Raw genomic sequence first — 221,527 nt, 5'->3', positions numbered from 1 at the left:
CTGAGTACTACACTTACGAAGCTTCATACTCTTATCCAATAAATGATGGTATGACAATCACTCCAGGTGTATTCATCCAAGAGGGTTCAACTGACAAAACTGGTTTCGCAGTTAAAACATCATTTAGTTTCTAATTAAATTAATTTAATTATTAATTAAAACTACACACTTAAAAAGACCTACCTAAATGGTAGGTCTTTTTTTATGATTATTTTTTAAAATTTTTAAAAATCTTTTATATTCTTTAATTACTAATAAAATTAGTACAAATTTTTTAATTTGATAAAATGAAAAAACTAAATATTTACAAATGCCCCCAATATTTAAATGTTTAATTTGTAGAAAAGATATTGAAAGATCTACTAAGGCATTTTGGAGTAAAAAAGGTCATCTTTTGTGTTCTACATGTTTGGATAATATAGATAAAAAGAAAATTTGATTATTAAATTCAGAAAAAACTTGACTAAAGGTAGTTTTTTGAAAGCAAGATAGGCGTTATTAAAAGAACAAAAATATAATTTATGGTCACTCCTATAATGTCTGTTTTGGCAACTCTTATAAAAATTCTTTTGGCTACTAGCAATTATTTTTGGATATGAGATTAAGTCTTAAATAGTTAAAATTTCATAAAAAACCTCAAATACTTTGGAATTAAAAAAGAAATTTAATTTCAAAGTACTTGAGGATTGATAATTTAAAGTGCAATTTTAATAATACACCTAATAAATTGATGCTAAATGATTAGAGGTTTTAAGCTTTGAATAGCTAAGAATTAAAACCAACCAGGAATGATTTGTCCAGTGGTTACGTATGCGCCAACTGCTGCAACGAAACCTAACATTGCGGCCCAACCATTAAAACGTTCTGCTTCAGGTGTCATGATTAAAAATTAAATGTGTATGTGTATTATTGTAACAGGAATTATGAAGCTTTGTAAAGTAATTTTTAGTTTTTTTGCAGAATTTAATTATTTTGAAAAAAATCTACTTTATTTTTACGCTACTGTCACAAATATGTGTAAATGATGGATTCTCGTCCAGCAAATATTTAAATAAGAAATTTCAAATAATTCATAGTAAGTTAATTGAAGTTTTAAATGAAATTGAGTAGTATTCACTTCAACTTGATAAGATTTAAAACTGCTTTATGTTTTAAGCTCCTAAATATAAGTCCTAGATTTATTTAAAAACGAATTTGCTTGAAATTTTCCTCAAAACCAGAAATAGTTTAAATCTACATGATTAGTAAGGTATATTTAAAGTTTTTGAATTTATTGTCTTTCAATTTTAAAAAGATGAACTCAATAAAAAATGTGGGTCGCCTGAGATTCGAACTCAGGACCAGCCGGTTAAAAGCCGGATGCTCTACCGCTGAGCTAGCGACCCATTTTGTAAAATCGAGTACATATGAAATTATCCCTTTTTAAGGTAAAAAAAACAACTTTTTATCTCAAGTTGAACAATAGAAAAACAATTCTTAACTTATGAAATAAAAAATTAAAATATCTCTCTAAATTTACAGTTAAAAGTTAAAATGATTTGGTAAATAACAGAATTTCTAAAATGCTCAGAACAATCGTAGTTTTTGCTCCCATTATCGCTGCTTTAGCTTGGGTTGTGTTTAACATACAGAAACCAGCAAGAGAGCAATTCAATAGAGACTTTTTGGGCAAGGATTAATTTAATTGATAGATAAAGAAGTAATAGTAATTGGAGCTGGTCTTGCGGGATCTGAAGCTGCTTGGCAAGTGGCTAGTTCTGGCATACCTGTCAAATTAGTTGAAATGAGACCTATAAAATCAACTCCAGCTCATCATACTGCTGAATTTGGAGAATTAGTTTGTAGTAATAGTTTTGGAGCTTTAAGCCCTGATAGAGCTGCAGGCCTATTGCAAAAAGAACTTAGAATTTTTAAGTCATTGATAGTTCAAACAGCAGACAAATTTTCTGTTCCAGCTGGAGGAGCTTTGGCGGTTGATAGATCTAAATTTAGTATCGCTTTAACTGAAGCTTTATCTAATCATCCTTTAATTGAAATTAAGAGATTTGAACAATTGGATCTCCCAAGCAAAGAAAATATAACGATTCTTGCGACTGGTCCATTAACTGCAGATGAGTTGTCCTTTAAAATTCAAGCTTTTACAGGAATCGATGCGTGTCATTTTTTTGATGCCGCTAGTCCTATTATTTACGGAGATACTATTGATCAGGAGATTGTATTTAAAGCTAGTAGATACGACAAAGGAGATCCCGCATATTTTAATTGCCCTATGGATGAGAATCATTACATCCATTTCAGAAATGAACTAATAAGAGGAGAACAAGCTAATTTAAAAGATTTTGAGAAAGAATCAGCTAATTTCTTTGAAGCTTGCTTACCAATTGAAGAAATTGCTAGAAGAGGAGTTGATACAATGAGATTTGGACCTTTGAAATCTATAGGGTTGTGGAATCCAAAATGGGGAGATTTATTTGATAGGGAAAATAGATTGAAAAAGCGACCCCACGCAGTTGTCCAATTAAGGAAAGAAGATTTAGAAGGCAAATTATTAAATATGGTAGGTTTCCAAACTAACCTCAAATGGTCAGAGCAAAAAAGAATATTTAGGATGATTCCTGGCTTAGAAAAGGCTGAGTTTGTACGTTTTGGAGTAATGCATAGAAATACATTTTTAGAATCTCCAAAATTACTTTTACCAACATTGCAATTTATAAAAAGAGAAAATCTTTTTGCTGCGGGCCAAATAACGGGGACGGAAGGTTATGCAGCAGCAGCGGCAGGGGGGTTGATTGCTGGAATAAATGCATCCTTATTAGCTAAAGGTAAAAAACCAGTAAGTTTTCCTAGAGAATCAATGATTGGTTCTCTAATAAATTTCATCAGTAATAAAAATCAAATTTTGTCTAATCAGAAAAAGAATAAATTCCAACCAATGCCTGCTTCATTTGGTTTAGTTCCTGAACTAACTAAAAGAATTAAAGATAAAAGGTTAAGGTACAAAGCTTATCAAGAAAGATCTACAGAAGCCTTAAGTGAATTTAAAAATATACTAAATGCTTGTTTCGAAAGAGACCACTTACTTAGCAAAATTTACTAAGATTAATTATCAAAGATCCAAAAATGAAATTTAATAAGGAAAATTTCGATGCAATTGTTATTGGCTCAGGAATAGGAGGCTTAGTAACCGCATCACAACTGGCTTCTAAGGGAGTTCGAGTATTAGTTCTTGAGAAATATATTATTCCAGGGGGAAGTGGGGGCTCTTTTAAGAGAAAGGGTTATACCTTTGATGTTGGGGCTTCAATGATATTTGGATTTGGAGATAAAGGTTATACCAATTTATTGACTCGCGCTCTAAAAGATGTAGATGAGAAATGCGAAACTATTCCTGATCCTGTTCAACTGGAATATCATCTACCACAAAATTTTAATATTTCTGTAGATAAAAATTATGAGCAATTTATAAAAAAATTATCAGCGAGTTTCCCTAAGGAAATAATTGGTATCAAGAAATTCTATGATACTTGTGCAAGTGTCTTTAAGTGTTTAGATTCAATGCCTCTTTTATCAATAGAGGATCCAGTTTATCTTTTTAAAGTTTTCTTTAAATCCCCATTATCCTGTTTAGGATTAGCTAGATGGTTACCAGTAAATGCAGGAGATGTTGCGAGAAAGTTTATAAAAGATCCTGAACTTTTAAGATTTATCGATATCGAATGTTTTTGTTGGTCTGTAATGCCAGCACTCAAAACTCCTATGATTAATGCGGGAATGGTGTTTACTGATAGGCATGCTGGAGGTATAAATTATCCAAAAGGGGGAGTAGGTACCATAGCAGATAAGTTAGTTAATGGGATCCAAAAATTAGGAGGCAAAATTAGATACAAAGCCAATGTGACTGAAATCCTTTTAAAGGATGAGAAAGCGGTAGGAGTAAAGCTTTCAAATGGGGAAGAGATTTATTCAAATATTGTTGTATCCAACTCCACTAGATGGGACACATTTGGATTAAAAAATAAAGATAAAGGATTAATTCCGAGTAAAAACGTTCCAAAAAGTGAATATAAGTGGTCAGAAACTTATAAACCCTCACCTTCTTTTGTTTCGATTCACCTTGGGGTAGAAAAAAATCTAATTACCGATAATTTTAATTGTCATCATATAATCGTTGAAAATTGGGATGAATTAGAAAGTGAAAAGGGAGTTATTTTTGTTTCTATACCTACTTTGCTTGACTCGTCTTTAGCTCCAGAAGGTAAACATATCGTACATGCATTTACTCCATCATCAATGAGTGAATGGGAAGGCCTATCAAGGAAAGAATATTTGCAAAAGAAAGAAAAATACTTTTCATTTCTTGTTGAAAAAATATCAACTATTCTTCCTAATCTTGAACAAAATATCGATCACAAAGAAATTGGTACTCCCAAAACTCATAAAAAGTTCCTTGGAAGATATGAAGGTAGTTATGGGCCAATTCCTAGTAAAAAGTTGCTTGGACTTTTGCCAATGCCTTTCAACACAACCAAAATTAAAAACCTTTATTGTGTAGGAGATTCATGCTTTCCTGGCCAAGGCCTAAATGCAGTTGCTTTTAGTGGATACGCATGCGCTCATAAAATAGGTGCAAAATTAAACATAAACAGTTTTAAATTGCCAGAGTAAATAGATTTCTTTGAAATGATAGAAAAGTTTAAAACTCTTTTTTTTGTGAAAAGTTCCTTAATATCCCTATATTTAGCACTTACAATTCCTATCCCATTTGTTTCAGTTGATAATTTAAAAATTCCTTCTATTATTACATTCTTCTTAGGCCTTTATTTAATTATCAATATCACAAGTGATTATGTAGAAACTTGTAATAAAAAAATTTCCTACAAAACTAGCTTTATTTCTAAAGCCTTAGGAAAAAAAAATTGGGAGATTTCTTGGAAAGATATTAAATTAATCAAATCTTTACCAACTAGTCAGGGTAGTAAAGTTTATTACTTTAATACTTATCAAGGTGAAAATTTTCTTGTCCCACAAAGGGTGGAAAATTTTGAAAAATTTGTATTAACTGTTTCCAGCAATACAGGAATTTCTATTAATGAAATATCCTATATATCACCATTATGGACATATAAATTACTGACATTACTATCAGTTTTAATGATTTTTGGTGAACTTTTTGCCTTTCTAAATTAAATATTATCAATACTGAATCGATAACCTTGTTGTCTAACAGTGGTTATACCCCCACCTTCCCCTAAGCCAGCCTGCTCTAATTTTCTCCGCAAAGTTAATACCTGAGTATCTACAGACCTTGGCCCTCCACTGAAGGGTGGCCAGGCCATCCTTAAAAGCTCTTGACGACTTCTTACCATTCCAGGTGGCATAAGAAGAGCACAAAGCAGTGCAAACTCCCTAGGGCTTAATTCCACGGGCTTCTCGCTAAGAGTAACTTGTCTTAAAAGAAGATGAACTTCTAAAGGTCCAACCTCAACTTTTTCTTGTAATCCGATCCGGCCCCTTTTTAGGAGTGTTCTACATCGAGCTGCAAGCTCTTCGAGACCAAAAGGTTTTCTAAGAACATCATCTGCCCCTTCATCTAATAGAGTTACTAATGCTTCGACACCTGATCTTGCCGTTAAAACTATGACAGAAGACCCTAATTGTTGGGCTAATCTCATTGCAGTATTCTGGTCAAGGATTTCTGCGCTAACTAAAAGGTCAGGTGATTGTTCTCTGCATAAGTCAATAGCTTCTGCAGCTGTACCCACAGCTGCCGCTAGATGGCCATCTTGGCGAAGTCTTTGCACAAGGACCGTTCTAAGTGTGGGGTGAGGTTCAACAACTAGTACTCTCGAGGGAGTTTGAGAGCTCGTAGGCAATTGTGCACTGCCAGAAGTTGAAGCTAAGATTTGCTCAGTTGATTGCATTCTTAATTACTGTTTGGCCAGGCAATTTTTAATCATCCTTAATAAGGTATAACAAATGCTAAATAAAAATAAGAATCTATCGAATTATGACATCATTTGAAAATCCCAAAGCAATTCGTCATTTTCAATCAATTTGTGATAGTTGCCAGGACTTAGTTACTCGTTTTCATACACCATATGATATTAAATTATATAGTGATGGCTATCTCCAAGCCTTAAGGAATTGCAGTAGTTTAGAGCAAAAGGATCAAGAGAAGTTAGAAAGATTAATTGAAAGATGGATTTTAGATCCGTCAAGTTTTATTGATCCAGAGGGAGATGGAAATAAAGGTTTTTTTGATAAAAAAAGAATTTAAAATATTAATTTTTATTAATCAATTCAGTATTTATACTTACTAATTGTTTTAAGACGCTAATTCAATTTCTATTTTTTCTTTAAGAGATCCTGAGTTGTACATTTCAATAAGAATATCTGATCCACCAAGAAATTCTCCTTTTAAGTAAACTTGAGGAATTGTTGGCCAATCTGAATATTCTTTGATACCTTCTCGTATATCAAAATCACTTAAAACATCAAAAGTACCAAATTCTACCCCTAAGGAATTTAGTATTTGAACTACATTGTTGGAGAAACCGCATTGAGGCATTAATTTTGTCCCTTTCATGAAAACCATTACTGGATTTGAATCAATCAGTTTTTGTATTTTATCTTTTGTTAGGTTGTCCATAATTCAATTTGGAGTTTCTGTTTTTAATGCCAGTGCATGGATAGTCTCTGAAGCTAATTCTTCCTTCAAAGCGGAATATACTAGCTGATGTTGTTTAACTAATGATAATCCATTGAATTGAGATGCAATTACAGTTACTTGCAAATGATCATTTCCCTTAAGGTTTTCAACAAAAACTTGGGAACTTGGAATTTTTTTAGTGATTAAATTAATTACTTCTGCTTTTGTAATCATAATAAATTTTAATTAACCTTTGTATTTTGTTTCAACAAATCCTAGTTGGATCAATCTTTCATAAGCTTCTTTACCTTCTTGACTATTTGGTGACATTATTCTAATTGTTTCAACAAGTAAGGGTACAGCAACCTCAGGCTTTTCAGTTTTTATATACAAAGAGGCTAATCTCTCATTTGATGCTGCCAAAATTTGTAATGTTTGCTTACCTTTCCTTTGCATTTCATTTGGTATTCTTGCATCAATTCCTTTGAAGGATGAATTTAGATCAGAATAAAAAGATGCAAGTTGCTTTGCTAATTTTCTAGCGTCCAGGTAAAAATCTTTAGCTTTTTCGAAATCTCCGTTTTTAATATATTGGTCACCTTGTTTTATGTAATATTCTACGTTGGAGATGGAAAGCTTTTTACTCTCACTTGAGAGTACTCTGTATTCTTTTGGATTCTTTATTTCTGCATAAACCTCATTTTTGTAAGGGACATTTCCAAAAAAAATAAATAAAATTGGGATAAATTTTAATAATTTCATTTTCTTATTCAATTATTAAAATTTATAGTAACTTATTGCAGATTCATCTACCTACTTTTTTTAATGCTTTTTCTTCCTCATGGGTCATTTTTTCATTTAGAAATATATTAAATTCCTTGATAGTTAAGTTTAAGTAATCATTAATTGCTATTGGTTGTCCAAAGGATAAACAAAATTCGCCCCTAAAGTTCGGAGGAACTTTGCTATAGGCAATTCCAATTGGAATAATAATAATTGATGCTGTTTTTTTTGTAGCTAATCTAGCTAATCTATATAGTCCTTCTTTGAGAACTAATTTTTTTCCATATTTATTAATCATTCCTTCTGGGAAAACGACTAATTGTTCTCCTTTTTCTATGAGATCAATCGAATATCTTAACGCTGAGAGAGATGGCGATAATTGATTTATTGAAAAACATCCAAGTCTTTTTAAAAACCAACCTTGTATTCCTCTCATTTCGGATTTAGTAACCATAAATCTACAATCCTTTTTTGTTACCCTTCTACCCATTGCCATGGTGAGTATTAAGCCGTCCCATCTTGATCTGTGGGTTGGCGCCAAAATAATAGAGGAATTTACTGGAATCGAAAAACCATTATTTAATATTTTCTTTTTTTTAAAAAAGAACTGTAAAAGAATGTCCTGCGTAACGAACATTGCAATAAATCCCAATGCAGGGTTGATTTTATGCAAAATATATAAGGATTTCTTCTTCAAGTTCAATTTACTATATATTAATAATTTAAGTGTTTGCCTTTTTTTATTAGCTATTATTGGGCGGTTACTAGATTGTCTGAAAACTAAGATTTTTAAAATTATGGCTACTTTAGGAGTAAACATTGATCATATTGCAAATGTGAGGCAAGCAAGGAAAACTGTAGAACCTGACCCTGTACAATTTGCTTTTTTAGCTGAATTAGGAGGCGCAGATTCCATAACAGTTCATTTAAGAGAAGATAGAAGACATATACAAGATAGAGACGTATTTCTTTTGAAAGAGACTATAAAAACAAAACTCAATTTAGAAATGGCTGCAACACCAGAAATGTTAGAAATTGCCAAAAAAATTTTCCCCGATTACGTAACGCTCGTTCCAGAGAAACGAGAGGAGGTTACTACTGAAGGAGGGTTGGATGTAAAAAGTAATTTGCAATACCTCAAGAGTTTTGTTGGAAATTTAAAAGAATCAAATATTGAAGTCAGTGCATTTATTGAACCTCTTAGTGCCCAGATAAATTATTCCAAAGAAATAGGGTTTAACTTTATAGAACTACATACCGGAAAATATGCTGAACTATCAGGATCTGAACAGTATAAAGAGCTCCAAAGGATTATAGAGTCTACACATTTAGCAAATGATCTTGGTTTAGTTGTTAATGCTGGACATGGCCTTAACTACAACAATGTTAGAAAAATTGCATCAATTAACAATATGAACGAGTTAAACATAGGCCATAGTATTGTTGCAAGGGCTTTAGCGATAGGATTAGAAAAGTCTGTACGTGAAATGAAGTCCCTTATTACATCAAATTAACTTTCAAAATGACAACATATTTTTTCGTCGCGGCAAGTGAAAAGTTTTTAACAGTTGAAGAACCAATTGAGGAAATTTTAAAAGAGAGGATGAGGAACTATAAAGAAAACAATAAAGAAATAGATTTCTGGCTCTTAAAAAATCCATCATTTTTGCAAACCACCCAATTTGTTGATCTAAAAGCAAAGATTCCATCACCATCAGCAGCTATTTTATCGACGGATAAAAAATTTATAACTTTCTTGAAGCTGCGTTTAGAGTTTGTTGCTGTTGGGGAATTCGAATTTCCTAATGCAGAAATAACTGATCCATTTAAAGTTGAGTAATATAATCAACTAGTAAATTGCTCAATCTATATAAGTCAAACAAAATTGAAGTGATTAGTGAGCTATTGGCAGAAGAATTAAAAATATGTCCTCCTCATATAACTGATAATTTAGAAATAGCTGTTCCTAATTATTTTTTGGGGAAATGGTTAAGTGAACAAATAACTATAAAAAACAAAATAAGTGCTCTTTATGAATTTAAGACAATATCAAATTTCACGGAATCATTATTGACAAATTTTTTCCCAGGCATTGATATGGGTTTATGGAATTTTGAGTCAATTAAGTGGGCCATTATTGATTCATTAGAAGAATTAAATAGCTTTAAAGAATCATTTCCTCTTAAAAATTGGATTAACAAATATTTGGATAATGAAAAAACAATTGATGGAGACATATATAACCTTACAAAAAAGATTGCTAACAATTTCATTGATTATCTAATTTTTAGACCTGAAATGATTGCTGAATGGAATAGATATGAAATTAATTCACTTAATCTATTTAAGAATTTAAATTCAGATCAATTTTGGCAGCCTATTTTGTATAAATTATTAGAGAAAAAGATATCTGAAAAGCCTTCATGTTTATATATGATTGAACTAATAAAGAATTTAAGAAAAATTAAAAACGTTAAAATTAAAGTACCAAATCAAATTTATATTATTTCCGATCATAACTTATCTAAACTACATATAAACTTTTATTCAGAACTTTCAAAATTTACTAAGGTAAATTTATATTTATTATCTGGAGGAGATGATTTATGGAATAGAATAAATCTTCTTGAAGGGGAGTTGGAATTTGATAACTTTAAAAGTAAATCGAATTTAAACAATTTAAATATAGAGAAGATATTTGGTAATTTTGGAGCAAACTTTCAGAAATTAATTGAGGAAAATATTTATAAAGAAGGTATAAATTTAAAAAATAATTTAATATATATTGATCCAACAACTAATTTTCATGAGAAGAAAGATATTCCTCTTCTTAATCAAATACAAAAAAGACTAATTGATAATAACAGCAATGATTTTAACGTAAATGAAAGGGATGATTCAATATTACTTTGTGAGCATTTTAATCAGAATAGTCAATTAGAATATATAAGAAATAAGATTATAGAAATAATAAATTCTTGCGAGAATATTAAATATAGTGATATTGCTATTTTATGTCCAAAAACTAATCAAATCAAACCTTATCTAAAGTATATCTTCAATAATGAGTTAATTAATGGTGAAAAGATACCTTATTTTTTTATTGATGATAATAATTATGATTCTCCAGATATTTATAAATTTTTAATTGACATCACTGAAATAGCAAATGAGAAAATTACACTTGAAAAAATAGATTATATTCTTTCTAAAAAAGTAACGCAGAACATTTTTGATTTTGATATTACTGAGAAGGATGAAATTATTTTCTTACTAACCCAAGTTGGTTTTCATTGGGGATTAGATGCTAATGAAAGATTAGGGGAAGAAAAAAATACTCTAGAGTGGTGCATAAATAGAATTATTTTAGGCTTGATTTATGACAAAGAAGAAAATTTAAGTACTTTTAATTTAAAACCATTTAGTTTGAAAAATATAAGTTTGGATTTGAATAAATGGGTTAAATTATTACTTGATTTTAAAAAATATATTAATTTGCTAAGGGGATCTTTTTCTTACTCAAGTTGGGTTGAAAAGATAAAATTCGTATTGAAAAGTATTGCTTATTCTAATGGAAATTTTAATTTAGAAATAAGTGAAATAAATAGAATTCTTGATAATCACTCAATACCTTTAATCCCTGATGATCTTATTTTGTTAAATGTTTTTAGAGAGATATTAATTTCTTGCATAAATGAAGCTAAATATCAAAGCAAATCACGTATCAACAAGATCCTTGTAAGTGATATTGAGAATGCAAGGCATGTACCACATAAGGTTATCTTTTTAATAGATATGAATAGTGTTTTTTATCCAAAATTATCAAAGAATGAAAATATTAATTTATTAAATAATAAATATGACCTGGGCGATCCATCAGTTTTTGAAAGAGAGAAATATTTATTTCTTGAGTTGTTAATTGCTTGTAGAGATAAATTTATAGTTTCTTGGGTAAAGAATGATAAAAACAATAAAAAATTAGATGTTTCATTTCCTATAAAAGAGTTAATTTCTTTTTTTGATAGTTTTTTAAAACAAGGCAAAAGAGAACAAATAATAAAAGATTCTGATTTAAATAAAACAGAAATAATTAATATTGATAGTTCTAACATAATTAAAAGTAATTATTCTTTAGTAGAAGATATAGATTGGATTGAAAAAAAATTTGATACAAAAAAATATAAATTATCAGAACTAATTTATTGGTTCAAGACTCCACAAAAATATTGGTTAAATAAAAAAAATATTTCTCCAAAGGAAATATTTATCCATCATCCAGATGAGGAGTATGTAAGTAATCTGCAGAAGTCGCAACTAATTACAAAAATAATCCAGGAGTTAGAGATTGATAACCATAATGTTATTGATGATTTAAAAAAATTGAATATTAATGATCTATTATTTGAAAATGGGATTATTATCCCCAATAATAGTATTTTTATAAAAGAAAAAGAAATCAAAGATTTGTTAGAAAGTCTATCTAAAAGTTTGAGTCAGCATAATAATATTAATAGAATTTATGTTAAATCAAATTCAAATAAAGAAGAATATTTCATAGCTGATGACACCGTAATTGAATTGATTCATACGAAACTAAGTTTAAGTCGTTTGTCAGAGGCTTGGATAAAATCACTCTTCATTTCTTCTTTAAACAAGAATATAAAAAAGACTAAAGTAATTTTTAGAACAGAAAATAATTATAAATCGCAAATTATTCAATCACCCGGAGTTATGGAGTCAAATTTAATTTTGGAGGAATATATAAATATTTTTAAAAATTATTCTGAAAAATGTTTACCTCTCCCTCCAGAAAGTGCTTATAAATATGTAGAAGCAAAAATAAAATCAAAAAATGAGAAAAAATCTTTTACCGATAGATGGATTGGTAATAAAACTTTTTCTAAAGGAGAAAGAGATAATATCGAAATGAAATTATGTTTTGGAAATAAAAAAGAACCAGACTTCTTTCTGGAAAATAATAATTTTGATAAATTATCATTCAGATTATATGGTCCTCTTATTGAGGCATTAAAGAAATAAATTAATGACTAAATTTCAGTTAAAAAATTTTTTAAAAGCTGCGTATGAAATAATCCTTGTTTTTTTACAATTCTTTATTATTAGTCTCCATTTTTTTAAGTGGGAATTTATTCCAGAAAAACAAATAATTCAAGTCACTCCTTTTTCTTATTTTGTGGGTTTTTTAATCATCATAATTGCTTTCATAATATTGTTAGTAGCAATTAAAGACTTAGGAAGAAATTTATCCCCTTTCCCTAGACCTATAAATAATAGCAATCTTGTTACTAAAGGTATTTATCGATTTACGCGTCATCCAATGTACTATTCTTTAATATTTATTTCCTTTGGCGTTTTTATAACAAAGTTATCTATTTATTATTTATTTTTATCAACAAGTTTAATTTTAATAATTAAATCTAAGATTCCTTTAGAAGAACAATATTTAAAAAATAAATTTAAGAATTACTTACTTTATAAAAATGAGGTCAAATATTAATTCAATAAAGATATGGATATTAATCAAATTAAATTAGATAATAAATTTAAATTAGTAGAAGCAAGTGCAGGAACTGGGAAAAGTTTCACTTTGGCTCATCTAGTTTTAAGAAATGTTTTGGAGAAAAAAATTAAACCAGATGAGATACTCTTATTAAGTTTTACAAAAAATACGTGTTCTGAATTGCGAGATAAAATACTTTTGAGATTTCAGGACTTAAAACTATATTTGCAAAATCATAATGAAAGTAAGATAGATAATACCCTTAAGGATTGGTATCTAAAGTTTAAGGAGAAGGAAAAATCTAAGGGAAAAACTATATCCGAAATTGATAATTTTGTTAATGAAATTTATAAATTACAAGTAACTACATTCCATGCTTTTTGCAATAATATTATTGATGAATATAGTATTGAAATAGGGGCAACTCAAGATCCATGCATTGAAAATAATATAGATAATTTATATAAAGATGTAATAGATAATTTGTGGATTGATGTTTTTCTAAATCTTAATCCTGAGATTATTTCAGCAATCAACAAAAAAAAAATAAGTTCTAGATTTGGAAGTAGAATAAATAAGTCATTTTTTGTAGAAATTTTAAAAAATATAGATCAGGAAAATATTTGTAAATTTCAAATAAAAAATAAATATAAGATTAGTGATTTAAACAATTATTTTGATGATTTTTTTTATTTAAATTGGAATGAGTTTTGTGTTGAATGGAGTAAAAAAGGTAAGGAATTATTTTTAAAACTTACAGAGTTGGGAAAATTAATAAAGGAGAGTGGTGGTAAAAGTCAAATATATGCAGCAAATCCTAGAAATGATAAGTTTAACCAAATAATTTGTTGGATTGAAGAGATTAACAAAAAGCTTAATTCTAAAAATGTGATTGATTTTCTGTATGATATTTCTAAAGATGATCTTTTATTCAAATATTTTTATAATGAAAATATATCTAAAGAAATTAAAAAACATAACTTAAAATTAGATTTTAATGAATTTAATTTATTACAAGATAAGATCTATAAAATAAAAGAAGGTTTCTATACTGAATTTGTAAGAATATTTACCCAATTAGCTTATATAAAATTAATAGAATTAAAGAAAAGTTTTTCTATTTTCAACTTTAATGATCTTATAAAGACTATAGAAAATAAATTTCTAGATTCAGAAATGAGTAATAGTATTGCTCTATCTAAAATTCAACAAAGATTTAAATGTGTCTTAGTAGATGAGTTTCAAGATACAGATAATACTCAGTGGAATTTAATAAAAAAGTTCTTTAATAATAAAAATCATTTTTTACTTTGTGTAGGTGATCCAAAACAGGCGATCTATAAATTTAGAGGTGGAGATATTGAAACTTACTTAGATGCCAGATCAAATGCAATCGAAGTTTTTAGTCTTACAGATAACTATAGATCCTCAAAAAAGTTAATGGACGTCGTTAATAACCTTTATAAAAATGGACTTAAACAATCAAAACTAAATTACAGGAAATTAACCTCTAGAATTAATGAAAATATTTATTCTGAATTTAAATTTAAGGATGTATTTGAAATTGTAGAATTTTCAAAAAAAGAGACTGATATTGAGGATCTTGTAACTAATTACATAGTTAACTTTATTTTAAATAATAAAGAAATTGATATTAATAAAATTGCGATTCTTACATTAAATAATTCGCAATGCTTAGATTTGAAAAACAAATTTAATCAATTTAACCTCCCATGCAAATTTCAAAATAAACAAAATATTTTTGATACGGAAGCAAGTTCTCTATTATTTTTATTAATTAAATGTTTATTAAATCCTAGGTATTTAAAAAATATAACTTTGCTTGCTGCTTCTAAGTTTATAGAAATTGAATTAGAAGAATTACTTGATGATGGAATTAGTAATAATTTAGAAATTCTAATTAATAAATGTATTACTTGGTCCCAGGAACTAAGAGAAAAAGGGTTTTTAAATATTGTTAATGAACTTCTTATAAATTACAAGTCATCCTCGATTATTCAAGATTCTGATTTAAATTCAAATTTATTTCAACTTTCAGAAATTGTTGAAATAGAATTAATAAATAATGATTTTAATCTCAATAAAGTTTTTAACTGGTATAAAAATCAGTTAGATCATTCTTTAAGAATTTGTACTGGAGAAGATTTTTTGACCAAAGATTTTAATATACAAAATGGAATAAATCTTTCTACCATTCATAGTAGTAAGGGTCTGGAATTTGATATAGTCCTATGTCCATATCTTTCTATTATTTCTAATAAATCAAATAAAATTAAAGGACCTATTTGGAAATCAAATATTGATAGAAATATATATATTAATATTTCTAATAATTATGAGAAGGTTCAAAATTTTAAATTAATAGAAGAGGAAGATTTATTTAAAGAAAGTGAAAGGTTAGTTTATGTAGCGCTTACAAGGAGCAAATATAAACTTATAGTTTTTAATGATTTAGAAGATACAAATAATATTTTAAATAATGATTTACTTAAAAATTTGGAAAATATTAATATATATAAGTCTACTTTTGAAGACAGGATAGAAAAAAAGAAAATAAAAGAAATTTTTGCTAAGTTCCAAACCAACCGATTTAATAATAATCTTTGGAAAATCGATAACTTTAATAAAAAAATATCTAAGGAATTTAATTCTGATCAATTTATTTCTTATTCAAGTTATTCTTCTTGGATACGTAAAGATAAAAATATTGATACAGTCATTAATCAATATAAGGATTATGAAGATAATGTATCAATTATGAAAGAGTCTAATCTTAGGAAGACAAAGAATTATCCTAATTATTTTTCTTATCCAAATCCCTTAAGTGAATTTCCAAAAGGAACTATTGCTGGGACTTGCTTACACAAAATAATAGAAAGATTTCAATTTGGAAATGATAATAATCAAGAATTAATTGATTTAATTATTGAGGAATTGAACTTTCATCAAATCGATACTTCTTTGGCTTTTAAAGTAAAAGATGCGATTTTGAGAATTATAAATTTATCTTTAGGAAGTGAATTACAAAACAAGAAACTAGTTGATATTCCAAATGAATACTTAATTAAGGAGCTTAAATATGATTTAACTCTATCTTATGAAGGTAGAAACATTAATTCTCATGATATATCAAAATGCTTTCTTATAGATCAGGAATATGAATTTGGTGAAGAATATGCAAACAAAATAATTGATCTTCAAATTATGAATAAAGGATTTCATTCAGGATGCATTGATTGTGTTTTCCCTTTAGGTAATAAATTAGAAGATAGTAAATGGTGGATAATTGATTGGAAAAGTAATTTGATTTCTGGAAGTGATAATAGTGATTGTTTACCAAGAAACTATAACTATGAAAATATGAAAAATGAAATGATTAAACATCATTATCCATTGCAATCTCATCTTTATTTATTAGCATTGCATAGATTTTTAAAGTGGCGACTTAAAAAGTATCAACCACATAAACATCTAGGAGGATATATTTATTTGTTTTTAAAGGGATTGCCAGATTTTGAATTATTTGAAAAATCTAAGTCGAAAGATATATCTCCAGGTATTTTTATTGGTAAAGCACCTTTAAAGAGAATTAATTATTTAGATAACCTTTTTTAGAATGAATAAAACTACTAAGGAGATTGAAAAATACCAATATGATCATATATTTAATTTAATCTTGGTTATTTTCGAATTCAATGAAAAAAAATATGGAAATTTCGTAAAAGATTCAATAAGAATTTTATTAGAGTTTGAAAAAAATGGTGAAACTATTATTGATTTAGATAATAGTTTAATAATCTTTGAATTATTAGAAGATGGCTGGCCCAATAAACATATAGATGTTTTAAAAAATATAGGCTTAATAGGTTCACTTAATTCTCCATTTATATTATTAGATAGAAAATTATCCCTATCAAAATGGTCAAAAAAGATAGAAAGAGTTATGAATTTATTTTTAAAAAAAATAGATACCGATAATTTAATGAACTCTTTAATTAATAAAGATGATAATAAAATTGATCAAATGAAAAATATATTAAAATATTCAAATTTAGTTTTCCTTCAAGGTGGACCAGGTACAGGTAAAACCACTTTAATAATAAACTTAATACTAGATCTCCTTAGAATTGATAACTTTTTAAATATTGGGTTGTCTGCTCCAACAGGTAAAGCTACAGCTCGTCTAAAAGAAGCTTTTAATAATAAAAAAAATATTTCCTTTAACAAATTTTTAGACCAAATAGAATTTCAAACTTTACATAGATGGATTTTAAATTCTCAAAATAAATCTTTTAAGTTGAAATTTAAACTAAAAGAACTTGATATTTTCATAATTGATGAAATGTCAATGGTTAATATAGATTTGATTGAATCAGTTTTAGGTTTACTAGCAAAGGACTGTAAAATTATTTTAGTTGGAGATAAAAATCAATTGTCTCCAGTAAATAACTGCTCTATCTGGAATTATTTGTTTGAATATGGAGAAAATAGTTCAATTAAATCTTCTTTAGTAAATTTAGAAAAAACTTATAGAAATATTGGAGATATAGCGTTAATTAGTAGTTTAATATTTAATAATGATTGTTCTTTACTTAATCAAAAGATTAAAGAATTAGAAAAAGATAACAATTCAAAAGAAGTTACTATTTCAAAAAGTAGAGAAAAAGATATTCCAAAAGATCTAATTTTTTCGATTACAAGTCATCTAAATAAGTTAAATCTTTCAACTTCAAATTTAAGTAAAAAAAAATATATATTTGATGAGGGTAGTGATAATTTATTGCTTAATGAAAAAGATTTGGTAGATAAGATATTTCTTGATTTACAAAGTCACTTGATTTTATGCGAAAAAAATTCTGGGATATGGAGTGTTGAATATTTGAATGAAATTATTTTTGGTCAAAAAAAACCATATGACCTTAAAACTCTTAGTGAGGGTGTTCCGATAATGTGTACAAAAAATAATAATGAGCTTGGATTGTCAAATGGGGATATCGGAGTAACTATAGGTTTAAAAAATAAAAGAAAATATCTTTTTAGAAAATTTAATGATAATAACGAAGAAATTGTCGCATTAATTGATCCATCTAATTTAGAAAATGTTTTACCTGCAATTGCAATTACTATACATAAATCTCAAGGAAGTGAATCTGATAGAGTAAGTATTTTGTGGTCACAAAAATATAGAAGAAATCAATATGCTGTAAAAGAAAAAAAAGATAGTGAGAATATCTTTTGTAGAGATGATTTTGAAAGAAGGTTATTTTATACTGCTGTTACAAGAGCGAAAAAATATCTAGATATATATTATTTAAATTAAATCTTATTTTTGAGAAATTAGTAAGATCTGTACCCTAAGATGTTAGATTAATAATTCGGCTCTGTAAGGCTAGTCAACAATTCAAGTCAATTTAGATATTTGTTGAATGCCTAATCAGAAGATTATTAGGCATTTAAAATGGCTTTAAAAAAAGATAGTAACTCTTTTAATAGTGAGCAGGAAAAATCTCAGAATGAAGATGCTTCCCTGCTTGAGTTAAAGAACTTAGAGAACAAAAAAGAAATTGAATCTCAACAATTGGAAGTATCTGAAGGAAATGATAATGAGAATGAGAATGGATTTATTAATTTTGGGTTTAATCAATCGATCTTAAATTCGTTAAGAAATAAAGGATATAAAAATCCAACACCCATCCAAAAAGCTGCAATTCCGGAACTTATGTTAGGCAGAGATTTACTAGGCCAAGCACAAACAGGAACAGGAAAGACTGCAGCTTTCGCATTACCATTAATAGAAAAACTTGCAGATAATAAAGAATTAAATGCCAAGGTTTTAGTTATGACTCCTACAAGAGAATTAGCAACTCAAGTGGCAGAATCTTTTAAAAGTTATAGTTCAGAATCTAGTAATTTTAAGACGGTTGCAATATATGGAGGTACCGACTATCGAAATCAAATTTCTGCATTGAAAAGAAAAGTTGACGTAGTAGTTGGAACCCCTGGCCGAATAATGGATCATATCAGGCAGGGAACTTTTAAAATTAAAGACATAAATTGTCTTGTTTTAGATGAGGCAGATGAAATGTTAAATATGGGTTTTCTTGAAGATATTGAATGGATAATAGATCAACTTCCGGAAAATAAGCAGATGGTATTGTTTTCAGCAACAATGCCTAGTGAGATAAGAAATATAGCAAAAAAATATCTAAATGATCCCGCCGAAATATTAATCAAAAGTGTCAAAAAAGAAACTCAATTAATTTCGCAAAAATTTCTATATGTACAAAGGCATCATAAGTTAGATGCATTAAAAAGAATATTAGAACTTAATAACGAGGGAGTAATAATTTTTGTGAGAACTAAACTTCTTACTACCTCAATAGCCGAAGCTTTAGAGAATTCAGGCCATACTGTGGCAGTACTTAATGGAGATATACCTCAAAATCAAAGAGAAAATACTGTAGATAGATTAAAAAAAGGATTTATAGATATCCTTGTTGCGACTGATGTCGCAGCTAGAGGATTAGATGTTGAGAGAATAAAACTTGTTGTTAATTACGATTTTCCTTTTGATAAGGAAACATATACTCATAGAATTGGAAGAACTGGAAGGGCAGGCAGATCAGGAGAAGCAATTTTATTTGTTAATCAAAGAGAAAAACATTTCCTTAGAAACTTAGAAAACTCAACAAGAACTACAATTGAAGAAATTAATATACCAAGTAATAAAATAATAAATGAAAAAAGGATGGAGAAACTTTTAGAAAATGTTAATGATAGTTCTTTAGCTAAAGATGAAAATGAAGAAAATAAGGCTTTGATTATTGATGTACTAGATAATTTAAAAGAAAAATACTCTATGGATGATACAAATATTGCAATGGCGTCAATTAATTTAGTAATAGGTAATAAATCATTTTTTGTTAATGAAGATGATTCTTGGATTCATAAACAAAATAATACTGATCGAAATAGATTAAATAGAAATAGTAATAATCGTATGAGAAATTCAAATAGAAGAAATAATTATCAAAATGATTCTTTTGAAACCTACAAATTTAACTTTGGTAAATATGATGGGGTTAGAGTTGCGAATATTATATCCTCAATCTGCAATTCAACTAATATAAATGGTAGATCCATAGGTAAGATACAGATTTTTAATGATTATAGTTTGGTAGATTTACCCAGAGATCTGCATAGAGAAACTAAAAATAAATTAAAAAAAATTAAAGTCAGAAACTAGTTATAGAGAATGAAAGCTAGCAAATATAAATTCTTTATTTTTGTGAATCTGATTATCCTATTCAACTCTTTTAATAGTTATTATTTAGCCCAAACTAAACAAAATTCAATCATAAAATTATTTTGTCTTCAGAGTGTTAAAGAGGAGATGTTGAAAGCAGAAATGGTATATAGTGAAGAAATTGCGAATGAAACTTGTGAATGTTACTTCAAAGAATTTACACAATCTGCAAGTCATCAAGATGCAAAAACAAAATGTATATTAAAAACTAAAGAAAATTTAAACCATAATAGAAAAATTTAATTGTTATTTTATGAGGTCTAAGAAAAATGAAAATCCAATAATTAGACTTTATTTGAATCTTATTGAAGAAAGAAGGTTACTATTTTTCGCTTTTTTTAGTTCCATAATTAATAAAATATTAGATTTAGCCCCCCCTGTAATAATTGGTCTTGCGGTGGATATCGTTGTAAAGGAACAGAATTCATGGATTGCTGGTTTTGGGATAAAAGAAGTCCCAGCACAATTGATTTTTCTTGCATTTGCTTCAGGAATAGTATGGTCTGGTGAATCCTCCTTTGAATATTTATATTCGATTTTATGGAGAAATTTGGCTCAGCTATCGCAACATAAATTAAGAATTAAAGCTTATGAGCATATCCAGGAATTAGATATGGATTTTTTTGAAAATGATAATACTGGAAGACTACTATCTATTTTGAACGATGATATAAATCAACTTGAGAGATTTCTAGACCAAGGGGCTAATCAGATTATTCAGTTATTTATAACTGTCTTATTAATTGGGGGCACTATGATTTTTGTTGCACCAAAAATTGCTTTATTTGCTTTCTTTCCTATTCCAATCATATTTCTAGGATCAATTAAATTTCAAAGGAAGCTTGCTCCAAAATATAGAGATGTTAGAAATAAAGCTGGACTGTTAGCATCAAGACTTAATAATAATTTAAGTGGAATTCTTACTATAAAAAGTTTTACTAAAGAAAAATGGGAACTAAATAGATTAAATAAAGAAAGTCTCGAATATCAAAGAAGTAATAAGGCAGCAATAAAATTATCTTCTGCTTTTATCCCGCTTATAAGATTTGCAATCTTATTTGCTTTTATAGCGATTCTGTTAATCGGAGGTTTCCAAACTTGGAATAAGACACTTGATGTAGGAACTTATAGTTTTTTAGTGTTTATTACACAAAGACTATTATGGCCTTTAACTACTTTGGGGCATGTTTTAGATGATTTTCAGAGATCTATGGCTTCAATAGATAGAGTAATAGATCTCATAGATACGCCTGTAAAAATAAAAGATGGAAAAATAAAAATTGAACCTAAAGATATCAAAGGAGAAATTATTTTTAGTAATATAAATTTTAATTATCCTGGACGAGATTTAACTTTAAAAAACATAAATTTCAAAATTGAAAATAACTCAACATTAGGAATTGTTGGTCTAACAGGTTCTGGAAAAAGTACAATAATAAAACTTCTACTTAGGATTTATGATACTAATAATGGCTCAATAACCTTGGATGGCATTTCTATTAAAGAAATAAATTTGAGGGATTTAAGAAAGTGTATTTCTTTAGTAAGTCAAGAAACTTATTTATTTCATGGCAGTGTACAAGAAAATATTGCTTATGGATCAATTAACCCAAGTCTTAAAGATATTATTAAATCTTCAAAGATTGCTGAAGCTCATAAATTTATTGAACAATTACCAGATGGTTACAAAACTATAGTCGGGGAAAGAGGTCAAAGGCTCTCAGGCGGACAACGTCAAAGAATTGCCTTAGCGAGAGCTGTTTTAAAGGATGCTCCAATATTAATATTAGATGAAGCTACAGCCTCAGTTGATAATGAAACAGAGGCTTTAATTCAAAAATCTTTATCTAAAATCACAAAAGAAAGAACAACTATAGTAATAGCTCATAGATTAAGCACTATAAAAAATGCGGATAATATTCTTGTTATTGATAAAGGTAAAATAGTTGAAAGCGGAAAACATGAAGAACTATTAGATCAGGCCAAAATATATGCTGATTTGTGGAATGTTCAAGTAGGAATCTAGTATAGAATTTCTAAACTATATTAAGAAGTTAAATGATTCAATTACATTACTAAACATACCATCAACTTTATTCCATCTCTCTTCATTTGTACCCACAGCAAAAGTGTAAAGTATTCCTCTATCAATTACGACAGTAGCTAATTCGTGTCTGGCCTGTTCATTTAAATTTAATTCATACTCTAAATCATAAAAAATATGATTTGATGCCTCCCTCTGATTGGCATTTATAAGTTTTACCTCTCTACCTGAACCTTCCGGAGCAATGACTTTATCAATTAATGTTTGACCTACTTCACTTGGGCTTCCTAATTGTTCTAATTGAACCTCTTTATTTACATCAGAAATAACTAAACTTAAGGTCTCATTACTATTTATTAAATCATGATAAATAATTTCAGGTCCTCCATCTACTTTTACTCTAGTCCATCCTGTTGGATACAAAAAGGCATATCTTCCATCTGGACTTTGATAAGCTTCTAATCCCGCATTGAGTCCGCCGCTACAAGCACTTAGTGTTAAACACAAAAAAATCAAAAATAAATATTTGAAAGGGTTAAATTTAATATTTTTCATTTTGTTTGAAATTACTAACTAAAAACATAATAAGACATTAAAAGCAAACAATTATGGCAATTCAGAATTTTGCGTCTAAATTATTCCTAGAAATAGTTTAATTTTGATTACTTATACCAAACCGCTTTCAAAATTAATTGGTCATTTTGAGAAATTCCCAGGGATTGGTCCAAGAACAGCGCAAAGACTAGCTCTGTTTATTTTAAAACAACCTGAAAGTGCAATAAGAGATTTTTCAAAGGCTCTGTTAGAAGCACATAGCAATGTTGGTCGTTGCAAAAAATGTTTCAACTTGACTTCAGAAGATGAATGTGAAATTTGTAAAAATACTGAAAGAAATCAAAAAATAATCTGTGTAGTAGCAGAAACTAAAGATTTGCTTGCTTTGGAGCGCGCCAGAGAATTTAAAGGTGTTTACCATGTTATTGGTGGTTTAATATCTCCAATGGATTCTGTTGGCCCCGAACTTTTAGAAATAAGAAGCTTAGTAGAAAGAGTTAGTAAGTCTGAAATAGATGAGATTATATTGGCATTGACCCCTAGTGTTGAGGGAGATACAACAAGTCTTTATATTGGGAAATTGTTAGCCCCTTTTACTAAAGTTACGAGAATTGCATATGGCCTCCCAATGGGCAGTGAACTTGAATATGTGGATGAAGTTACACTTGCAAGGGCGTTAGAAGGAAGAACAAAACTAAATTAGAAAATGAGAGACAATAATCTAATCAAGAAAGAAAAAATCTTAAGACTTCCCTCTTGGATTAAATTTCCTATTAGTAAAGCTTCAGAGTTCGAAAAAATACAAACTCTCATCAAAAAATCAAATATTCATACTATTTGTGAAGAAGCAAGATGTCCAAATAGAGCAGAATGTTATGCCTCAGGAACAGCCACTTTCTTACTTGGTGGATCGATATGTTCTCGTTCATGTGCTTTTTGTCAGGTAAATAAAGGTAGACCTAGTTCTATTAATATTGATGAATGTACTCAAGTCGCTGAAGCAGTGAAAGTACTAAATTTGAAATATGTTGTTTTGACATCTGTAGCTAGAGACGATCTCCCTGATCATGGAGCAAATTTATTTATAACTACAATTGATGAGATTAGAAAAATTGATTCAACAATTAAAATAGAGGTTTTAACTCCCGATTTATGGGGTGGGGGCAAAAATTTTAATGAAACTAATAACCTTCAGACTGAGAGATTGAAGATGATTTTAGAAAAAGATCCAATATGCTTTAATCATAATCTTGAAACTGTTGAAAGACTGCAAAAAGAAGTTAGGAGGGGTGCAAATTACAAAAAATCCCTAAGTTTACTAGAAAAGTCAAAAGATATTGCTCCTCATATTCAAACTAAATCAGGCATTATGTTAGGTCTTGGGGAAACATTAGATGAAATAAAAAATACAATTTACGATCTTAAAAAAATAGATTGTGATCAAATTACAATTGGCCAATATTTAAGGCCCTCATTCAATCATTTGGCAGTTAAGAAATATTGGGATCCATCAGATTTTGAATATTTATATCGCTTCTCTAAGGAATTAGGATTCAAAAAAGTATCTTCTGGCCCATTAGTTAGAAGTAGTTATCATGCGGGTTAACTTTCTTCAATTAAAGACAGTTTCTTTTCAAGTTTTTTCAATATGGAAATACATTCACCGTTCATAAGTGTACCTGCACCTCCCCAAACCAATCTTAATAAAAGATCTACTGGGCTAGAACCAACTTCTTTTACAATTTTGAATCCTATTAACTTGAAATATCTTACAAGTTTTTTACTATATCCTTCGCTATCAAAAATAGCTAAAAGTCTTGCTTTGTTGCTTGATTTTTTTTCAATTGCCCAAGCCATAGTTGTTGCCCATATTAATTCCGAAACAAAAGCAGGAGCCTTACTAAGGATTCTTAATGTATCAAGCTGAATACCTTGTTTATTTAAATAAGTCCAACCTTTCATTTCGGCCCAAATCTTAATGATGTTATCTTTCTGTTCTGCTATAACGATTCTAAAGAAACATAATCCGAGAGTTTCTCTAACTTGAATTTTAATTAATAATCCAATGTTACTTGCTAATTTTTCTAAATCTTCAACCTTCATGATTTTGAAAATTAGTCCTTATGGATTTTATGATTTGCCACTTTTAATCTGTCGATCTGTTTTTGTCTTTCTTCAAACCTTTTCCTATCATCATCGCTGAATTGATCTATGCAGAAATGACATTGGATACCCTTTCTATATTCTTTTCTTTCTTGATCTTGAATTGAAACTGGCATTCCACATGCATGACAAATCGAATAGGAGCCTTTTTCTAATTCTTGATCTAAAGCAACTCTTTTATCAAAAACATAACATTCACCTTCAAATAAGTTTTTTTCTTTTGGTATATCGTCAAGGTATTGAAGGATGCCCCCTTGGAGGTGATATATATTTTTATAACCTTTCTTTTTTAGTAAAGTGGTAGCTTTTTCACATCTTATTCCTCCGGTACAAAACATTGCTATATTTGTAGACTTTTTATTTTCTAAATGGGTATCTAAATGATCATCTACCCACTTGGGGAATTCGCTAAAATTTTTTGTATTTGGGTTTATAGAGTTCTGAAATGTACCTATTGACACCTCATAATGATTTCTAGTATCAATGACTATTGTATTTTGATTTTTAATTAACTTATTCCAATCAGCTGAGTCAATATAGGTCCCATTATCTTCTGAGGGGTTTATTTTAGGGACACCCATTGTAACTATTTCTTTCTTGATTTTTATTTTTAATTTTTTGAAGACTTTGTTTTTTGAGAAATTTACTTTAATATTCAAATTTCTATTATCTGCATATTTATTAAGTAAATTGATAACAATATCAATTACATTTTTCTCAGCACATATAGTTCCATTAATGCCCTCACTAGCAAAAATAAATAAACCTGAAAGATCGTTTTCATTTTCGATTTCTAATAATTTATTTTTTAGATCAATAATTAAGTTTTCTTGAAATGGGAAGAAAGAGTAAAGAGAAACTATTTTATAATTTTTGCCTTTCATAAAGAAGATACTGTTTTTTCACAAGTTTCAAAATCTTTGTTAAATGATACTCCAACCTCTTTAAGAAGTTTTCTGTCTGATTGGAAAGATGGATTTGAAGTTGTGAGTAACTCATCTCCATAAAAAATTGAATTTGCCCCACATTGAAAACATAATATTTGGGCTTCTTTTGAAAGCTTTTCTCTCCCTGCACTTAGTCTTATTTTACTTTTAGGCATAAGAATTCTTGCTGTAGCGATCATCCTTATCATTTCAATAGAATCAATATCTTCATTATCTTCTAAACCAGTGCCTTCAATAGCTACTAATGAATTTATAGGAACACTTTCAGGGTGTGGATTCATGTTTGAAAGCACTTCCAAAAGAGATGCTCTATCGCCATTAGTTTCACCCAAGCCTATTATTCCTCCACAACAAACATTTATTCCTGCATTTCTTACTCTTTTGATAGTGTCTAGTCTGTCTTGATAAGTTCTAGTCGTAATAATATTTTTATAATGCTCAGGACTAGTATCAAGATTGTGGTTATACGCGGTCAAGCCTGCATCAGCCAGTCTGGAAGCTTGTTCTTCTGTAAGCATCCCCGCAGTAACGCATGCTTCCATCCCTAAATCTCTTACACCGCTAACCATCTCCAACATTGCATTAAAAGATTTCCCATCTCTAATTTCTCTCCATGCCCAACCCATACAAAACCTATCTGCACCCTCATTTTTTGCTACTTGAGCTCTTGCTAAAACCTCTTCAACTTGAAACTGTGGATGACTTTTAATTTCGCTAGCACTATAAATTGATTGGCTACAGTACGAACAATTTTCCTCGCATCCACCAGTTTTTACACTGAACAATGATGCTAATTGAATATCGTATTTGTTGAATTTCCTGTGAACGGTTTGTGATTCCCACATTAAATCAATAAGAGGCATATTAAGTATTTTCAAAATCTCCGCTTTATTCCAATCAAACCTAATTTCTTTTAATAACTGATTATTCGAATTAGCCATTTTAATTAGGAAATATATTGAGAATCTTCAAAAGATTCATTTGGTAATGATTCTATACCGCCAAAACGTCTATTTCTTGATTGGTAATCAATTATTGCTTTAAGAAATTCATGCTCATTGAATTCTGGCCAAAGTACGTCAGATATATAAATTTCTGAATATGCTAATTGCCATAATAAAAAATTACTGATCCTTTTTTCACCACTAGTTCTTATTAGTAATTCTGGATCCTTAATTCCTCTAGTTAATAACTCTGAATTAAATAATTCTTCATTAATTTCACTTGGTTTTATTTCTCCAGAAGAAGATTTTAATGCTAGTTCTTTTGCAACTTTTACTATTTCTTGTCTGCCTCCGTAATTAACACAAACATTGAATAAAAATTTATTATTGTGTTTAGTAAGTGATTCTGAACTAGATATTATTTCTTTTAAATTTTTTGGGAAAGGAGTTAAATCTCCTATAAATTTTATTTTTGTTGATTCTTCATGTATCTCTTTAATTTCTTTTTTTAAAACTTCGCTAAAAAGATTTATAAGAAAATCAACTTCTTTTGTTGGTCTTGTCCAATTTTCAGTTGAAAAAGCATAAACAGTAATTACTTTACAACCTAAATTTTTTGCAGCTTTGAGAATTTTTTTTAATACACTGACGCCCTGCTTATGTCCAAATGATCGGGGTAAACCTTTTCTAGTCGCCCATCTCCCATTGCCGTCCATAATTATTGCTACATGCTTGGGCAATTTTTGCTTATCTATTTTCCTTAATAAGTCAGTAATTTTATCGTCTATTACTTTTTCTAAACTCATAAGTTAATCCTTTTTGTTAACAAAAATTTCTGATTTTTCTGACTCTTTTTTATTAATATCACTGATGATATTATCACTCGAGTCTATCTTTTGGGATGAAACATTTTTATTTACAGATGCTTTATTTGCTCCTATAGAGTTTTGATTTCCAATCAATTTTGCAAGAAGTTCTTGTAACCTGCTGCTGGTAATTGGTCTTTCAAGTTTACCTTGGTTTGCTAATGATAACGTACCTGTTTCTTCAGAAACAACAATACAAATACATCTATCAAATCTTTCTGTAATACCTAATGCTGCTAAATGTCTTGTGCCATATCTACTTATTCCTTGTCTTGAGAGAGGAAGTATTACGCCAGCAGAAATTATTTTATTTCCTTTCACAAGAACTGCTCCATCATGTAAAGGCGTATCTGTAGCAAAAAGATTTATTAAAAGGTCAGTTGATAATTGTGCCTCAATATTGGTACCTGAATATAAAAAATCTTCAGGTCTTAAATCACTCCCCAAATCTACAACGATTAAAGCACCTCTTCTATTTTGAGAGAGTTTACCGGCAGTATCAACTAACTGAGTAATGGTAGTTGAAGTTGCTCTAAATTCCTTTTGTGGATTCCCTAGTAATACAGCTAGCCTTCCAGTGCCTAGTAATTCCATTAATCTTCTTAACTCTCCTTGCCAAAGGATCGCTAATGAGAGAGAGCAAGCGAGGACTACAGCATCAATTAATTTTGATGTTAGTGGTAAGTATGCATATCTTTGAATAAACCATGCGGATGATACTAAAAACAAATATCCTCTTAGAAGCCATAATGTCCGTTGTTCTTTTACTCTAGAGAATAATAATAGTCCGAAACCAACAGCAAATAAGACATCTAATAAAAGCTTTAAATTTATAATCCCCCAGAAATTCACACTAAAAACAAAATTAATTTAAATGTACCTAATTTTGTTTGATAAAGCGATCAGGTAATACGTCATATTTTAAAAGATCCAATGGGCTTTCTCTTTTTTGAATAATTTCTGCCTCTCCATCTTTAACTAAGAGAGCGGCAGGTCTTGGAATTCTGTTGTAGTTAGAACTCATTGAATTATTATATGCACCAGTACCAAAAACACATATAAGATCTCCCGTTTTACATTCTGCTAGTTCAATTTCTTTAAACAATACATCTCCCGATTCGCAGTGCTTACCCGCAATAGTATATTTATTTTTGGAATTAATATTAAATGGATTACTTACTAAACATGCAGAATAATTTGATTGATATGTAATTGGTCTTGGATTATCACTCATACCACCATCAACAGATAAATATGTTCTGATACCAGGAATTTCTTTAAAAGCCCCAATTTTGTAAATGGTTATACCTGCTGTAGATACAATAGATCTACCAGGTTCGCACATTAATGTGGGAAAATCTAAGTTGTTTTTTTTACAAGCTTCAACAACGGAAGAAGAAATTGTTTTTACCCATTCATCAATTGAAGGGGGATCATCACTTTCTGTATACCTGATACCTAAACCCCCGCCAACATTTAGTTCCTCAATATTATGACCAAATTTTTTGGCGTCTAAGATAACCTTTACCATTATTTCTCCCAGATCCTTATGGGGGTCTAGTTCAAAAATCTGTGAACCAATATGAGCATGTAAACCTTTTAATTTTAGGTGCTTTGTATTGCTTATTCTGTTAAATAGAGTATTTAAATATTCTATTCCGAAACCAAATTTGCTATCAAATGATCCAGTTCTAATATATTCATGTGTATGGCATTCTATCCCAGGAGTAAAGCGAATCATTATTTCTAAATCATGATTAAATGAATTTGAGATTTCATCTAATCTTTCTAAGTCGTAATCATTATCTACAATAACCTTAATATTATTTCTAACTGCGAATTCTAATTCTTTGTCTGATTTGTTGTTACCATGAAAAACAATTTTTTCATTTGGAACCCCACCTTTAATAGCAGTTAATAGTTCTCCTTCTGAAACAGCATCAAGTCCTAAACCTTCCGAGGAAACAAGACTACTCATGAAAATGGAACTATTTGCCTTAGAAGCATATATCGGCAAGGATTTTCCTGGGTAATATTTTTCTAATGCTTTTTTGTAAGCTTTACAAGAATTTCTTAAAGTGATTTCATCCAAGATATAAAGAGGAGAATGATATTTTTTAACTAGTTCTTCAATAGAACATCCACCAACTGACAATTTCCCATCTCTTTCAATGGATGTGGTAATGGGAATAATATTTCTGTTAGGACTTTCCAAGTCAATTTTTTGTTTTAAAAAAGATTGTTTTTCTTCCATGGGAGAACTTCAAATAAAGCTTTGCCAAAACTGTCATATTTTATAATGACTTTAGATTTGAACTTTCTAGATATAAATACATAATAAATGATATCCATTAAACAAATAAATAATAAAGATATTGATTTATGTTATGAATTAGATGCAAATACGATTTCTCTATGGAGTAAAGAACAATGGGCTAACGAATTCAAAAAAGATGGTACAAAAATCTTTGGCTTATTAATTAAAAATTTAGTCATTGGTATATGTGTTTTTCAAGTTGTTCTTGATGAAGCTCAAATAAATTATTTTGTTGTAAATAAAAAATTTAGAAAAAAGGGATTTGGATCTTATCTTATGAGCTATTTAATAAATAAATGTGAAAAATTAAATTTAAAGAAATTACTATTAGAGGTTTCTCATAGCAATGTTACTGCTGAAAGATTTTATAGTCGCTTTGATTTTTCTACTGTGGGAATAAGAAAAAATTATTATAAAGATGGTTCACATGCTCTTTTAAAAGAAAAAAAATTAACAACAAAATAATGTAAAAATTTAAATGTTCGGATAACCAGAATCCTTGAAATTACTATAATTTCTTGCTATATCACTAAAAAAGTTCAATTTAATTTGATAAATTATACTTTTGGGTATTCACAAAAGCTCATTCTGAACACAAAATTGACATATTACTGGTAGGTTATTAATAGGAATTTAATCTTCTAATGTTTGAAAGATTTACAGAAAAAGCTATAAAAGTCATTATGCTTGCTCAAGAGGAAGCTAGAAGACTTGGCCATAATTTTGTTGGAACAGAACAAATTCTTTTGGGGTTAATTGGAGAAGGAACTGGGGTCGCAGCGAAAGTACTTAAATCACTTGGAGTTAATTTAAAGGATTCAAGGATAGAGGTGGAAAAGATAATAGGTAGAGGTTCAGGTTTTGTAGCTGTAGAAATACCTTTTACTCCCAGAGCTAAAAGAGTTTTAGAACTATCTTTAGAAGAGGCTCGTCAACTTGGTCACAATTACATTGGTACAGAACATTTATTGTTGGGATTAATAAGGGAAGGTGAAGGTGTGGCTGCAAGAGTTCTTGAAAACCTTAATATCGACCTTACAAAAGTTAGAACTCAAGTTATAAGAATGCTTGGTGAAACCGCCGAAGTTGGCACAGGTGCAAGTACAACTAAGGGCAACTTAAAAACTGCTACTCTTGATGAATTCGGAACAAATTTAACAAAATTAGCAAGTGAATCAAAATTAGATCCAGTCGTTGGACGCCATTCAGAAATAGACCGTGTAGTTCAAATACTAGGTAGGAGGACAAAAAATAATCCTGTTCTTATAGGGGAGCCAGGTGTAGGTAAAACAGCTATCGCAGAAGGTCTAGCTCAAAGAATACAAACTGGTGATATTCCAGACATACTTGAAGATAAAAGAGTTTTGACACTTGATATAGGTCTTTTGGTAGCAGGAACAAAATATAGAGGTGAATTTGAAGAAAGGTTAAAAAAAATAATGGAAGAAATTAAATCAGCAGGTAACGTCATTCTTGTCATAGATGAAGTGCATACTTTAATTGGTGCTGGAGCTGCTGAAGGAGCTATAGATGCAGCAAATATACTTAAGCCAGCATTAGCTAGAGGGGAACTTCAATGTATTGGAGCAACAACTCTAGATGAATATAGAAAACATATTGAAAGAGATGCTGCTCTAGAAAGAAGATTCCAGCCTGTAATGGTAGGAGAGCCATCTATAGAAGATACAATCGAAATTTTAAAAGGTCTTAGAGAACGTTACGAACAACATCATCGTTTAAAAATTACTGATGATGCGCTAGAGGCCGCCGCTCATTTAGGTGATCGTTATATATCTGACAGATTTTTACCTGATAAGGCTATTGACCTCATCGACGAGGCAGGAAGTAGAGTACGTTTAATAAACTCTAAACTTCCGCCTGAAGCAAAACAGATAGATAGAGAACTAAGAGAAGTCCAAAAACAAAAGGAAGAATCTGTAAGAGACCAAAATTTCGACCAAGCTGGCCAATTACGCGAAAAAGAGATGGAATTGTCTGCAAAAATTAAAGATGTTTTGGACAATAAAAAAGAATCTACAGCTGGAGATCAATCTGATGCTGATAATTCTGTAAAAAGTGATTCAAAACTTTTACAAAGTCCCCTTGTTAGTGAAGAGGATGTAGCTCATATTGTGGCTTCATGGACAGGTGTTCCTGTTCAAAAATTAACAGAAACTGAATCAGTCAAGCTTCTAAATATGGAGGAAACACTTCACCAAAGGCTAATTGGACAAGATGAAGCTGTAAAGGCTGTCTCAAGAGCCATAAGAAGAGCAAGAGTTGGATTAAAAAATCCTAATAGACCCATAGCAAGTTTTATCTTTTCTGGACCTACCGGTGTTGGTAAAACTGAATTGACTAAATCATTGGCTTCATATTTCTTCGGTAGTGAAGAAGCAATGATTAGATTAGATATGTCAGAATTTATGGAAAGACATACAGTTAGTAAACTTATAGGTTCGCCTCCTGGTTATGTTGGTTTTAATGAAGGTGGTCAGCTTACTGAAGCTGTTAGAAGACGTCCTTATACCGTTGTTTTATTTGATGAAGTTGAAAAGGCACATCCAGATGTTTTCAACTTATTATTACAACTACTTGAAGACGGAAGATTAACTGACTCCAAAGGTAGAACTGTAGATTTTAAAAATACATTATTAATAATGACTTCTAATATTGGTTCAAAAGTAATCGAGAAAGGTGGTGGCGGACTAGGATTCGAATTCTCAGGTGATTCAGTTGAAGATAGCCAATATAACAGAATTAAATCACTAGTTAATGAAGAACTTAAGCAATACTTTAGGCCTGAATTTTTAAATAGGCTTGATGAAATAATTGTATTCAGACAATTAACTAAAAATGAAGTTAAAGAAATTGCTGAAATATTGTTGCAAGAAGTTTTTGCCCGACTACAGGATAAAGGTATTAAATTAAATGTCACCGATGCTTTCAAAGAAAGACTTGTTGAAGAAGGTTACAATCCTTCATACGGAGCGAGACCTTTGAGAAGGGCAGTTATGCGTTTACTAGAAGATAGTTTGGCTGAAGAAGTTCTTTCTGGGAGAATAAAAGATGGAGATAATGCTTTAGTTGATATAGATGATAATAAAAAAGTTACAATAAATGTTTCTTCTGAAGAATCTTCTCAAGAACTAGCAGGTGCTAACTTCTAATCATTCAAAGAAAGTATGCAGTCTATCTCTCCAGAAACTATATACAGGGGATATTCTGCTTGGGAAAAATCTTTACCTCAAATTACTAAATTAACTAAAAGTCCATTAATTCTAGGTAGAGGGATTCAAACGAATAATTTGAGAAATAATATTTTTAATGATTTAAAAAATCAAAAACTTAATGTAAATTCAGCTAATTTACAATTTGATTGTTGTTACGAAGATATTTCAAGAGTTAAGAATATTATTTCAAATAATAAAAATGATTGTGTTATCGCAGCTGGAGGTGGCAAAGTTCTAGACTCTGGAAAATATATAGCCGAGTCTCTTAATATCCCTTGTATTACTGTTCCCCTTAGCGCCTCTACCTGTGCTGGTTGGACAGCCTTATCGAATATTTATACAAAGGATGGTCAATTTATAAAAGATGTTGCATTAGGATCTTGTCCGAAAATACTAGTTTTTGATCATAAATTTATTCAAACAGCTCCATCAAGAACACTTGCAAGTGGTATAGCAGATGCCTTGGCAAAATGGTACGAATCCTCAATAACAAGTTCAAAAATAGATGACGGTCTTGTTCAACAAGCAATTCAGATATCAAGAGTTTTAAGAGATCAACTATTAATAGATGGAGGAAAAGCATTTAAGGGTCAATTTGAAAATAATCCATCTTGGCAAAATACTGTAGAAGCATGTGGACTTACAGCAGGATTAGTTGGCGGTATTGGTGGAGAAAAATGTAGGACTGCAGCAGCACATGCTATTCATAATGCAATTACTCAGATAATCACCCCTAATAAATTCTTACACGGTGAGATTGTTGGGGTTGGATTATTACTGCAATTAAGACTAGAAGAAATGAAAAATAATAATAAATTAGCTGATCAATCAATTAAACAATTATTTGTACTTATGAAAGAATTGAATTTGCCAACTACTATCGGACAACTTGGAATAAATGTTTTTGAAAATAATAATTTAGAGAAAATTGCTGATTTTACTTGTCGAGATAAATCTGAGATTCACTTTTTGCCTTTTGAAATTAATAAAAGTGACATAATAGAGGTTATTTCAAATTTTGAACAACAAAAAATTAAAACATAAATATTTTTTGACTAAAAACAATTTTGAACAATTAAGTGATTTAAATGTAGAATTTTTCAAAAGTGCCAAATTGTCACTATTAGATCCTTTAGGTCTTTATTTGGCAAATGATGTTAAGTGGATAAAACTCAACCAAAATTGGAACTCCTTAAAATTCCCAGTAGTTATGGGAGGAAAAGGTCAACCTATACTTCTTCTACATGGCTTTGATAGTAGTTTTTTAGAATTCAGAAGAATATATAAATCACTAAAAAGAAATTTTCAAGTTATAGCTCCTGATCTTCTAGGTTTTGGTTTTAGTCCCAGGTGCGCAACAAATGAATTTAATTCCTCGAAAATAATTTCGCATTTAATTGATCTCCTTAAGGCATTAAAAATAACAAAGAATCTAAAAATTATAGGTGCCTCAATGGGAGGCTCAACAGCTTTAAAACTTGCTTATGAAATTCCTGATTCTATTGATAAAATCATCCTTTTGTCCCCCGCAGGATTGTTTGGAGAACCTAAGAGTATTCCTTTTCCTCTGAACCAAATTGGCGCCTCATTTCTTGGATTGCCTCAGGTTAGAAAAAGTCTTTGTAGGCAAGCATTTGCTTTTCCAGATGAATGCGTTGGTAAGATGGAAGAACAAATTGCTTCAATTCATTTAGGTTGTAAAGGATGGAGGAATTCACTTGCATCATTTGCAAAAAGTGGAGGGTTTGCAGGAACTCAAAAATATATCCAAAATATACCAATTAAAACATTATGTGGAGAAAATGATCGAATTCTTGGAACAAAAGAGCTTAAAAAAATAGGTAATATTGAAAAATTAAATTTTGTAGGGTTACAAAATTGTGGTCATCTTCCGCATATAGATCTTCCATCATTATCTAGTAAAATTATCCAAGATTATTTTTTGGAATAAAAGATTTCTCAATTAATTTAGATACTTGAGAATTATAAAAATATAATACAAAACAGATGGAGTAAAGATGTAACTGTCAATTCTGTCAAGAATCCCTCCATGTCCCGGTAAAAAAGTTCCGGAATCTTTTATTTTTGCATCTCTCTTCATCATAGATTCAATTAAATCTCCAACTAATGCCATAAGAGAAATTGAAATTCCATAAATTATTCCAACAATTAATGGATTTTCCCAATTCATTAAAAATGCGAAAAATATTGCTAGTAAAATTGAACAGGATATTCCTCCAATTAAACCTTCTATAGTTTTGCTCGGAGATATTGGAGATAGAGATGTTTTACCAAATGACTTCCCAATAAAATAAGAACCAATATCACTAGCTACAATTAAAAAACAAGAAGTTAAAGTTAAATGAAGACCTGTAGTACTTGATAAGTTCTCAAGCGACATAAAACCCTGATTTGAACCTATTATAACTGAATCTAATCCCCTTAACTTAATCCAGTAACTAGGTAAAAAACCTAAATAGAATAATCCAAAAATAGATGCTGCAATATCTGAAATTGTCCCAGGTTTTGGTTGCAAAAGTAACCAAGTGCATATCCCAACTGAACAGATTGGCAAAATTGAATTTGAAATTTCTCCTTCAAGCACACCAATAGTCTCAAGATAAGTAGAAACTATAATAGTAAAGGATGAAAATAATGTGGTTTTTGTAGCTGGTCTTATTCCTTTAAATTCTGCCATTCTAAAAAATTCTAATAATGCTAGATATGTAAGCAAAGCAGTTGCCAATGTAAAAAACCATCCCCCCATCAAAACAACAATCAAACCAAAAATTCCTATAAGTAACCCGCTTTTTAATCTCATATGAAATTACTATGTTTCTAAGACTCTTATATTAAAATTTACCAGATCTTTGTTACATAAACTTTGATTATTTATCCAATTAAACCTATCTATATCAATTTTTTCGCCAGGAATTAGTAGAGGAATCCCAGGAGGATAAGGGCAAATAATATCTCCAGATATTTTATTTAATGATTGTGAAAAAGAAATTCTCCGAGTCTTACTTCTCCAAGCAATTCCAATTTCGATTTCGGGTGATTGAACTAATTTAAAGGGCGATCTGAGCACTTCTAAACTTTTTGATTTTTTGGAATTTAATAGTAATTTTTTCCATAACTTTTCAAATAAATTAAGAAAATCTTTTTGATTTCCAAATCCTAAGCAAAAAGTGAGAGTCATCATTTCTGGTAATTCGGCAATAAGTCCATTTCTATAAAAAAAATTATCAGCAGTAAAACCATCAATTCCAGCCTTAGAGGTATTTACTACAATTTTTAAGGGGTCTTGAGTTTCTATGAGAGGAATATTTTTTTGAATTAATTTTTTATAAATACTTTTTGCCTCATAAATTCTTTTTTGATATTTTGATAAACTTTTTTTGTTAAGCCAGTCCCTAATAGACTCTTCACAAGAAGAAAGTAATAAGGAACTTGGACTGGTAGTTTGCAGCAAATGAATACTTTTGATTAAATTATCTTCATTTATTAGATTCCCTTTGTACCAAAGTACCGCCGTTTGAGTTAATCCATTGAGTGACTTATGCAATGAATTAACCACTAAATCAGCGTTTGATGATAAGGCCGGTTTTGGTAAATTAAGATTTTCACAAAAAAGGAAATATGAACCATGGGCTTCATCAACTAAAACAGGTAAATTTTTTTGATGACAACAATCTATTAAAGGCTCTAAATCTCCGGAATAACCATGATAAGAGGGATTTACAAGAATAACCCCTGCAATTTTATTCTCATCAAAATTTAATTTTTTAAATACATTTTCCAACCAAATTTTTGTAATTGGTTTGTAATGACCCGTTATGGTTGAAAATTCTAAGTCAAAAAATATTGGATTTATATTCTGCATCGCACAGATTTTTATGACACTTATATGAACATTTCTAGGCATCAGGATATTTTCGCCTGGATTTGCCATTGCAATTACTGCTGATTGTATTAATCCGGAAGCTCCATTAACTCCAAAAAAACATCCTTTAGCTCCAAATTTGTCGGAGAATTCTCTTTGAGATTTAGCAATTAATCCGCTTTGGGATAGTGGGGAGCCTATTTCTGGTAATTCGGGCAAGTCCCAATACCCAGGTGGATTTTTTAATAACTTCACTAATTTTTTTGGTAAAGCTGCCCCTCTGTTATGAGCGGGAAAGAATAAAGACTTTAAAAACTTTTTGGTTAGAAAAGATGAAATGCTCATAAAGTATTATTGACATATATAGAATGGAGTACATGGTAATCTTTTTTGATATTTTTTAACTTTAATGAAAAAATCTTATTCGGAATATTCAGCAAAAGAAGACTTTCTTTGGTTGATTTTGAGACCATGGATTTTTATCCCAAGAGTTTTATATATCCTTTTAACTTTTATTTTTCTTTTTTTAAGAATACTTTTTCAAGGTAACAGTAAAAATAAAAATGTACAAAAAAATCTCTCGAAATATCTTTTTGATGTAATAACGAATTTAGGGCCTTGTTTTATCAAATTAGGCCAAGCACTCTCAACTAGACCAGATCTTGTTAGACAAGATTGGCTTACTGAACTTACAAACTTACAAGATAATCTCCCAGCATTTGATCACAAAATTGCTTTAAAAATCATTGAAGAGGAACTTGGATCGCATGCTTATGAATTATTTGAAGAGTTTCCAGATAGTCCTATTGCTTCAGCAAGCTTAGGTCAAGTTTATAAAGCAAAATTAAATAATTCTTATCTAGCTGTGAAAGTACAGCGGCCAAATTTATACTTTCTTATAAGAAGGGATGTTGTAATCTTAAGGTTTTTAGGAACTTTTTTATCCCCACTTTTACCATTAAATATAGGTGTTGGAATTGGAGAGATAATAGATGAATTCGGTAAGGCACTTTTTGATGAAATTGACTATCAAAAAGAGGCCGAAAATGCTTTGAGGTTTGCAAATTTATTCAAAGAAAATCCAAATATTTTTATTCCTAAATTAGAAAAACAGTTTTCATCCAAAAGGGTAATCACAACTTCTTGGATTGATGGAGTTAAGTTAAGAGATCGTGCTTTATTGGAGGAAAATAACTTAATCCCTGCTTCATTTATAAAAACATGTGTCATCAGTGGATTGCAGCAATTATTTGAATTTGGATATTTTCATGCAGACCCACATCCAGGAAATATGTTTGCTCTCAAAGGAGGAAATGCAGATTGTGGGAATTTAGCTTATGTTGATTTTGGAATGATGGATACTATTACAAATTTAGATAGACTTACTCTTATTAAGGCAATTGTTCACATAATAAACGAAGAATATTATCTTCTCGCAGAAGATTTCCAGAAATTAGGTTTTTTAACCAAAGAACAAGATCTTCAAAAACTTGTTGAACCATTAAAAGAAGTTCTAGGAGGATCTTTTGGCGCTGAGGTTGGTAATTTTAATCTTAAAAATGTAACTGACAAATTCTCAAAACTAATGTATTCCTATCCTTTCAGAGTTCCCAGTAGGTTTGCCTTAATAATAAGAGCCGTTGTTAGTCAAGAGGGTTTAGCACTAAGGTTAGATCCTGAATTTAAAATTCTAAAAATAGCTTATCCATATATTGCAAAAAAATTACTTACCGATAATTCTGAAGAGATTTTAGACATACTTTTAGAAGTCGTTTTTGATAATAAAGGCCAAATCCAAATAGAAAAAGTTGAAAGTTTACTAAACATTTTATTTAGAGATTCGGAAAATATCAATTCAGATCTCATACCAGTTGCGAATGCTGGATTGAAATTATTTGTCAGTAAAAAAGGATCCGAAGTTAGGAAGAATCTTCTTTTAAGTCTTATAAAAGATGAAAAATTAGAATTTACTGATGCAAAAAAACTCTTAGCTTTAATTAGGGATACTTTTAGCCCTCTGAATATTGCAAAAAGTGCAGTTCAAAATATTATTTCTACAGTTTAGTTTTTATATTTATATCTAATTAACTTACTTATGATTTTAATTCGATTAGAATTGGATGTAATGTTTTAAAAATGAGAAGTAAAAAGGATTATTTATTTTTGGAAATTAAATGAATATTTTGAAAAATCTTTTTTTACTTAACAAAAAATCTGAAAAAAATAAAGACTTAAGTTCTGGATTGGTTGACCAATATATTGAAATTGCAAAGTTAGTAAAAGAAGCAAGAATTCAACAAAACCTAACAATTGAAGAATTGTCATACATTTCAAAAATTCCTGAACGAATAATAAATTCTATTGAAAATAATAATAAAAATATTAGGCCAGAGTATCCTTTTATAAGATCTATATTAATTAAATTAGAAGAATGCTTAGTATTAAAAAAAAATTCATTATTAAAATTAGCAGTTAGTGAAAGAAAAAGTTTAAAGAAAGAGGGAAAGGAGTTTGTGTTTAGGAAATTCGATCTTATCAATACATGGCAAGGAAGTCTTTTGTATTTTTTTATATTAGTTCTAACTATATTTATATTAAAGAGATACTTTATTTTAAATGTAAATGTTATCGAGATTCAAAATATTGAAAATCAAATCATTGATAAATAATTTTTAATAAATTTTATTTTCTAGTTCTCCCAAAATTATTACCTAGCTCACTAAAGATTTTTATATTATCCTCTATTTCTTCTAAAGATCGATTTAACTTCCATTTCCAGTTATTTTTTGTGGTGCCAGGTTTGTTTAATCTACTTGAATCGTCTAGAGATAATATATCTTGTATTGGAGCGATAAATAGATTAGCGTTAGTTTCCATGCCAATTTCTATTAAATCCCAAGAGGGATTTTCTGAAAATTTATATTCATCTTTTATTCTTTCTTTAGATTCATAATCTAAATATTCCCACCATGAAACAGAAGTAGAGTTATCGTGAGTACCTGTATAGACAACCCAATTTTCTCCTTTAATATTCTTAGGTAAATAGGGATTATCTTCATTGCCATCAAAAGCAAATTGTAATATTTTCATGCCAGGAAGTTCAAAATTTTTCCTTAATTTCTCTACATCTGGCGTTATCACTCCCAGATCCTCCGCAATGATTGGTAGATAGTTAACTCCTAGATCCTTTTTTACTTTTTTTAATAGTGTTTTACCTGGAGAATTTATCCATTTCCCAATGATTGCCGTTTGAGAAGTTCCATTAACTCTCCAGTAACCGGCTAAACCCCTGAAATGATCAAATCTCAATATGTCCACAAGTTCAAATTGCCTTTGAAATCTTTTTCTCCACCAATCGAAATTTGTCCTCTTATGTTTTGACCAAAAGTAAGTTGGGGTTCCCCATAATTGTCCTGTTGATGAAAAATAATCCGGTGGAACACCACTTTGAAAGATTAAATCTCCATTTTTAAAAATTGAAAATAATGATTTATTACTCCATACGTCAGCGCTGTCTCTAGAGACATAAAAAGGCAAATCTCCTATTAGCTTAATATTTCTTGATTTTGCGAAGTTTTTAATATCGCTCCATTGCTCATCAAGATGCCATTGTATTAATTTTTTAATAAGTATCTCTTCACTTTTTTTCTTAATCCACGATTTTAAGAACTTGTTATTTTTTAATTTAAATTCTTGAGGCCATTCCCACCAAGGCAACATATTAAACTCCTCTCTGATAACAACAAATGTTGTAAAGTCTTCAATCCAAGAATTCCTCCTGATCCATTTATTAAAATTAATTTTTCTTTCTTCAGATTGTGAACTCCAACCTTGCAAAAGGAGGTGACCTAATTTCTTTGTATAATCATCTGCAATATCAAAATCAAAATGATCTTCATTCTGATTTATTGGAACTAGATTTTCTTCATTTGAAGGGAAGATAAAACCTTTCTCGATTAAATCATCCATATCCAAAAACCAAGGGTTTAGTGCAAAACTAGACGGGGAACTATATGGAGAACCTGTAGAGTCAGTAGGTGTAAGAGGTAAAAATTGCCAGTATTCAATCCCATGGCTATGTAGCTTTTCTATCCAATCTTTAGCTCCTCTGCCAAAAGTCCCACATACTTTTCCTCCCGGAATACTTGTTGGATGCATAAGTACGCCTAATGATTTTTTTTCAAGAATTGACTCTATAGGCATTTTTTTTTATATTTTTATTCTTTACTTATCTAAATTCAACCATATACAAATTTTTTTTAATTGACAAATATTGTTCCTTGCTTTTAAGAGTGCATAAAAAAATCTGCTTTTTAATAAACGATATATTGCTTGATTGATCTGACTTTTGAAAAGATCTAGTCATTATCTTTTGCGAAATTCACATTAACGACTACGATAAGAATATAGTTTTATGGTGCAAATTTCGTGACAAGTTTTATCACGGCTATGCAGAGTAAAGAATCAAACTTTAATCTAACTAATAGTAGATTAAGGGTTGTAAGTGGAACAACAAATCCTAAATTAGCTGAAGAAATTGCATCATACTTAGGGATTGAAAATGTACCTTTAATATCTAAAAGATTTGCTGATGGTGAACTTTATGTTCAGATTCAGCAATCTATTAGAGGTTGTGATGTATTCCTGATACAACCTACATGCGCTCCAGTAAACGACAGTTTGATGGAGCTTATGATTATGGTTGACGCATGCAAGAGAGCGTCTGCAAGACAAATAACGGCTGTAATCCCTTATTATGGATATGCAAGGGCAGATAGAAAGACCTCAGGAAGAGAGTCTATAACTGCAAAACTAACTGCTAACTTACTTGAAAAATCAGGAGTTGATAGGGTCCTTGCTATGGATTTACATTCAGCTCAAATACAAGGATATTTTGACATCCCATGCGATCATATTTACGGCTCACCTGTATTAATTGACTATCTAGAAACTTTAGATTTAGAGGAAGTAGTTGTCGTCTCTCCTGATGTAGGTGGTGTTGCGAGAGCAAGAGCATTCGCAAAATTAATGAAAGATGCTCCGTTGGCTATCATTGACAAAAGGAGATCGGCTCATAATATCGCTGAAAGTCTTACAGTTATTGGTGAAGTTAAAGGTAAAACGGCTATTCTTATAGACGACATGATAGATACTGGCGGCACAATTTGTTCTGGAGCTAATTTACTAAAAAAAGAAGGAGCTAATAGAATATTTGCATGTGCATCTCATGCTGTATTTTCTCCTCCTTCTTATGAGAGATTAAGTACTAAGAATCTATTCGAACAAGTTATTGTGACTAATAGCATACCAGTTATGCATAAAGATAATTTTCCACAATTAAAAGTACTTTCTGTCGCAAATATGCTTGGGGAAGCTATTTGGAGAATTCACGATGAAAGTTCCGTTAGTTCTATGTTTAGATAAAATAAAATATTGTTTTTACAATCCTTGTAATTTTTTGAGTCTCTCAGTTTCAATCTTAAATTGTTTTTCAATCTTTTCAGGAACGTTATCTGGACATACTTGAAGAGCTGATTCAACTAATTGAAGAGATGAAATAAATTGTAATTGTTTCATATCAACTGTTTGTTCTTTCTTTTTTTCTATTATTTTTCCTCCATGTTTTTGGAGAACTACTGATGCGAAAGTTGCTGACGCAACGTTTAAAGTTTTCGGAAAATCCAAATCAAATCCTTTTCTTGTCGCATTACATAGAAATGAAACACCCATCCCATGATATAAATCTAAATCATTTTTCTTAGCAGGTGAATTTTTAATATTTGCATTTACATTATTAAATTGATTATTTAAATCAAATAAAAAAAAAGAAAAAAATAAGGGTATTACAAAAATTTTAGATACTTTAAAGCACATATTTGATTTATTGTTTATTCATATTATTAAAGATAACATTTTTTATTTTTAAAACTTAATCTCCCAACAGAATTTATTGAATAATTTTAATTTCGTGATGATTCTCTACTATTTTCAGCTTATTTTTGTTCCATGAATATATAACCCTAAATCTATAATTATCAGAATCTACAAGTCTTGTATGTTCAAGAATATACCAATCTTTGTAAGAAGATTCAAAAATCATTTCGTGTTCGTCGACTTGCTTAATATTTGAGATCCCTTCATCGTTACTTAAATAAAAATTTTCCCTCATAAGTTGATGGCCTTTTAAGAATGCACGCATTTCTCCTCGTTCTTTATACTGGGGATTTTCGTCAAAGAAATTATATTTTTTCTCTGGGTACCAAGTGAATTTATAATGCGACTCCCATTCATATTTACTTTCGAGAGCTTGTATATTTATATTCATACTTAAGTTATAAGTTTTTTGTGCTTCATCAAGAAAATAAGTTCTATTAGATTTCCACAATCCAATATTTCGCGAAAACCACCTTTTTAAATTGCTGTTTAAATTGATTTCTGGAGAATTTTCACCAAAATGTAAATTTTTCTTTGAATTAATAGCGACCATTTATAAATAAGTCCTATTTATTTAATAGCCTATCTGTAAAATAAAAAAAAATATCTTAAGGTGTTTATAAGGATTAACAGCTTTTCAACACTTCAGAGGAAATCATTTGAATGATAAAAAAGAGTTAAAATTAATACTTGTGGCAGCTAGAAATCAACTTTCTAGTAATGATATTAAGTCCCTAATTGCTTATTTAGAATCAGATGATTGTGACTTTGAGATATCTCTCCAGATTTCTGACCCCACAGAACAGCCGGAATTACTTGAATTACATAGATTAGTTGCTATTCCTGCTCTTATAAAAGTTTCCCCAGCTCCAAAGCAAATATTTGCTGGAAGTAATATTTTCTCTCAGTTGCAAAAATGGTTGCCTAGGTGGACACAGGAAGGATTGACAAAAAATCTTGGTATTAATTTGCAACCATCCAAAATTGATTCAATAAGAACTCAAAAAGAATTTCTCTTGGAAGACGAACTTCTTGTTTTAAGACAGGAAAATGAGACATTAACAAAAAGAATAGAGTCTCAGGAAAGATTATTAAGAATGGTCGCGCATGAATTAAGAACACCTTTAACTGCTGCTACTTTGGCTGTTCAAAGTCAAAAACTCGGACAAATAGATATTTCAAAATTGCAAGAGGTGATTAAAAGACGTCTAGAAGAGATTGAACTCTTATCTCAGGATCTTTTAGAGGTTGGAACAACTAAATGGGAAGCGTTATTTAATCCTCAGAAAATTGATTTAGGTAATATAAGTGCTGAAGTAATACTTGAATTAGAAAAATTCTGGAGATTAAGGAATATTGAAATTGATACTGATATTCCATCTGATCTGCCAAGTGTTTTTGCAGATCAAAGAAGAATGAGGCAAGTATTTTTAAATTTAATTGAAAATGCTATTAAATTTTCTGAAGACTCTGGTTCTATAAAAATTACTATGATTCATAAGACAAACCAATGGGTAGAAATAACAATTTGTGACAAAGGTGCAGGTATTCCTTTGAGCGAACAAAAAAGAATTTTTTTAGATAGAGTTAGACTCCCACAGACTTCTGAAGGAACTTCAGGATTTGGGATAGGGTTATCTGTCTGCAGGAGAATTGTACAAGTCCATGGCGGAAGAATATGGGTCGTCTCTGAAATTGGTGTAGGTTCCTGCTTCCATTTCACCGTTCCAGTGTGGCAAGGACAAAACAAAGAGCAACAATACTTGACGAAAGGCTAGCCTTACTCTTAGTTTTTAATAAGCTGTTATGCTAATTCCCTGGCCCCATCGTCTAGAGGCCTAGGACACCTCCCTTTCACGGAGGCGACAGGGGTTCGAATCCCCTTGGGGCTATTTTTTAAAACTTTAAACTAACTCATTGATGATTTTGCTTGTCTATCGACGGCAATCAAATTTTCAGAAAGATCTTTTTTTAGTCTTTTCTCTATCATCCCTATTGGCATCCACTGACAACCTTGAACAGTAAGATCATAAATCAATGAATTTTTTGATGTACCTTTTATGCGTTGAATTTTCCAACTACCTTCGAATTTTCTGAAATCTCCTTTAATTAGGTTGAATTTTAAAAGGCCAAGCTCCTTATCTTCAAATAAATCGATAGTTACTTCAGCTGAAAATTTCATACCAAGAAAATCCTGAGCACCAACTTGATTAAGGTGAACATTATTTTCCTTTTGATATATTTTTTTACTTGACAATAAATTTGGAATGTAAATATTTAATCGATCATAATCTGTTAGAACATTCCACAAAGACTCAAAACTCGCAGAAGTTGTAAGTTGAGCTGCAAGTCGCCTTGTTCCTCCAGAGAGCTTTTCCATCGTTTGCTCAATTGTCCTGTAACCATTTTTATTAGAATGATTTACTGGTTCTTGAGGATTATTCATAAATGAATTTTTTAAATAGATAAAAAATTATTTCTGTGTAACTATACTGATAAAAACAATAAATACTGAAAAATAAAAATAATTTAATTAGATTATCCCGATCTCAAAACGTAACCATTTTTGTATAATTACCTCAAATTAAACTACAAATTGATAGTCTTTTATATAAAGAAAACTAAAAAATGTATTCACAATCAACAGTTATCGCAGGTGGCTTAGCTCATATACCAGTAGTAATAGGAGTTTTTTCTTTTATTCAAAAATTTTTTAGTAAAAGAGCCTCAAATTTGCCCCAAGATACAGAACCAAAAAAATCTCCGGTAACACCCGTTGAACAAAATTCAACTCCTAAACCTGCTCCTGTTGCAAAGTTAGAGACTAATAAAGTAGTCAAGAAGAAACATGCTGATGTCCCAGTTAATATCTACAGACCAAAAACACCTTATGAAGGCACTGTAATCGAAAATTATAGTCTTCTTAAAGATGGAGCTATTGGGAGAGTAAATCACATTACTTTCGACCTTAAAGATAGTGATCCATTTTTAAATTATGTTGAGGGCCAAAGTATCGGTATTATGCCTGCCGGAGAAGATGCAAACGGAAAGCCTCATAAATTAAGACTTTATTCGATAGCTAGTACTAGACATGGAGATGATTTTAAAGGTAATACAGTTTCTCTTTGTGTTAGACAGCTTCAGTACGAAAAAGATGGCGAAACTATAAATGGTGTTTGTTCTACTTATTTATGCGATATTAAGCCTGGAGATAAAGTAAAAATTACAGGACCTGTAGGTAAAGAGATGCTACTCCCAGATGAAGAGGATGCAAACATTGTTATGTTGGCTACTGGAACTGGAATAGCTCCTATGAGAGCTTATTTAAGAAGAATGTTTGAGGCAACTGAAAAAGAAAAAAATAAATGGAATTTTAAGGGTAAAGCTTGGCTATTTATGGGAGCTCCAAAATCAGCTAATTTGTTATACGAAGAAGATCTTCAAAGATATCTAACTGATTACCCAGATAATTTCAAATATACAAAAGCTATTAGCCGTGAGCAGCAAAATACAAAAGGAGGAAGAATGTATATTCAAGATAGAGTTTTAGAATCTGCGAACGAACTTTTCAATATGATTGAAGATGAGAAGACACATATTTATCTTTGTGGATTAAAGGGTATGGAACCTGGAATAGATGAAGCCATGACAAAGGCAGCTGAAGAAAAAGGTTTGAACTGGTCAGAATTAAGACCTCAACTGAAAAAAGCAGGAAGATGGCACGTAGAAACCTACTAAATCTTTCTTATTTAGATTTAAGTATTATCTACTGAATACTTTTTGGTTTAGACACAATATGTAGCTAATTTTTGAAAAAAAGAGGATTTTAAAAAAAGAATATTAAAAATATGCCTTCAACTTTAAGTAATCCTCTTAGATTAGGTTTACGGCAGGAAAGAGTCATATCTCCACAATGCTTAGTAATATTTGGTGCTAGTGGAGACCTTACTCATAGAAAATTAATACCAGCCTTATTTGAACTCTATTTGCAAAGAAGAATTCCTAGTGAATTTGGAATAGTTGGTTGTGCGAGAAGACCTTGGACTGATGATGAGTTTAGAGAAAAGATGAAACTAAAGCTATCTAATCAAATATCTGGTAAAGAGAGGGAGTGGGAACAATTTTCTAATTATCTTTTCTATGAACCAGTAGACTTACAACAAAGTGATCATGTCGTAAGGCTTTCTAAAAGATTAAATGAAATTGATAAAACACAAGCTACTCATGGAAATAGAACATTTTATTTATCAGTATCTCCGAATTTCTATGCAAGTGGATGTAAAGCTCTTAAAGCAGCTGGTCTTTTAGATGACCCTAAGAAAAGTCGTTTAGTGATTGAAAAACCTTTTGGGAGAGATTATTCAAGTGCAAAGAAATTGAATAAGATCGTCCAAAGTTGTGCTGAAGAAAGTCAGATTTATAGGATTGATCATTATTTAGGTAAAGAGACAGTTCAAAATATTCTTGTTTTGAGGTTCGCTAACACTATTTTCGAACCAATCTGGAACAGAAATTATATATCAAGTGTTCAAATTACTTCATCTGAAACAGTGGGTGTTGAAGATAGAGCTGGTTATTACGAAAGCTCTGGTGCATTAAGAGATATGCTTCAAAATCATATGACTCAAATGCTTGCTGTTACTACTATGGAACCTCCTGGAAAATTTGAACCAGAAGCAATAAGAAATGAAAAAGCTAAGGTTCTTCAAGCTTCAAAACTTGCTGATGAAAATGAACCGTGGAATTGTTGCATAAGAGGTCAATATGGAGAGGGAGGAAATATCTCAAATCAACTCAAAGGATATAGGCAGGAAGATGGTGTTAATTGTAATAGCACAACAGAAACTTATATTGCGACAAAAGTTTTCGTTGATAACTGGCGTTGGCAAGGGGTTCCTTTTTATTTGAGAACAGGCAAAAGACTACCTAAAAGACTTGGAGAAATAGTTTTGAATTTTAAAGACGTTCCTGTTCATTTATTTGAATCAACAATAATAAATCCTTCCCCAAATCAACTTATCCTCAGGATTCAGCCAAATGAAGGTGCTACTTTCAAATTTGAGGTAAAATCCCCTGGTTCTGGAATGAAATCAAGACCTGTTGAGATGGAATTTTCTTATGATGAGTCATTTGGAGAACCCTCAGATGAAGGCTATGTAAGATTGTTAGCGGATGCAATGCTATCTGACCCAACCTTATTCACTAGAAGTGATGAAGTTGAGGCAGCCTGGAAACTTTATACACCATTAATAGAATTGATGGATAATTCTCCTTGGAAGTTACCTATTTATAATTATGAATCTATGACGTGGGGACCTCCTGAATCTGATCAATTACTTTCAAAAGATAATATTTTCTGGCGTAGACCTTAAAAATGAAACCTCAATTAACACTTCAAACTCCATTAGAACTTCCTTATCAGGAAATTTCTAATTACCTTAATAAATTATGGATTTCAGAAGATAAAGATAATAGTGGAGCTAATACTTTTACATTAATGGTCTGGCAACCTGCTTGGCTAGAACAATGTTTGGTTCAAAAAGGATTAGTAAATGGACCAATTACTGGAAATTTAAGTCCAGAGATAATTGAAGTTGCTAAAAAATTCATATTAGATCAAGGACTTCCTGTAAGTACTACCCTTCAAAGTCAAAAATTATTGGATTTGTTGAAGGAAAATTTATCTAATAAAGACTTTGAAGATTTTAGAGGACAATTTTTTGAATCATCGATAAGTACATTGAATCCAAGAAGATTAATAACTCTAGCGCCAACGTTAAATGAAAATTCAGATATCAAAACTTTTGTGTCCGCTTACTGTCCATTAAGTGATACTCCAGCTAAGCAACCTATATGTGGGGATTTAGTGGTAATTAGGGGTGACTCAGCCTCAATATCCAATAAAGGATTAAAAATAATTGAAGAATTATCTATTGATGAATTACCTTCATGGTTGTGGTGGAATGGAAGCTTGGATGAATCGCCTGAAATCTTTGAATACTTTACTAATCATGGTATGAGGTTAATAATAGATACTGCTCTTGGATCGCCTAACAGATGTTTAAAAGTTTTAAATCAATTAAATAATTCAAATAAAGCTATTAATGATTTGAATTGGGTTAGGTTGAAAAATTGGAGGGAATCATTAGCAATGATTTTTGATCCGCCTTCGAGGAGGCCAATTTTAGATCATATTACTGATATTGATATTGATATCGCAGGAGATCATTTGATTCAAGCTTTGTTTTTGATTTCATGGATTAGCGATAAACTTAGTTGGTCTTTTCTAAGGGTTGAAAGGGATTCAGAATCAACAAAAATAGAGTTTGAAAGAATTAACGGTGAAATAATTTCTGCATCAATTAATCCCTTATCTTTGGGGAATCCAAGTATTCATTTAGGACAAGTTATTGGATTGAGATTAATTTCAAAAATTAGTGAGGTTCAAAAAAATAATACTTGTGTAATACTTGGTTGTGAATCAGTGGAATGTATGAGACTTGAAGCAGGGGGAATGGCGAACATGGAATTAATAGAACAAGTTGTTCCAAATTCTTTTTCTACATCAGAGTATGATGTTAGTAAATTGTTGGGAAGTAGTAGAGGTAATACAAGTCCTCTTTTTGAAAATTCTATTAAAATAGCCCTTCAAATATTTAATGGTTTTAATAACTAATAAATGCCCTGTGTAATATCTTCTCCTTCAACTGATAGTGGGAAAACTACATTATCGCTTTTAATATCTTGTTGGGCATTCTCAAAAGGCATAAAGATACAAACTTTCAAGGTTGGCCCAGATTATCTTGATCAACAACAATTAAGTTCAATTGGCCAACCTATTTGTAGGAATTTAGATATTTTTTTAAGTGGTGAGGAATGGGTTCAAGAAAGTTTTTTTAAACATTCTTTGAAATATGAATTCTCATTAATTGAAGGAGCAATGGGTCTATTTGATGGACTAGGGTCTACAAGCTATTCCAGCACAGCAAATATCTCTAAACTTCTTAATGTTCCAGTAATTTTTATTGTTAATGCTAGAGGTCAAGTAGCTTCTCTTTTGGCGATTGTTCGAGGTTTTAGAGATTTCGATAGCGAGTTGTCAATAGCAGGAATTATATTTAACAACGTTAATTCAGATAGACATAAAAAATTAATCAAAGAAGTTTTTAAAAATGAAGATATCGAAATTCTTGGTTTTCTACCATCTGATTCAAAAATAGCTTTAAACAAAGCTAATTTAGGTTTAATATCCCCATTGGATAATGACAAAGAAATTGATGTTGAATATTTTGCAAATTTCGCCGAAAGAAATCTTGATGTATTTTCTCTTATAAAATTCTTGAAATCTCCGCAAAAGAAAATATTTAATTCTGTCAGTTTTAAAGATTTTAAAATAGATAAAAGTAAACCTATCGCAATTGCAGAAGATAAAATCTTTCATTTTCAATACCCTGAAACTAAGGAGTTTTTGAGTGAAATAGGCATTCCATTGATTTCATGGAGTATTTATGATGATGAAGAAATACCTAATGAGGCTTCTTCTTTAATTATTCCTGGAGGGTTCCCTGAAAAATATGCTGATCATATTAGTAACTCTATAAAAAGCTTAAATTCGTTAAGGAAATTCCGCAAAAATGGATTTATATATGCAGAGTGCGGAGGGATGATGATTTTAGGAGACTTTATAAAAGATGAAAATGGTAGTAATCATAAAATGAGTGGCATCCTGCCTTTTAGATCAAAAAAAAGTAAACTTTCAGTAGGTTATAGATACATTGAAGGTTTAAAAAATACTCCCATCATTAAACAAAATCAATTAATAAGAGGACATGAATTCCATTATTGGGAAATTGAAAATAATTTATCTGAACTTTATTTACGAAAAGCTGAGCATCAGAAGAAACTTTCTTCCCCATGGAAAATTAAATCTTGGAAAACAGAATACAAAAATGAAGGCTTTTTTGATGAAAAATTACATGCAAGTTGGATTCACTTACATTTGCCAAGTTCTCCAGAAGTCGCAAAAAACTTTATAGATGCCACCCAAACTAGTTTTTTAGAGGATTCTTAATTTATGATCAAATCAAATATTTTGAGAGGAGAACCTAAAAAAAACATTCCAGGCAAAGTGATTAATGGTCCTAAAAAACTCCCTATCATGACCTCAATTTTTGTATGGCCAAGAGTTTCTTTTAAAAGTAGTTCAGATTGAGGGTCTAGTTTTTTTGATAATTTATTGATTTCTGCAGCTTGAATCCCAGCTGATTTTCTAACACCACTAGCGTCATACATAACTATTAGTGATATGGCAACTGATAATGCGAATATTGAGCTATCAAATCCCAATTCATAACCTATACCAGATGTAGCACCAGTTATTAAGGCGGAATGACTTGAAGGCATACCACCCGTCTCGAACATAATTCCAAATCTTAGCTCCCCTTTTGAAAATAAATTGAATACAATTTTGAAAAATTGAGCTATTAAACAGGATAATAAGCTCCAAAAAAGAACTGAATTATTAAAAAAGGGATAAAACTCAGACATAAATTAAAATAATTATCTGTCTCTGTTTGTAATAAAGTCGGCTAACGATATTAAATACTTTGCGTCTGCACCCCAAGGTTCAATTGCTTTTTTTGCTTTTTCAACTAAATCAAATGCTCTTTTCTTTGATTCCTCCATCCCAAGTAATTTAGGGTAAGTAGTTTTGTCAGCTAAAAGATCCTTGCCGGCAGTTTTCCCAAGCTTTTCACTGCTGGAAGTTAAATCGAGAATATCATCTATTATTTGGAAGGCTAAACCAATTCCCTCTGCATATGTAGTTAGAGCTTGTAATAGTTTATCGTTAGCACCTGCGATCATCGCGCCTGTCCTTACGCAAGCCTTTAATAAAGCCCCAGTCTTATGGAGATGGATATATTCTAGAGTTTCAAGGTCGACTTCTTTACCTTCGCATTCCAAATCAACAACTTGCCCCCCGACTAGGCCTGGCGCACCGGCAACAAGGGATAATTCGCCAATTACATTTAATAATCTATTTGAATCGACTCCAGGGCTTCTTAAAGAGACCATTTCAAAGGCCCTGGTTAATAAAGCATCTCCTGCAAGAATAGCTATTGCATCTCCATATACTTTATGGTTTGTTGGCCTGCCTCTCCTTAAGTCATCATTATCCATGGCCGGTAGATCATCATGAATCAAGGACATTGTATGGATCATTTCTATTGCTACTGCAGTAGGAACAGCAAGAGATGGTTCTCCTCCAGCCAGAGAGCAAGATGCTAAACATAAAATTGGACGTATTCTTTTCCCTCCAGCTAAAAGAGAATATCTCATTGATTCTCTTAATATTTCTGGATTCTCAGGGCCCAACGAAAAATCAAGTGCTTCTTCTACAACCTTTTTTGTGCTTTTAAGATATTTTTCAAAATCAGAAATACTATTTATAACTTCAGTCATTTTAAAACTTTAATAAAAAATTTTTTCATCTTGGAGTTTATGGCAAAAGGTCATTAAGAGTTGATGATAAACCAAATTGTTTTTGCCAGCTAAAAATAGTATTTACAAGTAACATTGTTACTGTCATTGGTCCAACTCCTCCTGGTACAGGTGTGTAAGCAAATACTTTAGAAATGACATCCTCTAATAATACATCGCCACATAATTTGGTTTGATTTTTATCGGAACTTTTTAATCTATGTATTCCGACATCAATAATTACTGCTCCTTCTTTCACAAAACTCGAATCTATAAGATTGGGTTTTCCCGCAGCCGCAATTAGGATGTCGGCTTCTCTGCAGACTTTATTCAAATTTAATGTTTTTGAATGAGTCATTGTTACAGTTCCATTTAGATTCAACAACATAAGCGATAGAGGTTTACCAACAAGCAAACTTCTTCCAATAACAACAATTTTCTTACCTTCAATTGTAATATTTTGAGATCTTAATAAATTAATAATTCCTGCTGGTGTGCATGATCTCATCGCAGGCTCATTTTTCACTAATTTGCCTATGTTTGTCTCATTTAATCCATCTACATCTTTGCTTGGATTAATATGGCTGATTAGTTTTTGCTCATCAAACTTCTTTGGGATGGGAAGTTGTAGCAACATTCCATCAATATCCTTATCAGAATTAAGCTTGATTATTAATTGTTCAACTTCTTTTTGCTCTACACTATCTTTTAGATGAAAAATAAAACTCTTTATCCCAATCCTTGAACATGCTTTTTCCTTGTTATTAACGTAAACACCACTTGCAGGGTCTTCACCTATTCTTATTACAGCTAAACCGGGAGCTCTTTTTGCAATTTTTTTATTACTAGAAATATAGTCATTTAATCTTTCTTCAATTTCAAGAGATAATTTTTTACCATCTAATTTTAACGACATTTAGAAAAACATCTCCTTTTTACACCTAGCATGACTATAATTCTAAATTATTCAAATAGATTTATTTATATTCTGTGCAAAACATCACAACTACCTTAAAGAAATTTTTTCATCTGTGGGGGAAAAGTCAAGTTCCAGTAAAACAACCAATTAAAATTTCAAGGATAGATAATCTCATAATTTTTTTAGTATGTATTTTAATTTCAATAATTTCTTCTTATCAACTACTTCTTATTTCGCCTTTAAATTTCGCAGATATTTTGTCTTGGCTTTTGAGCTTTACTGAAATACTTATTTGTTCCGGAATTTTGATATTAGTTTCAAAAAAAGAAAATCCCACAATTTCCTCAAGACAGATTTTCTTGATCGTTATCCTTCTTTTTGCAGTACAAGCAACGAAATTAGCTTTAGCTTCAACCATAAGTCCATTATCTATGATAATACCACCGGCATTAATAATATCTCAAGGCATGGGAAGCATAACAGCTTTAGCTTGGGTATCTATAGCAAGTTTTAGTTGGCCAGACCCAGCAGTTGCTATAAATAATAATTTGTTTTTTATTTTATTAGTTTGCGCTTCAGTAGTATCTCTACTTGGTGGCAGAATAAGAAGTAGAGCTCAGTTACTTCAACTATCAATTTTTGTCCCCATAGGATCGTTCTTAAGTCAATGTGTATTAATAGGTAAAGATAAAATATCTCTTATAAATAACCAAAATTTTGTTTTAGCTAATGGGGATATATTTTCTGATTCCTTGCTATTGGCAATAGTAATGCTTTTTACTATTTTGTTTATCCCTATTTTTGAGTCAATATTCGGATTATTAACTAAAGCAAGATTACTCGAGTTGGCTGATAAGGAGAAACCTTTAATTAGAAGATTATCTCTTGAAGCTCCTGGTACTTTTGAACATACCTTACTTATATGTGGTTTGGCTGAGGAAGCAACAAGAATGATTGGTGGCGATATTGATTTAATTAAAACTGGAGCTTTATATCATGATGTTGGCAAATTACATGCACCTAAATGGTTTATCGAGAATCAGGATGGTTCAAGAAATCCGCATGACGAATTAGATGATCCAATTAAAAGTGCAGAAGTATTACAAGCACACGTTGATGAAGGATTGAAATTTGCAAGTAAAAATAGACTACCTAAATTGATAGCCAACTTTATCCCAGAACATCAAGGTACTTTAAAAATGGGTTATTTTTTTCACAAAGCCAAAGAGAAAAATCTAAATATTAATGAAAATGATTTTAGATATAAGGGACCTGTCCCTCAGTCAAAAGAAACAGCTGTTTTAATGCTTGCTGATGGATGTGAAGCAGCACTGAGAGCTATGAATATTAATGCTTCTGATGATGAAGCTTTGGAAACAATATCTAAGATTATCAATTCACGTCAAAAAGATGGTCAATTAAATGATAGTAATTTATCTAAGGGAGAAATTTTTTTGATAAAAAGGGCGTTCTTGAATGTATGGAAAAGAATTAGACATAGAAGAATTCAGTATCCAACAAGTAAGAATAATACTTTTTCATAATACTTTTTTGTTCTATTTAAGAAATTTATAGCCTAATACTTCTTCGATGTTTTGGATTACACCAATATAGAAGAGCCAATGTACTTAATAATGTTGTCAAAAGAGTAAACCCACCAATTCCAAAAATGTCTTGAAGAGTTATGAGCCTTACAACTGAATAAGGACCCATACCAGAAATTACCATTGATAAAGATACTAGGGTTAAAGTTACTCCCCATTTTTTCTCTGCTAAAAGAGCTGCTGAAGAAACTATTCCAACAATTGCAGCAGGCCACCCAAGACTTATGGCAAGAGTTATATTTGCAACTTTTAGAGGAGGCCCAAAACTTATTATTAATCCGATTATTGGAAGTGCAATTATGTTGCCGATTAAGCCAACCCACGAAAGTGCCCAATATCCAATTAACCTTTCTCTCATTATTTACTGCTTTAACTATCAATTCAATCTACATTATTAAGAGACTATTTTTTAATGCTACTTAATAATCCTAAGAAATAATTTAATTTGCAGGATTGGATATAAATGTATTATCAGAGCTTTCTAAATTATCAAATTGTGGATGAATTGAATTTTTTTTCTCAGAAAATACAAGTCTATTTAAAGCATTAACGTAAGCATTCGCTGCAGCAACTACAACATCCGTATCAGCAGAATGACCAGAATATATCTTATTATCCCTTCTTATTCTTATTGTTACTTCGCCCAAAGCATCAATTCCTTCTGTAACTGACTTAACAGAAAATTCAATTAATTCATTAGGAACTTTAGCTAATTTATTTAAAGCCTCGCATACTGCATCAACTGGTCCAGTCCCTACTGATACAGCAGTATCCTCAGTATTATCTTCTGTGTTTAAAAGCGAAATTGTAGCAGTAGGTTTAGATGCGTTACCGCAACTTACTTGTACAAGACTTAATTGAAATTTAGCTTCTGGGAGCTGAACTTGTTCACTAACAATTGCTTCTAAGTCTCTATCAGTAATTTCTCTTTTCCTGTCAGCTAAATCCTTAAAACGAGCAAAAGCATCATTTAAATCTTCTCGGCTCAAGTCATATCCCATCTCTTCTAATCTTGCTCTTACTGCACTCCTACCACTAAGTTTCCCCAAAGATATTTTGTTGTCACTTAATCCAACAGTTTTTGCATCGATAATTTCGTAAGTTAATCTATTTTTTAAAACCCCATCCTGATGAATGCCTGACTCATGTGCAAAAGCGTTAGCTCCCACAATTGCTTTATTAGGTTGTACAGTCATTCCAGTTAGGTTGGAAACAAGTCTAGAGGTTTTTGTTATTTCTTCTGTTCTTATTGCCGTAAGAGGAGTTGGTGAATCTGGATTTCTTTTGAAAAAACTATTAAAAAAACTTTTCCTAACATGTAGTGCCATGACTAATTCTTCTAGAGAGGCATTCCCGGCTCTTTCACCAATTCCATTAATAGTACACTCTAGTTGCCTTGCCCCATTTTTTACTGCCTCAAGAAAATTGGCTACTGCTAAACCCAAATCATTATGACCATGAACCGAGATTACTGCCTCATTAATATTCGGAACATTTTTATTTATATCATAAATTAGTTTACCAAATTCACTAGGAGTAGTGAATCCAACAGTATCTGGAATATTTATTGTTGTTGCTCCTGCAGATATAGCTAGTTGAATAACTTCGTATAAAAAATCAGGATCACTCCTTGATGCATCTTCACAAGAAAACTCAATATCATCTACCAATGATTTTGCATAATTAACCATTTCTGGAACTATTTGAATGACATCTTTTCTGGATTTTTTAAGTTTATGTTTAAGATGAATATCACTTGTCGCAATAAAAGTATGTATTCTTTTCTTAGGAGCTGGACTTACAGCTTCGTAACATGCTTTTATATCTCCTTTAGACGCTCTAGCCAAACCGCATATCGTAGGGCCATTTTCTTTCCCTACGGAGTTGGCAATTTTATTAACAGCTTTAAAATCTCCTGGACTTGCGAAAGGGAATCCAGCCTCAATAACATCTACCCCTAATCTTGCTAATTGATGGGCGATAGCAAGTTTCTCTTCAAGATTTAAACTGGCACCGGGAGATTGCTCTCCATCTCGAAGAGTTGTATCAAATATCAAAATTCTTCCAGGATCTTTTGACATAAGAAGTAATAACCTAAACTTATACTAAGCTAATTAAAAAAATTTGACTAGATTTAGTTCAACAAAATTTTCTGGAAATTTATAACTTAAATAATATTGGTTAAAATTCTGAAGAAAAAAATGAAATACTTAAATTATTAAAGTATTCTTTTAGGATCAAAGCTTCCTTTTGTAAAAAGTTAATTTTGATTATTTATAGATTTTCAGGTATAAATTATAAAAAGTATGAATGGGCGATACCCCAAAAAAAATGTTTTAGGTCAGTTAGCAATAGTTTTACATGCTCATCTACCTTACGTCAGAAAAAACGAAAAAAACTCCTTAGAAGAGGATTGGTTATTTCAGGCGATTTTGGAATGTTATATACCACTACTTGAATCAATAGAATCTTCCATAAATGAAAATCCTGAAAATACAAAACTTACTATTAGTTTGTCGCCAACATTATTATCACTTCTAAATAATAAAAAAATTCAAGAAACTTTCCCAAGCTGGATTAAAACAAGGAATGATTTCTTAAACGATCTGCCACTAGAAGAAAAAAATGCCGCTGCATTTTTAATAAAAAATCTTAATGATAAATACTTATATTGGCAAAATTGTTTTGGAAATCTAATTGAGAAGTTCAGGGGATTAAATAACTCTGGAAATTTGGATATTCTTACTTGTGCTGCTACTCATGGATATTTACCAATTCTAAGGGAGAATCCTGAAACTGTTAAAGGTCAAATCAATACAGCAATTAGGAATCATGAAAATATTTTTGGAACAAAGCCTTTAGGTATTTGGTTACCTGAATGCGCATATTATGAAAATTTAGACGAAATTCTATTTAATTCCGGAATAAGATATGCAATCTTAGACGGTCATGGGATTCTGAATTCCACACCAAGGCCTAGGTATGGAGTGTATGCTCCAATCTGCTCGAAAAATGGCGTTGCGTTCTTCGGAAGAGATAGTGAGTCAACTTTGCCCGTTTGGTCTGCTAAGGATGGCTTCCCTGGAGACAAAGTTTATAGGGAATTTCACAAAGATTTGGGATGGGAATTACCTATCTCCAAGCTCCAAGAGAAAGGTATCTTAACTAAAAGACCTTTGGGTTTGAAGTTTCATAAAATTACAGACAATAACGTACCATTAGGTGAAAAGGCGTTTTACTTAGAAAATGAAGCTAAAAAGAAGGCTGTAGAACATGCTGAAGATTATCTTCTGGCGAGATCCAAACAATTAGAAAAATTAACTTTATCCTCTTCCTTTAATCCTTTGTTGGTAGCTCCATTTGACGCAGAGTTATTTGGTCATTGGTGGTATGAGGGGCCTTTTTTTATTGAAAATATTTTAAAGAACTCTAGTAAATATTCAATTAAGCTCACAAATTTAAAAGAATTCTTACTTCAAAAGCCAAATCTTCAGATTTGCGACCCATCACCATCAAGCTGGGGACAAGGAGGTTACCATAATTATTGGATTAATGATTCAAATTCATGGATTGTTCCAGAGATCACAAAAGCAGGCTCAACATTTGTTGATTTATGCTCGAAAAATTTTAATAATGATTTGTCTCCAAGACTTTTCAAACAAGCAGCAAGAGAATTACTTCTCTCTGAGTCCTCTGATTGGAGTTTTATCCTAAGAGCTGGAACTACAACTGAGCTTGCGAAAGAGAGGATAGAAAGACACTTGTTCAGATTCTGGAAAATAGTTGAAATGATTAAAAATCATTCCAAAATTAATTTAAAATTTCTTGAAGATATTGAGGAAGAAGATAAAGTTTTCTCAGATATTAATATTGATGATTGGCGAAAATAAACAAATACTAATTTAACTTAAGCATTCCTAGTTTTACATTTAAAGGTGAATTTACAAACATCTTACTCATCACATAAATTAGTTTTGGAAGTGGAAGTGTATTAGTAAGAAAACCTACCCACTCATTGGTAGATAATCTAAAGAAATTTAAGAAAAAGCTTCTTAATCTACTTTCGTCAAAACTCATCAATCTTTTTAGACCATATTGGTAAAGTCTATGCCTTTGTGTTAACTCGTAAGGCCATAGGATCTCCCAACCTTTTGTAGCTAATTCTAGAGAACTTAAATTAGGTTCTTTTAAAAAGATTGCTAATTTTTCTGCAAGGAGTGGAGCTCTTCTTAGCAAAGATCCAATCATATAACCTGATGCAGGATGCACCATGCTTGCAGACCCTCCAAAACCAAGTACAAATTGTTTTTTAAATGGTAGGGGTAAATTCATGGGGAAAAGGCAATTCTCTTCATGAAGAATTTCACTTACCTCAATACCCTTACTATTCAGTCTTTTAAAAAGTCTTTTTTTAAGATTTTCTTGAGATAAAGCAGGGTAACTAGCTAATGATGTTTCTTCAACAAAAAAAGTTTCATTTCCAAGATCCATTGCATAAAGAAAAGAAGGAGATGATAACTTTTCTTCATTGTTTAAATGATTTGGACGAAAATCCATTAAAACAAACTGTTCCTTATTTACGGGTGGCGATGAAAATTTACCGACAATTCCATACGCAGCTTGTTGAGCGATTTCATTTTGGACTGGTCTTTTTACAAAATTACTTTTATGACCACTTGCGTCAATTACTAACCGCGCCTTTATTCTTAGACCTGAAAAACAAATTACCTCAGATAGTTTATTTTTCTCTTTAATATCTTTTGCTGTTTCATTCAACCATTCAATCCCTTTACACTTTTTTAAAAGTTCATTTTGAAAAGCTTCTTGATTTATTAAACCATAATCGTAATTATGTTTTGTTGGATTATCTCCATTTTTATTCTCCCCATTTCCAAAAAAACTAACTGTTTTACACCACCGATGAGATAACAAAGACTCTAATCCTAATTCCTCTAATTCAGAAGCCCAAATACCATAGGTATTTTCCCATTTTTCATTTGGGGATTTAGTTGATATCCCCTTTATATTTAGATCTTGTTTGGCTAATTCTGAAGCCAAGCATAGTGCTGCAGGCCCGGATCCTAAAATTAAAATATCAAGTATTTGCATATTATCTAATAAACCATTTTCTCTTAATTTTCTATGCCTGAGTCGAATTGGTCTGTTTCTTCTGTTTGTTCATGAGGAACTAATACAACTTCTGATAAATGATCACCCTCATCCAATCTTTGTAATTTAACTCCAGTAGCGGCTCTAGATTGTTGGGAAATTTTGTCTGCGTTTGTTCTTACTATTACACCTTTTTCGGTCACAAAAAGTAATTCTTCCCCTTCTCCGAGGACCTTCAAACACACTAATACATCATCTTGAATTCTGAATTTTATTGCTCTTAAACCCATGCCTGCTCTTTTTTGTAATCTAAATTGAGTTACAGGTACTCTTTTACCTAGTCCAAATGCACTAGCTATTAGTACCCAAGGACCTTCTGAAGCGTTAACTTCAAGATTTTCGTCAAATTCTTTAGTAAGATCTTCATTTTTAGCTAATTGATCAACCAAATCAGATGTTAAAACATCCATAGATACAAGATTATCTCCTTGCCTAAGGTTCATAGATTTAACCCCCCTTGCGGTCCTACCAAGTGGCCTTAATTCGTTAATATCTAATCTGAAATGAATCGCCATTCCTGTTCTTGATCCAATCAAAACACTATCGCCTTCTTTTGATAATCTAACCCAAGTTAAAGCATCTCCATCCTCAAGATTTATTGCAATTAAACCATTTGATCGAATTTTTGAGAAAGCAGAAAGTGAAGTTCTTTTTATAAATCCCGCCTTCGTAAGCATTAATAGATAACAATCGTTATCAAAAGAATCTACTGCAACAAGAGAAGTTATCTTTTCTTCTCTTGGAATTGGGAGAAGTTGAACTGATGGAGTACCTTTGGCCGTTCTGCTACTCATAGGAACTCTATATGCTGGGAGAGCATAAGATACCCCTCTGTCACTGAAAAGTAAAAGAGTATCATGATCATTACAGCTTATAAATAGTTTTACTTCATCATCTTCTTGTGTCTTCGTTCCAGCTTTACCTCTTGACCCGCGACTTGTAGATTCGAATTCATTAACAGGCATTCTTTTTAAATAACCTGCTTCAGTTAATAAAACTACAGATCTGTCATTAGCGATAAGATCAATATCATCTAGACCACCACCTAAATCAAGTATTTCTGTTTTTCTTGGAGAGGAAAATCTTTCATCGATTTTATTAATCTCTTCAAGAATAATTTCAAAAATTCTTTCTTTACTATTCAATATTTGCTGATATTGGCCGATTTTTTGGGTTAACTCATTATGTTCCCCTTTGATTTTATCTGCTTCTAGTGCTGTTAATCTTCTTAATTGCATTTGTAAAATTGCTTCTGCCTGTGTGGCAGATAACTCATGATCAGTTTGTAATTTTTCTCTAGCTGAAACTGTATCTTTTGCTGATCTTATTAGATTGATTATCTTATCCATAGCAGCCAATGCTAGTAAAAGACCTTTTACAATGTGATCTCTTTCTTCAGCCTTTTTTAATAAAAATCTTGTTCTTCGCCTTATTGTCTCTACTCTGAAGTCTAGAAAAACATCTAACATTTTCCTTAGTGAAAGCGTTGTGGGCTCTCCTTTTACTAAAGCTAGGATATTTGCACTAAAGTTATTTTGTAGAGGTGTTAACTTAAATAAATTATTTAAAACTACTTGTGGGTAGGCATCCCTTTTTAGTTCAATAACAATCCTCATTCCATCTCGATCACTTTCATCTCTAATATCAGAAATACCTTCTAATTTTTTTTCATTAACCAAGTCAGCAATTCTTTCTATCAATGCAGCTTTGTTAGTTTGAAATGGAAGCTCTGTAATTATTACGGCATCTTTCTCTGCCCTACCAGGAGATTTAATTTGTTCAATATTTGCTACACCTCTCATAGTTATTGAACCCCTTCCTGTTTTGAAAGTTTCTTTGATACCATCTCTGCTTAAGATTTGACCACCTGTGGGGAAATCTGGACCCTTGATTATTTCAAAAAGTTCTCTATCTTCTATCGAAGGGTTGTTGATTATTGATTTAAGGCCATTAATTAATTCCCCTAAGTTATGAGGTGGAATATTTGTTGCCATTCCTACTGCTATTCCAGATGATCCATTTAGAAGTAGTTGAGGAATCCTAGCTGGCAAAACCGTTGGCTCTTGTTGAGAACCGTCAAAATTATCGGAAAAATCTACAGTTTCAGATTCAATATCCTCTAGTAAACTTTCATCTGTAAGGGACTTTAAACGAGATTCTGTATATCTCATTGCTGCTGGAGGATCATTATCTACAGAACCAAAGTTTCCATGGCCATCTATGAGTGGCATCCTCATAGAGAAATCCTGTGCCATCCTAACCAGAGCATCATAAACAGCTGTATCGCCATGAGGGTGGTATTTACCAAGTACTTCTCCAACAACTCTTGCACATTTTCTGTATGGTCTAGCGCTAGTCAAACCAAGTTCATACATTGCATAAAGAATTCTTCTATGAACAGGTTTTAATCCATCTCTTGCATCTGGAAGAGCTCGACCAACTATAACGCTCATTGCATACTCGAGATAAGAGCGAGACATCTCATTTCTTAAGTCAGTCTGAATAATTCGGTCGTTATCTTCGCTTAACCCTGAGCTATCAGAATCTAAAATATCAGACATACAAAAATCCTTTTTTTAATAATAATCGCTGATTGTCATAATGAATAAAAAAAAAGATTTATTTAATTCCCAAATACTCACATTTACACACAAATCAAAATAAAACCTGTTGTTTTTGAATAAACCTTGGCTTATTGCCCCTTTAGTTGTTAATTTAATCAGAATAAATGAAAAAATCCGTGAATATTGAACTTGGTTTAAATAAAAAAGTCAGAAGGGCTTATGGCATTGATGAAATAGCTTTAGTTCCCGGTAATAGAACACTTGATTACGATTTGACTGATCCTTCTTGGTCAATAGGCGATTTCAAAAGAGAAGTTCCGATTGTAGCTAGCGCTATGGACAGCGTTGTCGATGTCAATACGGCTGTAGAACTTACAAAATTAGGATCCCTTGGGGTTATCAATATGGAGGGCATACAAACACGATATGAAAAACCTGATGAAATATTGAATCAAATAGCATCAGTCGGGAAGAATGATTTTGTTCCATTAATGCAGAAGATATACAGTGAACCCGTTAAGGAGGGATTGATTTTACAAAGAATAAATGAGGTCAAAGAAAGAGGAGGCATCGCAGCTTTTAGTGGGACTCCTCAAGCTGCTCTTAAGTTTAAAGAAACTCTTAATAATTCCAAAATAGATTTATTTTTCCTTCAAGGAACAGTTGTTTCTACTGAACATCTTGGTATTGAGGGTAAGGAAACCTTAAATATTAAAGACCTTTGTCAATCTATGAATGTCCCAATTATCGCAGGTAATTGTGTCACTTACGAAGTTGCAAAACTGCTCATGGATGCTGGAGTTGCAGGATTAATGGTTGGTATAGGCCCTGGAGCAGCATGTACATCAAGAGGTGTATTAGGAATTGGAATTCCTCAAGCAACTGCTATTTCTGATTGTAGTAAGGCAAGAAATGATTACTTTAAAGAAAGTGGTCGTTATATTCCTATTATTGGTGATGGAGGAATTGTGACGGGAGGAGATATTTGTAAATGTTTGGCATGTGGTTCTGATGCTGTAATGATTGGATCCCCAATAGCTAAATCCTTAAATGCTCCAGGTAAAGGATTTCACTGGGGTATGGCTACTCCAAGTCCTGTATTGCCGAGGGGCACAAGAATTGAAGTTGGTTCTACAGGATCCTTAGAAAGGATAATTAAAGGCCCTGCCCTGCTTGACGATGGGACACATAACTTATTAGGAGCCATTAGAACTTCAATGAGTACTCTTGGGGCAAAAAACATTAAAGAAATGCAAGAAGTTGAAATAGTTATCGCACCATCGCTTCTTACAGAAGGTAAGGTTTATCAAAAAGCTCAGCAGCTTGGGATGGGTAAGTAGTTCATTTAGAGCAAATTATAAAACCTTAGTAAATTAAGCATTAAATTGAACAATTTTCTCATTAGGAGTTATTATGAATTGATGGGGGAAACCCCATACTCCTCACACACTAAATCGCCCGATTAATCGGGCTTTTTTAGATATTTTGTTACTTATATGATTTAATCTGTAATGAAATCATCACTTAAAAGAATTGCCTGCTAAATTTTCAAAAGGAATACTTAAATTATGTCATCAGCTCAAGCCGTAACTGATTCTTCATTTGACAAAGATGTACTGCAAAGTGATCTACCAGTATTGGTTGATTTTTGGGCACCTTGGTGCGGTCCATGTAGGATGGTTGCACCAGTTGTGGAAGAAATTTCAAAAGACTTTGAAGGGAAAATTAAGGTTTTTAAATTAAATACGGATGAGAATCCAAATGTTGCCAGTCAATATGGAATTAGAAGTATTCCTACATTAATGATCTTTAAAGGAGGCCAAAAGGTTGATACCGTTGTTGGTGCTGTACCAAAAGCTACTCTTTCTAGCACTTTATCTAAGCATTTATAAATTTAAAAGCTTTGCATAAAATTGGACTTATAGATTATGGGATGGGTAATATTCATTCCGTAACAAAATCTCTAGAAAGTCTTGGAGAAGAAATAATATTAATTAAAAATTTTAACGAGTCTAAGTTTTGTAAGGCGATAATACTTCCTGGTGTGGGAGCATTTGATCCAGCCATGAATAATCTTATAAATACGGATTTGATAACTGATTTGAAAAATTGGATTAAAAGTGGGAAGTCTTTTTTGGGGATATGTCTTGGTCTCCAACTCCTTTTTGAATCTAGTGATGAAGGAAAGGTTCAAGGGCTGGGAATTTTAAAAGGAAAAATACAAAAAATTCCTAATATTGTTAACCAAAGAATCCCACACATGGGTTGGTGCCAACTTTTACCTACAAAACAAAATACTCTATTAGAACTAGAAGAATTAAATAATTGGGTCTATTTTGTACATTCCTATCATGCAAACCCAAATGATTCAAAGATTATTGCAGCTCAGGTTGATTATGGCTCTGAAAAATTAACTGCAATGATTGAGAATGATAATTTATTGGCCTGTCAATTTCATCCGGAAAAATCTGGAAAAACCGGTGAAAAACTTTTGAGACGATGGCTTAGTAATATTCAATAATTGATAATTACTGATGAAGACAAACTTGAGATTAATAGGTGGTAAAAAACTCCAAAGCCCAAATAATTCTTATACCAGACCTACAACTTTGAGAGTGAGAGAGGCAATATTTAATATATTGAATAATAGAGTTAAAAACAGTAACTGGTTAGATTTATTTAGTGGAACTGGGGCTATATCTTGTGAAGCCTATAATCACGGGGCAAGAAAAATACTTGCAATTGAAAAAAACAAAATTAACTCAAAAATTTGCTTAGAAAATTTACTCTCGTTGGAAAATATAGAGAATAGGAGGAATGATTTCGAAGTTATTTGTAAAGACGTTTTGAAATGGACAAAACCAAATTATGAGAGAAACTTATCATCTAGAAATATGGATTTAAACAAATTAAAATTTGATTTTGTTTATCTAGATCCTCCATACGATGTGGATCTCCATGAATTAGTTTTAAATCAATTATTCAATTGTAATTTTTTAAAAAAAGATTCAATAGTTATTTATGAACATTCTCCAAACTTATTTATTAAGAAAAGTACTTTGTGGGAAACTATAGATGTAAGGAACTATGGGCAGTCAAGATTAACATTTTTAATCAATGTCCAGCATCCCTGAACCTCTTCTGTATTGATTCCATGCACTTACGAATAATCCAAGAAGAGTTATTGGAACTAAACCTAGAACAATTCCACATAGAAGAGGCTCGATCATTTTTTTGCCTTTTTTGAATTTCTTATCCACAATTGTTACATAGAGACTATTTTTTGTGTCAACATCTTCATCAACTGCAGCAGAAAGAGACTTTAAAAGAGAATTCCTTAAAATTGTTTTTATTTTAATGGGAGTTTTATTGATTTGTTTTTCAATATTTTTCGTAAATCATCATGAAAATAACAAATATATTATTGAGACACTTGAGCTTAATGGCTCTGCTGAGGAAGGAGATGCTCTTTTTAAGATAAATTGTGTTGGATGTCATGGAATTACAGCAAGAGGATTAGTGGGCCCAGACTTACACTCAATAACTCAACGTTTGAATGATAAAGAGATAATAAAACAAGTTACTGGAGGCCTAACTCCTCCTATGCCAAGTTTTGAAATCGATCCTATAAATATGTCCAATTTATTAAAGTATCTTCATAGCCTTGAATAACTTTGGGAAAAAATTTTTCTAATTTAAAGGTAATATTAGTTGAACCAAATGGCCCTTTAAATGTAGGGAGCGTTGCTAGATTATGCAGTAATTTTGAAGTTGATGAATTAAGAATTGTTTCTCCGAAATGCGATATATTTTCTTTAGAAGCAAAAAAAATGGCCCTTAAAGGTCAAAAATTTCTTGAACATTGTAAGATTTTTGATGATCTTCAAAAAGCAATTTTTGATTGTGATTTAGTTCTAGCATCTTCTGGAAGGATTGATGTAAATAAAGATTCATTGCTTGAATCTTCGGAAGATATATTTGATTGGACTTTATCCTTTAAAAAGATTAGTAATTTAGCAATTATATTTGGAAGAGAAGATAGAGGTTTAACTAACAGTGAATTGCTTCTGGCAAATAAAACTTTTAATATCCCAACTTCTCACAATAATCCTTCATTAAATCTTTCTCATGCTGTCTCAATAGTTTTGTATGAATTAAATAAGTCTTCCAAAAAGAATTTAAATAATGAGTTAAAAGTTTTTAAATTAGCATCATCGAAAGAAGTACATGATACATTTGTGGAGATAGATGAAATGCTTTTGCGAGTTGGATATCTCTTAAAACATACTTCTAAGGCAAAAATCAGTAAATTTAAGAATTTTATTTTGAGGGCAAATACATCAACGCACGAAATAAATGTTTTAAGAGGAATTGTCCATCAAATAAACTGGTTTTTGAACAATTCAGAAAGAAATTAGCTACATAATTAATTACATTAAATTTTATTTATTTGTAGTTTTAATTTGAAAGGGATATTTACTAAAAACATTTTCTGAAGTAGCATCTATTGATTATTTGAATATTTAAGAAAACTAAAACTGTGCCTTCAACAAAGAAAAGAAGAGTTTTTCCTTTTACAGCTGTAATTGGTCAAGAAGAAATGAAATTAGCTCTCTTGTTAAATGTTATTGATCCAAGAATTGGAGGAGTGATGATAATGGGTGATAGAGGGACTGGAAAGTCCACTACAATCAGAGCCTTAGCTGATTTGTTGCCTGCAATCGATGTTGTTAAAGACGATCCATATAATAGTTCTCTAGTCGATCCTGATTTGCAAAGTAAAGAAGTTTTGGAAAAAATTACTCAAGGAGAAAATCTAGAGAGCATTCAAAAACAGGTACCTATGGTTGACTTGCCTTTAGGGGCTACTGAAGATAGGCTTTGTGGAACCATTGATATAGAGAAGGCTTTGAGTGAGGGTGTTAAGGCATTCGAACCTGGATTGTTGGCTAAAGCTAATAGGGGTTTACTATACGTTGATGAAGTGAATTTGCTTGATGATCACTTAGTTGATGTACTTCTAGATTCGGCTGCTTCCGGATGGAATACAGTTGAAAGGGAGGGAGTTTCAGTTCGACATCCTGCGAGGTTTGTCCTTATTGGTTCAGGTAATCCAGAAGAAGGTGAATTAAGGCCTCAACTATTGGATAGGTTTGGAATGAGTGTTGAGGTTAAGACGGTTAGAGATGCAGAATTAAGAGTTCAAGTAGTAGATCAAAGAACTTCTTTTGACGATAATCCTGATGAGTTTTCATTAAGCGTTGAGAAACAACAGGATGAACTTCAACAAAAGGTTATTAAAGCCCAAGAAATATTAAATTCTGTTCAAATGGACGATGACCTAAGATTGAATATTTCTGCAATTTGTGGAGAACTAGATGTTGATGGTTTACGCGGAGATATAGTTACAAATCGATCAGCAAGGGCAATTGCAGCCTTTGAGGGCAGAACTGAAGTGCAAGAAGATGACATAGCAAGGGTTATTTCTTGCTCTTTAAGACACAGACTAAGAAAAGATCCCTTAGAACAAGTTGATTCAGGTGAAAGAGTTATTCAAGCTTTTTGTAAAGTATTTGATTTAGATGAAAAAGAAAATCTTTCAAAATTTCAATTGTCTGCAGAAGATTAATTACAGTGAGAATAATTGGGATTGACCCTGGATTAGCTAGAGTTGGTTATGGAATTATAGAAATAGAAAATGAAAAAAAGATATTATTAGATTGTGGTGTAATTGAGACAGGTAAAGATAAAAAAGAAGAAGATAGACTTTATGAGATATTCCAAGATCTTAATGAATTAATTAATCATTGGAATCCAACATCAGCGGCGGTAGAAAAATTTTTCTTTTACAAATCAAGTACTACCATTAGTGTGGTGCAGGCTAGAGGCGTGATTATGATGGTATTGGCCTCAAAAAAAATTCATGTTAGTGAATATTCACCTCCTCAGATAAAACTAACCATTGCTGGGTCTGGGAAAGCATCTAAGAAAGAAGTTCTTGATGCTGTTATGTATAGCTTAGAACTTAAAAAACCTCCAAAACCTGATGATTCAGCAGATGCCTTGGCCATAGCTCTCACAAAACTAAATGAAGATGGCATTAACTGAAGATCAATATGAATATTTCTGAAAAAAAGAAATTGGAGAGGCATACCTTTAGAAAACTTAGAGATGAGATTTCACTAACTCAAAGAGAAAATGTAGAAAAGAATGTAAAATTATATGTTGATTCATTTATTAAGGAATATAAAAATATTGGTTACATAGCAATATATTGGCCTTTAAGAAATGAAGTAGATATTAGAAGTCTTAAGGAAAAATTTTGTTTAGCTTTGCCCAGATGTAAAGATAAAAATGAAATGTTATTTTATCCATGGGATAAAGAACCTCTCACAAAAGATTCTGAGGGGATACTAAGTCCAAATAACTCTTTTTCATTAAGTTATAACCAGATAAGTATGATTCTTGTCCCATGTCTTTCTGTAGATAAAAATTTAACAAGATTAGGTTATGGAGGAGGTTATTTTGATAAATTAAGGACAGATAATAATTGGAGAAATGTTCCATGCATTGGAGTATTAACTTCCAATTGTGTAAGTACGATTCCATTAACCAGAGCTGAGTGGGATATTCCTTTATCAGGGTTTATCACAGAAAAAGAAATATTTGTATAATAGAGAACTGATAAAGCGATTAATTTATAGTTTTAAAAAATGGAAAATCAGGAAAAATACAATAATTTATCAAAATTGGTAGAAAAGTTGAAGAAATCAGAAGATCCAAAAAGAAAATATGAATACATTTTATGGTTAGGCAAAAAATTGAAAGAACCAGATAGTGAAATCCTTGTTGAAGAAAATAAAGTTAAGGGATGCGTTTCAGAAGTTTTTGTTAAGGTAAATATTAAAGGCGGTAAATTATTTTGGGAAGGATATTCTGATGCCCTAATAACCAAAGGATTATTAGCATTCTTAATTACTGGGTTAAATGAACTAACACCAAATGAGGTTGTTAAAATAGATAAGAAATTTATTGAAGATACTGGTTTGAAAGCAAGCTTAACACCTTCACGATCAAATGGTTTTTTAAACATTTTGTTGAAAATGCAGTCTCAAGCAAATGAATTTTTGTAGATCTAATAATATAAAATTAAACTCAAAGTTAAAAGAAATAAAAAATGAAAAAATGCAAAATTGGGATTGTAGGTTTTGGAACTGTAGGTTCAGGAATTTATAAAATATTAAGTTCAGAAGTTGATACACATCCAATTCTAAAAGAAATAGAAATTGTAAAAATAGCAGTTAAAGATCTTAATAAAAAAAGGGATATTGGGCTAGATAATAGTTTATTGATTAATGATCCATTTAAATTAATTAATGACCCCTCTATAGATGTAATTGTTGAAGTAATGGGTGGGGTTGACTTAGCGAGAGATATTATTATGCAATCATTAAAATTAGGTAAATCTGTTGTTACTGCAAATAAAGCGGTCATTGCAAGATATGGAGAAGAAATATATAAAACTGCATCTAAAGAGGGAGTTTATATATTGTCAGAGGCAGCAGTTTGTGGGGGGATTCCTATTATTGAACCCTTAAAAAGATCATTAAAAAGTAACAGCATTAAAAAAATGGTTGGGATAATAAATGGCACAACAAATTTTATTCTTTCAAAGATGACAAATGAAAAAGCTGATTACAAGGAAACCTTGAAATTGGCTCAAAGCCTTGGGTATGCAGAATTTGATCCGACTGCAGATGTTGAGGGCCATGATGCTGCTGATAAAATTTCAATTCTTAGTGAACTTGCATTTGGAGGGAAAATCAAAAGAGAGGAGATACATTCTGAGGGTATTAGTAAAATTAATCTCAAGGATATCGAATATGCTAATAAATTAGGATTTGAAATAAAACTTTTAGCGCTCTCCGAAAGGGGACAAATTAATAATAATGATTCACTTGCTTTGAATATTTGGGTAGGACCTTCTTTGATTCCAAAATCTCATCCATTAGCAACAGTTAAGGGAGTTAATAATGCCTTATTGATAGAGGCTGATCCTCTTGGAGAGATAATGTTATATGGTCCAGGTGCAGGGAGTGGCCCAACTGCTGCATCAGTAGTATCAGATATATTAAATCTGCATGCCGCCTCAGTAAAAAATAATAATTCAATCGATCCACTATTATCTTTTGATTTCTGGAGAAACTGCCATATCATAAGTTCTTCAGAAATAAATAAAAAAAATTACCTTAGAATTATTTGTCTTGATAGTCCAGGCGTAATAGGAAAGATTGGAGATATTTTTGGAAAGAATAATGTATCAATAGAATCAATTGTTCAACTAGATGCAAGTGAGGACAAAGCTGAAATTGTAGTTATTACTCATGAGGTGAATAATGGTGATTTTGAGAAATCGAAAGATGAAATAAATTCGCTTAATGAAGTTAAAATTATTGCAAGTCAATTAAGTTGTATTTAGAAAAATAGTTTGCAAATTTCTTTATAGCTTGGTAAACCGAAGAAAGTAACTGTTTGGTTTTTAGCACCTTAATGATTCATTCAAAACTATTAGACAATAAAAATGAAAATAATAATTTAATTTGTTCCGAAAATCTTTATAAAGGTGCTTGTGTAAAAATTAAAAATAGTAATAAGACTTTTCAAATAATTGGTATAAATATATGTAAAGAAATTTGTTGGGTGAGAGAGTGGCCTTTTGCCTATAATTCTAAAAAAACATTTGCTTTAGAAATAAGTCAAATAACATTACAAATGTTTTGCTCAAATAATTCTTCAGAATAATTAAGTAAAAAGGGAATATGAAAAAAAAATTTTTTTTATCAATATTAATTATTTTAATTTCTTTTTTACAGAATTCTTGCGGCTCAAAAAGAATATCTAAAAAAATCATAGTAGCAAGTTCTGGAAAAATTGAATCTTTAGATCCAGCTAGAGCTAATACTCTTAAAGCAATTCAATTAATCAGTTCTCTGGGAGACACGTTATATGAGTTAAATTCTAACGGAGAATTAATACCTGAATTGGCCTCGGGGATGCCAATTATTTCAAAGGATAGACTTCAAATAATTATCAATTTAAGAAAAAATGTTTTTTTTCACGATGGAACTTCATTTAACTCAAATGCAATAAAGTTTACTTTTGATAGATTCAAAAGAATTGGAACAATGAATTATATTTTAGGAAATAAGATTAAATCAATAGAAACGCCAAGTGAATATTCAGTCATAATAAATTTGAATAAACCATCAAGTTCTTTAAATGGTTTGCTTACATCAGTAAATTTAACTCCAATATCTCCTACGTTTTACAAAGAATATTCTGATAAGTTTCTAAATGAAAAATTTGTTGGTACTGGCAAGTATGTGCTGACCAGCTTTTCTAATGAAGTCCAATCAATTGCTCCAAATTTGAATTATTGGGGTGAAAATCCCTTAAATAAGGGTATTAATTTTGTGGGATATTCAAATTCATCTTCTCTTTTTGGAGCTTTAAAAAGTAAACAAATTGACGTGCTCTTATCAAATTCAATTGATGATAGTCAGAGAAAAAGTCTAAATAATTTAAGTAAAAATCAAAAGTTTAAAGAAGGTAATAGCCCTTTCATTGAATTAAGTTTTATAAGTCTTAAAACTAGTTCTTATCCCTTAAATAATCTTAATTTAAGACTGGCTTTGGCAAAAAGTCTTAATAGAAAATTAATTAGTGAGAAAGTAAGTTATGGGTTAAGGAAGCCATCTAGATCAATTATTCCTCCGATATTAAAAAAAGATAATCAAGAACTGTGGCCTAAATATGATTATTTAGAAGCAAGAAGGTTATTGCAAAAGGAAAATTATTGTAATGGAAATATTCTTAAAATACCTCTTACTTATAGATCCAATGTACCAGCTGACAAGCTTATTGCTCTGACATGGCAGGAAGAAATTAAAAATTCTTTGCAAGATTGTATTGATATTGAACTCAATGGGGTTGAATCTACAACAATTTATAAGAATCTAAGTTTAGGAATTTATACAGCCGTTATTCTCGATTGGACTGGAGCTTATTCTGATCCAGAAGCCTATCTCACCCCTCTTTTAAGTTGTAAAGAAATAGTTGATGGATTATGTAAAAAAGGAGAATCAGTTTTCAGCGGTAGTTTTTGGGGATCTAATAAAGTTGAAAGTTTATTTCTTGAGAGTGAAAAAATAAGTGGAATTTATAGATTAGAAAAACTTGTTGAAATTGAAAAAATAGCAGCAAATTCAATCCCTTATATTCCTATTTGGATATCCTCTCAAAAAGCATGGTCTCAAAATAAAATATCAAAACCTATTTTTAATGGTTCAGGAATAATTTCATTGAGTGATCTTAAGTTAATTGATGAGTAGAAATTTAAATAAACTACTAAATTATTCCTTATTAAAAATTTCATTAATACCAATAATTTTATGGATAATTTCTTCATTAGTGTTTATTTTATTAAGAGTTGCTCCTGGCGATCCTGTCGATGCCATACTTGGATCTGGTGCCGATGAGGTTTCAAGGGAATTTCTAAGAAATAAATTGGGGCTAAATGAACCTTTAATAAGTCAATATTTTTCATATATTAAAAATATATTGCACTTAGATTTTGGCCAATCTCTTAGTACCCAAGAGCCAGTTCTTAATATCATTCTTAGGTCATTGCCTGCAAGTCTTGAGCTTGGATTCTTTTCAATATTAAGTGCTACACTAATAGGCTTTCCATTGGGATTAATTGGCTTGATAAATAGAGGTAAAAAGACAGATTATATTGCGAGGATATTAGGAATTGCCACATATGCTATACCTCCTTTTTGGGGCGCAATGTTAGCTCAATTATTGTTTTCTGTATTTTTTAATATTTTCCCAATTGGGGGTAGATTTCCAATATTTCAGCAACAACCCCAAATTACGGGATTTCTAGTTTTAGATAGTATTCTTTCAAATAATATTATTGCTTTTAAAGATAGTCTTTATCATCTCGCACTTCCTTCGATTACCCTTGGCTTTTTATTAAGTGGTATATTCAGCCGCTCATTAAGAGTAAATTTGGATAATACCTTAAAAAGTGATTATGTTAATGCTGCTATATGTAGAGGATTATCAAGGAAAAAAATATTTTTAAACCATGCATTGCCTAATGCTCTATTGCCAATTGTCACTATTTCTGGCTTGACTATGGCCTCATTAGCCGGAGGTGCTCTATTGTTCGAGGTAACTTTTTCATGGCCAGGTATAGCTTTAAGATTATATGAAGCTATTTCTCAAAGAGACTATACCTTGGTTCAAGGGATTGTAATTTTTACCTCTATGCTTATAGTCTCTTTAAATCTCTTTGTGGATATTTTAATCGCATATTTAGATCCACGAATAGAGTATTAATTTTCGGAAATTTCTTTTATTGTTTCAAGATCTAATAGATGGAAATCAAGTCCCAAATCTCTTTGGTTTTTAACTATAGTAGGGATCTTTTGGTCTTTAATATTTTTTAAAAATTCAACAATAAATTTCGTAGATAAATCTTGTACTAATATTGGCTCTGAACCAATAAAATATTTGCTTATTTTGAAGACGTCATTATTTTCTTCATAGCTTTTATTAATTCTTATTGGAGAGAAATGACTTGCTCCTTCAATAATTAGAAATCTATTTGATGGATTATTTAAAGCAGAAAAAACTCTAAATTGTTCATTGATTAACGGGGTAATAAGATCATACGTACCTCCTATTAGAAGAGTTGGTGTTTTAATGGCTGCACTATTTTCTTTTGGCCATACTAAACTGCCAAATGAATTAAAACCTATTATCGCACTGGCCTTATTAGTGCTATTTTTCATAGGGAATGGTATTTCGCTCAACTGACATTGAAGTAATTTAGATAAATTTGTTAACGCAAAGTCTTCTAATGCCGAATCACATTTTTTCTCTAGTTGATCAGTAGGTTTATTGCCTTCATATAAAAGTGCTATTAAAGCACCAAGTGAATGCCCCATTAAAATATAAGAATTATTAGGTAAACCAAATTCTCCATTTTCATGAGCTTTCAATACAGCATCTAAATCTTTAATTCTATATAAGAAAAAGTCTGCACTTCCTGGGATTGCTTCCTTACCTTCGAGTACTTCTATGAATGATTCTAAATTACTCCCTCTATGATCTATGAATAATATTGGCCAACCTCTTCTAGCCAATTCGTTGCCTATCCATTTGAAATTATTAATTTCGCCTCCAAGTCCTGGCATAAAAATTATTAATTCTTTCTCATTATTTGTTTTATTGCTTTTCCATATTTCAATTTCAAAAGGTTTCACTCGGTGAGGAGCATAAATTTTTTTAACATATTTTATTAGATCTTGAGTTGATTTTTGTTCAGTATTTTTAAAGAAATTTTGGTTCGTTCTTTCAAGTTTATTTAATTTGGATAAAAGTTCTTGTTGGATTGATAATTCATTTTTCCAAGATGAAATTATTAAAATTAAATTATCAATATCTAGTAAAATTTCTTCTGATGGTAATGCCTTTATGATGTCTAAAGATGAAACTTCTTTTTTTTGATCTAATAAATTTTCTATAGTGTTATATATTTCTGTTCCATTATTGTCATTCGGAACTGTAATGCTTTTGCTTAATTCTGTAAGAACTTTACGCCCTATCCAACTTCTTAATATTTCTCTATTTAATCCCTCTTCTTTGAAAACTGGAAATTCTAAAAATTTTGATAATTCAAAAACTCTAATAATTCCAATTTTTTTTAACCAATCTATTAATTCTGTTGAATCAGCTTTGTATTTTTCTAATTTTGATAATTGTTCTATAGTAAGAGGGATTTCCATCTCTTCAAACTTAATATTTATCTTTTCAGCAGCCTTTAACCCATTATTAAAAAATAAACCACAAAAACTAAAAAAAATTATAAAAATGTATTTCACTAGTGATTAGTCCAAATAGTTTACAAATTAGCAAAAATTGGTGGATTCAATTTCCATACCATTTGAGGTTAATAACCAAGATAAGATTTTACGCTGCATTTGGAGCAGGAGGTGTAATTTATTTAACATCACTTATTTTTAATAACCTAGGATTATCGGCAACAGATATTGGCTTGGGGTTTACCATTTCAGCAATAATTGGAACAGTAACAAGACTCTTTACTGGTAATTATCTTAATAAAACAGGGGAAATACAATTTCCAATAATTACTTCTTCAATACTAAGTATTGCCGCTAGCTTATGCCTAATTTTTTCAAGAGATACTTTTTTGTACATAATTGGGCAATCATTTGTTGGTGCTGCTGCAGGAATATATTGGCCTGCTGCCGAGTTTGGGGTACCTTATTTTTGCCATCCTATCGAAACTCGCAAGGCATATTCTCTTGTTAGAAGTTCGGAAGCTGTAGGAATATTCTTAGGGGTATTCTTAGGAGGGGTTATGACAAATTTTTTTTATTCTAAATCAATTTTTATTAATGATATTTTATGCATGTTATTTATCTTATATTTAATATCTAGAAATAGTTCTTCTATTAAAAGAAACTTAGAAGATTTCCATAAAAAATTTGTAGGTCAAATAAATCAGGGACAATTGAAATGGAATAAAAATTCAACAATAATAATTTTATCTATTTTATTGATAACTACCTCTTTAGCTTTGATTCAAGTAACTTTGCCTCTGGATCTTGTTAAAGGTGGAGTATATCGCAATGCATTAAGCAAAGAAATTATTAGTCTTATAATTTCTATTCAGTTAATTTTATTGTTGTTTTTACAATGGCCTGTTGGGTCTTGGATATCAAAAAAAGGTAGATTATTTGGGTTGAAATTTAGTTTGATAAATTTCTCTTTCGCTTCATTTTTATTATTTATTTCTAGTTATTTAAATATCCCAGCTTTTTATTTAATTTCTTTTTCATTAATATTAGTAAGTTTAGGGACTGCTTCATTTCTTCCAACATCAACAGATATCGTTTTCAGAATAGCTCCTTCAAACAAAAAAGGTTTTGCAATTGCTCTATTATCACAATGTTTCGCTATGGGTTATTTTTTTGGACCATTTATTTCAGGACGCATATTAGATCTATTTGGTTATGCTTCAGTAATTTGGCTATCTATTTCATTTGCTTGCTTTATAATTTTTTCTATCTTATTTAAGAGATTATTTTAATTAATCTTTTAAAATTTAAATTTTTTCTAATTCAATAATTCTTCTCTCTCTTAGAAACAAGAAAAAAGGTGCTGAGAATGCAAATGCAATAAGAAAAGTTCCAATGTAAACAACCCACATATTCTTCATATTCAATTTTTTTGATTCATTTACTATCCATATAAAAATTGCACTTGCACCTACTAATAAGTCTCTAGAAATTGACTGAGCTGCAGGGTTTGCATTCGCTAAAGAAATGAAGTTATTGATATCAAAACTATTTCCATATTCCCTAGCAAATTCTAAATTTGCCAACATTGGAAGGACGGCACCTAAAATTGATAGAAAAAGGTAAAGATAAGATAGTATCTGTTTATTATCTTTTAAAATGTAAAATGAATTCACTTGTTAAAAATATTTCTTTTAATAATAGTATTTAAAGGCTTATGGCTGTTGAAAAGAATAATAAAATTGAAGAATATAAATTAAAAAAAGGGAATTTAAATTTTGCTGTAGTTGGCCATATTGAGTGGATAAATTTCTTAAGAGTCGATAAATTGCCGAAGCCAGGAATCATCTCTCATTCTAAAAAGTCCATTGAATATCCAGCTGGTGGAGGCTCTATTATCGCGAAAATACTTTCTGATTTAACTTTAAACCAAATTCATTTTTTTACTTCATTAGGTAATGATGATTATGGAGATAAATGTTTCAAGATTCTCTCAAATATGGGAATTAAGTTGCATGTTGCTTGGCGTGATAAACCAACTAGAAGAGGGTTTAGTTTAATTGATTCTCAAGGTGAAAGAGCAATAACAGTTATTGGAGAAAGGTTATCTCCAACTCATAAAGACAAGTTGGAATGGAACATTTTAAAAAAAATGGACGGAATTTTTATTACTGCATCTGATTCAGAGATTTTTAAAATGGCTAGATCAGCTTCAATACTGTGTACAACACCAAGGGTGGGATTAAATATAATTAATAAATCAAATGTCCTTTTAGATGGATTAATAGGTAGTAATCTTGATCCAGGGGAAATTTTTACTTTTTCTGATTTATCGTTAAAACCCAAATATACTTTTAAAACCGAGGGAGAGAAGGGAGGCATAATATTTCCAGGAGGAAGATATAAGGCTCTTAAAAACAAAAAATTAAAGGTTGATTCTTATGGATGTGGCGATTCTTTTGCTGCTGGTATTCTTTATGGAATGGCATCTAAATGGGATATAGATAAAAGTTTAAATCTTGCTAAAGTAATGGGAAGAGACGCTAGTGAATTTTTCGGCCCATATGCAAATAATGATGAAAAATAATTGAATTAACACTTACATGAGCAACTTAGATAATAAAAATAAAAATATTCTTGTAGAAAACCTCGTTGTTTTCTTTTTATTTACTGTTTTTTTAGTTTTTAAATCTTTGAAAACTTTATCTAGAATTTTTACTTATGGAATCTTAAAAAAAGAAATATTAACTACTAAAAGTAACTTAGGCGTAGATATTAAAATAAAAATTAAATAGGTAATGAATATATTTTTAGGTTTTCTAATTTTAGGAGTTATTTTTTTGGTCTACAAAAAAATTAAATCTATAAAACCAAAGAACTTAAAATTAGACAAATTTAAAAATAAACATCAGAGCACGCAAACAAATATTGAAAGAATTTTTTTAAGAGAGGAAGAAAAAACCTTTTCAAACCCTAATATAAATATCTATATTGGGAGTTATGATAACGAAGATAATATCAATAGAAAATCTAATATTCACAGAGCAAGGCTTTCAAAATTTAAAAAATCCAAATTAAATGGTGAAATGATATTTCAAGATGAGGAACAAAGGATTTATAAAATTAATAATGGTAAAAAAGTTTACTTATAAATTTTTGTTCTAACTACACTCAAGACTTTCTCTTGTTGAAACGCCAGTTGTTGGATTGATCCCATCAGCAATTTCACAAAGATTTCTTTGATCTTCACTGTCAAGAATAGCGTAAGAAAAATCTGCTCCTTCTATTTGAGCTCCTGCAAAACTGCTACCTGATGCGATCATATTTATTAAAACAGCATTTCTTAGATCTGTTTTTTGGAAATTAACTCGATCAGAAAGAGTATCGGTCAGGTCGATTCCATTTAAATTAGAACCTTTTAAATCAGATAGGGTTAAGGTTGTCCCATGTAAATCAACGTCACTAAAATCTGCGTCTCTCGCAACTGCTCCAGCTATAGATGACAAATGAAGATCCTCTCCATGGAAATCAAATCCTGTAATATTAGATCTTACATAACTTGGAACTTCATCTCCCTCGCCCTTAACAGCTACATTTGCCCCAGCAAAAACTGGAGAGGATAAAACTAATAAAGAAAAAGTTATGGATAAAAGATATTTTAAAAACCTAAAAAATTTCATATTAAAAGATTTGAGTGATTCTATTTTATAACAATTAGATAATTTTTAAAATTGATGTATAAATTTGGAACTCCTTTTTAAAATTATTTAACACTATAAATTTTAAATCTTGGCTCTAAATTAGTTATACAATCTAGAAGTTTTTTGTTATCTTTGCTATTCGTTACCTTGAATTCAGATTCAACTGTACCGTCTTCATCTCTAATGGCTTGATTTAAAACTATGGAACCGTTTTCGTCAGATATGGATCTATGAAAAGTTCCTCTAGGTATCCTTAAAATATATCCGCAAGATTCTAATCTAACTTTATAAAAAGGATAATCCCAACCAAAATTGACAAGGAAAAATGTTCTACCTCCAGAGATAGCTAATAGATTATCTTCTTGATTGTGATGTATGTAAAATTGCCAATTATTAAAATCTTCATCATTTGGAGGACTAATCGCAGGACCACTGTGAATAACTAGATCTCTATAGTTTGATTCATTAACACTAATATCAAAAAATCTGACATCTTTTGTATCGCGAAATTTTTCATAACTTATCAATTCAAACATTTTTGATTTATTTGATTTGATAACTGGAATTGCTAAACTTGAGTTCAATTTTCTTTAAATATTAAACAAATGAAAACAGATATATATATCTAAGAACGTATCAATTAACACTAAAAAAGAAACATATTATTATTTATTTTTTTACATTATTTTAAAAGATTAAAAATAGTGTGTTTATTTAATTTCAAGGGGTTTGATTTCCCAGGATAAAGTATTTTCTAAATTATTTTTTCCTATAAAGTTTCCTGTAATTACAGAGGTTAAATTAGATTTTGAAGAGGATACCAATGTTAAATATCTATCATCTATTAATCCTTTCCCGCTGGGATCAAAACCTCTCCAACCAGCACCTGGAATATATAATTCAGCCCAAGCGTGTAAATCCAACTCAGAGGGTAACGGATCTTCAAAATGATAACCACTTACAAACCTACTTGGGATACCTATAGACCTGCAAGCTTCAACCATCAGCATTGCTAAATCTCTGCATGAACCTATACGTTCTCTAAGAGTTCTGCTAGCCGGCCATGCTGGACCTGTATGTCTTTTGGTATATTTAACCCGATCTTGAATAATCTCTATTAGCTGGTAGGTAAATGATAATGCGTTATTAATGCTTCCTGCTAAGGCTTCATGGGCAAGTTCTACGGCAGAGGGATCGTGTTGTCCATTAGGCATCCATCCCTCTAATGCTCCCTGTAAATCTCTGTTAATAATGCTTTTACAAAAAGGTAATGTTAAATCTCTATTTTTAACTCCATCAATAATGTTTGGATGTTTAATAGTTTCAACTTCGCTAATTGATTCAATAATTAAATTATCTGTTAATCCATTGAATCTGATTCTATTTATTTCTTCTCCGCTGGCAGCAAGTAATGGATAAATAATTTCTGGTTCTGGGGTTATTTTTAATTCAAAATTCTTTAGCTTTTGGAATCCATTTGACCTTGGCTTTATACATAATCTATGCTCGCCTAATTGAACAGGGTCTTCATATTTATATTCAAGTTTGTGAATGTATTTAATTCTCATTAATAAACTTATTAATTAATAAAATATTTTTCTTGAATGAGATCATTTAATTTATTTAAATCCATTTGCAATGAATCGATTGCCTCATGTAAACCATCATTGATTATATCTTCAATTCTGATATAACTCCACTTTGCTTTAAGCAAACCTCTCATGCATTCTAATTCTGAAGGATTTTCAGTAGATGGAGAGGTATCTATTGTTTTAAGAGTATTGCTTATCCCATCAAGACAGTATCTTACTGATCTAGGGAAAATTGGATCAAGTAAAAGAAATCTCGCAACTGAATTAGGCTTTATAGAATTTTGCACTGCTTTCCTAAACATTTGATAAGCTCCAGCTGAACGTAAAAGTGCAATCCATTGAAGCTCATCAAGAACTCCTCCAAGTTCATCTAAGCTGGGTAGGAGTAAATAATATTTAACATCTAAAATTCTTGATGTTTTGTCAGCTCTTTCAATTAATCTTCCAAGAATGCTAAATCTCCAGGCAAGATCTTTGCTTAGAGTCGCATCTGTAATTCCATAAAAAAGCTGACATTCCCTCCTTATTTCACTTAATTGTTCTTGTCTTGGTTTATTCCATATTGCCTCTCCTTCTTGCATATTCCAATATAAAATATTAATCTGTTCCCACATTTCTGTGGTCATGACATCTCTGATTTGTCTAGCATTTTCTCTTGCCATTTGAATGCAAGATATTATGCTATTTGGGTTTAAACGATCTCTTATCAAAAAATTAATAACGTCATCAGGCTTTTTCTCCGGGAATCTTTTATCAAAAGATTCTCTGTCACTGGAGGCATCAATTAATGGGAGCCAAGGTTCTGCACTTCCTGGTGGACAATCTAATGACATTGCTTCGCTTACTTCTACGAAACGAGATATGTTTTCCACACGTTCTAAATAACGATTGATCCAATAAAGAGATTCTGCTACACGACTTAAAAGCATATTATTTTCCTACAACCCATGTATCTTTGCATCCTCCACCTTGAGAAGAATTAACAACTAATGATCCTTTTTTTAATGCTACTCTCGTAAGCCCCCCTGGGCTAACCCATGAATCTTTTCCTCTTAAAATATATGGTCTTAAATCAACATGACATGGATATAGCTCTCCATCACATAACGATGGCACAGTAGATAATTCTAATGTTGGTTGTGCTATGAAATTTCTGGGATTATTTTTAATTTTATTAGCGAATTCTTCTATCTCACTTGTTGTTGAGTGAGGGCCAATTAACATTCCATAACCCCCAGCTTCAGCGACAGACTTAACAACAAGTTTTGATAAATTTTCTAAAACATATTCGCGATCCTTTTGATAATGACAAATATACGTTTCTACATTTTTAATAATAATTTCTTCATCAAGATAATATTTAATCATTTTTGGAACAAAAGAATAAATCATTTTGTCATCTGCTATTCCAGTCCCAGGTGCATTTGCTAAAGCAACATGACCTGCCTTAAAAACATCAAGTAATCCGCTAACACCAAGGCAGGAATCTTTTCTGAAATTAAGAGGATCTAAGAAATCATCATCAATTCGTCTGTAAATGACATCTACTCTTTTTAATCCGGAGGTGGTTTTTAAATATACATAATCATCATTACAAACTAAGTCATGACCTTGAACTAGTTGGATGCCCATTTCTTGAGCTAAATAACTATGTTCAAAATAAGCACTATTAAAAATTCCTGGAGTTAGTAGAACTATCTTTGGAGTGTCAGTCCAAACAGCAAGTTCTTGAAGCGTTTTTAAAAGATATGATGGATATTCATCAATTGGTTTTACTATTCTTCCTGAGAAAAGATTAGGAAAAATATTTTTCATAACTAATCTATTTTCTAAAAAATAAGCAACCCCAGAAGGGCACCTTAAATTATCTTCTAAAACATGCCAATCTCCTTTTCTATCCCTTATTAAATCAAGTCCTGAAATTTGACACCATTTATTAAGTGGAGGTTTGAAACCTATCATCTGAGGTCTCCAACCATCTGAACTCTCTATTAATTCTCTTGGAATTATTCCATCATTTATTATTTTTTGAGAATTGTAAATATCATCTAGGAATAAATCAATTGCCTCAAGCCTTTGTTTTAGGCCTTTTTCTAACGTTACCCAATCATCTTTACTAATTATTCTAGGAAGTGGATCAAAAGGTAATATTCTCTCAGTACCTTTTAAACCAGTATCGTTTAATCTAAAAGTTGCACCATGTCTTAGTAATAATTTTTTTGCGGCAGAATGATTCCTGTTTAATTCTTCAAGTCCCATATTATCTAAAGAAGAAAGAAGTGGAATCAATATTTCTCTAGCAGAGTTAACATTATCCTTAAAGTATTCATCAAAACTATTTTTAGGCTGATAACTTGAAAACATATATTTCATCGTTTAGTAACTTTTACTTTAGCTTTATATCTTTATTCGTATTTATGGCTACCAAAAATAATATCTCTTGACTCAATCTATATCATTATTTTGATCATTGAAGTATATTTCTTAAAAATCTAAAAGGCATGAATTCTAGTAATTGGCAATTTGTTTTTTTTAGATATTTCGCAAGCTTTCTTTTTATCCTCTCTCACAGTTTGCTGGTTCTTGATCATCTACCAGTAGGGGCGGCACTTCACGGACTTGGAGAAGTTTTTATTGCGCCTTGGGCTTTTAGGGAAAGAGCATGGGATCTTGTTGTTATTGCAGTTTTATTTTTCTTCTTTGATATCTGGGGACTTATAAACACTCCTTGGAATTAACTGATATTATTTATTTACTAATTCTGGGAAGATAATTATAAAAATGAATTCTTATTTTAATCAAATTTATAAAATAATTTTTCTTTTATTAATTACGAATAGTTCCAGTTTATATGCCCATAATTTATTTAATGGTGGTTGCAAAGAACATTGTGGGCAAAAAATTAAAGTAATAATTAATAAAAACAAATTAAAAAATATTGATTATCAAATAAATGTTGAAAGTAAAAATTCTTGTTTAAATAAATCACTTTGTAGAGGTTGACCTTTTGAGATCTTTTTAATTGTTTTATGAAGTTTTTTCTTAGATAATTATTATTAAACTACCATTTGCTTGATAATTTTTATTAGGAGGATTTATTTGATTTTTAATTAAAAAAATAAAAGTATAAATCAACGGTAGAAGTAATGATGAAGCAGCAACTAAAGCGATTATCTGGTTTAACCTAATATATGGTTTTTTTACGAGATCCTCTCCGCATAATCCACAAATCAAATTACCTTTTGAGGATTGTTTTTGAAATTGATATTTAGGATTGCAATATGGGCAATAATATCGAACCATTTTTAAATTTAATTGTTTTTATCATTATCTATAAAACTAGAGGAAAGTCATCTTATTAAAAAAAGAGGGCTGATTTAACCCTCTTTTATCTTTTACTTATATTTTTTACTGAAGTTATTAACGCACCTAAATCATGGATCCTTGTTGCTAACTTCTTTTAAGCTAATGCTCACCAAAATTAACTAATTGTCTTTAACTGGGGCAAAAACTCTAGAATTAAGCTTGTTTCTTAAAGGGCACCTAAACGTTGCAGAAGAAGGAAGCTTAGACATTAATAAAAAATAATTGGAGCAGTTAATTAAATTAGTTCGGTTTATTCCGAAATTTCAGGCAGGCTATCGATCATTTTGAAAGACCTCCTAGAACTCAACAATATAAAATTAGGAAAATATTTCTCTAAAGACAATCCGTTTTTATACGCATTGCTTTTTAATTAAAAATGTCCGAGAGTAGTAATCAATCGTTCTAATTTTTTTGAGATATTTTTAGTAAGTTTTGCTTATTTCTTTTGATATTTAATTCGTCTATCTTAATTTTAAATAATTGAGGAAATCTTTTATGAATCATTCGAAAGAAGTTAGTAAAAATGATAAATCAAATCCCATAGACGAATATTTTCAATGTCTCTCATATTGCGATATTCACCCAAAAGGGATAGATAATGACTGTGAGGTCATTTGTATGGAAAGACATTTAAAAGCAAATTATTGGTAGTTTGAATAATTTTTTATTTTCCTGCTTAAATTCCTTCAAAAAGAATTAGTACGAACTTTAAATTTCCAAACATTTACCACACCTTTTGCGTTAACTGCAGCTAGTGCACAATCATCAGGTCTCCACGAAAGTGCACCCACTAAATCGCCTGCGAATGCAGCCCCAACTGGGTCACCATTACCGTCTTTTTTTAAAAAACTTGCGACAACAGAACCATCTCTAGATCCGGAAGCTACAAGCATGCCTTTATTTGAAAAGGCTAGGCTAGAAATAGGTTCGGTATGGTGCCATAGTTCTCCCGGCATAGTTCCCTCGGGACCGTCACCTATAAAGCTCCACACTGTAATTCTTTCACTGCCACTAGTTGCCAGTAATTTTCCACTATCGTCAAAAGAAAGGTGACTAGGTTTTCCTGGGTATCCTGTCATTTCAGCATCCATTCCGGTTGATCTTCTCCAAAAATGAACTGAATTGTCTTGACTTCCGCAAGCGACTATATCTCCATCAGGACTTAACTCCATTGAGACTAATGATCCTTGCCACTCGAGCTTTTGATTCGTTTTATTATTTACTATGTCAAAGAATGTTACTCTCCCGTAGCAGGCTGTAGCTAGCTCATTATTATTTGACCATTTTATTGCACTCACTGTGCTTGGATGATCATCTGATTCCCATTTTTCTTCACCAGTTTCATTAAAAACATATACTTTTTTTGAAGAAGATGCTGCAAGAAATAAGCCATCATTTGACCACTTAAGATGCTCTACCCAAGCCTTGCCAAGATTAAGTGTTTTAATTACTTTACCTTCGTGGCAATTATATATTTGAATATTTCCATCTTGACCGGAAGTTGCAAAAATCTCTCCTTCTGGATGAATGGACATTGCTAATAGACCAGCAGAGTGTGTATTTTCTTTTTTCCAAATAATTTTCCCAGTATCTCCTTCAAAGGCAAAAATACCTCCTGCTACATCCCCAACAATGAATAACTTTCCTTTAATAGCCCAACCACAAACTATGGCATAATCATTAACTTCAGCTGTCCATCCCTCGTGGAACATACCTCTTGGGCTAAATGATTCTATATCAGGCATTTTTCAAAACCTTCTTGCATCTCTTTCTCGTCCAAATTCCTACCTATAAAAACAAGTTGGTTTCTACGAGGTTCGTTACCCCATTCTTTATCAGGTTGCGCTGTAAATAACATATGTACCCCTTGGAAAACAATTCTCTGTGGGTTCCCTGAGTAGCTAATGAAACCTTTGGTTCTAAATATATCCACCCCTTTTTCAGAAAGAAGTCTGCCCAACCAAGTATTAAGTTTTTCTGGATCAACATCTCCAAATCGTTCAATTGCAATTGATGTTACTTCATCATCGTGCTCGTGCTCGGCTTGCCAGAATCTTTCAATATTAAATGGAATCTCTTTTGAATTATTGTCTTCACTTTTAATGATTTTCATATTGAATTCTTCAGCAGTGTGCTGTGTATATAAACCTATCTTTGATCCCTTTTCGATATCTAATATGAATGATTTATTTCCTTTATCCTCCAATTTAAGGTTTATATGTTCTCCAAATGGAATGATATTCCCAGGTTCTAAGCTTTTAGCTTTTTCTGCATAAAGTCTTACGCAGGACTCAGCACCATCTTTAAGTTCTTCTTCACTCTCACCTTGATTAGCGAAAGCTACTAATGACATTTCTGGATCGGGACCTTCTTCTAGCATTAATTCATATTTACCTGCATCAAGGTCGTAAACACCTGTCCATTCAAAAGGATATTCTGGTTCAAGAAATGTTGGTCTGCGTTTAAGGATTTGATCGAGATCAAATGCACTTAGATTTAGGACTGTTTCGATGGGTACTAGGGCATTCTCGGCTCGAATGATTCGAGTCATTCGGTTCATATCTCTCAATCTTGATTCAAGAGTATCTAGAGCATCATCAGAAACTAAATCAGTTTTATTTAGGACAAGAACATCTGCAAACGCAACTTGTTCTGAACTTTCATCACTTCTTCCTAATTGCTGATCAATATGTGCAGCATCAACTAAAGTTACAATTCCATCAAGAGTAAATTCGGAACTAATTTCTTCATCCATGAAAAAAGTCTGAGCAACTGGCCCAGGATCTGCTAACCCTGTCGTTTCTACTAAAACATAGTCAAACTTATCTCTCCTTTTCATAAGGTTGCCAAGGACTCTTATTAGATCACCGCGAACAGTACAACAAATGCACCCATTTGACATCTCAAATACTTCTTCATCGGCATTAATTACGAGCCCTTGATCTATACCTACTTCACCGTATTCATTCTCAATTACAGCTATTCTTTTCCCGTGCTCTTCACTTAATATCCTATTAAGCAAAGTAGTCTTCCCTGATCCTAAGAATCCAGTGAGGATGGTTACGGGAACTTTATCTTTGATGCTCATTTACAGATTTTTACTAAATAAATAATAGTTTAATAATAGTAATAATAAGAAATGAAAACCGTTTTTACTAGAAAAATTTAATCTGAAAGTTTGTACCATTCAGACTCAAGATTGGAGCCAGATTCTTTATCACAACTTCCTCCTAATGAATCAACAATTGTGCAAGTGTTGTGAACAGCTACTGAAACCGTATTCCCGTCCATCATCAATCCATCAACGAATATTTGATTAGAAGCTAAAGGAACCGAACTTTGTCTACTTAAGTTTCTTAATAACTTAGATGCTGGAATTTGTTCAGGAAATATTGCCTGAACTTTCTCTTCATCTAACATTTTCAAAGTAGAACTTATGTTCTCTGGCCTTAAGCTTGAGGAGTCTCCAAGAAAGTCAAGTAAACTAATAGTTTCAAAACCAAAAGCATCACCGTAGTATTCCATTGCTTTGTGTTTAGAAACAATTACTCTGTTTTCCTCAGGAATAGAGCTTACTTGTTCGACGATCCAACTATCTAAGCCTTCTAAGAGTGAATCGGCTTTTTCAAATCTTTCATTAATTAATTTTCTGTCCCCTCTATTAAAAACTGAAATATCTTTCTTTAAACTTTTGCTTATAACATCTCCCATTTTTATGATGTTATGTGGATCATGCCATACATGTGGATCTAGACCTCCATGGTCATGATGGTGATGATGTCCCTCTCCTTCGTCTGGTACTTGTGCTATTGGCTCGACATCACTATTTAAAACGTCTTTAAAGAAGTGTTGAGTTGCTTCAAACTCAAAAGGCATGTGTTCAGTAAAAAATATATATTCACCATCTTCTTTGATATCCACATTAAAAACAGTGCTTTCTTTTCTTTGATCAAAGTTAAGAATAAAAGCTTTATTACTTGCGATCAAAGTACCATTATTTTTTCTGCTTATTGAGTCTTTAGATCCTAATAATTCTTTAGCTAAATCTTCAGATCCTTCTATATCATTAGACTTGAGAATTACCATCTTCATTGCAGGATCTGCATATTCTCCATCGACTTTTTCAAATGACCATTTGTATGAACCCTTAGAAAGTTGGAATTTACCTGCCCATTCGAAAGCACCCTCAGCATGATCATCATGTCCACCATGGTCTGAATGATCATCATGACCTCCATGATCAGAATGATCATCTACCTTAGCCGAATGTTCAGCATGATCATCATGTCCACCATGGTCTGAGTGGTCATCGTGACCTTCATGATCAGAATGATCATCTACGTCTATTGCACTAACACCTACAACAACAGTATTCTTTTTACTTTCCCAATTCCTCATACTTGGAGTCATTTCTTTGCCAAGAGTGAATACTTTGTCTGCGCTATTTAGTAATTGAGCTTGTCTTGGATTGATCTTTAAATCATGAACATCCTGTTTTCTATCTACTAGGCATGTAACTTCGTCAGATGGTAATGCAATTGATTTAACTAAATCACAAACTAGTGGTTCAACTGCAACGTATGACTTTCCTTTAGCCATGATATCCTGCCCAAAACCAGAAAATATAATCGTTCCAGCGATTACGGAATTTTTAATAATTGACTTTCTTGAACCTTTTTTATTTGATAAAAGTCTTTTAAAAATTGACATAAAAAGTTATTAAATACTTAAAAATGATAATCATTTTCATTGCGTCTGACAAGAAAAGGTATCAAATGTTATGAAAATAATACGCAGCTTGTATTATTGGTAAGCTTGTAAAGTGACTTTTTTCATGAAGATTAATTAATGGCTACTTTAGTCGCTGAAAATTTAACATATGCATACACAAAAAAAAGTAAGCCAGCTTTAAATAAGGTATCGGTTGAGATTAAACCTGGAACTTTAACAGCGTTAGTAGGTCCAAATGGTGCCGGTAAATCCACTCTTTTGAGGATATTGCAAGGACAAAATACTCCAGATAAAGGCGATATAAAAATTGACGGTGAAAATTTATATAGATCTAGAGCTTTAGTGGCACTTATGCCTCAAAGAAGTTCTATGAATTGGAAGTTTCCCATAACAGTTGAAAAATTGGTATCTCTTGGTCAAATAAAGTATTCAAAATCAAGAAGTAATAACCCTTTTCAAATCAAGGCTCTTCTAGAATATCCTAATTCTTGGATTAATAAATGTTGTGAATTAGAAGCGACAATGCAAAGAGTAGGAATTGCTAATTTGGCTAATAGAAGACTCGATTCTCTTTCAGGAGGACAGCAACAAAGAGCTCTATTAGCAAAAACTCTTATGTCTCCTGCAAAAATATTTCTTCTGGATGAACCTTGTGCGGCATTGGATCCCCCCGCAAAAGAGGACTTCCTGAAAATTGTTCGTCAACTCGCAGATGCGGGACTTTCTTTACTCGTAAGTAGCCATGATTGGGGCGAGTCTCTAAATAATTATGATCAAGTAATAGTTCTTGATAAAAGCGTTTTAGCAGTTGGTAGTCCTGATCATATAAAAGATAAATTAGATGCGATAAACATAAGCTCTATAAAGGAAAATAATTTCTGTGATTAGAAAATGTTCCTTCTTAATTTTGAGCTTGATAACAGTTTTGGCAAAGGCCGAAATATTCGAGTGTATGAAACAAAAGTTGAAACTTTCTTGGATTTTCTTTAGGGGCATGAATATTTTTAACAGGACAACCTTCCATTTTCGAAGTCTCTCCGCATTGAACGCAGGTCAAATGATGAATATCTCTGTCTACGGGAGTGTAAAGAACCTCTCCTGTTGGGAGATGTCTGGAACGAATTAATCCATGCTTTATCAAGATTTGCAGATTTCTATAAACAGTGGTCAACCCCATAGATTTGCCTTTTGTGATCAACTGCCTATGCAATTCTTGACCGCTCAATTCATCCTCGCATTTATTAAGTTCTTCGAGAAGTTGTTCTTGTCTTTTGGTAATGTCAGACTTAGTTACCATTGTTTCCAAAATCTTTTTTTGTCTCGTATTTTTGATCATACCGAATCTTTCGAATAATGTCTTTTATTAATAACAACTGGTGGTTGGTTCCATTAATAATAACTATATTTTCCGGGATCTTATGCCCAGCTATGGGAACTGTATTAATCACCCATAAGAGATTATTACAAGTTAATTTAATCTCTCATTGTGTTTTGCCTGGACTTGCTCTCGCATTAGCGCTTGGAATTCACCCCTCAATTGGTGGTGTTATAAGTGGTCTTCTGGGCTCAGTAATTGCGGAAAGTTTAACTAATAGAAAAAGTGAAAATTATGAAGCAGTTATGAATACTATTCTCGCTGGAATGCTTGGGTTTGGGGTCCTTATAATCCCTTTACTCGGAATAAGGATTGATTTGGAGGCAGTATTATTTGGCGATTTATTGACAGCAAATTTTGGAGATTTACTTAGAACAATAATTGCTTTTTTAGTATTTATATTTTTAATGACTTTTGGATATGAAAAGGTAGTTTATGTTGGATTAGATCCAGAAGGTGCATCCGCAAGTGGCATAAACGTTTCATTATTAAATCTTGCTTTGAGTTTTACAACGGCACTAGTAATTGTTAGTTCAATGTCAGCAGTGGGAGTAATTCTTGTAATTGCTCTTCTTTCTACGCCAACTTTGTTAGGGCTAAATAAGGCTCATAGTTTAAGAATTGCAATGATGAGGTCTTCATTTTTTGGATTATGTATCTCACTTCTTGGATTTATTCTCTCTATAGTCTTTAATCTTTCGCCTGGACCTGCAATTAGCGTTATTTGTGTTGCGTCCCTTTTAATTCCTAAGCTTCGCAAATAATTAAATCTTAAATGTCCAATCAGAGTTTAATGCTTGAGCTTCTGGATTGTTTTTTAAAGCTACTTCCATAGCTTCTTTTTTATTATTAGCTATAACAACTTCATCAAATTCCTTTCCATTTTTTTTGAGACTTACTTTGAAACGCATAAAAATTATTTAATTAATCAAAAGTTAACCACTAACCAACTAGATTTAAATACTTTTAAAAGTTAATTGATGAAATAGAAACTTTAGTTATTCTGAAGTTTTTCTACTACAGATTCTTTCTCAATCTTAGCTACATCCTGTAATCCATTAGCATCAAACCAAGGAGCGTTTTCCCAATTAAATCCTTCCCCAAAAGTATTATCGGGAGCAGCTACGTACCAGTGACATGACGAATCGGGAACATCTACAGCACATTTTGACCAGTCAGCTTCCCATTGTGGAACTTGTACCCACATTACAGATGCTAATAAAAAAGAAAAAATAAAATTCATAATTTATCGGTTAGCAAAATTTTGAAAGATTTTTTTCACATTCTTTCTTTCTTTTCTTCCAGTAATTTTCAAGTATTTGATATTTATGCTTATTTTTAAATTGACTTAAATGAATATTATTCTGATTAAGAACTGAAGTATTTTTGATTTTCATGACTCAAGCTGTCAATGTAGATCATATTTAAGACACTTTTTAGATTTTTTGAAGTGAATTTATACTTAATTTTTGTCTTACTTTTGTAAAGGTAAGTATTTTTCGGGATTATTTTCAATATAAGTAAGCGAATATTTGACAACACCTACTATTACTGAAAAAAGAGCAATTGTTGAAATAATAAAAATGATTTTTTTGTAAATGCTTTTCATTAATTTTTTATTTTTTTGATTATTTTTTTCATCAACGCCCAATTTTTCTGAAAGATTTAAATAATTAGTAATTTATACTGTAGCCTTTTAAATTCCCTACGGAGTAGATTGAACACATCAGAAACTCCTCACACACTTTTTTCTGATAACTTTAAAAGTACTCGACCTTGATGTTTGAGTACTTTTTGTATTTTTTGCCATGTGACAGTTAAGATAGAGGTCTATTAGATATTACATATTTTGAATTTAGGTGTGATATTAGGATTGTGTGTAGGAGGAATTGATTTATTTCAGTGGAAACAAGGAAACACTTGATATAAATCAATTTTAAAAAGATCTCTCTTTGAGGGATCTTTTTTTTTGGGGATTATTAGAAGTACATATTAGATTCTGAATATAAAAAACAAATATGCTTTCTTACAAAATAATTAGGTCTTCATTACAAATTAGTAATTTAATTCGTTAGATTATGAATCGTTAAATTCTTCTGTTAATGCAAATACTTTTTTTAGCAATTTTAATTTGTTCAAGCTTTATATTCCCTTCTTCATCATTTGCCTCACATATAGAACTAAAACCTTGTGTAGAAATTGCTCATTGTGTACGAGAAGAATGGGAGGTAAATAATCTTGAGAAACCTTTTGAAGAGATTAAATCATTTATAGAAAACACTCCAAGAACTGAGATTGTAGAAATTGATGGCGATTATCTTCATGCAGAGGCAACCAGTAAATGGATGAAGTATGTAGACGACTTAGAAGTATCCTTTTTACCTGAATCAAACATCTTATCAATAAGATCAGAATCAAGAGTTGGAGAAAGTGATTTGGGAGTGAATCAAAAAAGAGTTGATTTACTAAAATCCAAAATGTTTTAAGATAAAAAGTTAAAAAAATAATTTGTTTTTATTGTTTTTTGTATAACTTTTCTTTTTTTTAAAAAAATCAGCAGATAAAAAAGTGATAATTATCATCATGCCTTGATAATGGCAAATTTATTAGATTTTCTCCAAAAAGATGATCATAAATTTTATATATTTATTATTATTTAGTTTTGTTTTTTTCTGGTTTTATAAAAACATTAAAAAAAATGGACTTAAATGGATAATCAAAGGTCTTTTTCAAATTGGAATATTAGTATTATTCATTGGAGGGTTTTTCAAAATATTTTTCACCTTACCCCCTAATTTATTTATAAAAATATTTTTTCTTATTATTTATGCATGGTGCACTGTTGGAATAAATGTAAATTTCATGATCCCTTTGATTAGTTTGATTGACCAAAAAATAGTGAAAAAATTAGACTAAAATATGACTTAATTCTTATTGCAAAAATAAATCTATTAACTTTATCTGCAATATAAAAATTTAAAAGATTTATTTTTTTCCTTTTGAAAGTCTTTTTCTTGTATACCTAGTCTTTAATGCCAAGTCTGTAATTATATATATTCCAAATAAAAGAATGATTATTCCAATAAAGTATTTCATTATATTTTTGTAATTACTATGTTTGAGATTTATTCATGATGCCAAATAATTTTAATATCTATTTCTTGAGATAAATTTCTTGTAACTGGACATTCTTTGGAAGCTTTTTTCAAAAAATCAATAGTTTCATTAGAAGTGCTCTCTGGTATAAAAATATCTATTATTAGTTCTTTTATCTTCCTTTCGCTATTTTGTGTCATTATTTTTTCAATATTTAAATATATACCTTCCAAATCAAATCCTTTCGATTTGGCTTTAATTGCCATGATGGTTAGCAGGCAAGTACCTAGAGATGTTGCTAATAAATCAGTTGGGGAAAAACTTTCACCTTTACCGCAGTGATCTAAAGGTGCATCAGTTCTAATAAGACTTCCAGATTGTAGATGAATAGCCTCACAGTTTAAATTTCCTAAATAAGAACATTTAACTTTAGTCATTTTAAAAAAATTAAATTAGGAAAATATTATTAATAAAAAATCATGGAACATAACAAGATTATTGATGAGAAATTTTTATTTGCATATTAATGGAGTATTAAGGAAATTCATCATTCAAGTTTTGAAATCAGTTTTTATATCCATATTCCTCTAAGCAATACTCAATTAATTCAATTGATTTATTAAGAGTTCTTTTATTTTTATTTTCTAGATCGAAACATTCATTTAAAACACGTATAGATTCATTTAAAAATGATTCTTCTTTATTTTTTATATCTTTAACTTGATTTATATAAATTAATTTTTTAATCCCAATTAGGGAAAATATGATTATTGATATTGTAAAAATTGCTATTTTGAATTTATTCATACAATTAGTTATTACAAATATTTTAATTTATTTAATATCTCAAAACTTTACATAGCTTATAGAACTAAGTAATTACATATGTAGCTGCTGTTATTGCTATGGCAGTAATTGAAATGAAGATGTATGGAACAACCTTTAAAGGTATATATAGATTATTTTTAGACATAACTAGAACCTTTATACAAATAATTACATTCCCTTTAAACTTTATAAGTCTTCAAATATACAAATTAATTTTCTTTGCATAAATTCAATCCTTTTAAAGATTAACAAATTTATATTCATTGAATTTTCATTAAATAAAGTATCTCTAAATCTTGTCTTGAGTCCGATATTTTTCTTTTTAAAAAGATTAATTCTTCTTGGCTCATTTTTGATTCTTTTATCATCAATTCTGCTTGTTCAATAGCATGTTCTATATTTCTAATTTTAATTTCTCTTATTGAGGGATCATCTTTACATGCTTTTTTAGTATTTGCATCTAACATGTGTACGAAAAAAATCGCCTTGAATATAATCTAAATTAAAACTTCATTATGCTACAACCGCAAATTTAATTAAAATAAATTATTATCAAAATAGGAACTTTAACCTTAGCTAACCCTCTCTTCTATTGATCGAGTGGGTTTTTTTATGGTGTAATATACTCCTAGCATTTACTATTAATTTGGAAGATTCAAAACTTAATCCTGAGGAAAATAATTCAATCGAATCGTCCCCCAATTTGAATGAGGACAATAAAGATCTTAATGAGGGGAATAAAAAAGAAGAAAATGTTAAGGCATTTACAGAATTTCTAGAGAAAGCAAGTAATCAAGATTCTTCAGAAGAAAAAGTAAAACTTGATTCTGAGCAACAAAAACTAAAAATTGACAAATCACTTTTTAAAAGATTTCTTAATAATGGATTTGATGGCATTTCAACTAATCCAAACTATAAAATGTTGGCATTATTAATAGTCCTTTTAATTAATCTGTCTCTATTTTTTGTAATTGGCAATATGGGTAAAGCGTTTTTAAGAAATGCAGGAATTATGGGTTAAAAATTATTTATTTCTTTTTGGATATTCATCTTTACAATTTTGATTCTTCAAATGAAACTGTGATATTTTCTTGTCAAATTAATATTTAAATAAAATTTGGATAATAAAGAGCCAGAAAATCCAGTAGTTTATCTTTCTAATTTAGTTAAGAAATTAGATGTAAAAAACAGAAATGGCTTAGTAGCCTTAGCAATAGTAAACCTTTTAGTGATTCTTTTATTTAAATTTTATTTGAAAGGATCTGGATTATTATCTTGAATTTAATTACTGGTAGTATTTTAAGTGTTTTAATTAATCATTAGAGATTGAATTTGAATTCAACAAGGAGATTGAAGGCCTTATATAAATAAAAATAGACCCATACATATCCTGCATAATTCTCATTTCATCGTCTAAATATACAATTGAAACCTGGCAATTTGGCGATTCTTTATTCCAAGGTAACTTATTCCATACCTCTTTAACTGGATACCATCTATCCATAAGTAATTTACTAAATAATGGAATCTTATTAAGTCCATCAACTTTGGAAACTTTTGTCTTTTGTAAGTTCATATCAAGTAAATTATTTCTTAAAACTAAATCACTTGCTAGGGTTATTACTCTTCCACCAAAAGTAGGCAATAGTTTGAACCAACCTAAGATAGGAATAGTTGTAAGCCCAAATATTGTAGTGTCAAAAGTAGATATAAATTCTTTTTTTTCAAAATCAATCTTTTGAGCAATTCTCCCAATAGTTGATATGCCAAAGGATCCTACTTGCAACTGATGTAATTTAAAAAAAAGATTACTTTTAAATTCATCATTTAAGGCCTTTTCAATAGCAAGGAAGAAAGGAGAACTTCGAAATAATTCAACATTAGAAAAAATTAATTCCCACTCTCCAGACAATAATTTTTCTGATATTTCAAAACTAAAGTCTTTAAGAGCATCAATCAATTCATCCATTTCATTAGCTTTTTCCTCATACATAGGAGAAATTAATTTATTTAATCTTTGCCCTCTATCTGTAACAGCAGCTATTTTAAATATATTTGACTTTATCTCTCCAATTTCTTTCATAACTCCAATACAAGAAATACTAATTAATCTTAGGAATTTAATTTGATGTTGATGGCAATTTTAATAATGCTGGTAATAAAATCAATTAATATTCTCCCCACCTTTTACCAATATCAAAACCCCATTCAGTGGTTAATTTAATTACTTCATCATGATTCTTGCATTTTGAAAGGGATAACTTTTTACTAGGATTATTTTTTATTAGCTCAGCAATTTGATTAAGTTGCTCTATTTTTTTTAGAAAATTACTAAGATCTTTTTCTGACATTTATCTAGGAAGTAAATTTTTGATCATAAGTAAATATGTAATAAAGAACCCAGGCAACACCAATAATAAGAATTGCAATCATTATATTTACTGACCAAACTACTTCTATCATGTAATTTTTGTATATATTTTTAATATATCCAAAATTTAAATTAATTTAACCGTTAATAATTTAAATCTAGAACAATACACTACTACTACTAGGTATATAGAATAGTCATAAATAGTTTAAAAATTATGGGAGAAGCTAAGAGAAGGGAAGATTTAGGCTTACCACCTAGAGAAAAGAAAAAGGAAAAACAAACATCGAAAAATCAACTAAACAAAATTTTAAATAAATATCCTTATTTACCTTTCATTTTAGGTTTTTCATTATTAGCGATATTAATTATCGATTTAGTTAATTACTACAAATAGATATATAAAAAGGGGATACTTTTAGCAGAAGAGAAGATTATCTTCGCAATTGCGAAATTATTTTTCCATAATAAAAATAAAACTCATGAAACCGATTAACACCTCATGCGCCTTAATTTTAGGGGTACTAACTTTGTTTTCAATATCTAATGCAAATGCAGGTGGCTGCAGTTCTCATACTGAGAAGAAAGCAGAAATTGAATGCTTGTCTGATGATAAAAAATGTATAGAAGCGAAAGAAAAAGAATCACTATACAAAGTTGAGGCCTAAATGTTTGATAATCTCGGAACTGCTCTAGTACAGGCATTAGGCTTCTTTGCTGTTTTTGGTTTTTTTGTATATCAAACTTTATTTGCAGATAGCAAACCAAAAAAATCAAAATTAAATCCTAAAAAAACAAAGATTTCCGACAAAAAAGAATCAATTAAAAAAGAACCTAAAAAAAGCTTATTTAACAGAAAATCTAAACCTGTTGAAGAGAATTTAACAGTCCAAAAAAAGGGATTATTTGGGAGAAAAAAAGAAGTTATTAAAGAAGAGATTAAACCAAAGAAAAAAGGTTGGTTTAAATAGGTAAAGGTACTTAAACTCTTTTTTGATATCTTTTATACAAAAACTTTTTTTAGTAATTTTATAATTTATAGACAATAATATCCAAAATGAACCATAGAGAAATCACAAAAAAATATAGCGAGTTACTTAACAAGGCTGAGTTTGCTACTGGCCGTAAGGAAGTTGTAGGTCTTTTAAAAAAAGCTGCCAAATTGAAATCTCAGATTGAAATCAATTATTAGATCTTAAAATTAGTTTAATTCTAAATGTAAAAAATTTTTTTAAATAAGTTTTTACATGAGATAATCTGCATAAGTTATTTTTCTTATGAATAAAAAAGGTTATACAACCGAAAGCGGTGGTAGACAAAATGGTTTTGCAATTGAACCAGAAATTAACCCCATATCAGAAGGCGAATCAAAGAAATCCATATTTTTATTTATTGGAATATTATTACCTTTTCTAATAGGCGGTTTTTATTATTTAAGGACTCTGAATATATTCTGATATTTTATAAGCCATTTTTAGCAATATATTCTTCTGAGCTAACTATATCTTGCATTAAGCTCTCTGATGAAGGATTAAATCCATTTTGCTCTAAAAAAGATTTAACCTTTTCAAATTTTTGCTGAATTTTCTTTGTATATGGAGTTGTCATCAAATAATCATCTTTTTCTGTTGAATAGTTCATTTGATTAACGGATTAATTTTACAATTAAATTTTGCAAAATATACTATTGCTAGTGAAGTTATAAATATTACATAAATAATTTAATAGTAATAAATACTTATAAGTTGTTTGTGTGAGGTCGATATTGGTTGATTTTTTTTAAAGAGTACTTATAGTAACTAGTTCAATTAAATCTCTGGACTGCAGATATTTTTGAAATACTTCAGAATAAAATGCTTTTTTAGCAGCAAATTTTGATTCGAATTCAATTACTAATCCAAGCTGCCCTCCATCCCATTCATTTGAGGTTGATTCTTGTATTAAATCTCTTTTTACTATTACTCCTCCCACAGATTTAATCCAAGGCAATACTGTCCTTATATATTCCAGAAATAAATCAGCATTTGGAATTGAAATTTTCTTAAGCCAATAGCTCTTTGTCATCAAATCAACATATTCTGGGTAGAATATAGCACATGGAGGTAAGTATTTATCCTTAGCTATATACTCCAGCGTTTATTAAATGGAAACCGAAAATGATTTATTAAATTTACTTCTTAATTCTCAAAATTCAGAGAGTATACGTTATGTTGCCGAACAACTTGAAATTGATCATAATTTTTCCTTTAGCAAAGATAGAAATGATTTGCAGGGTGTTTGGGAGCTAAGGTGGAGTAGTTCTAATAGTCCTTTTTTAAAATAGTCTCCTTTTATTGATAACCTTCAAATTCTTGATCCCTTAAATTTAAATGGTCTTAATTTACTTAAACCTAGAGGAATAAAATCAATTATTGGTACTGGCATTTTAATAAGACTTAATTACATAAATGAAAAAAAAATTGGGGTCAAATTTACACATGCTGGTGTTATAGGTCCTAAATTTGGAAAAAAAAATATAAAGGCTATGAAAGAAATAAATTATGAACAATTAGGGTGGTTAGAGATAACTTATTTAAGCAATAAGCTTAGAATCTGTAGAGGTGATAAAGGAACTTTATTTGTTTTAAGAAAAATAAATTCACCAACTTTATTCAAGAATTTCAAGGAATTTATTAAAATCTATTAAAAATAGAAATTAATTCTTTATCCAAATAGACTTTAATACGAAATAAATTGGTAAATATTTAAATGATTCTTTAGGTATTTCATAACTTAAGAATTTAAGTGCTTCTTCTAACCAGTAACCAATATCAAATCCTAAAAGAATTTTTTCTACAACAAACCAAAATTCTTTATCAAATATAATTCTGAAGTTTAAGTAAACATATTCCCAATGAAAGGTATTCCAATATTGGGTTAAAAATGAGGATAAAATAAGCCATAGTGATATAAAAAGAAAACTTTTAAGAAATTTATAAAATTTTTTCATATACCAGCAACTTTCTTATTTAATTTCAAATATCCCTTATTATTATTGGGATCAAATATTATTTCCATTAAATATATTCAAAAAGATATAAAAATATTGAGAAAATAGTAAATTTTCGTGGCATTAATAATCTATTCTTCTTTTTTTAGATTCTGTGCCTTTAGATTTTTATTCTTAAGAAAAAATCCTAAAAACAGAAAAGCAGAATATATTAGTAAACTTATGCCAAAAATTAAAACTATCTTTGAAATATCCATAAATGATTTTTTTTATAAATTACAGCATTTTTTGCAAAGTTTTATCTATGGTAATGATTTTTCACTAATCACGATAACGAGCTTCAATTATTAAGCTAATAATATTATTTAAATCATATGCAAGTAGCTTTTGCCTGGAGCCTTTGTCTATCAGTTGGTGTTGTATTATTATCAATTATTCCATTAACTATAGGGAGAATTAAAGCGGGATATTCTGTTGAAAATATGTCTGCTCCAAGGGCTTTATTCGATGAATTACCTTCTTTTGGAAAAAGAGCAGTTTGGTGTCATCAAAATTGTTGGGAAAGTATTTCCCTACATGCACCAGGATGTCTTCTTTGTTTGATTAGTTTAACTGACTCTAATATTGCAATAATTGCAGCATTGATTCATCCTATTTTTCGTTTTTTATATATTGGTGCATATATATTTAATATCCCCACAGCTAGAGGTTTAATGTGGGCCTCAGGAATTTTTACAACACTTTTGCTTTACAAAGAGGGCTTAACTCGATTGATATAAACTTTTTAAACAATAAACTTTTCTAAATCTTTTAATTGATATTCATTGATTAGTTCCACTTTATTTGATTTTGCTAGTTGGTGAGCAGACTTTGTGAAGCCAGATTTTGAGACTATTATTGCATGTGTACCTTTCCAAAATAATTTACCAGCTGAAATTTCCTGAACTGCTTTATTTCCAATGGCTTTTTCATGATCTTTGCATTGTATACATATTCTCAAATCATTTATTGACGCAATTAAGTCAACCCCTTGATCTCCTGTAATAGGGGTTTCTTTTACTTCCCAGCCATTTTGTTTGAGAATTTCCATACAATGATTTTCAAATCTAATACCTTTTTTGTAGTTTCCATTTTTTTTACTTGAGTAGTTTTTTTCTATTAGGTTTAAGCATGATTTCTCAATTTGACTTGCTATGAAAACAAACCAATCTTCAGTCTCGAGCTTTCTAATAGATCCAATTATCTCATCATCAATAGTAGGATTTTCATTACAATAGGATCTCCACTTTTCGAAAAATAATTCAGTATTTCCAAATTCTTTTAAAATTACTTTTTCATAGAAGTATGGTATACCCACTTTAAATCGCTTAGATCCATTAAATATATTTTTCTCAATGGCTTTTTCATCAAGAGGTGGATTGCCAATCCATTTTTTATAATCCTCGTTACCGTAAGCATCTATTTCCCTTAATCTGATCCTCTCCTCTAATAAATTGTATTTGTTCTCGTCAATTAATTTATTAATTGTTTGAATAAAGAAATTGGAATTTAAGGCATTATTTAATTTTAACTTTTTCTTCTTAATTTGATAATCTCTTACAATTATAAAAATTAAAAAAATGATAAAAATAATTAAAATAAAAAAATTTTTCATTAAAGATTTTTATTTTCTATCTAAAAAGTTTTTGTTTTTCTAATAACAAAATTATTTTTTGTTATTACTGAAGATTCATTTACTTCAAACCCATTAATTGCTGATATTTCTCCTTTTATGCCTTCTAATGTTAATTGCTCGATAATTCCTTTTATTACTTCATCCTCGACCAATTTTCTATCAATTCTTTCAGGTGTAATATCTGTAAGCCATTTTGAGGTCTTTTTTTTTACAACCTCTGTAGGGTTAGTTATTTTTAAGTAGATAGCCATTTTTTTAGTCATTCAGTTGAATTATAAGCATTAAATCTTCTTAACTTTGATTATTGTCATTACTTTCCCACTCAAGAAATTGAAAAACGAAAATTGCAAAGATAGAGAAAAATACTATAAACAACCCTAACCATCCTATAAATTTGTGCTCTGTAAAAAGATTTGTAAGCATTGATTTTTCTTGATATCTTGATTCCATTTCATATTGATAAGAATCAATAACTTGAAATATATTCATAATTAATAATTTAATAAATCTTTCAATTAAAAGATAATAATTTCAACCGTTTAATTTAATAAATGCTTCCGATAGGAAATCTGGTCTTTTTCTTATTATAGAAAAATTTCGTTTATTTATTAAGACTAAATTGACTTCAGCAATCGTTAAGATTTCTTTTCTATTATTAAGAAATTTTGAAATTACATTAATCCGTGGACTTTTTTCAATATTGAATTCGCTTTCTATTGTTATTTTTTCACCAAGTAATAAAGGTGATTTATATTTTATTGAAGTATTGATTAAAGGTAAATCATAGCCTTTTTTAATAAGTTCAAAATAACTTGTACCTACTTCTAAAAGTGCATTTATTCGACTTTCTTCAAGCCAATTAAAATAAGTGCCGTGCCACATTACTCCTGCATGGTCGGCATGTTGAGGTAAAACAATTTTTTCTATTTTCCAAACTGGTTTTGAGTTCATTTTTTATTTAAAAATTATTTTTATTCAATGAAAAAAAATTATTTTGATATTCTAGATTAATATTGTTTATTAATAACATAAGAATCACTAAAACTTAAATTATAAATTTATGTTTAATCGTAATACTAGAAGTAGAAAAATGAAGAAGATTTTTCAATGGGAAGAATATTTAAATTGGAAAAATATGTCAAAAGAACAGAAATTAAATTTCAAGAGGGCATGTTTATTCCCATTTCTCGTATATATAGTTTATGTTTTTCTTAATCAGTATTCCTTAGCAATTCTTTTATTATTAGGCCTTTATTTTTTAATTAGATTCAAAAATAGAAATAAGTTGGGAAGATGAATACTTTTTACTTTGATTTATTTAGAATTGTTTTAAAAAAGTGCATTTTTTCTAAATAACTTTATTGGCATATGACAATAGTATTAGATAAATTTTTTTTATGAAAAAAATTATTTTGTTTTTATGTGTATTAGTTTTTTCAATATTTTCTAATACGAATAATTTATTAGCAAAAGAAATTGGAAATAACATTAAAGATAATATTTCTAATGAACTTGAAGAGATTAAGCCTGATAAAAATAAAAAAAATAATATTTCTAATTCTTCTGCAGAAGATATATTTGGAGATGAACAAACCTTTCCATTTGTTGCAGGTTTAGGAAAAAATGCAGCCCATTGATTTCAAAGTTCCTGATAATTTAGATAGAGATTTTTTTTCATAAAAATGAAAGGTCTTAGGGTCCTAGAGCTTTCTGAAGCAATTAATGTTGATATCTCTGATTTATTAGCTGTTTGTGCGATTCTAAAAATAAAAGCCACATCTAGATTAAGCATGCTTTCATTTGAAGAATGTAAAAAGATAACTGATTACTATGAAAATAAAAATTAGATTTTTTTATATAAATTATTTTATTATTTAATCTCTTTAATCATTGATACTAAGGTTGAATGAATTTCTTCTTCAGATATTTTATTTTTAAAGTTGATAATTGCTGACTGGCCATCGTAATTGATTTTTAAATAACTATTATTAATTTCTTCCATATAAGCATTCTCAAAGCTTGATATCTTTCCATAATGAATAAGATATTTGTGAACTGAATCTATGTGATCATTGTTCATATGATCACAAACTCTTTTACTTGTCTCTTTACTAATTATTTTCATTAAAAGAATTGATTTGTTTTACGCTAATGTATTTTTTTCATTATTTATAGTTTTAATCATTTTATTTATTAATTTTTTAACTTCATTTTTATCTACAGCTCTAACTAAGTTATTTCTCAAATTTGATGCTCCTTTAAAGTCTTTACATGTCCATGAGATATGTTTCCTGGCAATAAGCAAGCCGTGATCTCCTTTTTCTTTTATTAATTCATCAAGATGCTCAATAATTAAATATAGTTTTTCTTCAGTGGTTGGTTCTTTAAAGTTTTTATTTTTTCTAATGGCATAATCTATTTCTCCTATTTTCCATGGTGATCCTAAAATCCCTCGTCCAATCATTACACCATCAGCATTTGTTTTTTTTAAACAATTAAGAGCGTCATCTGGATTTTTGATATCTCCGTTAGCAATTACTGGGATTTCTAACAACTTTTTAAGTCTCCCGATCATTTCCCAATCTGACTTGCCTGAAAAACCCTGCTTTCTAGTTCTTCCATGAAGTGTGATCATTGTTGCTCCCGTATCCTGAAGCTTTAATAGGAAATCCTCTATATTTTCTTCTTTACTATCCCATCCGAGTCGTGTTTTTACAGTAACTGGAATTTTGACAGCTTTTACGACATTTTCGACTAATTCCATAGCAAGTTTTCGGTCTTTAATTAAGGCACTGCCTCCACCTTTCTTGGCAATTTTTTTTACTGGACATCCCATATTTATATCAATTAAGAAAGCTCCAGAGTCCTCAGCTTGTTTCGCGGCTTCAGAAACAGCATATGGCCTATTATCAAATATTTGTACTCCAATTGGACCTTCTTCTAAATCTATTTGATTGATTTTTTGTGTTCCAAATCCTTTTTTAAGACTTGTGGCATTTATCATTTCTGTAAAAAGTAAAGAGTTTGGAGCCCATTTACGTACAAGTCGCCTAAAAATTTTATCTGTAACTCCTGCTAAAGGTGATAGCATGACCTTACTCGTAATTATCCTGTTAACTCCCCTTCCTCTTAGTTTTATATTTGAAGACATATAATTTTTAATTTATTTAACCTTTCTTTATTATAAATTCAGATATGGAGTTGATTTTATGTTTTCTATTTATTTCTTAATTTATAAGAAGTGCTTTTACTTAAAAAGCCTAATTGATTACTTTTTTTGCTAGTTTAGATTGAGTCTAAATTTAAAAAGGGAAATTTTTTCTTGTTTATATTAATATCTTTTTTTCTTCCAATAATTATTTTTATTGCACCAATAAATGTAAAAGCTATACAAGGTAATCTAGATTTATCTAGTGCTCAAACTTCTGTAGGCAAAAGATTTGCTAAGGTTTTTTGTGAGGCTAAGATGGAAGGATTAGATTCTGATTTTGCTAGTGAATATGCTTTGAATAATACATATTTAAAATTTGTAGCATTTCCAGACGATGACGAATATTTGGATAATTTATGGAATTTCACCCACAATAATATATTAGATAATTGTGGTGAATTTGTAGATATAAATGATCTAAATGACCTAGAGATATTTTTTAAAGAAGAAGGTTTAATTGCATCAAATAGGGAACTCTATTTACCAACTTTTGAGAATAAATAGATTAAATTTTTAGCATGTACTAAAATATAAATAGAATATGAAATTTTATGAAACTATTAGGTTTAAATTCACCTGAAATATTCATAATTTTAGTAATTTTGCTTTCAATTTTAGGTCCAAAAAGAATTGAAAAAGGTTTATTATTATTAAAAAATTTATTAAAATTCCTCTTAAGTAAAGATGAAGATCAAACCTTAGCAAGTTCAAAATTAAAATCAGAGGAACCAGAAGCAAGTGAAATTAAAGAACAAATAGTAGAGGTAGAAGCAAAATCAGAGGAACCAGAAGCAAGTGAAATTAAAGAACAAATAGTAGAGGCAGAAGCAAAATCAGAGGAACCAGAAGCAAGTGAAATTAAAGAACAAATAGTAGAGGTAGAAGCAAAATCAGAGGAATCAGAAGCAAGTGAAATTAAAGAACAAATAGTAGAGGTAGAAGCAAAATCAGAGGAATCAGAAGCAAGTGAAGTTAAAGAAGAAACAATAGAGCCAGAGGTAAAATCAGAGGAACCAGAAGCAAGTGAAGTTAAAGAAGAAACAATAGAGCCAGAGGTAAAATCAATAAAATCTAAAAAGAGAACTGTTAAAGATGAAATAATAGACGTAGAAGTTGATTCTGATAATAATAAATAAGATTTTAAATTTAATTAGGGAAATCTATAAAAAGGCTTGAATCCTAAAAATAGGATATTTTCTAGAATAATTTGGTTATTTTTTTAATTTAATATATAGGGTCTTTATTTTTAATATTTTTATTTGAATTATAAGAAGATTGTTATGAATCTAAAGCTACTTCTATAGCTGCTATTAAGTTTTCGTCAAACGGTTTAACACCTGGTTTGAATCTTGCAATTACTTTACTATCTTTTCCTATCAGAAACTTCTCGAAATTCCATTCAACATCTCCTTCAGGTTCAACTTTGTTAAGGGTTGTGTATGGTTCTGTGGTGTTGCCTTTGGCATGAACTTTTTCGTAGATTTCAAACTTAACTCCATATTTTGTTGTGCAAAAATCTTTTATTTCTGAAAGAGAGTCGGGTTCTTGTTTTCCGAAATCATTACAAGGGAATGCAAGTATTCTTAATCCTTTGCTTGAATATAAATCATGTAGCTTTTGAAGATCCTCATACTGAGCAGTATTTCCGCAATAACTAGCTACATTAACAACTAAGATTACTTCCCCTGAATATTCACCTAGTTTTATGGATGATCCGTCTGCTGAAAGAACAGTAGTATTTTGTACGTCAACTTGCATGTCTAAAAAAAATCACCCTTTGAAGATAACATTGTATATACTTTATTGTGTTTAATTTATATGATGGTTTTGGTTATTTCTTTTATAAGTTTTAATTTTTCATTTATTTAATCCTTTATAATTAATATTATTAATTAGTTTAAATTTGGACCCTTTAGACCCACTCACTGAAATTATTAATTCCGGTCAAGGTTTTTCACCTGCAATTGCTTTAGAAAGAATTATTTGGGCAATGATTGGATTCTTTTTTTTAGGAGCAATCTCAAGATCAATAACTAATAGCATACGAAGTCAAAATTGGTTTGGTAGAAATTTTTTATTTAGTTATTCTAAAGATAAAAAAATTACAGATGATACATCTTCACAACCTTCTGGTGATGAAGAATAAGTCTTATATATATGAAAGAATCAATTTTTTGTAAAAAGAGAATTTTATTGCTTGGTAGTGGCGAGCTTGGAAAAGAATTAGTAATAGAATCCAAAAGATTAGGATTAGAAGTTATTGCAATTGATCGATATGAAAAAGCACCTGCAATGCAAGTTGCTGATTTTTCTAAAGTAATTGATATGGGAGACAAAAATATTTTAAAAAATGTTATAAAAGAATTTAAGCCTGACTATGTTGTCCCAGAAATAGAGGCACTTTCAATTGAGGCCTTAAAAGAACTAGAGGTTGAAGGATTCAATATTGTTCCCAACGCCAGAACTGTAGAAATTACAATGAATAGAGATAAAATTAGAGACTTAGCTTCAAGAGATTTAAAAATAAAAACTGCAAAGTTTGATTATATTTTTGAATTTGATGATTTAGAAAAAAAAGCAGATGAAATTGGATTCCCACTTTTACTTAAGCCTTTAATGAGCTCTTCAGGAAAGGGTCAGAGTTTTGTTGAAACAAAAAATGATTTACAAAATGCTTGGAAACAAGCACAAGCAAATTCAAGAGGGAAGGTTAATGGTGTAATTATTGAAGAATTTATTAATTTTGATTTTGAATTTACTCTTCTAACTGTAAGAAAAGAAAATGGTGAAAATATTTTTTGTTTACCTATTGGACATCTTCAATCTAATGGAGACTATCAATGTAGTTGGCAACCTATAGAGATCAACGAGTCCTTAATTATTGAAGCTAAGAGAATGACAAGTAGAATATTAAATAACCTTAATGGAGCTGGATTATATGGAGTAGAGTTTTTTATAAAAGGAAGTGAGATTATATTTTCAGAATTATCTCCCAGACCACACGACACTGGTATGGTTACATTAGTTAGTCAAAATATTAATGAATTTGAATTACATTTAAGGGCTTTTTTAAATTTACCAATACCGCATATAGATTTAATAGAACCCTCTGCATCCAGAGTTATACTTTCTAACCAAGAGTATCTAAATCCTATTTATGAGGGTCTTAATGAAGCATTAGAATTTGAAAAGACTAAAGTGCTCATATTTGGCAAACCAGTTTCTAGAAAAGGTAGAAGAATGGGTGTTGTTCTCTCCTCAAATTCTGACATTAATTTGGCTAGAAAAAATGCAGATGAAGCTGCTCGTAAAATAAAAGTCAGTAATAAATATTAAATAAAAATAACGAAAAAAATACTTATTTCCTTTGTTTTTGTTCTATGTCTCTCAGGGTATTATTTGATTATGTTCTCTATTTCACAATGATAGAAAATTATAAAGGTTGGGATATAACTCTAAATTGGGGTAATAAAGATTATCTCGAGAGGGATACTACTAAAAGTAATTTTTTTAATCAAAAGGAAAAATGGATTGGTGTTCACTTAAATGGTGAAAAAATCTATGGTTCTTCTCTAAAAGAAATTAGGCATATTATTGATTATCCTAGTTTGCATGCAAAGTAGGTTAATAGATTTTTTAATTATCCTGATTATTTTCATTATCTTCAATTAGTTCATTAGCAAGTTTTCTTAAATCTCCCTTAATGGAGACCCATGTAAAAGCTACTATAAAAATTGAAGCAGATATTGCAACAGTGATTTTTTCGATAGGGGACATTCCAAGTGCAATAGCAAACATTTCAAACCAAATACTAATCTTTTATTATATTGAATTTTTTTAAATAGTTAGAATCAAATTCTTTTTTGCAATGATATTTAATTATTCAAAATATAATAAATAATATTTAAATTATTTATTGTTTCTGATTTCAATTTTATTCAGTAAGATTAAATTATGGAAAAAAAAAAGTGCCCTCAATGTAAAAATTTAATTTTAAAAACTTCCCCAACATGTTTATATTGTGGCAGACCTAATAAATTTATAACTAAGGAATACGTAAACAAAAAGTGGAATAAAGATAATAAAAATGTATTTGATTATATTTTTATTAATAAGTATCTTGTATTTATTTTATTTTTAATATTTACTATAGTTATTATTATATTTAGTTAAATATTATTAATTAATCACTCTATTATTGCATCTAATACTTCTTTAGTATTTGTTGATAGTTTATTATTTTTAATCTGCTTTATTGTTTCTATCATATTACTTTTGTAAGGTTCTGAATAGTAATTGTATCTACTAAATACTTTCACAAAACGTGAAATTACGATTGGATTTAATTTATCAAAGTTAATTATCTTTTTTGCAATATATTTATAACCTGAACCATCAGTTGCATGAAAAGTACTATTTCTTGTTACGAAAGTATTTAATATAGCTCTTAAAGTGTTTGGTGATTTTGAGTCAAAAAACTTATTTTCAAATAATTTTTCAATGCTGTTTGTTGTTTTATCAATTTCTATAGATGCGTTGAATGAGAACCAACTATCCAAAACGACACTATTATTTTTCCATTTATTGAAGAATATATTTGAAATAATTTTTCTTTCAGGACAATCAACCCTACTGAAAGAATTCAATGCAGCTTTTGCTAGCGTCATAGAATTACTATCGACATAATTAATTATTTTGCATTTAATTTCCGCATCATCACTGTGCAAGAGTAGTTTCCAAATAGTTTCTATTAGTTTTCTTTCATTTTTACCTTCTGGCCAAACTTTATCTAGATTTTTCTCTATTTCTTGGAGCTTAAAATATAATTCTTCTTTTAATTTGGTACCGAATAAATGATTTAATTCGTCAATAGTTTTATATATTTTTAAAGGGTCTATATTTTCCATCTCTGATTCAATTTCAGCAAACGTCGGAATGCTTAGTAATTCTGATAAAAGAGATAAATTAATATCTTTATTGTTTATGAATGATATTAAGGTACTTATTAATTTATTTTCAATTTTATGATCTGGTTTTTTATCTAATCTGCATAAAATGATTTTTTTATAAAATACTTTTACAGTATTAGATAGTGTAAAAAAATCTTTTTCATATTTTAAGATTAAAAAATTTTCATCCAAAGTAGTGTCTGATTCCCACTCTACTGGTGAAGAGAATTCGCGAAAATAAGTTACTAAAGGGATTTGGAGGTGAGATCTTACATTCCTAAAAATAAATTTTTGTTTTTTTGTTTTTAAAACAACTGTTTTTTCTATTATTTTATTTTCACCGCAAAATATAGCCAGATTTATAGGAATTATTAGAGGTAAATCATTATATGGGTTCTTCTTTATTGAATTACTTTGAGAGGCTTGAATGGTAAGTTTTTCGTCTGTTTTATCCCAGATTCTCTTGAATTTAAGTTTTGGTGTGCCATTTTGCTTGTACCAGAATTTAAATTCATTAGGATCGATTTCTTTATTATGCTCTAAAATTTTATCGACAAATTGGTCTATTGTTGCAGCCTTTCCATCATATGTTGAGATGTAATTACTAAATCCTTTATAGAAATCTTCATCTTTTACAAGCTTATTAAGCATCCTAATTATTTCTGCCCCCTTTTCGTATATCGTGGTCGTATAGAAATTGTCTATTTCTTGATATTTTTCTGGCATTACAGGATGAGATGTTGGACCTGAATCCTCTCTAAATTGATTTCTTCTTAGAAATTTTGCGTCCTCAAGCCTCTTGATTTCATGATTATGAAGGTCTGAAGTGAATTGTTGATCTCTGAATACTGTTAAACCCTCTTTTAGAGATAATTGAAACCAATCCCTACAAGTTACTCTATTACCTGTCCAATTATGGAAGTATTCATGTGCAATCACCCCTTCTATTCTCTCTAATTCTTCATCAGTTGTTGTTTCAGAATTAGCGAGTATTAGTTTTGAGTTGAAAATATTGAGACTTTTATTTTCCATGGCTCCCATATTAAAGTGCCTTACTGCAACTATATTGAACAATGACAAATCGTATTCAAGGTTATATTTATCCTCGTCCCATCTCATGGATTTCTTTAAGGAACTTATTGCATGTTGAACATATTTTTCATCGCCATATTCAACATAAATATTTATTTTTACTTTTTTATTCGATTTTGTTATGAAATTGTCTTTTACACAATTAAGTTTCCCTGCTACTAATGCAAATAGATATGAGGGTTTCGGGTATGGATCTTCCCAAATTATTTCATGTCGGTTATTTGTAAGATTATTTTCTTTTACGACGTTACCATTTGAAAGTAAGACAGGATAATCATTCTTATCTGCCTCAATTCTAACGGTGTATTTGCTAAGAATATCTGGCCTATCAGAGTGAAAACTTATCCTTCTAAATCCCTCTGCCTCGCATTGCGTAGTTATAATTCCATTGCTTTCATACATTCCTAAAAGGGATGTATTTTCCTTCGGTTTAATTATTCCTTCTATTTTTAGTAAAAAATTATCTTTATTTATATTTTTAATTTTTAATTTATTTTTTTGCTGTTTGTAGTATTTCTCTTCTAGTAGTAAGTCATCTATAAATATTTTATTTATTAATATATCCGTACCATCAAGAATAAGATTTCTGGTATTCTTATTTTTTTTCACCAATTTTAGTTTTGTCGTAACATTAACAGCCTTTTTCTTAATTACGAAGTTCAAAAAAATCTCTGGAATTTCATAATCAAAAACTTTGTAATCTTCAAGTTTTACATATCTTGAAATACTTTTTTGGTTTTTTGGTTTGTTCATCTTTACAAAGAAGTTAAGAAGTTAATTAATCTATAAAAATTATTTTGAAATTATAAGTTTGAGCTATTGTTTTCTGCTTCACAAAAATGTGTTTTAATTTCCCCAGAAGGAAGTAGCTCGTATAAAGAAGGATTATCAGTATCTGCCGATCCATCCTTATTAAATTGGTACCTCCAGTCCCATTTTTTATCTGTAAAGGAAACATAATCTTTTTTTAAAGAGTATGGAAGCATAAGCTTTTTTTTATTCCAATTAATATTTATAAATGCTCCTGGCCTTAACTCAGATATCTTTTCTACTATGGAAAAGTCACCATTAATATTATTTCTCATAACAAGATTAAGCTTTGAATTTTCACATAAATAGCTACTATTTAAAGCTAATAAGAGTATTGAGGTAAAAAAAAATGAATGAATTTTTTGAACTCCTTTTATGATAGATTTAGTTTCAAGTTAAATGACTAAATAAAAGATCTTTTTGGATCATTTTAAATCATAATAGATTGCATACTCTTTAGATCTACAAGATTACAATTTAATTCCTCTTCATAATCCTGAACTGAAATAAATTTATTTAAAAAGCCTGAATATTTTGCATCACCGCCCACGGTACTTGAAAGTATATATTTTGGATTGAATTTGTTAATCAATTTAGGTATTACATCAGCACCTTTTACAAAAGAACCAACTAGAGGTAATTCTAAATTTTTCGTAGGAGTAATAACTGCATCAAGATTTTGTTTGTTTAAATTTTCATCAAGATATCCATGGGGCTCTATATAAAACCCATTCTCTTGATCGTCTTTGATAATATATCCGTTTTCTATTTGTGGTACTGGAGCCCCAGCAGAAGCTTCAAAACTTAAATTAAATTGAGTAGTCTTTTCAGTTGGCTTAAGCATTTTAATTGAACTAAAACCAATTTTTTCTAATGTTTCAACAGCACTTTTAGGGCAAATTATAGGAATATCCTTTCTGAACATTTCTAATGTTGGAACATGACAGTGGTCAGGTAATCCTTGGGTTAATAAAATAATATCTATTTTTTTATCTATTGAGATTTCTTCTTCTAATGATCCTTTAAAAAACCACTCCCCTGGAGGAAATATTAAATCTCCTTTGAGCCAAGGATCAATAATTAAATTGGTTTTTATAAATTTTATAAGCCAACCATTTGAACCAAGGTAGGTCGCTTCAAAAGTCATTATCAATTAATTGTTTTACTAGACTATAGGGTAATTTTGGCTTTATCGAGAAGATACTAATCTAGATTAGTTTGCTTCATTTAAGATTTGAAATGACTTTCTTTTTAGATTAAATATTAAAACTTGTTTATCTTTATAACTAATTTTAAATTTTTCTTTTTCTAGCATTTTTATTGGTACTAGAGCTAGTCCTCCTGTGCCTGAAAATATGATTGGCATGGTGATATTTTTAGTCCCATTCATTTTTTGTAAGTCAATAGCTTGAGAAATTATTTTTCTGGCCTTGTCGAATCCGTAGTCTTCTATTAATTCAGGCCATAAAAAGTTTACTGATTCATATTTCGAAAACTCAATTTGTACTGTTTTCATTAAAAAATTATATATATGTAGTGATTAATTAATAACGATATAAACTTAATTACTATTTTTAAACCTATCCATGACTAGTTGCAACATATCTACTACATCACCATCAGTTAAATTTAAATCCTTCTTTAAATCATTGCAAGTTAAATTCATTTCAAGTGCCGCTTCAGCCATATGATTAACTTTTTGGTTATCACCGCCTAATGAAATAAAGGGATTAAAATTTTCTATCATTTAATACTAGTTGTTACCACCTAGTTCTAGCTAAGAAATAAAAAATTATCATTTATTGATACAGAAGCTTATAAATATGTTATTTAATATTTAGAAAGTTTTTATTTTTAAACGAGAGCTATTGATATACCTTTTGATATTAATGCTAATCTTCTGGCTCTAACTAGTAAAGGAAATATCAAATTTGTTCTTTTATTTGATTTAAACACTCTAGAAAGTAACAAAAGTAAACTACTGGAGGGATTATTTATCTGCTTGCAAATAGTATTAATTGCATCTGCCCCATGAAAGATATCTTCATCCTTTAGGAGAATAGCTCCTTTATCAAGGTCATAACCTTTGTCTAAGAGGGATTTAATTAGAGTTAAATTTTTACGGCCATCAAGAATTTTAATATTAGTTATCTTGCTTTTGATTTCTAAGAGCTCAGCAAAATGATTGCAGAATGGGCATTCTCCATCATAAATAAAGGTATAGTTGAAAGTCATTAGAAAAAAACAGTTTTAGTGGCCTTAAAGTGCGCCAACAAAATAGTAATACATCGATAATAAAACAAATAATAAAAATTTTGTGGATTTCTAATAAAGGGATAGATAAAAGAATCTAATAATTACGAAGAAATGTCTCAATATAGGTATATTTTTCATAAAAATCTGTATGCTTACTCGGAGATATTATGTTTTAAAATCATGAATTTATTAGCTTCTTTTGCTTTAGGTGGTTTCAATCCATGGGCAGCAGGCTTTGGAATTGGTTCTTTAGTCCTTTTTGGTCTTGTTGGTCTTGTGGCGGGTCCAAACCTAAAGAATTTTGACCCTGATGCATAAACCATCAAATTAAATATAGATTTTTAAAAGACTCATTTGAGTCTTTTTTTATGCGGTTTTTAAAATTTATTTTTAGAATCAATTTAAATTCTATATTTTGATAAGGAAATGTTGTTAAATCCTTTTTATCCATTTACTTTTTTGAAAATCTCTTCTCTTAAAGCCACGATTGTTTTTTTATCAATACTTTTAATTAAATCAAATTTGCTTAGATTAAAAGGGGGACTAATAGGTGGACTTTTTGCATTGATACTCATATCTGGGATTCTTGCCTCTAGTACCATAACTATAGGATCTTTAGTTTATGCTTATCGATTAAAGAAGAAATCTAATTCTGATGATGATCAAATGCAGGATCTAGAGACTGTTAATGTTTAAGATATTTTGGGAATTAAATCCAATTGGATAACCTAAAAAGGAGTTCCAGGCACAAAATGCAAGACCAAAAATCCAAAACCGGCAGCAAAAACTATTGATACTGCGATGATAAGAAGGCCCGATGCCATCCCCCCTTCATTAAACGCCATTTAGCTAGTTATTTTTAAATTAATAATAGAACATATTTGTTCTTAGGTAATAGTTCTAATTACTCATATATCATCCAAATTTATTATTAATGGTGAATAAAAGTAAAAAGATGGATGTTAATGAGATGATAAAACCAAATATTATTAATGGTTTAGATTTGACGTTTTCTTCTTTCTTAAGCTTACTTTTTGGAGAAGAAAAATTTCTATCTTTTTTTTTATAAATAAGATTGGAAAAAGGATTAATCACGATAAATTTTAGATTTAAGCTAATTACCCTAAAGTTTCGAACAGATTTTTATGGTAATCAACAACATTTTGACAACTTATTACAGGTGTAAATTCCATATGTATGCCAAATTTGGCTCTCCATGGAGCAAAATGCTCAAAAATTTCTTTATCACTCTGTGCCTTACATAAACAAACTACTCTACCCTCTCCTGGAGCATGAACTCTAAATAACATCTCAAATTTGTCTGTTTTATCTGATTTTGCAATTTCACCGTTTTCCCAAGCTTCTACAAATAATTGATAAGCTTTAACTTGATTCTCAATATCTGGGAATTGGCAGTCAGCAAGAAATAATTGCATTTTAGTATTATTAAGGTTTAACTTATTATCCCTCAAATACTTATTTATTAATGGGACTGTTTGAATTTGAAGATCAGAATAAGAATATTATTTTAAATAAAGTGAGAAGAGAGAGTCTCAAGGAATTTCCCAATATCTTTTTTATATAAACTATCTGTGATTTTTAAAGAGAATAATTCATAATCATTTATATCTTTTTTTTTATCAAAATTAATATTTCCCTTTAATGAAATATTTTTCATGATTTTATTGATCACTATTTAAAATTTAAACAAATTTAAGTAAAAGACAAATTTCTTTACATTATGTTTTTTATGAGAGAAATTTCTAAGGCTAATAGATAATAATTAATTTATTTAATTTAAGAGTTAATTAATTTTCCTAGGATATATAAAAAAGAATTAGTTAAAGAAAAAATTACAGTTAATAGAGATGCAATAACGGGTAATAAATTGAACCACAATTGCGAAGTTGTCATTTTTGAATCAATAGGCAGAAAATTGGTTCTTTTTTTAATTCTTATTTGTAACCAAAAAATAGATAATGGATAAATAATTCGTGAGAAAGTAATTATCATTGAAGGCAAAATACCTTGGTTTGAATAAAGTATAAATCCCGAAAAAAAGTATAACGCCCAAACTAGAACCCTTTGAATCAGAATTAATCCCTTGCTTTTGCCAGACATTTATTAATTAATTAGTTTTTATAATTTTAGTCATTTTATATCTTTCAAAAAAAATGTTATTTATAATAACTTTTTCTTTACGTATAAGTTTCCATTCATTTTTAAGAAATAATTCATAACTTATTAAGCTCGCTTCAGTATAAAGAGAATCTAAACCTTCTTTCTTAGCTTCATCTTCTAATTTATAAAGTAACTTAGAGCCGCAACCTTTTCTTTGGAATTTACCTTTACAGTAAAATAACGCAATTCTATCGGTGGGATATCTTATAGCAAAAGCAATAATAATTCCTTGTTTACTTATAAGCCAACCTTTTCCTTTAATTATTGATTTATCAAAATTTGGGTTATCCCAGGCTTGGCTTGACCAGGCTCTTTTTTGTTCTTGACTATAAATTTTTTCATCTAAAGATTGAATTGAATCAAAATAAACCTTCTTTAATTCCAGTTGATCTTTAATGGTAATTTGTCTTAAATTCATATACAAATCTTTTATTTAATATGCCTAGTAAAAATATAGTCGCAATTGGGGGAGGTGGGTTTGGACGTTCATTAGGCTCTCTTGAAATTGAAAAATATATAGTTTCTTTAAGTAATAAAAAAAGATCTAAAATTTGCTTTATTCCAACAGCATCTGGCGATAGTAGTTTGTACAAACTAAATTTTTATAGAGCGTTTTCTAAACTTGATTGTATAACAAGCCATATTGATTTCTTCTCTAGAACAGAAAACTTAGAAGAGAAAGTTTTAACTCAAGACATCATTTATGTTGGCGGAGGAAATACAAAAAGTATGTTAGCTGTTTGGAAAGAATGGAATTTACATAAAATTTTGCGAAATGCTTATGAAAAAGGAATTGTAATGAGTGGTGTAAGTGCTGGGGCTATTTGTTGGTTTGATAAAGGAATAACTGATTCTTATGCTAAACAATTAGCCATAATTGATTGCTTAGGCATAGTTGAAGGTATTGCCTGCCCGCATTTCGATGAAGAGAAAGAGAGGGAACCTTACGTTAATGATATTATTCAGAGGAAAATTATTGAATCTTGTATATGTATTGAGGGCAATTGCGCCTTGCATATAAAAAATGATTTTGATTATTCCTCAATTGATTTTGGTAATGGTAGAAACTGTTTTAGAGTCACTAGGGAAAATAATATTATAAAGAAAGAAATTCTTTGAAAAAAATTTTTTTTATTATTTTTTAGATTTCATCATTTTTCGAGATAGAAGTAAATTCAATCCCTTTGTATTTCACGAAAGATGCAGTCCATACTTCTTTTGAGAGATTGCCAAGGTATTTTAGAAACTGATGTGTATCTCCGTCTCTTATCCATTCAGATTTAATGAAAGGAAGCTCTTTCTGCATTCTTTTAGGATGCATATGAACCAGGAGCAAACCTTTTTCTTCAGAAGCCCTTTTTAAAGCCCCTTCATCACTTCTTTGAAACACTCTCATTAGAAGATTTAAAATTACCTCTTCTCCAAGTTTCTTGAAATTTTCTGTTTCCTCTAAATTATCTTTAATTTCTTTACCTCCAAGAGGCATTGCTCTAACTAAGTTTTGCTCTATTAAAGCTATTGCTATTAGATAATCCTGGCTAGCCATATTCTAAAATAATACTTTTTTGATATTCTAACCTCTCGAGTTCATGAAAATCTTTCATAGATTAAATATCTACGATAAGAAGAAAGGAAATAATTTATTTATTATTTCCTATACAATTGATTCATTGTTTTTTATTTATATTAATAAGTAAAATTTAAGTTATTTGTTATGAGGTTTTTTTTGTTCCTATTTTTAGGGATTTTTGCAGGTCTTTATTTATCATGGCCAGGTTTATTAATACCAGAAAATTGGAAATGTTTTAATGAAATTATTGCAAAATCTGCAGAAGATAAAATTTCTTTTAAAGCGGCATTGGAGATTTCCCCCAGTTATTTGCTAAAGGGTAAGAATAAAAAAACGTCTTCAAAAATAAGAATCGTAGCAGATGCGTGTTTTCGTTAATATGTTACCGGATGAAATTTTAATACAAAATAATGAACAATAATATAAGATTTGAATTGTCATTTAAAAATATTTCTCATTTAGAAAATAAACTTAATTTCTGCAAGTTAAATAATATAAAAAATATCAATATTCCATGCAAAGGACTGATAAAGAAGGATTTATTTAATTCAACTATTAAATATATATCTAAACAATATAATGAATTTAATGTGACCTATCACTATAGCCTTTATCATCAATATTCAAAAAGTAAAGAAAAATCATATCAGGTTTTTTTAGATTTTGTTAAAAATGCGCACATTAATAGAAATTATGAAATTCTACTTGTGTCGGGATCAAATAAGAAAGAAAACTTTGACTCAGTTGATGTATTAGCTTATTTAAAAAAAGAAAAAAATTTAAAAGTTAAATTAGGTATAGCTTACAATCCATACTTGAAAAAATATTATAATGTTTCTTCAGAAAGAGAAAGGTTCGAAAGAAAAATTTCGACTGGATTAATAAATTCAATTTGGCTTCAATATGGCACAGATATTAAAGTTCTTCAGAATGAGGTGAATTATCTCAAGAAGATAGCAAAAGATCAAAAATTGAATTTATTTGGAAGTTTATTTATTCCTTCTAAACAATTTATAGCGCGGTTTAAATTTCGTCCTTGGAAAGAGGTATACATATCAGAAAAGTGTTTATATGGCTTAGATAATTTTTTTGATTTCACAAGTGATTTAGTTAGTTTTTATAAAAATCATAATATTACTCCTTTAATTGAATCTGATTTTTCAACATCAGAAAAACTTGATTCTGTTTATAGTTTTTTAGAAAATGAAAGATAATTTCTGTCAATATTAAACCTATGAAAAGTGATTTTACCTATGACTTATTAATAATAGGTGGCGGTATTTCTGCGTGTGTTTTCGCTTCTAAGTATCTGAAAAATAATATTACAAAAAAAGTTGCATTAATTGAAATTGGTCGTGGACTTGGAGGGAGATCAAGTACAAGAATAAGCAAAAGATATAAAGGATGGGAACTAAACCATGGTTCTCCAAATTTTAATATTTCTAACAGTAAAAATAATCTTCTATTAAAAAATTATATTGATGAATTATTGGAAAATAAATGTATAAAAATTGACGATTCAGAAATATTTTTTTTAAATGAAAATTCTAATTTAGAATCCACAAAAAAATCTGAATTTTCTTGCGGAGTTAATTATCTATCTTTAGATTCCATGAGTGAATTATCGAATAAGATTATTGAGTCAAATAATTTAAAAGGTAAAATTGATTTTTTCTTTGAAACTTTAATAGTTGATTTGAAGTTTAATGATCAGGAATGGGTACTAACATCAAAAAATGGTGACAAATTCAAGTCTAAATATCTTATTTGTTCAACTAATTTGTTGCTACATAAAAGATCATTGAAAATATTAAACATAAATCAAATTCCCTTAAGAAAAGCTATTCCTATAAATTATGATAAAAAAATAGATTTACTATTAAATTTTTTAGAAGAACAAACATTTATTCCTAGGTTAACTTTTTTAATTTATACAAAAGCAAATTATAGTTATAAAGATTTTTATTCTAAAAAACAAAGGTATTTTTATTTAAACAATAATTTAGAAAAAAAATATCGATTTGAAAGAATTATTTTTCAGCTTCAAGATAATAACAAATTAGGAATTGTAGTACATTCAAAAAATATAGAGTTAATTAATTCTTATCTAAATGCAAAAGATGAAGAGGTTTTTAAACAAAAAATAATTACAAATTTCAATAAACTGTTTGAAGATAATTCTGTAGTAAATAAATTAACTTTTGATGAAAAAATATCTATTATGAAATGGAGAGCTTCACAGCCTTCTGGCATTGCAATCCCATTATCTTTACAACTTAGTAGAAAATATAGAATTGGATTTTGCGGAGACTGGTTTAAAGGAGAGGGATTTGGCAGAATTGAAGGCTCAATTTTAAGCGCTTTATTATTAGAGAAAAAAATTAAAGAATTAATTAAATAATTTTTTCAGAATGTGATCTAGATCAGTGTTTTTTTTAATAATGAATTTATTTGTATTGTTTTTTATTCTATTAGGCTTGAATTTTTCGTAATAAATGTCCCAAGATTTTAAGAAATCATTTTCAGCTTGTTTTTTATCCTTCCCCCTTTCTTTTATATCTCTTTGTACAACTCTTTTCATGCACTCATTTTTTTTAGTTTTTATTTCTAAAAAATAATAATCTTTATTATTTAAAGTGTTTGAGAATTCTTTAGCAAAAATACCTTCAACTATTAAAACACTAATATTATTTGTTTCTTTTAAGATCTTTTGAATTGTTTTCTTTTCGAAATCATAATAGCGATCATAAATTGCAATTCCATTCTTATAAATAAAATCAAAATCTTTTTTGAATAGTTTGTTATTAAAACTAATACTTCTATCAAAAAAACCTTCTATAAATTTTGATAGTAATTTACTTATTAACCCTGTCTTATAGTAATTGTCGGTACTTAAAACAATACCATTTTTAATTTTTTTTATTATTTGATTTGATAAAGTTGTTTTACCGCTCCCAGAAGGTCCACTTATAAATATAAGCTTCATTTTTATGATCTGTTCTTTAATAAGATTTTAACTTTACTATTAATAAATACCTTTAAATTTTGAATATACATTTTATCTTTTTTTTAGTTTTTAAAATAATTTAGAATACCTTGCAATGGCTCGAAAGCTTGCATAAATATTAAATGTGTGTCTTTATATAATTGTAAATAAATTTTTTCTATTCGATTAGTTATTGTCTAGTTATTAATTCCTCTGGAATTTGATAATATTAAATTGAAGAGCTAATTTTATTACTTATATATTGCAATGATTTCTAAATTTCTCAGCAAACTAAAATCAATTTTATTTAAAAGTGAAGTAACTCCTGAAACTCCTTTAAAGAAAGAAAAAAAAGCAGCAAAGTCTGCAAAAACAAAAACAAAAACAAAAACAAAAACCAAAGCGGTAAATTCTAAGAAAAATATTGAAACTTTGACTACACTTCCAGGTGTTGGAGCAAAAAGCGCAAAAGCTTTGTATGAGGCTGGATTTAAAACAACAAAGGCAGTTATCGCCGCTGATGAAAAAGATCTTCTTGCCGTGTCAGGAGTTGGAATAAATCTTGTTAAGAAGCTTAAAAAGCTTAAATAGTTAAATTTTTTTAAAGTCCTCTATAAAAATTAATAATATTAAAAATATACAAAAAATTAATAAGTTCTAGGAGATTATCTTCTTCTTGCTTTTCTTCTCTGTTGTAACTTTCTTTTGTATTTTTCAATAGGAGTTTCGTGATGCCTAAGTCTTTTTAAATCTGCAAAAATTCCAGATTTAGATACTTGTCTTTTAAATCTCCTAAGGGCTGACTCAATTCCCTCGTTCTCTCCAACTGTTACCTGTGTCAAAATTTTCTAAATAAATATTATTCTAGCACCTCAATAGATAAATTAAAAATTCAAACTTCAACTCAAGAATTGATGGTTTATATAGCTTATTTTTTTGCCCAATCAACAAATCTTTTTTTATTACTTTTTATATCTTGTAATGATTCAAAATAATACTTTTCCCAATCATCTTTAGGCAGTCCAAGAAATAACATTAGATTTAATGGGTATTGATCGCTATCGGAACAATTTCTAAAATCATCTCTGAATAAAAAGATTTCCTTTTTTAGAGCAATTGCGATACCCAATTCAACCATTACTCCTTCATCTGGTGGATTTCCATTAACAATCGCAAAAATACAATCACATTCTTTTAAATCATGGAAATTACTTCTTGCAACGTCATATGCCCATTCACTTTCTTGTTCTGTTAGTGGTTTTGCTCTCTCAAAAGGTTCAAATACTTCTACATTTAAATCATTGAAGATTTCAATAAATTCATGTAAGAGAGTTTTAGTTTGTTTTGAAAATCCATATGGATTTGCCAAATATAATTTCCTTCTCAACTCAAACCTCTTTTTTTGATGTACTCTTCGTGGTCACTTTTTGAATTTAAAGTATTTTCCCAAGGGAAAACTATCCATTGGCTTTTTTTTGATATAAATACTGTATTCCACCATGTAGGTTTAATCTTGCTAAATAATACAAAAAACACTGCTCCTTCAATATCTTTGAAGGTCGTTAATGTAAGGCCTGTTTCATAAACATCATCTACTATTAGTGAATTTTTTATTGGTTTTGAAATTAATTCAATTTTTAATTTATGGCTAAGTGCTACAGCAAGACATAATCCACCCCGAGGAACTCCATAAATGCCAGAAAACTCCTTAAACCTACATTTATCAGCTATTTCTTCTACGCTCTTATCAAATTCGCTCCAAGTAAAATAACTTATCATCTTAATTTTCATTTTTTTCTGTTGTAGTGGCGTAATTTGAAGCAATTACACTTAAAAGTGCTACTACTTGCTCATTTGGACAATTAGTATTTTTTTTTAAATATTCACATTCATTTATTATCTTGGCGTATGTATCCTCAACTATACCGTTCATTTGATCCATACTAAAAGAATATGGTTTATTCATTTTTAAATTATTAGTTATTTTATTTTTACTTAAATATCCAACGAAGTAAATATTTTTAGTATTTAAAGATTTATTTATTCCCACATTGGGTTATTTAATTTTTCATTTTTAAGTGAAGAAGGAACATAAGTATGTAACGTTTCAATTTTTATAGCCCATTTTTTAGAGTTTCCCTTTAAACTTTCGCTTTCAATTAGGTTTTTTAGTGGAATCCTTTTTCTAACTTTAAGAAGTCCCAAACAAGCTTCCCAGGCTTCATGATTTTTATAAATATCTAACCAAAAATCAAAAATATTTTCCAAGATTTCTAAAGGGATATCAAATGGAATCCCCATTGAAGGTCTTGCAATTAAATAATTTTTGTTTCTTAGTTCATTTAATAAATTATTTACGTTTAAATTAATAGCTAAAAGAATATCTTTTGCTGATTCATTTCCTATTAATTCCTTTCTATGGCAATCTAAGAGATTTTCATCCTCAAGGATATTCTCATCGCAATTTTTTATTCCCACAATCCAAAACCCTTCTCCATTATTCACTCCACTAGCAAGAAATAGATATTTAGGTGAATTCTCCAAGATTTCAAATTATTTTTTCCATTTTTAACATTTTTTGCTTGATATGAAAATAATTTAGCTATGCAATTAACAATATGAAGTCCTCGTAAAAAAAATTTTGTTGTTATAGTTAAATTTTTAGAAAATGTTTGATTTGAAAGAGCTAAAACTTATGTTTTTGGATCCTACTGATTTGATAATTAACAATATAAATAAATTACTTTATAATAATAAAACAATAAAATTTATTTTTTCTTAGGAAATAATTTTCCTATTTTCTCTTTTTGCAAAGACTCTTTTTTAGTTCTTATTTTTTTATCTTCTAGTGATTCTTTATTAGTACTTACAGCGTAAATAATATAAAAAATCATACCAGTAAATACTAATCCTAAAGAAATAATCAATACTCCTATAGGTTCACTTGGGCTGAAAATTTTGAGATCTAAAGCTGTATTTAGGGAGATTATCATCAATTAAGTAATTCCTAAAAGAAATTATATGGAAATCTAATTGATTTCTTCGTATCCAAAAAATGTAGTATTGTCTGAATTTTTATAACCATTTGCGGCTTCTTGAGGGTTTTTACTGTCAATTTTTCTTGCTTTAGCATGAATCATGTTGAATGGAAAAATTACAGCTCCTACGAAAAAATGAAGAATTAAAAAATCTGAGGGTAGTCCATTTGCCCAATCAGGAAAAAAGAGCAATGTCATGAATGATTCGTACATATGAGTAGTCAAATAAACCTCTGACTATTATTACTGAACTTAATGCAATACTTTTAATTTTTAATAAATTGAAATTTAATTTGCTTTAAAAAAATTATCAGATTCAATTGAAAAGACAATTACAAAATATTATTATATTATTTATGAGTATTGATAAATAGCTTTTGATAAAATTCTTTTTTGGTCTAATTTTATTTATAGTATTTCAATTAAAATCTCCAGTAGGTTTAGCTTTTGATACGTCAGACCCTAGTGTTAGTTTGTTACAAAATAGGATATCTAATAATTTCTCCAGGAAATATTGCAAGGATATTCAAAATGGTTTTTCTAAAGATGAAGCAATGAAATCAGCAATTGTACAAACCGAAAACATTATATCTTTTTCTTACAATCCACAGAAAAAATGGATTGAGAAAAGTGACTTGGCAAATCAAATCTCATTACAAGTAGTAAATGATTGTGGATGGTCATTTGGTTTGATTGGAAAGGAGGGAGTAGATTACTTTAAATCATATTTTCTAGAAATCTACGAAAAAACCACCCCTGACAAAAATTTTTCTGGATAGATTAGTTTAATGAATAATATTTCAGACAAATTAGTAATGATTATCATATTGATTACGATTATATTTGTATTTGGATTAATTTTTTCAGTAAAGTCTCCAGAGAGAAAGGTTATAGATTCGCCAATAATGTGGAAAGATGATTATTCTAATATTTCACTTTACAGGAGCAAAATAAATTCAGAAATAAAAAGAATAATTTAAATAGAAATTCATTATTTACCAAAATAGGTATATCCATTTCAACTATGTACAAATATTTTTTGTATCTTAATCAATTTATTATTTTATTTTTAATTTAAGTAGTTCAAAAGAACAGACGCTAGTTTTAAATCGTCATTAAACCATGCTCGTATCGCCATAGCCCTTCGAGGATCATAAAAAGGTTGTTTTCTGTACCAACTAAGAACTTCCGAATCTGATTTCTTCCCATTACATGACAAACAACATGGAACGCAATTATTCGTAGTGCTTATCCCCCCTTTTGACATTGGCTGAAGGTGGTCAAGTGATTCTGATGGTTTCCCGCAATAAATACAACTATATTTAGTAAGTTTATTAAGTGATTCTCTCCAATTTTTATTACTTATCTTGGGACAAAACTGATCAAGGTAAATAGCATCTTGGCTATGCATAATATTCTTGATAATTTTATTGATAATAACAGTTTTTTTTAAATTATGATTGAAAAAAATAAGATAAGACTTCTTAAAGCAAATGTTTCTTATGAAAAGAATAATTTTCACTTATTAATACAAAGGGCAATTTATATTTAATGCTTTATTTATCAACAATATTATTAGGAAATTTTGATCATTCTTTATTTAAAAGTATTTATATCTTTTTGATATCGTTTTTTTCTAATACGTTCTCAGCGATTTCTGGAGGAGGAGCAGGATTATTACAATTGCCTGCATTGATTTTATCTGGTGTTCCTTATTATCAGGCTTTGGCTAGTCATAAATTAGCAACAGTAGCACTAGGAATAGGGGGTTCCTTAAGAAATTACAAATCTTTAGGTAATGATATAAGTGTTGCTTGGCAAATTTTAATTTTTGGATTACCAGGAGTAATTTTGGGGGCTTCTGTAGTTGAATATATATCAGAAAAGTATTTGTACTTAATCTTAGGAATAATATCTATATTATTAGCTATTTACTCATTCCTTAAACCAGATTTAGGTTTATCATCTGGTAATAAGGAGCTTAATTTTGTTCATAAAATTAGATTTTTAATTTTTATTTTTCTTATAGGTATATTAAATGGTTCTATTTCTTCAGGAACTGGATTGCTTGTAACAATACTATTAATAAAAACTTTTGAAATGGATTTTCTTCGAGCCATAAGTATGACATTTTTTACAGTTGGGATTTTTTGGAATTTTGTAGGAGCAGTATTTTTGGCAAGAATAGGATCGGTTCCATTAAATTTATTAATAGTTTTAATAATTGGTTCCTTTACAGGAGGATTTTTAGGCGCTCATCTGTCAAAATTAAATGGGAATATACTTATTAAGAAAACTTTTATAACAGTTTGTATTTTTGTTGGTATTAGCTTATTTATTAAATCGATAAAAAGCTTTTTATAAAATTATTGGAGAATAGTAGTAAATTTTAGAAAAAAAATTCTAAAGCAGGATTATAAATTAAAAATAAATTATTTATTATCTTTATTCTTTATCAAAGGGGTTAATGAATTACTCGTTTTATTTAATAACAGTTTTAGACTTTATTTGAAAAACATGAAAAAGGCCTCACATATGTGGGGCCGGGTGATGGGGAACCTTATTTTTAAACCAATTTCTTAAAAAATGCAACCCCCTATCTGTAGCGCAAACATTATCCTATTCATACACTACAGATAGTGCTTTAATGATTTTCTTATATGTAAATTTAAAATTCTAAAAAAATTTTGTAATTTTTAAGTTTATGAGCAAAAATCCTATTTTATGTTTTCAAATGTTTTTGGGTAATTTTACTTGTTAAAAATGTCCAGCACAGTATCATTCGTAAGAACTTTGCGAGTAAAAAGCTTTAATGATTGAATTAACTTTACTAACTCTTTTAAATTACGTTGGGGATAATTTCTGTGAGTATAGAAATCTAGGTCATGATAACTATAAATCTTTACTTCTTTCTTACAGTGATGCAAGTGATAAATTTGGACCATTAGAGGTTAAAAAAGTTATTGAAAAGTCAGAAAATTTTAAAGTTACGGCTGTTGCTATTGCTGCAATTAAGTGCCCTCAGCATATAGTTAAGTAATGAAGTTTGAATTAAAAACTGAAAATGAAAATTATTCAAAATCAATTGCACAATTTTTCGGTATAGTTTTTTTTATCACTTTAATAATAATACTTTGTAATGTTGCACTCAAATTAGGAACTATATCTAGAAATCATAAAATCGAATATAATTGTAGAATTTTATCTGTTGAAAAATCTCAACCGCATTTTAAGAAATTATCTAGGCTTTCTAATCTGAAAAGTAAACAACAAATTTGGGAATTTTGCCGGCAGGTTATTAAATAATAGTTAGCTAGATGCTGATGAATAGAACTTTAATGCAAATAACCAGAACTTTCTTGAAGTTATAAGAAATACTGAAGCAACAATAACTTCAAGCAATATTTTCCACAATTGAGAAAGTCCTAGAAAAACTTCAGAAGGAATTGTAGTTATAAAAGCAATAGGAATGAAAACACTAAAAAAAATTCTTAAAGAAAATGAAAATGAATTTAGAGGAAATCTTCCAATATAAAGGAATGATCTTAATACTTCTATTGCATTCCAAGTCTTAACAAACCAAATAGTAGTAGTAGAGATAAAAAACCATAAGCTATATAAAATACATATAGAGCAGCATATCGTAATCAAGGATAAGGTCAAAAAACTTAAATTTAAATTGATTTGATTTATTCTTATGCAGAAGAACAACAAGAAAAATCCAAGCATTATTTCTAAAAATCCAGATGGATTTAATTTTTTTAATGAAATAAAAAATTGACTATCAATAGGTTTTAAAAGTACGAAGTCTAATGTCCCTTCTCTTATATGTTTAACTATTTCTGTAAGATTAGGATTGAACCATGTGTTTGTTATTCCATTCAAAATCGTATAAATAGCTTGGATTATTAGTGCCTGTTCAAATTTCCAACCTCCAATATATCCACTATTTTGAAAGAAAATAGTTAATAGAAAAATACTTCCTACTAAACTTAAAATTGCAGTAATTAAATCAACTAATATATTTGCCTTATACTCCAATTCAGAAGCTAAAGAAGTATGTAAGAATTTTTTATAAACTTTTAGATATTTTCTTATATTCATGACCCCATTGCTGTATATTTTTTCGTTCCTTCAGACCAGATTTTCTTAAATAATGGGAAAAGTAAAAAAATCCATAAAATTTGCATACCTAAGCCTCCACTAATATTTGTTTCATTACCTGACAGTAAGTTCGCAGGGAAATCAATTAGATATGGAAAAGGAGTCAAATAAATCCAAGATTTAACATATGCGGGAAATGAAACTACTGGTGCTAGAAGTCCTGAGAGAAATAAAGTTGGAATAAATAACAATCTTTCTATCGATGATGCTTTCTCTGTCCAGAAACATATACATGCAACAATTGACTGAATTAAAAATTGAATCAAGAAGGATAAGAAAGTAGATATTATAGATAAGAGTAAAATACCTAAATTTGGTATCCATATACTTTCTGGATTAAAAATAAAAAAGAAAAATGCTATTACTAGAGCGAAAGGAAATCTTGTTATTTGTTCAGCAAGATGTTGTGCAAAATATCTGAAAAATGGATTTAAAGGTTGAATTAAATACGGAGATACTTTCCCCATAAGAGAATCCTCTTCAAAACTAAATACAACCCAAACTACAGAAAACTGTCTTACAAAAAAAGCACATAAGAAATACCTAGAAAGCATAACATCACTAATGTTTATGGATTCATTTAGATTATTATTTGTCCAAATATTTAACATGAAAAAAGGAATAATCCCTGAAATTGCCCATAATGCAATTTCTACCCTATATTCCAACATGTTTGAATATTGGACTTTTAATAGGGTGAATATTTTACGGTTAATCAGATTAGATATCATATTCTTTCTTGATTAATACCTTCCCAATAACTTCATCTATAGGTGGTTCATTTATAAAAAGGTCATCAATATCAAAATTATTTAGGATAGATTTTAGTGTAGGGGTAATAGAGTTGTTTTCAATTTTTATAGTGATTTCATTCTTTATTTTATTTTTTACAGTAAAACCAGAATTTTCTAATTTAATTGCATCCTCTTCTGAGCGACAAACTATTAATATTTCTTTAACAGGAGAAAGTTTTTTTAATAATAGGTCAAGTTTCCCATCATAAGATATCGCCCCTTCGTGCACACATATAACTCTCTTGCATAGCGATGTTATATCTTTCATGTAATGACTGGTTAGGCATATCGTTGCATTAGTTTCCTTATTATATTTTTGAAGGAATTTTCTTAAATTTCTTTGTGCATTAATATCTAATCCAAGTGTTGGCTCGTCTAAAAATAGAATATTTGGTTCATGTATCAAAGCTGCTAGTAATTCTGATTTCATTCGCTGACCTAGTGAAAGTTTTCTAACAGGTATGAATAACTCTTCATCAATTTCAAGCATTTCCGAGAGTTTTTTTATTCTCTTTTTAGCTTCGAACTTATCTAAGTCATATATTGATGCATTCAAATAGAATGATTCAATTGGCGGAAGATCCCAAATAAGCTGTTGCTTTTGTCCCATTATTAAGGTGATATTCTTTAGGAAATTTTCTTTTCTCCTGAAAGGTAAGTAGCCTGAAACCAAAATCGAACCCTCACTTGGATAAATTAAGCCACAAAGCATTTTTAATATTGTTGTTTTCCCAGCTCCATTAGCACCTAGAAAACCTACTACTTCTCCTTCTTTAATTTCAAAACTTATATCTTTTATAACTTTTAAACTTTTTGTTTGTCTTCTAAAAAAATGTTTAATTGTTCCTTTTAAGCCTGGTTCTTTGGAAGAGATATCAAATGACTTAGATAAATTTTTTACATCGATAATATTTTGTACCATTTAAATTTTTAATTACTGAAATTTATATTTAAGTTAATTGTTGAATTATTCTTATTTTAGAAAATTTTTTAAACAATTAAAAAATATCTTTAAACGATACAACCAGCCAGATAAAAAAGTTAATTGGATTAAGTAAATCGCTTACCTTATTTTTATTTTCATAATTTAATCCTCTTAAAAAATCAAATATAAAATTACTATTCTCTTTTTTATCATGATTTTTTTTAATTATATTACCATTTTCGTCGAGAAGATCGATTTCATCTTCAAAAAACCATTGCTCTTTTCCATTAGATAATTGCAAGACAACTCCAATACCTTTGCCATCAGTTATTCTGAAATCACTTATCTTACCCAATGAAGAAACATTTATCGCATCAATAGTTTCTTTGGTAAGTCTATCCTTAGATAGTTCTAGGTTAACTTGAACACAATTTCCTATCTTAACCTTATCTAAAATTGACATTTTTTTAGGTTATTATACTTAGTGATAAAGGATTTTTGCGATTAATTCAGAATTATTGATTTATTTCATTAATTATTATTTTTTGAAAATCGCTTCAAGGATTCTTTTTATTGAAATTGTTAATACTCTCAAAAATACAAAAAACAGTCCTAACCAACCTATGATTACAGCTAATGACAATAAGCTTGAGCCTAAATCACGCTGTAGCAAATTCTGCATTTTACTTTCTTAATTAGATATTTTTAACTTTTTAACTCTACTTTATGAAATTACTTATTAACGATGAAAATGGCTAACATTCAGATTTATTTAAATTATTTGTTATTAGCATATTTATTTAATAGAAACGAATTGTGAGCTAAAATTTAATTAGATAATTAAATTCAATATTTTGGATCTATCTTTGAACTCATACATTGGAATATTTTTTATCATTATTGGTCTATTAGTTAGAGTTGACTTCAAATTTTCTATTCAAAAGGATCTCAAATAATTTCTAATAAGCTCTTTTTAGTACGATATAAATATATAAAGTCTTTAGTTATTTTATATATTTCTACTTGCTGTAATCTTACTAGTGCAATGACTAAAAAAGCAGCCTTGAAGCTGCTTCTAAATGGTGGCGGGGGGGAGATTTGAACTTCCGACCTTCGGGTTATGAGCCCGACGAGCTACCAGACTGCTCTACCCCGCGACATATACATAGCATACATCTGAAAGGGTTATTTTTCTGTTTTTTTAGGATTCTTGGAATTTTAATTTACCTTTAACTTCAAGTCGTACCCCTTCAGGAAAGTTAAACACCTTTTCTTCAATGTCTTGAATTCTTAAGTCAGATATCCACTCTAGCTGTTTTAGTAAGTGAAGACTAACAGCATGTTTGGCTCTTCTTGAGCCGTCTTCTACTTTTAAAGCTAACCCTATCCCTTCATTTACCTTACATAGACACTGTATTCCCTCTGCGCCACCTTTACCTATGACTTTTCCATGAGAAGCTCTGATTATTTCTGTATCAAATTTATTTATGTCACTTATCATTATTGGGTTTATTGTCATAGCTCTACTTATTTGTTCTAATTCAGCAGTTTCGGAACTACTTAGAAGTGAATATAATCTGGACATTTCTAATAGTTTCAAATAAAGAGTTGGGGCACCACAATCATCACGTTCTGCGTTTATTTCAGATAAAGGGATTCCAAGTAATTCAGATACAATTCTGAATATTTCAATTTGTAGTGGATGATCTCCCTTTAAGTAACTATCTAATGGCCAGTTCATTTTTTTGCATGTAGCTAAAAAAGCAGCATGTTTACCTGAACAATTATGTTCTAATGGACTTGTCTTTAATTTTGGACATTTCAGATTATTAATGTCAATGTCATATTCCCATAAAATTTTGAAGGCTTCCCTCGAATGAAGTTTTGATCCACTATGTGATCCACATGCTAACGCAATTGATTTTGATTCATTATTGATTTTTGATACGGCCCCACTACTAACAAAAGGTATTGCCTGAAAAGGTTTTAATGCTGACCTTATGAAACTTTTATATTCTGGATTCCCTGCACACATTAAAACCCTTCCTTTTTTGTCAGTAATAACTGCATGAATTTTATGGATTGACTCAATATTTGATCCTCTCATTAAGGTTGCTTGTAAAGGAGGATTATTCGAAGTGTAGAGGTTTTTGAAATTAGAACTCATTTAGAAATTGATATATTGAAAAAGCAAAATGCCCGATAATGCTAAAACCAAAATAATAGAAAAAATTTGAATTAAATTTTTTAAAATTGGCTTTACCTCAATTGAGGCAATAAGAGATTCTTTTTCTTTCAAAACTAATGGCTTTTTCCATATTTGACCGTCATACCAACCGGATTCTTCGTATTCAACTTTTTCCGATGTTAATCTCTTAAATACATGATTCCAACCCAAATATAACCGTATAGAAATTAATAGAGGTATTGATAAACTGCTGAAAAAACTTAACAAGCTATATCTTAATATGGATGATTTGAAATATACACTTCCTGAAGAAATAACAAGAAATAGAGCAAAAGCAACTAGCCAAAATTTAATTAATATAATAATTAGTGATTTTTTTGTTTTTGGCCAAGAAAAAATTCTAGACTTTGATAGTTCTATGAATTCATTTGTTGGTTGTTGCTCTTTAGGGACAGGGCATTTAAACTCGTTCATAAAATAATAATTATGGAAATGTAAGATTATCTCCATTACTCCAGAATGATTCAAGGTCATAATATTTTCTTATTTCTGGTTGAAATATATTTACAATCAGATCACCATAATCAAGCAAAGCCCATTTCGCCTCGTTAATCCCTTCTTTTCTTATCGGTTCAATTTTAGCCTTCTCTCTCAGCTCTCCTTCTACTGAGTTACTTATAGATCTAACCTGTACATCAGACAATCCTTCTGCTATTAATATCCATTCACTTATAAATGAAACTTTGTCTATTTTTATAAGTTTTATATCTTTTGCCTTTTTATCATCACATGCTTTAGCTGCCATTAATACTAAACTTTTATTGTCCATAAACATTTTCACTTGATACTGATTTTTCTGAACCTTCTTGCTGAGATAATTCTGATCTAGCCTTTTCTGCACTTTTTCTTAATGCCTCTAGTCTATCCTCAAAGAAACTCCTTTTTTTCTTTTTTCGAGTTTTTTCTATTAATTCCTTTAATGCTCCTCCTAGACTTTTATAGGCATTTGGAATGCTGTATCCAAATCTACAAGCAAGATCTATAGCTCTTTCATCTGCAAAAATAGCATCTTGAAGTTTTTTTTCAGAATTATTTTTTATATATAATCTATATCCTGCAAAACTTGACAAACCTAGTGCAAGTAATAGAAGCAGACCATCTTGTACCCATAACTCCCCAATTGCCCCACCGAGACCTATCGCAAGAGCTGCCATTTCCCATCCATCTCTTGGGATTGTATCATTTTGGATTTTCCCCACCTCGTGCCAAAATAATAAGTTTCTGTGGTCAATTGCAAAATTATCCCATTCATCTAAATCTATTTGGATTTCTACTTCATCACGACCAATTTCCTCAAGTGTTATTAAAGGCGGGTCTATAGCAGCAGCAGCTTCAACAAATACCCAACTTTCATTTTCTGGAGGCAACAAACTTTTAAGTCGCTGAAGTTCGCTCATAAAAAATTAATTTCTTTCAATACTATAGAAACAAATGTTGCTTTTCAAGTAACTTGATTAACATCTGATCATTTATAAGTAGCATGTGATAAACAAAGGTTTTAAATTATGCCTCAAAGAGGTGATCTAAAAAAAATTCTTATTCTTGGTTCGGGCCCGATTGTTATAGGACAAGCTTGCGAATTTGATTACTCTGGCACTCAAGCTTGCAAAGCTTTAAGAAATGCTGGTTATGAAATTATCTTGATAAATTCTAATCCAGCATCAATAATGACTGATCCTGATATTGCAAATAAAACTTATATTGAACCATTGACGCCTGATATTGTTTCTCAGATCATTTTAAAAGAAAAACCTGATGCGATTCTTCCCACTATGGGAGGTCAAACCGCTTTGAATCTTGCGGTTAAATTATCAGAATCAGATTTTTTAAAACATAATAATATTGAATTAATTGGTGCTGATTTAAGAGCTATTAATAAAGCTGAAGATAGAAAATTGTTTAAAGAATCGATGGAGAAAATAAATGTAAATGTTTGCCCATCTGGGATTGCATCTAACCTGGGTGAAGCTATAGAGGTATCAAAAAAAATTAGTTCCTATCCTCTTATAATAAGACCTGCATTTACATTAGGTGGTGTAGGAGGTGGAATTGCTTTTAACCTTGAAGAATTTGTCGAGTTGTCTAAATCAGGCTTAGAGGAAAGTCCAAGCAATCAAATATTGATTGAAAAATCACTTATTGGATGGAAGGAGTTTGAACTAGAGGTGATGAGAGATACTGCTGACAATGTAGTAATAGTTTGCAGTATTGAAAATTTGGACCCAATGGGTGTCCACACTGGAGATTCGATTACTGTAGCTCCTGCTCAGACTTTAACAGATAAGGAATATCAGAGATTGAGGGATTTGTCATTGAAAATAATTAGAGAAGTAGGAGTTGAAACAGGAGGAAGTAATATTCAATTTGCAATAAATCCATCTAATGGAGAAGTAATTGTTATAGAAATGAACCCCCGTGTGAGTAGATCCTCTGCTTTGGCAAGTAAAGCAACTGGATTCCCAATAGCTAAGATTGCAGCTTTATTATCTGTTGGTTATACACTTGATGAGATTATTAATGACATTACAAAAAAAACACCTGCATGTTTTGAACCATCAATTGATTACGTAGTTACTAAGATTCCAAGATTTGCCTTTGAAAAGTTTAAAGGCTCTTCAAATACATTAAGCACTGCAATGAAATCCGTTGGTGAGTCAATGGCAATAGGTCGCTCTTTTGAAGAATCATTTCAGAAAGCATTAAGGTCATTAGAAGTAGGTCTTTTTGGATGGGAATGTGATTCACTAGATGAATTTAAAAACGAGAGTCACATTAAAAATAGTTTAAGAAAGCCTACTTCTGAAAGAATTCTCCTAGTTAAAAAAGCTATGCAGCTTGGGAAAACTAATTCATATATTCAAGAAGCTACTAATATAGATTCATGGTTTATCGAAAAATTACGTAATATTTTTAATTTTGAAAATGATTTTTTGAAAGAAAAGGAACTTTATGATCTAGATAGGGATTTGATGTTACATGCTAAGCAATTAGGCTTTTCAGATCAACAGATAGCAAAATTAACTAATTCTGAGTTTTTTGAAGTGAGAAGATTTAGAAAAAAACTTAATATTATACCAATTTATAAAACTGTTGATACTTGTTCAGCGGAATTCTCATCCTCAACTCCTTATCATTATTCAACTTACGAAGAATCTTTCATTAATTTTAATTCTCAAGTTTTTGATAGCGAGATTTTAGAAAATAGTAAATCAAAAAAAATTATGATTCTGGGAGGAGGTCCTAATAGAATTGGTCAGGGAATAGAATTTGATTACTGTTGTTGTCATGCATCATATCAAGCCTCTACAAATGGTTATAAAACAATAATGGTTAATAGTAACCCTGAAACTGTATCAACAGATTATGACACTAGCGATATTCTATATTTTGAGCCTGTAACTTTGGAAGACGTTATTAACATTATAGAAGCTGAAAATCCATATGGTTTGATTGTTCAATTTGGAGGTCAAACCCCACTGAAATTATCATTACCTTTATTTGAATGGCTTAAATCTAAAGATGGGGTCAGAACTGGATCAAAAATTCTTGGGACTTCTCCAATGTCTATCGATTTAGCAGAAGATAGAGAGGAATTTACAAAAATACTTGAAGAACTAAGTATTAGACAACCTTTAAACGGTATTGCCCGTAATCAAAATGAAGCAGAAATAGTTGCAAAAGATATAGGATTCCCCATGGTTGTAAGACCTTCTTATGTTTTAGGAGGAAGGGCAATGGAAATTGTTAAAGATGAGAATGAATTATCGAGATACATCTCTGAAGCAGTTAGGGTTTCCCCTGATCATCCAATCCTTCTTGATCAATATTTGAATAATGCTATAGAGATAGATGTTGATGCTTTATGCGATTCAGAGGGTTCGGTTGTAATTGCTGGTCTGATGGAACATGTGGAGCCGGCAGGAATTCATTCAGGTGATTCTGCATGTTGTTTGCCATCCATTTCTCTTTCAACATCCACAATAGAAAATGTAAGGAACTGGACCAAATTAATTGCACAAAGATTAAATGTTGTTGGTTTAATTAATTTGCAATTTGCAGTAACAAATACAAATAAAGAAGAAAATAAATTATTTATTCTTGAAGCAAATCCAAGAGCATCTAGGACAGTCCCGTTTGTTTCAAAAGCAATAGGTAAACCAGTTGCAAAATTAGCTACCCAGTTAATGCAAGGTTTTACATTAGAAGATGTTAATTTCACCCAAGAATTTTCCCCAAAATATCAGGCTGTAAAAGAGGCTGTTTTACCTTTCAAAAGATTTCCTGGATCTGATACATTACTTGGCCCCGAAATGAGATCTACTGGAGAAGTGATGGGTTTAGCTAAAGATTTTGGAATTGCTTATGCTAAGTCCGAATTGGCTGCAGGAAATGGTGTCCCCTCAGAAGGAGTAGCTTTTTTGTCTACAAATGATTTAGATAAAAAAAATCTTGAGGATGTAGCTAGAGAGCTGTTGATTTTAGGATTTAAAATAATCGCAACAAAAGGTACAGCTGCATATTTGGTGAGTTTAGGCATTCAGGTTGAAGAAGTGCTAAAAGTTCATGAAGGCAGGCCAAATATTGAGGACCTAATTCGTTCGGGACTTGTTCAATTAGTTATTAATACTCCAATTGGCTCACAGGCTCTTCATGATGACGTTTATTTAAGACGTGCTGCTCTAGAATATAATATTCCAACTTTTACAACTATTCCTGGAGCAAAGGCCGCCATTAAAGCAATAAAAGCTTTGCAATATAATAAGATTGATTCTTACTCTCTACAAGAAATCCATAATTATTGAAATTTTACTCTAAGTTTTTTAGTTTTTCTCTTAATTGATTAACCAAAGAGTTTCGGCTAATTGAAATTAAATTGATAGTATCTTGGTGCATCTTAAGTTGTGTCTCTGCTATTTGTAAAACTTTTATAGATTCTTTTATTTCATTAGAAAGTTCATTAATATAATATTTTTTCCCTTCAAAGGTTAAAACTGGATTTGCAGAATCATTTGTGTTTTCGCTCATGGAAATACCTTTTTAATAATTAAAATAGAGTTATAATTTTTTAATCAATTGTTTTTCACATAATTCTTTATAAATTCCAGATTTATTTATTAAATCAATATGTTTCCCAACTTCAATAATTTCGCCTTTATCAAATACAACTATTTTATTTGCCTCTTGAGTAGTGGCTAATCTATGAGCAATTACAATAACTGTTCTATCCTTCATGGCTCTATTAAGACTTTCTTGGACCTCAGATTCTGATTCTGCATCTAACGCACTTGTCGCCTCATCTAAAAGAAGAATTGATGGGTTCCCAAGTATAGCTCTTGCAATTGCTATCCTCTGTATTTGACCACCTGAGAAATTTGATCCTCTTTCAGTTATCTTAGTTTCATATTTTTCAGGAAGCTTTTGAATGAAGTTATGAGCGTTAGCTTTTCTTGCTGATTCTATAACTTCTTCTTTTGTAAAATTTCTGCCCATTCTAATTACATCAATAATTTTTCCTGAAAACAAAAAAGGCTGTTGTTGTACTAATGCAATCTTTTTTCTAATATCTTTTGTATTTAATAACTTAAGATTTTTATCATCAATAAAAATTTCTCCATTATTTGGAGTTATAAATTTTAATATCAAAGCCAACATTGTACTTTTACCAGCCCCAGAAGCTCCAACGAAAGCTGTGACTTCCCCTTTTTTTATTTCTAAATTTATATTTTTAAGAACTTGATTTTCTATTTTGTAAGCGAAATTAACTTTTTTGAAACTAATTTTGCCTTCTATATTGGATATCTTTTTTAAATTTTCTCTATCATCTTCAATTGGTTCTAGATTTATGTTTTTCAACCTTTTTATTGAGGCTTCTGCCTGTTTATAGTCATTAAAATTTGTACTTACATGGCTTATTGGATCAATAAGCATCAATATTGCAGCAAAGAAACTACTAAATTCTTCGCTTGTTAGAAGGCCTAGATTGATTCTTGCGGCGCCTAAGCCTAATATTGCTAATATTCCAAATGCTTCAACAAAACCTACAACTGGATGTTGAAATGCAAGTAATTTTAGTGTTTTATATTTTGCTTTTTTATTTGCACTTAATCTTTTATAAAATCTTTTCTCAATCCAATTTTCTGCAGCAAAAGCCCTTATCGTCGACATCCCATTTATAGATTCACCTATTAAGCCAGCTAAATTACTTGTTGATTCTTGACTTTTTTCAGATGCGAATAAAACTCTTCTTCCAAAACTATTAACTGAAAGAATAATCAATGGTGCTAGAACAAAAGTTGATAATGTTAGTGACCAATCTAAATAAAACATATACACTATAACCGCTATTAATTGTAAGGTACACGGAATAGTATCCTGAGCTGTTTTATAAATAACTTCGCTTACCCTATCTGCATCTTCTGTTAATCTATATGTTATGTCTCCGGCTGAAATTTGTTCAACAGAATTCATCTTTATTTTTTGAATTTTGCTAAATAAATTTCCTCTCATTACTTCACTAATTTCTAAAGATGGTTTTGCTATGAATACATCTTGTCCAAATTGAGCAGTTTTTTGAACTAAAAATACAAATAAAGACTTAATTATTATGTTAGAGACTTTTGAGAGATCACCAGATCCAATTGCTGGAATTAAGTTTCCAGCTAAATAAGCTAACAAAGGCCAACAAGCTACATATATAAGCATGCATATAAAACCCTTTAAAAACCTATTTAAATACGGTCTTAATGGTGGGATTAGTCTCAAGATATTATATATTTAATTATTTATACTACTTTACCAATATCTTTCCTTATATAAAATAATGAAATTGGATCAATTCTTAAAATGGAAAAATTTGGTCTCTTCTGGTGGAGAAGCAAAAGTTTTTATTAAATCCGGTTCTGTTAGGGTTAATGGTGTAATAGAAACTAGGAGAGGAAGAAAATTAAATAAAGGAGATAAAGTTATATTTCTAAAAAATGAATTAATTTTTGAATAATTCGCCTATTCAACTCAATTTATATTAATATAATTTTCTTGGAGATAGTATTTTGAGAAAATCTGTTATTGCTGGTAATTGGAAAATGCATATGACTTGTGCTGAAGCTAAGTCTTATTTAGAAGAGTTTATACCTTTAATAAAAAAAATAAATAATGATCGTAAAATTGTTATTGCGCCACCTTTTACAGCGATTTCAACCTTTTCTGGACATTCTGATTTTAATTATTTAGATATTTCTAGTCAAAATATTCATTGGGAGGAAGAAGGAGCATTTACTGCAGAAATATCCCCCAAAATGCTTCTTGAACATGGTGTCTCATATGCAATAGTTGGCCACAGTGAACCAAGGAAATATTTTAGTGAAAGTGACGAACAAATTAATAAAAGAGCAGTTTTTGCTCAATCTAGTGGACTAACTCCGATAGTTTGTGTTGGAGAAACATTAGAACAAAGAGAAAGAGGAGAAGCTGATAGAGTTATTACTAGACAGGTTGAACAAGGATTAGAAAATACAGATCCATCAAATTTAATTGTTGCATATGAACCAATATGGGCTATTGGGACAGGTAAAACATGTGAGGCTAAAGACGCTAACAAGATATGTTCTTTGATTAGGAAATTAATAGGTTTTGATGATGTAATTATTCAATATGGAGGATCTGTTAAGCCTAATAATATTGACGAAATTATGTCAATGACTGATATAGATGGGGTCTTAGTTGGAGGGGCTTCATTAGATCCGAAAAGTTTTGCAAGAATTGCCAATTATCAATAAGAAAGATCCATGGCCAAAAGGCTGGGGACAAAAAACTTCAATTATGGGGGTTATTAATTTAACTCCAGATTCATTTAGTGATGGTGGTGAATTAAACTCTTCAAAAAAAGTTTTGGATCTAGTTAATCATTTTTTGTGTAATGGTGTGGATGTTATAGATCTTGGTGCTCAGAGTACAAGGCCTGGGGCTGAGGAAGTGGGCCCTTGTATAGAAATAAAAAGATTGATCCCATATCTGAAATTAATAAAATCTGAATATCCAGATGTTTTAATTTCTATTGATACCTTTAATTCTGAGGTCGCTTATGAAGCTCTTTTAAATGGTGCTAATTGGATAAATGATGTCACTGGAGGAAGAAGAGATATAAATATTTTGGATGTTGTATCTAAATTCGACTGCCCATTCGTTATAACTCATAGTCGTGGAAATAGTCAAAATATGAATGAACTATCTAATTACGAAGATGTATTGAATGATGTTAAGAATTCGCTTGATAATTTAATAAAAAATGCTTTAGAAAAAAATATTTCTAAGAGAAATATAATAGTTGATCCTGGAATTGGTTTTTCAAAGGATATTGTTCATAATTTGGAAATTTTAAAACACTTAGATGTATTTAAAAAATGGAATTTGCCAATTTTGATAGGTGCATCCAGGAAAAGATTTATAGGAGAAATTTTGAATGAGAAAAAACCAAAGGAAAGAGATATTGGAACACTTGCAGTAAGCTGTCTTTGTTCTCAATTTAATATTGATATTGTGAGAGTTCACAACGTGGAACTAAATTATCAAATTCTGAAAGTAGCTGATAGGATTTACAGAAAATAATAAATTTATTATTCTTTAACTCCTTCGATTTTATCCTCTACCTCTTGGTATAGCTCTTTCAACTGTTCAATATTTTCATCTGAAGTTTCCCAATATCCCCTGCCATTGACTTCTAGCAAAGTTCCAACAATTCTTCTGAAACTATTAGGATTAAGATCCATTAATCTTTTCCTCATCTCTTCGTCATTTATAAATGTTTCATTAGTTTCTTCATATACAAAATTATCTACTTGACCACTTGTCGCACTCCATCCAAGAGTGTAATTAAGTCTGTTAGAAAGTTCTCTAACTCCTTCATAACCAGATTTAAGCATACCTTCATACCATTTAGGATTTAAAAGTTTTGTTCTTGAGTCTAATCTGATAGTTTCTCCAAGTGTTCTAACTTGAGCATTAGAAGTAGTAGTGTCTGCTATGTAGCTACTTGGTTCTTTTCCGTCATCTCTTAGTGTCTTAATCAATTTGGTTGGATCTGAATCAAAATAATGACTTACATCTGTTAATGAAATCTCTGAGGAATCAAGGTTTTGAAATGTAACATCTGCTGTTTTCATTACTGACTCAAATACCTCTCTTTTTTGATTCATCTCACCTGGATTATCAGCATTAAAAGCGTATGTTTTGCGTGATAAATACATTTCTTGTAATTCATTTTCTTCCTCCCAAGTTGAGTTTTCTACGGCTAAATTAACATTTGAACTGTAGCTTCCACTCGCATTAGAGAATACTCTCGCTGAAGCTTCTCTGATAGAGGTACCTTCTTTTTCTGCTTGTTCTAGCGAATGTTTCCTTACAAAATTGGATTCCAATGGTTCATCAGCCTCAGCCGCTAATTTGACCGCCTGATCTATTAATGCCATCTGATTTATAAATAGATCTCTAAATACTCCTGAGCAGTTAACGACTACATCTATTCTTGGTCTACCTAATTCTTCTAAAGGGATTAATTCTAATTTGTTGATTCTTCCAACAGAATCTGGTTTTGGTTTTACCCCAACAAACCATAAGATTTGAGCAAGTGATTCTCCATAAGTTTTGATGTTATCAGTACCCCATAAAACACAAGCAATTGTTTCAGGCCAAGTCCCTTGCTCTTCCTTTTGTCTCTCAATTAGTTTGTCAACAACTGACTTTGCAGCAGCTACAGCTGCTGTCGTAGGAATTGATTGTGGATCAAGTGCATGGATATTTTTACCACTGGGTAAAACACCTGGATTTCTTATAGGATCTCCACCTGGTCCAGGTAAAACATAATTTCCATCTAATGCTTTAATGAGGCTATCCATTTCTTTATCAGCACAGACCTGTTCCAAACAGAAAAGTAAGTAATCAAATAATTTATTTAATTCCTTCTGGTTAACTTCATTAAATCCATTTAAGTTGCAGACTCTTAGCCAAGGGGTAGGTAAATTCAGACCAAATACTTTAAAAAAGTCAAACAATTTGGAAAGAAGTGATTTTTCTAAATAAACTCTGCCATCAACAATTTTTAAAGAGTTGACCATCGCAAAAATAGACTCTCTTGCTGTCTTTATGATTTTTTCATTTAACTCTACAAATTTGAGTTCACCTTTATTATTACCATCATAAATTTGTTCAATAGTCAGACCCATGGATTCAGCAAGTAGTCCAGGAAGAGATCTTAATCCCTCTTGTTCTCTCTCTAAAGATGCAATATTTACAAGAGTTGCTACAGCTTCTTCTGCTGTTGGAGCTTCTCCAATAGTATGAAGACCGCAAGGTAATAATCTACTTTCAATTTCCATCAACTGTTTATAGACATTACCAACAAATAAATCTCTTTCATCTAATGAGAGATCTTCTACATCTTTTGAAGGGAGCTCAACATCCTTATCAAGATTACATTGTTTAGAAGTCTCGACTATTGCATTAACTATTTGAATACCTCTACTATTTTCTCTTAGTTGTTGATAAGAACCAACAAGTTCGCTTAGTTCTTTAAGTCCTTTGTAGAGTCCTGCATTTTCTGCTGGAGGAGTTAAATAGCTAATGGTTGAGGCATAACCTCTTCTTTTCGCGATTGTAGCTTCAGAAGGATTATTAGCAGCATAGTAATACAAATTAGGTAATGATCCAATGAGAGAATCCGGATAGCATGTTTCACTCATGCCCATCTGTTTACCAGGCATAAATTCAAGTGATCCGTGAGTTCCAAAATGAAGAACAGCATCAGCTCCCCAGATTTTTTCTACATAGGTGTAATAAGCGGCAAAACCATGATGAGGACTTGCACTTCTTGAATAAAGTAACCTCATTGGATCACCTTCATAACCGAATGTTGGTTGAACACCTATAAAAACATTTCCAAAATGTTTTCCATAAATAAGAAGATTTTGTCCGTCACTATTTAGGTTTCCAGGAGGTTTACCCCAATTCTCTTCAAGTCTTTGTGAATATGGTGTGAACTCTTCGTATTCTTTTACTGACATCTTATGAGCGATATTTAACTCGGGAGAGCCGTCCATTGCTTCAGGGTTATTAATTACTTTTTCCATTAATTCTTTTGAATTATTTGGAAGTTCATCTATTTGATATCCTTTGGATTTCATTTCAAGGAGTACTCTATAAATTGAACCGAAAACATTTAAGTATGCTGCCGTACCAACATTTCCTTTGTCTGGTGGAAAACTAAATACTGTGATGGCTAATTTTTTGTCCTTTCTTTGTTTAACTCTTAAAGTTGACCATTTTATGGCTCTTTCTGCGATTACATCAACTCGATCTTGGAGTGTATGCGCCTTACCTGTAGCATCATCACGACCTGAGAGAATAATAGGTTCTATAGCACCATCAAGCTCTGGAATTGCAATCTGAAGTGCTACCTGAACTGGGTGTAACCCTAGATCACTATCTTCCCATTCTTGTGTGGTTTGGAAGACTAATGGAAGTGCAACCATATAGGGTCTGTTTAACCTTTTTAGAGCTTCAATAGCTTTAGGATGATCTTGTCTTGCTGGCCCACCAACTAGTGCAAATCCTGTTAGAGATACAACTCCATCTACTATAGGTTGATCATTATTTATTGAATCATAATAAAATTCTTTAACTGGTTTCGAAAAATCTAGACCTCCACAGAAGATAGGTAGTACCCTCGCACCTCGGTATTCCAATTCTTGAATAACAGCAACATAATGAGCATCATCTCCCGTAACGATATGACTCCTTTGAAGCACTAAACCTATTGTTGGAGTTTTGTCATCTTTAGGTTTTATATCTTTTCTATTATTTTCCCAATTTTGATATTCTTTAAGACTTTCAAACATGCAAGGAGCAAGAGGATGCCAAATGCCTAAATCTGGGAATGTTTCAGGGTCTTGAATTTTAAATTCTTCTATTTGATCTTTTATGATCTCTGAAACAGCATACTTTTCAGAAATCATTAACAAGAAGTTTTTTAAGTTCTCAGTGGTACCACCTAACCAGTACTGAAAACTCAGAATAAATGTTCTAGCATCTTGAGCTTTTTCTACTGGTAGATATTTTAGTATTGAAGGTAGTGTATTTAATAACTTCAACATTGAATCTTGGAAACTAGCTCCATCAGATTCTTTTTTCTTTTTTATTAAATCTCCAATAATACTTTTAGATTGGCCAAGTTGGGACATACTAAATGAACCTAACTTATTTAATCTCATTACCTCTGGCATGGAGGGAAAAACAATTGATGCTTTAAGTTTGTCTTTAAATGGAGATACTGCATCAACTACTTTTTGAGCAAGATCTTCAATGAAAATTAGAGAAGCAACAAATATATCTGCATTAGCTATATCTTCTTTAAAATCTTCAAAATTACTATCATTCCTAAGTTCTTCGATAAGATAGCCGCTAAGATCTATACCTATTGGCCCATTCATCTTATTTATTGACTTTGCAGCTTCCGTTAAGGAATTTTGGTATTGTGGCTCAAGGACAACATAAACTGCTTTTATTACAACTTTGTGTTTGTTATCCTCAACAGGAGATACTCTGCGGTTTGCTGAGCGGACCTGCGTAAACATTGATTTTCTTTAAGTATTTCTACCAGCCTACGAATGAAAAGACGTTATTGTGTGCAATATAAATAGCGTGTAACAACCTTTAAAAAAATTTTTTTAAAAAAAATGATTGAAAATTCTAAAAAACCCATACCAGTACTAGTTTCCGGAGCTTTAGGCAGAATGGGTAGCGAAGTTGTTAATACTGTATTAAATTCCACAGATTGTGAACTTGTTGCAGCAATCGACATAAACGAAAAGAACAATGGCTCAAATATTTCTGAATTATTAAATGTTGAAAATTGTGATGTTTTTGTTTCTAATGATTTTGAAGGAACTTTATGTTCTGTTAGTCAAAATTATAGAAATGAAAAAATCAAACCTGTGCTGGTTGATTTTACTCATCCTGATTCTGTATATGAAAATACCAGATCAGCTATTGCATATGGTGTATCACCAGTCGTAGGAACTACAGGTCTAAGCCCTTCGCAAATACAAGATTTGTCTGTTTTTGCTCAGAAAGCATCCGTTGGTTGTGCAATAATTCCTAATTTTTCAGTAGGTATGGTTCTTCTTCAGCAGGCGGCATCAGTAGCTGCTAGGTTTTATAACAATATTGAATTAATAGAGATGCATCATAATCAAAAAGCTGATTCACCTAGTGGGACATGTATAAAAACTGCAGAAATGATTGAAGAATATCCAAAGAAATTTAATCAGAATTTAGTAAAAGAGTCTGAGTCATTGAAAGGTGTACGGGGTGGGCTCAGAGATTCAGGAATTAATATACATTCTGTAAGATTACCAGGATTACTCGCTCATCAGTTAGTAATTATGGGTTCTCCAGGTGAAACTTACACAATTAAGCATGACACTATTGATAGAAAGGCATATATGCCAGGAGTTTTACAGGCTATTAAAAAGATAGGTAATTATGAAACATTAGTTTACGGACTTGAAAAATTGATTTTTTAAAATGTTAATTCCAATTAATTCAAGTCAAATTTCAAAACTTATTCCTGCAGTTGGTACAGGAAGTCAATTTAAGTACGCGTTGGGGAATCCAAGAAAAATTCTTCAAAGAGTAATAGTTTCTTCAATTGGTGGATTTATTTCATTAGTTATTAGTTCGACTGGAGATCAAACTAATAATTTCTGGTTATTCCTATGTGTAGGCTTCTTTTTGTTTATCATCTGGGGCCCAATTCTTGAATCAAGTAGAAAAAATTTGAAATTAAGAAAATATAAATTTTTTTCTATATTTGATGGCTACATATCAGATATTTATAAAACAGAAAAGATTGAAAGTTCAAGAGAACAATCTAATAGGCAAGGTCGATTAGAAGTTATCGAAAACAAAAGGACTTGGTTAGTACTTGAATTAGAAGATGAAGAAGGTTATTTGGAAAAGTTAAGTTTTCCTATGGAAAATAAGCACAGTCAAATTAGGGTGGGTGCAAGTATTAGATGTTTAATAACATCTGATAATCGTAATTTTGACAGAGATTTTTATTTGACCGATGCTTGGCTTCCTGAAATTAACTTATGGGTGGGTGAGTATCCTTATTTATTAAGACCAGCATTTGAGGAAATTTGCTATATTTATTTGAATAGATAGTTGATACTTATATAATTTGATGAAAAATAAATTCAATTTTAAAATTGTTGGATCCGGTCCCACTGGTCTATTACTTTCAATTGCACTTTCAAAATTTGATTGCAATATTTTTTTAACTGATTTATTAACAAAAGATAGATTAATTGATAAAGATAAAACTTATGCAATTACTCACTCAACAAGAAAAATCTTATCTAAATTCAGACTTTGGAAAAAATTAGAACCATTTTTATATGGCTTTGATACCCTTTCAATTTCAGATAGTGTAACTTCTGCTTTGACCAATTTATCAACTTCTGACCTAGATGATGATATAAGTTCTTCTGAAAATATTGGCTGGGTAGTTAAACATTCGGATCTCATGAACGTATTTTTTCAAGAGATTGATAATTATGAAAATATTTTTTTTATGACACCACAGAGATTATTACGTAAAAAAATATTAATTGATTATCAATTCTTTTCAACAGGAGCAAACTCACTTGATAAAAAATTCTTAGATTTTGTTGATATTAAAAAATCTTATAGTCAGTCTTGTTTAACTTTTAAAGTTTCTCTTAGAGGTCATTGTGAAAAACGTGCTTATGAAATTTTTAGAAAAGAAGGACCCCTTGCATTATTACCTTTAGGAAAAAACTTATATCAAGTAATTTGGACTTCCAGTACATTAAAGGCAACTGAAAGGTTAAATTCTGATAAGAATTTTTTAATGGATAATTTATCAACTATCTTGCCGGTTGAATTTAATTTGGATCAAATAGTTGGAGAATTTAATATTTTTCCTGTTTCATTATCCTTAAATTTACCAGTTTTAAATTTTAAAAAATTAGTTTTTGTTGGAGATGCATTTCATACATTTCATCCTGTTGGTGGTCAGGGTCTAAATAGTTGTTGGAGAGATGTTAATACTATTTATGATCTTTTAAATAAAAATACTGCTATTACTAAAATGCAACTGACATCATTTAAATTTAAGTATTTTTCTAGCAGGATTTTAGATATTATCGTTACTATTTTCATAACTGACTCATTGATATCAATTTTTGCTAATAGAAACGTTTTTTTATTCCCAATAAGGAAATTTTCATTTTTACTTTTAAATAATTTTCTTTTTATAAGAAAATTAGTCCTAAATCAAATGACTAAATCTCTAATTTACTCTAGTATTAAATAATATTCATGAATAATTATATATCTAAAGAAATGATAATTTATTTATTTAATGTAGTAGGTTTAGATGAATCATCTATTGAACTTGGCATAAAATTATCTATCAAAAATAATACTCCATTACCAATATTATTGTGGAGTTATGGAATGCTAACTATTGAAGAACTAGATAAGTTATATTCATTTTTATTTCAAAAAATGGATTAATAATTCTGTTATAATTTGTCCATATTTTAATAAAGAACAATTACAGTTTTAACTAGAGGAAATCAGGTATCAAGAAAATCTATAGAGAAGCTTGATTTATTACTATTAATACTAGAAACTATCGACTTAAATGGCATTCAGTCCCTTTACGCCTTATCAAATAGGCTTAATTTAAATAATGTTTTACCAAATAAAGTTACTATTTGGAAATTAAGGAACAATAATCCATTGAGAAAATCTTATGTTACAAACAATATTAAACTTAACGAATTCGATGCTTTAATTAGAATTACAGTTGAAATGTCTAAATATTTATATCCTTATATCAGAGAGATACTAAAATCTAAAGAAGATATTGAAGAGAATTCAGTTATTTGGAATGATTTTAATAAGAGATTTATTGAGTTGATTAAAGAGAGATTTAATATAGATACTATTAGAGTGAAAAAGCTTTTAAATCAAGCTGAAAATGATGAAATTATCACAAAATCTTTGCTTATTTTATCTTTTTGCATCTCAAATCAGGGTTATCAAAAGTTGAAGAATTTTCTATACGATTTTTAATATGATGCAAAATAAATTGTCATTTCATCAATCTTCGGCAAGTCTAGAAATAATCGGATTACCAGATTATTCCAATAATGAAAATAAAGATCAAATATCTATAATTTCTCAATGGAAATTAACCATAGTAGATAAACCACTTATTGAAGGCAAAATTGAACATTTAGGGCCTATTATGGATGCTTTTTATATTTATTCAAATCTTTTAATCAAAAGCGAAACCCCAATATATGAGTCTAAATTAATTGATATAAAAGCCGATAATCTTTACATACATAATATTGTGCTTAAGAGCTCTAAACCAAATGTAAATCCCTTAAATATAAAGATTGGGAATACATCTTTGACAGACACCATAAATTGTTTTGATCAATTAAATGAATCATCAAAAGTAAGAATAAAGAACACTGTGGTATCTAATTACATACCAAAAAAAGGAAGATTTGTTTTAAACAACAAATTAAAAATTTTGAATTTCATTATGCCGCCTTTTATTGCAATTTTCTCCTTAATTCTATGTTCCTCTACTTTTATTTATTTTTATAATCCTGTTGAAGATAAAGAAAAAAATGAACTAATAATTCCAGAATAAAGAGCCATTAGCATCTCGAATACAAACACGATATTATAGGTAAATTTCTTTTCAGAGTAATTCAAATTTATTCTTTGAGCTTTTATGTATGGCTGATTTAAACATACCAAATTTGAATATTAAATCTGATAAATATATTTTTAAAAAAAAATTAAATTTAAGAAGAAAATCTAAAAGAAGACTATTTACTGAATCTTTCATTTTGTTTATTTTAAGTATTTTATTAGTTTATATAAATTACTTAATTCCTAATAAAAATTTGCTGCTACAGAATTTACCTTCGACAATTAATAAATCTTTTTTATTATTAATTGATCTCTTTTCATATCTCTATGAAATATTTTTGGTGATTTTTATTTTTGCCTCTTCTTTAACTGCTCTAATCTTAATGTTAGGTTCTTTTTATAGGTTATTTAGAGTATCAAAGAGAAAGTCAAAACAAATAAGTTATAAATAATTTCAAATAGGTTGCATTAGGCCGCCACTTCCTGAATCAGAATCATCATCATCATTTTCTGTTTCTTCGCCAAATAATGCAAATATACCAAGTACAATTGATGAAAGAATAATTGATAAGGGTAAAATCGAAGTTTGGATTCCGACGTCTATATATTCACCCATAAAACAAATAAATTTTTATAAACCTAACCGAATTCAAACTGATTCGCGGATTTTAAATAATTATTTAATAATTTATTCTTTTTTCATAAAAAGTTCTTTATCGAAATTCTTTATTTCTCTTTCAAAAGATCCCAACCACAACATAAGTTGATCAATTTGATTTTGAATTTCAGTTGCACCTAAACCCCTTATAGTGATTATTGATAATTGTTCGCCTTCATTAAAATGAAATTTATTTTGAACACTACTTGCTAAAGAATTTTTAAGAATTTTAAAAGTAGAATTTTTTAATTTTGTTTCTATCAGGATGTTTGGCTTTTTGAGCTTTATCTTATTAAAACCACATTTTTTAGCTAGTAATTTTAGTCTCATTATCATAATTAGGGACTCAACAGGTTTGGGTAAGTTTCCATATCTATTCACCCAGTCTGTTGCTAATTCAGTTAATTCATCATTTTTTGAACATTCAGTAGCAGATTTATAAGCCTCAAGCTTCTCTTCCCTGTTTAATATCCATGTTGCAGGTATAAATGCATTTATTGGTAGATCAATTTGTGTGTCGTTAACTTCAGGTATTTCTTGCCCACTTATTTCTGAAATAGCCTCATGTAGCATTTCTATATATAAATCATATCCAATCGCATTAACCTTTCCACTTTGTTCTTCTCCTAATAAACTACCAACACCTCTTATTTCCATATCTTTCATTGCAAGTTGGTATCCACTTCCTAGTTCAGAAAAATCTTTTATAGCTTTCAATCTTTGTTTTGCAGCGTCATTAATCTTATTTATATTTGGATAAAATAACCAAGCATGTGCTTGTATACCGCTTCTGCCAACTCTTCCTCTAAGTTGATAAAGTTGTGAAAGGCCAAATTTGTGAGAATCTTCAATAATTATTGTATTTACTTTAGGGATGTCCAATCCACTTTCAATTATCGTTGTACATATCATTAGATCAACTTCTCCATTATTAAAAGCAATCATTGCATTTTCAAGCTCTGTTTCGTTCATTTGCCCATGAGCAACAATAAATTTTAAGCTGGGGAACATATTTTTTAATTTGTTTATAGCTTGATCAATATCAGAAATTCTTGGAAGAACATAAAAAATTTGACCACCTCTATCAAGTTCTTGATTAATTGCAGTTCTTATAACATCCATATCTATTTCAGATAAATATGTTTTTATTGATCTTCTTGATGGAGGAGGAGTATTTAATAAGCTCATTTGTCTTAGTCCAGATAAGCTCATATAAAGAGTTCTTGGAATTGGAGTTGCCGAAAGAGTTAAAACGTCTATGTTGGTTTTGATTTTTTTAATTTTTTCCTTTTGTCTTACTCCAAATCTTTGTTCTTCATCGATAACAAGTAGTCCTAAGTTTTTAATTTCTATTTCTTTTCCTAAAATTTGGTGCGTTGCTACAACTAAATCAATTTTGTTATTTTTCAAACCTGCATAGATTTCCTTTCTTTCATTAACAGTTTTAAATCTATTGAGTAATGATACTTTTATAGGGTAAGGTGAAAATCTATTATTTATCGTTCTCCAATGTTGCTGAGCTAGGATTGTTGTGGGTGCTAGTAATATTACCTGTTTGCCTGATGTAATAGCCTTAAAAATAGCCCGAACAGCTACTTCTGTTTTGCCAAATCCTACATCTCCACAAACTAGTCTGTCCATTGGCTTATCGCTTTCCATATCAGATTTTATTTCTTCTACAGCAGTAATTTGATCAGGTGTTGGTTGATAAGGGAATGATTCCTCTAATTCATTTTGCCAAGGACCATCTTCTGGGTAAATGTATCCCTTTAATTTTTCTCTCTTTGCATAAAGTTTTAAAATATCGACAGCAACTTTTTTTATTTGTTTCTTATTTTTCTCTTTTATTCTTTCCCATTCTGTTCCTCCTAATTTATTTATTTTTGGATTTATTTTTCCGCTTGATCTATACCTGTTAACACTACCAAGTTGATCAGCGGCAACACTTATCTTCCCGTCCTGATACTGAATGACTAAATAGTCTCTTGAATCTCCAGTTATATTTATTTTTTCTATTTTTAAAAATTTTCCAATTCCATGATTTTTATGAACTATAAAATCACCCGGACTAATCTTATTTACATTTATATTTGAATTTACACTTCTTTTTTTTCTTCTTATGAATACATTATTAAAAAGAGATTGTTGTGAAAATAATTCTTTATCTGTTATCAGGACAACCTTCCATATCGGAAGATAAAAGCCCTCGATTTCATAATTGTTTTTATTTTTTAAAATTAAAGGAGTTGAATTGTTAATTGACTTAAATGCTGCATCAATATCATTAGGATTGTTTAAGAAGTTTGCATTACATTCGTGCTCAAAAAGTAAAGTCCTAGTTCTCAATGGCTGAGCTGATAGTATCCATACTTTTTCATTATTTTTTATATTTTTATTTATATCATTGGATAATTTTCCTATATTTTTAGAATATGAATTTAATCTTTTATCGTTTAACAAAAACCTATTATCAATATTGACTTTAGATTCAAATTCATAAAATTTTATTAAATTAAAATTTTCTAATGAATTTAATATTTCGTCAAACTTTAAATGCAAATTAGGTTTGGCCTCTAAATTAATGTCATTACTTTTAAGGTTTTCATTTAATTCATACGCACAATTATCAAAATTACTTTCTGAATCTAGATACCAATTATTTGCAAATTTCTTACAATCTTCTAGTTCATCAATTACAAGAATTGTTTCCCTATCTATAAAATCTATTAAATTTGAGGGTTCATTTTCAATTATTCCTAAATAACGATCAAGATTATTTTTATTTATATCTTCTGAATTAAAAATACTGTTCTTAGATAAATTATTTAACTTATCTTTTAATAGCAAATCAAATCCAGCCTGTATTATTTCAATATTATTTATACTTTCTAATGTTTTCTGTGTATAGGGATCATATTCTCTTATTTTCTCAATTACATTATCAAAAAATTCTAATCTTATAGGAAATTCATTATTGACAGGATAAATATCTATTATTTCCCCTCTCCTACTCCAGAATCCTTCTGTTGAAGTAACATTGTCCTTCGCATAACCCAGCAAGGTAAGTTTATTTGCTAATTCTTGAATCTCTATTTGAACCCCTTTTTGCAAATCTAACTTTTTTTCAATTAATAAGTTTTTATTTATTAGATGAGGTTGTAGTGATCTCTCAGTTGATATAACAATATTAAGTTCATTTTTCTCTTTTTTTATTAATTTGGATAAAACAGTAAGCTGACTAAATTCAATCTCTTTGGATTTATTAATTGATGAGTATGGTAGATGTTCTGTTGGAGGATAATATAAAACTGCTTTATCATTTATACTTTCAAAATAACCAATCCATTTGTAGGCAATTTCTACATTAGGACAAATTAATAATATATTTTTTTCTTCTTTTTTTGCGATGCTATCTAAGATTATCGATTTCGCATATCTACTTGAACCAATAATATTTAATTCATTATTTTTTGAAATTCTTTTTATTAATTCAGAAGTAATTTGTGAGTTAGAAATATAATCAACTAAAGTATTTAAACTCATTTATAGTTATCAATCTTGATTACAAATATCCGATATATTATATTAGATTTTATAGTGATTGTGAATAATATTTGATGGATTCAGCCGCAATAAATTCTTTTATACCCACACTAGATCAAGTAGACAGTTGGTACGAAATTTTGACACTTTTACCCATATTAATTGTTCTAGAATTATTATTGTCGGCAGATAATGCTGTCGCACTGGCTTCTCTTACTAAATTCCTCGACAGTTCAGAATTAAGATCAAGAGCCTTAAATATAGGTATAACAATATCTTTATTATTTAGAATTATACTCATCATATTATCTAATATTCTTCTCAAGTTTATTTTTATTAGGGTTTTTGCTGGTTTTTATTTAATATACTTATTCTTCTCTAATATTTTTTTAAATTCAGATATAGAAAACGCTGAAAATGGTACAGATAATAAAAAAAATAATTTTAGGTTCTTAAGAGTTGTAGCACTTCTTTCAATTACTGATTTTGCATTTTCTATAGACAGTATTACTACTGCAGTAGCTATCAGCGATCAATACATATTAATTATATTTGGAGCAGTAATTGGTGTATTAGCATTAAGATTTACATCGGGGATTTTTCTAAAACTTCTGGATATATTTTCTAGATTAGAAACAGCCGGTTACGTAGCAATTTTAATTGTTGGGATTAAACTTTTACTAAATACGTTAATTAAAGAGTCTATTCTTCCTGACTATTATTTTTATATTTTGATTCTTTTTGCTTTCATTTGGGGATTCTCTAAAAAAGAATCTAAAACTTAATCTGAGAAATAATCACCTACCGTTGGTTTTAACTGTTGTATCAATTGATTTTTGCTAGATATATTTTTGCCTTCAAGTTTTGCTTCTAACAAAATAATCGGATCAGTTTTAGTTGAAATTATAATTCCTTCATTTTCTATGACAGCAAGAATAATTCCTGGTTTTGAATAATTGTTAATTAAAAGGTATTTTTCATTTTTAATTTCATCACTACTCAAAACTTTGATTTTAATTATTTTTAGGTTCTTACCTCTAAAAGTCGTATTTGCTCGTGGGTATAATGCTTTTATTTTTTTTGAGATTTTAAATGCCTCATTACTCCAAACCACTTTATAATCTGATTTTTCAATCATTCTTGCGTAAGTAATTTCTCTTCCAAGGGTATTTTGTTTTGTTAATTGAAAATTACTAATTTTATTAATATTTTCTTCGATTAAAGATGTAGCATTTAAAAATAAATTTGCAGATAAAATACTAAGTTTTTCAGATAGTGTATTTAAATTATCGTTATTATCGATTTTAATTTTTTCTTCCAACAATATGTCGCCAGTATCTAGTCCCTCATTCATTTTCATAATTCCTACACCCGTAAATTCATCACCTTTTATTAGGGACCATTGGATTGGGGCAGCACCGCGCCATCTTGGAAGTAATGAAGCATGAGCGTTCCAACAACCAAATTTTGGGATTTCCAATATCTCTTTTGGTAAAATTTTTCCGTAAGCTATAACAATAAATAAATCACAAGAAAGTGATTTAAGTTCATTTATAAAATCTATATTGCCCCTGATTTTTGCTGGAGTATAAATTTTTATAGATTCTTGCTCGGCAAAACTTTTTACAGGTGAGGAGATTAATTTATTTCCCCTAGATCTTTTCTTATCTGGTTGGCTTACTACTGCAATTACTTCGTGCTTAGATTTAATAAAAATATCAAGGCTTGCAATTGAATATTCAGGTGTTCCCCAGAATATAATTCTCACGCGTCACCAGTTATTGATAATTCATCTACCCATATATGTGGAGAAATTCCACTTGTTGTTACCTCCTGGCTTGATTCGATATTTACTATATTTTTCAAAAGATATTTGATATCCCCTGCTACAGTGGCAGATTCTATTGAGGTTTTTTTACCGTTTTTATAGAGCCATCCATCAAATGGAAGAGAGAATGAACCTTGACTTGCTCTGACACCTGCATGGATTGCATTTAATTCTTCAATATAAACGAATTCCCCCTCATAAGTAGAGTGAACTAATGATGTTTTTAGATCAGAGTTTCCCTCTGATCTCTCAACTACGATCCAATCAGGAGATACTGAGACTTTTGATCCTAGTCCAGCGTGGCCTGTGGGGACTGTTTTAAATATTCTTGCAGTTGATTCAGAATGTATAAAATTTTCAATTCTTCCTTTGTTAATTAAGCATAGTCTTTTGGTAGGAGTTCCCTCTCCATCAAATGGTGATGAAGAAATATTCTTTTCGTGAAGACCATCATCATAAATATTAAGTGCTTCTGTAGATAGCTTCTCTCCAATAGAATTTTTATTAGATAAGCTGACTCCATCTAAAATGCTTCTAGCATTAAACATTGAACTAAATGCATTTATGATTGTTAAAAAAGACTCTGGGGAAAAACATATTAAATATTTATCAGTTTTGATAGATGAATAATTTAAATGAGAAATTGTTTTATTAGAAGCGTCTTTAATACACGACTCTATATCTATATCATCAACTCCATATCCAAGTTTTACGGAACCTGAACTACGAGGTTTCTTATTTTTCTCTTCTGCTCTTGCATATAAATAAAGTGCAGCTTGACTTTTGGTATAACTCCGAAAGGCACCATCACTATTTGCATAAACTCTCTCATAAAAACTCTCAGATAGACCATTATACGGAACAGATTTTATGGATTCGTGGCTTTCTAATAGTTTTACTTCCGCTTCTCTTAAAAGAGTAAGTAATTTTTTTATTCCAACAGGATTTCTTTTTTTTGAGTCCTTAACTTCAATAGGATTCTTGGCTAGTGGTGAGAATTCTGTTCTTTCATTCTTATTGCCAAAATCTGATGCAATATTTGCTTGATTTAGGGCTTTTTTTATGCCAGATTCACTAATATCACTAGTTGTTGTAATACCAACTAAATTAGAATCGTTCCAAACTCTTATAGTTAAAATTTGCTTTTGTGATGCCTTAAGTTGTTTAGCCTCACCTTTATCTACTTGCACAGAATAATCATTAGAAAAGCTTGCACCATAATCCCATTTTTTAAGATTTAGAGAATCTGCAGCTTCAGAGATTTGAATAGTTATTTCTTTTGAATTCATGTCCTATCTTCCGCCAACAGTGATTGAATCAACCTTAATATGAGGTTGGCCAACAGTTACATTGACACTTCCACTGATAGATCCACAAAATCCAGGAGCTAATTCGAGGTCATTTCCGCACATTGATATTTTTGGCATAACTTCTTTAGCCTCACCAATCAAAGTTGCTCCCTTTACTGGATTAGTTAATTTTCCATTTTTAATAAGATATCCTTCTTCTACTGCAAAATTAAATTGTCCTGTAGCACCTACACTCCCACCACCCATTGATTTGCAGTAAAGACCATCACTAATACTATTGATTAAATCCTCTTTCGAGTGCTCACCTTTAGCTATATAAGTATTTCTCATTCGTGAAGCTGCAGCAAAAGAATAATTTTGTCTTCTTCCACTTCCTGTTCTTTTATGGCCAGTTCTTAATTCACCTGCTCTATCGGATATGAATTTCTTTAAAATTCCATCTTTTATAAGAACTGATTTTTCTGGTTCCATACCTTCATCATCTACTGATAATGAACCGAAGGATCCTTCTGATATCCCTTCATCTATTGCTGTTACAGATTCATGTGCAATTTTTTCATTCAATTTATTCTCAAATGGTGTTGTTCCTCTCTCTATTTGAGTAGTTTCAAGTAAATGACCACAGGCTTCATGGAATATAACTCCACCAAATTTATTAGCTAATACAACAGGCATTTGTCCTGCATCAACATAATCTGCGTACAACATGTTCATTGAACTTTCAAAAACATCATTAGCAGCTTTTTCGTGATCCCATAATCTAAATTCATTAGGCATTCCTGACGATCCAAATCTTCTACTTCCACTAGATCTATATTGGGCATCACTTGCAATAACGTTGAGACCAACTGTTTGATGCAATCTAATATCTGAGACATAGGTTCCGTCACTGGAGGCTATAATTACTTCCTGAAGATTTCTTGAGTAACTTCCTTTTCTAGTTATTATTTTATTATTTTTTTTTAAAGACTTTGTGCTAACTAGTAGTTTTTCACTTATCTCATGAATAGATGGAACTTCATTAATCCATTTTTTCTTGGATAAACTATAGTCCCTATGTTTATTTAAACCGTTAAATACTTCTCTTTTGTTGTCTGTTATGTCTAACATCTCAATAGCCTGAGATACCGATCTCATCAACCCATGCTTTGTTAAATCATTTGTACTTACAAATCCATCTTTTTTACCCTTGAAGATTCTAATGCCAGCACCCCTTCCAAATGATGGACTTACACTTGTAATAAATTCTTCTTCTGCTAAAACGCTTGAGTTGTCAGTATTCTCTATAAATATTTCTACAAAATCAGCACCGAGTCCAATTCCGTAGAAAATGATTTCTTCTAATAAATCTTTATTGCAACTACCAAAAATGATTTCATTTGATTTGATTTGTGACGAAAGCATATGAGTCTATAAATCTTCTCTGTATTAAAGATTATCTAATCGAAGGTTGGAAATCTTTGCTATCAAGAGGTTTTAATAAGTATAGTCTTAATAACTGGTAACCGTTTGATAAATATTTAGGTAATTTTTTAAAAGTTTTAGATACTTTATTTACATCACTGTTTGCAATATCGGAAAGAACCTTATTATTGTCTACTATTTTATCTAATCTTCCATAAAAAGATTTATCATAAACGTCTAGTACCACAGGAAAAACTCTAGCAGAAGTTTCATTTGTTTTATTAATAACAAACTGGTCGTAATCTCTGGCATCTAAACCTAAAGAACTGTAGAAATCTTTTTTAATTCCCAAATCCCTTGCATACATAGTTGCAAATACAGCTAATAGAAAGAACCTAGACCATAACTTGGATGTTAATGGAAGATTATTCAAAAAATATCTAAACCTATGGAAGTAGTCGAATAATGGGTGTGTAAAAGTAGAGCCGCCAATGGTAATTTTTTGGCTTAAAGATTTAACAGTACGTGGCTGTGCTTTCATTAATGCGTCAAAGAAATCCCCATGTCTATTTTCATCTTGACACCAATTTTCAAAGTAATTAAATAGTGGAAAAATTTTGCTATCAGGGTTCTTTTCGAGATGCCTATAAATTGCTATGTATCTCCAATAACCTATTTTTTCGGATAAATAAGTAGCATAAAAAATACTTCTTGGAGGGAAATAAGTGTAATCTTTATTGGCTGTTAAAAAACCTAAATCTAACTGAAGTCCAAAGTCACTCATTGATTTATTTAAAAAACCTGCATGTCTTGCTTCATCTCTGGCCATATGAGCAAAACATTCAGCAAGTAGAGGGTTTTTGACTTTAATTCTCTTACTAAGTTCCTTGTAAAGTAAAAAACCTGAAAATTCTGATGTACAACTTCCCTCGAGAAAATCAACAAAAAGCTCTCTTGTCTCAGGATCTAATTTTTCTGCAGCGCCTTCAAATTCACTATTTCTTACAAAATGATGTCTATTGTAATCTTTCCTAAATTCCTCACAAATAGCTTCCAATTCCTCCTCGTTTATTGATAAATCCATATTTTCCATAGCCTCAAAGTCCGTTGTATAGAATCTTGGGGACAAAATTGTTTCTTTTGCTGGAATTTTTCCATTATTAATATCTTTTTTATTTTTTGATTCAACAGTTGATTGAGCCATTTTTTATTCGGTTTATTAATACTATTATTTACTATGATTTGTAATTTCGAGGGAAAAGTTAACTTGGTGTTATTGTTTTTCTAATTAACTCCTATTAACTTTTGCCCATTCAATCTTTGAAGTACTCTTGAAATTATTAATTTTAGGGTAATTCTTTTTTCGTCAATAAGAAAGGATTCAATAATACTGGGTTGTTGATTAGGTTTTGATAAAGAAATACTTTTTAATGAACTAATGTCATCCTTCTCAAAGGATAACCAAAAGTTACATATATCTTTAATTTCACAATTTATTACCCAACATTTATCTCCAGCAATAGGTCTATTTGTGTTAGTGAGGCTAATATTGTTTATTTCTAATCCTCTTTGATTAATTTCCTCAGTAAGTGAAGGAATTAGGTGCATGTTAATAAATTCTTGGAAAGGCTTTTTCTCTACTGGGAGTTCTTTTTTTGGTTTTGTTATAGGTTTGTCGGGAGTATCAATTTCATTTTTCATAACAATTTTAGATGCAGAATTAATTTCAGAATTGCCATTATTTGTATCCATATTGATAACTTTTTCTGATTTAGGTACTTTTATTTCCTCAGAGTTTGATTTACTCGTGTTGTTAGATACTTCTATATTAACTTCAATATTTTTGTCTAAATTTTCTTCCATAAAAAAAACAATTTATTTCATTATAAATTAAAAAAACATTTTTTAATTTATTTATTTTTCTACCAATCATTATCAGAATTATCCCAGTCATCCTTATTATCTGGATTTGAATAATTTAGATCTTTTTTAAAATTATCATCATTCATATTTTTGACTACTCTGTAATTAACAGAAATTGTTGGTTGAGATTCTCTAATATCCCTTTGAGGAGGCATCTCAACGTTTGGTTCCATATCATCCTCATTATCATGTGATACAAAATTATTTTCCACATTTTCAAAAGTTTTTTTTCTGAAACTAGTACTAGTAATTGTTGTATTTAATAAAGTGCTTACAAATAAACCAGAAAAAAACGAAATACTTATTAACTTACCTATACTTACTTCTTGGAGAGTCCATTTAAAGTATCTAAGTGAGGTCTTCTGATTATTATTTGTATATAATGAAATTTGAAAAATTATTATTAAAAAAAGAGTTAATAATAAATATTTTTTCTTAAACATAATTCTAAAAAGTTATCTTAAATTTTTTTGATTAATTTTCTCATAATATTTTGTGAAAATTTATTTATGTTAATTCTAAATCAATTTGATATTTAAGGATGTCGACTTTTATGATTTTTACTTCTATTGCATCTCCAACTTTATATGATTTTTTAGATTTTCTTCCAATCAATAGATTTTGCCTTGACCTATATTCATACCAATCATTATTAAGAGTGCTTACGTGTACTAAACCCTCTACATTTAGTTCTGATATATCAACAAAGAAACCATATGTTTGTACTGATAATATAAACCCACTATAAATATTACCTAGTAATTTTTCTGCTTTTCTTACTTTTTTTATATTTATCATATTAGATTTATAGTGGTTAACTTTGTACTTGAATTCATTTAGTTTATCTATCACAAACTTATTAAATAATATTTCTAAATTTTTTGAAATTGATGAATTAAATATATCCCAATTAACTAAGTCTAATGAATTACTTTCAGATATATTAATTGCATTTATATTATTTTTCTTTGATTTCTTACCATTAATTATCATATTAAAAATACAGTACTGGTTTATAAGATTTGTGAAGTCAAATCCAGGAATTGTCCATGGAGAAATAAATAATTTTTCTGTTTCATCATTATCAGGATTTTTTGATATCAACCTTATTTCATTGTCCTTAAATTCATTAATTAGAAGTTTATGTAAGATTCTTTTTTTATTATCATCGCCGCATAATTTAATTACTTGACTAAATGTCAAGTTGCCATCTTCATTAAGCTCTATATCATTATCAATAAATTCTGAAAATTTGATGATTTCATTAGCATTAACGTAATCTATTCCATTTGAGATGTATCCTGCACTTTTTAAGCCATATTGATTTGAATGTTTGAACCATATTAAATTAGCTTCATATAGTATTGGTGAAAGGTAAGTTTGGCAATCTTCTTTATTTAATGATTCAAAGTATCCTTTTGAATATTCAGCTGGATTGTGAACAAAAAATTCTTCTAGTGCTTCAATTTTATTAAGTGGGGCAGGAATTTCAACCTTACCCTCCAAAAGATGTTTTTGTCTGAATGAACATGAAATTTCAAGTATTTTATCTAAATCGTCAATATATTCCTTTATAGGTTTTAATACCCGAGAGGTTATTCTTGATTTACTTTTTCTAGATAAAAGTGCATCAGTATGATCACTTCCAACAATAAGAGAGCATTTTACTAAAGTAAGATGAAATGACCAATCAATTATTTCATTATCACTATTTAAATTCAGGCAGAGGCTTATTGCTTCATTCTTTTCACCAAATTTAAATTCAGAATCATTTTTTATGGCTTCACTAATGTAGTTTTGCCAATCATTTAATAAAGGTAATGATTCTAAGCCTTTAAATAATATTTCTAGAGATTTTTTACTATTTAGATCTACTCTTTCTGCAAGATTATTTGTATGAATCCATAATTTAGTACTTTTATTTTTTAGCTGTTCTATTTGAATCATTGGGAGCATTGGAGAATTCTTAGAATTCCATTTTTTGAATAAATAAGAGTTTTTATCTGTAAGGTCTATCCTCTCCCTTTTTTCTATTTTTTTAGATTCAATATGATTTAAATTATGCGATCTAACGATATTGCTTTTAGATAAAACAAAGTCTGTATCATATTCCTCATTATTGTTTAGTTTTAGTTCTTCTATCACATGACCTACTCCTTCTTCTTGACCTATGGGAAATCTATCAATCTCAACTTTTACTATATTCTTATTTTCTGGTTTGAAAGTGTATTTTTGATTCTCTTTTGGAAGTTTAATTTTAGAAAGGATTCTATCGTCTATTGGGATTGCGTATACATCATTGTTTATTATTTCAACTTTAGAAAGAAGTATTTGATTTGATCTTTCAAGAATACAATCAACTATTCCCTCAGGTGATCTTCTTCTATAACCCTCTTTTATTATCCTTACTAAAACTTTATCTCCATTCCATGCATAGTTAAGTAGATTTTCTTTAATATAGATATCTTCTTTGTCTTTTCCCCTTACAGCAAAGCAATAGCCTTTGCTACTACATCTTATTTTAGCGACAAGATGATCATTATCCTTTATGCAAGTATATTCATCATTTTCATTTTTATTAATTATTTCAAGTTTTTCTAGAGCTGTTAAAGCAATATCTAATTTATCCTTATCAGATTTCTTTGTAATTTTTAATAATCTGCATAATTTTTTATATTCTAATCCTTCTGACTGATTAAGATTATCAATTATTGAAGATGATGTGAACATGATCTAAATGAAATTATCAATTAATTTAGGGGTATACACTTCATTATTACACCTTATTATCCAAGCTTAAAACTAATTATTTTCTTTCTCTTCTTTTTCTTCTTTTTCGATGGTGAAAGAGTTGATAAAAAGCCTTATACCAATGATGAAAAATGTAATGGACGCTATTGACTTAAGAACTACTTCGGGTAAAAAACTTGAAATAGAACCACCTGTTAAAGCTCCTAGTAAACTTGCAAAAACAAGTGCTGAAGAAGATCCTAAAAAAACTGCTAATGGTTTATTTGAAGTGCCACTTATAGTTAAAGTAGCTAGTTGAGTTTTGTCACCTAATTCAGCTATGAAAACGGTTAGAAATGTTGATAGTAATAAACTTAAAACCATTTATAAATAATTTTTGAATGTTTCATAAGCTAAAAATATACTTATCAATATCATTAAAGTACCAGTAGATAAAGCAAATTTGCTAGGAGATATTTTTTTTGATACCCATTTACCAATAAGAACTCCTACTATGCTAGAGCTTATTAATGCTAGAGAACTTCCAAGAAAAACAACTATTGGCCTGCCCGATTCGGCAGAAAGCATTAATGTTGCTATCTGAGTTTTATCGCCAAGTTCAGCAATAAAAATTGTTGTAAAAGTCGTTATAAATATTGAAAAAAAACTTTTTTCTAAATTGTTTTCTTTTTTTTCTAATTTACTATTCATTTTCCAGAAACAGCAATTCTAAAAGATTTCATCTCTTTACTTTGGTATCCATAATTTGATGAAATATGTTGCTTGCAGCAATCTATCAAAAATTTATCACCAGATTTCAAATATCCTTTAAATGAAGTTGAAAATTCACTTACACGGCAAAAATGTGGTCTGGTTTCATAAATTAAGCATTTTTTATTTTCTCTGTCCAGATTTTTACACCAACCGTCTTTAGCCGTCATCGAATTTATCAAAGCTATATCTTCTTTGTTAAGTTTGTTAGCCAAATCGCTTCTTTCTTTCAAGTCGAATTTACAACAAGCTCCACAATTTTCTATACATGTCCATGATTTCATAATTTAATTCAATCTTGTAACGTATCAGTACAGTTTCATCATTTATTTGTAAAAATAGTATCACAAAACATATTCATTAATCATGGCAACACTTATTCCTTTGGCTGTAGTTGCGTTAGCAGGACCAGCAATAATTGCTCTTGTTTTTTACCGTAAATAAAAGAATTTCTTTTTGGTGACTTATCTGGAGGGTGTTTATTGGGATTTAGATGGTACCATCGCAAATACAGAATTAGAGGCCCATTTACCTGCTTTTAATAATGCTTTTAATGACCTTAGCATTGATTGGAATTGGGATACTAATACATACATAAAACTTCTGAAGATAAATGGGGGCAATAATAGGATTGCATATTACGCTAAATATAATAATGATAATTTCTCAGAAGATTTAATTCTCAAAATTCATGAAACAAAGCAGTTTCATTATTTAGAAATTATAAAAAAAAATTGCGTTAGTTTGAAAACTGGTGTTTTTAGATTAATAAATGAATTACATAGAAAAAAAGTAAGACAATTTATTGTTACTTCAAGTTCAAGAATTCAAGCCAATCTTCTTGTTGATTATCTTTTTAATGGCATGAACCCTTTTGAGTTCATTATTTCAAGCGAAGACGTTGAATTAAAGAAACCAAATCCATTACCATATTTAAAGGCTGTCCAATTAAGTGGTATAAACAAAAACAACTCAATTGTTTTTGAAGACTCCAATCCAGGATTGAAATCTTCTTTGGCAGCTAACTTGCCAACAATTTTTGTTCCTTCAAATATCCCAATTGTTCTTGAGGAAAATATTAAATTAGATTGTATTTTAGACAGTCTTGGTGATCAGAATAATGTGGCAAATGTAATCAAAGGCCCTAAACTAAAAAAATCATACATTGACTATAACTTTCTAAGTGATTATTTAGTGTCTTTTAGGAATGCAAAAAACTAATTTTTCAAGAATTACCTACCAGTTAAATAATTTATTTTTTGGTTTTCTAAGTGATACTTGGAGAACAAAATCTATTGGCCTAATTTCTGTTTTGACAGGTTATTTTTTGTTCGCAAATTTTATTACAAAATTTATATCTGAAGGTAAAAATGAGTTAATAATGGTCCCAATAATCATTATTTTTATTGAAATCATTATAAGAATTAAACCTGCCGCAAGTTCAAAGTTTTATTATCTATGGACCGTAGTTGATAAATTAAGAATTGGTGCAATTTATGCCGTTATACTTGAAGCATTTAAATTAGGATCTTAAAAGCTACTCTTCTTCTTCTTCCTCAATAGGATAAACAAATCCTTGAGCTTTCCCAGTTAAAACTGATTTACCTAAAGATATAGCTTTTTGAGCTGCTATTGCTGCTTTTCCTTTCCAAACAGCGTGCCTTTGGTTCCTTTTGCTCTTTGATTTTTTCTTCTTTGGTACAGCCATTCTGTTTCTTTATTTCCATATAATAATATAACCTTTAACTGGTTATCTCCAAAACTTTTGAGTATATTTTGTTTATATACGTCAATTTTTTAAATAAGCATATATGCTTTATTAATCACTTATAAAGATTAGTGTTTAGATCAAAATTCTCATATTCAGATTCTAAATCAAGTTATTCGGATCTTCTAGAAGATATAGAGACGGGGAAAATAGAATCAATATTTTTCTATCCAAGGCAGAGAGAAATTGATGTTCTGTATAAAAATGGAGATAAATTTAAAATACCTATCCTTTACAACGATCAATTAATCCTTGAAAAGGCTACTGAAAATAAGGTAGATCTAACTATTAACAATAGTAGAAAAGAAGCCTCAGCTGCTAATTCATTCGCTTCAATAAGTCTTTTCCTAATTTTCATATTAGCTATAGTCTTAATCTTGAGGAGTACATCAAAATTGGCCTCCAGAGCTTTTGGTTTCACCAAAAATCAATCTAAATTTGTAACTATTGATGATGTAGAAACGAGATTCGATGATGTAGCTGGTGTCCCTGAAGCCGCAGAGGAATTAAAAGAGGTAATAACATTTTTGAAAGAACCAAAGAAATTTGAAAATCTTGGAGCGAAAGTTCCTAAGGGAGTTCTTCTAATAGGCCCACCAGGGACAGGAAAAACATTATTAGCTAAAGCAATTGCGGGTGAATCAGGAGTACCTTTTCTCTCAATATCGGCTTCGGAGTTTATAGAACTTTTTGTTGGTGTTGGAGCAAGTCGAGTTCGTGATCTGTTCTCTAAGGCTAAGGAAAAATCTCCTTGTATAATTTTTATTGATGAAATTGATTCCATTGGTAGGCAAAGAGGGTCTGGGATCGGAGGTGGAAATGATGAAAGAGAACAAACCCTTAATCAGCTTCTGACTGAATTAGATGGTTTTGCTGATAATTCTGGGATTATTGTTTTAGCAGCAACAAATAGACCAGATATTTTGGATGCAGCATTATTAAGACCAGGTAGATTTGATAGGAAAATTGAAGTAATGCTTCCAGATTTAGATGGAAGAAAAAAAATTCTTTCAGTTCACTCACTTTCCAAACCACTTTCAAGCGAGGTTGACTTTGGATATTGGGCTTCTAGAACAGTCGGATTTTCTGGAGCAGATCTTGCAAACTTGATGAACGAGAGTGCTATTCACTGTGCAAGAGACGAATCTAAATTAATCAATGATCTTCATATAGAAAATGCTCTTGATAAAATTACCATTGGCCTTAGAAGCTCATTAATAACTTCTCCTAATATGAAAAAAATTATTGCTTATAACGAAGTAGGTAGAGCAATTGTATCTGCTGTGAGAAATGGAATTGAATCAGTTGATAAAATTACAATTTTACCTAGATCTGGATCTATAGGAGGATATACAAAAATATGCCCTGACGAAGATGTAATTTCTAGTGGATTGATTTCAAAAAAATTATTATTTTCAAAAATTGAAATTGCTCTAGCTGGAAGAGCAGCAGAAACGATAGTTTTTGGTGAACGTGAAATTACACAATGCTCCATAAATGATATCTCTTATGCGACAAATATCGTAAGGGAAATGGTTACAAAATATGGATTTTCAATTATTGGTCCAATTTCAATGGATTCTGATAATAATGAAATGTATTTAGGAGATGGATTATTTAGAAGAAAGCCTCTCATAGCTGAAAATACCAGTTCTAGAATAGATAATGAAATCATAAATATTTCTAAAATTTCATTAAATAATTCAATAAAAATATTGAAAAAAAATAGAGTCTTACTAGATAAATTAGTTGATATACTTTTAAATCAAGAAACTATAGATAAAAAAGTTTTTAAATTAATAACTTCTAAATTGTTGAAAGTTTGATTTAATTGCTTTAAATTAAAAAAAATATTTTCTTGATAATTAAAAACAATACAACGAAGTTATTAGTTACACTTTCATTTTTACTTATTCTTCCATTTGTACAAAAACAATGGTTCAATTTATATTCACTCAATATTAATGATATTTCCTTTTATTTAATCCTTTACTATTTGAGCGGAGCAATATGTCCATCTTTGGTGTATATAAACTCTTTAAAAAACTATACAGATTATAGTTTTACTAAGGATAAAATCCATAGTAAAAAAATAATTAAAGGAAAAAGATTATTATTCCTAGTAGCAATAAATTTAATATTTCTCTCTTTCTTAATAGCTGATTATATATATATAAATTTTGATCTTATAATTAATTTATTTCTTGAAGGAATTAATGTCCCAAAACCGGATATTCCACAGTTATGTTTTTTCATATTTTTAATTTCTATCCTATTAATTTTTAAGAAATCTAGGTTTCTTTTAAAAAAAATAATATTGGTAAATTTTATTTTGATTTCTCTCTATCTTTGGCATCTTCAAATTAACAATATTAGTGTTGATGATCAGTTTCATATTTATAGATATTTTGGTTTAAATGACTTAAATTTAATTAATCTTTTTATATTGGTCTCCATAGAAATTTCTTTTTATACGTGGTCCTTTTTATCATATAAAACTAATTTAAGCGATTGGATCGTGCCAAATCCTCATAAAGTGGATGTCATCCCCATTTTGAATATGTTTATTTTTTATTTTTTTATAATTATTTACTACTCAATACTTACTTAAATGTTTCTTATCCTTCTATAGCGCAGAAAAATATTCCTTACTACCTTTGGGGTCCTCTAACATTGTTTTCTCCCCTGGGGTCCAGTTTGCTGGACATACTTCATCTGGGTTCGCTGCAACGTATTGATAACCTTGAAGAATCCTTAGTGTTTCATCCACATTTCTACCTACAGGAGCCTTGTTAACAGTTGTATGCATAACTACTCCTTCGGGGTTGATAAGAAATAAACCTCTATCGGCCTCTCCATCATCATTAAGGACATTGTACGCTTGGCAAATTTCTCTTTTTAAGTCAGAAACTAAAGGATAGTTAATATCACCTATTCCACCTTCATTTCTTGGTGTTTGTATCCAAGCCAAATGACAGTGTTTGCTATCAACGGATACCCCAAGTATTTCCGTATTAAGTGCTGAGAAATCTTGGTATCTATCACTAAATGCAGTGATTTCAGTAGGACATACAAATGTAAAATCTAGTGGGTAAAAAAATAAAACAACCCATTTACCTCTTAGACCTGAAAGTGTAATTTCCTTAAACTCTTGATCATATACTGCTGTAGCACTAAAGTCTGGTGCTTCTTGGCCAACTTTTAAGCTCATGAAAAAATTTGTCCTTAATTAAATTATGTATGGTCTGAATGACCGTAATAAGTATTATAATTTTATTAATAATGAATTAGCAAGTTTTTTTTTAATTCAATGAAATGGCATTATTTCTTTACTAGAAAATTTACAATTTTAAATCATAATAAACTTTTAAAAAATCTCAAAAAGGAGTTAATTAAATATCCCATTAACAGGCTTGACAATAAAAATTCGAATTAAAAGAAATTTTATTTTATTTAAGATTCCTTTAAATTAAATTCCCTATAATTATAAATAATCTTTTTAATATTTTTAATTATGGCTAAATATATTGAAAGACTAAAAGATAAAATTAAAATAAAAAAATTTGATTCAAATCAGCCAATTGGAGCTTGGATTTTCGTTGTAATATTAAATATAGTAGGATTTGCAGGATATTTTTACTTAAAGATAAATCATATACAACTAGGTAGTTAATAACCTATCTTATTTCCTTTTTAATTGAGCGACAAAAATTTTCAAGCCGTTCATTTCTCGTTAAGTCAGGTAAAGTCCAAATTGATTCTGTCTCAGGTAATGGATCCTTAGTCCATTCTTTGAATTCTTCCATTATCGAAACATTATTTAATTTTGATGTATATTTTTTTCGTTTTTTTAAATATTTTCTTATCACTGAAAGATTTGCCTCAATATATTCCCTCATAATTAAAACTGTTTCTTATACTAATTTATCATTTAGCAAGTTCTGCTTTAAAGAAAAGATTAGTTAGACATTTTGAACTGCTTGAAAAAGTCCAAACGAATAACCTCCTATTAGAATCCATCCAAGTACACTTGATATTATTGTAGATCTTCTATTATGTCGCCTTAAAGCTGATTCAATCATTTCATTAACTTCATCTCTATTAAGGTATTCTTTCTTGGAGTTTTTCATTTTTTTTTCTTTTTACAATAAACGAATTTATAAGAAAGTGAGCTAAAGATTTTTACTTATCAGTAAGAGTTTTTTTTGAGGATTTTTAAATATTTTTATATTAATCAATAAATATATTATGAAATTCTAAAAGTAAATTTTAAAATTTTAAGTTAAGGTATAGGAATTGAAGAATCATAGTTTATTTATACAGATAATGAATATTAATGATAAATCTGTTTTAGATATGCTTAATAAACTTATTGCTATTAAAAGGCTAAATAAAACTCAAATTCTTCAAATGGTGAATTTAGTTTCAATATCAAATGATTTCAATGATTTAAAGGATAATTTGAAATGGGAAAGTTCTAAATCATTTAATTAAAATATTTAAAATACATAACCTCATTGTTTGATTATTATGAATTCTTGAAATTTACATAAAAGATAAATAATAGTTAAATGAATTAATTAAAAGTTTTAATAATAATTTATATAAGCTATTCAAATAAATTTTTGAAAATAATTTTTCATATAAGAAACTTGTTCTTGATTACTATAAATAAATGTTGTTTTCTTATCCTTGCTAATTGATTTAATTAGTATTGTAGAAGTGATTATTATTATTATTATTATTAGTAAGTCTCCAATAGTAATACCTCTCTCCTTAAGATTCATAATAAAACATATATTTTGTTTAAATATAGCCTTTTTTATTTGATAAACTAATATTTTTAACAAACGTGCTCAAAATAAATATTAAGTAAATATAAAAAGAATATAAAAATATTAAGACTATTAGCTTTTGAGTCATATAAAAAAAATAGATTAATTACTTATATGGAAGTCAAAAAAAAAATTCGTAGTTCTTACACTCCTGATTTTTTCTCTAAAGAGATGATTATCACAAAAAATTTACTTAACGAAAATCAACTCAAACTTACTTATCAAAAACGGTTAATCTCAGATCTAGATTATAAGCACAAGGAATGGTCAAAATCTATTGAAAGTGAATTTTAAAAGCTTTCGTTGATTATATTTAAAAGTTTATTTCTTTTATTTGTAGTTTTCTCTTCCCAATGAAGTTTTACTTCATCATTAATGATAGGTTTTGCTTCATAAGCTAGATACCAAAGAATAAATCCGGCAGGAAATATTAAAATATGCATAACAAAATTAGTTGACTTAATTCAAATATAGTGCAACACTTGTAATGTGCAAGTGTGACACTAATTTTTTTAATTATGCCCTCTCCGAGGAAAAGAATTGGTTTTTTGCCAAGTGAAGAAGTTCATGAAATTATTGAAAAATTGTGCACAGCTAATGAATTCAGCCAGTCCAAAGTCACAGGTTTATTGGTCGAAGAAGCGTTGAGGTCTCGTGGTGTATTAAATGAATCTATTGGTCAAAGTGTTGTTGGTAAAGTGGATTTAATCAATTATTCTTTTGATCCAGATACATTCTCTGAAAATAGTAAATCTCCAGGTAATGTGGACGAATATTCAGTTAATAAAAAAGTATTATCTGATGATATCAAAATGATGCATGAATTTATTGAGTTTAAATATTTTAAGAAAGTTATGAAGCGAAATAACAATATTTTTGAATAAATAGTGTCACACTTCTAATGTTTATATGAGGTTACTTCTAAAAGGAATTTAGAAATTAAGCAATAATAAATATTTTTGACTATTTCAAATAAACTTATTAAAGATGGATCCAAAACAAATTGAATCTTTAAAAATTCAGCGGACTAAATCCTCGTGGAGATATGAACCTTAGCCCGCTTTAAAAAAATAGCAATAAAAAAATATAAATACAATAAGTATGTAAATTTATTTTTGACTTAAAATTGGAATATAAAAACTAAACATAAATGGCAGTAACTGAATTAAATGAAGACACGCAGGATCAAATATGCGATCTTCTCGAAAATCTTCAGCAAATAGAGAAACTTAAAAATAAAGATATACGAATTTTGCTTGATAAGATAGTTAGAAAATATGGAGGAAAAGTAGTAAATAAATGAAACGATTATTAATTTCTCTATTAGCTTTTCTTACTTTACCAAATGTTGTTCATAGCTCCCATTTGTATAATCAGAAAGAGCTTATAGTTACCTCAGAAAGCACTAAGGAATCTATCGAGTTAGCAAAATACCTTAATGATAATGGTGTAGTTAAATATTCAGCATATTGGTGTCCTAATTGCCTTAATCAAAGTGAACTATTTGGTAAGCAGGCTTATAAGGAACTTAATGTAGTTGAATGTGCAAGAGATGGCATAAATAGTCAAACTCAATTATGTATTGAAAAAAAAATCAGAGGCTTTCCGACATGGGAAATAAATGGAAAACTAATTTTAGGCGTACTTTCACTAAAAGAGTTATCGAAGTTGACTGGATTTAAGAATTAAGGACCAAGTAAGAAGATTAATGGTTAGATATTAAAGGTTAATTCCTGCGTACCTTTCACACAACCTCCAGCTGGATAATTAATTACTTTTTTTGATATTAATCCAATACTGATTGCAACTAGTCCAATACCAAATAAAGCTCTGGATCTTTTGCTTGAGAAGAGATATTTCATTAAGTATTTATAGTTCTTTAATAATAGGGATTATGAGATTATTACGTGGAATTTCTTTTTAAGATAAAAACTACAAGAAACCCGAAATCTATAATTTTTTTAAAAATGATTTTTAAATATAAGATATCTTGAAAACCTTTAACCACTAAATTCTTATATTGTCTTTAGCATTTTAAGTCTGTATTTGACACTCTTTTTATAATTTAAATGAGACTATTTTTTTTATGAAAGAAAAAGAATTTAATGTTACTCAAGGAATGGCTTTGTTACTTTTGAAGCCATTAAATTTACCCGCTAACTACGTCCTTAATCTCATAATTTATATAACTAACCCTAACAACAATATTGGTTATTAAGATTCTTCCCAAACGGGTTTAGTTCTCCTCCAACCTTGAGAGATTAACTTTTTCCATTCATCTCTAGCTTTATTAACTTTAAGTTCTTCTCTGGTAGTCATTAGAGGTGGTTCTTTTCCTAAAACACCAAGAATTCTTCCAGAGTCAATAAACATATATTCAAAAAATTTATCTTTATTTTGATTATTCTTTGAAAACCTTTTAACCCTTGAACGATTAGAATTTATAAGCCAGAAATCTTCTTTCAATCTTACTTATTTTATGTTTTCTCAATTGGAGCCATTGTTAATCCTTTGCTGAAGAGTTGCTCATGATATAGCTCTGCCTGTTCAAGATTACCTCTCCATACCTCCGCCGATCCTGTCTTGTCAACTTTAATAGTTAGATCCCATGCCCTTTTTTCACTCATGTTTGGGATTATTGTTAGAAGACAATTTGCGACATGTTGAAAAGTATTAAAACTATCATCAAGAACTATTACCCTTGCTTCTGGATATTTTGCTTTAGATTGCTTTGGATCTAAGACTGTACCTAGTGAATTAATCATTATTGTCTTTAATAGATTAAGTCAATAAATTTTCACCTAAATTCTTAAATTAAAAAGTATTGAAAATGTCTCGAGCGTGACTTGAACACGCGACCTGCGGGCTATGAATCCGCCGCTCTAACCAGCTGAGCTACCGAGACATGGAAATATTGTAAGGCATTGGTCGTACTTAATAACCATTTTGAACATTTATTTGTTTATGGGCCTCATATATAGCAATTCCGCATGCTACAGAAAGGTTTAGACTCCTAACACCTTTTTGATCATTTTTTCCAGTATCTAAATTTGGCATAAATATTGATATTAAAAAGTCGCTTTTATCAATAATGGAATCTGGTAATCCTGAATCTTCTCTCCCAAAAAGTAAAATATCATCTTTCTTAAATTTAAAATCCTTCAAATATGATCCATTTTTTTTACTAAAAGAAATTATTCTTTTTCTTGTTTTTGATGCCAAAAATTTTTCAAAATTCTCATACTTATTAACAGTAACGAGAGGCCAATAGTCTAATCCTGCTCTTTTTAAATATTTATCTTCTAGTTTAAAACCCAAGGGCTCTATAAGATTTAAAGTTATATTAAACGCAGCACATGATCTGGCAATATTACCAGTATTTTGTGGGATTCTAGGTTCAAAAAGAGCGACTTCCAATTTTAAGTAGGTATTTCAATACTTATTTCATCTATTTTGATTGCTCTACCGTTTATTGCTAGCCAATTATCTTTTGATATTTTGGTTATTCTCTTTTGTAGTTCGCCGATTCTTTCAATATAAGTATTACCAATTTTATATTCAGAGACCAGACTCCAACCTACTTGTTCTCCAACAATAATTGTTATGCTTTTTCTTTTCATTAAGAGCCTTATAAGTGAATTCATTTTTGTTGACCATTCATTTTGTTCCTTGCCAATACTTTTCATAACGAATCCGCCAATAGAATCTATTAATAATGGACCTTCTTCTTTACTTAATGTTTTTATTAGATCTGTCGTTTCTATTAATTTCCAATCTTTTGGCCTTCTCTTTCGATGTAAATTAATTTTATATTGCCATTCTTTATCATCCAAATTGTTTTCTGATAAGGCAACATATGATAATTTTTTTACCTCCTTTGCAAGATGCTCAGCAAATTCACTTTTGCCACTCTTTGTCCCCCCTGTAATAAAAACTATATAAGATGAATATTCACTATTACTTAAATCCTTGGCATTCATAAATTCTCTATTATTTAGAGAAATACCACCATGTTGCTAAAGGAATAATTGTGGCCGCAATTAACAAACCTATAACTATATAAGTAGCAGTTGAACTCTCAGTATCTTTTGATCTCATAGTGTTAAAATTTGGATCCACTACAGGGTTGTCAATAGATGAAGGCTGACTTTTTTCGTAACTTATAATAGTCTTCTGTTGAGCAATACCAAAATATTTATTTATACTCGGAATTTCATTTGCGTATGTAGTCGAGGGGATAAGAATAAAAATTAAGCCAGTAAAGATTACAGAAAATATATATTTATTGATGTTTAGGTTCATTTTAAAAGGTTTTGATTAATTATATATTAAAAACCATATGATTGAGTAATTTTAAATGTAATAAACAATATAATATTTGCATAATTTAATTAGATATAACATATTTAAAATATGGGATTCAATGGGAAATCATTAATATTAATTGGTGCCATACTCTTTATTTTTCAGATAGCAAATTTCATTTCAATAGAAACAATCACTCCTGAGCTTGAAAGAGCACAAGTGTTAGCTTCAATAGCTTCAATAATTATTATTTTGATAGGTTTTTTATTTAAACAATTCGAACCATTAGCTGGTGAGAAAGCTGCTTTAAAAGGAGAAAATAAGTTTATCTTCGATAGAAACATGCCTGATGAAGTTATTGATGAACTTGCATGGGGTTCTGAAGCGATATTAACTTCTACAGCAGCAGCAGCAATATTAATACACAATGATGGCGTTAATATATTGAGGAGGGGAATGACTTCAAGTAATGATTTTAAACCCGGGGAAACTTGTCTGAGATCTATAAAAGATATGAAATTAATATCATTAGCAAATACTAAATTTTATCCTGGTAGAGATGAATTTTTTAATTTTTGTGCCGACATTCCATCAATCTTAGTTGTACCTATAAATAATAAAGCTTTTATATTGATAGGAGGCTGGAGTGCAAAGTGTTTTACGAAGTCTGATGAAAAATGGATTAATAACTGGTCCAAAAAAATTAAAAATATTTTTACAAAAAATAAATTTTAAAAATAAATTATTGATTTAACTCTTTTATCTTTTGCTTTAAAACTTACTGATTCAGTATTTAAATTATAGTAAGCATTTTCTGAATTTATTTCATATTTATTTTCGTTATTTTCATCTTTTATTATATATTTTACGGGATTAAAAAATTCAATTATGTTATCTGAATCCAATATGGCTTTTCCTGAATTTAAGATGATATTTTGATTTTCAAATCTTATATTACCCTCTAATATATAGTTAGTATTTTCTATATTCCAAGTAAAATAATCAGCATATAAAATATCCCCATCTTTTTTAAGAGTTCTTAATTTAACATTCCCTTTTAATTCCAGGAAATTATTGTTGTCTGATAATGAAGATTCTTCTGAACTAATAATATATTTAGTTTCTTCCCCATTGAGAATATTAATGATAGGTTTTTTTAATTCGAATTTTAATTCAATATTGTCATAACTTGAATTTGGACTGGTAATTGAATATATTTTATCTCCACTTTTAGAGAAAATAGTCATATCTAAACTATCTATTGTTTGTTTAACTTTATTTTCATCAATTACATTTGGGGTGCAACCAAGCATAAATAATGGAAGGAAAATTATTAATCTATAAATTTTGTTCATACTCCAGTTTATTTATGATTGGAGTGGGTTTAGGAAGACTTGAGTTACTTACTAGTAATCCCCAACTTAATTGTTGTTTCCAAGGAATTTCTTCACTATATATAGATCCAAGTTGTTCATTAATTTTTGTAGATAATTCGGGCAATAAAGGTAGTAATAACAATCCTATTATTCGGGTACTTTCTAAAACGTTATAAATAATTTGTTTAACTAGAGGTAGATTATCTTTCTCTTTTATTAACAGCCATGGCTGATTATCATTTAAATACAAATTTGTATTAATTGCTAGGCTGAGTACCTCATTAGCTGCTAGATCTAATTTGTAGTTATCAAAGTTATAAATATAGTTTTCAACTGCAATTTTGGCAGAATTCTCTAATTTATTTTCACTTAAAAAATTTTCATTATTTGGCACTTTATTATCAAACCATTTTCTAGACATAGATGATGTTCTATTTAATAAATTGCCAATTGTATTAGCTAAGTCATTATTGATAATGTCAACAAATCTTTTATCTTGAAAATCCCCATCATTTCCTAGTGATATGTCTTTAATGAGGTACCACCTTACAGGATCATTTCCATATTTTGTAAGCAATAAATCAGGGTCGAGTACATTTCCCAAGCTTTTACCCATTTTTTGCCCCTCTCTTGTAAGAAACCCATGCCCAAAAATCTTTTTAGGAACTTTCATATTGGCAGAAATGAGCATTGCGGGCCAATATACAGCATGGAATCTCAGTATATCTTTACCAATAAAATGAACATCAGCTGGCCATCCTTCATTAATTGATTTTTCTAATAATTTTTCTATCGCATCAGAACTAATGGCGCTTACATATCCAAGTAAAGCATCAAACCATACATAAAAGGTATGGTTATCGTAACCAGGGACAGTAATTCCCCATGTGACATTTGTTCTTGAAATTGAAAAATCCTTTAAACCCCTAGATACAAAATTTATAATTTCATTCTTTCTTTCTATTGGCTCTATAAATGAAGGTTCGTTGATTATTTTCTCAATTTCTTTTTGATATTTTGAAAGTCTAAAAAAGAGATTCTCTTCATTTTTCCATTCTAGATTTTTTTGATGTATGGGACACTTGTATGTTGATGAGTTTTCTGGATTATCTTTAAATTCTTCACAACCGACACAATACCAACCTTTTTGAACTCCCATATAGATATCATCTGATGCTTTTACTCTTTCATAGAATTCATTAACAATAATTTCATGATTTTTTGAGCTTGTTCTTATAAATTTATCAAAGGATATATTCCAATTTTTCCAATTATTATTAAATACTTCTGAGATTTCATCACAATGTGATTTTGGTTCAATACCCTTTTCATTAGCTGTTCTTTGTATTTTCAAACCATGTTCATCAACACCAGTGATGAAAATAACATCTTCACCTGCAAGCCTTTTATATCTAGCTATTGAGTCACAAATTATTGTTGTATATACACTTCCTAAATGAGGTTTATCATTAACATAGTATAAAGGGGTAGTAATGACAAAAGTCATAAAGCTTTTTTATTAATACTAACAGATATTTTTTAAACTAATATCAACCTATTATATTTATTACCTTATTAATAAATAAACTCTAAAAGATTATTATCATTTATAATATATTTAACTTTATATATTTTATTACTATATATTTCTATTGATACAAAAAGAGTAATAAGTATTTCTAGTGAATAATCTGGAAAATAAACCAAAGCAATATTTTTTTTATAATTAATCCACTTAACGAATATTATTCTATAAAAAGGGTTATTTTTAGTCTTAAAAAATAATGTTAAATACTTAAATTTATCATTTTTAAAAATATTATTATTCTCTGATTGTCTATTCTTAGAATAATCAATAATTTTTGAGATTGAATCTTTACTTAGAAGCTTGTAATTATTTATTTTATTATATACTTGCCTTTGTATAATTAAATCTAGATATCTTCTTAATGGTGAAGTACATTGTACATACATTTTAAGACCTAGTGATTCATGGATTCCTGGCTTAGTGGTTATGTAACTTTTACCCATATATTGTTTTAATATTATATATTTAATATCACTATCATTGTATTTATTAAGTATTTCAGATGGATTACAATTTAGTTTCTGAATCCTAAACGCGGCCGCTAGATTATATTTTTCTACAAATAAACTTGTTACATAACCCATTAATATCATTGATTCTGCAACTATAATTTGTGATATTGTTTTCTCTAATTTATTTAGTACAATCTTATCCTTATCTAATTTAATTTTACTATTAGGACTTTCAAAAATAATTGCTCCTTGTTTCTTTCTAAATGTAATACTTTTTTCTAATAAATTTTTAATCTCAATTAATTCTGTTTCTTCTTTAGGTTCTAATTCTAATATTTCATTTGCATCTTCATATGTTAATTGATATTTCGGTTTTATTATTGCTTCAGTTATTTCATAATTATTTATTGATCCATCGTCGTTGAATTCTATTGCTGCACTAATAGTTTCAGAAATTTTGTTTTGAGCTAGATTTGCCTTTTCAACAATATCTTTAGGTAGCATTGGGATATATTGATCAATTAAATATAAACTGCTATTTCTCTTTCTTGCATCTAAATCAACATTAGAGTCATGCAAAAAGAGTTTGCATGGATTACTAATATGTATCCATAAATTTTTTTTATTTCCTTCTTTTATTTCTAATGAAATAGCGTCATCAACTTCATGTGGATCGTCAGAGTCAATAATATATGTTTTTAAATTAGTTAAATCTTTCAAATATTTGAGATACTAAATTATAGTGCCAACTATATTCAATATGAAATTATCCTTCAGGATTTACGAAGGGTAAAAGAGCTACAATTCTGGCTCTTTTAACAGCTAATGTAAGATCTCTTTGTTGCTTAGAGGTTAAACCTGTCATCCTTCTTGGTAGGATTTTACCTCTCTCAGTTATGAATTTTTTTAGTAGTTCTACATCCTTATAGTCAATAGGATCTCCAGGTTTGATAGGTGATAATTGTTTTTTAAAAATTGAATTAGGCATGATTAAATTTGATTTGATTACTTTATTTCTTTATGAATTGTCATTCTGTTTAAATGAGGATTAAACTTTTTTAGTTCTAATCTTTCAGTTGTATTTCTACGATTCTTTTCAGTAGTATATCTTGAGACACCATTTGATCTCTTAGGATCTGTGCTTGTCCTAGCTTCAGTACATTCCAGGGTCACTACAACTCTTGTCCCTTTTTTGGCCATTTTAATTAATACTTTATTGTATAATTTTCTATTGTACATCTTCAACAAACTTTTTTGAAGATAAACTCATTTCTTTTATCATCATTGATTAAAAAATATATATGAAAGTTTCTCAAAATTGGTTGAAAAAATTAGTAGAAATTACTGCTACTCCTGAAGATCTCTCTGAGAAATTGTCTATTGGTGGATTTGAGGTTGAATCATTAGAAGATTGTTCAGAAAATGTAAATGGTGTTGTTTTAGGTAAGGTATTATCTGTTTTAAAACACGAAGGATCTGATAAACTTTCAATTTGCCAAGTTGATATTGGTACTGCAAAGAATTTACAAATTATCTGTGGTGCAAGCAATATTAAACCAAATATTTACGTTTATGTTGCTACTGTCGGCGCGAAATTAAATGCAGTTGATTTAACTATTAAAAGAAGTGAAATTAGAGGTGTCATTAGTGAAGGAATGATATGCTCTTTACAGGAGCTTGGATTAGAAGACTCTAGCGAAGGTATAGAGATCATTGATGATGATTTAGCCTTAAAACATGAATTGGGCACTCCAGGGTCTGACTTGCTTCAATTAAATGATTTTATATATGATTTAGCTATTACAGCTAATAGACCTGACGGCATGTCTGTTATAGGAATAGCCCGTGAAATTTCTGCCCTTTTAGAATCCACATTAAATTTTCCAGAATTAAACCATAAATATAAAATTCATTTACTTAAGGGAATGAAACTTTGTCCAGAGGCTATAGACTCTAATTGCATATATACAATAAGCTGCATTGATGGAGTAAATGGAGATAAATTATCTCCAAAATGGCTTAGAGACCGTATAGAAAAATCAGGTATAAAGTCCATTAATCTTCTAGTTGATTTGACAAACTATATTCTTTTAGAACAAGGGCAACCCTTGCATGCGTTTGATAAAGAAAAACTATCTAATTTAATTGGAAAGGAAGTTTCTCCAGAAGACTTTTCTGTACGAAAAGCCAAGGATAACGAAAGCCTTGTTTGTTTAGATGGTAAAAAATATGAATTAAATGAAAATATTACAGTAGTTACATGCTGCGATAAACCTGTTGCTATTGCTGGGGTGATAGGTGGTTTAGAGACTTCTGTAAGCAATACTACGTCTTCTATTTACCTTGAAGGCGCCGTTTTTAATCCAGTCATTATAAGAAAATCTTCAAAGGCGGTTGGCATAAGAACAGAATCTAGCAGTAGGTATGAAAAAGGGATTACATCAAAAAATACAATAAGTGCAGTAACAAGGGCCATTAATCTTTTAGAAGAATTTTTTTCTATTAATTCACCAATTATCAATACATCGAATTTAAAAAAAAGTGAGGATATATTTATAAAACTACGGAGAAATCGAATACATAAAATTCTTGGTCCATTAATAATTAACGATAAATTTGAAAAAAGAAATTTATCTGATAATGAAATAGTTGATAAATTAATTCTCATAGGTTGTACTTTAAAGAATAAAGAATATGGCTGGGATGTAGCAGTAATTCCCAATAGATCACATGATTTAATAAGAGAAATAGATTTAATTGAAGAAATTGCGAGATTAATAGGGTATGACAGATTCGACTTAAACCTTCCTAATCCAATAAAGCCTGGAAAATTGTCATCAGAACAGTTAGCATTGAGAAAAGTAAAAAATGGCTTCACAGAAAATGGTTTTAATGAGGTACTAAGCTACTCTCTTGTTCCAGAAGATAATGAAAAACTTATAAAGATTTCTAATCCTTTGTTATTAGAAACAAGTTGCCTAAGGGATAATATCTGGAAAGAACATTTGGAGATAGTAAACCGTAATATAAAAGCTGGACAAACAGGTTGTTATATATTTGAAATTGGAAATGTTTTTCAAAAGAAAAATGAGTTCATTCAAGAAGAAGTGCTGAATGGTGCGATTTATGGAAATAGAAAATTTGGAAAATGGATAAATTCGGATAAGGATAATGACCTTAATTATTACCAGGCTAGAGGAAAGTTAAAGGAGGCTTTATCATCTTTGAATATAAAAATCGAAGATAAACCTTCTGATGCATTTAATTTTCTACATCCAGGAAGAACAGCGAAATTAGTTATTGAAGGTAAAGATACAGGTTATTTTGGTGAAATTCATCCTAAACTAATATTAGAAAAGAAGTCATTAAAAAAAGTTTATTTATTTAGCATAAGTGTCTCTAACCTTTTGGGAGCAAGTACTAGAAAAAATAAATGGATTCCAATATATAAGCAATATCCAATTGTTCCGAAAATGGAAAGGGATATAAATTTTGTTTTCAGTAAGAAATTTTTAATTAGCGAAATAACATCACAGATACGAAAAACAGGAAAAAATCTCTTAGAGGATGTAAATTTAATTGATGTTTTTGAAGATACTAAATTTGGAGATGATCATATAAGTTATACATTTAGATTATCTTATAGAGATAAAGATAAAACATTACTAGACTCGGACATTACATCTATACATTCAAATATTATTTCTAATGTTGAAAAATGTTTTAACACTAAATTGAGAAATTAATTGTATTATAAGTCTTATATAAGACTATAAAGTAGTCTATACATAATTCTTATATAAGACAAGCAATAATCCTATAAAACTATTTAATGTTGTATTATTAGTATCATGATCAATCTGCTATCTCTATTGCTATCTTCAGTGCTGTGGGTACAAGTCCCTCAGTGGTCAAATGATTGGTCAAAATGTGCTGTTGATGTTCCTGACACTTCTTGTCATTGGTACATAACTGCACCTGATAATACTTTTGGTGAAGGGTTTGATTGGGCAAGTGCGCCTTGGTTTGACGCAAACGGCTTAAGTGATGTTCCTAGCATGGATAAACAAACTGCTATACAAAAGCTTCAAAGTGAGTAGTACTGTCTATAAGGCAGCGTGAGTAAATATAAACGCCTTTAATGCCAATACTTTTATTATATTATTATTTTATTGGACAACGTAAGGACATAAATTATTTATTTTTGTCAATTTGTATAATTTTGTTGAGCATTAACCGTTTGGGAATATTTTATTAAAATTTATAAAAATATTATATCTAGCTAATCTATTATAAGACTATATATTAGACTATAAGTAAGACTCAAATAAGAAATGCTATACAAACAAAATTCTTATAATTACAAGGTAAATTTTATGTTAATTTCTATTTATTCAAAATAATTGTATCTATAAATATTGACTAATAATTAATTATTGATGATAAGAAATCTTGCAACTCTCAGTTATCTTATATAAGACTATTAAATAGACTTATATAAGTCTCATATAAGAATAAATATACTAATTTTTATATAGATTTTTTAGCAATTGATACGCTTCGTTTAATTTTCTCATTTGATCTGTTGATCCTCCAGCATCTGGATGCGTCTCTAAGGCTTTTGATTTATAGGCATCTCTAATTTTTCGTAATGTATGAGCTGATCCTGCAGATGTTGATAAATTCAATAATTTAAGTGCTCCATGTACAGTCATTGTTGAGTCCAAAGTTTCAAATGAGTTTGATCGGTTATATCGCTTAAATCTACTTACAAACCTCCTCATTAATGTTGGTATTCTATTAATTAAATCTGATGTAGCAAAAGGGTCTTCTAAAACGCCAATCATTAATAAAACAATTTCAAGGGATGGATTTTTCTTTATCCAAAATGGGCATAATTCAGACATAAATTTATTGGCTGCACTCCACGTAAAGGGTAGATTTTCTGTTCCATCAAGATTTGGCCATATGTCCCTTCCAAACCAATCCATCGCAGCTTCTACTACATGATCATTAGGAACTGTTCCATATAAGGTTTTCCAATGACTAATTAACGCTATTCGACATTTTATTAATTCAGTTTCTTTAATTGTGTTAATTTGAATATCATTGATATTCTCTTTTAATTTTTCACTATTAATACTTCTTCTTAGATCCTTTACTTTTTTTTCAACAAAATTGGGAAGGCTTATGTTTAAGTTGGCTTTTTCTCTATATTGATCTCTATTTATAACTTTTTTATTTAAAGATATCTCATTAACTTCTTTTTTAACGTCTGATTTAATTAATACCAATGCTGTATCTTCATCAATATTTAAATTTCCATTATTCTTCTTCTCGTTAAAGTCTATTTCTTGCTGTTGGTTCTTAGGTAGTAAATCATCTTCTTGAAGAATTTCTTTAAGTATTTTTTCTATTACAGGTCCTCTTGCTCTAAATCCCCACTCTTTTCGTAATTGATCAAACCTGGAAATTAGTTCCTCAGGTAAATCAATTGAAATTCTTTTTGTATTTGAATTTTCAGGAATATTCAATAATATTTTCTTGAATAGTATGGAATTTACTTAATTTTATTCAAAAAAAAATTGAAAGTCCATACAGAATATTGTTTTTAAATTAAAACCAATTTATTTTTATGTCACAAGTCAATTAAGTATCTTTTTATAATAAAACAAAAAAATGTTTAATTGTAATTTCAAGTCATCTAAAGAAAAAAAGAGTTTTTATCAACATAAGAAGTTAGAAATGCTCAATTATATTAAGGATTCACTTGAACGTAAAATTGCCTCCGTAACAGCATCTATAGAAGTTCTAGAAAGCCAAATAAGCAGGGATAAGGAAGTAGAAGTAACTAACTAGTATTCAAACAAAACTTTCTAGAAGTTTTTCAGGGCCAAATTTCTTTAAATAATTAATATTTGAATTTTCAGTTACTAATAGATATCCTGCAAATCCTAAACCGTTAATACTGAAACCATGAATATGATCATTTTTTCTTTTTATAATAGCGATCCATTTATTAGTTATTAAAATATTGTAAGGATATATCGGTTTCTTATCACTAATAGGGTCCCCAATTCCTAATTTCTTGCATAATTCTAAGTAAAATTCTAAAAGACATGATGGATTTTCTAAAAAATTAAATTTGGATACAATAATATTTTTTTTAAGCTTACTATCTAGATCTTGATATGAGTTCATCTCTAAAAACCACTCTTCTCTAGGGCATGATATCTCACTTTTAGATCTACGCAGAAGTTGAAAATGCCTGTGAGGTTGACTTGCTCCCGCAATTGGAGAACTATTGAAAAACCATAATCCACTAGTATCTTTATTAACTTGTTGGATCGCTCTCCAATCATTAATATCTAACCATCCATTTTGAGGTTTCCATTCATTTGTAATAAGTAAAATATGACCTTTTTGTACAGGGTACTTATTTAATATTAGTTGATGATTATCACCAATTTTATCAATTTCTAGTATCTTTTCCCAAGGACAAAACGGATTTTGCTTAGGACCATAAATTTTTTTTTTATTAAATTTTGAAGTATCGAGTTTCCTTATTATGAAGTCGTCTTTTTCATATAAATCTCTTGTAATAATATCAGTTTTGAGAGGATATAATGATTCATCATCAATTGATAATCGAGTTTGTTCTAGTGCTTTTTTCCAATATATTTCTAAACTCATTTTAAAAAATTTATCATATTCATTTTAAAAAAAAAAATAAACTTGTAATTACTTTTTATTAAATTGATATTCTTTCAATTTTTCCAGAGGTACTGATTCTAAGACTACAATATTCGTTGATTCTAATATGACTTTTGGTGCAAGACCGTCTAATAATGCTTGCTTCCACCTATCAAGACAAATACACCAATGATCACCATCCTTTAGTCCTGGGAACGAATAAATAGGCATGGGAGTTATTAAATCATTACCTTGTGATTGACTATATTTCAGGAAATTATCATCCATTACACAACATATTGAATGATTCCCTCCATCATTTTTGTCATAGTTGCAAAATCCATCCCTGAACCACCCTGTCATGGGTGCGCAACTACAAATCTCAATTTTTTCTCCAAGGACATTTAACTGATTTTGATTATTTATGGTCATAGATTTTTTTTAATAATAATAAAACACCAACATTTCTTTAAAAAAGGTTGACGAGTATGGGGGGTAAGGAGGTAATAATTCTAATAAGGTTTTTTTCATTATGGATTGGGACTTTACTGAAAACATAGCATTTAAAGCTCTTTATGAAGCTTTTAAAGATAGTGGTGAAACTTCCGCATTAGAATTTTTATCTAGTGATGGTGCTTCATATTATCTTGAGTTAACACAGGATGCCGCAGGTGAGGGACTTGATCTGGGTGATAATGAAACGATGGAAGAACTACAGGAAGAAATTATTGAATATTTAGAAAACAACTAAAAATCTAGCTTAAGCGCTGAAATATTTAGCTTTTGAGTGTAGTGCAATGATAGCTGTAGTACTTTGTTCTGGATGAAGTTGTTCAGATTCATCCATGGTCAAGTTTATTCTTTTTGCATCCAACAATGATAATTGTATGTTTGAATCAGATACTTTTGGACATGCAGGATAACCAAAAGAATATCTAGCTCCTCTATATTTTTGAGCTAGTATTTCTCTATTTTTGTCTGGTTCTTCAGACCTAAAACCACATTCAATACGAATTAATGCATGGACATACTCAGCTAGAGCTTCTGCTAATTGCACTGTAAGTCCATGGAATAACAAATAATCGCTATATTTATCTTCTTTAAATAATTTTTGAGAATATTCACTAGCAATATCGCCCATAGTTACTGCCTGCATAGGAAATATATCTATCGGTTTATCATTATTCAAATCACAATAAAAATCAGCTATACATAAATTATTCCCAGATTTTTGTCGTGGAAAATTAAATTGGGAACTTTTATTTAACGATTTCTCATCAAATAAGAAAATACTATTATCTTTTCTCCCGCATCTGAAATATCCATAAACTGCTTTGGGTGATATAAGTTTTTTCTCAATAATTATCTCTAACCATTTATCTAACAATGGTTTAGCATATGAATCCAAATAGTTATTGTATTCATCTACGCTTTGGTTTTTTCCTTTTTTTATTTGCCATTGCCCGCTAAATAGAGCTTTTGTATCTAAATAAAATATTAACTTATTTAAATCTATATCAACATCGTTCAAGACTTTCGTTCCCAAGAAAGGGGCTTGAATTGGATCTTCTTCATTTATAAATTTAGATCTTATAAACTTTTCTTTTAAATTTAATTTGGAAGTCTCGGTATTTATGGATATTGATTTTTTAACAGCTTGAGAGTTGGCTTTTGATGAAGCTAAATTAATATTTATACCCTCATTGTTAATGAAACCCTCTGTATTTGACCAATTACCCTTTTTCTTATTATCCATATATTCATTCATGAATTTAAGATCAGTGAACGCATCTTTTCCGTACAATATTTTCCCTTTATATATTTTGCTGCAGTCCTCATTTACAAATTTTGGGGTTAAGGCAGCACCTCCTAATATTACTGGTACACTAATATTTTCATTATTAAAAGCCTCTAAATTATCTTTCATAAAAGCAGTTGATTTAACAAGTAATCCGCTCATAGCGATGCAATCTGCATTGTGCTTTTTTTGTGCATCTATAATTGCTGAAACATCTTGCTTTATTCCAAGATTTATTACGTCAAAACCATTATTTGTAAGTATTATATCTACCAAATTTTTTCCAATATCATGAACATCGCCTTTGACAGTTGCAATTAAGAGTTTTCCATTTGATATTTTTTCATCTACAGTTTCCATATATGGTTCTAAAATTGAAACAGCAAATTTCATTGTTTCAGCGGATTGGAGTACAAATGGCAATTGCATTTGACCTGAGCCAAATAAATCTCCTACAACTTTCATCCCATCTAGTAAAAAGGTATTAATTATTTCAAGAGGTTTATATTTTTTTAACGCTTTATTTAATTGATCCTCTAATCCTATTTTTTCTCCATCAATAATATGATTTTTCAGACTTTCTTCAAGAGTTAGGTTTTTATTTTCTGAAGAAGCTTTTTTGAAATCTTGAATAGATAAATCTTGAAAAGCCTTTGTTAATTCTACTAATGGATCATAAATACAAATATCATCTTCAAATTCTCTTTTATCATAAATCAAATCTAAGCAAAGCTTTTTAGTTTCTTCAGAAATTTTTGATAATGGCAAAATTTTGTTTGGTGCGATGATAGCAGAATCTAATCCTGCTTTAATGCATTCATCTAAAAATATTGAATTTAGATTAATTCTTGATAATGGTGAAAGACCAAAACTAATGTTTGATATCCCAAGTATGATATGAATATCTGGGAAATTTTCACGAATTTTTAATATAGCACTAATAGTTTCTTTAGCGTTTAATCTATCTTCTTCTATCCCTGTAGATATTGGCAGAGCTAATGGATCAAAAAATAGCTCATAATCTGACAAACCACATTCTCTAGTTCTATTAATCGCTCGCTTGACAATCTTATATTTTTTTTCTGCATTCCTTGCCATTCCATCTTCATCAATTGTTCCGACAACAAGACCTGAACCATACCCTAAAGCTAAATTTAGTACTTGATCAAACCTTTCATTGCCGTCTTCGTAATTGGTTGAATTTATAATACATTTACCACCAGCTGACTTTAATCCACTTTCCATTTTGTCAGCATCTGTAGAGTCAATCATTAATGGTAAATTTATATTGGTAACTAATCTTGAAGTTATTTCATTCATATCTTTCACCCCGTCTCTTCCTACATAATCGACATTTACATCAAGAACGTGAGCATTTTCTTTTTGTTGTTGCTTGGCAATTGCAACTAGGCCATCCCAATCGTCGTTATTTAATAACTCCCTTACCTTTTTCGATCCACTTGCATTTAATCTTTCTCCTACTATCAAAATTGAATTGTCTTGTTTGTATGGCACAGAGTTATATATTGATGAGGCAGATGGAATAAAACCGCTTGAATTTTTCTTACCATTGTTGTTAGTCCTTTCAGTATCAATAATTTCATCGATTATTGAAGACAGGTATTTTATATGTTCAGGTGTTGTCCCACAACATCCACCTATTAATTGAACATTAAAGTCATATATAAAATTCATTAACTGCATCTTTAATTCTATTGGCTTCAATCTATAGTGAGCTACACCACCAATATTTTCAGGAAGCCCTGCATTGGGAATACAACTTATAGCGAAGGGAGAATTTTCAGACAAATATTTAATATGTTCCTTCATTTGCTCTGGACCAGTTGCACAATTAAGTCCAAGGATATCTATATTAAATGGTTCTAATATTGTTAATGCAGATGCAATATCAGATCCAACAAGCATAGTACCTGTTGTTTCCATTGTTATAGATACCATTAAAGGGATATCTATATTTTTACTTTCAAGAATTTCTTTTGATGCTAATAAGGCAGATTTAATTTGTAAAACATCCTGACAAGTTTCAATCAAAAGAAGATCAACTCCTCCATCTATAAGACCATAAATTTGTTCTTTATATGTTTGCTTTAATTCATCAAAATCTATATGTCCTAAGGTGGGTAATTTAGTTGTTGGCCCAATTGAACCTGCTACAAACCTTGGTTTATCAACTGATGAGTATTTGGCAGCAGCTTTTTTGGCTATAAATGCCGCATTTTTATTTATCTCATAAGCCTTATCCGCAATATCATATTCATCAAGAACTATTGATGAGGCTCCAAATGTATTAGTTTCTATAACATGACAACCTGCTTCTAAAAATGAATTATGAACCTTCTCAACTACCTCTGGCGATGATAAAACAAGGTTCTCATTACATCCCTCTAATTCTTTTCCTCCAAAGTCATCTGCTTTAAGATTTAAGTTCTGAAAAGATGTTCCAGTACCTCCGTCAAAAATAATTAATGGTTTTTCATCTCTATTTAGATAGTTTCTGAAAGATTCCATTTTTAGGTAAAAATTAATTTATTTTAGTGAAATTCTTGTTACCCAATTATCATAGTCTTGAGAACGACCTTCTGTTATTTCTATAAGCTTACTTTTTAATTTATTCATTATTGGTCTTTCACCATTTAATTCGCTTGATTCAATTTTTTTAACTGGTGTAATTTTTGCTGCTGTACCAGTTAGAAAAACTTCATCTGCTATTAATAATTCTGTTTTATCCACAGGCCTTTCAATTACATTTATTCCAAAAGATTTTGCTAATTCAATTACACTAGCTCTAGTAATCCCCTCAAGGATATCTTGATCAACACCAGGAGTGATTAAGTCTCCATTTCTTACAATAAATAAATTCATACCACTAGCTTCGCTTACCTTACCACTTGAATTTAATAACAAGGCTTCATCAAAACCCGATAAACTAGCTTCTGTTTTAGCTAAAGAACTAGTTATATAAGCCCCACTTATTTTTCCTCTTAATGGGAGAGATCTATCTTCTTGTCTAGTCCAACTACTCATTCTACAAGAAACTCCATCTGGGGATAGATAATCTCCTAGTTCAATACAATACATAAAGAAATCTGTTTCAATATTGTGTAACCTTGGAGCTATACCTAAATCGCTTGTATATACGAATGGTCTAATATAAATAGGTTTTTCTGGCTTATTTCTTTTAATAACTTCCTCTAAGGCTTTAAAAATATATTCTTCAGAAATATCAGTTAAGAGTAATTTTGCACTTTGAGATAATCTTTTTATGTGTTTATCAGTTCTAAATAAAAGGAATTCATCTTTATTTGTAGGGTTAGGTATCGCTCGCATTCCTCCAAATGCAGCAGTACCATAATGTAGTGCATGAGTAGCTATTGATATTTTTGCTTCTTTAAATGGAATACATTTACCTTCGAACCAGGCGTATGGAAGAAATTCATGCATATTCAATTTATTTAATTAAGGTAAACTTGTTTTATCCTACTTACGTATTCTAAACCTTATACATATATAAAAATGCACAGGATATTAAATATAGCAGGAAATGAAAAGAATAAGGATGATTTAATTGAGCAACCAACGGCAGATTTTATTTTTATAACAAGTGTCAAAGCTGATTTAAATCTCATATCAAACTTATTGTTAGAAAAGGAATTTGCTTCATTAAAAAATAATATAAGAGCTTTAGAAATTTCTAATTTAAATTCCTCAGCTCAAATAGATAATTATTTATTAAAAACAATTAATTATGCAAAAGTTGTCATACTAAGAATTTTTGGAGATAAAGGTACATGGAACTATGGAATTGAACAACTTTTAAATTGGCAAGCAGTCAATAAAAAAAGGAAGTTACTAATCCTATCAGGTACTGTTGATCAGGAAGTTTCCTTAAGTGAAATAAGCAGTATAGATAAAAATATTGCATTAAATATTTCTAGATTACTAAGATCGGGAGGAATGGACAATTATAGAAAATTTCTTAATTGTTTAAATTATCTAAAGGTAAATGAAACATTAATTCCTGATGAGTTTTTGAATATTAGTTTTTATGCAGATCCTTATTTATATGATTGGAAAATTGAAAAAGGCGAAAAGATAGGAATAATATCTTATAAATCACTTTTTTTGGCTAATGAAATTGAAGTAAACGAAAAACTTAACTTGCAGTTACGAAGATGCGGACTATCGCCTAAAACGTTATTTATTTCCACACTAAAAGATCATATTATTCAAAAGAAATTAATAGATATTTTTAAAAAGGAAGATATTAAATTAATAATTACCACAACTTCATTTTCTTCATCTCAAATCAAAAATAACGAATTAATTGAAAATTCTACAAATATTTTTACTTCTCTTAAAATTCCAATTTTACAACTTCTTTCTTCTAATAGATCAAGAAAAAATTGGTTAAATTCATCCATTGGAATGAATTCATCTGATTTATTAATGCAAATAATTATTCCTGAATTTGATGGAAGGATTACTACCTGTCCTTCAGCATTTAAAGAAATAATTTCTGAAAAAAATACACTCTACAGTGAAATAACCAGTTACAAAGCTGATCAAGTAGGTATTAAATGGATTTCAAAATTCGCAACGAATTATGTGAAACTTCAAAAACTTAATAATTTTGATAAAAAAATTTGTTTAATAATAAGTAATTATCCAGTAAAGAATGGAAGAATCGGTAATGGTGTTGGTCTTAATACACCATCTTCGATAATAAATATTCTTAACTGGTTAAAAGAAGAAGGTTATGATCTTGGATCTTTTAATTATCCTCAAGATTCTTCGGAATTAATGTCAATACTTATAAAAACTAGAACTAATGATCTTGAATCTCAAAATAATAAACCTTTAGATTACTTACCACTTAGTGAATATTTAAAATATTGGAATTATTTAGAACTTGAACCAAAAAATATTATTGTTAACCGTTGGGGCAAACCATCAGAAGCGATCGATCTTGATAATGAAGGCTTCTCAATAAATGGTATTAGATTTGGAAAAATAACTTTATTGATTCAACCTCAACGAGGTTATGACGCTTTCACTGATAGAGATATTCATTCTCCCGATCTTCCACCTCCCCATAGATATTTAGCACAATATTTTTGGATTGAAAAAGTTTTTAACGCAAATGCTATTTGCCATATTGGTAAACATGGGACTGTTGAATGGTTACCTGGCAAATCTATAGGTCTAAGTAATAAATGTTTTCCAAATATTATTTGTCCAGCAATACCAAACATATATCCTTTTATCGTAAATGATCCAGGAGAAGGATCCCAAGCTAAAAGAAGAACTGCTGCAACAATTATTGATCATTTAACCCCTCCTTTGGATAGGTCAGAATTATATGGAAAATATTCAATATTAGAAAATTATTTAGACGAATATTTTGAAGCAAAATTATTAGATTCTAATAGGATTGAAATTATAGAAAAATCCATTTTTGAATTAATTAAAAAAGATTTTAACGAAATCACTTTAAAAAATAAAAATAATCAAATTGAAGAGATTGATTCTTTTCTTTGCAAAATTAAAGAATCTCAAATTAGGACAGGATTGCATATTTTTGGTAATAGGCAGAATGAAATTAATGAAATAAATTTATTCTTGTGTATCGCTAGAGTGCCAAATGCTAATCGAATTGGGATTGTTCAATATATAGCAAAACATTTAAAACTCGATTTGGATCCTTGGACAAATAAATATGATCAAAAGTTAAGTGAAAAGGATAAAAAAATATTATTGACTTTTTCCAACAAAAACATTTTAAAGTTTAGAATGGCTATTGATTTTTTGGAACAACAAGCAAAGTATTTAATATATTTGTTTTTTTACAAAAAGAATACCAATATAAAAAATCTAGAAAAATATAAAAATCAGAAAATAATAGACTATTTCTTTAATGAAAAAAAACATAATAAGTATTTTTTGTTATTAAAAAAAGAGATTCTATATCCAATCATTAATTCTTCATATAATGAGAAATTATCATTTATTAATTCATTAAATGGACAATATGTAAAAAGTGGTCCATCTGGAGCCCCTACGAGAGGTAAAACTGAAGCTTTACCCACTGGTAAAAATTTCTTTTCAGTTGATTCGAGAGGACTGCCAACAGAATCAGCATGGAGTGTTGGTTGTCAATCCGCTTCACAAATACTTAATTTATACAAACAAGATAATGGAGAAGATTTAAAAAATATAGCAATATCTGTATGGGCAACATCCACAATGAGAAATGGTGGTGAAGACATTTGTCAAATACTATATTTATTAGGAGTACAGCCTATTTGGGATGGGCCTTCAAGAAGAGTAGTAGATCTAGAAATCATTCCTTTATCTGTTCTCGAAAGACCAAGGGTTGATGTTACTTTAAGGATTTCGGGAATGTTTAGAGATGCATTTCCACAGTTAGTTAAATTAACTTCTAAAGCAATAAATCTTGTTTCTAATCTTAATGAGGATGATAAATTTAACCCTCTTGCTGGGGCATCAAGGGATGGTGATTCAATTAATCGTATATTTGGGTCAGCGCCAGGTTCATATGGAGCTGGTCTGCAAGAACTAATTTCAAATTCTAATTGGGAAAATATTGATGATTTTGGAGAATCTTTTCTTAATTGGAGTAAGTGGATTTACAGTGATAATCTTGAACCTATAGAGGATAAAAAATCATTAGAAAATGCTCTTAAAAATGTGCAGTTAGTTGTTCATAACCAAGATAATAAGGAACATGATATTTTAGATTCTGATGATTATTATCAGTTTCAGGGTGGATTATCTTCAGCAGTAAAAAAATTGAGCGGTAAATTACCTGAAATGTATCATGGTGATTTATCAAAATTTGGATTATCTAAAATTTCAAAATTACAAGATGAAATTAATAAAGTTGTTATATCAAGAATACTTAACCCTAAATGGATAAATGGAATGAAGGATAATGGTTATAAAGGAGCGTTTGAATTTTCAGCTACACTAGATTACTTATATGCTTTTGATGCTTCTACTGAAGTAGTCTCAGATTGGTGTTATGAGGAAGTTTATAAATCATGGTTATGTGATCTAGATCTTAGGAATTTCTTTCTAGAGAATAATCCATGGGCTTTAAGAGATATTGCACAAAGATTACTTGAAATTGTCAATAGAAAAATGTGGAATAATTGTTCATCAGATGTCATTGAAAATTTAAAGAACATAATTATTAATACTGATTCAATAATTGAAAAAAACGAATTCTAAATTATCTACCTAATAGCGAAAGTCCATGACTATCTGTTCCGCATGTTTTTAGCATTGAATATTTATCTGCTAATTTATCTATTTCTGAACAAACAAATAAACTAGGATTCCATACTTCATTAAGTTCATAATCGTACCAAACCTCTATTCCATCAATACCTTGTATTTTGGCCTCTGGAATTAATTTATAAAAGGGAATCCTGTATCTCGCTGGGTGTGCAAGAAATGATAAACCACCAGCTAAATTTATTGCTTTAATAACTGATTTAATATTTAAATCATTACCTATTGGAGACTCTCCAAGGATGTAGGGATTTATGTATTTACTTTTTATATCTATTCCCAATCCAATTACATGTACTAAACATCCCAGAATCAAACAATTAATTTCTATTCCCGAAATTAATGTAAAAGAATCTTTAGGATAATTTTTAAGTATATTATTTTTTTTTATATATTCATGCGCTTTAATTGTATGATGATCGGTTATTGATAAAAATTTCAAGTTATTTTTATAAGCTTGTTCTAAAAGTTCATATGGTTCTAGACTTCCATCACTAAATTTTGTATGACAGTGAAAATTAATATTTTTAGGACAACTATTTTTATTAATATTGGAGGTTAATTTTACTAAGTCTTCCCTATTCATTACTTAATGAATTCTCATTTTTCTTTCTAATCTTTGCATATAATTGTATTGAAGCCAACATGAAAATAATAAGTCCAACTACGCTCCATGTAGCAACACTAGTTGGAAAATTATTTTTAAAAATAACTAAAAGTACAATTATAAATAATAATAAAGTAGGCAATTCATTTAATAATCTAAGGTTTTTTGCTGAAATGGTTGAAGTACCATTTTGTAATGAATACATTATTTTGTAACAGTAAGAATGATAAATTACTAATCCTAAAACAAAAGAAATTTTAATTTGTAACCACTTCTCACTTAACCAACTTGGTTGCATAATTACCATGCATATAGCCATACTTAAAGCTAATATCATCCCAGGTGTTGTGATTATATTCGCCAGCCTTTTTTCCATCAAGGTGTATTGTTTATTAAAGGCAATTTTTAATTCATTATCCATATTTTTAGATTCTTCATGATATATAAAAAGTCTTACTAAATAAAAAAGGCCCGCAAACCAAACGATTACACCAATAATGTGAAGTGATTTAAACCAGAGATATGCTTCAGCTGCCAAATTACTAGATTAATTTAAAAATATATATTTTTAATATAGTTATATTTAACAATATCAAGAAATCTATTTTTCAAAAATTAATTAATATTTATAACTCGTTAAAATATTCATATATATCATTTACTGAATTTTTTCCAAGTCCTTTAACTTTTGATAAATCCTCTTTACTAGCTATTCTTATCGCCTCTATTGATTTAAAATGCTCAAGCAATTCTCTTATTCTTGATGGTCCTAATCCACTGATTTGGGACAATTGAGATCTATTCATTCTCTTAGATCTTTTGTCTCTATGAAAAGATAATGCAAATCTATGTGCTTCATCTCTTACCCTTCTTAATAGAAGAACTCCTTTTTGATTTTCGTCAGTATCAAGAGACTTAGTAAAGCCTGGAATAAATATTTCTTCATGTTTTTTTGCTAATGAACATATAGTTACTTCTTCCTCAAGATTTAATTTTTTTAATGCTTTAATAGCTGCATTTAACTGTCCTTTTCCTCCATCAATCATTATTAAATCAGGCCAATCTGATAGAAGTTCATTGTCTAATTTACTATTCGTTTTATCATTTAATATTGAAAAATCCCCTCCGTTTTCTTTAAATCTTGACCATTTTTTAAACCTTCTATGTATTACTTCATATATCGAAGCAAAATCATCACTATGTCCTACAACAACGTTTGGATCTTTAATTTTATATTTCCTATAATGCTGTTTAGAAGGAATCCCATCAATAAAAACGACTTGTGATGCTACAGGGTCACTACCTTGAATATGGCTTATATCATAACCTTCAATTCTTTTAGGTTGTTCGCTTAATTCAAGTATTTGGGCAAGATCCTCAATTGATGATTCATTATCTTGTATCCCATTTATTATTCTATCTAATTCCAATTTCGCATTTTTTAAAACCATTTCTACAGTTTCATGTTTTTTATTTCTTTTTGGGATTAAGATTTTTACTTTGTTTTTTTTTAGATCCGTTAACCAATCCTCTATGGTTGCTTGTTTTGGAAGGTTATATTGAATAAGAATTTCTGATGGTATTTCTACAGCTTCAACATTCATATAATGCTCTTCTAATATCTTTTGTAGAATGAGATTTTCATCTTCATTATTTAATTTTTGACTATAACCAATTCTCCCAATGAGCTTACCAGATCTCATTTGGAAAATTTGTATACTAGCTACATTTTTTTCTGAAACTATTCCAAAGATATCTCTATTAATTGAAGAATCTGGTATTGATATTTTTTGTGATTCAGTTAATAATTTTAAACCTGAAATTTGGTCTCTTATTTTTGCTGCATTCTCATAATCTAAATCATTTGAAAACTGCAGCATTTTTTTTTGTAAAAATATTTCTAAGTCATCATTTCTTCCCTGAAATATCATAGATACTTGTTTCATTATTTTTTTATAATCGTCAGATGATATAACTTCTTGGCAAACACCTGGACATCTTCCTATTGAATAATTCAAACAAGTTCTATCTTTATAGACTGGCCTTGGTCTTTGTCTAAGTGGAAATATTTTTTTTATCGTAAATAATGTTCTCCTTAATAATCCGACATCAACATAAGGTCCATAATATCTATCTAAATTATTTCTATTTCTTCTTCTTCTTGTAATAAATATTCGAGGATATTTTTCACTCCAAGTTATACATAGATATGGATATTTCTTATCATCCTTTAAAAGAATATTAAAGTATGGTTTGTTTGTTTTAATTAAATTTGACTCTAAATTTAATGCTTCATATTCGCTATCTGTGACTATTATTTCTATTTCAGTTATTTGACGAACCATCAAACTTAATCTGGGCGTTAAATCTGAATAATTATTGAAATAACTACTTACTCTACTACGTAGTTTTTTAGATTTACCGATATAAAGTAAGTTACTATCAATATCTTTAAAAAGATAACAACCAGATGACTTTGGGATTTCGGATAATCTTGATTTTAATAACTCCTTATTATTAATTAATTTATATTCAATTTTAAAATTATATTTGTTATCTATTTTTTCGATAGAGGAATTACTCATTTATAATAATTACCCTCCATAATTCCAGCCAGTTGAAGATAAATTTAGTGAGTCAACATCATTATTCAGATAAGCAGTTTCAACCTCTCCCACAAATACGGTATGGTCTCCATGCATAACACTTCCAACAACATTACATTCAACTCCACCAACACTATCAACTAAAATAGGCAATCCAAGCTCACCTAAATTAAATTCAACAGATTCAAATCTACCTCCTAATGCTTTTTGAGGTTTAAAGAAAACAGCAGCTAGATCCTTTTGATCACTTTTGAGCACATTTAATGAGAACTTATTGGTGGACTTTATTATTTCATGACTAGAACCCTCTGCTCTAACAGCCATTACAACTAATGGTGGGGTGAAGGAACCTTGAGTCACCCAACTTGCGGTAAATCCATTCACTTCATTTTTATCCTCGTCTCTAACACCACAAATAAATAATCCATGAGGTATTTTTCTTAATAAGATTTTTTTTGCTTCTAGATTTAATGTCATAATTGATTTATCTAATAATCTTATTTTAACTAAATTTCTTATTCGATCATAATAAATTCATGAAAATTCTTTATCCAGGTACTTTTGATCCTTTAACAAACGGGCATCTTGATTTAATAGAAAGGGCTGAAAAAATATTTGGCAATCTAGTAGTTGCTGTTTTAGAAAATACTTCTAAAACACCAACATTTAATCTTGAAAGAAGAATAATACAAATAAAAAATTCTCTTTCTCATTTACCTAATATTGAAGTTATTTCTTATTCAGGACTCACTGTGGATTGTGCAAATGATCTAAAAGCTAATCTTATTCTTAGAGGCTTAAGAGCAATGAGTGATTTTGAGTATGAACTTCAGATTGCTCATACAAATAAATCTCTTAATAATGATATTGAAACTATATTTTTATCCACAAATACAAATTATAGTTTTCTTAGTAGTTCTTTAGTAAAAGAAGTTGCAAAATTTGGTGGTGAAATTAATCACATGGTACCTCCCTTTGTTGAGAGCGATTTAAAAGAATATTTTAAATAATATTTTTATTAACAAGATTTCAAGTAATAAAGATCACGTAATAATTTAAATGCTTTTTCTTTATCAATTTTATTAGAATTTTGGATAATGCTTATAATTATTGGTTTTTCATTTTTATATAAAAAGCCAGATAATGCAAAGACATTTGAAAGAGTCCCAGTTTTCCCAAAAAACTTTCCAGATAATTCACTATTTACAAATCTTTTAGCTAACGTTCCTCTTACTCCCGTAATTGAAAGTGTAGATTGATAAGCTTGAAAATTATTAGAATATCTCATTTTATCTAAAAACAATACAACTAACTTTGTTGTAATTCTATTTTTTCGAGACAATCCACTAGCATCTGCAAAGTAAGCATTAGTTGATGGGAGGCCTTTATTTTCAAGCCATCTTTTCAATTTTATATAGTCATTATCGTTCCATGTATTTGAGGCATTTTTAAAGAGTGATTCAGCTGTAAAATTATGGCTTTCAGAATTTGTAAGAGTTAATAATGAAAGAATTGGAGTTGAATATATTTTACTTATCTCTGTAATATCTTTTAAAAAAAATGTTTTTTCTGAATCTAAAAAATCTATATTTACTTTTGAATTAGGAAATTTACTTTTTAAATAGTTTTTAATAAAATTTCTTAAAGCATGAATATCTTCATATTTATTGTGATTACTTTCAATAGCTAGAGATGTAATTGGAGATCCATATTCGTAAAGTTTATCAGTATTTGTCCAACCACTAGGCCAATTTAATTTTGAGTCAATTTCTACAATATTAAAGTTAATAGATTTATTTTCTTTAATATTTGAAATTAGTTCGATTATATGTTCATAATTAAGATCTGGATCACCTTGACCAAGTAAATAATAATCGTTTTTACTTTTAAATAAGGAAGTTTTTAAATTATTATTTAATTTATATTTACTTAAAACATAAGCTGATGAGAATAATTTTTGGTTAGATGCTGGCAACCTTGGAACATCCTCATTGTAGGAACTTATTATTTCCCCTTTATTATTAATAATTGATACACTAAAAGAATCATCAAGAGTTTGATTCAATAAAGCATCATAAGTAGGACATATTTTGTTTTTATTAATTATTCCCGGGAAATTAAAATAAATACTATTTAAAATAGTTATTTTCTGATTTGCTAGTAAATATCTTATTAAGAAAGGAGATGTTACTAATAAAAGAACAATAAAGAAAAATGAATATATTTTTTTTATCACATTCAATCTATAAATTTACAAAAATAGATTCATTGTCGGGTTTAATTTCAAATTCTTTTTTAAAAAAATATCTTTTATTTTCTTCTTTGAAAAGCAACCAGTTATTTGGATAAATATGCATAAGAGCAGCTTTATTTAAAGGCTGCAGAAAATAAATATTTTTCCATGTTTTGACAAAGTTTTTACGGCGCTCTCTAATAACACTTCCTATACCAATATTTGCATCTTCAAATTTTGGATTTAATGAATAATGCGTACCTTGATAATTATCAGACATTGGTTCAAATGAATCGAAATCATATGGCTGAGGTAGTATCGATATCATTGCACTATCAATATTATTTATATTATTAGATTCATTAAATGATTTAAAAGTAAAGATTTTATCTTTGATATCTGGATAGTCTCTTTGAGCCAAAGCCACAGCACCTTGATCAGCAAATGTTATGAATACATTATTATTTTTAGACAATATCTTGTAGATAGTTATTCCAATTCTGTTAAACTTCAATCCTTCAAAATTAAATTCTATAGTAAATCTTTTATTTGAATCTAATAAACTTGGAATAATTGCATCCTCCATATTCTTAAGAGATTCATTTAAATCTTTAGGTAGTCTGTAAATGGTTTCCATTAAAATTTGTCAATACATATTTGAATAAGGTCTAAAAATTTATCTATTTCTGACTTATTGTTTATTGAACCTAAAGTAACACGAATATTTGAATATAGTTCATCATCTTTTAAACCAATATTTTTAAGTGTTGAGCTAGGTTTCCCAGATGAGCTTGAACAAGCACTTCCACTACTAATGGCTATTTTATTTTCTGACATGAAATTAACAATCTTATAGGCCCTTATAGGCTCAAATAGTTTATTTAATAGTAGAAAAGAAATATGACTGGGGAGTCTATGGTTAATACTTCCCGTAATCTTTATATGATTATTATCTTTAATTTTTTGAAAAAAATAATTTTTAAGTTTATTAATATTATTAGAGGGAAATTCAGTTATGTAATCATATAATTTTATTTTTCCTTCAATATTCTTTAGTGATTCATACATTCCAGCGATTAATGGCAAAGCTTGTGTACCTTGTCTAATTGAAAATTCCTGAGTAAGTGATATGTCATTATTTTTTAAAATTTGTCTAGACTTTTCTTTTGTTAAAAGAATACCGATCCCTTTTGGACCTCCAAATTTATGAGCGGATAAACTTAAGAAATCACATTTAAGATCTTTCCAACTGAATATTCCATTACTTAATATTTGAGTTCCATCTAAATGAAACATTATATTTAATTCTTTACATTTGGAACCAATAAATTGGACAGGTTGTATTGTCCCAATTTCACTTTGTCCCCAAATAATTGATACAAGCTTAGTATCATTGTTTAAAAATTTTTCGATATTAGAAATATTTAAAATTCCATCATTATTTACCGCCCATTCGTAAATATCCCAATTTTGTTTTCTTAGTTTATTAGCACAAATAGTTGTTGCTTGATGTTCAACATTTGAAATAACAATCCTACCATTTTTAAATTTCTCATAAATATTATTAAATACAATATTTGTCGATTCCGAAGAACCAGATGTAAAAATTATATCCTCTGGATCTGCTTCAAATATATAAGCAATTTTAGATCTAATTTTTTCAAGGTATGTAGAGCATTTTATCCCTAGCTCATATGTAGATGAAGGGTTATGCCAATAATTCCTATAAGTTGAATTAATTATATTTAAAACATTCTCAGATAATGGAGTTGTGGATGCATTATCTAAATAGATAAAATTATTTTCCATTAATTTACTAACATTGATCCTGAGAAAACCTTTTTAGCATTACCGGTCATCATTACTTCACAATCGTCTTTTGACCAATCAATTTTAAGATTACCTCCTGGTAAGGTTACTACGGTTTGAGAATTACAAAGGCCTAATTTATAAGCTGCCACATGGATAGCACAGGCGCCTGTTCCACAAGCTAAGGTTGGTCCTGCACCCCTTTCCCATACTTTTACTTTGATATTATCTCTATTTAAAATTTGACAAAAATGCACATTAGTTTTTTCAGGAAATAATTCATTTTTTTCAAATATAGGACCAAGTCTGGAAAGAACAATTGACTCTATGTCTTTTACAAAGAATATTAAATGAGGATTTCCCATTCCTACGGCATAACCCATATTATTAAAATCTTTCTCAATAAATTCGTGTGAAGGAATTGAATTTATTTTTTTTTCAATTGTTGTTGGAATATTTTGACATTCTAAAATTGGAACTCCCATTTTTACTGTAATTTCATCATTTATATATTTTGCAATTTTTAAACCTGCTTTAGTCTCAATTTTATATTCTATATTTTTATTATTCATTGAATCATTTACGTGGAGATACTCAACTAAACACCTAATTCCGTTTCCACACATTTGTGCTTCAGAACCATCAGAATTAAAAATTATCATTTTTGCATAATTATCTTCATTAGGTTCTTCTATAAAAATCACACCATCCGCTCCAACACCGAATTGCCTGTTGCAAATTTTTTTTATATCAAAAATTTTATTTGTCTTGTAATTTTTATATAATTCATTCCCTCTAGAATCTATTATTACGAAATCATTTCCATTACCTTGATATTTTTCAAAACTTATATTTTTCATTTGTAATTCATATATCTTAAATTTTAATTATAAATTATTCCTTTTAACATTCTATTTCTATTTTATACAATGGATATTAAAATAATAATTTAATAAATAAAAATTAAGTGATTTCTCCCGATAAACAATATGAGGCTGATACCAATTTATATAATCCATCTGAAATAGAAAAAAAATGGCAGTCAATATGGACAGAAAACAATTTATACAAAACCGATGAATTAACTGAGAATAGCGATAAGTTTTATGCCTTATCAATGTTTCCCTACCCTTCAGGTAATCTTCATATGGGACATGTTAGGAATTATGTTATTACAGACTTAATAGCTCGATTCCAAAGGTTTAAGGGTAAAACTGTCTTACATCCAATGGGTTGGGACGCTTTTGGTTTGCCTGCTGAAAATGCTGCGATTGAAAGAGGAATTAGTCCAAGTGTCTGGACTAAAAAAAATATTTCTCACATGAAGTCACAATTAAAGCTTTTGGGACTATCAGTTGATTGGGATAGGGAATTTGCAACATGTGATGAAAATTATTATATTTGGACTCAATATCTATTTTTAGAGTTATACAAGTCAGGTCTTGTATATCAAAAGGAATCAGAAGTTAATTGGGATCCTATAGATAATACAGTCCTAGCGAATGAACAAGTTGACTCAGAGGGTAAATCTTGGAGATCTGGGGCAGTAGTTGAAAAAAAATTATTAAAGCAATGGTTTTTAAGAATTACTAATTATGCGGATGAGTTATTGAAGGATTTAGAAAAATTAGATAACTGGCCAGAAAGAGTAAAAATAATGCAAGATAATTGGATTGGAAAGTCAATTGGTGCAAATATTAATTTCAATATCAATACCAATCCAGAAAAGAAAATAACTGTATTTACAACAAGGCCAGATACTTTATTTGGAGTTACTTATTTAGCAATTTCTGTAAATCATTCATTAATTAAAAAAATTACTGATCAAGAAACCATACAAGATATAGAAAATCTTAAACAATATTTGAAAAATAATAAAAATAATGAACTTGAAAAAATTGGAATAAAAACTAGCTTAATAGCAATAAATCCAGTTAATTCGGAACCTATACCTATTTGGGTTGCAAGTTATGTCCTCGATGAATACGGTACCGGCGCTGTTATGGGTGTACCTGCTCATGATTTAAGGGATTTTGAGTTTGCTAAGAAAAACAATATAGATATTAAACAGGTAATAGTAAAGGATAAAAGTGAACAAAATAATGAGCTTGATAATGCTTATGTAGAAAATGGATATCTAATTAATTCTAATCAATACAATGGTATAGCAAATACTATTGCTAAATTAAAAATTGCAGAGGAGGGAGTAAATAATGGATGGGCCGAAAATAAAATTCAATATCGTTTAAGAGATTGGTTAATTTCTAGACAAAGATATTGGGGATGTCCGATACCCATCGTTAATTGCAAAAAATGTGGAGCTGTTCCTTTAAACCAATCGGATTTGCCTGTTTCATTACCAAAAGATATAGAAATCTCCGCTAACAAAATTAATGCTTTAGGTGATAATAATAATTGGATAAATACAACATGTCCAAAATGTGGAATAGCGGCAAGAAAAGAAACTGACACTATGGACACTTTCATGTGTTCATCTTGGTATTTTTTAAGGTACCCATCTTCAAAATGTTCAACTAAGCCATTTGAAAAGAATGAAATTAATAAGTGGTTACCTGTAGATCAATATGTTGGAGGAGTAGAGCATGCAATATTGCATTTGTTATATGCAAGATTTTTCACTAAAGCTTTGCGAGATAATGAACTATTTGATATTGATGAACCTTTTGAAAAACTATTAACGCAAGGAATGGTTCAGGCCGCAGCCTATAAAAACAATAAAACTGGTAAATATGTTTCTCCTTCCGACATTACTGACTTATCAAATCCTACAGATCCAATTGACAATTCTAAACTCGAAGTTCTTTTCGAGAAGATGTCTAAGTCTAAATATAATGGAATAGACCCTGAATCAGTAATTAATAAATATGGAGCAGATACAGCAAGAATGTTTATATTATTTAAAGCACCACCAGAAAAAGATTTGGAATGGGGAGATACAGATGTTGAAGGACAATTTAGATTTTTAAGTAGGATTTGGAAGCTTTATATAAATTCTGCAAAAGATATAAATAGTAAATCTAATTCCTATCCAGATAAAGAAAAAAGTTTAATAAAGTCAATGAATATTGCTATAAAAGAAATTTCAAATGACATATTAAATAACCAATTTAATACTGCGATTTCAGAACTAATGAAGTTTTATAATTCATTATCAAATTCCATTAATGACATAAACAATAATTTAAAAATTGATGCTTTAAAAACATTTTGTATTTTGTTGGCTCCATTTGCACCTCATATTGCAGAAGAAATATGGCATCTTATAGGATTTAAAAAATCTATACATTTAGAACACTGGCCTTCCTTTAATGCCGAAGCACTAAAGGAAGATTCATATGAACTAGTAATACAAGTGAATGGAAAAGTTAGAGACAAAGTAAATATTAATAATGATATGAGTGAAGATCAAATTAAAGAATTGACTCTTAAAAGACCTAACATATTAAAATGGACTCAAGATAAGGAAATAAGAAAAATAATTATTGTTAAAGGAAAAATAATGAATATTGTTGTTTAAGAATTTATTTTTTGAATAACTAATGAATTTGGATTTGACCAATCGCCCTTAACTAAATAATTATCATTACCGAAACACATTTCACGGAGTATAAAAAATATAGGTTCACTAACTGAATTATCAAATAATGATGTTATGTCATTTATAGAATATTCTCCGCCTTCATCTAATAAATTACTTACTTTTTGTTGATACTCAATAATATTTGCAGCTGCTTTCTTTCCAGCTTCAACTCCAGGTTGATCATATGCATTTATATTAACCAATTCAGCGTAGAAGGACACAGCCCTCTCAAATAAAGCGATTAAGGCACCTAGTGAAAAACAATTTAACTTTTCTAACGTAATAGTGATACTTTGTCTGTTTTCACTAGAGAGTGCTAATCTGGTTCCTTGCAAAAAACCAGAAAGATATTCTTTAGGATTCTCTTTTTCATCAAATATATTAGTAGATGGAGAATCTAATAATTCAATAAAAATACAAAAGAAATTATCAATACCATCTCTCAGTTGCTGAACATAAGCATGCTGATCTGTAGATCCTTTATTACCAAAAACGGAAATACCTTGATTAACTACTTGACCATTCCTATTAAATTTCTTTCCTAATGATTCCATTACTAATTGCTGAAGATATTTACTAAAAACCTGTAACCTATCTCTATAAGGTAATACGACCATATCTCTCTTTCCAATACCATCCCCAGTTAAATACCATGCGGATGATAATAGTGCTGCTGGATTATTTTTAAAATCACTTATACGTGTGGCTTCATCCATTAATGATGCACCTCTGATAAATTCAGAGATATTTTCATTAATAAGAGCTAATGGAAGTAATCCCACAGAGCTTGTAATACTAGTTCTTCCACCAACCCAATCTTGCAAATTAAATATTTTTAACCAATTTTCAGAAGTAGCTTTTTTAAATAACTTACTACCTTTCATAGTTATAGCTATAGCATTAGAATTCCATTCAAGAGAATTGTTTTCGCAGTGACTTTTAATAATTTCCATAGCAATTCGAGGTTCAGGCGTACCACCTGATTTGCTTACTACTACAAATAATGTTGTTGATAATTTTTCAGATAATTCTTCTAACTTTTCGCTAATTAAAAAAGGATCAACATTATCGATATAAGAAAAATTTAAGCCTTTAGAACACTTCTGAAGTGACTCTGTAATAAGTAATGGTCCTAATCCACTTCCACCAATTCCTATCCATAGAACATCAGTATACTGCTGATTATTCTTATTCTTAATATCCCCATTTAAAATTTGTTTTCCAAATTCAGAGATTGAATTAATATCTGCTCTAATTTCTTCTCCTATTTTTGAAGAGGGTGAAATTGATGGATTTCTAAGCCAATAATGTCCAACTTGTCTATTTTCATCAATATTTGAGATTGCACCATTTTCTAATTCTTTTATTGATGAAAAAACATCTTTAAATTTATCTTCTAAATTTTTTATCTCTTTACTTGTGAAATTAATTTTGCTTATGTCTAACCAAATATTTAATTTTTTATCAAACCAAAGATAATTACAAAATTTATCCCAAGCGTTTAAATCTCCATTCATTTTATATATTTGTTTCTTTTATTTATTATTCAATTATATCTATACGAATAGTACATAGATTTGAATCATTTAAATTTGTTTAAATTATTATCTTCAAATAAATATGTTTTTGAATATAAACAATTAAAATTGAGGGTTTTTTTTATTTCATATGAATTTATCATTGAATAAAATAAAAAACATTGGATAGTTCATTTAATTACATAATTTCGCCTGAGATATCTGAATTTAGAAGATTTTCCCCTAAATTAAAAATAGGTGTTCTTGCTTCTGGGAAAGGAACAAACTTTCAGGAATTAATTGATCTCTCAGAAAAAGGAGAATTAGATATAGATATAAAAGTTCTAATAACTAACAAGGATGATGCAGGATGTATAACGAGAGCTGAAAGTAAAAAAATACCTCACAAAATTATAAGAGGCAAAGACTTTCTGCAAAAGGAGGCATTTGAATTAGAAATTGTAAATACTTTAATTCATTACGATGTTGAACTTGTGGTTATGGCAGGCTGGATGAAAATTGTTACTCCTTTTTTTATTAATAAATTTAAGAATAAGATAATAAATATTCACCCTTCATTACTTCCCGCATATAAAGGTGGTTCTGCGATAAAGGATTCTATATTAAATGGTTCAAAAATAACTGGTTGTTCAGTACATTTTGTAGAAGAGGAGGTAGATAGTGGATCATTGATAATGCAAGCTGCATTGTCAATTAGAGATGATGATGATATTGAATCACTTTCCAAAAGGATACAAATGCTTGAGCATAAAATTTTACCTCAATCAATCTCTCAAGCTGGGTTTTTGATAAGAAGTAACTTTATGGAAAATTATTAGTTAAATCAAGACCTTCATCCATTGAAAATCCACTCATAAGATTTAAATTTTGAATTGCTTGCCCAGTCTGACCTTTTAACAAATTATCAATTGCAGATAAAATAATAATCCTCCCATTTCGAATATCGACTTTAACAGAAAGGAAAATTTGGTTTGTATTTTTAACCCATTTTGTTGATGGGAATGTATCTACAGGTAAGACCTTAATATTTTTGAAATTTCTATAATAATTATCCAAAAGAATTCTACAATCATCAGAAGTTAATCCTGGATCTCTTAATCTGCCATATATAGTCGAATGCATACCCCTTGATATCGGAACCAAATGAGGAGTAAAGAGCAGTTCAATTTTATTTCCAGATATTAAAGATGCTACTTGTTCGATCTCTGAGGTATGTCTATGGTTAATCAATCCATATGCTGATAGACCTTCTCCACATTCTGATAAAAGTAGCTTTTGGTTTGGTTCTCGACCACCACCAGAAGTTCCGCTTTTAGAATCAATTACTATACCTTCATTTTCAATAATTCCTTGAGAGAGATAAGGAGCTAATGGAATAAGAGCAGATGTTGGATAACATCCTGGACAGGCAATTAATCTTCCTTTTGAAATGGCTTCTTTATTTATTTCAGGAAGACCGTAAACTGCCTCTTTGCATAAATCATCGTCACTCCTTTTATAAATAGCAGCTTCTTTGGAATATACTTTTTTCCATTCGTCTAAGGACTTATATCTGTAATCAGCTGATAAATCAATAACTTTAACTCCTCTATCTAATAATTTTCTTGTCAATGTTGAAGATATTCCATTTGGTAAGCAAAGCAATGCAACATCTGAATTTTTTGAAATATTATCTACTGAAATATCTTCTATATAAGGATCATTATCTAGATAAATAAAAGGGAAATTATCATTCCACTTTGATCCAGAGGTTTTATTACCTCCTAAAAATGAAATTTTGTATTTTTTATTCTTCTTTAAAAGATTTACCGCTTGAATACCTCCGTAACCAGTAGCACCAACTATTGCAACATTCATTTCTTTGAATTGGCAGACTTTGAGATAGGATTATAAAGTGTTGAATTAAAGGTAACTAAAACACTATTTTTCTATATTGATAGGAATAATGAAAGAAACAAGTCCCAAATCAAATAATGGAACAATTTTGGATATAAATGAATCTTTTAAAATTGAATTTGATCCTATCAGCGATGCGTTGGCAGCTATAAGAAATGGTGAATGCATAATTGTTGTAGATGATGAAAGAAGAGAAAATGAAGGAGATTTAATATGTGCAGCCCAGTTTGCAACTCCACAGCAAATTAATTTTATGGCTACTGAGGGACGTGGCCTTATATGCCTAGCTATGCAAGGTGAAAAGCTTGACTCTTTAGATTTACCATTAATGGTAGATAGAAATACAGATGAAAATCAAACAGCTTTTACGATATCAATTGATGCTGGTCCTGAAAATGGTGTTACTACTGGAATTTCCGCTGAAGACAGGGCAAAGACAATTCAAGTTGCAATAAAACCAAATACAAAACCTGATGATTTAAGGAGGCCAGGACATATTTTTCCATTAAGAGCTAAAAAAGGTGGTGTATTAAAGAGGGCAGGTCATACTGAAGCGGCAGTAGATATTGCGGCGATGTCAGGTCTTTATCCAGCTGGAGTGATTTGTGAAATACAAAATCCTGACGGTTCCATGTCGAGACTACCGCAACTTAAAGAGTATGCAAAACAGTGGGGAATGAAATTAATATCCATAGCTGATTTAATAAGTTATCGATTTCAAACTGAGAGATTTGTATTTAGAAAATCCGACGCTGTTCTTCCAAGTATTTTTGGTAATTTCAAAGCTTATGGATATGTCAATGAACTTGATGGTTCAGAGCACGTTGCGTTAGTTAAACAAAAATCATCAAAATTAAGTGAACCTGTACTAGTAAGAATGCATTCAGAGTGCTTAACTGGCGATGCTTTTGGATCATTACGTTGTGATTGTAGACCTCAATTAGAGGCTGCTTTATCAAGGATAGAAAAAGAGGAAGAGGGAGTTGTTGTCTACTTGAGACAAGAAGGTAGAGGTATTGGTCTTATAAATAAATTAAAAGCTTACAGCTTACAGGATGGTGGATTAGACACTGTAGAAGCTAATGAAAAATTAGGTTTTCCAGCTGATCTCAGAAATTATGGAGTTGGAGCACAGATATTAACCGATCTTGGAATAAAAAAACTAAAATTACTTACAAACAATCCTAGAAAGATTGCTGGATTAGGTGGTTATGGAATAGAAGTAATTGAGAGAGTTCCATTAGTAATTTGTCCAAACGATAATAATGCAGAATATTTGAGTGTAAAAAAAACGAAGCTAGGCCATATGATTGATGAAGATAATCCTAATTCCAGGTATATCGATCCATTTATATCAATTTTTCTTGACGGAAAATATAAATCTATAGATCTAGTTCCTATCAAAAATAAAGTTATTAATTTCTGTAGTGAGCAGAACATTAATATTAAACTAGAAAGTACTCCAAGATTATTAGCCTTTTGGAATAGACCAAAATTAGTTTGGCGAATTTTGCATGATCAAAATAGAACCAATTCAAACATAACAGATGAAGAAATAAAGAATATAGAATTATTTATTCAGTTTTTATCTAATTATGAAAATAGTACAAAGATTGGAATTATTGTTTCTAGAAACATTGAACAAGCATTACACCCAAAAAGTAGCATCAAATTAATCAATACTAAATTTTCAATAAATAATGAAATCTTGTATTCATCTACAAGAAAATTTAATCTAGATAAAGAGACATTTAGTATAGTTTTTGAAGGTTAATTTACTATTTTAAGGTTGCTTTCAGAATTTTTGATCCATTAGTAAGTTTTAGCACTACATCCATATCATCAGTCTTACCAAAAACTGTATGAACTCCATCCAGATGAGGCTGTGGTTCATAAACTATGAAAAACTGACTTCCACCTGTATCCTTTCCTGCATGAGCCATAGAAAGTGAGCCTTTTAGATGTTTATTAGAATTAATTTCACATTTTATATTATATCCAGGCCCACCAGTTCCAGGCATACCTGATGCACCATTACGAGTATTTGGACATCCACCCTGAGCCATAAATCCAGGAATAACTCTGTGAAATGCTAGACCATCATAAAAACCATCACTAATTAGGCTCGTGAAATTTTTAACTGTATTAGGTGCATCGTCAGAGAAAAATTCAATATTAATGTTCCCAACTTCTGTTTCAAATAATGCAGATGTCATGTTTTATTTGTTTAGTAATTAATAAATATTTTAATAGCTAAAGCAACTTTTCAAGGTTTTCCTTAATAGTGTTTATATCAATGCTATCTTTATTACTATTTTTCTCTTCCTCCCAATTTTCAACTTCTAGGTTTTTCTGGGGTGGTGAAATTAATAACCTATCTTCAGCGGTTTTAGGTACAAAATTTTTTTCTACTAGTTTGTATTCATAATCTAATTTAATACAGAAATCTTTTATTTCCTCTATATTAATCATCTCAACCGTTGGCAAAGGAAAATCTTGAGCTTCTAGAAGACCACAATATCTTGTTGCATCATCCTTATCTTCAAACATAAGAACGATGGTCCTTCCTTTAAGTTCGATTGAATGAATTCCTTCCTTATCTGTTCCTGAATTATATAAAAGAACAAATACGTTCATAAGTATCGATTTTACTATTTATATAATATTTGATTAAGAATCAGAAAGTGATAATTCTTGTAATCTTGTATATAAAGCAATTTCTTCATCATTAATATCAGCAGGTATCACTACCAGGATTTCAACATATTGATCACCTACATTATCTTCGAAAGTTAAGCCCCTCCCTTTCAAACGTAACATTCTTCCTGTAGATGATTTTGGTGGTACTTGAAGTGTGACATTTCCATCAAGGGTAGGAACCTCTACTGCACAACCAAGAAGAGCATCATGAGGAAATAACTCTAATTTATACAGAACTCTTAAACCATCAATTCTTAGACCACTTTCCGTTTGAACTTTTAACTGTAGATAATGATCTTTACCTCCTCTTGCAATATTTTCAAGTCTTAATCGCCATCCATCTCCAGCGAATGGAGGTGTATCAACTTCAACTACAGTTTCATCTTCAAGCTCAATTAAAATTGAAGCTCCATTTAAGGCCTCATCAGGGGTTAATTCTATAACTGTTTCAATATCTTGGTGGAGTTTAACTGGTGGCGGCTCTTCTGGAGAGGTTGTAGGGTATTCATAATGATTAAATTCATCATTATTTGTATTTATCGATTCATCCACATATGGTTCTTTTTCATAATCATCGGAATTCTTTGGTGAATATTCATATCCAAATAATGAATCAAGATAATCTTCAAAATCAGGAAAACCAGTCTTAAAATTATTATTTTCGTTAGCACCATGGACATTTTCATCCCCATTATTTTTTCTTACATTAGGATCACTTAGATATTCGTATGCTTCGTTAATTAATTTAAATCTTTCTTCCGCATTAATATCATTTTTATTTAAATCTGGATGCCATTTTCTTGCTTCTCTTCGAAAGGCCTTTTTAAGTTCTTTATCATCGAAATCAGGGGGTAAACCCAAAATCGACAAATAGTCTTTTTTAGAGGAAGTAGTCATTGTCCCATGGATCATCGTCCCTAGAATTACCATACCTCGAATTTTTATAATTTCTATTCATTTGATTATCCCAAGGGTCATCATCCCAATAATCATCAGAAAAGAGTTCATCCTTTAATGATCCAAATGTATTTTTAATACCCTGTAAGGGATTATTATCAGTTTTCTTTTCAGCAGCAAATTTTCTATTTAATCCGAATAATGCTTCTTGTAGAGCACTTACTGATATTTCTAATTCTTGAGGATCATCGTCATCTATATAATCTTCAACATCTTGAATAGCCAATTCAACAGCTCGTTGTTGCCTTTCGGCCCCATAGGGGCCAAATTCTAATGAGGCATCTCTAAGTCTTCTCTCAGCTTGCGCAATCAGAGTTAAAGCACTATTTTTTCTATCAATAACAGCTCTTGTCTTTCTATCTTCATTAGCTTTTGCTTTAGCTTCTTCAATTATCGAATTTATTTCTTGCTCATTTAAATTAGAACCTCCAGAGATTGTAACTGTTTGCTTTCTTCCAGTTGTCCTATCAGTAGCACTTACTTCTAAAAGACCGTTAGCATCAATATCAAATGCCACCTGGACTTGAGGTATCCCTCTTGGAGCAGGAGGTATTCCTGATAGTCTAAATTTACCAAGGGATTTATTTTCAGAGGCTAAAGGCCTTTCTCCTTGCCGTACTTGAACAACGACTGATGATTGATTAGCTTCAGAAGTACTAAAAACATCAGATTGTCTTACTGGTATTGGCGTATTACGAGGGATGAGCACTTTCATAAGACCACCAATAGTTTCTAAGCCTAAAGATAAGGGAGTAACGTCATTTAGTAGTAAATCTTGTAAATCACCACTAATAATTCCAGATTGTATCGCAGCTCCAACTGCTACAACTTCGTCAGGATTAACTGATTGACAAGGATCATTTGGAACAAGGGTCTTCACTAATTGTTGAACCATTGGAATTCTTGTGCTGCCTCCCACAAGAACTACCTCATCAATATCTTCAGCGCTCCACCCAGAATCATCTAAGGCTATTTGCACAGGCTCTAATAATCTATCTAGTAAATCTTGTGATAATGATTCAAATATTTTTCTATCTAAGGTTTCTTCAATATGTAACGGCCCTTCTTTACTTGTTGTGATAAATGGTAAAGATATTTTTGTTTTTTGTAATCCTGACAATTCACATTTAGCTTTTTCAGCGGCCTCAGTTAATCTCTGTAAAGCTTGTCTATCCCTTCTTAGGTCAATATCATTTTTAGCAAGAAATTTTTCTGCTAGCCAATCAACTATTTTTGAATCAAAATTATTTCCACCTAGCTGTGTATCACCACAAGTGGCTTTCACATCAAATACACCATTAGAAATTTTTAATAATGAAACATCAAATGTTCCTCCTCCTAAATCAAAAACCAAAACATTATTAGAAGAACTTTTTTCAAAACCATAAGCTAGAGCAGCAGCAGTAGGTTCATTTAGAATTCTATCTACTTTAATACCAGCTAATATTGCAGAATCCTTTGTAGCTTGCCTTTGAGATTCATTAAAGTAAGCAGGGACAGTAATAACCGCAGAATCAACAGTATCTCCAAGATAAGTTTCAGCATCATTAATTAATTTTCTAATTAATGAGCTCACTAATTCTTCTGGTGCATACTCTCTTTCTGTATTTGGACTAAGAACCCTAACGCTTCCATTGGTATTAGCCTTAACGTTATAAGGAACAGAAATACTATTCTCATCTAATTCATCCCAGTCACTACCAATAAATCGTTTAAGGTTATAAAAGGTATTCTTAGGATTTAGAACAAGTTGTCTTCTCGCTTGGTCTCCTATTACTATTTCCTTGTCTTTTGTAAATCCAACTATTGAAGGTGTAGTTCTAGAACCCTCAGAATTTGCAATAACAATTGGACGTCCAGCTTCTATTACTCCTACTACAGAGTTAGTAGTACCTAAATCAATTCCAACTATTTGCCCCATGATTTTAGATCGCTAAATTAAAGCAAAATTTACTAATAATTTAATTAATTTTTATCTTAGATATTTACATATAATAGTAAAAATCAAATATTTTCAACTTAATTTAAATAAATAAGATTATTTATAACTTGTTAATGAGATTACTATCTATTTTAAAAGATATTTTAAAGACGAAGGTGTTGATGTATTTAACCAAAATAAACTAATATAAAACGGAGAGAGAGGGATTCGAACCCTCGATAAAGTTGCCCCTATACAGCATTTCCAGTGCTGCGCCTTCAACCACTCGGCCACCTCTCCCAAGATAAACATTTTAACCCTTAATCATCCCATTTTAGAGGAAAGTTATTTGAAAAAGACTTTCACAGTCACGATTAAAAATAAGGAAACCGGAAAGGTCTACCAAGAGCAGGTTAATAGTGATGATTATATACTTAAGGAATTTGAAAAGAAAGGTTTCAAACTTGCATTTTCATGTAGAAATGGTTGCTGTACAAGTTGTGCAGTTAAAATTAAATCTGGTACCTTACAACAACCTGAAGCCATGGGTGTATCTCAGGCTTTAAAAAACAAAGGCTATGCACTTCTTTGTGTAGCTAAAGCTACTTCAGATCTTGAGGTAGAAACAACATATGAAGATGAAGTTTACGATTTGCAATTTGGACAATATTTTGGGAGGGGAAATACAAGAGTTGCGCCACCTTGGGAATTTGAGGAAGATTAACTAATATGTTTGAATTAAGTGCAATAGAGGAACTTGCAAATCAAGTAAACTTACCTATCTTGTATGAAATAGCCAAGAATTCCGCTCAAATTGGTAATGAAATTTTAAAAGTAAATTACAATAAAATTCAGAAAATATCATCAAAGGGTAGGAAGGGTGATCTAGTTACAAATGTAGATTTGGAAGTTGAAAATAAAATAAAAGAATATCTAGTAGAAGAGACACCAAACATATCCATAAATGCAGAGGAATCGGGTAAATTAACCAAATCTTCGGATTTAACGTGGTGTATAGACCCATTAGACGGTACAACAAATTATTCCCATGGATATCCTTTTTTTGGGACTTCTATTGGTCTTGTATATAAAAATAAGCCAATTATAGGCGCTATATCGGTACCTTATTTAAATGAACTATATTCAGCATGTATAGGTATAGGCTCATTCTGCAATGATAGTGAACTTAAAGTATCGAATCCCTCTAATCTTTCTGATAGTCTACTTGTAACAGGTTTCTCTTATGACAGATTTGAGACAGAAGATAATAATTATGCTGAATTTTGTTATTTAACACATAAAACTAGAGGTGTTAGAAGAGGAGGTGCAGCAGCAGTTGATCTAGCATTTGTTGCGGCTGGTAAGGTAGATGGATATTGGGAAAGAGGATTGGAGGTATGGGACCTAGCGGCCGGTGCTATTATTGTTAAAGAGGCTGGTGGTATTATTTCTGATTATCCATCAGGCGAATTTAATTTAAGTTCAGGAAGAATTTTAGCTTGTTCTCCCAGCCTTGAGAATGAATTAAAAAATGAACTAGATAAAGTCTCTCCATTTAAAAAAAATCTCTATACCTAAAATTAGTTAAATATTAAAATGACCGATATAAAGGAAATTAAATTAGTCGATGTAAAAAATAACTCAAACATCATAAATAACTTAAATAGTATTTATAAACTATGGGGATATGAAGAGGTTTCACCCTCATTCATAAATACTCTAGAGACCATAAAAGGCCGTGGAGTTATTGACGAAAATCAGGTTGTAGGAATAGTAAGTAATAATTCATTATGTCTTAGGCCAGAAATGACAACATCAATTGTTAAATTGTCATCTACTAGATTAATAAATAAGAAAAGACCTATAAGATTATTTACCAATGGAATGGTTTTTGATAAAAAACAAAATAATAAAAAATCATATAATTTACAAGAAAAATTGCAGAGTGGAATTGAATTAATTGGATATGATACAAAATACCCAGAAATTGAAGTTATTAATATTTTGTTTGATTCAATTGATAATATTAATTTGAAGGATGGTTGTAATTTATTTCTACTAGTAAGCACCACAAAAATAATGGACTTGATACTGAACAAATATAAGAATAATAATTTTGAAGAAATTAAGAAAAGTCTGGTTAATTTTGATCAAGATAATTTATCTAAATTAGGAATAGATGTAGATGATAAATATATTCTTAAAGATCTTTTATTCACACGAGGAGAGCCAATTGCAATATTAAACAAATTAAAAACCATATATGGTACTAGTAAAACGTTAGATGACTTACATTTTTTATTTGAAACATTATCAAAAATATCAAATAAATATGGTGTTAAATTACAACTTGATCCCACTTTTCAACCTCACTTGAATTTGTATGAAGGAATAGTTTTTCAACTTATAGGTGATAATGGTAAAAATAAAAGCGTCATCGCAAAAGGCGGAAGATATGATGAGTTAGTAAGATCATTTAGTCCTAATGAGAAAATATTTAATGGGATTGGATTTACAATTTCAGTAGATATTTTAAGAAATTTAATTAAGGAAGAAAAAACAGATCAAAAGAAGATTTTATTGATGTTTAAAGATTCTTATTTGTTAGAAAAAGGTATGAATGAACAAAAAGTACAACAGAAAAAAGGAAATATTGCTGTCTTACATTTAAATCCATGTGATGACTTGGCTAAAGCCAATAAAATTATGAAAGAAAATAATTGTAGTGAGATTATATGGGTTAAATAAAATCTTTTTTAAAAGGTATTTAACTTTTAAATTCATATATTGTTCGGACAATACTCCTAATTAAACTTGATTAACTAGTTTTTAGGAAATAATATTTAAAATGTTTGATTTTTTTTAAATGGAAAAAGGCGAAATTCGTATTAATACCGAAAATATTTTCCCAATTATCAAGAAGGCAGTATATTCTGACCATGAAATCTTTTTAAGAGAACTTGTTAGTAATGCTGTTGACGCAATTAGTAAAAGAAGAATGGCCTCTATGGCAGGTGATTGCGAGAATGCTGAGGAAGCTCAAGTAAAAATATCTATTGACCGTGAGAATAATAGCTTAATAATTTCTGACAATGGAATTGGAATGAATGGTGAAGAAATTAAGAAGTACATAAACCAAGTAGCATTCTCTAGTGCAGAAGAATTCCTAAAAAAATACAAAAAAGATAATGATGAATTTATAGGCCATTTTGGACTTGGTTTTTATTCAAGTTTTATGGTGGCAGATAGAGTTGATATATTAACTAAATCAGCAATTGGAGAATCAAAAGCATTCAAATGGTCTTGTGATGGATCTCCCAATTTCACTTTAGAGGAGTCACAGAGAGACACTATTGGTACAGATGTGATACTTCACCTACTTGATGAAGAAAAAGAGTTTATTGAACCAGAAAGGATTAAATCATTAATAAAAAAATATTGTGATTTTATGCCAATAGATGTCTTACTAGAAGGTGAGACAATCAATAAGAAAAATCCTCCTTGGAGAAAACAACCTAGTGAATTAAAAGATGAAGATTATATTGAATTGTATAAATACCTTTATCCTTTTCAAGGAGATCCACTGTTATGGATTCATTTAAATACAGATTATCCATATGACATACAAGGGATATTGTATTTCCCTAAATTGTCAGGTAGAGCTGATTGGGAAAAGGGAGAAATTAAACTATTTTGTAATCAAGTATTCGTAAGCGATTCGATTAAAGAGATAGTACCAAAATACCTTTTACCTCTAAGAGGAGTAATTGACTCTACGGATATACCGTTAAATGTTAGTAGAAGCGCATTACAAACAGATAGAAAAGTAAGATCTATATCATCATTTATTTCAAAAAAAATCGCTAATAAACTAAAGGATTTGATTAAAAATTCTCCAGAATTTTATGCCGATATTTGGGATTCTATCTCTGCTTTTATTAAAATTGGTGCTATTGAAGATGAAAAATTTGCTGATTTAGTAGATAACAGTATAATTTTCGAAACAATCATAAATTCTGAAAAAGACGTAACTAAAGATATTGAAAGTAAATCACTTATCAAATCAAATGATAAATATTTCACCACTCTCGAAAATTACAAAGAAAGAAATAATATAACTGATTCTAAAAAAATAATATACTGCTCGGATTCGATTGCTCAATCAAGTGCATTAAATATCTGCTTATCTGATAACAAAGAAGTTATTAAATCAGATCCCTTAATTGATGCACAATTTCTTCCTTGGTTAGAAAGTAAAAACGAAGATTATCAGTTCCAAAGAGTTGATTCCGAAATAAATGAACTAGAAGATAAAGAATCTAATGAAATTGTAGATAAGGATGGCAAATCAAATTCAGAAAATCTTAGAGATACGATTGTAAAAGCACTTAACAATGAGAAAGTAACAGTAAAAGTTCAATCACTTTCAAGTAAAGGTGCTCCACCAGCGATGATCTTACTTCCGGAACAAATGAGAAGAATTAATGATATGGGTGCTTACATGGAACAAAAGATGCCTGGCTTACCTGAATATCATGTGCTTTTAATCAACAAAGAACATCCTCTTATTGTTGGTCTTAATAAAATTACAGGCAATAAAATAATTATTGATAAAAAAGATCCTGTAGAAAATCCATTGGTATCTAAAATTGCAAATCATGTTTACGATATGGCTAAACTATCTGTAGGTGGATTAGATCAAGAACAGATTATTAATTTACAAAATAACAATGCCGAATTAATTTCAGAATTGCTTAATTCAACAAAATGAGTCGTGTGTTAAAATTTTTAAAGATATAACTCAAAAAATATGTCAAGAGTTTGTGAACTGACTGGTGCAAAAGCTAATAATGGGATGGCTGTTAGTCACTCACATATTCGTACAAAGAAATTGCAACAAGTTAATCTCCAAAAAAGAAGACTTTGGTGGGAAGAAGGCAAAAAATGGGTAAATATAAAAATTAGTACCAAAGCACTAAAATCTATACAAAAAGTAGGTTTAGACAAATTTGCTAAATCAAATGGAGTTGATTTAAAAAAATTCTAAATTTGATGAGAAATTTAGTTGTAAGTATATTAATTTCATTTTTTCTATTATCTAATTGTAATTTAGCCTTAGCTTTTGACTTTGCTCCTGAAGTCGGTGACTTAGCTCCAAATTTTCACCTGGAAGGTTTTAATAAAAACATACAAGCAAAAACAATTTGGGAATTAAATGATTTTCAAGGTAAGTGGCTTGTCGTTTACTTTTATCCAAAGGATTTTACAGCAGGTTGCACTCTTGAAGCAAAAGGTTTTTCGGAATTAAAAAAAGATTTTTCAAAATATAATGCCGAAATTGTTGGAATTAGTGCTGATAATAAAGATTCTCATGAAAGTTTCTGCAGCGAGAAATCCATAAACTACACTTTATTATCTGACCCTGGCGGAGTTATTAGTGCTAAATATGGTTCCTGGATTCCCCCATTCTCAGATAGAAATACTTTTTTAATTTCTCCAGATGGGAAAATTTCTTATAGATGGATAAGTGTTTTACCCTTGAATCATGCCAAAGAAGTACTTAATGTACTAAAGAAAAAAATATAAATTTTGCACGAACTTTCATTTGGAACTTGGTTAATTCACATTTCTTCGGTCATTGAATGGATATTTACCATCTTTGTTATATACAAAATTTCTACATATAAAGAATACAATTTATTTTTTTGGTTAAGCATCGCTATGGTCCCAAACTTAATAGGCGCTATGTGCGCTATTACTTGGCATATCTATGATAATCAAGATGTATTGTATGGATTAGTAACGCTTCAAGGGATATTTACATTTATTGGTAATTCAACATTAGCTCTCGCATCATTCACTATTTTTAAAAAAGGAAGAGACTTATGAATGATTTATTTTTAAAATTTATAGAAAAATTAGGTTCCATTGATAACACATTATTATTCGCAGTATCAATAATTCCATATGCAATATTTTTGTTTTACTTATATAAAATCAAATCTGTTAATATTTTTGTAAAAACAGGATTTTCCTTTACTGTTTTATTCGTATTCATAACTATATTGGTATCTATCTTCACACTAGATTACTATGATAAAACCCTTGTTGAGGTTGACTTCCTGCATGGCTTTGCAGAATCCTTCCTAACTCTAAGTGATTTTGTTATTTTGTTTGGATTTATAAAGTTGTTAAATACCTTAGAAGTAAACAACTCTTAAGACCTTTTACAATTTTGTGTTTTTTAGGTAAAAGTATTAGAGAATATATGAAAATAACGATTTTTTATGTTTACTACATTATTTGCAGCTGCAGATCCAGCAACTTTTTCTTGGTCCCCAAAGTGTGCCGTCGTAATGATTGCATGTAATGTTTTTGCTTATGCAATTGCTAGAGCAACAATAAGAAAACCTAATGAAGGTTTTGAAATACCTAATTCAAAATTCTACGGTGGTTTAAGTCACGCATCAGTTGTAGGTGCTAATTGCCTAGGTCATATTTTCGGAATTGGAGCAATCTTAGGATTAGCCTCACGTGGTGTTTTATAAAAATTTATTTATTAAATTTTTAATTGTCTAACTTAAATTTTTTAACAATTTTATCTGCCATCTGATCAGGCATAAGTCCTAATTTTTCTTTACTCTGATCAGGTGAAGCATGATCAACTAAAACATCAGGTATACCTATTCTGTATACTGGAATATTTATTTCATTATCGTTTAATAATTCAACTATTGCGGAACCAAATCCACCTATTAGTGTTCCTTCTTCGATAGTTACAACTTTTTGAATCCTACTTGCTAAAGGCATAATAAGATTTTTATCGAGAGGTTTCACAAATCTTGCATTAATAAGAGATGCATGAATGTTCATATTTTTTAGAATCTTTGCTGTTTCGATAGCTGATGCGACCATTGAACCATAAGCAATAATTAAAATATCCTCCCCTTCTTCAAGTATTTCTGCTTCGCCTATATTTAAAGGTTCCCAACCCTCATCCATTACAGCCACTCCTAACCCAGAGCCTCTGGGTATTCTTAGTGCTGTAGGACCGTTATGGTTTATTGAAGTTATTAACATTCTCTGTAATTCAGACTCATCTTTTGGGGCCATCAATACAAAATTAGGTATAGATCTCATATAACTGATATCGTACTGACCTTGGTGAGTAGGACCGTCAGCTCCAACTATCCCAGCTCTATCAAGTACGAATGATACAGGTAAATTTTGTATCCCTACATCATGAATTAATTGATCGAAAGCACGTTGAAGAAAAGTACTATAAATAGCTACAACAGGTTTAAGACCATCGCACGACATTCCAGCCGCAAGAGTAACTGCATGTTGTTCTGCTATTCCTACATCGATATATTGGTCTGGAATATTTCTTTGCAATATATCTAAACCAGTACCTGTAGCCATTGCAGCTGTAATACCAACGACTTTGCTATCTTGTTCACATATTTTCAATAAGGTTTGACCAAATATTTTACTATAACTAACAGGCTTAGGTTTCTTTGATGGAATAGATTTCCCAGTAGTCAGATCAAATGCAGACTGTGCATGATATCCTACCTGGTCAGCTTCTGCATATGGATAACCCTTTCCTTTTGTTGTGACAACATGAACAAGTACAGGTTTTTTAAGTTTATGAGCAGCGTTAAAAGTATTAACTAAATTTCCAATATCATGACCGTCAATTGGACCCATATATGTAAAGCCAAGTTCTTCAAATACAGCACCAACCTTAGGCACAGCCAATCGTCTAACGCTTCCTTTAATATTTTTCAATTCTTCTGGTATATCCTTACCAATTAAGGGAAAATTTTTTACACTTTCTTGAACACTATCGGATAAAAATTGCAATGGCGGACTAACTCTTACCTTATTTAAGTAAGATGAAAGGGCTCCAACTGGAGGTGAAATAGACATATCATTATCGTTTAATACAACAACTAAGGGAGTATTTGGTAAGTGTCCTGCATGATTTATAGCTTCTAATGCCATTCCTCCAGTTAATGCTCCATCTCCAATAACAGCAACACATTTATAATTCTCACCTTTTCTGTCTCTTGCTATTGCCATTCCTAAAGCAGCAGAAATAGAAGTGCTTGCATGTCCAGCACCAAAATGATCAAATTTACTTTCACTTCTTTTTAGATATCCAGCTACTCCATTTTGTTGTCTAAGGGAATCAAATTGACTGAAACGTCCTGTTATTAATTTATGAGGATAACCTTGATGTCCAACATCCCAAACAACTTTGTCGAAATCAAGATCAAGAGTTTGATATAAAGCCAATGTAAGCTCAACTACACCTAAACCAGGACCAAGATGTCCACCGCTAGTAGATACTACTTGAAGGTGCCTTTCTCTAATTTGACAAGCAATTTCCTCTAATTGTGAAACTGTTAAGCCATGAAGTTGATTTGGATGACTTAACTCACTTAAAAGCATTTAACAAAAATTGGTATCTATCTAATCTAAAACGTCGAGGTGCAAAATGAGTATTTTTTTGGAAATAGATCATGTAATGTTTTATTAGATTAATAATTAATGCTAAAAATATATATATGAATGATTATTTTGAAAAAATACTTCAAGCTGAAGTCTATGAAGTAGCAAAAAAAACGCCCCTAGAAAAAGCTCATAATTTAAGTAATACACTTAATAATGAAGTTTTTCTAAAAAGAGAAGATCTTCAAGATGTATTTTCATTCAAAATAAGAGGTGCATATAACAAAATGAGTAAGCTCACCAATTCTCAGCTTTCTCAGGGAGTAATTACTTCAAGTGCTGGTAATCATGCTCAAGGTGTTGCTCTTAGTGCTCTCAAGCTAAATT

259 protein-coding genes, 5 tRNA genes and 1 pseudogene (1 of these 265 only partly in view) are annotated in these 221,527 nt (G+C 29.8%); 123 read left to right on the top strand and 142 right to left on the bottom strand.

Annotation, left to right across the window (positions count from 1 at the left end; translation table 11 throughout):
- Nucleotides 1-134, top strand: a pseudogene (locus HA149_RS09540) (porin); the annotation flags it as partial.
- Between the two features lie 638 nt (nt 135-772).
- Here the strand turns inward: HA149_RS09540 and HA149_RS05910 are convergent.
- The gene (locus tag HA149_RS05910; protein ID WP_011132751.1) at nt 773-880 is read right to left on the bottom strand and encodes a high light inducible protein; all 108 of its coding nucleotides are present in this window, start codon (nt 878-880) and stop codon (nt 773-775) included.
- Between the two features lie 433 nt (nt 881-1,313).
- Nucleotides 1,314-1,385 (bottom strand) — tRNA-Lys (locus HA149_RS05905).
- 177 nt (nt 1,386-1,562) lie between these two features.
- Here HA149_RS05905 and HA149_RS05900 point away from each other — a divergent pair.
- The 4 genes from HA149_RS05900 to HA149_RS05885 are packed head-to-tail and all read left to right on the top strand — an operon-like array spanning nt 1,563 to nt 5,187.
- Nucleotides 1,563-1,679: a photosystem II protein Y gene (locus HA149_RS05900; RefSeq protein WP_002807463.1), complete on the top strand. Its 117-nt coding sequence runs from the start codon at nt 1,563-1,565 to the stop codon at nt 1,677-1,679.
- Between the two features lie 5 nt (nt 1,680-1,684).
- On the top strand, nt 1,685-3,097 hold the full coding sequence (trmFO, locus tag HA149_RS05895) for a methylenetetrahydrofolate--tRNA-(uracil(54)-C(5))-methyltransferase (FADH(2)-oxidizing) TrmFO (protein WP_209113887.1): 1,413 nt from the start codon (nt 1,685-1,687) through the stop codon (nt 3,095-3,097).
- A 23-nt stretch (nt 3,098-3,120) separates the two neighbouring features.
- Complete coding sequence (crtH, locus tag HA149_RS05890) at nt 3,121-4,665, top strand: carotenoid isomerase (RefSeq protein ID WP_209113885.1); 1,545 nt, start codon at nt 3,121-3,123, stop codon at nt 4,663-4,665.
- Between the two features lie 15 nt (nt 4,666-4,680).
- On the top strand, nt 4,681-5,187 hold the full coding sequence (locus HA149_RS05885; RefSeq protein ID WP_209113883.1) for a hypothetical protein: 507 nt from the start codon (nt 4,681-4,683) through the stop codon (nt 5,185-5,187).
- On the opposite strand, the gene HA149_RS05880 is transcribed toward HA149_RS05885, so the two are convergent.
- Nucleotides 5,184-5,921, bottom strand: a complete 738-nt coding sequence (locus HA149_RS05880) for a response regulator transcription factor (protein ID WP_209113881.1) — start codon at nt 5,919-5,921, stop codon at nt 5,184-5,186. The two genes, HA149_RS05885 and HA149_RS05880, sit on opposite strands and share 4 nt — an antisense overlap.
- Before the next feature lie 86 nt (nt 5,922-6,007).
- Between HA149_RS05880 and HA149_RS05875 the strand changes: the two genes are divergently transcribed.
- Nucleotides 6,008-6,277: a DUF6761 family protein gene (locus HA149_RS05875; protein WP_209113879.1), complete on the top strand. Its 270-nt coding sequence runs from the start codon at nt 6,008-6,010 to the stop codon at nt 6,275-6,277.
- A 48-nt stretch (nt 6,278-6,325) separates the two neighbouring features.
- Here the strand turns inward: HA149_RS05875 and grxD are convergent, their stop codons facing one another.
- From grxD to HA149_RS05855, 4 genes are read right to left on the bottom strand one after another with little or no spacing between them, the layout of a single operon-like run.
- Nucleotides 6,326-6,649 carry a Grx4 family monothiol glutaredoxin gene (gene grxD, locus HA149_RS05870; protein ID WP_209113877.1) on the bottom strand — a complete coding sequence of 108 codons (324 nt, stop codon included), beginning with the start codon at nt 6,647-6,649 and terminating at the stop codon, nt 6,326-6,328.
- Between the two features lie 3 nt (nt 6,650-6,652).
- Nucleotides 6,653-6,883 (bottom strand): BolA family protein, encoded by a 231-nt coding sequence (locus HA149_RS05865; RefSeq protein ID WP_209113875.1) that lies wholly within the window; start codon nt 6,881-6,883, stop codon nt 6,653-6,655.
- Nucleotides 6,884-6,895: 12 nt separating this feature from the next.
- A complete protein-coding gene (locus tag HA149_RS05860; protein WP_209113873.1) occupies nt 6,896-7,411 on the bottom strand; it encodes a hypothetical protein in 516 nt (171 codons plus the stop codon).
- Between the two features lie 43 nt (nt 7,412-7,454).
- Entirely contained in the window at nt 7,455-8,069 is a 615-nt protein-coding gene (locus tag HA149_RS05855; protein WP_209113966.1) for a lysophospholipid acyltransferase family protein, read from the bottom strand.
- 160 nt (nt 8,070-8,229) lie between these two features.
- Here HA149_RS05855 and HA149_RS05850 point away from each other — a divergent pair, with 160 nt between their 5' ends.
- From HA149_RS05850 to HA149_RS05810, 9 genes are all read left to right on the top strand, one after another.
- Entirely contained in the window at nt 8,230-8,946 is a 717-nt protein-coding gene (locus tag HA149_RS05850; RefSeq protein ID WP_209113871.1) for a pyridoxine 5'-phosphate synthase, read from the top strand.
- Between the two features lie 8 nt (nt 8,947-8,954).
- Entirely contained in the window at nt 8,955-9,272 is a 318-nt protein-coding gene (locus tag HA149_RS05845) for an MgPME-cyclase complex family protein (protein WP_209113869.1), read from the top strand.
- Between the two features lie 17 nt (nt 9,273-9,289).
- Complete coding sequence (locus HA149_RS05840) at nt 9,290-12,472, top strand: exodeoxyribonuclease V subunit gamma (protein ID WP_209113867.1); 3,183 nt, start codon at nt 9,290-9,292, stop codon at nt 12,470-12,472.
- A gap of 4 nt (nt 12,473-12,476) precedes the next feature.
- Nucleotides 12,477-12,950, top strand: a complete 474-nt coding sequence (locus HA149_RS05835) for a methyltransferase family protein (protein ID WP_209113865.1) — start codon at nt 12,477-12,479, stop codon at nt 12,948-12,950.
- A gap of 12 nt (nt 12,951-12,962) precedes the next feature.
- The gene (locus HA149_RS05830) at nt 12,963-16,589 is read left to right on the top strand and encodes a UvrD-helicase domain-containing protein (RefSeq protein ID WP_209113863.1); all 3,627 of its coding nucleotides are present in this window, start codon (nt 12,963-12,965) and stop codon (nt 16,587-16,589) included.
- Nucleotide 16,590: 1 nt separating this feature from the next.
- Nucleotides 16,591-18,294, top strand: a complete 1,704-nt coding sequence (locus HA149_RS05825; RefSeq protein WP_209113861.1) for an AAA family ATPase — start codon at nt 16,591-16,593, stop codon at nt 18,292-18,294.
- A gap of 138 nt (nt 18,295-18,432) precedes the next feature.
- Nucleotides 18,433-20,220 carry a DEAD/DEAH box helicase gene (locus tag HA149_RS05820; protein ID WP_209113859.1) on the top strand — a complete coding sequence of 596 codons (1,788 nt, stop codon included), beginning with the start codon at nt 18,433-18,435 and terminating at the stop codon, nt 20,218-20,220.
- A 147-nt stretch (nt 20,221-20,367) separates the two neighbouring features.
- Nucleotides 20,368-20,523, top strand: coding sequence for a hypothetical protein (locus HA149_RS09535; RefSeq protein WP_245154677.1), 156 nt, complete (start codon nt 20,368-20,370; stop codon nt 20,521-20,523).
- Nucleotides 20,524-20,533: 10 nt separating this feature from the next.
- Nucleotides 20,534-22,306, top strand: a complete 1,773-nt coding sequence (locus HA149_RS05810; RefSeq protein WP_209113855.1) for an ABC transporter ATP-binding protein — start codon at nt 20,534-20,536, stop codon at nt 22,304-22,306.
- Between the two features lie 15 nt (nt 22,307-22,321).
- On the opposite strand, the gene psbP is transcribed toward HA149_RS05810, so the two are convergent.
- Complete coding sequence (gene psbP, locus HA149_RS05805) at nt 22,322-22,879, bottom strand: photosystem II reaction center PsbP (protein WP_209113853.1); 558 nt, start codon at nt 22,877-22,879, stop codon at nt 22,322-22,324.
- A gap of 103 nt (nt 22,880-22,982) precedes the next feature.
- Between psbP and recR the strand changes: the two genes are divergently transcribed.
- Nucleotides 22,983-23,582, top strand: coding sequence for a recombination mediator RecR (gene recR / locus HA149_RS05800; protein ID WP_209113851.1), 600 nt, complete (start codon nt 22,983-22,985; stop codon nt 23,580-23,582).
- Between the two features lie 3 nt (nt 23,583-23,585).
- Nucleotides 23,586-24,485 carry a lipoyl synthase gene (lipA, locus tag HA149_RS05795; protein WP_209113849.1) on the top strand — a complete coding sequence of 300 codons (900 nt, stop codon included), beginning with the start codon at nt 23,586-23,588 and terminating at the stop codon, nt 24,483-24,485.
- Here the strand turns inward: lipA and HA149_RS05790 are convergent.
- Genes HA149_RS05790 through lysA form a run of 6 tightly spaced genes read right to left on the bottom strand, consistent with a single transcriptional unit; the run spans nt 24,482 to nt 30,053 of the window.
- On the bottom strand, nt 24,482-24,982 hold the full coding sequence (locus tag HA149_RS05790) for a hypothetical protein (protein ID WP_209113847.1): 501 nt from the start codon (nt 24,980-24,982) through the stop codon (nt 24,482-24,484). The two genes, lipA and HA149_RS05790, sit on opposite strands and share 4 nt — an antisense overlap.
- Before the next feature lie 11 nt (nt 24,983-24,993).
- The gene (locus HA149_RS05785; protein WP_209113845.1) at nt 24,994-25,926 is read right to left on the bottom strand and encodes a rhodanese-related sulfurtransferase; all 933 of its coding nucleotides are present in this window, start codon (nt 25,924-25,926) and stop codon (nt 24,994-24,996) included.
- A complete protein-coding gene (gene bioB, locus HA149_RS05780; protein WP_209113843.1) occupies nt 25,923-26,930 on the bottom strand; it encodes a biotin synthase BioB in 1,008 nt (335 codons plus the stop codon). Before bioB ends, HA149_RS05785 begins: the two co-directional genes overlap by 4 nt.
- 5 nt (nt 26,931-26,935) lie before the next feature.
- Nucleotides 26,936-27,739, bottom strand: a complete 804-nt coding sequence (locus HA149_RS05775; protein ID WP_209113840.1) for an isoprenyl transferase — start codon at nt 27,737-27,739, stop codon at nt 26,936-26,938.
- 3 nt (nt 27,740-27,742) lie between these two features.
- Nucleotides 27,743-28,651, bottom strand: coding sequence for a diadenylate cyclase CdaA (gene cdaA / locus HA149_RS05770; protein ID WP_209113838.1), 909 nt, complete (start codon nt 28,649-28,651; stop codon nt 27,743-27,745).
- A gap of 28 nt (nt 28,652-28,679) precedes the next feature.
- Nucleotides 28,680-30,053: a diaminopimelate decarboxylase gene (lysA, locus tag HA149_RS05765; RefSeq protein ID WP_209113836.1), complete on the bottom strand. Its 1,374-nt coding sequence runs from the start codon at nt 30,051-30,053 to the stop codon at nt 28,680-28,682.
- 87 nt (nt 30,054-30,140) lie between these two features.
- Between lysA and rimI the strand changes: the two genes are divergently transcribed.
- The 4 genes from rimI (at nt 30,141) to HA149_RS05745 (ending at nt 35,300) form a co-directional block, all read left to right on the top strand.
- A complete protein-coding gene (gene rimI, locus HA149_RS05760; RefSeq protein ID WP_209113834.1) occupies nt 30,141-30,581 on the top strand; it encodes a ribosomal protein S18-alanine N-acetyltransferase in 441 nt (146 codons plus the stop codon).
- A gap of 179 nt (nt 30,582-30,760) precedes the next feature.
- Nucleotides 30,761-33,286 carry an ATP-dependent Clp protease ATP-binding subunit gene (locus tag HA149_RS05755; protein ID WP_209113832.1) on the top strand — a complete coding sequence of 842 codons (2,526 nt, stop codon included), beginning with the start codon at nt 30,761-30,763 and terminating at the stop codon, nt 33,284-33,286.
- 15 nt (nt 33,287-33,301) lie between these two features.
- Nucleotides 33,302-34,393: an iron-containing alcohol dehydrogenase gene (locus HA149_RS05750; RefSeq protein ID WP_209113830.1), complete on the top strand. Its 1,092-nt coding sequence runs from the start codon at nt 33,302-33,304 to the stop codon at nt 34,391-34,393.
- Nucleotides 34,394-34,400: 7 nt separating this feature from the next.
- A complete protein-coding gene (locus HA149_RS05745; RefSeq protein ID WP_209113828.1) occupies nt 34,401-35,300 on the top strand; it encodes an alpha/beta fold hydrolase in 900 nt (299 codons plus the stop codon).
- Nucleotides 35,301-35,312: 12 nt separating this feature from the next.
- Here HA149_RS05745 and HA149_RS05740 read toward each other — a convergent pair whose 3' ends face one another.
- Nucleotides 35,313-36,170, bottom strand: a complete 858-nt coding sequence (locus HA149_RS05740) for a phosphatidate cytidylyltransferase (RefSeq protein WP_209113826.1) — start codon at nt 36,168-36,170, stop codon at nt 35,313-35,315.
- A gap of 9 nt (nt 36,171-36,179) precedes the next feature.
- Nucleotides 36,180-37,577, bottom strand: coding sequence for an aminotransferase class I/II-fold pyridoxal phosphate-dependent enzyme (locus HA149_RS05735; RefSeq protein WP_209113823.1), 1,398 nt, complete (start codon nt 37,575-37,577; stop codon nt 36,180-36,182).
- 64 nt (nt 37,578-37,641) lie between these two features.
- Between HA149_RS05735 and HA149_RS05730 the strand changes: the two genes are divergently transcribed.
- Both HA149_RS05730 and HA149_RS05725 read left to right on the top strand, forming a co-directional pair.
- Entirely contained in the window at nt 37,642-39,297 is a 1,656-nt protein-coding gene (locus HA149_RS05730) for an ABC1 kinase family protein (protein WP_209113821.1), read from the top strand.
- Between the two features lie 109 nt (nt 39,298-39,406).
- Nucleotides 39,407-39,901, top strand: coding sequence for a helix-turn-helix domain-containing protein (locus HA149_RS05725; protein ID WP_209113813.1), 495 nt, complete (start codon nt 39,407-39,409; stop codon nt 39,899-39,901).
- A 13-nt stretch (nt 39,902-39,914) separates the two neighbouring features.
- Here the strand turns inward: HA149_RS05725 and malQ are convergent, their stop codons facing one another.
- Nucleotides 39,915-41,435, bottom strand: a complete 1,521-nt coding sequence (malQ, locus tag HA149_RS05720; protein WP_209113811.1) for a 4-alpha-glucanotransferase — start codon at nt 41,433-41,435, stop codon at nt 39,915-39,917.
- A gap of 225 nt (nt 41,436-41,660) precedes the next feature.
- Here malQ and HA149_RS05715 point away from each other — a divergent pair, with 225 nt between their 5' ends.
- On the top strand, nt 41,661-42,656 hold the full coding sequence (locus HA149_RS05715) for a ribose-phosphate pyrophosphokinase (protein WP_209113809.1): 996 nt from the start codon (nt 41,661-41,663) through the stop codon (nt 42,654-42,656).
- A 15-nt stretch (nt 42,657-42,671) separates the two neighbouring features.
- Here HA149_RS05715 and HA149_RS05710 read toward each other — a convergent pair whose 3' ends face one another.
- Complete coding sequence (locus HA149_RS05710) at nt 42,672-43,106, bottom strand: Villin headpiece domain-containing protein (protein ID WP_209113807.1); 435 nt, start codon at nt 43,104-43,106, stop codon at nt 42,672-42,674.
- A 73-nt stretch (nt 43,107-43,179) separates the two neighbouring features.
- On the bottom strand, nt 43,180-43,719 hold the full coding sequence (locus HA149_RS05705) for a hypothetical protein (RefSeq protein WP_209113805.1): 540 nt from the start codon (nt 43,717-43,719) through the stop codon (nt 43,180-43,182).
- A 106-nt stretch (nt 43,720-43,825) separates the two neighbouring features.
- Here HA149_RS05705 and HA149_RS05700 point away from each other — a divergent pair, with 106 nt between their 5' ends.
- Entirely contained in the window at nt 43,826-44,944 is a 1,119-nt protein-coding gene (locus tag HA149_RS05700) for a histidine kinase (protein WP_209113802.1), read from the top strand.
- A gap of 41 nt (nt 44,945-44,985) precedes the next feature.
- Nucleotides 44,986-45,058, top strand: a tRNA-Glu gene (locus HA149_RS05695).
- Nucleotides 45,059-45,075: 17 nt separating this feature from the next.
- Here HA149_RS05695 and HA149_RS05690 read toward each other — a convergent pair.
- Nucleotides 45,076-45,612 carry an SRPBCC family protein gene (locus HA149_RS05690; RefSeq protein ID WP_209113800.1) on the bottom strand — a complete coding sequence of 179 codons (537 nt, stop codon included), beginning with the start codon at nt 45,610-45,612 and terminating at the stop codon, nt 45,076-45,078.
- A 182-nt stretch (nt 45,613-45,794) separates the two neighbouring features.
- Here HA149_RS05690 and HA149_RS05685 point away from each other — a divergent pair, with 182 nt between their 5' ends.
- The 4 genes from HA149_RS05685 (at nt 45,795) to HA149_RS05670 (ending at nt 51,237) form a co-directional block, all read left to right on the top strand.
- Nucleotides 45,795-46,904, top strand: coding sequence for an FAD-binding oxidoreductase (locus tag HA149_RS05685; protein WP_209113798.1), 1,110 nt, complete (start codon nt 45,795-45,797; stop codon nt 46,902-46,904).
- Nucleotides 46,905-47,014: 110 nt separating this feature from the next.
- Entirely contained in the window at nt 47,015-48,538 is a 1,524-nt protein-coding gene (zwf, locus tag HA149_RS05680; protein ID WP_209113796.1) for a glucose-6-phosphate dehydrogenase, read from the top strand.
- Nucleotides 48,539-48,540: 2 nt separating this feature from the next.
- Nucleotides 48,541-49,842 (top strand): glucose-6-phosphate dehydrogenase assembly protein OpcA, encoded by a 1,302-nt coding sequence (locus HA149_RS05675; protein ID WP_209113794.1) that lies wholly within the window; start codon nt 48,541-48,543, stop codon nt 49,840-49,842.
- A gap of 3 nt (nt 49,843-49,845) precedes the next feature.
- Nucleotides 49,846-51,237: a cobyrinate a,c-diamide synthase gene (locus HA149_RS05670; protein WP_209113792.1), complete on the top strand. Its 1,392-nt coding sequence runs from the start codon at nt 49,846-49,848 to the stop codon at nt 51,235-51,237.
- On the opposite strand, the gene HA149_RS05665 is transcribed toward HA149_RS05670, so the two are convergent.
- The 3 genes from HA149_RS05665 to folD are packed head-to-tail and all read right to left on the bottom strand — an operon-like array spanning nt 51,234 to nt 53,562.
- Nucleotides 51,234-51,713, bottom strand: a complete 480-nt coding sequence (locus HA149_RS05665; RefSeq protein WP_209113790.1) for a divergent PAP2 family protein — start codon at nt 51,711-51,713, stop codon at nt 51,234-51,236. The genes HA149_RS05670 and HA149_RS05665 overlap by 4 nt on opposite strands.
- 12 nt (nt 51,714-51,725) lie before the next feature.
- A complete protein-coding gene (gene crtE / locus HA149_RS05660; protein ID WP_209113788.1) occupies nt 51,726-52,628 on the bottom strand; it encodes a geranylgeranyl diphosphate synthase CrtE in 903 nt (300 codons plus the stop codon).
- Nucleotides 52,629-52,665: 37 nt separating this feature from the next.
- Nucleotides 52,666-53,562 carry a bifunctional methylenetetrahydrofolate dehydrogenase/methenyltetrahydrofolate cyclohydrolase FolD gene (gene folD, locus HA149_RS05655; protein WP_209113786.1) on the bottom strand — a complete coding sequence of 299 codons (897 nt, stop codon included), beginning with the start codon at nt 53,560-53,562 and terminating at the stop codon, nt 52,666-52,668.
- Between the two features lie 74 nt (nt 53,563-53,636).
- On the opposite strand from folD, the gene HA149_RS05650 reads away from it, so the two are divergent.
- Complete coding sequence (locus HA149_RS05650) at nt 53,637-55,109, top strand: HDIG domain-containing metalloprotein (RefSeq protein ID WP_209113784.1); 1,473 nt, start codon at nt 53,637-53,639, stop codon at nt 55,107-55,109.
- Nucleotides 55,110-55,134: 25 nt separating this feature from the next.
- Here HA149_RS05650 and HA149_RS05645 read toward each other — a convergent pair whose 3' ends face one another.
- Nucleotides 55,135-55,527, bottom strand: a complete 393-nt coding sequence (locus HA149_RS05645) for a hypothetical protein (RefSeq protein ID WP_209113782.1) — start codon at nt 55,525-55,527, stop codon at nt 55,135-55,137.
- Between the two features lie 82 nt (nt 55,528-55,609).
- Nucleotides 55,610-57,250, bottom strand: coding sequence for a 2-isopropylmalate synthase (locus HA149_RS05640; protein WP_209113780.1), 1,641 nt, complete (start codon nt 57,248-57,250; stop codon nt 55,610-55,612).
- A gap of 225 nt (nt 57,251-57,475) precedes the next feature.
- Here HA149_RS05640 and HA149_RS05635 point away from each other — a divergent pair, with 225 nt between their 5' ends.
- Nucleotides 57,476-59,059 (top strand): glycoside hydrolase family 57 protein, encoded by a 1,584-nt coding sequence (locus HA149_RS05635; RefSeq protein WP_209113777.1) that lies wholly within the window; start codon nt 57,476-57,478, stop codon nt 59,057-59,059.
- Between the two features lie 7 nt (nt 59,060-59,066).
- Here HA149_RS05635 and crtL read toward each other — a convergent pair whose 3' ends face one another.
- Nucleotides 59,067-60,278, bottom strand: coding sequence for a lycopene beta cyclase (gene crtL, locus HA149_RS05630; protein WP_209113775.1), 1,212 nt, complete (start codon nt 60,276-60,278; stop codon nt 59,067-59,069).
- A 23-nt stretch (nt 60,279-60,301) separates the two neighbouring features.
- The gene (gene gyrA, locus HA149_RS05625) at nt 60,302-62,899 is read right to left on the bottom strand and encodes a DNA gyrase subunit A (RefSeq protein WP_209113773.1); all 2,598 of its coding nucleotides are present in this window, start codon (nt 62,897-62,899) and stop codon (nt 60,302-60,304) included.
- Between the two features lie 179 nt (nt 62,900-63,078).
- Between gyrA and HA149_RS05620 the strand changes: the two genes are divergently transcribed.
- The 4 genes from HA149_RS05620 to rsmD all read left to right on the top strand — a co-directional run bounded on the left by HA149_RS05620 (nt 63,079) and on the right by rsmD (nt 66,036).
- Nucleotides 63,079-64,242 carry a GuaB3 family IMP dehydrogenase-related protein gene (locus HA149_RS05620; protein WP_209113964.1) on the top strand — a complete coding sequence of 388 codons (1,164 nt, stop codon included), beginning with the start codon at nt 63,079-63,081 and terminating at the stop codon, nt 64,240-64,242.
- A gap of 228 nt (nt 64,243-64,470) precedes the next feature.
- Nucleotides 64,471-64,794 carry a thioredoxin gene (trxA, locus tag HA149_RS05615; RefSeq protein WP_209113771.1) on the top strand — a complete coding sequence of 108 codons (324 nt, stop codon included), beginning with the start codon at nt 64,471-64,473 and terminating at the stop codon, nt 64,792-64,794.
- 11 nt (nt 64,795-64,805) lie between these two features.
- A complete protein-coding gene (gene hisH / locus HA149_RS05610; protein WP_209113769.1) occupies nt 64,806-65,423 on the top strand; it encodes an imidazole glycerol phosphate synthase subunit HisH in 618 nt (205 codons plus the stop codon).
- A 13-nt stretch (nt 65,424-65,436) separates the two neighbouring features.
- Nucleotides 65,437-66,036 carry a 16S rRNA (guanine(966)-N(2))-methyltransferase RsmD gene (gene rsmD, locus HA149_RS05605; RefSeq protein ID WP_209113767.1) on the top strand — a complete coding sequence of 200 codons (600 nt, stop codon included), beginning with the start codon at nt 65,437-65,439 and terminating at the stop codon, nt 66,034-66,036.
- Here the strand turns inward: rsmD and petG are convergent.
- Complete coding sequence (gene petG / locus HA149_RS05600) at nt 66,013-66,132, bottom strand: cytochrome b6-f complex subunit V (protein ID WP_011376619.1); 120 nt, start codon at nt 66,130-66,132, stop codon at nt 66,013-66,015. The two genes, rsmD and petG, sit on opposite strands and share 24 nt — an antisense overlap.
- A gap of 55 nt (nt 66,133-66,187) precedes the next feature.
- Between petG and HA149_RS05595 the strand changes: the two genes are divergently transcribed.
- The 10 genes from HA149_RS05595 (at nt 66,188) to HA149_RS05550 (ending at nt 74,308) form a co-directional block, all read left to right on the top strand.
- Nucleotides 66,188-66,574: a cytochrome c gene (locus tag HA149_RS05595; RefSeq protein WP_348535636.1), complete on the top strand. Its 387-nt coding sequence runs from the start codon at nt 66,188-66,190 to the stop codon at nt 66,572-66,574.
- Nucleotides 66,571-67,320, top strand: coding sequence for an RNA methyltransferase (locus tag HA149_RS05590; protein WP_209113960.1), 750 nt, complete (start codon nt 66,571-66,573; stop codon nt 67,318-67,320). The genes HA149_RS05595 and HA149_RS05590 overlap by 4 nt, the downstream gene beginning before the upstream one ends.
- Before the next feature lie 122 nt (nt 67,321-67,442).
- Complete coding sequence (gene bchI, locus HA149_RS05585; RefSeq protein WP_209113765.1) at nt 67,443-68,531, top strand: magnesium chelatase ATPase subunit I; 1,089 nt, start codon at nt 67,443-67,445, stop codon at nt 68,529-68,531.
- A 5-nt stretch (nt 68,532-68,536) separates the two neighbouring features.
- Nucleotides 68,537-69,010, top strand: coding sequence for a crossover junction endodeoxyribonuclease RuvC (gene ruvC, locus HA149_RS05580; protein ID WP_209113763.1), 474 nt, complete (start codon nt 68,537-68,539; stop codon nt 69,008-69,010).
- An 8-nt stretch (nt 69,011-69,018) separates the two neighbouring features.
- A complete protein-coding gene (locus HA149_RS05575) occupies nt 69,019-69,576 on the top strand; it encodes a 5-formyltetrahydrofolate cyclo-ligase (protein ID WP_209113761.1) in 558 nt (185 codons plus the stop codon).
- A gap of 39 nt (nt 69,577-69,615) precedes the next feature.
- Entirely contained in the window at nt 69,616-70,035 is a 420-nt protein-coding gene (locus HA149_RS05570) for a SufE family protein (protein WP_209113759.1), read from the top strand.
- Nucleotides 70,036-70,079: 44 nt separating this feature from the next.
- Nucleotides 70,080-71,381 carry a homoserine dehydrogenase gene (locus tag HA149_RS05565; protein ID WP_209113757.1) on the top strand — a complete coding sequence of 434 codons (1,302 nt, stop codon included), beginning with the start codon at nt 70,080-70,082 and terminating at the stop codon, nt 71,379-71,381.
- 71 nt (nt 71,382-71,452) lie between these two features.
- Nucleotides 71,453-71,704, top strand: a complete 252-nt coding sequence (locus HA149_RS05560) for a hypothetical protein (RefSeq protein WP_209113755.1) — start codon at nt 71,453-71,455, stop codon at nt 71,702-71,704.
- Between the two features lie 17 nt (nt 71,705-71,721).
- Nucleotides 71,722-73,293, top strand: coding sequence for an ABC transporter substrate-binding protein (locus tag HA149_RS05555; protein ID WP_209113753.1), 1,572 nt, complete (start codon nt 71,722-71,724; stop codon nt 73,291-73,293).
- Nucleotides 73,286-74,308 carry an ABC transporter permease gene (locus tag HA149_RS05550; RefSeq protein WP_209113751.1) on the top strand — a complete coding sequence of 341 codons (1,023 nt, stop codon included), beginning with the start codon at nt 73,286-73,288 and terminating at the stop codon, nt 74,306-74,308. The genes HA149_RS05555 and HA149_RS05550 overlap by 8 nt, the downstream gene beginning before the upstream one ends.
- On the opposite strand, the gene HA149_RS05545 is transcribed toward HA149_RS05550, so the two are convergent.
- Entirely contained in the window at nt 74,305-75,855 is a 1,551-nt protein-coding gene (locus HA149_RS05545; RefSeq protein WP_209113749.1) for an alpha/beta fold hydrolase, read from the bottom strand. The two genes, HA149_RS05550 and HA149_RS05545, sit on opposite strands and share 4 nt — an antisense overlap.
- 2 nt (nt 75,856-75,857) lie before the next feature.
- Here HA149_RS05545 and HA149_RS05540 point away from each other — a divergent pair, with 2 nt between their 5' ends.
- Nucleotides 75,858-77,087, top strand: a complete 1,230-nt coding sequence (locus HA149_RS05540) for an MFS transporter (protein WP_209113747.1) — start codon at nt 75,858-75,860, stop codon at nt 77,085-77,087.
- A gap of 15 nt (nt 77,088-77,102) precedes the next feature.
- Here HA149_RS05540 and HA149_RS05535 read toward each other — a convergent pair whose 3' ends face one another.
- A complete protein-coding gene (locus HA149_RS05535; RefSeq protein WP_209113745.1) occupies nt 77,103-77,471 on the bottom strand; it encodes a DUF2834 domain-containing protein in 369 nt (122 codons plus the stop codon).
- 41 nt (nt 77,472-77,512) lie between these two features.
- Here HA149_RS05535 and HA149_RS05530 point away from each other — a divergent pair, with 41 nt between their 5' ends.
- Together HA149_RS05530 and HA149_RS05525 are read left to right on the top strand one after the other, a co-directional pair.
- The gene (locus HA149_RS05530; protein ID WP_209113743.1) at nt 77,513-78,382 is read left to right on the top strand and encodes a carbohydrate kinase family protein; all 870 of its coding nucleotides are present in this window, start codon (nt 77,513-77,515) and stop codon (nt 78,380-78,382) included.
- 211 nt (nt 78,383-78,593) lie between these two features.
- Nucleotides 78,594-78,947, top strand: a complete 354-nt coding sequence (locus HA149_RS05525; protein ID WP_209113741.1) for a hypothetical protein — start codon at nt 78,594-78,596, stop codon at nt 78,945-78,947.
- Between the two features lie 9 nt (nt 78,948-78,956).
- Here HA149_RS05525 and HA149_RS05520 read toward each other — a convergent pair whose 3' ends face one another.
- From HA149_RS05520 to HA149_RS05500, 5 genes are all read right to left on the bottom strand, one after another.
- On the bottom strand, nt 78,957-79,475 hold the full coding sequence (locus HA149_RS05520) for a pentapeptide repeat-containing protein (RefSeq protein ID WP_209113739.1): 519 nt from the start codon (nt 79,473-79,475) through the stop codon (nt 78,957-78,959).
- A gap of 83 nt (nt 79,476-79,558) precedes the next feature.
- Nucleotides 79,559-80,032 (bottom strand): HNH endonuclease, encoded by a 474-nt coding sequence (locus tag HA149_RS05515; protein ID WP_209113958.1) that lies wholly within the window; start codon nt 80,030-80,032, stop codon nt 79,559-79,561.
- 174 nt (nt 80,033-80,206) lie between these two features.
- A complete protein-coding gene (locus HA149_RS05510; protein WP_209113737.1) occupies nt 80,207-81,064 on the bottom strand; it encodes a transglutaminase family protein in 858 nt (285 codons plus the stop codon).
- 11 nt (nt 81,065-81,075) lie between these two features.
- The gene (locus HA149_RS05505) at nt 81,076-82,017 is read right to left on the bottom strand and encodes an alpha-E domain-containing protein (protein ID WP_209113735.1); all 942 of its coding nucleotides are present in this window, start codon (nt 82,015-82,017) and stop codon (nt 81,076-81,078) included.
- A 1-nt stretch (nt 82,018) separates the two neighbouring features.
- Nucleotides 82,019-83,461 carry a circularly permuted type 2 ATP-grasp protein gene (locus HA149_RS05500; RefSeq protein ID WP_209113733.1) on the bottom strand — a complete coding sequence of 481 codons (1,443 nt, stop codon included), beginning with the start codon at nt 83,459-83,461 and terminating at the stop codon, nt 82,019-82,021.
- A 128-nt stretch (nt 83,462-83,589) separates the two neighbouring features.
- On the opposite strand from HA149_RS05500, the gene HA149_RS05495 reads away from it, so the two are divergent.
- On the top strand, nt 83,590-83,826 hold the full coding sequence (locus HA149_RS05495; RefSeq protein WP_025890916.1) for a hypothetical protein: 237 nt from the start codon (nt 83,590-83,592) through the stop codon (nt 83,824-83,826).
- A 43-nt stretch (nt 83,827-83,869) separates the two neighbouring features.
- On the top strand, nt 83,870-84,091 hold the full coding sequence (locus HA149_RS05490) for a hypothetical protein (RefSeq protein WP_209113731.1): 222 nt from the start codon (nt 83,870-83,872) through the stop codon (nt 84,089-84,091).
- Between the two features lie 39 nt (nt 84,092-84,130).
- Here HA149_RS05490 and HA149_RS05485 read toward each other — a convergent pair whose 3' ends face one another.
- On the bottom strand, nt 84,131-84,391 hold the full coding sequence (locus HA149_RS05485) for a DNA gyrase (RefSeq protein WP_209113729.1): 261 nt from the start codon (nt 84,389-84,391) through the stop codon (nt 84,131-84,133).
- A gap of 558 nt (nt 84,392-84,949) precedes the next feature.
- Here HA149_RS05485 and HA149_RS05480 point away from each other — a divergent pair.
- Complete coding sequence (locus HA149_RS05480) at nt 84,950-85,105, top strand: hypothetical protein (protein ID WP_209113727.1); 156 nt, start codon at nt 84,950-84,952, stop codon at nt 85,103-85,105.
- 35 nt (nt 85,106-85,140) lie between these two features.
- Here the strand turns inward: HA149_RS05480 and HA149_RS05475 are convergent, their stop codons facing one another.
- From HA149_RS05475 to HA149_RS05465, 3 genes are all read right to left on the bottom strand, one after another.
- Nucleotides 85,141-86,199, bottom strand: a complete 1,059-nt coding sequence (locus tag HA149_RS05475; RefSeq protein ID WP_209113725.1) for a WD40 repeat domain-containing protein — start codon at nt 86,197-86,199, stop codon at nt 85,141-85,143.
- On the bottom strand, nt 86,187-87,542 hold the full coding sequence (locus HA149_RS05470; RefSeq protein WP_209113723.1) for a CobW family GTP-binding protein: 1,356 nt from the start codon (nt 87,540-87,542) through the stop codon (nt 86,187-86,189). The genes HA149_RS05475 and HA149_RS05470 overlap by 13 nt, the downstream gene beginning before the upstream one ends.
- A gap of 77 nt (nt 87,543-87,619) precedes the next feature.
- Nucleotides 87,620-89,164 (bottom strand): metal ABC transporter solute-binding protein, Zn/Mn family, encoded by a 1,545-nt coding sequence (locus HA149_RS05465; RefSeq protein WP_209113721.1) that lies wholly within the window; start codon nt 89,162-89,164, stop codon nt 87,620-87,622.
- 138 nt (nt 89,165-89,302) lie between these two features.
- Here HA149_RS05465 and HA149_RS05460 point away from each other — a divergent pair, with 138 nt between their 5' ends.
- Nucleotides 89,303-90,073: an ABC transporter ATP-binding protein gene (locus HA149_RS05460; RefSeq protein WP_209113719.1), complete on the top strand. Its 771-nt coding sequence runs from the start codon at nt 89,303-89,305 to the stop codon at nt 90,071-90,073.
- Nucleotides 90,074-90,086: 13 nt separating this feature from the next.
- Here the strand turns inward: HA149_RS05460 and HA149_RS05455 are convergent, their stop codons facing one another.
- The gene (locus HA149_RS05455) at nt 90,087-90,521 is read right to left on the bottom strand and encodes a Fur family transcriptional regulator (protein ID WP_209113717.1); all 435 of its coding nucleotides are present in this window, start codon (nt 90,519-90,521) and stop codon (nt 90,087-90,089) included.
- Between the two features lie 17 nt (nt 90,522-90,538).
- Between HA149_RS05455 and HA149_RS05450 the strand changes: the two genes are divergently transcribed.
- Nucleotides 90,539-91,324 carry a metal ABC transporter permease gene (locus HA149_RS05450; protein ID WP_209113715.1) on the top strand — a complete coding sequence of 262 codons (786 nt, stop codon included), beginning with the start codon at nt 90,539-90,541 and terminating at the stop codon, nt 91,322-91,324.
- On the opposite strand, the gene HA149_RS05445 is transcribed toward HA149_RS05450, so the two are convergent.
- The 3 genes from HA149_RS05445 to HA149_RS05435 all read right to left on the bottom strand — a co-directional run bounded on the left by HA149_RS05445 (nt 91,325) and on the right by HA149_RS05435 (nt 91,957).
- Nucleotides 91,325-91,471 (bottom strand): hypothetical protein, encoded by a 147-nt coding sequence (locus HA149_RS05445; RefSeq protein ID WP_011863089.1) that lies wholly within the window; start codon nt 91,469-91,471, stop codon nt 91,325-91,327.
- 83 nt (nt 91,472-91,554) lie between these two features.
- Nucleotides 91,555-91,803 carry a hypothetical protein gene (locus HA149_RS05440; RefSeq protein WP_011376589.1) on the bottom strand — a complete coding sequence of 83 codons (249 nt, stop codon included), beginning with the start codon at nt 91,801-91,803 and terminating at the stop codon, nt 91,555-91,557.
- 10 nt (nt 91,804-91,813) lie between these two features.
- Nucleotides 91,814-91,957, bottom strand: coding sequence for a hypothetical protein (locus HA149_RS05435; RefSeq protein WP_206537409.1), 144 nt, complete (start codon nt 91,955-91,957; stop codon nt 91,814-91,816).
- Between the two features lie 705 nt (nt 91,958-92,662).
- On the opposite strand from HA149_RS05435, the gene HA149_RS05430 reads away from it, so the two are divergent.
- A complete protein-coding gene (locus tag HA149_RS05430) occupies nt 92,663-93,046 on the top strand; it encodes a DUF1499 domain-containing protein (protein WP_209113713.1) in 384 nt (127 codons plus the stop codon).
- Between the two features lie 639 nt (nt 93,047-93,685).
- On the opposite strand, the gene HA149_RS05425 is transcribed toward HA149_RS05430, so the two are convergent.
- The 3 genes from HA149_RS05425 to HA149_RS05415 all read right to left on the bottom strand — a co-directional run bounded on the left by HA149_RS05425 (nt 93,686) and on the right by HA149_RS05415 (nt 94,951).
- On the bottom strand, nt 93,686-94,093 hold the full coding sequence (locus HA149_RS05425; RefSeq protein ID WP_209113711.1) for an OsmC family protein: 408 nt from the start codon (nt 94,091-94,093) through the stop codon (nt 93,686-93,688).
- A 127-nt stretch (nt 94,094-94,220) separates the two neighbouring features.
- Nucleotides 94,221-94,463: a hypothetical protein gene (locus tag HA149_RS05420; protein ID WP_025933639.1), complete on the bottom strand. Its 243-nt coding sequence runs from the start codon at nt 94,461-94,463 to the stop codon at nt 94,221-94,223.
- A 281-nt stretch (nt 94,464-94,744) separates the two neighbouring features.
- Nucleotides 94,745-94,951 carry a hypothetical protein gene (locus HA149_RS05415; protein ID WP_025891758.1) on the bottom strand — a complete coding sequence of 69 codons (207 nt, stop codon included), beginning with the start codon at nt 94,949-94,951 and terminating at the stop codon, nt 94,745-94,747.
- 179 nt (nt 94,952-95,130) lie between these two features.
- Between HA149_RS05415 and HA149_RS05410 the strand changes: the two genes are divergently transcribed.
- Entirely contained in the window at nt 95,131-95,505 is a 375-nt protein-coding gene (locus HA149_RS05410; RefSeq protein WP_025970259.1) for a hypothetical protein, read from the top strand.
- Between the two features lie 96 nt (nt 95,506-95,601).
- Nucleotides 95,602-95,763, top strand: coding sequence for a hypothetical protein (locus HA149_RS05405; RefSeq protein ID WP_011818555.1), 162 nt, complete (start codon nt 95,602-95,604; stop codon nt 95,761-95,763).
- A 33-nt stretch (nt 95,764-95,796) separates the two neighbouring features.
- Here the strand turns inward: HA149_RS05405 and HA149_RS05400 are convergent, their stop codons facing one another.
- Nucleotides 95,797-96,567, bottom strand: a complete 771-nt coding sequence (locus tag HA149_RS05400) for a PAP/fibrillin family protein (protein WP_209113709.1) — start codon at nt 96,565-96,567, stop codon at nt 95,797-95,799.
- An 85-nt stretch (nt 96,568-96,652) separates the two neighbouring features.
- On the bottom strand, nt 96,653-96,835 hold the full coding sequence (locus HA149_RS05395; protein ID WP_025926609.1) for a Nif11 family protein: 183 nt from the start codon (nt 96,833-96,835) through the stop codon (nt 96,653-96,655).
- 237 nt (nt 96,836-97,072) lie between these two features.
- Between HA149_RS05395 and HA149_RS05390 the strand changes: the two genes are divergently transcribed.
- The 5 genes from HA149_RS05390 (at nt 97,073) to HA149_RS05375 (ending at nt 98,312) form a co-directional block, all read left to right on the top strand.
- Complete coding sequence (locus HA149_RS05390) at nt 97,073-97,252, top strand: hypothetical protein (RefSeq protein WP_025923300.1); 180 nt, start codon at nt 97,073-97,075, stop codon at nt 97,250-97,252.
- Nucleotides 97,253-97,337: 85 nt separating this feature from the next.
- Entirely contained in the window at nt 97,338-97,523 is a 186-nt protein-coding gene (locus tag HA149_RS05385; protein ID WP_225866345.1) for a hypothetical protein, read from the top strand.
- Nucleotides 97,524-97,826, top strand: coding sequence for a hypothetical protein (locus tag HA149_RS05380; protein WP_209113707.1), 303 nt, complete (start codon nt 97,524-97,526; stop codon nt 97,824-97,826).
- An 86-nt stretch (nt 97,827-97,912) separates the two neighbouring features.
- Nucleotides 97,913-98,047 (top strand): hypothetical protein, encoded by a 135-nt coding sequence (locus HA149_RS09585; RefSeq protein ID WP_257469857.1) that lies wholly within the window; start codon nt 97,913-97,915, stop codon nt 98,045-98,047.
- Nucleotides 98,048-98,132: 85 nt separating this feature from the next.
- Complete coding sequence (locus tag HA149_RS05375) at nt 98,133-98,312, top strand: hypothetical protein (RefSeq protein WP_011818547.1); 180 nt, start codon at nt 98,133-98,135, stop codon at nt 98,310-98,312.
- Between the two features lie 4 nt (nt 98,313-98,316).
- Here the strand turns inward: HA149_RS05375 and HA149_RS05370 are convergent, their stop codons facing one another.
- Both HA149_RS05370 and HA149_RS05365 read right to left on the bottom strand, forming a co-directional pair.
- Nucleotides 98,317-98,496, bottom strand: coding sequence for a hypothetical protein (locus tag HA149_RS05370; protein WP_011863071.1), 180 nt, complete (start codon nt 98,494-98,496; stop codon nt 98,317-98,319).
- 138 nt (nt 98,497-98,634) lie between these two features.
- Entirely contained in the window at nt 98,635-98,919 is a 285-nt protein-coding gene (locus HA149_RS05365) for a DUF1330 domain-containing protein (RefSeq protein ID WP_209113705.1), read from the bottom strand.
- Between the two features lie 79 nt (nt 98,920-98,998).
- Between HA149_RS05365 and HA149_RS09655 the strand changes: the two genes are divergently transcribed.
- Both HA149_RS09655 and HA149_RS09650 read left to right on the top strand, forming a co-directional pair.
- Nucleotides 98,999-99,178: a hypothetical protein gene (locus tag HA149_RS09655; protein WP_348535635.1), complete on the top strand. Its 180-nt coding sequence runs from the start codon at nt 98,999-99,001 to the stop codon at nt 99,176-99,178.
- A 201-nt stretch (nt 99,179-99,379) separates the two neighbouring features.
- The gene (locus HA149_RS09650) at nt 99,380-99,541 is read left to right on the top strand and encodes a PAP/fibrillin family protein (RefSeq protein ID WP_348535634.1); all 162 of its coding nucleotides are present in this window, start codon (nt 99,380-99,382) and stop codon (nt 99,539-99,541) included.
- A gap of 9 nt (nt 99,542-99,550) precedes the next feature.
- On the opposite strand, the gene HA149_RS05355 is transcribed toward HA149_RS09650, so the two are convergent.
- Entirely contained in the window at nt 99,551-99,844 is a 294-nt protein-coding gene (locus HA149_RS05355; RefSeq protein WP_025962451.1) for a hypothetical protein, read from the bottom strand.
- Nucleotides 99,845-100,218: 374 nt separating this feature from the next.
- Between HA149_RS05355 and HA149_RS05350 the strand changes: the two genes are divergently transcribed.
- Complete coding sequence (locus HA149_RS05350; RefSeq protein ID WP_209113703.1) at nt 100,219-100,623, top strand: MAPEG family protein; 405 nt, start codon at nt 100,219-100,221, stop codon at nt 100,621-100,623.
- 5 nt (nt 100,624-100,628) lie between these two features.
- Here the strand turns inward: HA149_RS05350 and HA149_RS05345 are convergent, their stop codons facing one another.
- From HA149_RS05345 to HA149_RS05330, 4 genes are read right to left on the bottom strand one after another with little or no spacing between them, the layout of a single operon-like run.
- Complete coding sequence (locus tag HA149_RS05345; RefSeq protein WP_209113701.1) at nt 100,629-101,498, bottom strand: restriction endonuclease; 870 nt, start codon at nt 101,496-101,498, stop codon at nt 100,629-100,631.
- 20 nt (nt 101,499-101,518) lie between these two features.
- Complete coding sequence (locus HA149_RS05340; RefSeq protein WP_011818540.1) at nt 101,519-101,770, bottom strand: hypothetical protein; 252 nt, start codon at nt 101,768-101,770, stop codon at nt 101,519-101,521.
- Nucleotides 101,771-101,810: 40 nt separating this feature from the next.
- The gene (locus HA149_RS05335) at nt 101,811-102,008 is read right to left on the bottom strand and encodes a hypothetical protein (RefSeq protein WP_209113699.1); all 198 of its coding nucleotides are present in this window, start codon (nt 102,006-102,008) and stop codon (nt 101,811-101,813) included.
- A gap of 42 nt (nt 102,009-102,050) precedes the next feature.
- Nucleotides 102,051-102,470, bottom strand: a complete 420-nt coding sequence (locus tag HA149_RS05330; protein ID WP_209113697.1) for an acyl-CoA thioesterase — start codon at nt 102,468-102,470, stop codon at nt 102,051-102,053.
- Nucleotides 102,471-102,916: 446 nt separating this feature from the next.
- Between HA149_RS05330 and HA149_RS05325 the strand changes: the two genes are divergently transcribed.
- Both HA149_RS05325 and HA149_RS05320 read left to right on the top strand, forming a co-directional pair.
- Nucleotides 102,917-103,156 carry a hypothetical protein gene (locus HA149_RS05325; protein WP_209113695.1) on the top strand — a complete coding sequence of 80 codons (240 nt, stop codon included), beginning with the start codon at nt 102,917-102,919 and terminating at the stop codon, nt 103,154-103,156.
- Between the two features lie 45 nt (nt 103,157-103,201).
- The gene (locus HA149_RS05320; protein WP_209113693.1) at nt 103,202-103,366 is read left to right on the top strand and encodes a translation initiation factor IF-2 N-terminal domain-containing protein; all 165 of its coding nucleotides are present in this window, start codon (nt 103,202-103,204) and stop codon (nt 103,364-103,366) included.
- A gap of 23 nt (nt 103,367-103,389) precedes the next feature.
- On the opposite strand, the gene HA149_RS05315 is transcribed toward HA149_RS05320, so the two are convergent.
- Entirely contained in the window at nt 103,390-103,644 is a 255-nt protein-coding gene (locus HA149_RS05315; RefSeq protein ID WP_209113691.1) for a DUF2470 domain-containing protein, read from the bottom strand.
- An 18-nt stretch (nt 103,645-103,662) separates the two neighbouring features.
- Nucleotides 103,663-104,670 carry a tRNA dihydrouridine synthase DusB gene (dusB, locus tag HA149_RS05310; RefSeq protein WP_209113689.1) on the bottom strand — a complete coding sequence of 336 codons (1,008 nt, stop codon included), beginning with the start codon at nt 104,668-104,670 and terminating at the stop codon, nt 103,663-103,665.
- A gap of 171 nt (nt 104,671-104,841) precedes the next feature.
- On the opposite strand from dusB, the gene HA149_RS05305 reads away from it, so the two are divergent.
- Both HA149_RS05305 and HA149_RS05300 read left to right on the top strand, forming a co-directional pair.
- Nucleotides 104,842-105,234 carry a hypothetical protein gene (locus HA149_RS05305; protein WP_209113687.1) on the top strand — a complete coding sequence of 131 codons (393 nt, stop codon included), beginning with the start codon at nt 104,842-104,844 and terminating at the stop codon, nt 105,232-105,234.
- A gap of 47 nt (nt 105,235-105,281) precedes the next feature.
- Nucleotides 105,282-105,866 (top strand): cell surface protein, encoded by a 585-nt coding sequence (locus tag HA149_RS05300; protein ID WP_209113684.1) that lies wholly within the window; start codon nt 105,282-105,284, stop codon nt 105,864-105,866.
- A 142-nt stretch (nt 105,867-106,008) separates the two neighbouring features.
- On the opposite strand, the gene HA149_RS05295 is transcribed toward HA149_RS05300, so the two are convergent.
- A complete protein-coding gene (locus HA149_RS05295; RefSeq protein ID WP_075536671.1) occupies nt 106,009-106,488 on the bottom strand; it encodes a glutathione peroxidase in 480 nt (159 codons plus the stop codon).
- Nucleotides 106,489-106,633: 145 nt separating this feature from the next.
- On the opposite strand from HA149_RS05295, the gene HA149_RS05290 reads away from it, so the two are divergent.
- The 3 genes from HA149_RS05290 to HA149_RS05280 all read left to right on the top strand — a co-directional run bounded on the left by HA149_RS05290 (nt 106,634) and on the right by HA149_RS05280 (nt 108,353).
- Nucleotides 106,634-106,876, top strand: coding sequence for a lectin subunit alpha (locus HA149_RS05290; RefSeq protein ID WP_209113682.1), 243 nt, complete (start codon nt 106,634-106,636; stop codon nt 106,874-106,876).
- Nucleotides 106,877-106,887: 11 nt separating this feature from the next.
- Complete coding sequence (gene purT / locus HA149_RS05285; RefSeq protein WP_209113680.1) at nt 106,888-108,066, top strand: formate-dependent phosphoribosylglycinamide formyltransferase; 1,179 nt, start codon at nt 106,888-106,890, stop codon at nt 108,064-108,066.
- Nucleotides 108,067-108,152: 86 nt separating this feature from the next.
- Nucleotides 108,153-108,353 (top strand): hypothetical protein, encoded by a 201-nt coding sequence (locus tag HA149_RS05280; protein ID WP_209113678.1) that lies wholly within the window; start codon nt 108,153-108,155, stop codon nt 108,351-108,353.
- A gap of 13 nt (nt 108,354-108,366) precedes the next feature.
- Here HA149_RS05280 and HA149_RS05275 read toward each other — a convergent pair whose 3' ends face one another.
- From HA149_RS05275 to HA149_RS05245, 7 genes are all read right to left on the bottom strand, one after another.
- Nucleotides 108,367-108,528 carry a photosystem II reaction centre N prot gene (locus HA149_RS05275; protein WP_209043109.1) on the bottom strand — a complete coding sequence of 54 codons (162 nt, stop codon included), beginning with the start codon at nt 108,526-108,528 and terminating at the stop codon, nt 108,367-108,369.
- Between the two features lie 389 nt (nt 108,529-108,917).
- The gene (gene pepN / locus HA149_RS05270) at nt 108,918-111,524 is read right to left on the bottom strand and encodes an aminopeptidase N (protein WP_209113676.1); all 2,607 of its coding nucleotides are present in this window, start codon (nt 111,522-111,524) and stop codon (nt 108,918-108,920) included.
- 50 nt (nt 111,525-111,574) lie between these two features.
- Complete coding sequence (locus tag HA149_RS05265) at nt 111,575-111,856, bottom strand: hypothetical protein (RefSeq protein ID WP_209113673.1); 282 nt, start codon at nt 111,854-111,856, stop codon at nt 111,575-111,577.
- A 155-nt stretch (nt 111,857-112,011) separates the two neighbouring features.
- On the bottom strand, nt 112,012-112,728 hold the full coding sequence (locus tag HA149_RS05260; protein WP_209113671.1) for an MBL fold metallo-hydrolase: 717 nt from the start codon (nt 112,726-112,728) through the stop codon (nt 112,012-112,014).
- Nucleotides 112,729-112,794: 66 nt separating this feature from the next.
- Nucleotides 112,795-113,097: a hypothetical protein gene (locus HA149_RS05255; protein ID WP_209113669.1), complete on the bottom strand. Its 303-nt coding sequence runs from the start codon at nt 113,095-113,097 to the stop codon at nt 112,795-112,797.
- A 45-nt stretch (nt 113,098-113,142) separates the two neighbouring features.
- Nucleotides 113,143-113,328, bottom strand: a complete 186-nt coding sequence (locus HA149_RS05250) for a hypothetical protein (RefSeq protein ID WP_011818521.1) — start codon at nt 113,326-113,328, stop codon at nt 113,143-113,145.
- 107 nt (nt 113,329-113,435) lie between these two features.
- Entirely contained in the window at nt 113,436-113,816 is a 381-nt protein-coding gene (locus HA149_RS05245; RefSeq protein WP_209113667.1) for a DCC1-like thiol-disulfide oxidoreductase family protein, read from the bottom strand.
- Between the two features lie 201 nt (nt 113,817-114,017).
- On the opposite strand from HA149_RS05245, the gene HA149_RS05240 reads away from it, so the two are divergent.
- Both HA149_RS05240 and HA149_RS05235 read left to right on the top strand, forming a co-directional pair.
- Nucleotides 114,018-114,155 (top strand): hypothetical protein, encoded by a 138-nt coding sequence (locus tag HA149_RS05240; protein ID WP_002806597.1) that lies wholly within the window; start codon nt 114,018-114,020, stop codon nt 114,153-114,155.
- Between the two features lie 108 nt (nt 114,156-114,263).
- Complete coding sequence (locus HA149_RS05235) at nt 114,264-114,533, top strand: hypothetical protein (protein WP_209113665.1); 270 nt, start codon at nt 114,264-114,266, stop codon at nt 114,531-114,533.
- A gap of 422 nt (nt 114,534-114,955) precedes the next feature.
- Here HA149_RS05235 and HA149_RS05230 read toward each other — a convergent pair whose 3' ends face one another.
- The 4 genes from HA149_RS05230 to HA149_RS05215 form a co-directional block, all read right to left on the bottom strand.
- Nucleotides 114,956-115,273 (bottom strand): DUF3303 domain-containing protein, encoded by a 318-nt coding sequence (locus HA149_RS05230; RefSeq protein WP_209113663.1) that lies wholly within the window; start codon nt 115,271-115,273, stop codon nt 114,956-114,958.
- A gap of 92 nt (nt 115,274-115,365) precedes the next feature.
- Nucleotides 115,366-115,515, bottom strand: coding sequence for a hypothetical protein (locus tag HA149_RS05225; protein ID WP_167315823.1), 150 nt, complete (start codon nt 115,513-115,515; stop codon nt 115,366-115,368).
- A gap of 119 nt (nt 115,516-115,634) precedes the next feature.
- Nucleotides 115,635-115,958 carry a hypothetical protein gene (locus tag HA149_RS05220; RefSeq protein ID WP_209113661.1) on the bottom strand — a complete coding sequence of 108 codons (324 nt, stop codon included), beginning with the start codon at nt 115,956-115,958 and terminating at the stop codon, nt 115,635-115,637.
- A 7-nt stretch (nt 115,959-115,965) separates the two neighbouring features.
- Complete coding sequence (locus HA149_RS05215; protein WP_209113658.1) at nt 115,966-116,436, bottom strand: GNAT family N-acetyltransferase; 471 nt, start codon at nt 116,434-116,436, stop codon at nt 115,966-115,968.
- Between the two features lie 20 nt (nt 116,437-116,456).
- Here HA149_RS05215 and HA149_RS05210 point away from each other — a divergent pair, with 20 nt between their 5' ends.
- Entirely contained in the window at nt 116,457-117,137 is a 681-nt protein-coding gene (locus HA149_RS05210; protein WP_209113656.1) for a peptidase E, read from the top strand.
- A gap of 22 nt (nt 117,138-117,159) precedes the next feature.
- Here the strand turns inward: HA149_RS05210 and HA149_RS05205 are convergent, their stop codons facing one another.
- Nucleotides 117,160-117,564 carry a hypothetical protein gene (locus HA149_RS05205; RefSeq protein ID WP_209113654.1) on the bottom strand — a complete coding sequence of 135 codons (405 nt, stop codon included), beginning with the start codon at nt 117,562-117,564 and terminating at the stop codon, nt 117,160-117,162.
- 168 nt (nt 117,565-117,732) lie between these two features.
- Between HA149_RS05205 and HA149_RS05200 the strand changes: the two genes are divergently transcribed.
- The 3 genes from HA149_RS05200 to HA149_RS05190 are packed head-to-tail and all read left to right on the top strand — an operon-like array spanning nt 117,733 to nt 119,989.
- The gene (locus tag HA149_RS05200; RefSeq protein WP_209113652.1) at nt 117,733-117,966 is read left to right on the top strand and encodes a hypothetical protein; all 234 of its coding nucleotides are present in this window, start codon (nt 117,733-117,735) and stop codon (nt 117,964-117,966) included.
- Nucleotides 117,967-117,998: 32 nt separating this feature from the next.
- Nucleotides 117,999-118,802, top strand: a complete 804-nt coding sequence (locus tag HA149_RS05195) for a hypothetical protein (RefSeq protein WP_209113650.1) — start codon at nt 117,999-118,001, stop codon at nt 118,800-118,802.
- Between the two features lie 20 nt (nt 118,803-118,822).
- The gene (locus tag HA149_RS05190; protein WP_209113648.1) at nt 118,823-119,989 is read left to right on the top strand and encodes an NAD(P)-binding protein; all 1,167 of its coding nucleotides are present in this window, start codon (nt 118,823-118,825) and stop codon (nt 119,987-119,989) included.
- Here the strand turns inward: HA149_RS05190 and HA149_RS05185 are convergent.
- Nucleotides 119,978-120,574 carry a uridine kinase family protein gene (locus HA149_RS05185; protein WP_209113646.1) on the bottom strand — a complete coding sequence of 199 codons (597 nt, stop codon included), beginning with the start codon at nt 120,572-120,574 and terminating at the stop codon, nt 119,978-119,980. The genes HA149_RS05190 and HA149_RS05185 overlap by 12 nt on opposite strands.
- Nucleotides 120,575-120,841: 267 nt before the next feature.
- Between HA149_RS05185 and HA149_RS05180 the strand changes: the two genes are divergently transcribed.
- Nucleotides 120,842-121,165, top strand: coding sequence for a helix-hairpin-helix domain-containing protein (locus tag HA149_RS05180; RefSeq protein WP_209113644.1), 324 nt, complete (start codon nt 120,842-120,844; stop codon nt 121,163-121,165).
- Between the two features lie 74 nt (nt 121,166-121,239).
- Here the strand turns inward: HA149_RS05180 and rpsU are convergent, their stop codons facing one another.
- The 7 genes from rpsU to HA149_RS05145 all read right to left on the bottom strand — a co-directional run bounded on the left by rpsU (nt 121,240) and on the right by HA149_RS05145 (nt 123,810).
- Nucleotides 121,240-121,416, bottom strand: a complete 177-nt coding sequence (gene rpsU, locus HA149_RS05175; protein WP_002806486.1) for a 30S ribosomal protein S21 — start codon at nt 121,414-121,416, stop codon at nt 121,240-121,242.
- Between the two features lie 86 nt (nt 121,417-121,502).
- The gene (locus HA149_RS05170; protein ID WP_209113642.1) at nt 121,503-121,961 is read right to left on the bottom strand and encodes a nucleoside 2-deoxyribosyltransferase; all 459 of its coding nucleotides are present in this window, start codon (nt 121,959-121,961) and stop codon (nt 121,503-121,505) included.
- On the bottom strand, nt 121,958-122,353 hold the full coding sequence (locus tag HA149_RS05165; protein WP_209113640.1) for a phosphoribosyltransferase: 396 nt from the start codon (nt 122,351-122,353) through the stop codon (nt 121,958-121,960). Before HA149_RS05165 ends, HA149_RS05170 begins: the two co-directional genes overlap by 4 nt.
- 1 nt (nt 122,354) lies before the next feature.
- Nucleotides 122,355-122,624, bottom strand: a complete 270-nt coding sequence (locus HA149_RS05160; RefSeq protein WP_245154674.1) for a hypothetical protein — start codon at nt 122,622-122,624, stop codon at nt 122,355-122,357.
- Nucleotides 122,615-123,118 carry a josephin gene (locus tag HA149_RS05155; protein ID WP_209113638.1) on the bottom strand — a complete coding sequence of 168 codons (504 nt, stop codon included), beginning with the start codon at nt 123,116-123,118 and terminating at the stop codon, nt 122,615-122,617. Before HA149_RS05155 ends, HA149_RS05160 begins: the two co-directional genes overlap by 10 nt.
- Before the next feature lie 224 nt (nt 123,119-123,342).
- Entirely contained in the window at nt 123,343-123,567 is a 225-nt protein-coding gene (locus HA149_RS05150) for a hypothetical protein (RefSeq protein WP_209113636.1), read from the bottom strand.
- 36 nt (nt 123,568-123,603) lie between these two features.
- The gene (locus HA149_RS05145; RefSeq protein ID WP_245154673.1) at nt 123,604-123,810 is read right to left on the bottom strand and encodes a hypothetical protein; all 207 of its coding nucleotides are present in this window, start codon (nt 123,808-123,810) and stop codon (nt 123,604-123,606) included.
- A 179-nt stretch (nt 123,811-123,989) separates the two neighbouring features.
- On the opposite strand from HA149_RS05145, the gene HA149_RS05140 reads away from it, so the two are divergent.
- Complete coding sequence (locus HA149_RS05140; protein WP_209113632.1) at nt 123,990-124,391, top strand: hypothetical protein; 402 nt, start codon at nt 123,990-123,992, stop codon at nt 124,389-124,391.
- 290 nt (nt 124,392-124,681) lie between these two features.
- Here HA149_RS05140 and HA149_RS05135 read toward each other — a convergent pair whose 3' ends face one another.
- Nucleotides 124,682-125,023, bottom strand: coding sequence for an HNH endonuclease (locus tag HA149_RS05135; protein WP_209113630.1), 342 nt, complete (start codon nt 125,021-125,023; stop codon nt 124,682-124,684).
- Between the two features lie 140 nt (nt 125,024-125,163).
- Between HA149_RS05135 and HA149_RS05130 the strand changes: the two genes are divergently transcribed.
- The 3 genes from HA149_RS05130 (at nt 125,164) to HA149_RS05120 (ending at nt 126,918) form a co-directional block, all read left to right on the top strand.
- A complete protein-coding gene (locus HA149_RS05130; protein WP_209113628.1) occupies nt 125,164-125,976 on the top strand; it encodes a sulfite exporter TauE/SafE family protein in 813 nt (270 codons plus the stop codon).
- Nucleotides 125,977-126,424: 448 nt separating this feature from the next.
- Nucleotides 126,425-126,652, top strand: coding sequence for a hypothetical protein (locus HA149_RS05125; protein WP_209113626.1), 228 nt, complete (start codon nt 126,425-126,427; stop codon nt 126,650-126,652).
- Complete coding sequence (locus tag HA149_RS05120) at nt 126,652-126,918, top strand: hypothetical protein (protein WP_209113624.1); 267 nt, start codon at nt 126,652-126,654, stop codon at nt 126,916-126,918. The genes HA149_RS05125 and HA149_RS05120 overlap by 1 nt, the downstream gene beginning before the upstream one ends.
- Nucleotides 126,919-126,921: 3 nt before the next feature.
- Here HA149_RS05120 and HA149_RS05115 read toward each other — a convergent pair whose 3' ends face one another.
- The 10 genes from HA149_RS05115 to HA149_RS05070 form a co-directional block, all read right to left on the bottom strand.
- On the bottom strand, nt 126,922-127,716 hold the full coding sequence (locus HA149_RS05115) for an ABC transporter permease (protein ID WP_209113622.1): 795 nt from the start codon (nt 127,714-127,716) through the stop codon (nt 126,922-126,924).
- Entirely contained in the window at nt 127,713-128,507 is a 795-nt protein-coding gene (locus HA149_RS05110) for an ABC transporter permease (RefSeq protein WP_209113620.1), read from the bottom strand. Before HA149_RS05110 ends, HA149_RS05115 begins: the two co-directional genes overlap by 4 nt.
- Nucleotides 128,497-129,492, bottom strand: coding sequence for an ABC transporter ATP-binding protein (locus HA149_RS05105; RefSeq protein WP_209113618.1), 996 nt, complete (start codon nt 129,490-129,492; stop codon nt 128,497-128,499). The genes HA149_RS05110 and HA149_RS05105 overlap by 11 nt, the downstream gene beginning before the upstream one ends.
- A gap of 76 nt (nt 129,493-129,568) precedes the next feature.
- A complete protein-coding gene (petP, locus tag HA149_RS05100) occupies nt 129,569-129,958 on the bottom strand; it encodes a cytochrome b6-f complex subunit PetP (protein WP_209113616.1) in 390 nt (129 codons plus the stop codon).
- A 75-nt stretch (nt 129,959-130,033) separates the two neighbouring features.
- Complete coding sequence (locus HA149_RS05095; protein ID WP_209113614.1) at nt 130,034-130,177, bottom strand: hypothetical protein; 144 nt, start codon at nt 130,175-130,177, stop codon at nt 130,034-130,036.
- Nucleotides 130,178-130,575: 398 nt separating this feature from the next.
- A tRNA-Met gene (locus HA149_RS05090) sits at nt 130,576-130,652 on the bottom strand.
- A 44-nt stretch (nt 130,653-130,696) separates the two neighbouring features.
- Nucleotides 130,697-131,662 (bottom strand): asparaginase, encoded by a 966-nt coding sequence (locus HA149_RS05085; RefSeq protein WP_209113612.1) that lies wholly within the window; start codon nt 131,660-131,662, stop codon nt 130,697-130,699.
- Entirely contained in the window at nt 131,663-132,157 is a 495-nt protein-coding gene (locus HA149_RS05080) for a CGLD27 family protein (RefSeq protein ID WP_209113610.1), read from the bottom strand.
- Between the two features lie 10 nt (nt 132,158-132,167).
- Nucleotides 132,168-132,512, bottom strand: coding sequence for a ribosome silencing factor (gene rsfS / locus HA149_RS05075; RefSeq protein WP_209113608.1), 345 nt, complete (start codon nt 132,510-132,512; stop codon nt 132,168-132,170).
- A complete protein-coding gene (locus HA149_RS05070; protein WP_209113606.1) occupies nt 132,502-133,140 on the bottom strand; it encodes a DUF3318 domain-containing protein in 639 nt (212 codons plus the stop codon). Before HA149_RS05070 ends, rsfS begins: the two co-directional genes overlap by 11 nt.
- Before the next feature lie 108 nt (nt 133,141-133,248).
- Here HA149_RS05070 and carB point away from each other — a divergent pair, with 108 nt between their 5' ends.
- Nucleotides 133,249-136,545, top strand: coding sequence for a carbamoyl-phosphate synthase large subunit (gene carB / locus HA149_RS05065; RefSeq protein ID WP_209113604.1), 3,297 nt, complete (start codon nt 133,249-133,251; stop codon nt 136,543-136,545).
- 4 nt (nt 136,546-136,549) lie between these two features.
- On the opposite strand, the gene HA149_RS05060 is transcribed toward carB, so the two are convergent.
- Together HA149_RS05060 and HA149_RS05055 are read right to left on the bottom strand one after the other, a co-directional pair.
- The gene (locus HA149_RS05060) at nt 136,550-136,768 is read right to left on the bottom strand and encodes a DUF6447 family protein (RefSeq protein ID WP_209113602.1); all 219 of its coding nucleotides are present in this window, start codon (nt 136,766-136,768) and stop codon (nt 136,550-136,552) included.
- Between the two features lie 30 nt (nt 136,769-136,798).
- Nucleotides 136,799-138,445, bottom strand: a complete 1,647-nt coding sequence (locus tag HA149_RS05055; protein ID WP_209113954.1) for an ABC transporter ATP-binding protein — start codon at nt 138,443-138,445, stop codon at nt 136,799-136,801.
- Between the two features lie 118 nt (nt 138,446-138,563).
- Between HA149_RS05055 and HA149_RS05050 the strand changes: the two genes are divergently transcribed.
- Genes HA149_RS05050 through folP form a run of 3 tightly spaced genes read left to right on the top strand, consistent with a single transcriptional unit; the run spans nt 138,564 to nt 140,347 of the window.
- The gene (locus HA149_RS05050; protein ID WP_209113600.1) at nt 138,564-138,740 is read left to right on the top strand and encodes an RNA-binding S4 domain-containing protein; all 177 of its coding nucleotides are present in this window, start codon (nt 138,564-138,566) and stop codon (nt 138,738-138,740) included.
- 52 nt (nt 138,741-138,792) lie between these two features.
- Nucleotides 138,793-139,518 carry a triose-phosphate isomerase gene (gene tpiA, locus HA149_RS05045; protein WP_209113598.1) on the top strand — a complete coding sequence of 242 codons (726 nt, stop codon included), beginning with the start codon at nt 138,793-138,795 and terminating at the stop codon, nt 139,516-139,518.
- The gene (gene folP / locus HA149_RS05040) at nt 139,502-140,347 is read left to right on the top strand and encodes a dihydropteroate synthase (RefSeq protein WP_209113952.1); all 846 of its coding nucleotides are present in this window, start codon (nt 139,502-139,504) and stop codon (nt 140,345-140,347) included. The genes tpiA and folP overlap by 17 nt, the downstream gene beginning before the upstream one ends.
- 8 nt (nt 140,348-140,355) lie before the next feature.
- On the opposite strand, the gene HA149_RS05035 is transcribed toward folP, so the two are convergent.
- Nucleotides 140,356-144,366, bottom strand: coding sequence for a magnesium chelatase subunit H (locus tag HA149_RS05035; protein ID WP_209113595.1), 4,011 nt, complete (start codon nt 144,364-144,366; stop codon nt 140,356-140,358).
- Between the two features lie 102 nt (nt 144,367-144,468).
- Between HA149_RS05035 and dapB the strand changes: the two genes are divergently transcribed.
- Genes dapB through HA149_RS05005 form a run of 6 tightly spaced genes read left to right on the top strand, consistent with a single transcriptional unit; the run spans nt 144,469 to nt 148,493 of the window.
- Nucleotides 144,469-145,317 (top strand): 4-hydroxy-tetrahydrodipicolinate reductase, encoded by an 849-nt coding sequence (gene dapB / locus HA149_RS05030; protein ID WP_209113593.1) that lies wholly within the window; start codon nt 144,469-144,471, stop codon nt 145,315-145,317.
- A gap of 1 nt (nt 145,318) precedes the next feature.
- Nucleotides 145,319-145,960: a hypothetical protein gene (locus tag HA149_RS05025; protein ID WP_209113591.1), complete on the top strand. Its 642-nt coding sequence runs from the start codon at nt 145,319-145,321 to the stop codon at nt 145,958-145,960.
- 19 nt (nt 145,961-145,979) lie between these two features.
- Nucleotides 145,980-147,134 (top strand): FAD-dependent monooxygenase, encoded by a 1,155-nt coding sequence (locus HA149_RS05020; protein WP_209113588.1) that lies wholly within the window; start codon nt 145,980-145,982, stop codon nt 147,132-147,134.
- Between the two features lie 5 nt (nt 147,135-147,139).
- Nucleotides 147,140-147,337 carry a DUF2949 domain-containing protein gene (locus HA149_RS05015; protein WP_209113586.1) on the top strand — a complete coding sequence of 66 codons (198 nt, stop codon included), beginning with the start codon at nt 147,140-147,142 and terminating at the stop codon, nt 147,335-147,337.
- 39 nt (nt 147,338-147,376) lie between these two features.
- Nucleotides 147,377-147,901: a DUF3038 domain-containing protein gene (locus tag HA149_RS05010; protein ID WP_348535641.1), complete on the top strand. Its 525-nt coding sequence runs from the start codon at nt 147,377-147,379 to the stop codon at nt 147,899-147,901.
- Nucleotide 147,902: 1 nt separating this feature from the next.
- Entirely contained in the window at nt 147,903-148,493 is a 591-nt protein-coding gene (locus tag HA149_RS05005) for a DUF4335 domain-containing protein (RefSeq protein ID WP_209113584.1), read from the top strand.
- Nucleotides 148,494-148,952: 459 nt separating this feature from the next.
- Here the strand turns inward: HA149_RS05005 and HA149_RS05000 are convergent, their stop codons facing one another.
- Together HA149_RS05000 and mfd are read right to left on the bottom strand one after the other, a co-directional pair.
- Nucleotides 148,953-149,114 (bottom strand): hypothetical protein, encoded by a 162-nt coding sequence (locus HA149_RS05000; protein ID WP_011818467.1) that lies wholly within the window; start codon nt 149,112-149,114, stop codon nt 148,953-148,955.
- 72 nt (nt 149,115-149,186) lie between these two features.
- Nucleotides 149,187-152,699, bottom strand: a complete 3,513-nt coding sequence (gene mfd / locus HA149_RS04995) for a transcription-repair coupling factor (protein WP_209113582.1) — start codon at nt 152,697-152,699, stop codon at nt 149,187-149,189.
- Between the two features lie 74 nt (nt 152,700-152,773).
- Between mfd and HA149_RS04990 the strand changes: the two genes are divergently transcribed.
- Entirely contained in the window at nt 152,774-153,484 is a 711-nt protein-coding gene (locus tag HA149_RS04990) for a TerC family protein (protein ID WP_209113580.1), read from the top strand.
- Here HA149_RS04990 and fmt read toward each other — a convergent pair.
- From fmt to HA149_RS04940, 10 genes are all read right to left on the bottom strand, one after another.
- The gene (gene fmt, locus HA149_RS04985; protein WP_209113578.1) at nt 153,481-154,467 is read right to left on the bottom strand and encodes a methionyl-tRNA formyltransferase; all 987 of its coding nucleotides are present in this window, start codon (nt 154,465-154,467) and stop codon (nt 153,481-153,483) included. The genes HA149_RS04990 and fmt overlap by 4 nt on opposite strands.
- A complete protein-coding gene (locus tag HA149_RS04980; RefSeq protein WP_209113576.1) occupies nt 154,464-155,816 on the bottom strand; it encodes a TldD/PmbA family protein in 1,353 nt (450 codons plus the stop codon). The genes fmt and HA149_RS04980 overlap by 4 nt, the downstream gene beginning before the upstream one ends.
- A 3-nt stretch (nt 155,817-155,819) precedes the next feature.
- The gene (locus HA149_RS04975; RefSeq protein ID WP_209113574.1) at nt 155,820-157,241 is read right to left on the bottom strand and encodes a TldD/PmbA family protein; all 1,422 of its coding nucleotides are present in this window, start codon (nt 157,239-157,241) and stop codon (nt 155,820-155,822) included.
- A 31-nt stretch (nt 157,242-157,272) separates the two neighbouring features.
- Nucleotides 157,273-158,445: a magnesium-protoporphyrin IX monomethyl ester (oxidative) cyclase gene (acsF, locus tag HA149_RS04970; RefSeq protein WP_209113572.1), complete on the bottom strand. Its 1,173-nt coding sequence runs from the start codon at nt 158,443-158,445 to the stop codon at nt 157,273-157,275.
- A gap of 80 nt (nt 158,446-158,525) precedes the next feature.
- Nucleotides 158,526-159,104 carry a DUF2996 domain-containing protein gene (locus HA149_RS04965; RefSeq protein ID WP_209113570.1) on the bottom strand — a complete coding sequence of 193 codons (579 nt, stop codon included), beginning with the start codon at nt 159,102-159,104 and terminating at the stop codon, nt 158,526-158,528.
- 59 nt (nt 159,105-159,163) lie between these two features.
- Nucleotides 159,164-159,607 carry a hypothetical protein gene (locus HA149_RS04960; RefSeq protein ID WP_209113568.1) on the bottom strand — a complete coding sequence of 148 codons (444 nt, stop codon included), beginning with the start codon at nt 159,605-159,607 and terminating at the stop codon, nt 159,164-159,166.
- Nucleotides 159,608-159,671: 64 nt separating this feature from the next.
- Nucleotides 159,672-161,894, bottom strand: a complete 2,223-nt coding sequence (locus tag HA149_RS04955) for an RNB domain-containing ribonuclease (RefSeq protein ID WP_209113566.1) — start codon at nt 161,892-161,894, stop codon at nt 159,672-159,674.
- Nucleotides 161,895-161,966: 72 nt separating this feature from the next.
- The gene (locus HA149_RS04950) at nt 161,967-162,278 is read right to left on the bottom strand and encodes a TMEM165/GDT1 family protein (RefSeq protein ID WP_025881545.1); all 312 of its coding nucleotides are present in this window, start codon (nt 162,276-162,278) and stop codon (nt 161,967-161,969) included.
- Nucleotides 162,279-162,605 (bottom strand): TMEM165/GDT1 family protein, encoded by a 327-nt coding sequence (locus HA149_RS04945; RefSeq protein WP_025923209.1) that lies wholly within the window; start codon nt 162,603-162,605, stop codon nt 162,279-162,281.
- Nucleotides 162,602-162,949 carry a YkgJ family cysteine cluster protein gene (locus tag HA149_RS04940; protein WP_209113564.1) on the bottom strand — a complete coding sequence of 116 codons (348 nt, stop codon included), beginning with the start codon at nt 162,947-162,949 and terminating at the stop codon, nt 162,602-162,604. Before HA149_RS04940 ends, HA149_RS04945 begins: the two co-directional genes overlap by 4 nt.
- Before the next feature lie 82 nt (nt 162,950-163,031).
- Between HA149_RS04940 and psb30 the strand changes: the two genes are divergently transcribed.
- The 3 genes from psb30 to HA149_RS04925 are packed head-to-tail and all read left to right on the top strand — an operon-like array spanning nt 163,032 to nt 164,199.
- Nucleotides 163,032-163,109, top strand: coding sequence for a photosystem II reaction center protein Ycf12/Psb30 (gene psb30 / locus HA149_RS09675; RefSeq protein WP_144010216.1), 78 nt, complete (start codon nt 163,032-163,034; stop codon nt 163,107-163,109).
- A 15-nt stretch (nt 163,110-163,124) separates the two neighbouring features.
- Nucleotides 163,125-163,886 carry an HAD-IA family hydrolase gene (locus tag HA149_RS04930; protein WP_209113562.1) on the top strand — a complete coding sequence of 254 codons (762 nt, stop codon included), beginning with the start codon at nt 163,125-163,127 and terminating at the stop codon, nt 163,884-163,886.
- On the top strand, nt 163,873-164,199 hold the full coding sequence (locus tag HA149_RS04925) for a DUF565 domain-containing protein (RefSeq protein WP_025924501.1): 327 nt from the start codon (nt 163,873-163,875) through the stop codon (nt 164,197-164,199). Before HA149_RS04930 ends, HA149_RS04925 begins: the two co-directional genes overlap by 14 nt.
- Before the next feature lie 3 nt (nt 164,200-164,202).
- On the opposite strand, the gene rpmF is transcribed toward HA149_RS04925, so the two are convergent.
- On the bottom strand, nt 164,203-164,373 hold the full coding sequence (rpmF, locus tag HA149_RS04920) for a 50S ribosomal protein L32 (protein WP_002805281.1): 171 nt from the start codon (nt 164,371-164,373) through the stop codon (nt 164,203-164,205).
- Nucleotides 164,374-164,504: 131 nt separating this feature from the next.
- On the opposite strand from rpmF, the gene ftsH reads away from it, so the two are divergent.
- Complete coding sequence (ftsH, locus tag HA149_RS04915) at nt 164,505-166,259, top strand: ATP-dependent zinc metalloprotease FtsH (RefSeq protein WP_209113560.1); 1,755 nt, start codon at nt 164,505-164,507, stop codon at nt 166,257-166,259.
- Between the two features lie 800 nt (nt 166,260-167,059).
- On the opposite strand, the gene HA149_RS04910 is transcribed toward ftsH, so the two are convergent.
- Nucleotides 167,060-167,644: a peroxiredoxin gene (locus tag HA149_RS04910; protein ID WP_025933553.1), complete on the bottom strand. Its 585-nt coding sequence runs from the start codon at nt 167,642-167,644 to the stop codon at nt 167,060-167,062.
- A gap of 303 nt (nt 167,645-167,947) precedes the next feature.
- Between HA149_RS04910 and HA149_RS04905 the strand changes: the two genes are divergently transcribed.
- Complete coding sequence (locus tag HA149_RS04905) at nt 167,948-168,106, top strand: hypothetical protein (RefSeq protein WP_209113557.1); 159 nt, start codon at nt 167,948-167,950, stop codon at nt 168,104-168,106.
- A gap of 4 nt (nt 168,107-168,110) precedes the next feature.
- On the opposite strand, the gene HA149_RS04900 is transcribed toward HA149_RS04905, so the two are convergent.
- Together HA149_RS04900 and HA149_RS04895 are read right to left on the bottom strand one after the other, a co-directional pair.
- Entirely contained in the window at nt 168,111-168,332 is a 222-nt protein-coding gene (locus HA149_RS04900; RefSeq protein ID WP_209113555.1) for a hypothetical protein, read from the bottom strand.
- Between the two features lie 63 nt (nt 168,333-168,395).
- Complete coding sequence (locus HA149_RS04895) at nt 168,396-168,563, bottom strand: hypothetical protein (RefSeq protein ID WP_209113553.1); 168 nt, start codon at nt 168,561-168,563, stop codon at nt 168,396-168,398.
- A 196-nt stretch (nt 168,564-168,759) separates the two neighbouring features.
- Here HA149_RS04895 and HA149_RS04890 point away from each other — a divergent pair, with 196 nt between their 5' ends.
- The gene (locus HA149_RS04890; protein ID WP_209113551.1) at nt 168,760-168,927 is read left to right on the top strand and encodes a hypothetical protein; all 168 of its coding nucleotides are present in this window, start codon (nt 168,760-168,762) and stop codon (nt 168,925-168,927) included.
- Between the two features lie 631 nt (nt 168,928-169,558).
- Here the strand turns inward: HA149_RS04890 and HA149_RS04885 are convergent.
- Nucleotides 169,559-169,711, bottom strand: coding sequence for a hypothetical protein (locus HA149_RS04885; RefSeq protein ID WP_209113549.1), 153 nt, complete (start codon nt 169,709-169,711; stop codon nt 169,559-169,561).
- Nucleotides 169,712-169,786: 75 nt separating this feature from the next.
- Here HA149_RS04885 and HA149_RS04880 point away from each other — a divergent pair, with 75 nt between their 5' ends.
- From HA149_RS04880 to HA149_RS04870, 3 genes are all read left to right on the top strand, one after another.
- Nucleotides 169,787-170,152 carry a hypothetical protein gene (locus tag HA149_RS04880; RefSeq protein WP_209113547.1) on the top strand — a complete coding sequence of 122 codons (366 nt, stop codon included), beginning with the start codon at nt 169,787-169,789 and terminating at the stop codon, nt 170,150-170,152.
- Nucleotides 170,153-170,418: 266 nt separating this feature from the next.
- A complete protein-coding gene (locus HA149_RS04875; protein WP_209113545.1) occupies nt 170,419-170,571 on the top strand; it encodes a hypothetical protein in 153 nt (50 codons plus the stop codon).
- Nucleotides 170,568-170,957, top strand: coding sequence for a hypothetical protein (locus HA149_RS04870; RefSeq protein WP_209113543.1), 390 nt, complete (start codon nt 170,568-170,570; stop codon nt 170,955-170,957). The genes HA149_RS04875 and HA149_RS04870 overlap by 4 nt, the downstream gene beginning before the upstream one ends.
- Nucleotides 170,958-170,980: 23 nt before the next feature.
- On the opposite strand, the gene HA149_RS04865 is transcribed toward HA149_RS04870, so the two are convergent.
- The 7 genes from HA149_RS04865 to HA149_RS04835 all read right to left on the bottom strand — a co-directional run bounded on the left by HA149_RS04865 (nt 170,981) and on the right by HA149_RS04835 (nt 173,570).
- Nucleotides 170,981-171,130, bottom strand: a complete 150-nt coding sequence (locus HA149_RS04865; protein WP_209113541.1) for a hypothetical protein — start codon at nt 171,128-171,130, stop codon at nt 170,981-170,983.
- A gap of 352 nt (nt 171,131-171,482) precedes the next feature.
- Nucleotides 171,483-171,734: a DUF1651 domain-containing protein gene (locus HA149_RS04860; RefSeq protein ID WP_209113539.1), complete on the bottom strand. Its 252-nt coding sequence runs from the start codon at nt 171,732-171,734 to the stop codon at nt 171,483-171,485.
- A gap of 11 nt (nt 171,735-171,745) precedes the next feature.
- Nucleotides 171,746-172,033: an ATP-dependent Clp protease adapter ClpS gene (gene clpS / locus HA149_RS04855; protein ID WP_209113537.1), complete on the bottom strand. Its 288-nt coding sequence runs from the start codon at nt 172,031-172,033 to the stop codon at nt 171,746-171,748.
- A 66-nt stretch (nt 172,034-172,099) separates the two neighbouring features.
- A tRNA-Met gene (locus tag HA149_RS04850) sits at nt 172,100-172,173 on the bottom strand.
- A 29-nt stretch (nt 172,174-172,202) separates the two neighbouring features.
- Entirely contained in the window at nt 172,203-172,685 is a 483-nt protein-coding gene (locus HA149_RS04845) for a tRNA (cytidine(34)-2'-O)-methyltransferase (protein WP_209113534.1), read from the bottom strand.
- A 2-nt stretch (nt 172,686-172,687) separates the two neighbouring features.
- Nucleotides 172,688-173,248, bottom strand: a complete 561-nt coding sequence (locus HA149_RS04840) for a bifunctional adenosylcobinamide kinase/adenosylcobinamide-phosphate guanylyltransferase (RefSeq protein ID WP_209113532.1) — start codon at nt 173,246-173,248, stop codon at nt 172,688-172,690.
- 10 nt (nt 173,249-173,258) lie between these two features.
- Nucleotides 173,259-173,570, bottom strand: a complete 312-nt coding sequence (locus HA149_RS04835) for a fusion glycoprotein F0 (protein ID WP_209113530.1) — start codon at nt 173,568-173,570, stop codon at nt 173,259-173,261.
- A gap of 111 nt (nt 173,571-173,681) precedes the next feature.
- On the opposite strand from HA149_RS04835, the gene HA149_RS04830 reads away from it, so the two are divergent.
- Nucleotides 173,682-174,308, top strand: coding sequence for a cofactor assembly of complex C subunit B (locus HA149_RS04830; RefSeq protein WP_209113528.1), 627 nt, complete (start codon nt 173,682-173,684; stop codon nt 174,306-174,308).
- Here HA149_RS04830 and lptC read toward each other — a convergent pair.
- The 5 genes from lptC to rpmG form a co-directional block, all read right to left on the bottom strand.
- Nucleotides 174,305-174,928 carry an LPS export ABC transporter periplasmic protein LptC gene (lptC, locus tag HA149_RS04825; RefSeq protein WP_245154671.1) on the bottom strand — a complete coding sequence of 208 codons (624 nt, stop codon included), beginning with the start codon at nt 174,926-174,928 and terminating at the stop codon, nt 174,305-174,307. The two genes, HA149_RS04830 and lptC, sit on opposite strands and share 4 nt — an antisense overlap.
- On the bottom strand, nt 174,912-176,456 hold the full coding sequence (gene metG, locus HA149_RS04820; protein WP_209113526.1) for a methionine--tRNA ligase: 1,545 nt from the start codon (nt 176,454-176,456) through the stop codon (nt 174,912-174,914). The genes lptC and metG overlap by 17 nt, the downstream gene beginning before the upstream one ends.
- A gap of 68 nt (nt 176,457-176,524) precedes the next feature.
- Nucleotides 176,525-177,709, bottom strand: coding sequence for a ribonuclease catalytic domain-containing protein (locus HA149_RS04815; RefSeq protein WP_209113524.1), 1,185 nt, complete (start codon nt 177,707-177,709; stop codon nt 176,525-176,527).
- A 46-nt stretch (nt 177,710-177,755) separates the two neighbouring features.
- Nucleotides 177,756-177,977 carry a 30S ribosomal protein S18 gene (gene rpsR / locus HA149_RS04810; protein WP_002806014.1) on the bottom strand — a complete coding sequence of 74 codons (222 nt, stop codon included), beginning with the start codon at nt 177,975-177,977 and terminating at the stop codon, nt 177,756-177,758.
- Nucleotides 177,978-177,994: 17 nt separating this feature from the next.
- Nucleotides 177,995-178,189 carry a 50S ribosomal protein L33 gene (rpmG, locus tag HA149_RS04805; RefSeq protein ID WP_002805540.1) on the bottom strand — a complete coding sequence of 65 codons (195 nt, stop codon included), beginning with the start codon at nt 178,187-178,189 and terminating at the stop codon, nt 177,995-177,997.
- Nucleotides 178,190-178,290: 101 nt separating this feature from the next.
- Here rpmG and pheT point away from each other — a divergent pair, with 101 nt between their 5' ends.
- A complete protein-coding gene (gene pheT / locus HA149_RS04800) occupies nt 178,291-180,735 on the top strand; it encodes a phenylalanine--tRNA ligase subunit beta (RefSeq protein ID WP_209113522.1) in 2,445 nt (814 codons plus the stop codon).
- A 105-nt stretch (nt 180,736-180,840) separates the two neighbouring features.
- Nucleotides 180,841-181,089: a hypothetical protein gene (locus HA149_RS04795; protein WP_209113520.1), complete on the top strand. Its 249-nt coding sequence runs from the start codon at nt 180,841-180,843 to the stop codon at nt 181,087-181,089.
- Nucleotides 181,090-181,512: 423 nt separating this feature from the next.
- Here HA149_RS04795 and HA149_RS04790 read toward each other — a convergent pair whose 3' ends face one another.
- Nucleotides 181,513-182,523 (bottom strand): molecular chaperone DnaJ, encoded by a 1,011-nt coding sequence (locus tag HA149_RS04790; protein ID WP_209113518.1) that lies wholly within the window; start codon nt 182,521-182,523, stop codon nt 181,513-181,515.
- A gap of 145 nt (nt 182,524-182,668) precedes the next feature.
- Here HA149_RS04790 and HA149_RS04785 point away from each other — a divergent pair, with 145 nt between their 5' ends.
- Nucleotides 182,669-182,848 (top strand): hypothetical protein, encoded by a 180-nt coding sequence (locus HA149_RS04785; protein ID WP_162512649.1) that lies wholly within the window; start codon nt 182,669-182,671, stop codon nt 182,846-182,848.
- A 3-nt stretch (nt 182,849-182,851) separates the two neighbouring features.
- On the opposite strand, the gene HA149_RS04780 is transcribed toward HA149_RS04785, so the two are convergent.
- Together HA149_RS04780 and HA149_RS04775 are read right to left on the bottom strand one after the other, a co-directional pair.
- Nucleotides 182,852-183,682, bottom strand: a complete 831-nt coding sequence (locus tag HA149_RS04780; RefSeq protein WP_209113516.1) for a DUF4922 domain-containing protein — start codon at nt 183,680-183,682, stop codon at nt 182,852-182,854.
- 48 nt (nt 183,683-183,730) lie between these two features.
- On the bottom strand, nt 183,731-184,114 hold the full coding sequence (locus HA149_RS04775) for a DUF2237 family protein (RefSeq protein WP_209113514.1): 384 nt from the start codon (nt 184,112-184,114) through the stop codon (nt 183,731-183,733).
- A gap of 100 nt (nt 184,115-184,214) precedes the next feature.
- Between HA149_RS04775 and HA149_RS04770 the strand changes: the two genes are divergently transcribed.
- A complete protein-coding gene (locus tag HA149_RS04770; protein WP_209113512.1) occupies nt 184,215-184,433 on the top strand; it encodes a hypothetical protein in 219 nt (72 codons plus the stop codon).
- A 9-nt stretch (nt 184,434-184,442) separates the two neighbouring features.
- Here HA149_RS04770 and metH read toward each other — a convergent pair whose 3' ends face one another.
- The gene (gene metH / locus HA149_RS04765) at nt 184,443-188,009 is read right to left on the bottom strand and encodes a methionine synthase (RefSeq protein ID WP_209113510.1); all 3,567 of its coding nucleotides are present in this window, start codon (nt 188,007-188,009) and stop codon (nt 184,443-184,445) included.
- 18 nt (nt 188,010-188,027) lie between these two features.
- A complete protein-coding gene (locus HA149_RS04760; RefSeq protein WP_209113508.1) occupies nt 188,028-188,942 on the bottom strand; it encodes a branched-chain amino acid transaminase in 915 nt (304 codons plus the stop codon).
- Between the two features lie 72 nt (nt 188,943-189,014).
- On the opposite strand from HA149_RS04760, the gene cobN reads away from it, so the two are divergent.
- Nucleotides 189,015-192,752 (top strand): cobaltochelatase subunit CobN, encoded by a 3,738-nt coding sequence (gene cobN / locus HA149_RS04755; RefSeq protein WP_209113506.1) that lies wholly within the window; start codon nt 189,015-189,017, stop codon nt 192,750-192,752.
- Nucleotide 192,753: 1 nt separating this feature from the next.
- Here cobN and HA149_RS04750 read toward each other — a convergent pair whose 3' ends face one another.
- The 4 genes from HA149_RS04750 to HA149_RS04735 all read right to left on the bottom strand — a co-directional run bounded on the left by HA149_RS04750 (nt 192,754) and on the right by HA149_RS04735 (nt 196,505).
- Nucleotides 192,754-193,401, bottom strand: a complete 648-nt coding sequence (locus tag HA149_RS04750; protein WP_209113504.1) for a PHP domain-containing protein — start codon at nt 193,399-193,401, stop codon at nt 192,754-192,756.
- The gene (gene hemJ / locus HA149_RS04745; RefSeq protein WP_079292514.1) at nt 193,394-193,960 is read right to left on the bottom strand and encodes a protoporphyrinogen oxidase HemJ; all 567 of its coding nucleotides are present in this window, start codon (nt 193,958-193,960) and stop codon (nt 193,394-193,396) included. The genes HA149_RS04750 and hemJ overlap by 8 nt, the downstream gene beginning before the upstream one ends.
- Nucleotides 193,961-194,048: 88 nt before the next feature.
- Nucleotides 194,049-196,007, bottom strand: coding sequence for an excinuclease ABC subunit UvrC (gene uvrC / locus HA149_RS04740; RefSeq protein WP_209113502.1), 1,959 nt, complete (start codon nt 196,005-196,007; stop codon nt 194,049-194,051).
- Between the two features lie 9 nt (nt 196,008-196,016).
- On the bottom strand, nt 196,017-196,505 hold the full coding sequence (locus HA149_RS04735; RefSeq protein ID WP_209113500.1) for a flavin reductase family protein: 489 nt from the start codon (nt 196,503-196,505) through the stop codon (nt 196,017-196,019).
- A 59-nt stretch (nt 196,506-196,564) separates the two neighbouring features.
- Between HA149_RS04735 and coaD the strand changes: the two genes are divergently transcribed.
- Nucleotides 196,565-197,038, top strand: coding sequence for a pantetheine-phosphate adenylyltransferase (gene coaD / locus HA149_RS04730; RefSeq protein ID WP_209113498.1), 474 nt, complete (start codon nt 196,565-196,567; stop codon nt 197,036-197,038).
- Nucleotides 197,039-197,046: 8 nt separating this feature from the next.
- Here the strand turns inward: coaD and HA149_RS04725 are convergent, their stop codons facing one another.
- From HA149_RS04725 to dapF, 4 genes are read right to left on the bottom strand one after another with little or no spacing between them, the layout of a single operon-like run.
- The gene (locus tag HA149_RS04725) at nt 197,047-198,264 is read right to left on the bottom strand and encodes a D-alanyl-D-alanine carboxypeptidase (RefSeq protein WP_209113496.1); all 1,218 of its coding nucleotides are present in this window, start codon (nt 198,262-198,264) and stop codon (nt 197,047-197,049) included.
- Nucleotides 198,265-198,271: 7 nt separating this feature from the next.
- Nucleotides 198,272-198,898, bottom strand: a complete 627-nt coding sequence (locus HA149_RS04720; protein ID WP_209113494.1) for a DUF1995 family protein — start codon at nt 198,896-198,898, stop codon at nt 198,272-198,274.
- Nucleotides 198,898-200,070, bottom strand: a complete 1,173-nt coding sequence (locus tag HA149_RS04715; protein WP_209113492.1) for a cysteine desulfurase family protein — start codon at nt 200,068-200,070, stop codon at nt 198,898-198,900. The genes HA149_RS04720 and HA149_RS04715 overlap by 1 nt, the downstream gene beginning before the upstream one ends.
- A complete protein-coding gene (dapF, locus tag HA149_RS04710; protein WP_209113490.1) occupies nt 200,070-200,930 on the bottom strand; it encodes a diaminopimelate epimerase in 861 nt (286 codons plus the stop codon). The genes HA149_RS04715 and dapF overlap by 1 nt, the downstream gene beginning before the upstream one ends.
- Before the next feature lie 107 nt (nt 200,931-201,037).
- Here dapF and leuS point away from each other — a divergent pair, with 107 nt between their 5' ends.
- Entirely contained in the window at nt 201,038-203,608 is a 2,571-nt protein-coding gene (gene leuS / locus HA149_RS04705; RefSeq protein ID WP_209113488.1) for a leucine--tRNA ligase, read from the top strand.
- On the opposite strand, the gene HA149_RS04700 is transcribed toward leuS, so the two are convergent.
- A complete protein-coding gene (locus tag HA149_RS04700; RefSeq protein WP_209113486.1) occupies nt 203,605-205,188 on the bottom strand; it encodes a glucose-6-phosphate isomerase in 1,584 nt (527 codons plus the stop codon). The genes leuS and HA149_RS04700 overlap by 4 nt on opposite strands.
- 182 nt (nt 205,189-205,370) lie before the next feature.
- Here HA149_RS04700 and purN point away from each other — a divergent pair, with 182 nt between their 5' ends.
- Nucleotides 205,371-206,027: a phosphoribosylglycinamide formyltransferase gene (gene purN / locus HA149_RS04695; RefSeq protein WP_209113484.1), complete on the top strand. Its 657-nt coding sequence runs from the start codon at nt 205,371-205,373 to the stop codon at nt 206,025-206,027.
- Here purN and argC read toward each other — a convergent pair.
- On the bottom strand, nt 206,011-207,066 hold the full coding sequence (argC, locus tag HA149_RS04690) for an N-acetyl-gamma-glutamyl-phosphate reductase (protein WP_209113481.1): 1,056 nt from the start codon (nt 207,064-207,066) through the stop codon (nt 206,011-206,013). The two genes, purN and argC, sit on opposite strands and share 17 nt — an antisense overlap.
- 88 nt (nt 207,067-207,154) lie before the next feature.
- Here argC and ribBA point away from each other — a divergent pair, with 88 nt between their 5' ends.
- The gene (gene ribBA, locus HA149_RS04685) at nt 207,155-208,879 is read left to right on the top strand and encodes a bifunctional 3,4-dihydroxy-2-butanone-4-phosphate synthase/GTP cyclohydrolase II (protein WP_245154669.1); all 1,725 of its coding nucleotides are present in this window, start codon (nt 207,155-207,157) and stop codon (nt 208,877-208,879) included.
- A 4-nt stretch (nt 208,880-208,883) separates the two neighbouring features.
- On the opposite strand, the gene HA149_RS04680 is transcribed toward ribBA, so the two are convergent.
- The 5 genes from HA149_RS04680 to HA149_RS04660 form a co-directional block, all read right to left on the bottom strand.
- Nucleotides 208,884-209,321 carry a peptidylprolyl isomerase gene (locus HA149_RS04680; RefSeq protein ID WP_209113479.1) on the bottom strand — a complete coding sequence of 146 codons (438 nt, stop codon included), beginning with the start codon at nt 209,319-209,321 and terminating at the stop codon, nt 208,884-208,886.
- A gap of 37 nt (nt 209,322-209,358) precedes the next feature.
- Complete coding sequence (locus tag HA149_RS04675; protein ID WP_209113477.1) at nt 209,359-209,742, bottom strand: DUF3110 domain-containing protein; 384 nt, start codon at nt 209,740-209,742, stop codon at nt 209,359-209,361.
- A 33-nt stretch (nt 209,743-209,775) separates the two neighbouring features.
- A complete protein-coding gene (locus HA149_RS04670) occupies nt 209,776-210,735 on the bottom strand; it encodes a DnaJ C-terminal domain-containing protein (RefSeq protein ID WP_209113475.1) in 960 nt (319 codons plus the stop codon).
- Nucleotides 210,686-212,683 carry a molecular chaperone DnaK gene (dnaK, locus tag HA149_RS04665; RefSeq protein ID WP_209113473.1) on the bottom strand — a complete coding sequence of 666 codons (1,998 nt, stop codon included), beginning with the start codon at nt 212,681-212,683 and terminating at the stop codon, nt 210,686-210,688. The genes HA149_RS04670 and dnaK overlap by 50 nt, the downstream gene beginning before the upstream one ends.
- Before the next feature lie 213 nt (nt 212,684-212,896).
- Nucleotides 212,897-212,983, bottom strand: a tRNA-Ser gene (locus HA149_RS04660).
- Nucleotides 212,984-213,032: 49 nt separating this feature from the next.
- Here HA149_RS04660 and HA149_RS04655 point away from each other — a divergent pair.
- The 9 genes from HA149_RS04655 (at nt 213,033) to psaK (ending at nt 219,231) form a co-directional block, all read left to right on the top strand.
- On the top strand, nt 213,033-213,407 hold the full coding sequence (locus tag HA149_RS04655) for a 2Fe-2S iron-sulfur cluster-binding protein (RefSeq protein WP_209113471.1): 375 nt from the start codon (nt 213,033-213,035) through the stop codon (nt 213,405-213,407).
- A 5-nt stretch (nt 213,408-213,412) separates the two neighbouring features.
- Nucleotides 213,413-214,261, top strand: a complete 849-nt coding sequence (locus HA149_RS04650; protein ID WP_209113469.1) for an inositol monophosphatase family protein — start codon at nt 213,413-213,415, stop codon at nt 214,259-214,261.
- Nucleotides 214,262-214,279: 18 nt separating this feature from the next.
- Nucleotides 214,280-215,431: an ATP phosphoribosyltransferase regulatory subunit gene (locus tag HA149_RS04645; RefSeq protein ID WP_209113467.1), complete on the top strand. Its 1,152-nt coding sequence runs from the start codon at nt 214,280-214,282 to the stop codon at nt 215,429-215,431.
- A 118-nt stretch (nt 215,432-215,549) separates the two neighbouring features.
- Entirely contained in the window at nt 215,550-217,454 is a 1,905-nt protein-coding gene (htpG, locus tag HA149_RS04640) for a molecular chaperone HtpG (protein ID WP_209113465.1), read from the top strand.
- A gap of 39 nt (nt 217,455-217,493) precedes the next feature.
- On the top strand, nt 217,494-217,730 hold the full coding sequence (rpmB, locus tag HA149_RS04635; protein ID WP_025881448.1) for a 50S ribosomal protein L28: 237 nt from the start codon (nt 217,494-217,496) through the stop codon (nt 217,728-217,730).
- Between the two features lie 5 nt (nt 217,731-217,735).
- Nucleotides 217,736-218,269 (top strand): peroxiredoxin, encoded by a 534-nt coding sequence (locus HA149_RS04630; protein ID WP_209113463.1) that lies wholly within the window; start codon nt 217,736-217,738, stop codon nt 218,267-218,269.
- 3 nt (nt 218,270-218,272) lie between these two features.
- Nucleotides 218,273-218,572: a DUF2499 domain-containing protein gene (locus tag HA149_RS04625; RefSeq protein WP_209113461.1), complete on the top strand. Its 300-nt coding sequence runs from the start codon at nt 218,273-218,275 to the stop codon at nt 218,570-218,572.
- On the top strand, nt 218,569-218,904 hold the full coding sequence (locus tag HA149_RS04620; protein WP_209113459.1) for a DUF3593 domain-containing protein: 336 nt from the start codon (nt 218,569-218,571) through the stop codon (nt 218,902-218,904). The genes HA149_RS04625 and HA149_RS04620 overlap by 4 nt, the downstream gene beginning before the upstream one ends.
- Nucleotides 218,905-218,970: 66 nt before the next feature.
- Nucleotides 218,971-219,231 (top strand): photosystem I reaction center subunit PsaK, encoded by a 261-nt coding sequence (gene psaK / locus HA149_RS04615; protein ID WP_011818394.1) that lies wholly within the window; start codon nt 218,971-218,973, stop codon nt 219,229-219,231.
- A 19-nt stretch (nt 219,232-219,250) separates the two neighbouring features.
- Here the strand turns inward: psaK and dxs are convergent, their stop codons facing one another.
- A complete protein-coding gene (gene dxs, locus HA149_RS04610) occupies nt 219,251-221,140 on the bottom strand; it encodes a 1-deoxy-D-xylulose-5-phosphate synthase (RefSeq protein ID WP_209113457.1) in 1,890 nt (629 codons plus the stop codon).
- A 116-nt stretch (nt 221,141-221,256) separates the two neighbouring features.
- Here dxs and ilvA point away from each other — a divergent pair, with 116 nt between their 5' ends.
- A protein-coding gene (gene ilvA / locus HA149_RS04605) for a threonine ammonia-lyase, biosynthetic (RefSeq protein WP_209113455.1) crosses the window boundary here: on the top strand, nt 221,257-221,527 show its start. It continues 1,271 nt past the right edge of the window; the window shows 271 of its 1,542 coding nt (coding positions 1-271); it begins with the start codon at nt 221,257-221,259; its stop codon lies off the right edge, out of view.

Origin of the sequence: Prochlorococcus marinus XMU1406 (genome assembly GCF_017696055.1) — a bacterium.
GTDB lineage: Bacteria > Cyanobacteriota > Cyanobacteriia > PCC-6307 > Cyanobiaceae > Prochlorococcus_A > Prochlorococcus_A marinus_W.
Note: the sequence above shows the minus strand (reverse complement) of the source record. Positions and strands in the feature narration are given on the sequence as shown.

Coding starts and splice junctions, on each gene's coding strand:
- rimI (WP_209113834.1), top strand. CDS start 30,141: ATGATATCCATTAAACAAATAAATAATAAAGATATTGATTTATGTTAT.
- rpmF (WP_002805281.1), bottom strand. CDS start 164,373: ATGGCTGTACCAAAGAAGAAAAAATCAAAGAGCAAAAGGAACCAAAGG.
- HA149_RS05555 (WP_209113753.1), top strand. CDS start 71,722: ATGAAAAAAAAATTTTTTTTATCAATATTAATTATTTTAATTTCTTTT.
- HA149_RS05335 (WP_209113699.1), bottom strand. CDS start 102,008: ATGAATATATTTCAAGTTATTGATTCTTATCAATATGAAATGGAATCA.
- HA149_RS05820 (WP_209113859.1), top strand. CDS start 18,433: ATGGCTTTAAAAAAAGATAGTAACTCTTTTAATAGTGAGCAGGAAAAA.
- HA149_RS05850 (WP_209113871.1), top strand. CDS start 8,230: ATGGCTACTTTAGGAGTAAACATTGATCATATTGCAAATGTGAGGCAA.
- HA149_RS05875 (WP_209113879.1), top strand. CDS start 6,008: ATGACATCATTTGAAAATCCCAAAGCAATTCGTCATTTTCAATCAATT.
- HA149_RS05675 (WP_209113794.1), top strand. CDS start 48,541: ATGAAACCTCAATTAACACTTCAAACTCCATTAGAACTTCCTTATCAG.
- HA149_RS04680 (WP_209113479.1), bottom strand. CDS start 209,321: ATGACATCTGCATTATTTGAAACAGAAGTTGGGAACATTAATATTGAA.
- HA149_RS05180 (WP_209113644.1), top strand. CDS start 120,842: ATGATTTCTAAATTTCTCAGCAAACTAAAATCAATTTTATTTAAAAGT.
- HA149_RS05515 (WP_209113958.1), bottom strand. CDS start 80,032: ATGTTTGAATTGATAAGTTATGAAAAATTTCGCGATACAAAAGATGTC.
- HA149_RS05390 (WP_025923300.1), top strand. CDS start 97,073: ATGGGAGAAGCTAAGAGAAGGGAAGATTTAGGCTTACCACCTAGAGAA.
- psbP (WP_209113853.1), bottom strand. CDS start 22,879: ATGAAAAATATTAAATTTAACCCTTTCAAATATTTATTTTTGATTTTT.
- HA149_RS04650 (WP_209113469.1), top strand. CDS start 213,413: ATGTTTGAATTAAGTGCAATAGAGGAACTTGCAAATCAAGTAAACTTA.
- HA149_RS05255 (WP_209113669.1), bottom strand. CDS start 113,097: ATGAAAACAGTACAAATTGAGTTTTCGAAATATGAATCAGTAAACTTT.
- HA149_RS05260 (WP_209113671.1), bottom strand. CDS start 112,728: ATGACTTTTGAAGCGACCTACCTTGGTTCAAATGGTTGGCTTATAAAA.
- cobN (WP_209113506.1), top strand. CDS start 189,015: ATGCACAGGATATTAAATATAGCAGGAAATGAAAAGAATAAGGATGAT.
- HA149_RS05325 (WP_209113695.1), top strand. CDS start 102,917: ATGAAAAAAATTATTTTGTTTTTATGTGTATTAGTTTTTTCAATATTT.
- HA149_RS05705 (WP_209113805.1), bottom strand. CDS start 43,719: ATGGTCGCTATTAATTCAAAGAAAAATTTACATTTTGGTGAAAATTCT.
- HA149_RS09535 (WP_245154677.1), top strand. CDS start 20,368: ATGTTGAAAGCAGAAATGGTATATAGTGAAGAAATTGCGAATGAAACT.
- coaD (WP_209113498.1), top strand. CDS start 196,565: ATGAAAATTCTTTATCCAGGTACTTTTGATCCTTTAACAAACGGGCAT.
- HA149_RS05640 (WP_209113780.1), bottom strand. CDS start 57,250: ATGTCAAAAGATCCTGGAAGAATTTTGATATTTGATACAACTCTTCGA.
- HA149_RS05315 (WP_209113691.1), bottom strand. CDS start 103,644: ATGAAAATAATTAGTAAAGAGACAAGTAAAAGAGTTTGTGATCATATG.
- HA149_RS05345 (WP_209113701.1), bottom strand. CDS start 101,498: ATGAAAAATTTTTTTATTTTAATTATTTTTATCATTTTTTTAATTTTT.
- HA149_RS05135 (WP_209113630.1), bottom strand. CDS start 125,023: ATGCATAGCCAAGATGCTATTTACCTTGATCAGTTTTGTCCCAAGATA.
- HA149_RS05445 (WP_011863089.1), bottom strand. CDS start 91,471: ATGCGTTTCAAAGTAAGTCTCAAAAAAAATGGAAAGGAATTTGATGAA.
- HA149_RS04840 (WP_209113532.1), bottom strand. CDS start 173,248: ATGAATGCCAAGGATTTAAGTAATAGTGAATATTCATCTTATATAGTT.
- HA149_RS05050 (WP_209113600.1), top strand. CDS start 138,564: ATGAAATTGGATCAATTCTTAAAATGGAAAAATTTGGTCTCTTCTGGT.
- HA149_RS05035 (WP_209113595.1), bottom strand. CDS start 144,366: ATGTTTACGCAGGTCCGCTCAGCAAACCGCAGAGTATCTCCTGTTGAG.
- HA149_RS05755 (WP_209113832.1), top strand. CDS start 30,761: ATGTTTGAAAGATTTACAGAAAAAGCTATAAAAGTCATTATGCTTGCT.
- HA149_RS04675 (WP_209113477.1), bottom strand. CDS start 209,742: ATGAACGTATTTGTTCTTTTATATAATTCAGGAACAGATAAGGAAGGA.
- HA149_RS05835 (WP_209113865.1), top strand. CDS start 12,477: ATGACTAAATTTCAGTTAAAAAATTTTTTAAAAGCTGCGTATGAAATA.
- HA149_RS05550 (WP_209113751.1), top strand. CDS start 73,286: ATGAGTAGAAATTTAAATAAACTACTAAATTATTCCTTATTAAAAATT.
- HA149_RS05400 (WP_209113709.1), bottom strand. CDS start 96,567: ATGAAAGAAATTGGAGAGATAAAGTCAAATATATTTAAAATAGCTGCT.
- HA149_RS05490 (WP_209113731.1), top strand. CDS start 83,870: ATGAATTCTTATTTTAATCAAATTTATAAAATAATTTTTCTTTTATTA.
- HA149_RS04960 (WP_209113568.1), bottom strand. CDS start 159,607: ATGTTTAAGAAAAAATATTTATTATTAACTCTTTTTTTAATAATAATT.
- acsF (WP_209113572.1), bottom strand. CDS start 158,445: ATGGCTCAATCAACTGTTGAATCAAAAAATAAAAAAGATATTAATAAT.
- HA149_RS05645 (WP_209113782.1), bottom strand. CDS start 55,527: ATGAGAGAAAGGTTAATTGGATATTGGGCACTTTCGTGGGTTGGCTTA.
- HA149_RS05415 (WP_025891758.1), bottom strand. CDS start 94,951: ATGTTAGATGCAAATACTAAAAAAGCATGTAAAGATGATCCCTCAATA.
- metG (WP_209113526.1), bottom strand. CDS start 176,456: ATGACTTTTGTCATTACTACCCCTTTATACTATGTTAATGATAAACCT.
- HA149_RS04975 (WP_209113574.1), bottom strand. CDS start 157,241: ATGCTTTCGTCACAAATCAAATCAAATGAAATCATTTTTGGTAGTTGC.
- grxD (WP_209113877.1), bottom strand. CDS start 6,649: ATGGACAACCTAACAAAAGATAAAATACAAAAACTGATTGATTCAAAT.
- HA149_RS05560 (WP_209113755.1), top strand. CDS start 71,453: ATGATTCATTCAAAACTATTAGACAATAAAAATGAAAATAATAATTTA.
- HA149_RS05395 (WP_025926609.1), bottom strand. CDS start 96,835: ATGTCAGAAAAAGATCTTAGTAATTTTCTAAAAAAAATAGAGCAACTT.
- lptC (WP_245154671.1), bottom strand. CDS start 174,928: ATGAACAAAATTTATAGATTAATAATTTTCCTTCCATTATTTATGCTT.
- HA149_RS05825 (WP_209113861.1), top strand. CDS start 16,591: ATGAATAAAACTACTAAGGAGATTGAAAAATACCAATATGATCATATA.
- HA149_RS05570 (WP_209113759.1), top strand. CDS start 69,616: ATGGAAAATCAGGAAAAATACAATAATTTATCAAAATTGGTAGAAAAG.
- HA149_RS05440 (WP_011376589.1), bottom strand. CDS start 91,803: ATGAATTTTATTTTTTCTTTTTTATTAGCATCTGTAATGTGGGTACAA.
- HA149_RS04940 (WP_209113564.1), bottom strand. CDS start 162,949: ATGAAATCATGGACATGTATAGAAAATTGTGGAGCTTGTTGTAAATTC.
- HA149_RS05495 (WP_025890916.1), top strand. CDS start 83,590: ATGAATTCTAGTAATTGGCAATTTGTTTTTTTTAGATATTTCGCAAGC.
- HA149_RS05520 (WP_209113739.1), bottom strand. CDS start 79,475: ATGAAATTTTTTAGGTTTTTAAAATATCTTTTATCCATAACTTTTTCT.
- HA149_RS04945 (WP_025923209.1), bottom strand. CDS start 162,605: ATGAATAGTAAATTAGAAAAAAAAGAAAACAATTTAGAAAAAAGTTTT.
- HA149_RS04770 (WP_209113512.1), top strand. CDS start 184,215: ATGGATTGGGACTTTACTGAAAACATAGCATTTAAAGCTCTTTATGAA.
- HA149_RS05200 (WP_209113652.1), top strand. CDS start 117,733: ATGAGGTTTTTTTTGTTCCTATTTTTAGGGATTTTTGCAGGTCTTTAT.
- HA149_RS05115 (WP_209113622.1), bottom strand. CDS start 127,716: ATGAATATAAGAAAATATCTAAAAGTTTATAAAAAATTCTTACATACT.
- HA149_RS05735 (WP_209113823.1), bottom strand. CDS start 37,577: ATGAGCATTTCATCTTTTCTAACCAAAAAGTTTTTAAAGTCTTTATTC.
- HA149_RS05280 (WP_209113678.1), top strand. CDS start 108,153: ATGATAGAAAATTATAAAGGTTGGGATATAACTCTAAATTGGGGTAAT.
- HA149_RS04865 (WP_209113541.1), bottom strand. CDS start 171,130: ATGAAATATCTCTTCTCAAGCAAAAGATCCAGAGCTTTATTTGGTATT.
- crtH (WP_209113885.1), top strand. CDS start 3,121: ATGAAATTTAATAAGGAAAATTTCGATGCAATTGTTATTGGCTCAGGA.
- zwf (WP_209113796.1), top strand. CDS start 47,015: ATGCCTTCAACTTTAAGTAATCCTCTTAGATTAGGTTTACGGCAGGAA.
- HA149_RS04870 (WP_209113543.1), top strand. CDS start 170,568: ATGAAACGATTATTAATTTCTCTATTAGCTTTTCTTACTTTACCAAAT.
- HA149_RS05185 (WP_209113646.1), bottom strand. CDS start 120,574: ATGAAGCTTATATTTATAAGTGGACCTTCTGGGAGCGGTAAAACAACT.
- HA149_RS04630 (WP_209113463.1), top strand. CDS start 217,736: ATGAGAAATTTAGTTGTAAGTATATTAATTTCATTTTTTCTATTATCT.
- HA149_RS05130 (WP_209113628.1), top strand. CDS start 125,164: ATGCTTTATTTATCAACAATATTATTAGGAAATTTTGATCATTCTTTA.
- HA149_RS05575 (WP_209113761.1), top strand. CDS start 69,019: ATGAATATTTCTGAAAAAAAGAAATTGGAGAGGCATACCTTTAGAAAA.
- trxA (WP_209113771.1), top strand. CDS start 64,471: ATGTCATCAGCTCAAGCCGTAACTGATTCTTCATTTGACAAAGATGTA.
- malQ (WP_209113811.1), bottom strand. CDS start 41,435: ATGCCTATAGAGTCAATTCTTGAAAAAAAATCATTAGGCGTACTTATG.
- HA149_RS05460 (WP_209113719.1), top strand. CDS start 89,303: ATGGCTACTTTAGTCGCTGAAAATTTAACATATGCATACACAAAAAAA.
- HA149_RS04830 (WP_209113528.1), top strand. CDS start 173,682: ATGGGATTCAATGGGAAATCATTAATATTAATTGGTGCCATACTCTTT.
- purT (WP_209113680.1), top strand. CDS start 106,888: ATGAAAGAATCAATTTTTTGTAAAAAGAGAATTTTATTGCTTGGTAGT.
- pheT (WP_209113522.1), top strand. CDS start 178,291: ATGAAAGTTTCTCAAAATTGGTTGAAAAAATTAGTAGAAATTACTGCT.
- dnaK (WP_209113473.1), bottom strand. CDS start 212,683: ATGGGGCAAATAGTTGGAATTGATTTAGGTACTACTAACTCTGTAGTA.
- HA149_RS05670 (WP_209113792.1), top strand. CDS start 49,846: ATGCCCTGTGTAATATCTTCTCCTTCAACTGATAGTGGGAAAACTACA.
- HA149_RS04925 (WP_025924501.1), top strand. CDS start 163,873: ATGCAAAAAACTAATTTTTCAAGAATTACCTACCAGTTAAATAATTTA.
- HA149_RS05340 (WP_011818540.1), bottom strand. CDS start 101,770: ATGGCTATCTACTTAAAAATAACTAACCCTACAGAGGTTGTAAAAAAA.
- HA149_RS05785 (WP_209113845.1), bottom strand. CDS start 25,926: ATGAAAGGCAAAAATTATAAAATAGTTTCTCTTTACTCTTTCTTCCCA.
- HA149_RS05910 (WP_011132751.1), bottom strand. CDS start 880: ATGACACCTGAAGCAGAACGTTTTAATGGTTGGGCCGCAATGTTAGGT.
- HA149_RS05005 (WP_209113584.1), top strand. CDS start 147,903: ATGATGCAAAATAAATTGTCATTTCATCAATCTTCGGCAAGTCTAGAA.
- HA149_RS05190 (WP_209113648.1), top strand. CDS start 118,823: ATGAAAAGTGATTTTACCTATGACTTATTAATAATAGGTGGCGGTATT.
- metH (WP_209113510.1), bottom strand. CDS start 188,009: ATGGAATCTTTCAGAAACTATCTAAATAGAGATGAAAAACCATTAATT.
- HA149_RS05775 (WP_209113840.1), bottom strand. CDS start 27,739: ATGAGTTTAGAAAAAGTAATAGACGATAAAATTACTGACTTATTAAGG.
- gyrA (WP_209113773.1), bottom strand. CDS start 62,899: ATGTCTGATATTTTAGATTCTGATAGCTCAGGGTTAAGCGAAGATAAC.
- HA149_RS04720 (WP_209113494.1), bottom strand. CDS start 198,898: ATGGAAACCATTTACAGACTACCTAAAGATTTAAATGAATCTCTTAAG.
- HA149_RS05665 (WP_209113790.1), bottom strand. CDS start 51,713: ATGTCTGAGTTTTATCCCTTTTTTAATAATTCAGTTCTTTTTTGGAGC.
- htpG (WP_209113465.1), top strand. CDS start 215,550: ATGGAAAAAGGCGAAATTCGTATTAATACCGAAAATATTTTCCCAATT.
- HA149_RS05330 (WP_209113697.1), bottom strand. CDS start 102,470: ATGAACTCAAAACCAGTTTGGAAAATAGAAAAAATTGTTTTACCTCAA.
- HA149_RS05025 (WP_209113591.1), top strand. CDS start 145,319: ATGTTAATTCCAATTAATTCAAGTCAAATTTCAAAACTTATTCCTGCA.
- HA149_RS05430 (WP_209113713.1), top strand. CDS start 92,663: ATGCAAATACTTTTTTTAGCAATTTTAATTTGTTCAAGCTTTATATTC.
- rpmB (WP_025881448.1), top strand. CDS start 217,494: ATGTCAAGAGTTTGTGAACTGACTGGTGCAAAAGCTAATAATGGGATG.
- HA149_RS04895 (WP_209113553.1), bottom strand. CDS start 168,563: ATGAAAAACTCCAAGAAAGAATACCTTAATAGAGATGAAGTTAATGAA.
- HA149_RS05565 (WP_209113757.1), top strand. CDS start 70,080: ATGAAAAAATGCAAAATTGGGATTGTAGGTTTTGGAACTGTAGGTTCA.
- HA149_RS09655 (WP_348535635.1), top strand. CDS start 98,999: ATGGAAACCGAAAATGATTTATTAAATTTACTTCTTAATTCTCAAAAT.
- crtL (WP_209113775.1), bottom strand. CDS start 60,278: ATGCAAATACTTGATATTTTAATTTTAGGATCCGGGCCTGCAGCACTA.
- HA149_RS04785 (WP_162512649.1), top strand. CDS start 182,669: ATGTTTAATTGTAATTTCAAGTCATCTAAAGAAAAAAAGAGTTTTTAT.
- HA149_RS05070 (WP_209113606.1), bottom strand. CDS start 133,140: ATGAGCGAACTTCAGCGACTTAAAAGTTTGTTGCCTCCAGAAAATGAA.
- HA149_RS05125 (WP_209113626.1), top strand. CDS start 126,425: ATGATTGAATTAACTTTACTAACTCTTTTAAATTACGTTGGGGATAAT.
- HA149_RS05265 (WP_209113673.1), bottom strand. CDS start 111,856: ATGAGAAATAATATTAATGGTGACTTTTCCATAGTAGAAAAGATATCT.
- carB (WP_209113604.1), top strand. CDS start 133,249: ATGCCTCAAAGAGGTGATCTAAAAAAAATTCTTATTCTTGGTTCGGGC.
- HA149_RS05095 (WP_209113614.1), bottom strand. CDS start 130,177: ATGCAGAATTTGCTACAGCGTGATTTAGGCTCAAGCTTATTGTCATTA.
- HA149_RS05205 (WP_209113654.1), bottom strand. CDS start 117,564: ATGGCTAGCCAGGATTATCTAATAGCAATAGCTTTAATAGAGCAAAAC.
- HA149_RS05385 (WP_225866345.1), top strand. CDS start 97,338: ATGAAACCGATTAACACCTCATGCGCCTTAATTTTAGGGGTACTAACT.
- HA149_RS05880 (WP_209113881.1), bottom strand. CDS start 5,921: ATGCAATCAACTGAGCAAATCTTAGCTTCAACTTCTGGCAGTGCACAA.
- HA149_RS05210 (WP_209113656.1), top strand. CDS start 116,457: ATGCCTAGTAAAAATATAGTCGCAATTGGGGGAGGTGGGTTTGGACGT.
- HA149_RS04620 (WP_209113459.1), top strand. CDS start 218,569: ATGAATGATTTATTTTTAAAATTTATAGAAAAATTAGGTTCCATTGAT.
- rsmD (WP_209113767.1), top strand. CDS start 65,437: ATGAAGACAAACTTGAGATTAATAGGTGGTAAAAAACTCCAAAGCCCA.
- HA149_RS05455 (WP_209113717.1), bottom strand. CDS start 90,521: ATGATCAAAAATACGAGACAAAAAAAGATTTTGGAAACAATGGTAACT.
- HA149_RS04795 (WP_209113520.1), top strand. CDS start 180,841: ATGATCAATCTGCTATCTCTATTGCTATCTTCAGTGCTGTGGGTACAA.
- HA149_RS05240 (WP_002806597.1), top strand. CDS start 114,018: ATGAATTTATTAGCTTCTTTTGCTTTAGGTGGTTTCAATCCATGGGCA.
- HA149_RS04990 (WP_209113580.1), top strand. CDS start 152,774: ATGGATTCAGCCGCAATAAATTCTTTTATACCCACACTAGATCAAGTA.
- HA149_RS05000 (WP_011818467.1), bottom strand. CDS start 149,114: ATGGGTGAATATATAGACGTCGGAATCCAAACTTCGATTTTACCCTTA.
- HA149_RS05220 (WP_209113661.1), bottom strand. CDS start 115,958: ATGTCTGGCAAAAGCAAGGGATTAATTCTGATTCAAAGGGTTCTAGTT.
- HA149_RS04835 (WP_209113530.1), bottom strand. CDS start 173,570: ATGAACCTAAACATCAATAAATATATATTTTCTGTAATCTTTACTGGC.
- psaK (WP_011818394.1), top strand. CDS start 218,971: ATGTTTACTACATTATTTGCAGCTGCAGATCCAGCAACTTTTTCTTGG.
- HA149_RS05465 (WP_209113721.1), bottom strand. CDS start 89,164: ATGTCAATTTTTAAAAGACTTTTATCAAATAAAAAAGGTTCAAGAAAG.
- HA149_RS04905 (WP_209113557.1), top strand. CDS start 167,948: ATGGCTAAATATATTGAAAGACTAAAAGATAAAATTAAAATAAAAAAA.
- HA149_RS05275 (WP_209043109.1), bottom strand. CDS start 108,528: ATGTTTGCTATTGCACTTGGAATGTCCCCTATCGAAAAAATCACTGTT.
- HA149_RS05900 (WP_002807463.1), top strand. CDS start 1,563: ATGCTCAGAACAATCGTAGTTTTTGCTCCCATTATCGCTGCTTTAGCT.
- HA149_RS05145 (WP_245154673.1), bottom strand. CDS start 123,810: ATGACATTGCTCTTTTTTCCTGATTGGGCAAATGGACTACCCTCAGAT.
- HA149_RS05015 (WP_209113586.1), top strand. CDS start 147,140: ATGAATAATTATATATCTAAAGAAATGATAATTTATTTATTTAATGTA.
- HA149_RS04670 (WP_209113475.1), bottom strand. CDS start 210,735: ATGGTAATTCTAGGGACGATGATCCATGGGACAATGACTACTTCCTCT.
- HA149_RS05355 (WP_025962451.1), bottom strand. CDS start 99,844: ATGAAAAAATTTTATAAATTTCTTAAAAGTTTTCTTTTTATATCACTA.
- HA149_RS05750 (WP_209113830.1), top strand. CDS start 33,302: ATGCAGTCTATCTCTCCAGAAACTATATACAGGGGATATTCTGCTTGG.
- HA149_RS05830 (WP_209113863.1), top strand. CDS start 12,963: ATGGATATTAATCAAATTAAATTAGATAATAAATTTAAATTAGTAGAA.
- uvrC (WP_209113502.1), bottom strand. CDS start 196,007: ATGAGTAATTCCTCTATCGAAAAAATAGATAACAAATATAATTTTAAA.
- HA149_RS05085 (WP_209113612.1), bottom strand. CDS start 131,662: ATGAGTTCTAATTTCAAAAACCTCTACACTTCGAATAATCCTCCTTTA.
- HA149_RS04890 (WP_209113551.1), top strand. CDS start 168,760: ATGAATATTAATGATAAATCTGTTTTAGATATGCTTAATAAACTTATT.
- HA149_RS05480 (WP_209113727.1), top strand. CDS start 84,950: ATGAATCATTCGAAAGAAGTTAGTAAAAATGATAAATCAAATCCCATA.
- HA149_RS05375 (WP_011818547.1), top strand. CDS start 98,133: ATGAATAAAAAAGGTTATACAACCGAAAGCGGTGGTAGACAAAATGGT.
- HA149_RS09585 (WP_257469857.1), top strand. CDS start 97,913: ATGAACCATAGAGAAATCACAAAAAAATATAGCGAGTTACTTAACAAG.
- HA149_RS05865 (WP_209113875.1), bottom strand. CDS start 6,883: ATGATTACAAAAGCAGAAGTAATTAATTTAATCACTAAAAAAATTCCA.
- HA149_RS05055 (WP_209113954.1), bottom strand. CDS start 138,445: ATGCTTATATATGTAGCTTGTTGGCCTTTGTTAGCTTATTTAGCTGGA.
- rsfS (WP_209113608.1), bottom strand. CDS start 132,512: ATGGACAATAAAAGTTTAGTATTAATGGCAGCTAAAGCATGTGATGAT.
- HA149_RS05475 (WP_209113725.1), bottom strand. CDS start 86,199: ATGCCTGATATAGAATCATTTAGCCCAAGAGGTATGTTCCACGAGGGA.
- HA149_RS04700 (WP_209113486.1), bottom strand. CDS start 205,188: ATGAATGGAGATTTAAACGCTTGGGATAAATTTTGTAATTATCTTTGG.
- HA149_RS05300 (WP_209113684.1), top strand. CDS start 105,282: ATGAAACTATTAGGTTTAAATTCACCTGAAATATTCATAATTTTAGTA.
- HA149_RS05215 (WP_209113658.1), bottom strand. CDS start 116,436: ATGAATTTAAGACAAATTACCATTAAAGATCAACTGGAATTAAAGAAG.
- HA149_RS05730 (WP_209113821.1), top strand. CDS start 37,642: ATGAAAAAATCTTATTCGGAATATTCAGCAAAAGAAGACTTTCTTTGG.
- HA149_RS05860 (WP_209113873.1), bottom strand. CDS start 7,411: ATGAAATTATTAAAATTTATCCCAATTTTATTTATTTTTTTTGGAAAT.
- HA149_RS05710 (WP_209113807.1), bottom strand. CDS start 43,106: ATGTGCTTTAAAGTATCTAAAATTTTTGTAATACCCTTATTTTTTTCT.
- HA149_RS05485 (WP_209113729.1), bottom strand. CDS start 84,391: ATGGTTCGATATTATTGCCCATATTGCAATCCTAAATATCAATTTCAA.
- HA149_RS05365 (WP_209113705.1), bottom strand. CDS start 98,919: ATGACAAAGAGCTATTGGCTTAAGAAAATTTCAATTCCAAATGCTGAT.
- HA149_RS04955 (WP_209113566.1), bottom strand. CDS start 161,894: ATGTTCACATCATCTTCAATAATTGATAATCTTAATCAGTCAGAAGGA.
- HA149_RS05635 (WP_209113777.1), top strand. CDS start 57,476: ATGAATGGGCGATACCCCAAAAAAAATGTTTTAGGTCAGTTAGCAATA.
- HA149_RS05500 (WP_209113733.1), bottom strand. CDS start 83,461: ATGAAATATATGTTTTCAAGTTATCAGCCTAAAAATAGTTTTGATGAA.
- HA149_RS05740 (WP_209113826.1), bottom strand. CDS start 36,170: ATGAGATTAAAAAGCGGGTTACTTATAGGAATTTTTGGTTTGATTGTT.
- HA149_RS04760 (WP_209113508.1), bottom strand. CDS start 188,942: ATGCATGAATTTCTTCCATACGCCTGGTTCGAAGGTAAATGTATTCCA.
- lysA (WP_209113836.1), bottom strand. CDS start 30,053: ATGGAAGAAAAACAATCTTTTTTAAAACAAAAAATTGACTTGGAAAGT.
- lipA (WP_209113849.1), top strand. CDS start 23,586: ATGAGAGACAATAATCTAATCAAGAAAGAAAAAATCTTAAGACTTCCC.
- HA149_RS05165 (WP_209113640.1), bottom strand. CDS start 122,353: ATGATAAGTTATTTTACTTGGAGCGAATTTGATAAGAGCGTAGAAGAA.
- HA149_RS05250 (WP_011818521.1), bottom strand. CDS start 113,328: ATGATAGAAAATTTTAATCCCTTTATTTCATTAGGCGGTGATAACCAA.
- HA149_RS04910 (WP_025933553.1), bottom strand. CDS start 167,644: ATGAGCTTAAAAGTTGGCCAAGAAGCACCAGACTTTAGTGCTACAGCA.
- HA149_RS04885 (WP_209113549.1), bottom strand. CDS start 169,711: ATGCATATTTTAATATTTCCTGCCGGATTTATTCTTTGGTATCTAGCT.
- HA149_RS04715 (WP_209113492.1), bottom strand. CDS start 200,070: ATGGAAAATAATTTTATCTATTTAGATAATGCATCCACAACTCCATTA.
- HA149_RS04780 (WP_209113516.1), bottom strand. CDS start 183,682: ATGAGTTTAGAAATATATTGGAAAAAAGCACTAGAACAAACTCGATTA.
- HA149_RS05420 (WP_025933639.1), bottom strand. CDS start 94,463: ATGAATAAATTCAAAATAGCAATTTTTACAATATCAATAATCATATTT.
- HA149_RS05120 (WP_209113624.1), top strand. CDS start 126,652: ATGAAGTTTGAATTAAAAACTGAAAATGAAAATTATTCAAAATCAATT.
- petG (WP_011376619.1), bottom strand. CDS start 66,132: ATGATCGAGCCTCTTCTATGTGGAATTGTTCTAGGTTTAGTTCCAATA.
- HA149_RS05435 (WP_206537409.1), bottom strand. CDS start 91,957: ATGAAAATCAAAAATACTTCAGTTCTTAATCAGAATAATATTCATTTA.
- HA149_RS05450 (WP_209113715.1), top strand. CDS start 90,539: ATGTCTTTTATTAATAACAACTGGTGGTTGGTTCCATTAATAATAACT.
- HA149_RS05525 (WP_209113741.1), top strand. CDS start 78,594: ATGAATATATTTTTAGGTTTTCTAATTTTAGGAGTTATTTTTTTGGTC.
- HA149_RS04900 (WP_209113555.1), bottom strand. CDS start 168,332: ATGAGGGAATATATTGAGGCAAATCTTTCAGTGATAAGAAAATATTTA.
- HA149_RS05470 (WP_209113723.1), bottom strand. CDS start 87,542: ATGAGCATCAAAGATAAAGTTCCCGTAACCATCCTCACTGGATTCTTA.
- HA149_RS05020 (WP_209113588.1), top strand. CDS start 145,980: ATGAAAAATAAATTCAATTTTAAAATTGTTGGATCCGGTCCCACTGGT.
- HA149_RS05230 (WP_209113663.1), bottom strand. CDS start 115,273: ATGCAATTATTTCTTGCTGACTGCCAATTCCCAGATATTGAGAATCAA.
- HA149_RS05110 (WP_209113620.1), bottom strand. CDS start 128,507: ATGATATCTAATCTGATTAACCGTAAAATATTCACCCTATTAAAAGTC.
- HA149_RS04875 (WP_209113545.1), top strand. CDS start 170,419: ATGGCAGTAACTGAATTAAATGAAGACACGCAGGATCAAATATGCGAT.
- HA149_RS04735 (WP_209113500.1), bottom strand. CDS start 196,505: ATGACATTAAATCTAGAAGCAAAAAAAATCTTATTAAGAAAAATACCT.
- HA149_RS04980 (WP_209113576.1), bottom strand. CDS start 155,816: ATGAATTCAAAAGAAATAACTATTCAAATCTCTGAAGCTGCAGATTCT.
- HA149_RS09650 (WP_348535634.1), top strand. CDS start 99,380: ATGAAAGAAATAAATTATGAACAATTAGGGTGGTTAGAGATAACTTAT.
- HA149_RS04950 (WP_025881545.1), bottom strand. CDS start 162,278: ATGGTTTTAAGTTTATTACTATCAACATTTCTAACCGTTTTCATAGCT.
- HA149_RS04645 (WP_209113467.1), top strand. CDS start 214,280: ATGACCGATATAAAGGAAATTAAATTAGTCGATGTAAAAAATAACTCA.
- pepN (WP_209113676.1), bottom strand. CDS start 111,524: ATGAACAAACCAAAAAACCAAAAAAGTATTTCAAGATATGTAAAACTT.
- HA149_RS05060 (WP_209113602.1), bottom strand. CDS start 136,768: ATGAGCGAAAACACAAATGATTCTGCAAATCCAGTTTTAACCTTTGAA.
- HA149_RS05150 (WP_209113636.1), bottom strand. CDS start 123,567: ATGATAATCTCCCTAAATACAGCTTTAGATCTCAAAATTTTCAGCCCA.
- clpS (WP_209113537.1), bottom strand. CDS start 172,033: ATGATTAATTCACTAGGTACAGTCTTAGATCCAAAGCAATCTAAAGCA.
- rpmG (WP_002805540.1), bottom strand. CDS start 178,189: ATGGCCAAAAAAGGGACAAGAGTTGTAGTGACCCTGGAATGTACTGAA.
- crtE (WP_209113788.1), bottom strand. CDS start 52,628: ATGACTGAAGTTATAAATAGTATTTCTGATTTTGAAAAATATCTTAAA.
- psb30 (WP_144010216.1), top strand. CDS start 163,032: ATGGCAACACTTATTCCTTTGGCTGTAGTTGCGTTAGCAGGACCAGCA.
- HA149_RS05725 (WP_209113813.1), top strand. CDS start 39,407: ATGAATATTTTGAAAAATCTTTTTTTACTTAACAAAAAATCTGAAAAA.
- HA149_RS05350 (WP_209113703.1), top strand. CDS start 100,219: ATGCAAGTAGCTTTTGCCTGGAGCCTTTGTCTATCAGTTGGTGTTGTA.
- HA149_RS05370 (WP_011863071.1), bottom strand. CDS start 98,496: ATGAACTATTCAACAGAAAAAGATGATTATTTGATGACAACTCCATAT.
- HA149_RS05295 (WP_075536671.1), bottom strand. CDS start 106,488: ATGCAAGTTGACGTACAAAATACTACTGTTCTTTCAGCAGACGGATCA.
- HA149_RS05810 (WP_209113855.1), top strand. CDS start 20,534: ATGAGGTCTAAGAAAAATGAAAATCCAATAATTAGACTTTATTTGAAT.
- dapF (WP_209113490.1), bottom strand. CDS start 200,930: ATGAAAAATATAAGTTTTGAAAAATATCAAGGTAATGGAAATGATTTC.
- HA149_RS05225 (WP_167315823.1), bottom strand. CDS start 115,515: ATGAAAAATATTTCATTAAAGGGAAATATTAATTTTGATAAAAAAAAA.
- folD (WP_209113786.1), bottom strand. CDS start 53,562: ATGTCGTTAAAATTAGATGGTAAAAAATTATCTCTTGAAATTGAAGAA.
- HA149_RS05105 (WP_209113618.1), bottom strand. CDS start 129,492: ATGGTACAAAATATTATCGATGTAAAAAATTTATCTAAGTCATTTGAT.
- HA149_RS05845 (WP_209113869.1), top strand. CDS start 8,955: ATGACAACATATTTTTTCGTCGCGGCAAGTGAAAAGTTTTTAACAGTT.
- HA149_RS04750 (WP_209113504.1), bottom strand. CDS start 193,401: ATGAATAGGGAAGACTTAGTAAAATTAACCTCCAATATTAATAAAAAT.
- HA149_RS05505 (WP_209113735.1), bottom strand. CDS start 82,017: ATGCTTTTAAGTCGTGTAGCAGAATCTCTTTATTGGATCAATCGTTAT.
- HA149_RS05885 (WP_209113883.1), top strand. CDS start 4,681: ATGATAGAAAAGTTTAAAACTCTTTTTTTTGTGAAAAGTTCCTTAATA.
- HA149_RS05080 (WP_209113610.1), bottom strand. CDS start 132,157: ATGAACGAGTTTAAATGCCCTGTCCCTAAAGAGCAACAACCAACAAAT.
- HA149_RS04965 (WP_209113570.1), bottom strand. CDS start 159,104: ATGGAAGAAAATTTAGACAAAAATATTGAAGTTAATATAGAAGTATCT.
- HA149_RS05425 (WP_209113711.1), bottom strand. CDS start 94,093: ATGACTAAAGTTAAATGTTCTTATTTAGGAAATTTAAACTGTGAGGCT.
- HA149_RS05855 (WP_209113966.1), bottom strand. CDS start 8,069: ATGTTCGTTACGCAGGACATTCTTTTACAGTTCTTTTTTAAAAAAAAG.
- dusB (WP_209113689.1), bottom strand. CDS start 104,670: ATGTCTTCAAATATAAAACTAAGAGGAAGGGGAGTTAACAGGATAATT.
- HA149_RS05320 (WP_209113693.1), top strand. CDS start 103,202: ATGAAAGGTCTTAGGGTCCTAGAGCTTTCTGAAGCAATTAATGTTGAT.
- HA149_RS05380 (WP_209113707.1), top strand. CDS start 97,524: ATGTTTGATAATCTCGGAACTGCTCTAGTACAGGCATTAGGCTTCTTT.
- mfd (WP_209113582.1), bottom strand. CDS start 152,699: ATGAGTTTAAATACTTTAGTTGATTATATTTCTAACTCACAAATTACT.
- bioB (WP_209113843.1), bottom strand. CDS start 26,930: ATGGCTAATTCGAATAATCAGTTATTAAAAGAAATTAGGTTTGATTGG.
- HA149_RS04880 (WP_209113547.1), top strand. CDS start 169,787: ATGCCCTCTCCGAGGAAAAGAATTGGTTTTTTGCCAAGTGAAGAAGTT.
- rpsR (WP_002806014.1), bottom strand. CDS start 177,977: ATGCCTAATTCAATTTTTAAAAAACAATTATCACCTATCAAACCTGGA.
- HA149_RS05235 (WP_209113665.1), top strand. CDS start 114,264: ATGTTGTTAAATCCTTTTTATCCATTTACTTTTTTGAAAATCTCTTCT.
- dxs (WP_209113457.1), bottom strand. CDS start 221,140: ATGCTTTTAAGTGAGTTAAGTCATCCAAATCAACTTCATGGCTTAACA.
- HA149_RS05690 (WP_209113800.1), bottom strand. CDS start 45,612: ATGAATAATCCTCAAGAACCAGTAAATCATTCTAATAAAAATGGTTAC.
- petP (WP_209113616.1), bottom strand. CDS start 129,958: ATGTCAATTTTAGATAAGGTTAAGATAGGAAATTGTGTTCAAGTTAAC.
- argC (WP_209113481.1), bottom strand. CDS start 207,066: ATGAATGTTGCAATAGTTGGTGCTACTGGTTACGGAGGTATTCAAGCG.
- dapB (WP_209113593.1), top strand. CDS start 144,469: ATGATTGAAAATTCTAAAAAACCCATACCAGTACTAGTTTCCGGAGCT.
- HA149_RS05790 (WP_209113847.1), bottom strand. CDS start 24,982: ATGAAGGTTGAAGATTTAGAAAAATTAGCAAGTAACATTGGATTATTA.
- HA149_RS05510 (WP_209113737.1), bottom strand. CDS start 81,064: ATGAGAATTAAATACATTCACAAACTTGAATATAAATATGAAGACCCT.
- HA149_RS05245 (WP_209113667.1), bottom strand. CDS start 113,816: ATGACTTTCAACTATACCTTTATTTATGATGGAGAATGCCCATTCTGC.
- HA149_RS05195 (WP_209113650.1), top strand. CDS start 117,999: ATGAACAATAATATAAGATTTGAATTGTCATTTAAAAATATTTCTCAT.
- ribBA (WP_245154669.1), top strand. CDS start 207,155: ATGAAAGAAACAAGTCCCAAATCAAATAATGGAACAATTTTGGATATA.
- HA149_RS04775 (WP_209113514.1), bottom strand. CDS start 184,114: ATGACCATAAATAATCAAAATCAGTTAAATGTCCTTGGAGAAAAAATT.
- HA149_RS05530 (WP_209113743.1), top strand. CDS start 77,513: ATGGCTGTTGAAAAGAATAATAAAATTGAAGAATATAAATTAAAAAAA.
- HA149_RS05685 (WP_209113798.1), top strand. CDS start 45,795: ATGTATTCACAATCAACAGTTATCGCAGGTGGCTTAGCTCATATACCA.